The sequence below is a fragment of the Actinomyces sp. zg-332 genome, assembly GCF_011751945.2.
Classification (GTDB): domain Bacteria; phylum Actinomycetota; class Actinomycetes; order Actinomycetales; family Actinomycetaceae; genus ZJ293.
The window spans coordinates 346,028-576,713 of sequence record NZ_CP064951.1; the positions used below are offsets into that span (position 1 = coordinate 346,028).

General features: G+C 35.9%; 192 protein-coding genes, 7 tRNA genes and 1 pseudogene (2 of these 200 cut by a window edge). 144 read left to right on the plus strand and 56 right to left on the minus strand.

Features of this window, described 5'->3' with window-relative positions; all coding sequences use genetic code 11:
* The 8 genes from alr to tsaD form a co-directional block, all read left to right on the plus strand.
* A protein-coding gene (gene alr / locus HCQ94_RS01305; RefSeq protein ID WP_166981157.1) for an alanine racemase crosses the window boundary here: on the plus strand, nt 1-360 show its end. 873 nt of this gene lie to the left of the window's left edge; 360 of the gene's 1,233 nt are visible here — the last part of the coding sequence; its start codon lies off the left edge, out of view; it ends in the stop codon at nt 358-360.
* A gap of 12 nt (nt 361-372) precedes the next feature.
* Nucleotides 373-930 carry a tRNA (adenosine(37)-N6)-threonylcarbamoyltransferase complex ATPase subunit type 1 TsaE gene (gene tsaE / locus HCQ94_RS01310; protein WP_166981160.1) on the plus strand — a complete coding sequence of 186 codons (558 nt, stop codon included), beginning with the start codon at nt 373-375 and terminating at the stop codon, nt 928-930.
* A 139-nt stretch (nt 931-1,069) separates the two neighbouring features.
* Nucleotides 1,070-1,798, plus strand: a complete 729-nt coding sequence (gene tsaB / locus HCQ94_RS01315) for a tRNA (adenosine(37)-N6)-threonylcarbamoyltransferase complex dimerization subunit type 1 TsaB (protein ID WP_166981163.1) — start codon at nt 1,070-1,072, stop codon at nt 1,796-1,798.
* Nucleotides 1,799-1,871: 73 nt separating this feature from the next.
* Nucleotides 1,872-2,483: a ribosomal protein S18-alanine N-acetyltransferase gene (gene rimI, locus HCQ94_RS01320; RefSeq protein ID WP_166981166.1), complete on the plus strand. Its 612-nt coding sequence runs from the start codon at nt 1,872-1,874 to the stop codon at nt 2,481-2,483.
* Between the two features lie 378 nt (nt 2,484-2,861).
* Nucleotides 2,862-3,560 carry a succinate dehydrogenase cytochrome b subunit gene (locus tag HCQ94_RS01325; RefSeq protein ID WP_196373616.1) on the plus strand — a complete coding sequence of 233 codons (699 nt, stop codon included), beginning with the start codon at nt 2,862-2,864 and terminating at the stop codon, nt 3,558-3,560.
* 10 nt (nt 3,561-3,570) lie between these two features.
* Entirely contained in the window at nt 3,571-5,541 is a 1,971-nt protein-coding gene (locus HCQ94_RS01330) for a fumarate reductase/succinate dehydrogenase flavoprotein subunit (protein WP_166981173.1), read from the plus strand.
* Nucleotides 5,538-6,281, plus strand: a complete 744-nt coding sequence (locus HCQ94_RS01335; protein ID WP_166976948.1) for a succinate dehydrogenase/fumarate reductase iron-sulfur subunit — start codon at nt 5,538-5,540, stop codon at nt 6,279-6,281. The genes HCQ94_RS01330 and HCQ94_RS01335 overlap by 4 nt, the downstream gene beginning before the upstream one ends.
* Nucleotides 6,282-6,752: 471 nt before the next feature.
* Nucleotides 6,753-7,796, plus strand: a complete 1,044-nt coding sequence (gene tsaD / locus HCQ94_RS01340; protein WP_166981176.1) for a tRNA (adenosine(37)-N6)-threonylcarbamoyltransferase complex transferase subunit TsaD — start codon at nt 6,753-6,755, stop codon at nt 7,794-7,796.
* Between the two features lie 107 nt (nt 7,797-7,903).
* Here the strand turns inward: tsaD and HCQ94_RS01345 are convergent, their stop codons facing one another.
* Complete coding sequence (locus HCQ94_RS01345; protein WP_166981179.1) at nt 7,904-9,271, minus strand: THUMP-like domain-containing protein; 1,368 nt, start codon at nt 9,269-9,271, stop codon at nt 7,904-7,906.
* Between the two features lie 189 nt (nt 9,272-9,460).
* Between HCQ94_RS01345 and groES the strand changes: the two genes are divergently transcribed.
* The 3 genes from groES to HCQ94_RS01360 all read left to right on the plus strand — a co-directional run bounded on the left by groES (nt 9,461) and on the right by HCQ94_RS01360 (nt 12,440).
* Entirely contained in the window at nt 9,461-9,757 is a 297-nt protein-coding gene (gene groES, locus HCQ94_RS01350; RefSeq protein ID WP_166976954.1) for a co-chaperone GroES, read from the plus strand.
* 85 nt (nt 9,758-9,842) lie between these two features.
* On the plus strand, nt 9,843-11,348 hold the full coding sequence (gene guaB, locus HCQ94_RS01355) for an IMP dehydrogenase (protein WP_166976956.1): 1,506 nt from the start codon (nt 9,843-9,845) through the stop codon (nt 11,346-11,348).
* 318 nt (nt 11,349-11,666) lie between these two features.
* Nucleotides 11,667-12,440 carry a CPBP family intramembrane glutamic endopeptidase gene (locus tag HCQ94_RS01360; protein WP_198418106.1) on the plus strand — a complete coding sequence of 258 codons (774 nt, stop codon included), beginning with the start codon at nt 11,667-11,669 and terminating at the stop codon, nt 12,438-12,440.
* 1,328 nt (nt 12,441-13,768) lie between these two features.
* Here HCQ94_RS01360 and HCQ94_RS01365 read toward each other — a convergent pair.
* The 5 genes from HCQ94_RS01365 to HCQ94_RS01385 all read right to left on the minus strand — a co-directional run bounded on the left by HCQ94_RS01365 (nt 13,769) and on the right by HCQ94_RS01385 (nt 17,169).
* Nucleotides 13,769-14,038: a hypothetical protein gene (locus HCQ94_RS01365; protein WP_166981182.1), complete on the minus strand. Its 270-nt coding sequence runs from the start codon at nt 14,036-14,038 to the stop codon at nt 13,769-13,771.
* 8 nt (nt 14,039-14,046) lie between these two features.
* The gene (locus HCQ94_RS01370) at nt 14,047-14,601 is read right to left on the minus strand and encodes a phospholipase A2 family protein (protein WP_166981185.1); all 555 of its coding nucleotides are present in this window, start codon (nt 14,599-14,601) and stop codon (nt 14,047-14,049) included.
* A 644-nt stretch (nt 14,602-15,245) separates the two neighbouring features.
* Nucleotides 15,246-15,515 carry a hypothetical protein gene (locus tag HCQ94_RS01375; RefSeq protein ID WP_166981188.1) on the minus strand — a complete coding sequence of 90 codons (270 nt, stop codon included), beginning with the start codon at nt 15,513-15,515 and terminating at the stop codon, nt 15,246-15,248.
* Nucleotides 15,516-15,523: 8 nt separating this feature from the next.
* A complete protein-coding gene (locus HCQ94_RS01380; RefSeq protein ID WP_166981191.1) occupies nt 15,524-16,045 on the minus strand; it encodes a phospholipase A2 family protein in 522 nt (173 codons plus the stop codon).
* 419 nt (nt 16,046-16,464) lie between these two features.
* On the minus strand, nt 16,465-17,169 hold the full coding sequence (locus tag HCQ94_RS01385; RefSeq protein WP_166981194.1) for an exonuclease domain-containing protein: 705 nt from the start codon (nt 17,167-17,169) through the stop codon (nt 16,465-16,467).
* Nucleotides 17,170-17,390: 221 nt separating this feature from the next.
* Here HCQ94_RS01385 and leuS point away from each other — a divergent pair, with 221 nt between their 5' ends.
* The 4 genes from leuS (at nt 17,391) to holA (ending at nt 24,748) form a co-directional block, all read left to right on the plus strand.
* Nucleotides 17,391-20,273, plus strand: coding sequence for a leucine--tRNA ligase (gene leuS, locus HCQ94_RS01390; RefSeq protein ID WP_166981197.1), 2,883 nt, complete (start codon nt 17,391-17,393; stop codon nt 20,271-20,273).
* 315 nt (nt 20,274-20,588) lie between these two features.
* Entirely contained in the window at nt 20,589-21,260 is a 672-nt protein-coding gene (locus tag HCQ94_RS01395) for a ComEA family DNA-binding protein (protein WP_166981200.1), read from the plus strand.
* A gap of 35 nt (nt 21,261-21,295) precedes the next feature.
* The gene (locus HCQ94_RS01400) at nt 21,296-23,629 is read left to right on the plus strand and encodes a ComEC/Rec2 family competence protein (RefSeq protein WP_196373617.1); all 2,334 of its coding nucleotides are present in this window, start codon (nt 21,296-21,298) and stop codon (nt 23,627-23,629) included.
* Nucleotides 23,630-23,764: 135 nt separating this feature from the next.
* The gene (gene holA, locus HCQ94_RS01405) at nt 23,765-24,748 is read left to right on the plus strand and encodes a DNA polymerase III subunit delta (protein WP_166981206.1); all 984 of its coding nucleotides are present in this window, start codon (nt 23,765-23,767) and stop codon (nt 24,746-24,748) included.
* Nucleotides 24,749-25,534: 786 nt separating this feature from the next.
* Here holA and HCQ94_RS01410 read toward each other — a convergent pair.
* The 3 genes from HCQ94_RS01410 to HCQ94_RS01420 form a co-directional block, all read right to left on the minus strand.
* Complete coding sequence (locus tag HCQ94_RS01410) at nt 25,535-26,827, minus strand: DNA recombination protein RmuC (RefSeq protein ID WP_166981209.1); 1,293 nt, start codon at nt 26,825-26,827, stop codon at nt 25,535-25,537.
* Between the two features lie 209 nt (nt 26,828-27,036).
* Nucleotides 27,037-28,029 (minus strand): ribosome small subunit-dependent GTPase A, encoded by a 993-nt coding sequence (rsgA, locus tag HCQ94_RS01415; protein WP_166976977.1) that lies wholly within the window; start codon nt 28,027-28,029, stop codon nt 27,037-27,039.
* Nucleotides 28,026-28,478 carry a hypothetical protein gene (locus tag HCQ94_RS01420; protein WP_166976979.1) on the minus strand — a complete coding sequence of 151 codons (453 nt, stop codon included), beginning with the start codon at nt 28,476-28,478 and terminating at the stop codon, nt 28,026-28,028. The genes rsgA and HCQ94_RS01420 overlap by 4 nt, the downstream gene beginning before the upstream one ends.
* 227 nt (nt 28,479-28,705) lie before the next feature.
* Between HCQ94_RS01420 and HCQ94_RS01425 the strand changes: the two genes are divergently transcribed.
* The 3 genes from HCQ94_RS01425 (at nt 28,706) to HCQ94_RS06305 (ending at nt 29,697) form a co-directional block, all read left to right on the plus strand.
* Nucleotides 28,706-29,275, plus strand: a complete 570-nt coding sequence (locus HCQ94_RS01425; protein WP_166976982.1) for a sigma-70 family RNA polymerase sigma factor — start codon at nt 28,706-28,708, stop codon at nt 29,273-29,275.
* Nucleotides 29,272-29,547, plus strand: a complete 276-nt coding sequence (gene rsrA, locus HCQ94_RS01430; protein ID WP_166976984.1) for a mycothiol system anti-sigma-R factor — start codon at nt 29,272-29,274, stop codon at nt 29,545-29,547. The genes HCQ94_RS01425 and rsrA overlap by 4 nt, the downstream gene beginning before the upstream one ends.
* A gap of 75 nt (nt 29,548-29,622) precedes the next feature.
* Complete coding sequence (locus HCQ94_RS06305; protein ID WP_099052597.1) at nt 29,623-29,697, plus strand: 50S ribosomal protein bL37; 75 nt, start codon at nt 29,623-29,625, stop codon at nt 29,695-29,697.
* Nucleotides 29,698-30,284: 587 nt separating this feature from the next.
* Here the strand turns inward: HCQ94_RS06305 and HCQ94_RS01435 are convergent.
* On the minus strand, nt 30,285-30,887 hold the full coding sequence (locus HCQ94_RS01435; protein ID WP_166981213.1) for a GDSL-type esterase/lipase family protein: 603 nt from the start codon (nt 30,885-30,887) through the stop codon (nt 30,285-30,287).
* Between the two features lie 262 nt (nt 30,888-31,149).
* On the opposite strand from HCQ94_RS01435, the gene HCQ94_RS01440 reads away from it, so the two are divergent.
* Both HCQ94_RS01440 and HCQ94_RS01445 read left to right on the plus strand, forming a co-directional pair.
* On the plus strand, nt 31,150-31,599 hold the full coding sequence (locus HCQ94_RS01440; RefSeq protein WP_166981216.1) for a low molecular weight protein-tyrosine-phosphatase: 450 nt from the start codon (nt 31,150-31,152) through the stop codon (nt 31,597-31,599).
* Between the two features lie 120 nt (nt 31,600-31,719).
* Nucleotides 31,720-32,229: a YbaK/EbsC family protein gene (locus tag HCQ94_RS01445; protein WP_198426297.1), complete on the plus strand. Its 510-nt coding sequence runs from the start codon at nt 31,720-31,722 to the stop codon at nt 32,227-32,229.
* Nucleotides 32,230-33,212: 983 nt separating this feature from the next.
* On the opposite strand, the gene HCQ94_RS01450 is transcribed toward HCQ94_RS01445, so the two are convergent.
* On the minus strand, nt 33,213-36,917 hold the full coding sequence (locus HCQ94_RS01450; protein WP_166981219.1) for a multifunctional oxoglutarate decarboxylase/oxoglutarate dehydrogenase thiamine pyrophosphate-binding subunit/dihydrolipoyllysine-residue succinyltransferase subunit: 3,705 nt from the start codon (nt 36,915-36,917) through the stop codon (nt 33,213-33,215).
* A gap of 322 nt (nt 36,918-37,239) precedes the next feature.
* Here HCQ94_RS01450 and HCQ94_RS01455 point away from each other — a divergent pair, with 322 nt between their 5' ends.
* The 8 genes from HCQ94_RS01455 to HCQ94_RS01490 all read left to right on the plus strand — a co-directional run bounded on the left by HCQ94_RS01455 (nt 37,240) and on the right by HCQ94_RS01490 (nt 47,436).
* Entirely contained in the window at nt 37,240-38,550 is a 1,311-nt protein-coding gene (locus HCQ94_RS01455) for a hemolysin family protein (protein ID WP_166981221.1), read from the plus strand.
* Nucleotides 38,543-39,589 (plus strand): hemolysin family protein, encoded by a 1,047-nt coding sequence (locus HCQ94_RS01460; RefSeq protein ID WP_166981224.1) that lies wholly within the window; start codon nt 38,543-38,545, stop codon nt 39,587-39,589. The genes HCQ94_RS01455 and HCQ94_RS01460 overlap by 8 nt, the downstream gene beginning before the upstream one ends.
* A gap of 265 nt (nt 39,590-39,854) precedes the next feature.
* Complete coding sequence (locus HCQ94_RS01465; RefSeq protein ID WP_166976994.1) at nt 39,855-40,700, plus strand: M23 family metallopeptidase; 846 nt, start codon at nt 39,855-39,857, stop codon at nt 40,698-40,700.
* 28 nt (nt 40,701-40,728) lie between these two features.
* Nucleotides 40,729-41,487 carry a glycerophosphodiester phosphodiesterase family protein gene (locus HCQ94_RS01470; RefSeq protein ID WP_166976995.1) on the plus strand — a complete coding sequence of 253 codons (759 nt, stop codon included), beginning with the start codon at nt 40,729-40,731 and terminating at the stop codon, nt 41,485-41,487.
* 376 nt (nt 41,488-41,863) lie between these two features.
* Nucleotides 41,864-42,307 carry a ribose-5-phosphate isomerase gene (locus HCQ94_RS01475; RefSeq protein ID WP_166976996.1) on the plus strand — a complete coding sequence of 148 codons (444 nt, stop codon included), beginning with the start codon at nt 41,864-41,866 and terminating at the stop codon, nt 42,305-42,307.
* A gap of 512 nt (nt 42,308-42,819) precedes the next feature.
* A complete protein-coding gene (locus tag HCQ94_RS01480) occupies nt 42,820-44,271 on the plus strand; it encodes a cytosine permease (protein WP_166981226.1) in 1,452 nt (483 codons plus the stop codon).
* Between the two features lie 520 nt (nt 44,272-44,791).
* Nucleotides 44,792-45,883: an S-methyl thiohydantoin desulfurase family protein gene (locus HCQ94_RS01485; protein WP_166981229.1), complete on the plus strand. Its 1,092-nt coding sequence runs from the start codon at nt 44,792-44,794 to the stop codon at nt 45,881-45,883.
* Between the two features lie 2 nt (nt 45,884-45,885).
* Nucleotides 45,886-47,436 carry a hydantoinase/oxoprolinase N-terminal domain-containing protein gene (locus HCQ94_RS01490; RefSeq protein WP_166981232.1) on the plus strand — a complete coding sequence of 517 codons (1,551 nt, stop codon included), beginning with the start codon at nt 45,886-45,888 and terminating at the stop codon, nt 47,434-47,436.
* A 1,015-nt stretch (nt 47,437-48,451) separates the two neighbouring features.
* Here HCQ94_RS01490 and lexA read toward each other — a convergent pair.
* Entirely contained in the window at nt 48,452-49,186 is a 735-nt protein-coding gene (lexA, locus tag HCQ94_RS01495; RefSeq protein ID WP_166981234.1) for a transcriptional repressor LexA, read from the minus strand.
* A gap of 156 nt (nt 49,187-49,342) precedes the next feature.
* Between lexA and yneA the strand changes: the two genes are divergently transcribed.
* Both yneA and nrdR read left to right on the plus strand, forming a co-directional pair.
* Entirely contained in the window at nt 49,343-49,798 is a 456-nt protein-coding gene (gene yneA / locus HCQ94_RS01500) for a cell division suppressor protein YneA (RefSeq protein ID WP_166981237.1), read from the plus strand.
* Nucleotides 49,799-49,885: 87 nt separating this feature from the next.
* A complete protein-coding gene (gene nrdR, locus HCQ94_RS01505; RefSeq protein WP_166977002.1) occupies nt 49,886-50,332 on the plus strand; it encodes a transcriptional regulator NrdR in 447 nt (148 codons plus the stop codon).
* Between the two features lie 221 nt (nt 50,333-50,553).
* Here nrdR and HCQ94_RS01510 read toward each other — a convergent pair whose 3' ends face one another.
* On the minus strand, nt 50,554-52,419 hold the full coding sequence (locus HCQ94_RS01510; protein WP_166981239.1) for an AMP-binding protein: 1,866 nt from the start codon (nt 52,417-52,419) through the stop codon (nt 50,554-50,556).
* Nucleotides 52,420-52,437: 18 nt separating this feature from the next.
* Nucleotides 52,438-54,744 (minus strand): HelD family protein, encoded by a 2,307-nt coding sequence (locus HCQ94_RS01515; protein ID WP_166981241.1) that lies wholly within the window; start codon nt 54,742-54,744, stop codon nt 52,438-52,440.
* A gap of 414 nt (nt 54,745-55,158) precedes the next feature.
* Between HCQ94_RS01515 and HCQ94_RS01520 the strand changes: the two genes are divergently transcribed.
* The 23 genes from HCQ94_RS01520 to dnaE all read left to right on the plus strand — a co-directional run bounded on the left by HCQ94_RS01520 (nt 55,159) and on the right by dnaE (nt 84,125).
* The gene (locus HCQ94_RS01520) at nt 55,159-56,130 is read left to right on the plus strand and encodes a PAC2 family protein (RefSeq protein ID WP_166981244.1); all 972 of its coding nucleotides are present in this window, start codon (nt 55,159-55,161) and stop codon (nt 56,128-56,130) included.
* 1,464 nt (nt 56,131-57,594) lie between these two features.
* Nucleotides 57,595-58,824 (plus strand): DNA polymerase IV, encoded by a 1,230-nt coding sequence (gene dinB / locus HCQ94_RS01525; RefSeq protein WP_166981247.1) that lies wholly within the window; start codon nt 57,595-57,597, stop codon nt 58,822-58,824.
* A gap of 83 nt (nt 58,825-58,907) precedes the next feature.
* Nucleotides 58,908-59,222 (plus strand): DUF3040 domain-containing protein, encoded by a 315-nt coding sequence (locus HCQ94_RS01530; protein WP_166981250.1) that lies wholly within the window; start codon nt 58,908-58,910, stop codon nt 59,220-59,222.
* A gap of 459 nt (nt 59,223-59,681) precedes the next feature.
* Nucleotides 59,682-60,113: a division/cell wall cluster transcriptional repressor MraZ gene (gene mraZ / locus HCQ94_RS01535; RefSeq protein ID WP_166977008.1), complete on the plus strand. Its 432-nt coding sequence runs from the start codon at nt 59,682-59,684 to the stop codon at nt 60,111-60,113.
* A gap of 42 nt (nt 60,114-60,155) precedes the next feature.
* Nucleotides 60,156-61,181 carry a 16S rRNA (cytosine(1402)-N(4))-methyltransferase RsmH gene (gene rsmH, locus HCQ94_RS01540; protein ID WP_166981252.1) on the plus strand — a complete coding sequence of 342 codons (1,026 nt, stop codon included), beginning with the start codon at nt 60,156-60,158 and terminating at the stop codon, nt 61,179-61,181.
* Complete coding sequence (locus HCQ94_RS01545) at nt 61,178-61,567, plus strand: hypothetical protein (protein ID WP_166981255.1); 390 nt, start codon at nt 61,178-61,180, stop codon at nt 61,565-61,567. Before rsmH ends, HCQ94_RS01545 begins: the two co-directional genes overlap by 4 nt.
* Nucleotides 61,568-61,571: 4 nt before the next feature.
* Nucleotides 61,572-63,368 carry a peptidoglycan D,D-transpeptidase FtsI family protein gene (locus HCQ94_RS01550; RefSeq protein ID WP_166977012.1) on the plus strand — a complete coding sequence of 599 codons (1,797 nt, stop codon included), beginning with the start codon at nt 61,572-61,574 and terminating at the stop codon, nt 63,366-63,368.
* 5 nt (nt 63,369-63,373) lie between these two features.
* Nucleotides 63,374-64,996, plus strand: a complete 1,623-nt coding sequence (locus HCQ94_RS01555) for a Mur ligase family protein (RefSeq protein WP_166981257.1) — start codon at nt 63,374-63,376, stop codon at nt 64,994-64,996.
* Nucleotides 64,989-66,437: a UDP-N-acetylmuramoyl-tripeptide--D-alanyl-D-alanine ligase gene (locus HCQ94_RS01560; RefSeq protein ID WP_166981259.1), complete on the plus strand. Its 1,449-nt coding sequence runs from the start codon at nt 64,989-64,991 to the stop codon at nt 66,435-66,437. The genes HCQ94_RS01555 and HCQ94_RS01560 overlap by 8 nt, the downstream gene beginning before the upstream one ends.
* Complete coding sequence (gene mraY, locus HCQ94_RS01565) at nt 66,437-67,519, plus strand: phospho-N-acetylmuramoyl-pentapeptide-transferase (protein WP_166981261.1); 1,083 nt, start codon at nt 66,437-66,439, stop codon at nt 67,517-67,519. The genes HCQ94_RS01560 and mraY overlap by 1 nt, the downstream gene beginning before the upstream one ends.
* Complete coding sequence (gene murD, locus HCQ94_RS01570) at nt 67,516-68,967, plus strand: UDP-N-acetylmuramoyl-L-alanine--D-glutamate ligase (RefSeq protein ID WP_166981264.1); 1,452 nt, start codon at nt 67,516-67,518, stop codon at nt 68,965-68,967. The genes mraY and murD overlap by 4 nt, the downstream gene beginning before the upstream one ends.
* Before the next feature lie 4 nt (nt 68,968-68,971).
* Complete coding sequence (locus HCQ94_RS01575) at nt 68,972-70,417, plus strand: FtsW/RodA/SpoVE family cell cycle protein (protein WP_166977021.1); 1,446 nt, start codon at nt 68,972-68,974, stop codon at nt 70,415-70,417.
* Nucleotides 70,417-71,529, plus strand: coding sequence for an undecaprenyldiphospho-muramoylpentapeptide beta-N-acetylglucosaminyltransferase (gene murG, locus HCQ94_RS01580; protein ID WP_166981267.1), 1,113 nt, complete (start codon nt 70,417-70,419; stop codon nt 71,527-71,529). The genes HCQ94_RS01575 and murG overlap by 1 nt, the downstream gene beginning before the upstream one ends.
* On the plus strand, nt 71,526-72,917 hold the full coding sequence (gene murC, locus HCQ94_RS01585; protein WP_166981270.1) for a UDP-N-acetylmuramate--L-alanine ligase: 1,392 nt from the start codon (nt 71,526-71,528) through the stop codon (nt 72,915-72,917). Before murG ends, murC begins: the two co-directional genes overlap by 4 nt.
* Nucleotides 72,914-74,545: a cell division protein FtsQ/DivIB gene (locus HCQ94_RS01590; RefSeq protein ID WP_166981273.1), complete on the plus strand. Its 1,632-nt coding sequence runs from the start codon at nt 72,914-72,916 to the stop codon at nt 74,543-74,545. The genes murC and HCQ94_RS01590 overlap by 4 nt, the downstream gene beginning before the upstream one ends.
* A 189-nt stretch (nt 74,546-74,734) precedes the next feature.
* Nucleotides 74,735-76,078 (plus strand): cell division protein FtsZ, encoded by a 1,344-nt coding sequence (gene ftsZ, locus HCQ94_RS01595; protein ID WP_166981276.1) that lies wholly within the window; start codon nt 74,735-74,737, stop codon nt 76,076-76,078.
* A 9-nt stretch (nt 76,079-76,087) separates the two neighbouring features.
* Complete coding sequence (gene pgeF / locus HCQ94_RS01600; RefSeq protein ID WP_166977031.1) at nt 76,088-76,855, plus strand: peptidoglycan editing factor PgeF; 768 nt, start codon at nt 76,088-76,090, stop codon at nt 76,853-76,855.
* Between the two features lie 2 nt (nt 76,856-76,857).
* Complete coding sequence (locus HCQ94_RS01605; protein WP_166977033.1) at nt 76,858-77,244, plus strand: cell division protein SepF; 387 nt, start codon at nt 76,858-76,860, stop codon at nt 77,242-77,244.
* A 2-nt stretch (nt 77,245-77,246) separates the two neighbouring features.
* The gene (locus tag HCQ94_RS01610) at nt 77,247-77,570 is read left to right on the plus strand and encodes a YggT family protein (protein ID WP_269775638.1); all 324 of its coding nucleotides are present in this window, start codon (nt 77,247-77,249) and stop codon (nt 77,568-77,570) included.
* Nucleotides 77,571-77,676: 106 nt separating this feature from the next.
* Nucleotides 77,677-78,249: a DivIVA domain-containing protein gene (locus tag HCQ94_RS01615; RefSeq protein ID WP_166981279.1), complete on the plus strand. Its 573-nt coding sequence runs from the start codon at nt 77,677-77,679 to the stop codon at nt 78,247-78,249.
* Between the two features lie 487 nt (nt 78,250-78,736).
* On the plus strand, nt 78,737-79,342 hold the full coding sequence (gene lspA, locus HCQ94_RS01620) for a signal peptidase II (RefSeq protein WP_232525739.1): 606 nt from the start codon (nt 78,737-78,739) through the stop codon (nt 79,340-79,342).
* 139 nt (nt 79,343-79,481) lie between these two features.
* The gene (locus tag HCQ94_RS01625; protein ID WP_166977039.1) at nt 79,482-80,405 is read left to right on the plus strand and encodes an RluA family pseudouridine synthase; all 924 of its coding nucleotides are present in this window, start codon (nt 79,482-79,484) and stop codon (nt 80,403-80,405) included.
* Between the two features lie 174 nt (nt 80,406-80,579).
* Nucleotides 80,580-84,125 (plus strand): DNA polymerase III subunit alpha, encoded by a 3,546-nt coding sequence (dnaE, locus tag HCQ94_RS01630; RefSeq protein WP_166981281.1) that lies wholly within the window; start codon nt 80,580-80,582, stop codon nt 84,123-84,125.
* Nucleotides 84,126-84,127: 2 nt separating this feature from the next.
* Here dnaE and HCQ94_RS01635 read toward each other — a convergent pair whose 3' ends face one another.
* A complete protein-coding gene (locus tag HCQ94_RS01635; protein ID WP_166981284.1) occupies nt 84,128-84,364 on the minus strand; it encodes an RNA-binding S4 domain-containing protein in 237 nt (78 codons plus the stop codon).
* Nucleotides 84,365-84,590: 226 nt separating this feature from the next.
* On the opposite strand from HCQ94_RS01635, the gene HCQ94_RS01640 reads away from it, so the two are divergent.
* Nucleotides 84,591-85,022, plus strand: a complete 432-nt coding sequence (locus HCQ94_RS01640) for a Fur family transcriptional regulator (protein ID WP_166977045.1) — start codon at nt 84,591-84,593, stop codon at nt 85,020-85,022.
* Between the two features lie 523 nt (nt 85,023-85,545).
* On the opposite strand, the gene HCQ94_RS01645 is transcribed toward HCQ94_RS01640, so the two are convergent.
* Complete coding sequence (locus tag HCQ94_RS01645) at nt 85,546-86,457, minus strand: LysR family transcriptional regulator (protein WP_166977047.1); 912 nt, start codon at nt 86,455-86,457, stop codon at nt 85,546-85,548.
* Nucleotides 86,458-86,820: 363 nt separating this feature from the next.
* On the opposite strand from HCQ94_RS01645, the gene HCQ94_RS01650 reads away from it, so the two are divergent.
* Both HCQ94_RS01650 and galE read left to right on the plus strand, forming a co-directional pair.
* Complete coding sequence (locus HCQ94_RS01650) at nt 86,821-89,685, plus strand: GH25 family lysozyme (protein WP_166981287.1); 2,865 nt, start codon at nt 86,821-86,823, stop codon at nt 89,683-89,685.
* 364 nt (nt 89,686-90,049) lie between these two features.
* Entirely contained in the window at nt 90,050-91,039 is a 990-nt protein-coding gene (gene galE / locus HCQ94_RS01655; protein ID WP_166977051.1) for a UDP-glucose 4-epimerase GalE, read from the plus strand.
* A 505-nt stretch (nt 91,040-91,544) separates the two neighbouring features.
* Here the strand turns inward: galE and HCQ94_RS01660 are convergent.
* Together HCQ94_RS01660 and rpmB are read right to left on the minus strand one after the other, a co-directional pair.
* Nucleotides 91,545-92,966: a YfcC family protein gene (locus HCQ94_RS01660; protein WP_166977053.1), complete on the minus strand. Its 1,422-nt coding sequence runs from the start codon at nt 92,964-92,966 to the stop codon at nt 91,545-91,547.
* 744 nt (nt 92,967-93,710) lie between these two features.
* A complete protein-coding gene (gene rpmB / locus HCQ94_RS01665; RefSeq protein ID WP_166977055.1) occupies nt 93,711-93,902 on the minus strand; it encodes a 50S ribosomal protein L28 in 192 nt (63 codons plus the stop codon).
* A 255-nt stretch (nt 93,903-94,157) separates the two neighbouring features.
* Here rpmB and HCQ94_RS01670 point away from each other — a divergent pair, with 255 nt between their 5' ends.
* The 8 genes from HCQ94_RS01670 to HCQ94_RS01705 all read left to right on the plus strand — a co-directional run bounded on the left by HCQ94_RS01670 (nt 94,158) and on the right by HCQ94_RS01705 (nt 102,191).
* Entirely contained in the window at nt 94,158-95,720 is a 1,563-nt protein-coding gene (locus HCQ94_RS01670) for a hypothetical protein (RefSeq protein ID WP_166981290.1), read from the plus strand.
* Between the two features lie 12 nt (nt 95,721-95,732).
* Nucleotides 95,733-98,126: an ATP-dependent DNA helicase RecG gene (locus HCQ94_RS01675; protein ID WP_166981293.1), complete on the plus strand. Its 2,394-nt coding sequence runs from the start codon at nt 95,733-95,735 to the stop codon at nt 98,124-98,126.
* Between the two features lie 114 nt (nt 98,127-98,240).
* Nucleotides 98,241-98,840, plus strand: a complete 600-nt coding sequence (gene rsmD / locus HCQ94_RS01680) for a 16S rRNA (guanine(966)-N(2))-methyltransferase RsmD (RefSeq protein WP_166981296.1) — start codon at nt 98,241-98,243, stop codon at nt 98,838-98,840.
* Between the two features lie 302 nt (nt 98,841-99,142).
* Complete coding sequence (gene coaD / locus HCQ94_RS01685; protein ID WP_166977063.1) at nt 99,143-99,634, plus strand: pantetheine-phosphate adenylyltransferase; 492 nt, start codon at nt 99,143-99,145, stop codon at nt 99,632-99,634.
* Nucleotides 99,627-100,229, plus strand: a complete 603-nt coding sequence (locus tag HCQ94_RS01690; RefSeq protein WP_166977065.1) for an ATP synthase subunit B family protein — start codon at nt 99,627-99,629, stop codon at nt 100,227-100,229. Before coaD ends, HCQ94_RS01690 begins: the two co-directional genes overlap by 8 nt.
* Nucleotides 100,222-100,800, plus strand: a complete 579-nt coding sequence (locus HCQ94_RS01695) for a YceD family protein (protein ID WP_196373618.1) — start codon at nt 100,222-100,224, stop codon at nt 100,798-100,800. Before HCQ94_RS01690 ends, HCQ94_RS01695 begins: the two co-directional genes overlap by 8 nt.
* The gene (rnc, locus tag HCQ94_RS01700; protein ID WP_166981308.1) at nt 100,790-101,521 is read left to right on the plus strand and encodes a ribonuclease III; all 732 of its coding nucleotides are present in this window, start codon (nt 100,790-100,792) and stop codon (nt 101,519-101,521) included. The genes HCQ94_RS01695 and rnc overlap by 11 nt, the downstream gene beginning before the upstream one ends.
* Nucleotides 101,522-101,645: 124 nt before the next feature.
* Nucleotides 101,646-102,191, plus strand: a complete 546-nt coding sequence (locus HCQ94_RS01705) for a DUF1697 domain-containing protein (RefSeq protein WP_166981311.1) — start codon at nt 101,646-101,648, stop codon at nt 102,189-102,191.
* 201 nt (nt 102,192-102,392) lie between these two features.
* Here HCQ94_RS01705 and cydC read toward each other — a convergent pair whose 3' ends face one another.
* The 4 genes from cydC to HCQ94_RS01725 form a co-directional block, all read right to left on the minus strand.
* Nucleotides 102,393-104,201: a thiol reductant ABC exporter subunit CydC gene (cydC, locus tag HCQ94_RS01710; protein WP_166981314.1), complete on the minus strand. Its 1,809-nt coding sequence runs from the start codon at nt 104,199-104,201 to the stop codon at nt 102,393-102,395.
* A complete protein-coding gene (gene cydD, locus HCQ94_RS01715) occupies nt 104,201-105,856 on the minus strand; it encodes a thiol reductant ABC exporter subunit CydD (protein WP_166981317.1) in 1,656 nt (551 codons plus the stop codon). Before cydD ends, cydC begins: the two co-directional genes overlap by 1 nt.
* 91 nt (nt 105,857-105,947) lie before the next feature.
* Nucleotides 105,948-107,069, minus strand: a complete 1,122-nt coding sequence (cydB, locus tag HCQ94_RS01720) for a cytochrome d ubiquinol oxidase subunit II (protein WP_166981320.1) — start codon at nt 107,067-107,069, stop codon at nt 105,948-105,950.
* A gap of 11 nt (nt 107,070-107,080) precedes the next feature.
* Nucleotides 107,081-108,595 (minus strand): cytochrome ubiquinol oxidase subunit I, encoded by a 1,515-nt coding sequence (locus HCQ94_RS01725; RefSeq protein WP_232525740.1) that lies wholly within the window; start codon nt 108,593-108,595, stop codon nt 107,081-107,083.
* An 898-nt stretch (nt 108,596-109,493) separates the two neighbouring features.
* On the opposite strand from HCQ94_RS01725, the gene HCQ94_RS01730 reads away from it, so the two are divergent.
* From HCQ94_RS01730 to HCQ94_RS01775, 10 genes are all read left to right on the plus strand, one after another.
* Nucleotides 109,494-111,233 carry an Rne/Rng family ribonuclease gene (locus tag HCQ94_RS01730; protein ID WP_232525750.1) on the plus strand — a complete coding sequence of 580 codons (1,740 nt, stop codon included), beginning with the start codon at nt 109,494-109,496 and terminating at the stop codon, nt 111,231-111,233.
* A gap of 169 nt (nt 111,234-111,402) precedes the next feature.
* Entirely contained in the window at nt 111,403-111,723 is a 321-nt protein-coding gene (rplU, locus tag HCQ94_RS01735) for a 50S ribosomal protein L21 (protein WP_166977079.1), read from the plus strand.
* A gap of 46 nt (nt 111,724-111,769) precedes the next feature.
* The gene (rpmA, locus tag HCQ94_RS01740; RefSeq protein ID WP_166977082.1) at nt 111,770-112,021 is read left to right on the plus strand and encodes a 50S ribosomal protein L27; all 252 of its coding nucleotides are present in this window, start codon (nt 111,770-111,772) and stop codon (nt 112,019-112,021) included.
* 508 nt (nt 112,022-112,529) lie between these two features.
* A complete protein-coding gene (obgE, locus tag HCQ94_RS01745) occupies nt 112,530-114,044 on the plus strand; it encodes a GTPase ObgE (protein ID WP_166981323.1) in 1,515 nt (504 codons plus the stop codon).
* A 25-nt stretch (nt 114,045-114,069) separates the two neighbouring features.
* Nucleotides 114,070-115,197 (plus strand): glutamate 5-kinase, encoded by a 1,128-nt coding sequence (proB, locus tag HCQ94_RS01750; RefSeq protein ID WP_166977086.1) that lies wholly within the window; start codon nt 114,070-114,072, stop codon nt 115,195-115,197.
* Between the two features lie 42 nt (nt 115,198-115,239).
* Nucleotides 115,240-116,511 (plus strand): glutamate-5-semialdehyde dehydrogenase, encoded by a 1,272-nt coding sequence (locus tag HCQ94_RS01755; RefSeq protein ID WP_442858904.1) that lies wholly within the window; start codon nt 115,240-115,242, stop codon nt 116,509-116,511.
* Nucleotides 116,512-116,518: 7 nt separating this feature from the next.
* Nucleotides 116,519-117,133, plus strand: a complete 615-nt coding sequence (gene nadD / locus HCQ94_RS01760) for a nicotinate-nucleotide adenylyltransferase (RefSeq protein ID WP_166977090.1) — start codon at nt 116,519-116,521, stop codon at nt 117,131-117,133.
* 1 nt (nt 117,134) lies between these two features.
* Nucleotides 117,135-117,515: a ribosome silencing factor gene (rsfS, locus tag HCQ94_RS01765; protein ID WP_166977092.1), complete on the plus strand. Its 381-nt coding sequence runs from the start codon at nt 117,135-117,137 to the stop codon at nt 117,513-117,515.
* Nucleotides 117,508-118,113 (plus strand): histidine phosphatase family protein, encoded by a 606-nt coding sequence (locus tag HCQ94_RS01770; RefSeq protein ID WP_166977094.1) that lies wholly within the window; start codon nt 117,508-117,510, stop codon nt 118,111-118,113. The genes rsfS and HCQ94_RS01770 overlap by 8 nt, the downstream gene beginning before the upstream one ends.
* A 125-nt stretch (nt 118,114-118,238) precedes the next feature.
* Nucleotides 118,239-118,311, plus strand: a tRNA-Ala gene (locus HCQ94_RS01775).
* Between the two features lie 2,136 nt (nt 118,312-120,447).
* On the opposite strand, the gene HCQ94_RS01780 is transcribed toward HCQ94_RS01775, so the two are convergent.
* Nucleotides 120,448-120,624: a hypothetical protein gene (locus tag HCQ94_RS01780; protein WP_166977098.1), complete on the minus strand. Its 177-nt coding sequence runs from the start codon at nt 120,622-120,624 to the stop codon at nt 120,448-120,450.
* Nucleotides 120,625-120,902: 278 nt separating this feature from the next.
* On the opposite strand from HCQ94_RS01780, the gene HCQ94_RS01785 reads away from it, so the two are divergent.
* Together HCQ94_RS01785 and HCQ94_RS01790 are read left to right on the plus strand one after the other, a co-directional pair.
* Entirely contained in the window at nt 120,903-122,963 is a 2,061-nt protein-coding gene (locus HCQ94_RS01785; RefSeq protein WP_166981326.1) for a thiopeptide-type bacteriocin biosynthesis protein, read from the plus strand.
* 4 nt (nt 122,964-122,967) lie between these two features.
* Complete coding sequence (locus HCQ94_RS01790) at nt 122,968-124,299, plus strand: lanthionine synthetase LanC family protein (RefSeq protein WP_166981329.1); 1,332 nt, start codon at nt 122,968-122,970, stop codon at nt 124,297-124,299.
* A gap of 441 nt (nt 124,300-124,740) precedes the next feature.
* Here HCQ94_RS01790 and HCQ94_RS06310 read toward each other — a convergent pair.
* The 5 genes and pseudogenes from HCQ94_RS06310 to HCQ94_RS01815 form a co-directional block, all read right to left on the minus strand.
* Nucleotides 124,741-124,881 (minus strand): annotated as a pseudogene (locus HCQ94_RS06310) (IS3-like element IS987 family transposase); the annotation flags it as partial.
* Nucleotides 124,882-125,752: 871 nt separating this feature from the next.
* The gene (locus HCQ94_RS01800; RefSeq protein ID WP_166981331.1) at nt 125,753-127,618 is read right to left on the minus strand and encodes an ATP-binding protein; all 1,866 of its coding nucleotides are present in this window, start codon (nt 127,616-127,618) and stop codon (nt 125,753-125,755) included.
* The gene (locus tag HCQ94_RS01805) at nt 127,615-128,076 is read right to left on the minus strand and encodes an ABC-three component system middle component 2 (protein ID WP_166981334.1); all 462 of its coding nucleotides are present in this window, start codon (nt 128,074-128,076) and stop codon (nt 127,615-127,617) included. The genes HCQ94_RS01800 and HCQ94_RS01805 overlap by 4 nt, the downstream gene beginning before the upstream one ends.
* The gene (locus HCQ94_RS01810) at nt 128,063-128,494 is read right to left on the minus strand and encodes an ABC-three component system protein (RefSeq protein ID WP_332835449.1); all 432 of its coding nucleotides are present in this window, start codon (nt 128,492-128,494) and stop codon (nt 128,063-128,065) included. Before HCQ94_RS01810 ends, HCQ94_RS01805 begins: the two co-directional genes overlap by 14 nt.
* 510 nt (nt 128,495-129,004) lie before the next feature.
* A complete protein-coding gene (locus HCQ94_RS01815; RefSeq protein ID WP_166981339.1) occupies nt 129,005-130,864 on the minus strand; it encodes a DUF4422 domain-containing protein in 1,860 nt (619 codons plus the stop codon).
* A gap of 574 nt (nt 130,865-131,438) precedes the next feature.
* On the opposite strand from HCQ94_RS01815, the gene HCQ94_RS01820 reads away from it, so the two are divergent.
* Nucleotides 131,439-131,810, plus strand: a complete 372-nt coding sequence (locus HCQ94_RS01820; protein WP_166981342.1) for a PH domain-containing protein — start codon at nt 131,439-131,441, stop codon at nt 131,808-131,810.
* Between the two features lie 396 nt (nt 131,811-132,206).
* Here HCQ94_RS01820 and HCQ94_RS01825 read toward each other — a convergent pair whose 3' ends face one another.
* The 5 genes from HCQ94_RS01825 to deoD all read right to left on the minus strand — a co-directional run bounded on the left by HCQ94_RS01825 (nt 132,207) and on the right by deoD (nt 136,931).
* Nucleotides 132,207-133,097, minus strand: coding sequence for a metal ABC transporter permease (locus tag HCQ94_RS01825; protein ID WP_166981345.1), 891 nt, complete (start codon nt 133,095-133,097; stop codon nt 132,207-132,209).
* Nucleotides 133,097-134,044: a metal ABC transporter permease gene (locus HCQ94_RS01830; protein ID WP_166977117.1), complete on the minus strand. Its 948-nt coding sequence runs from the start codon at nt 134,042-134,044 to the stop codon at nt 133,097-133,099. Before HCQ94_RS01830 ends, HCQ94_RS01825 begins: the two co-directional genes overlap by 1 nt.
* Nucleotides 134,045-134,812, minus strand: coding sequence for a metal ABC transporter ATP-binding protein (locus HCQ94_RS01835; protein ID WP_166981348.1), 768 nt, complete (start codon nt 134,810-134,812; stop codon nt 134,045-134,047).
* A gap of 64 nt (nt 134,813-134,876) precedes the next feature.
* Nucleotides 134,877-135,887: a metal ABC transporter substrate-binding protein gene (locus tag HCQ94_RS01840; RefSeq protein WP_166981351.1), complete on the minus strand. Its 1,011-nt coding sequence runs from the start codon at nt 135,885-135,887 to the stop codon at nt 134,877-134,879.
* Between the two features lie 333 nt (nt 135,888-136,220).
* On the minus strand, nt 136,221-136,931 hold the full coding sequence (deoD, locus tag HCQ94_RS01845) for a purine-nucleoside phosphorylase (RefSeq protein WP_166981354.1): 711 nt from the start codon (nt 136,929-136,931) through the stop codon (nt 136,221-136,223).
* 205 nt (nt 136,932-137,136) lie between these two features.
* Here deoD and HCQ94_RS01850 point away from each other — a divergent pair, with 205 nt between their 5' ends.
* The 4 genes from HCQ94_RS01850 to HCQ94_RS01865 all read left to right on the plus strand — a co-directional run bounded on the left by HCQ94_RS01850 (nt 137,137) and on the right by HCQ94_RS01865 (nt 139,924).
* Nucleotides 137,137-138,672: a sodium-dependent transporter gene (locus tag HCQ94_RS01850; RefSeq protein WP_166977125.1), complete on the plus strand. Its 1,536-nt coding sequence runs from the start codon at nt 137,137-137,139 to the stop codon at nt 138,670-138,672.
* 30 nt (nt 138,673-138,702) lie between these two features.
* Complete coding sequence (locus tag HCQ94_RS01855) at nt 138,703-138,849, plus strand: MetS family NSS transporter small subunit (protein WP_166977127.1); 147 nt, start codon at nt 138,703-138,705, stop codon at nt 138,847-138,849.
* A gap of 338 nt (nt 138,850-139,187) precedes the next feature.
* On the plus strand, nt 139,188-139,649 hold the full coding sequence (locus tag HCQ94_RS01860) for a DUF6912 family protein (protein WP_166981357.1): 462 nt from the start codon (nt 139,188-139,190) through the stop codon (nt 139,647-139,649).
* Nucleotides 139,650-139,750: 101 nt separating this feature from the next.
* A complete protein-coding gene (locus HCQ94_RS01865) occupies nt 139,751-139,924 on the plus strand; it encodes a hypothetical protein (RefSeq protein WP_166981360.1) in 174 nt (57 codons plus the stop codon).
* Between the two features lie 623 nt (nt 139,925-140,547).
* Here the strand turns inward: HCQ94_RS01865 and rpsT are convergent.
* Nucleotides 140,548-140,808: a 30S ribosomal protein S20 gene (gene rpsT / locus HCQ94_RS01870; RefSeq protein ID WP_166977133.1), complete on the minus strand. Its 261-nt coding sequence runs from the start codon at nt 140,806-140,808 to the stop codon at nt 140,548-140,550.
* A 215-nt stretch (nt 140,809-141,023) separates the two neighbouring features.
* Between rpsT and lepA the strand changes: the two genes are divergently transcribed.
* The 41 genes from lepA to pgsA all read left to right on the plus strand — a co-directional run bounded on the left by lepA (nt 141,024) and on the right by pgsA (nt 180,517).
* Nucleotides 141,024-142,892 (plus strand): translation elongation factor 4, encoded by a 1,869-nt coding sequence (lepA, locus tag HCQ94_RS01875; protein WP_166977981.1) that lies wholly within the window; start codon nt 141,024-141,026, stop codon nt 142,890-142,892.
* Nucleotides 142,893-142,894: 2 nt separating this feature from the next.
* Nucleotides 142,895-143,698, plus strand: coding sequence for a tRNA (guanosine(46)-N7)-methyltransferase TrmB (trmB, locus tag HCQ94_RS01880; protein WP_232525741.1), 804 nt, complete (start codon nt 142,895-142,897; stop codon nt 143,696-143,698).
* Nucleotides 143,699-143,701: 3 nt separating this feature from the next.
* The gene (gene hemW, locus HCQ94_RS01885; protein WP_166981363.1) at nt 143,702-144,985 is read left to right on the plus strand and encodes a radical SAM family heme chaperone HemW; all 1,284 of its coding nucleotides are present in this window, start codon (nt 143,702-143,704) and stop codon (nt 144,983-144,985) included.
* A gap of 139 nt (nt 144,986-145,124) precedes the next feature.
* Nucleotides 145,125-146,144 carry a heat-inducible transcriptional repressor HrcA gene (gene hrcA / locus HCQ94_RS01890; protein WP_166977137.1) on the plus strand — a complete coding sequence of 340 codons (1,020 nt, stop codon included), beginning with the start codon at nt 145,125-145,127 and terminating at the stop codon, nt 146,142-146,144.
* A gap of 6 nt (nt 146,145-146,150) precedes the next feature.
* Nucleotides 146,151-147,254 carry a molecular chaperone DnaJ gene (dnaJ, locus tag HCQ94_RS01895; RefSeq protein ID WP_166981366.1) on the plus strand — a complete coding sequence of 368 codons (1,104 nt, stop codon included), beginning with the start codon at nt 146,151-146,153 and terminating at the stop codon, nt 147,252-147,254.
* On the plus strand, nt 147,254-148,030 hold the full coding sequence (locus HCQ94_RS01900; RefSeq protein WP_166977139.1) for a 16S rRNA (uracil(1498)-N(3))-methyltransferase: 777 nt from the start codon (nt 147,254-147,256) through the stop codon (nt 148,028-148,030). The genes dnaJ and HCQ94_RS01900 overlap by 1 nt, the downstream gene beginning before the upstream one ends.
* A gap of 129 nt (nt 148,031-148,159) precedes the next feature.
* The gene (gene ybeY / locus HCQ94_RS01905; RefSeq protein WP_166981369.1) at nt 148,160-148,627 is read left to right on the plus strand and encodes an rRNA maturation RNase YbeY; all 468 of its coding nucleotides are present in this window, start codon (nt 148,160-148,162) and stop codon (nt 148,625-148,627) included.
* Nucleotides 148,628-148,656: 29 nt separating this feature from the next.
* Nucleotides 148,657-149,913, plus strand: a complete 1,257-nt coding sequence (locus HCQ94_RS01910) for a hemolysin family protein (protein WP_166981372.1) — start codon at nt 148,657-148,659, stop codon at nt 149,911-149,913.
* Nucleotides 149,914-150,054: 141 nt separating this feature from the next.
* Complete coding sequence (gene era, locus HCQ94_RS01915; RefSeq protein ID WP_166977145.1) at nt 150,055-151,032, plus strand: GTPase Era; 978 nt, start codon at nt 150,055-150,057, stop codon at nt 151,030-151,032.
* A gap of 28 nt (nt 151,033-151,060) precedes the next feature.
* Nucleotides 151,061-151,822 carry a nitroreductase family protein gene (locus HCQ94_RS01920; RefSeq protein ID WP_166981375.1) on the plus strand — a complete coding sequence of 254 codons (762 nt, stop codon included), beginning with the start codon at nt 151,061-151,063 and terminating at the stop codon, nt 151,820-151,822.
* A 34-nt stretch (nt 151,823-151,856) separates the two neighbouring features.
* A complete protein-coding gene (gene recO, locus HCQ94_RS01925) occupies nt 151,857-152,585 on the plus strand; it encodes a DNA repair protein RecO (protein WP_166981378.1) in 729 nt (242 codons plus the stop codon).
* A 337-nt stretch (nt 152,586-152,922) separates the two neighbouring features.
* On the plus strand, nt 152,923-153,087 hold the full coding sequence (rpmF, locus tag HCQ94_RS01930) for a 50S ribosomal protein L32 (protein WP_166977151.1): 165 nt from the start codon (nt 152,923-152,925) through the stop codon (nt 153,085-153,087).
* Nucleotides 153,088-153,543: 456 nt separating this feature from the next.
* Entirely contained in the window at nt 153,544-155,226 is a 1,683-nt protein-coding gene (argS, locus tag HCQ94_RS01935) for an arginine--tRNA ligase (protein ID WP_166981381.1), read from the plus strand.
* Nucleotides 155,227-155,228: 2 nt separating this feature from the next.
* Complete coding sequence (locus HCQ94_RS01940; RefSeq protein WP_166977155.1) at nt 155,229-156,512, plus strand: homoserine dehydrogenase; 1,284 nt, start codon at nt 155,229-155,231, stop codon at nt 156,510-156,512.
* Between the two features lie 166 nt (nt 156,513-156,678).
* Nucleotides 156,679-158,415 carry a transcription termination factor Rho gene (rho, locus tag HCQ94_RS01945; protein ID WP_232525742.1) on the plus strand — a complete coding sequence of 579 codons (1,737 nt, stop codon included), beginning with the start codon at nt 156,679-156,681 and terminating at the stop codon, nt 158,413-158,415.
* 177 nt (nt 158,416-158,592) lie between these two features.
* Nucleotides 158,593-158,802, plus strand: coding sequence for a 50S ribosomal protein L31 (rpmE, locus tag HCQ94_RS01950; protein WP_166977157.1), 210 nt, complete (start codon nt 158,593-158,595; stop codon nt 158,800-158,802).
* Nucleotides 158,803-159,371: 569 nt separating this feature from the next.
* On the plus strand, nt 159,372-160,463 hold the full coding sequence (prfA, locus tag HCQ94_RS01955; protein ID WP_166981384.1) for a peptide chain release factor 1: 1,092 nt from the start codon (nt 159,372-159,374) through the stop codon (nt 160,461-160,463).
* A 13-nt stretch (nt 160,464-160,476) separates the two neighbouring features.
* Nucleotides 160,477-161,388, plus strand: coding sequence for a N5-glutamine methyltransferase family protein (locus HCQ94_RS01960; RefSeq protein ID WP_166981387.1), 912 nt, complete (start codon nt 160,477-160,479; stop codon nt 161,386-161,388).
* A gap of 54 nt (nt 161,389-161,442) precedes the next feature.
* Nucleotides 161,443-162,045 carry an L-threonylcarbamoyladenylate synthase gene (locus HCQ94_RS01965; RefSeq protein WP_166981390.1) on the plus strand — a complete coding sequence of 201 codons (603 nt, stop codon included), beginning with the start codon at nt 161,443-161,445 and terminating at the stop codon, nt 162,043-162,045.
* Nucleotides 162,046-162,212: 167 nt separating this feature from the next.
* Nucleotides 162,213-163,328, plus strand: a complete 1,116-nt coding sequence (locus HCQ94_RS01970; RefSeq protein WP_166977165.1) for an MraY family glycosyltransferase — start codon at nt 162,213-162,215, stop codon at nt 163,326-163,328.
* 22 nt (nt 163,329-163,350) lie between these two features.
* Nucleotides 163,351-163,791, plus strand: a complete 441-nt coding sequence (locus HCQ94_RS01975) for a Cg1360 family ATP-synthase-associated protein (protein ID WP_166977167.1) — start codon at nt 163,351-163,353, stop codon at nt 163,789-163,791.
* A 220-nt stretch (nt 163,792-164,011) separates the two neighbouring features.
* Complete coding sequence (atpB, locus tag HCQ94_RS01980; protein WP_166977989.1) at nt 164,012-164,803, plus strand: F0F1 ATP synthase subunit A; 792 nt, start codon at nt 164,012-164,014, stop codon at nt 164,801-164,803.
* Nucleotides 164,804-164,846: 43 nt separating this feature from the next.
* Nucleotides 164,847-165,053, plus strand: a complete 207-nt coding sequence (gene atpE / locus HCQ94_RS01985) for an ATP synthase F0 subunit C (RefSeq protein ID WP_166977169.1) — start codon at nt 164,847-164,849, stop codon at nt 165,051-165,053.
* Entirely contained in the window at nt 165,053-165,598 is a 546-nt protein-coding gene (locus tag HCQ94_RS01990) for a F0F1 ATP synthase subunit B (RefSeq protein ID WP_166981393.1), read from the plus strand. The genes atpE and HCQ94_RS01990 overlap by 1 nt, the downstream gene beginning before the upstream one ends.
* Nucleotides 165,598-166,413, plus strand: a complete 816-nt coding sequence (locus tag HCQ94_RS01995) for a F0F1 ATP synthase subunit delta (RefSeq protein ID WP_166981395.1) — start codon at nt 165,598-165,600, stop codon at nt 166,411-166,413. Before HCQ94_RS01990 ends, HCQ94_RS01995 begins: the two co-directional genes overlap by 1 nt.
* 13 nt (nt 166,414-166,426) lie before the next feature.
* Nucleotides 166,427-168,052, plus strand: a complete 1,626-nt coding sequence (gene atpA, locus HCQ94_RS02000; protein ID WP_166977175.1) for a F0F1 ATP synthase subunit alpha — start codon at nt 166,427-166,429, stop codon at nt 168,050-168,052.
* A gap of 2 nt (nt 168,053-168,054) precedes the next feature.
* Entirely contained in the window at nt 168,055-168,978 is a 924-nt protein-coding gene (locus HCQ94_RS02005; RefSeq protein WP_166981398.1) for a F0F1 ATP synthase subunit gamma, read from the plus strand.
* 32 nt (nt 168,979-169,010) lie between these two features.
* Nucleotides 169,011-170,453 carry a F0F1 ATP synthase subunit beta gene (atpD, locus tag HCQ94_RS02010; protein ID WP_166977991.1) on the plus strand — a complete coding sequence of 481 codons (1,443 nt, stop codon included), beginning with the start codon at nt 169,011-169,013 and terminating at the stop codon, nt 170,451-170,453.
* 11 nt (nt 170,454-170,464) lie between these two features.
* Nucleotides 170,465-170,722, plus strand: a complete 258-nt coding sequence (locus HCQ94_RS02015) for a F0F1 ATP synthase subunit delta/epsilon (protein WP_166977179.1) — start codon at nt 170,465-170,467, stop codon at nt 170,720-170,722.
* Between the two features lie 12 nt (nt 170,723-170,734).
* The gene (locus HCQ94_RS02020) at nt 170,735-171,166 is read left to right on the plus strand and encodes a DUF2550 family protein (protein WP_166977181.1); all 432 of its coding nucleotides are present in this window, start codon (nt 170,735-170,737) and stop codon (nt 171,164-171,166) included.
* Nucleotides 171,167-171,670: 504 nt separating this feature from the next.
* Nucleotides 171,671-172,366, plus strand: a complete 696-nt coding sequence (gene nucS / locus HCQ94_RS02025) for an endonuclease NucS (protein ID WP_166981401.1) — start codon at nt 171,671-171,673, stop codon at nt 172,364-172,366.
* Nucleotides 172,367-172,387: 21 nt separating this feature from the next.
* Entirely contained in the window at nt 172,388-172,684 is a 297-nt protein-coding gene (locus tag HCQ94_RS02030; RefSeq protein WP_196373619.1) for an Rv1322 family protein, read from the plus strand.
* A gap of 361 nt (nt 172,685-173,045) precedes the next feature.
* Nucleotides 173,046-174,401 (plus strand): dipeptidase, encoded by a 1,356-nt coding sequence (locus tag HCQ94_RS02035; RefSeq protein ID WP_166981405.1) that lies wholly within the window; start codon nt 173,046-173,048, stop codon nt 174,399-174,401.
* Nucleotides 174,402-174,607: 206 nt separating this feature from the next.
* A complete protein-coding gene (locus tag HCQ94_RS02040) occupies nt 174,608-175,768 on the plus strand; it encodes a hypothetical protein (RefSeq protein WP_166981408.1) in 1,161 nt (386 codons plus the stop codon).
* 153 nt (nt 175,769-175,921) lie between these two features.
* A tRNA-Gly gene (locus tag HCQ94_RS02045) sits at nt 175,922-175,994 on the plus strand.
* A 31-nt stretch (nt 175,995-176,025) separates the two neighbouring features.
* Nucleotides 176,026-176,096: transfer RNA gene (locus HCQ94_RS02050), tRNA-Cys, on the plus strand.
* Nucleotide 176,097: 1 nt separating this feature from the next.
* Nucleotides 176,098-176,169 (plus strand) — tRNA-Val (locus HCQ94_RS02055).
* Between the two features lie 266 nt (nt 176,170-176,435).
* Entirely contained in the window at nt 176,436-177,035 is a 600-nt protein-coding gene (locus HCQ94_RS02060; protein ID WP_166977189.1) for a hypothetical protein, read from the plus strand.
* Between the two features lie 284 nt (nt 177,036-177,319).
* Nucleotides 177,320-179,329 carry a threonine--tRNA ligase gene (gene thrS, locus HCQ94_RS02065; RefSeq protein WP_166981411.1) on the plus strand — a complete coding sequence of 670 codons (2,010 nt, stop codon included), beginning with the start codon at nt 177,320-177,322 and terminating at the stop codon, nt 179,327-179,329.
* Nucleotides 179,330-179,351: 22 nt separating this feature from the next.
* A complete protein-coding gene (locus HCQ94_RS02070) occupies nt 179,352-179,897 on the plus strand; it encodes an HIT family protein (protein ID WP_166977193.1) in 546 nt (181 codons plus the stop codon).
* Nucleotides 179,897-180,517 (plus strand): phosphatidylinositol phosphate synthase, encoded by a 621-nt coding sequence (gene pgsA / locus HCQ94_RS02075; protein WP_166981414.1) that lies wholly within the window; start codon nt 179,897-179,899, stop codon nt 180,515-180,517. The genes HCQ94_RS02070 and pgsA overlap by 1 nt, the downstream gene beginning before the upstream one ends.
* Before the next feature lie 569 nt (nt 180,518-181,086).
* Here the strand turns inward: pgsA and yaaA are convergent.
* Complete coding sequence (gene yaaA / locus HCQ94_RS02080) at nt 181,087-181,830, minus strand: peroxide stress protein YaaA (RefSeq protein ID WP_166982200.1); 744 nt, start codon at nt 181,828-181,830, stop codon at nt 181,087-181,089.
* A 150-nt stretch (nt 181,831-181,980) separates the two neighbouring features.
* Between yaaA and pdxS the strand changes: the two genes are divergently transcribed.
* The 3 genes from pdxS to dxs all read left to right on the plus strand — a co-directional run bounded on the left by pdxS (nt 181,981) and on the right by dxs (nt 185,726).
* Nucleotides 181,981-182,877 carry a pyridoxal 5'-phosphate synthase lyase subunit PdxS gene (gene pdxS, locus HCQ94_RS02085; RefSeq protein ID WP_166977197.1) on the plus strand — a complete coding sequence of 299 codons (897 nt, stop codon included), beginning with the start codon at nt 181,981-181,983 and terminating at the stop codon, nt 182,875-182,877.
* Between the two features lie 217 nt (nt 182,878-183,094).
* Nucleotides 183,095-183,688 carry an NUDIX hydrolase gene (locus tag HCQ94_RS02090; protein WP_166977199.1) on the plus strand — a complete coding sequence of 198 codons (594 nt, stop codon included), beginning with the start codon at nt 183,095-183,097 and terminating at the stop codon, nt 183,686-183,688.
* Nucleotides 183,689-183,794: 106 nt separating this feature from the next.
* Entirely contained in the window at nt 183,795-185,726 is a 1,932-nt protein-coding gene (gene dxs, locus HCQ94_RS02095) for a 1-deoxy-D-xylulose-5-phosphate synthase (RefSeq protein WP_166981417.1), read from the plus strand.
* Between the two features lie 391 nt (nt 185,727-186,117).
* Here dxs and HCQ94_RS02100 read toward each other — a convergent pair whose 3' ends face one another.
* From HCQ94_RS02100 to HCQ94_RS02135, 8 genes are all read right to left on the minus strand, one after another.
* Complete coding sequence (locus tag HCQ94_RS02100; RefSeq protein ID WP_166977203.1) at nt 186,118-186,372, minus strand: hypothetical protein; 255 nt, start codon at nt 186,370-186,372, stop codon at nt 186,118-186,120.
* Nucleotides 186,369-186,842 (minus strand): hypothetical protein, encoded by a 474-nt coding sequence (locus tag HCQ94_RS02105; RefSeq protein ID WP_166981420.1) that lies wholly within the window; start codon nt 186,840-186,842, stop codon nt 186,369-186,371. The genes HCQ94_RS02100 and HCQ94_RS02105 overlap by 4 nt, the downstream gene beginning before the upstream one ends.
* A 303-nt stretch (nt 186,843-187,145) precedes the next feature.
* Entirely contained in the window at nt 187,146-188,378 is a 1,233-nt protein-coding gene (locus HCQ94_RS02110) for an HRDC domain-containing protein (protein WP_166981423.1), read from the minus strand.
* 20 nt (nt 188,379-188,398) lie between these two features.
* Nucleotides 188,399-188,956 carry a DUF3000 family protein gene (locus HCQ94_RS02115; protein WP_166977209.1) on the minus strand — a complete coding sequence of 186 codons (558 nt, stop codon included), beginning with the start codon at nt 188,954-188,956 and terminating at the stop codon, nt 188,399-188,401.
* Between the two features lie 339 nt (nt 188,957-189,295).
* Nucleotides 189,296-189,371: transfer RNA gene (locus HCQ94_RS02120), tRNA-Gly, on the minus strand.
* 95 nt (nt 189,372-189,466) lie between these two features.
* Nucleotides 189,467-189,541: transfer RNA gene (locus tag HCQ94_RS02125), tRNA-Val, on the minus strand.
* 191 nt (nt 189,542-189,732) lie between these two features.
* A complete protein-coding gene (locus HCQ94_RS02130) occupies nt 189,733-190,431 on the minus strand; it encodes a type 1 glutamine amidotransferase (protein WP_166981426.1) in 699 nt (232 codons plus the stop codon).
* 626 nt (nt 190,432-191,057) lie between these two features.
* Nucleotides 191,058-194,351, minus strand: coding sequence for an LGFP repeat-containing protein (locus tag HCQ94_RS02135; RefSeq protein WP_196373620.1), 3,294 nt, complete (start codon nt 194,349-194,351; stop codon nt 191,058-191,060).
* A gap of 601 nt (nt 194,352-194,952) precedes the next feature.
* Between HCQ94_RS02135 and HCQ94_RS06315 the strand changes: the two genes are divergently transcribed.
* The 3 genes from HCQ94_RS06315 to uppS all read left to right on the plus strand — a co-directional run bounded on the left by HCQ94_RS06315 (nt 194,953) and on the right by uppS (nt 196,284).
* Nucleotides 194,953-195,204: an OB-fold protein gene (locus tag HCQ94_RS06315; protein ID WP_442858905.1), complete on the plus strand. Its 252-nt coding sequence runs from the start codon at nt 194,953-194,955 to the stop codon at nt 195,202-195,204.
* Entirely contained in the window at nt 195,143-195,346 is a 204-nt protein-coding gene (locus HCQ94_RS02145; RefSeq protein ID WP_166981432.1) for a hypothetical protein, read from the plus strand. Before HCQ94_RS06315 ends, HCQ94_RS02145 begins: the two co-directional genes overlap by 62 nt.
* Before the next feature lie 173 nt (nt 195,347-195,519).
* Nucleotides 195,520-196,284 carry a polyprenyl diphosphate synthase gene (gene uppS, locus HCQ94_RS02150; protein WP_166981435.1) on the plus strand — a complete coding sequence of 255 codons (765 nt, stop codon included), beginning with the start codon at nt 195,520-195,522 and terminating at the stop codon, nt 196,282-196,284.
* 99 nt (nt 196,285-196,383) lie between these two features.
* Here the strand turns inward: uppS and HCQ94_RS02155 are convergent, their stop codons facing one another.
* Nucleotides 196,384-196,767 (minus strand): Fur family transcriptional regulator, encoded by a 384-nt coding sequence (locus HCQ94_RS02155; protein ID WP_166977217.1) that lies wholly within the window; start codon nt 196,765-196,767, stop codon nt 196,384-196,386.
* A gap of 221 nt (nt 196,768-196,988) precedes the next feature.
* On the opposite strand from HCQ94_RS02155, the gene HCQ94_RS02160 reads away from it, so the two are divergent.
* From HCQ94_RS02160 to dusB, 3 genes are all read left to right on the plus strand, one after another.
* Nucleotides 196,989-198,377 carry a glycine--tRNA ligase gene (locus HCQ94_RS02160; RefSeq protein ID WP_166981438.1) on the plus strand — a complete coding sequence of 463 codons (1,389 nt, stop codon included), beginning with the start codon at nt 196,989-196,991 and terminating at the stop codon, nt 198,375-198,377.
* Nucleotides 198,378-198,446: 69 nt separating this feature from the next.
* Nucleotides 198,447-199,892 (plus strand): YibE/F family protein, encoded by a 1,446-nt coding sequence (locus tag HCQ94_RS02165; RefSeq protein ID WP_166981441.1) that lies wholly within the window; start codon nt 198,447-198,449, stop codon nt 199,890-199,892.
* A gap of 76 nt (nt 199,893-199,968) precedes the next feature.
* Nucleotides 199,969-201,225, plus strand: a complete 1,257-nt coding sequence (dusB, locus tag HCQ94_RS02170) for a tRNA dihydrouridine synthase DusB (RefSeq protein WP_232525743.1) — start codon at nt 199,969-199,971, stop codon at nt 201,223-201,225.
* 165 nt (nt 201,226-201,390) lie between these two features.
* Here the strand turns inward: dusB and HCQ94_RS02175 are convergent, their stop codons facing one another.
* Nucleotides 201,391-201,975, minus strand: a complete 585-nt coding sequence (locus tag HCQ94_RS02175; RefSeq protein ID WP_166981445.1) for a PPA1309 family protein — start codon at nt 201,973-201,975, stop codon at nt 201,391-201,393.
* Nucleotides 201,976-202,070: 95 nt separating this feature from the next.
* On the opposite strand from HCQ94_RS02175, the gene HCQ94_RS02180 reads away from it, so the two are divergent.
* The 8 genes from HCQ94_RS02180 (at nt 202,071) to HCQ94_RS02215 (ending at nt 211,768) form a co-directional block, all read left to right on the plus strand.
* A complete protein-coding gene (locus tag HCQ94_RS02180) occupies nt 202,071-204,992 on the plus strand; it encodes a UPF0182 family membrane protein (protein WP_166981448.1) in 2,922 nt (973 codons plus the stop codon).
* A gap of 217 nt (nt 204,993-205,209) precedes the next feature.
* A complete protein-coding gene (locus tag HCQ94_RS02185) occupies nt 205,210-206,400 on the plus strand; it encodes an AI-2E family transporter (protein ID WP_166981451.1) in 1,191 nt (396 codons plus the stop codon).
* Between the two features lie 105 nt (nt 206,401-206,505).
* Nucleotides 206,506-207,090: a GNAT family N-acetyltransferase gene (locus HCQ94_RS02190; RefSeq protein ID WP_166977231.1), complete on the plus strand. Its 585-nt coding sequence runs from the start codon at nt 206,506-206,508 to the stop codon at nt 207,088-207,090.
* A 52-nt stretch (nt 207,091-207,142) separates the two neighbouring features.
* Complete coding sequence (locus tag HCQ94_RS02195) at nt 207,143-208,102, plus strand: glycosyltransferase (RefSeq protein ID WP_166981454.1); 960 nt, start codon at nt 207,143-207,145, stop codon at nt 208,100-208,102.
* Nucleotide 208,103: 1 nt separating this feature from the next.
* Complete coding sequence (locus HCQ94_RS02200; protein ID WP_166981457.1) at nt 208,104-208,934, plus strand: glycosyltransferase; 831 nt, start codon at nt 208,104-208,106, stop codon at nt 208,932-208,934.
* 55 nt (nt 208,935-208,989) lie between these two features.
* Entirely contained in the window at nt 208,990-210,147 is a 1,158-nt protein-coding gene (gene glf / locus HCQ94_RS02205; RefSeq protein ID WP_166977237.1) for a UDP-galactopyranose mutase, read from the plus strand.
* An 8-nt stretch (nt 210,148-210,155) separates the two neighbouring features.
* Entirely contained in the window at nt 210,156-211,025 is an 870-nt protein-coding gene (locus HCQ94_RS02210; protein WP_166977239.1) for an ABC transporter permease, read from the plus strand.
* Complete coding sequence (locus tag HCQ94_RS02215) at nt 211,025-211,768, plus strand: ABC transporter ATP-binding protein (RefSeq protein ID WP_166977241.1); 744 nt, start codon at nt 211,025-211,027, stop codon at nt 211,766-211,768. Before HCQ94_RS02210 ends, HCQ94_RS02215 begins: the two co-directional genes overlap by 1 nt.
* Before the next feature lie 100 nt (nt 211,769-211,868).
* Here the strand turns inward: HCQ94_RS02215 and HCQ94_RS02220 are convergent, their stop codons facing one another.
* The gene (locus tag HCQ94_RS02220) at nt 211,869-212,861 is read right to left on the minus strand and encodes a dTDP-glucose 4,6-dehydratase (protein WP_166981460.1); all 993 of its coding nucleotides are present in this window, start codon (nt 212,859-212,861) and stop codon (nt 211,869-211,871) included.
* Between the two features lie 282 nt (nt 212,862-213,143).
* Between HCQ94_RS02220 and HCQ94_RS02225 the strand changes: the two genes are divergently transcribed.
* Entirely contained in the window at nt 213,144-213,362 is a 219-nt protein-coding gene (locus HCQ94_RS02225; RefSeq protein WP_166977998.1) for a WhiB family transcriptional regulator, read from the plus strand.
* 470 nt (nt 213,363-213,832) lie between these two features.
* Here HCQ94_RS02225 and HCQ94_RS02230 read toward each other — a convergent pair.
* A tRNA-Arg gene (locus tag HCQ94_RS02230) sits at nt 213,833-213,905 on the minus strand.
* A 276-nt stretch (nt 213,906-214,181) separates the two neighbouring features.
* Between HCQ94_RS02230 and HCQ94_RS02235 the strand changes: the two genes are divergently transcribed.
* From HCQ94_RS02235 to pepN, 4 genes are all read left to right on the plus strand, one after another.
* Nucleotides 214,182-214,679: a single-stranded DNA-binding protein gene (locus HCQ94_RS02235; RefSeq protein ID WP_166977245.1), complete on the plus strand. Its 498-nt coding sequence runs from the start codon at nt 214,182-214,184 to the stop codon at nt 214,677-214,679.
* A gap of 53 nt (nt 214,680-214,732) precedes the next feature.
* Nucleotides 214,733-216,415, plus strand: a complete 1,683-nt coding sequence (gene ettA, locus HCQ94_RS02240; protein ID WP_166981463.1) for an energy-dependent translational throttle protein EttA — start codon at nt 214,733-214,735, stop codon at nt 216,413-216,415.
* An 85-nt stretch (nt 216,416-216,500) separates the two neighbouring features.
* The gene (locus tag HCQ94_RS02245; RefSeq protein WP_166981466.1) at nt 216,501-218,495 is read left to right on the plus strand and encodes a M13 family metallopeptidase; all 1,995 of its coding nucleotides are present in this window, start codon (nt 216,501-216,503) and stop codon (nt 218,493-218,495) included.
* A gap of 27 nt (nt 218,496-218,522) precedes the next feature.
* Complete coding sequence (pepN, locus tag HCQ94_RS02250) at nt 218,523-221,072, plus strand: aminopeptidase N (protein ID WP_166981469.1); 2,550 nt, start codon at nt 218,523-218,525, stop codon at nt 221,070-221,072.
* Between the two features lie 389 nt (nt 221,073-221,461).
* Here the strand turns inward: pepN and HCQ94_RS02255 are convergent, their stop codons facing one another.
* From HCQ94_RS02255 to valS, 9 genes are all read right to left on the minus strand, one after another.
* A complete protein-coding gene (locus HCQ94_RS02255; protein ID WP_166981135.1) occupies nt 221,462-221,623 on the minus strand; it encodes a hypothetical protein in 162 nt (53 codons plus the stop codon).
* 972 nt (nt 221,624-222,595) lie between these two features.
* Nucleotides 222,596-222,724 carry a hypothetical protein gene (locus HCQ94_RS06265; RefSeq protein WP_269775639.1) on the minus strand — a complete coding sequence of 43 codons (129 nt, stop codon included), beginning with the start codon at nt 222,722-222,724 and terminating at the stop codon, nt 222,596-222,598.
* Nucleotides 222,725-223,179: 455 nt separating this feature from the next.
* Nucleotides 223,180-223,824, minus strand: a complete 645-nt coding sequence (gene cysE, locus HCQ94_RS02260; RefSeq protein ID WP_166977255.1) for a serine O-acetyltransferase — start codon at nt 223,822-223,824, stop codon at nt 223,180-223,182.
* Nucleotides 223,825-223,868: 44 nt separating this feature from the next.
* On the minus strand, nt 223,869-224,783 hold the full coding sequence (cysK, locus tag HCQ94_RS02265) for a cysteine synthase A (RefSeq protein ID WP_166981472.1): 915 nt from the start codon (nt 224,781-224,783) through the stop codon (nt 223,869-223,871).
* A 347-nt stretch (nt 224,784-225,130) separates the two neighbouring features.
* Nucleotides 225,131-225,781 (minus strand): IMPACT family protein, encoded by a 651-nt coding sequence (locus HCQ94_RS02270; protein WP_166981475.1) that lies wholly within the window; start codon nt 225,779-225,781, stop codon nt 225,131-225,133.
* Complete coding sequence (locus HCQ94_RS02275) at nt 225,781-226,749, minus strand: PfkB family carbohydrate kinase (RefSeq protein ID WP_166981478.1); 969 nt, start codon at nt 226,747-226,749, stop codon at nt 225,781-225,783. Before HCQ94_RS02275 ends, HCQ94_RS02270 begins: the two co-directional genes overlap by 1 nt.
* 113 nt (nt 226,750-226,862) lie before the next feature.
* Nucleotides 226,863-227,987, minus strand: coding sequence for an ADP-ribosylglycohydrolase family protein (locus HCQ94_RS02280; RefSeq protein ID WP_166981481.1), 1,125 nt, complete (start codon nt 227,985-227,987; stop codon nt 226,863-226,865).
* Between the two features lie 286 nt (nt 227,988-228,273).
* A complete protein-coding gene (locus HCQ94_RS02285) occupies nt 228,274-230,079 on the minus strand; it encodes an AMP-dependent synthetase/ligase (RefSeq protein ID WP_232525744.1) in 1,806 nt (601 codons plus the stop codon).
* Between the two features lie 18 nt (nt 230,080-230,097).
* Nucleotides 230,098-230,686, minus strand: partial view of a valine--tRNA ligase gene (gene valS / locus HCQ94_RS02290; protein WP_166981484.1) — the end only. 2,042 nt of this gene lie beyond the right edge of the window; the window shows 589 of its 2,631 coding nt (coding positions 2,043-2,631); its start codon lies off the right edge, out of view; the stop codon is at nt 230,098-230,100.

Genomic DNA, 230,686 nt, shown 5'->3' on the forward strand with positions numbered 1-230,686 from the left:
CAAGTCAAAAAGTTTGTTGCTGGTACAAAAATTTCTTATGGTGGAACTTATACTCTTGATAAAGATAGTTATGTGGCTGTAGTGCCTTTCGGATATGCTGACGGTATGCCTAGGATATTATCAAATAATACTGAAGTAGAAATTAATGGGAAAACTTATCCTCAAGTTGGACGTATATGCATGGATCAATTTATGGTAAATTTGGGAGACAATTTAGATAATATTGCGGCAGGAGCAACTGTTAAAATTATCGGTGATTTAGTAACTGCTGATGATTTAGCTGCAAATGCACAAACTATTAACTATGAGATAGTTACAAAAATAAATGGACGTATAAAAACTGTTTATCTGAATAAGTAGTGTAGGTAAGATATGAGTGAACAAGCTGAGAATAATTCTTTTAGATATGTAGTAAATGAAGTTGAAGAAACTCAAGCTATTGCGAAAAATTTATCACATAAATTACGCTTTGGTGACTTAATTATGCTTTCTGGAGATTTAGGGGCTGGGAAAACTACTTTTACTCAAGGATTGGGTATTGGACTGAATGTACGTGGACAAGTTTCTTCACCTACCTTTATTGTAGCTAGAGCACACCCTTCTTTGGTTGATGGCCCTAATTTGATACACGTTGACGCTTATAGAATTACTTCACTGGATGATTTAGAGACTTTAGATTTAGATTCATCTATTGATGAGGCAGTTACAGTGGTTGAATGGGGAGATGGAAAAGTTGAAGGATTATCTCAGTCACGTCTAGAAATAAAAATTATTAGGCAAATTGGTGAGTATTCTAAGGGGAATTCTAAAACTTTGGACTTACATGAAAATGTCGTAGATTTAACTGATGTAGACGAAGGTAAGAGAGAAATAATCATTACTCCTATTGGACCTCGATGGGAAAACGAAACTTTGGACTCTTTACTTTAGTATATAGCTGCAGTTAATTTGTGAAGTTAATGTTTTTTTGTATTGCACAGTGCTTTGTTCACTTTTTATTATTAATAACCAAATATGCCACGTTTTTTATAATATAATTACTGATAGATTAACAAGTTTTAGGTGAGTTATGCGTTATTTATGTATCGATACTTCTAATGGAGCTAGTGTATCCATTGTGGATTTTGATGGCCAAAGTATGCAAGTGCTTTCTGATAAAAAAATGGATAACCCTAGAATGCATGGAGAAAAGCTCGCAGTTTTACTATCTGAAGTATTGCTGGAATTAGGTGCGGATAATATCGCTGAAGCCAATATTGATCGTGTGGTTTGTGGCACGGGACCTGCCCCTTTTACTGGTTTAAGAGCTGGTTTGGTTACTGCTAGGGTGGCTGCTTTTACAGCTGGAGTTCCATTATTAGGGATATGTAGTTTAGATGTCTTGGCTTTGCAAGGTTTTGATTTTGCTATTGAACATGAATTATTTGGATTAGATGAGACAGCAAAAGGTAAGCCAGCTGTATTTGTGGCAACGGATGCTAGACGTAAAGAAATATACTCTGGCTTGTATATTGCTAATGGCGAAAATGACGTGAAAGCTTTTGATGATGTTAGTGTGGATTTGCCTGAATCTGTATCATCTAGATTTGATAAATATGGCGAATTAGACATAGTGAATGTTGGTCAAGGTGCTTATAAGTATTCCGGGCATTTTGCGTTAAATGAACTTGCTCCTCTATATGTGGAATCTAAGAATATGGCTAGGATAGCTTACTTACGTGAAATAAATGGTATCGATATGACTAGTAGTGAACCTATGTATTTACGCCGTCCTGATGTGCAAGAACCTAATAAATAGAAGCTTGTTTTATCGTTGTTTCAAATTGTATGAGATATTTATAGCTGATGATGTGAATAGGGCAAGTGGATAAATGTATAACTTTGTTTTTAAAGTCTTAGGCGAGGCTGATGTAGATAGTTTTTACGCCGGGGAACATAAAGTTTTCGGTAGCTTTGAAGCATGGTCAAAGACTAATTGCCTCAGTGAATTAACTAGCTCAGATCGTTACTATATAGGTTTATATGCAGTTGAAAGTACTGAACTAAAAACTGAAAGTACATCCCTTATAAAAAGTGAAATTGCAGAAAAATATAAGCAAAACTATGGGTATACTATTGTTGATTCTAAGTTTTTGGAAGAGGAAAATTACAATACTTGTGAATTAGTTGCTTGGGCGGGTATTACTACTTTCAATGACAGCGATTTAATGACAATAGCTGTTTTGGACTCTTACCGAGGAATGGGGCTAGCAACTTATTTACTAGAAGAACTACTAGAAAAAGCTCGTTCCTTAAAATTGAGGACAATGTTCTTAGAAGTTCGTGAGAGTAATGATGGTGCTATTCATATTTACGAAAAATTAGGTTTCAAAAAAATTGGTAAAAGAAAAAATTATTACAAATCTCCGTTAGAAAATGCTGTAATTATGGAATGTGCTATCAACAAAATAGGTGTAGTCGGAGCAGAAATACTCTCTAACTGACTGTCCAGCAAAACTTTATAATTTTGTTATATCGTTAGCAAATATCGTAATGTATGTATTTTAATGCTTTGTGTAACTGAGCATATAATTTGCTGACAGTTGATTTTAAATATTATAAATTTGTTTATTTTCTACTCATCATAAAATTTTTATGCATAAAATACTCATTTCTAATTTTAATAATAACGCTATTGCGTAAATGTATTTAAAAATGATTTTATTTTCTCTAGATACACTTTGTAAACGAGAATATTTCATTTTAAAACCACTCATAAAAGCGTTGATATATCAGTATTTTCTTAGGGATTTTATATTTAAATTTTTCTTATTTTAAAGTTTATATGTAAATTTTTCCTTAAAAAGGTATAGGCTTATATTGTGAAAGAAAAAAAGAGTATTTTTAAAAACAGAGCTTGGACTACCAGTGTTTTTATGAAACAAATAATGGCAGTCACAGGTTTATTTTTGGCGTTTTTTGTTGTCATGCATGCTTATGGTAACTTGAAAATGTTTGAAGGCAAGCAAGCTTACGATGGTTATGCTGAACACTTACGTACTATTGGTGAACCAATTTTACCTCATGAAGGTATGCTGTGGATTTTGAGAGTTGCTTTGCTATTAGCTGTGCTTTTGCACGTTAGCTGTGCTATGCATTTGACTATAAAATCAAAGAAGGCACGTTCATCTAAATACGTTGTGAAAAAGAATATTGCTAATACCTATGCTGCTCATACTATGCGTATAGGTGGCACTTTCTTAGTCCTGTTCATAATCTTCCATATACTACACTTTACAACTTTACATATTGAATTAGGTGGTAGTTACGCAAATACTACACCTTATATGCGTATGATTATGTCTTTCCAAGAATGGTATGTTTGGATTATATATTTACTAGCTTTAATTTTCTTATCACTTCACGTATGGCATGGTGTGGCTTCTGCATTACAAAGCTTAGGATTTAACAGACGTAATATGCAATCAATTATTCGTGCTATTGCTACATTGGTTGCCTTGGCATTATTTACTGCTTTTATGGCGCCACCTACTGCTATTTTGCTAGGTTTTATTCAATAAGGTGGTCAAAATGGATAAAGAATTGAATGACTTAGTTGATGGAACATACTATTTGGGAGATAAGATTGCTGACACTAAGGCTCCTATGGATGTTCCTATTGACAAACGCTGGGAAAGACGCAAGTTCAACGCTCGTCTAGTCAACCCAGCTAACCGCAGAAAGCTCAACATTATAGTCGTTGGGACAGGACTTGCTGGTGGGGCTGCTTCAGCAACGCTTGGAGAAGCAGGGTATAACGTAAAAGTATTTTTCTATCAGGACTCAGCAAGGCGTGCGCATTCTATTGCTGCACAAGGTGGTATAAATGCTGCTAAGAACTACAGAAACGATAATGACTCTGTATATAGACTTTTTTATGACACAGTAAAAGGTGGAGACTATAGAGCTAGGGAAAATAACGTTTACCGTCTAGCAGAAGTTAGCGCTAACATAATTGATCAATGTGTTGCTCAAGGGGTTCCTTTTGCTCGTGAATACGGAGGACTGCTGGATAACCGATCATTTGGTGGAGTTCAGGTTTCTCGCACATTTTATGCGCGCGGACAAACTGGTCAGCAACTCTTGATAGGCGCTTATCAAGCTTTACAGCGACAAGTTAGTGCTGGAACAGTAAAATCATATAACCGTCATGAAATGGTTGAATTGCTTGTAATCGATGGCAAAGCTAGGGGTATTATTGCTAGAGATATGGTTACAGGTGAATTAGAAGTACACACAGCTGACGCAGTTGTTTTAGCTAGTGGTGGGTATTCAAATGTATTCTTCCTATCTACTAATGCTATGGGGTGTAATGCTACAGCTATTTGGCGTGCTCACAGAAAAGGAGCATACTTTGCCAACCCTTGCTACACACAAATTCACCCAACGTGTATTCCAGTTTCTGGGGACTATCAATCTAAACTAACTTTGATGAGTGAATCTTTGAGAAACGATGGACGTATATGGGTTCCTAAGAAAGCTGAAGATTGCTCAAAAGATCCACGTGACATTCCTGAAGAAGACCGTGACTACTATCTAGAACGCATATATCCAGCTTTCGGTAATTTAGTTCCACGCGATATTGCTTCACGCCAAGCTAAAAATGTGTGTGATGAAGGTCGAGGAGTAGGACCTGCTGGTCGTGGAGTATACCTTGACTTTGCTGAAGCAATTGAACGCATGGGACGAGATAAAGTAAGCGAAAAATACGGGAACTTATTCGATATGTATGAGCGTATTACTGGTGAAAATCCTTACGAAGTTCCAATGCGTATTTATCCTGCTGTGCATTATACAATGGGTGGGCTATGGGTAGATTATGATTTACAGTCTTCCATTCCTGGACTATTTGTAGCGGGTGAAGCTAATTTCTCGGACCATGGTGCTAACCGATTAGGAGCGTCTGCTCTAATGCAAGGTTTAGCTGACGGATACTTTGTGCTACCTAATACAATAAATGATTATTTAGCTGGTGGTCCTTTTGAAAAGATAGATGAGAACCATCCTGAAGTTACTAAAGCACTATTTGAGGCTCAAGATAAGTTCGATAAGCTAATTTCTATAGATGGAAATAGGTCTGCTGATTCTTTCCATAAAGAATTAGGGCAAATTATGTGGGAATACTGCGGTATGGAACGCACTGATGCTGGGCTAAGGAAAGCTATAGAAAAAATCCGTGAATTACGTCAAGAGTTTTGGACTAATATCAAAGTTCCAGGTGGTAAAAACGAGTTAAATCAGTCTCTAGAAAAAGCTGGACGTGTTGGGGATTTCCTAGAACTTGCTGAGTTAATGTGTATAGATGCTTTACACCGTAAAGAATCGTGCGGAGGTCACTTTAGGGCAGAGTCTCAAACTGAAGAGGGCGAAGCTTTACGTCATGATGATGAATATACTTATGTCGCTGCTTGGGAATTTGGAGGAGAAAATAAGCCTCCAGTCCTACATAAGGAAGATTTAATTTATAAGGATATTGAGTTGAAACAACGGAGTTACAAGTGAATATTACATTGAGAATATGGAGGCAGGCTTCTCCTAAAGACAAAGGTGCTATTCACGAATATGAATTACGTGGAATAAATGAGCATATGTCTTTCTTGGAAATGCTTGACGTTTTGAATGAAGAACTGTTTGTGCGTGGGCAAGAACCTGTTGCTTTTGACTCTGATTGTCGCGAAGGCATTTGTGGGCAATGTGGTGTTGTAATCAATGGTTATGCACATGGTCCAGAACGTACTACTACGTGTCAGTTGCATATGCGTCACTTTAAAGACGGAGACTGTATAACCATCGAACCATGGCGCGCAAAAGGGTTTCCTATAATTAAGGACCTAATTGTAGACCGTAGTGCTTTAGATCGTATTGTGCAAGCAGGAGGTTACATTAGCGTAAACACAGGTTCAGCTCCAGACGCACATTCTATTCCTGTCCCTAAAGAAAATGCAGATCGAGCTTTTGAAGCAGCAGCTTGTATTGGTTGTGGAGCTTGTGTAGCAGCGTGTCCTAATGCTTCAGCTATGCTTTTCACAGCAGCAAAAATTACGCATTTAGGACTACTTCCACAAGGAAGGGTCGAGAACTTAGATCGTGTAGTAAATATGCTAAATGTCCACGATCAAGAGGGATTTGGCTCTTGTACTAACTTTGGTGAATGTGCTGCTGTATGTCCTAAATCAGTTCCGCTAGAAACTATAGCTAATCTGAATAGACAACTAGCGAAAGCAGCCATAAAAGGTAAATAGTTTTAGTGGGGTATTTTTAGCAAATGCCCCATTTATACTTTTCGTATTTTATTTAGATATGTTATTTCATTTTTAGTGCTTATTGGTTTATATCTAGGTTTATTGTTTCTTCTTTAATATAAAATAAACTTCTAAGTTTATACTATTTATAAAATGTGGGTTGTAGTGTTTTTATGCAAGTAAACTATAAGTTTATAATCGTAATATACAATAAGGATATAGTACATTGAACGATGTAAATATGTTCATATAACAACTACAACAACTGTAAATTCAAAATATTTTCAGTGGTTTTGCTAGTTAGCTATATCGCAAAAACTTACTGTTGTTTTATAAAAGAGCTGTTATAGAGAAAAAGTAGAAATAAGAATATAATTGACAGGTAAAATTATTTGAGATTTTATCGAAATTTCTTATAGATTTTGCATTTTTGACACTTTTCAAAAATTGATGTGAAGATAGGTGAAATTCGTGAGTGAGCCTTTAGTATTGGGAATCGAATCTACTTGTGACGAGACTGGTGTAGCATTAGTTCGAGGTAGAACTTTACTCACGGATGTAACTGCTTCATCAATGAACGAACACGCTAGGTACGGGGGAATTATCCCGGAAATTGCTTCAAGAGCTCACTTGGAGTCGTTTTTACCCACTCTGGAAGCTGTTTTGGAAAAAACAGGTGTTGATTTATCTGAAGTTGACGCTATTGCTTGTGCTGCTGGTCCTGGTTTAGTTGGTTCTTTAACTGTGGGAATTTCAGCTGCTAAAACTTTAGCTGTTGCTTTAAATAAGCCGATTTATGGGGTAAATCACGTTATTGGTCATTTATGCGTCGATGAGCTAGTTGATGGGCCTTTCCCTGATAAATTCATAGGTTTGATTGTCTCTGGTGGACATTCTAATCTTTTGTTAGTTAATAATATTGCTAATGATATCGTTGAGCTTGGTGGGACTTTAGATGATGCTGCTGGTGAGGCCTTTGACAAAGTTGGTAGGCTTTTAGGTTTGCCATATCCTGCAGGTCCACACGTAGATCGTTTGAGCCAGAGTGGGGATAAGCAAGCTATTATATTCCCTCGGGGTTTACATGCTGGTAAGGATAAGGAACGCCACCGTTTTAACTTCTCTTTCTCTGGTCTGAAAACAGCTGTTGCACGCTATGTTGAGGGCTTGAGAGAAAGTGGTAGCGAAATTTGCGTTGAGGATATTTGTGCTAGTTTCAGTGAATCAATTAACGATTCATTGACATCAAAAGCAGTTGCGGCGTGCCTAGAATTTGGCTGCGACACGATCGTTGTTGGTGGGGGATATTCAGCTAATTCTCGCCTGCGAGAGCTACTTACCGAAAGAGCTGGGCAAGCTGGTATAACTGTGCGCATGCCTCCTTTACGTTTTTGTACAGATAACGGCGCACAAATTGCAAGTCTAGGCTCTGCATTGGTGCGTGCAGGGGGCGCTCCTTCTGGTTTAGAATTTGGTCCTGACTCTTCGATGCCTTTGACTCAGCCTTGTATGTAGTGCATTTATATTTTCAAAGGTAAGCTCGTTAAGAATGCTTAAAATGCTTGAAAACACTAGGGAATAGGTAAAACATTTATAAACTCCCAACGAGTAATTAGTAAGTATTATATTTGTTTTGCAAGTAAAGCGATGTGCTTAGAATCGTATCTTGTAAGAAATATTGTACTTTTTTCTTTTCCTTTGAGTTTTAGTCCTTTTCGTAAGATATCAGGTGAGATGTCGGTGCCTCGTTTTTTGATTTCTAAGCTACCTATATTGTGTTGCTGTAATAATTCGTTGATTTTCTTCGTTTTCAGGTTGCAATAGTCTATTATTTCCCACTGTTTTATTAGGGGAAGTATATCAGTGTTTTTGCAGGTTTCTTGAGTTACTAGGTAGGAAATATTGTCACTAATTAACTTTCCATTTATTTTATTAGCGACCCAGCTTAGACCGTTTGCTCTAAGTATTGCAGGATCTACCTCGGTTATGTATAAGTTTTTAGCAATTGGCAAGTCGGTTGTTTCTACTTCTTGCGATGGACCAGTGGAGTTGTTGTCGAAGCTATGAGTCTTAGAGTATGTAACTTTGTTGTATTTATCTGTCTTTATTACGGTTGCTGTTTTGCCAGTGTGGTTTTTCAAGTCTCCAAACCATATGCTTGCTTCTACTAATTCTCCGTTTATGCTTAGCCAGTTAGTTTCGCTATCTGGGTGTAAAAATTTATAGTCTATTCCTGGAGCAATTTTTGCTCCTACATTCGGGCAGTGTTTAATCCAACCGTATATTGTGTCTAAAGAAGGGGACCAATCAGCAGGATTCATTAGTCTTTTGCCGTTTTTACGTCTAGCAGGATCTGCGTAAACAGCAGTAAAATTTTCTTTTTCAAAGTCTATACTGTTGATGTCTTCATTTCTAACTTCTGCAAAATCATAGTGTCGTAAATTATGTTTTGCTATTTCAAATACTTCTTCTTCTAATTCGTATGCTTTTATTGAAAACAGATTTTCTTTTGTACTAGATTGCGTTTGTGCTGTTTCTTGTTTGTCATTTATTACTTTTTTACGTTCTAAATAAGCATTACATAGCCCTATAGTATCTATTGCGACTCCGCAGCCTAGGTCACCTATTTTCTCGGGAGCAGATTTTATGAATCGTTTAGCGTGTATTTTGGATATTATGTATCTGGTAGATTGTTCGAGTGAAGTTCTTAGAAATAAAACATTTTTAAGTTCTTCACCGTGTTTTATGAAAGCTTGTTTTTGTAAGTCTAGTTGTGTAAGTACTGCAGATACTATTTCAGCTCCATAGGTTTTACGTAAAGTTTGTATTTGGGCTGGAGGTATAAAACTTGATGCTAAAAGTTTAGGGTTATATATGCTTTCAGATATTTTGTTATTTTCTTTGTTGGATAAGAAGAATTGTGTTTGTTCTAACAGTAATTTTTCATACAATTCTTGTGCTTTAGGGGCTAGTAAAATGTTTTTACTCATTTTTTCTCAATGTGATTAATAGGACAGTTAATATATTTTACAATATTGGCACTCGCATTGCTTGAGTGCTAATTTTTAGTGTAGAATATCTCTTGAGTGAGTTAATTCTCATAGGTCACAGTTTTTGTTATCCGCGACTGCAAAAGTTGTGATAGGTAATGCAAGTTTATTAAGGAAAGGGGAGCCGAAGTGTCGGTTTCCATTAAACCACTAGAAGATCGTGTTGTGCTACAGCAGGTCAAGGCAGAAAAAGTTACATCATCAGGTCTAGTTATTCCTGATGCTGCAACAGAAAAACCAAACGAAGGTGTTGTAGTTGCAGTAGGTCCAGGTCGCCTAGACGAAAAGGGCAACCGCCTACCAGTTGACGTAAAAGTTGGCGACGTAGTTATTTACTCAAAGTTCGGTGGAACAGAAGTAAAGTATGACGGTGAAGAATACCTAATTATGGGTGTTAGTGATCTAGTCGCTATTGTCGAACACTAATAAAATTTTTTCCCTCACTCTTATGGGTGGGGGAAATTTTTTTAAATAAATTGAGAAAATCTCAAACATAATGTAATGTTTATATATGCAAGAACATGATCCATTCTCTTTGACAGGGCTAACCTATGATGACGTCCTGCTATTACCTGAATTGACTGACGTTGTTCCATCGGAAGTAATTACTAAAACACGTCTTACTAAGAAAATATCACTAAACATCCCTATGCTTTCAGCTGCCATGGACACTGTTACGGAAGCAGGTATGGCTATTGCTATGGCTCGTCAGGGTGGAATTGGTATTTTACATCGCAACTTATCCATCGAAGAACAAGCTGAACAGGTTCGCCAAGTTAAAAGATCAGAATCTGGTATGGTCTCTGATCCGGTAACTGTTACACCTGATGCAACTATTGAAGAACTTGATACTTTGTGTGGTAAATACCGTGTATCAGGCTTGCCAGTAGTTGATGAAAATAACAAGTTATTAGGTATCATTACTAACCGTGATTTACGTTTTGTTCCAACTGATCAGTGGAGCACAAAGAAAGTAAGCGAATGTATGACACCAATGCCACTTATTACTGGTGGAGTTGGTATCTCACGCGAAGAAGCAAAGAGTTTGCTTGCTTGTAACAGGATTGAAAAACTGCCAATTGTTGACGATGAAGGTCAGTTGCGTGGTTTGATAACTGTTAAAGACTTTGTTAAGACTGAAAAGTATCCTAATGCTACTAAAGACTCAAAGGGACGCCTAGTAGTTGGCGCTGCTATCGGTTATTGGGGAGATGCTTGGGAACGTGCAGTAGCTCTTGTTGAAGCTGGTGTAGATGTCCTCGTTTGTGATACTGCTAATGCTGGAGCTCAACTAGCTCTAGATATGATTCGCAGGATGAAGAATGACCCATTCTTTGATGGCGTAGAAATTATTGGTGGTAACGTTGCCACAACTGAAGGTGCTCAAGCTTTGATTGATGCTGGTGCTGACGCTGTTAAAGTTGGTGTTGGTCCAGGCTCTATTTGTACTACTCGTGTTGTCGCTGGTATCGGTGTGCCACAGCTGACTGCTGTGCATTTGGCTGCCAAGGCTTGTACTCCAGCGAATGTGCCTCTAATTGCTGATGGTGGTTTGCAGTATTCTGGTGATATTGCTAAGGCTTTGGTTGCTGGTGCTGATACTGTCATGCTAGGTTCTCTTCTTGCTGGTTGTGAGGAATCTCCAGGTCAACTAGTATTTATGAACGGTAAGCAGTACAAGAAATATCGCGGTATGGGTAGTATTGGTGCTATGTCATCTCGCGGTCGTAAGTCTTATTCTAAAGATCGTTATTTCCAAGCTGATATTACTTCTGATGATAAGATTGTTCCAGAGGGTATTGAGGGACAAGTTCCTTATTCAGGTAGCTTAGGTGCAGTAATATACCAGCTAGTTGGCGGTTTGCATCAATCAATGTTCTACATTGGTGCTCATAATATTGAGGAATTGAAAAAGCGTGGACGTTTCGTACGTATCACACCTGCTGGTTTGAAAGAAAGCCATCCTCATGATGTTCAGATGATAGTTGAAGCACCTAACTATGCGTCTAAGAGCTAAAATTTTTCTCAAAAAGGTGGGATAATATCCCACCTTTTTGATTTTAAATAAAAAGTATCTTTAAAAATGGAATCCTTTTAATAGCATAATATATTGATAATAGTATGTTTTCAGATAGTGATATAATTAGGATTATGTAAAAGAGCGTTTGTTTATTAAGAACAGTCTTTTCTTAATAAACAGTTTGCTAATTTTGGGAGTGAGGGAAGGCTTTTATAAATATTATTGCAATATTTATTAGTCTTCTTATTGGCATATTGCTCAATTTATCTTTAGATGAATACTATAAAATTAACTGAGTTATTTAAAGGAAAAGTTATGGAAAAGGGTAGCGATCTGGAGCGTGCGTTAAAACTCTCACTTTTTGTTGTACCAGCAGCCTTAATTGGTGGATATTTTACTGCTGTTGAACTATTACATACACAATCTCAAGATGCACAGAAAATTTTGCTTTCTAAAGCTGGCGGTTATGTTGCCTATCTTGTAACTGTTACTTTGCAGACTACAATTATGGCTTTTATATGCGGTGTAATCGGATACTTTATATCTAATCGTATAGGGTTGATGAAACCATTTGTTTTAGAGAAAGCAAAGCTTGTAAATACAATTTTTGTTGCTTTGGGATGTGGTATTTTCTTCAGTTCAGATTATTGGATTTTCGGTAGTTATTATCCAATTATTCAAACTACTTATAATGCGTTATCTGTGAATAGGATTTTATCTGAAATATTTTATGGTGGCGTAGTTGAAGAAATAATGATACGTTTGTTTTTGATGTCATTAGTAGCTTTAGTGATTTGGAAGCTTTTTTACAAGAAAGTATCAAAAGAAGAAATTCCTGTTAAAGTGTTTTTTATAGCTAATTTTATTACTGCGTTGCTGTTTGCACTGGGTCACTTACCAGCTACTGTGCTTCTGTTCGGTAGTATTACGCCTGTATTATTATTACGTTGTTTGTTTTATAACGGTTGTTTTGGATTAGTTTTCGGTGTGATATACCAAAAGTACGGTATTCAATATGCAATTATTACGCATATTGGTTGTCACATTGTTGCAAATATTATTTGGGTTATAGCTTCTGTTTTAACATAAATTTTCTATGGTTTTATTGGATTTAAAAACATAAATTAGTGTTTACAACCTCATGCTTTACTGTATGTGAAATGTGAGGTTGTATTTTTGTGCATTAAAGATAGCAAGGTAATGTGTATATTATATTGGCTTGCCAGTCTAATAGTTTATCTTATTAGTATAAGGTGAAATGTCTGTATATGGATAAGTCTTAAAAAGGAAGTGGTGCGAAGGTTATGGGGGGCTTCGCACCACATGGAGTGATTGTGCAACAAAGCATATAAATACTAGGGAGAGTGGTACGGAATTATGGGGATTCCGTACCACATGGAGTGATTGTGCAATCAAGGTTTTAAAAATTGTTACTAATACTCTATGGAGTAGCTGCCCATTTCCTGCAAGGAGATTATTGTATGTCGCGTTTAGTACTACCGTATTGATGTCAATGTTTTATTAGTCCGTATAAATATGTTATAGCTCAAGGGATTATGGGGTTTGGTGGTAATGGGTATGCATGAGAAGTAATATGATACTAGTGATAGAGAAAATTTAGATGAAACATCTACTTTCAGCTTTGAATCTTTATCTCTATCTAAATTAGTGTCAGTTACTTCTACATTTAGCAACTTCGTACGTACTGGTAATAATTATATTACCCATAAGTAAAGCTTACAAAAAAATTTACTTTATTTTAGCTAAAGATATTATTAATATTCAGTAAATGGATTGTGTAGAATGTAAATACTATATTTACTAGGTTAGTATTGTGTAATATTTTCTATATTTAAACTTAATGTGAAGATTTTAGAAGATAGTCTTTTTCTGTTTTGCTAGTGAAATAATTTATAAAAACTTTCTCTTCAAAAACATAGATATAAAGCCATTTTTGTATTTTTTAGCTAACTCTTTTATAAGAGAATATAGTTTAAGTTTAATAGGCTTTATAGTTTATTTATAGAGGTGTAATAGTCTTGGTTTTATATTACAAGTTGTTATAAACGGACACTTACCTCTTGTATTTAAAATGTGAATTTTGCTTGCTATTTATTAGGATAATAGATATTTATATGTGAACTTGCGTAATTTTGTCTACTTTTATACTTAAAACTTTTTAAAAATAATGTTTATGCCACGATAATTTCTTTATTATATTTGTAAAATTCTCTGTGATACTCGTTTATGAACTTGAATATTTTGTAGCTTTATTGGGGAATAGATATTTATTATAAAAATTAAATTGGATTATTAGATAGTATTGAGAGTTTTTATTTTGTTACTTTTTGAGTTTTTAAAAGGGAGTGGTACAAAGTCTGAAAACTTCACACCACTTATTAGAGTGATTGTATAACTTATGGTTTGAATCCTGTAAGAACTTCTACTACATACCATGTTATTGCAAACATGAATGGTATTAGCATGTGTATTATGCTGAGTAGGGCAAAAGCGCCATTCTTTTTGTATAGAGACCAAATTAGTAGTATTCCACCTATTGCTAGAGCGTATATATCACCAATATACGACACATCGTTCATCAAGGATACTATATGTAAAGAAAAGCATACAAATAAGGATAAGGTAGTCAGTGATAGTTGAAGTGTATTGTTTTTGTTTTCAGACATTTTGACTCCTAACCAAATACTGCTATCGCTGCTTTTATATATAGTCGTTTGAATGGGTTTTGAGCATGTGGTAGTATTCGTTGTAATGTGGCTACAAAATCCCTGTCACACTTTTTGTTGCCGTATCCGTGTCGTCCGTAGCATCTGTCATGTGATCGGCAGGCTGTGTCTAAGTCGTCTACAGGTGCTTCTGGTCCTGAATTTCTTGGTCCGCAATAGCGTCCATAGTTCGCTAGAGGGAAACCACCTCTGTCCTTTATTCCTGCTTCAGCTAGTACTTTTGTATTATATAGTTCTGCAGATACTAGGAAGTCTGATGAAGCTTTATCTTCTCGGGCTTTATCTGTATCGATTACTTTTACATTTATATATGTTTTTAAATATGGTTCAGCTATTTTTTCAAACTGTTCAATTGTGGCTGTGTTATTACTATATTGAGTAATATCTATATCTTTTGCGTTTGCTACTTCTACGGAACTAAATAAAATAAAGCTTAGTAACAGTAATAGTGACGTTGTTTTCTTTAACGTAGTGGACTCTTTTCTAAAATATATGGTAGGCACTCCATTGTGCCTATACGCTCATACTATCTTGTCTTTAGGATAAAGGCGATAAATAGCTTTTGTATGGAATAACTTTAGTGTTAAAGATTTACGAATAGCACTATTTTGAGCAATCTTTCTTTACTTAAACTGATTAGTGTGTGGTAGAGCATTTCGGCAATATGAAATATCTAATGGTGCTGTTGTTTGGGACTGTATTTTCTTAGAAGAAGGAGTTTCAGAATATTGAGCAAAGGTATTTTCTTGAAAAAGCGTGGAAAATTTACTTGATGTCTATATGCTTTTGTTTGGGAGCAGTTTTGTGTAGAGAAATGGAAATGAGTTATTAGACTTCTTATTAGATAAATTTTAGGTATTTTTAGGTGAGTTGAGATAGCTTTAGTTTTTTGGTTAGGTTAGCAAACTTTGTGGCTTTAATTTTATTTTTAAGAGTTAGTGTTTTAATGTCTATTTGTTTTCTGCTTTTTGCAAAATGCTTATTAACAAGTTATGTGTTGAATGAGATATTTGAAGCTTTCATGTAGGTTTGGTTTTATAGGTAGTGGGTTAGAAGACTTTATTTTTAGATTTTTGTTGTTAGTTTTTAAAAGGAAGTGGTGTAAAGCTTGGAGACTTCACACCACTTATTAGAGTGATTGTATAATTTATGGTTTGAATCCTGTAAGAAGCGCTACTGTATGCCATGTTATTGTAAACATGAATGGTATTAGCATGTGTATTATGCTGAGTAGGGCAAAAGCGCCATTCTTTTTGTATAGAGACCAGATTAGTAGTCCTCCACCTATGACTAATGCATATATTTCACCGATATACGACACGCCTTTCATCGTAGAAATTAAGTGTAGTAAATAACATGCTAGCAAGGATAGTGATATTACTACTAGTTGGAGTATATCGCTTTTCTTTTCGGACATTTTGATTCCTATCCGAAGATTGCTAAAGCAGCTTCTATGTATAGTCGTTTATACGTATTAGTTGCATGTGGTAGTAGTCGTCGTAGTGTTGCTACAAAATCCCTGTCGCATTGTGAATTGAAATATCCGTGTCGTCCGTAGCATCTGTCATGTGAGCGGCAAGCTGTGTCTAAGTCGTCTATAGGTTGTCCTGGACCGGAATTTCCTGGACCACAATACTTTCCGTAGTTTATTAGAGGGAATCCACCTTTATCTTTTATTCCTGCTTCAGCTAGTACTTTTGTGTTGTATAATTCTGCAGATATTAGGAAGTCTGATGAGGCTTTGTCTTCTCGGGCTTTATCTGTGTCGATTACTTTTACATTTATATATGTTTTTAGATACGGTTGAGCTAGTTTTTCAAATTGCTCAATCGTAGATGTATTATTACTATAATGACTTATATTTATATCTTCTGCATTTGCTATTCCTGCGTAACCAAAAAACACTAAGCCAAAAAGTAATAGTGATGATAATATTTTTTTAAACATTTTGACTCCTTTTGCGTGAGTAATAGTTTTACTATTACACTTACTAATACTCGTCACTGAGTATTAGTTTTCTTGATTGTAATATTCCAAAGGTAGAGTTGGCAAAAATATTTGCTTTATTTTAGCTAAATGTTTCGTTAAGATTTGATAAATTGGTTTGCTTGTTGTAAGTGTAATTTTTACTAAGTAGATGATTCTTTAATGAAACCTATATAAAAGTGTAATTTATATTATTGACTAAAAGACCTTATGAAAAACAAAGGTAAGTTTATAAAATAATATTACGGAACCTTATAACATCAAGGAATAAAGCCAAAGTGCTGAAACCCCACTAATTATATAGTGAGGAGAAATCAGCCTAGAATCATAAAAATATTTGCAGACTAAAAATTAAAAGTAACAAAAATCAGAAATAAGTGTTACATTTTTACTGGCCATACACCTGATACATTGGCTGGTTTTCCAGATTTAGCTAACCAAGAATTATATCCCTCAGCCCAGTTTTTATATGCATCTTTTTGCCAGCTATGTAGTTCTTCAGCAGAAAAAGTATCTAGTACAGGGTGCTTATCAAAAATTTTATCTAAAACTTCTAGCATTACTTCAGTGTCAACCTGTGCATCATGTAGCGCATCACGTTGAGTTACTCCATAAAAATTCATCATCGATTCCAGCGTACGCTTTCCTCTGCGATATTTATCTACGGCACGGTCAATCACCAAAGGATCAAGGACATTGTAAACATCTTCACCAAGGATATCTTCAATAGTTTCAAGCCCCGCTGAGCGCAAATTATTATGCAAAATACTCAAATCAAAGTTAGCGTTGAAAATAACAATAGGGATATCGTCCTTTATGGCGGCAATTAAAGTATCACGTATTTCTAGTAAAACATCATTTAAAGGACGCCCATGTTCTCTAGCATACTCAGTGGTAATACCATTTACAGCGCTGGCTTGTGGAGAAATTTCGATACCTGGATCTGCAAGCCAATTATGAACCCTCTGTGCGTTTTTTGAAGAAAAATCGTAGAAAACTAGAGCAGCAGTTACAATCTTATCCTCATAGTAATTAACACCAGTTGTCTCAGTATCAAAACCCACAAAAAGTTCTTTATCTAACATGAATTCTCGCTAACATATAAAATACAATACCTCCATTATAGAACAAATAAATAAATCTGGAAGATAATACCTTCTTGAATACGCGTAAACTAGGACTATTACATATAAAGATAAAAGTATATAAAGCATAAAATCTTGAACAAATACTACAAACTCAAAAGGAAACTAGCGTATAATGAACGGGTAAAATAATCAAATACACATTTATAACGAGGAGAAAAATGTCTGAGCCTAATAACGATATGTTTGCTTATCGTTACACAGTCGAAAAAGCAAATGAGATTGAAAAATATTGGCAAGATAAATGGGAAAACGATGGCACATATAATGCTGATAATCCGGTCGGAAATCTCAAAGGCTCAAAGGCGGAAAAAGAACGTTTCTATCTCCTCGATATGTTCCCGTTTCCATCTGGTAAAGGCTTACACGTAGGACACCCACTAGGCTACATTGCAACAGATGTTGTTGGACGCTATCAACGTATGCGTGGTAAAAACGTTCTACATACTTTGGGATATGACGCATTCGGGTTACCTGCTGAACAATATGCTGTGCAAACTGGTCAACACCCAAGACTTACTACTGAAGAAAATATTGCAAATATGCAACGTCAGTTACGTCAACTTGGTTTGGGACACGATCAAAGACGCGTAATATCAACCACAGATGATGAATACGTGAAATGGACGCAATGGGTATTCTTGAAGATTTTTAACGCTTTTTATGATCCACAAGCCACACGTCATGATGGTAAAAAAGGTAGTGCTAGACCAATTAGCGAGCTAGTTGAAGAATATACAAGTGGTATTAGAAAGCCTGAAAATGGCAAAGAATGGGCAGAACTTACAAAAGCTGAACAAAATGAAATTATTGATTCTTACCGTTTAGCTTATGTATCTCATGCTCCAGTCAACTGGTGTCCAGGGCTAGGAACAGTTTTAGCCAACGAAGAAGTAACTGCTGATGGTAAGAGTGAACGCGGTAATTTCCCAGTGTTCAAATCAGCACTACGCCAATGGATGATGAGAATTACAGCTTATGGAGACCGCTTAGTAGAGGACTTAGACCTAATTGATTGGCCAGAAAAAGTCCGTTCAATGCAAAGGAACTGGATAGGTAAATCCACTGGAGCTACAGTAACATTTGAAGTTGACAAGCAAGGAGTAAAAACTCCACTAGAAGTCTATACAACCCGTCCAGATACACTATTTGGTGCCTCTTTCATGGTAGTTGCTCCTGACCATCCTATTTTGACTGATGAATCAGGAAACCTAGATCTTCCAATGAGCTGGCCTGAAGGCACAAAACAGCCTTGGACTAACGGATATACTACACCAGCGCAAGCCCTTGAAAAATATCGTCAAGAAACCCTAAATAAGACAGATATTGAACGCTCAGATGAGTCACGCCAAAAAACAGGTATTTTTACAGGCTATTATGCAACTAACCCACTAAATGGTGAACAAATACCAGTTTTTGCTGCTGACTACGTATTAATGGGCTACGGAACTGGTGCTATTATGGCTGTTCCAGCACATGATGAACGTGACTTTGAATTTGCTACTAAATTTGAGCTACCTATCAAAAACACTATTCAAGTGCCTGAAAATCACCCAAGTGACCAAGCTTGGACAGGTGAAGGTATAGTAGTCAACTCTGCTAATGCAGAAATTGATCTAAACGGTTTGGATAAAGAAAGTGCTAAAGCTAAAGTAATTGCTTATTTAGAAGAAAAAAACATAGGTAAAGCAACAGTAACCTACCGTTTACGTGACTGGCTATTTTCTCGTCAACGTTATTGGGGTGAACCATTCCCAGTAGTTTACGATGAAGAAGGACAAGTTCACAGCCTACCTGAGTCAATGCTACCAGTTACCCTACCAGAAATTGACAACTTCTTACCACGCACATTTGATCCACAAGACGCCGACTCTAAACCTGAGCCACCTTTAGGTAGAGCCAAAGAATGGATTCAAGTTGAACTAGACTTAGGTGATGGTGTAAAGACATATTATAGAGATATGAACACTATGCCTAACTGGGCAGGATCATGCTGGTACGAACTACGCTATCTAGACCCACAAAACGATGAAGAACTAGTTGCTAGCGAGAACGAAAAGTACTGGATGGGACCACACGGAACAAATATTTCAGGTGGTGCTGACCTTTATGTTGGTGGCGTTGAACACGCTGTTTTGCACCTACTATATTCACGTTTCTGGCATAAAGTTTTGTATGATTTGGGATACGTTTCTTCATGCGAACCGTTCCACAAGTTATTCAACCAAGGATATGTTCAAGCCTATGCTTATACTGACTCTAGGGGACAATACGTTCCAGCTGATGAAGTTGAAGGTGATGAGCAAAATGGATTTACATATAGAGGTGAACCTGTAAACCGTGAATACGGCAAGATGGGTAAGTCTCTAAAGAATATTGTTACTCCTGATGATATGTGTAAACAGTATGGGGCTGACACATTCCGTGTCTACGAAATGTCAATGGGACCTTTAGATGTTTCTCGTCCTTGGGATACAAGAGCAGTTGTTGGAGCACAGCGTTTCTTACAGCGTTTGTGGAGGAATATTGTCGATGAAAACACTGATGAGCTACTTGTTGTTGATGAACAGCCAGATGACAAGACTGCTCGTTTGATGGCACGTACAATTGCTGATGTCACTCAAGAATACGACAATATGCGTGTGAATACTGCAATTGCTAAAGCTATCGTCTTGAACAATCACTTGACAGCTTACGATGTTATTCCACGTGTAGCTGCTGAAACTTTGGTTAAGATTATTGCTCCAGTAGCTCCTCATATTGCTGAAGAATTGTGGAGTAAGCTAGGACATGATGAAAGCGTGGTTTATGCACAGTTCCCAGTTGCTGACGAATCTAAGCTAGTTGAAGATAGTGTTACTTGTATCATTCAAATAGCTGGTAAATTGAGAGGAAAAATTGAGGTTTCTCCTTCAATTGATCCTAAAGATTTGGAAGAACTGGTACTTTCTAATGAAGTTGTTGTGAAGCACTTAGAGGGTAAAGAACCAATGAAAGTTATTGTGCGTGCACCTAAATTGGTAAATGTTGTGCCAGGTAAATAAGCTTTTATTTGTGTATATTTACTTTTATAAAAGGTCATGTATATAACAGTTATCTAACTAATAGGTCGGGGTTTACTTGCTCCGACCTAGTTTTATTTAATTAGTTTTTGAATGTGAACATTTGTGTCTAAGTTTATAGCATTTATTGAACGCGCTTTTATTAGTTGTGTATTGAGTTTATTGATGTACGAATGAAAATATTTGTAGCTTTGCATAATTTGTTTAGCTATGTTGAAAATAATCCACAGATAGTTAGTTATCCACATTTTATAAATTTTTTAATATTTGTATTCCACAATGGGGTATTTTCAATGTATGAGAATAAAAACTTTTATCAAATTATTTCCTACTAGAAAGATACTAATAGTATTCGTAGTAAGTGTATTTATATTTATTGTTGCTATTTGTTGTGTTAACTATTTTCTATGGGCTGGTCAATCAATAAACACTACGGTACTGAAAGGAGAAAATCTTGAGCAAAAATTTTTGCATACCAAGAAGTCTTCTAAAAGTAACAAAGTCAAAACTGATTCATCACAATATCTTTATATATACATAGCTGGTGAAGTAAATCACCCTGGAGTTATTAAAGTAAAACGAGGATCTAGGCTATATGAGTGTTTGGAACTAGCTGGTGGGGCTAAAGAAAACGCTAATTTACTAGAACATAATTTAGCTGTTGAGGTAAAAGATGGCCAAAAGTATGTTTTTGGTACTAAAAGTACTGTAGATACTAATGCTGAGGGCTACAGCGATAAGCCGAATGGAATAAATAACAGTTTACCAAAAGGGACAGGAAGAGTATCTTTATCAAATGCTACGAAAGAACAGCTAGAGTCTTTGAATGGTATTGGTGAAAAAATAGCTGAACGAATAATTAAATATAGGAAAAGTAAAGGAGCGTTTAGATCTGTTACGGAACTGCTACAAGTAAAAGGCATAGGAGAGTCCTTGTTCGAGAAAATAAAGAACGAAATTGAGCCTTGAACACTCTTGAAAGCAATATAAATATGAAAAACAGAATGAGAGTAAAAGTATTTGAAAAGTATTCTTTGATTGCAAATAAAAAACGAAATGAAAGCGATAAATCTATAGATGATGATTTTAGTTTTGGAAGTAAAAACGCTGTAAAAGAAAATGGTGAAAGTTATGATTTGCGTTTATTACTACCAACTATATTAGTGTTTATATATTCATTAGTTTTAATACTTTTTGTAGACCACATAAAGGTTTTCATTTACGTTACTTTATTATTTCTCATAGCAAGCTTAGTTGCTGTTTTTATTGAGTACATTAAAAATAAGTCAGGATATGGAATAAGAGGAAAGAGTGAAAACGGTAAAGTAGTATTTTTCATATGCTTTGTATTATTTTTATGTCTAGTTGTGAGCATAAATATAAATATTTCCAAAAACAAATACGATAGGTTACGAAATACTTTTGCTGTGCAAAATACGGGTGTAAATAAAAGTAATAGTGCTTATCTGAAGAACAGTATAAGGTCAAATAACGAGGGTAACTTTATAAATAGTATTGGAAAATATACTGGGAAGCGTTATAAACAGACTAATTTTATACAAATTTCAAATAATCTTATGCATAAGGCAGTACAAGATGCTGTCCAATGGAATGAAAAGAATAAAGATAACGAAATAACTTATAAAAATATAGTCAGTGATACTAAATTGAACGTTAAAAACTTTAGTGAGGGGAGGAATAATTTTTATAAGAAAAATGAGGGGTCTTTTACAGCAATAAATTATAGAAAAATACATGATAAAGAGGTGAAAATAAAACAAGAAAAATATGTAACACACAATAATATAACGACACTGAAATGGAAGAGGAATAGGAAGGAGAAGAAACAAAATTTACCCCCAATAACTCGTTATGCTGATACAGGTGAAAAATTGAGCATTGAAAAACTAGATAAGAACAAAGTCTTTATAGGTAGAGTCAAACAGTATTTAAGTAAAACTACTAATGGGTATAAAACTGTAGTTACGATTACTCACATAAGAGACAGTAATCAAATATATGAAGTTGAAAATTTTGATGCTTTACTAATTTTAGGAACTAAGTCATCTGATAATCAAAAAGAAAACACTATTGAAACGAATCTAAAAACTTATCAGTTAGAAAAAATATACACACCGGGGACAACTATAGCTTTTAAAGGAAATATAAAAATTGGAGACTTTTATTCGCAATGGGTAAGCATATTTGTAAAAAATAACGAAAAAATACCTAGCAAAACACACAGGGTAAAAAAGTACGATAGATATGATTCTTCAAGTAGCAAAAATCCTAATTTTGGTGAGACAGTTATTCTTAGTGACGCCTATATTAAGAAACAGTACGCCCCCGTAAAAACAAGTGCAGTTGAAACGATAAGTGAAAGTAACTTTATATGGAAAACTGCTCAAAAAATGCGTAATAAAATTCTGTATGCCTTGGATACGAGCAGTCAATATCAGCCATTAATTTTAGGTATGAGTGTAGGGAACACGAATTATATCCCAAACTCACTAATTCAAAAGATGAAAGATACAAATACGATACATTTAATGAGTGTTTCTGGTACACATCTATGTATGATTACGCTTTTTCTAAATTCTATATTATTTTTTCTAGCTCCTAAACTAAGAACGATAGTTATAATATTAGCGTATATATTTTTAATATTTCTTATCGGTCCTTTAGTGCCAATAATTAGAAGTATATTGATGGGAATACTAGCATTTAGCGCGACAATGAGTGGTAATCAGAGAAAAACAACTCATATTTTTTCTATGATATTTTTAGGATTTCTTATTTATAATCCACTATTTGCCGTTGACTACTCTTTCTTACTATCAACTTTTTCAACAATGTCTATAATTTTATTTGTAAAACCTGCTATTGGCTTCATACAACAAAAAATTACAGTTCGTGAAAGTTTCCTAGCCCCAATACTAGTTAGCGTAACTGCACAAATATTTACTACACCAATACTATTAATTTATAATTCTAAGATTTCTATCCTAGGAGTAGTGGCTAACTTTCTAATAACACCTTTAGCTTCAATAGTTACAATTCTAGGAATAATGATAAGTATTATGCCAGCATTCATTGGGAACTTCTTTTATGCTTTAGCTAGTGTAATAACTTACATTATTTATGAGATAGTAATATTCTTAGATTCTATTCCTATGTCAACACTTGAATGGGGAAAAGGAAAATATGAAATAATAACTTTTATTATTATGTGTTCCATACCTATTTTTTCATATTACCTATATAGCCTAATGAAAAAAGAATATAAAATAAGACTTGAATCCCACACCGAAAATAACAAAGAATATACTAAAATATAAGTTATATAAACTATCAAATACAAATAATATAAATTCTTTTGTATATATTTTACGGTAAATAGGTAACTGATAATCTATACAGAAAAAGTATATACTTAATGAAGTGATATATAGCTGTAAGAGGCAAGAGGGAAAATGGCTGAAGTAACTTACAATAATGTTGAATTAGCAGAGATTGTGCTACTAAAAGGTAGTGAAACAGTTTTTTCCTCAAGAGCCTATAAAAAACTGATAAATTTAGCTTTACAACAAGACCCAAATACTGAGATAACTGTTATAGATTCTAGATTATATGAAAAAAGCGGACTATATATACACACTTCTCCATCATTATTTGGAGAACGTAAAGTACTTAAAATAGAAAACTTAGAAACAGGAAATGATGACTTATATACTGATTTAATTGAGTATATTCAAAACCCTCAACCAGATATTTACTTGATTCTTCAGCACAGCGGGGGAGTAAGAGGTAAAAAGCTCCTAGACGTACTAAAAAAGAATAAAACTCTTACAGTCCAGTGCGAACCGCTGAAATATCCAAAAGATAAACTAGCCTTAGTTCAAAGCGATGTGAAAAGAGCTGGTAGAACTATATCAGCTCAAGCTAGTAAAGCCTTAGTTGATGCCTTGGGAAGTGATTTGGAGGGACTTTTATCAGCTACTAACCAGCTTCTATTTGATGTCGAAGGTGAAATTACCATAGAGGACGTAAATAGATACTATGGTGGAAGAGTGGAAACTAACGCTTTTAACATAGCTGATGAAATTGCTGTGGGAAATGCTGATAAAGCAATTCTTTTGCTCAGACACGCTTTAAATAACGGGATAGCACCTATTCAAATAGCTGCAGGTATAACAACTAAAATTAGGTCGCTGATAAAAGTAGCTGGTATGCAAAGTAGGAGGATGAGGGCTAGTGATATTGGTATGGCTCCATGGCAAGTGGATAGGCTAATTCCAGTTATAAGAAAGTGGTCTGAAAAAGCGATGGCTGATGCCTTGAGCATTATGGCAGAAACTGATTACGCTATAAAAGGTGGTTCGAAGAGTCCTCAATATGCTTTAGAAAAAGCTGTGATTGAAATATGTAAGATGGTTTCTAAGAGTAATTACAGGTGATCACCCAAAGCTTTGCTCGGTTCAAAGAAAAACAGCTAATTTGTTAGTTTGCTAGAAATTTAAGTAATGCTTAGAGTTTTACTTTTAGCATGGATAAGTATTATACAAAACTCGTAAAATGGGGAACAAAAGCTCCCCAAAACTACTTTGCTATCCCGAATGTGTGGAGTAAGTTTCTAGAATAGAATACTTTTAGATAGAAAAATTATTCCAAAAGACAAGATGCTTAGTTGGTGTCTTATAGGTACATGAAATTTAGGCTTATAGTATTACTTTGTTTATATAAAATGGGCGATAAATAAAAAGTTACAAGTACTATTTTTGTTTTTGAAAACTTTGTATCTTTAGGTGAGCTTTTAGTTGAGTTTTAGGCTATGTGATTCGTCTTAGATAGTAAGTATTGGTTTTTCAGCAGAATGAAAATGGGTATAAAGAAAATTCCCTAAGTACCGTAAACGCTAGAGAGAATATCTTAACGAGAGTTTCTATTTTATAGCCTTACCAGTGCTACGAAATACTGACGGTGACTACCGTACAAATAAATAGTTATCTAAGTATTTCGAAGTCATCCAAAGCTTTGTATTATAATTTTCCAAAGCAACGCAAGATACACTTATACTTCGTTCACTTATACTTGTGGCTCACGTATAAGCATTTCCAAATACTTTATACACCGTAAGCATTTTTCAAATAGCTGACAAATACATCATGTATAATTTTGCTATCAAGCTTTGCATAAATATAGGTAGTTAGCAAATTTTCAAACTCACACTTTATTTACTGAGTTTATAATTCACTATCTAATGAATTATCGGCTTCTAGTTCAAGTATTTCCACTGCTGACTCAGGTTGCTCAAGACTGCTTACTTTCTTTAGCTTACGCTGTATTTGTCTAGTTCTAACACCTATTAGGTTATTTAGTTTATCTTGAACCTTATCCATATCACGTAAAGTTTCACCTAATAGTTTGTCGAATTTACTGAATTCTACTTTGACAGCAGATAGCACATCCCAAACTTCTGTGGAGCGTTTTTGTATAGCCAAAGTTTTGAATCCCATTTGTAAACTGTTTAGTAACGCAGCCATAGTTGTAGGTCCAGCAATATTGACTTTGTACTCACGTTGCAAAACTTCAACCATTCCTCGCTTTACTGCTTCAGCATATAAGCCTTCAAAAGGTAAAAACATAATAGCAAAATCTGTTGTTTCAGGTGGGCAAACATATTTATCATGTATATCTTTTGCTTCTTGTTTTAGAACGTTTTCTAGCTGTTTACCGCAGGTTAGTATTGAAGCAGAATCGCCACTATCATAAGCATCTATTAAGTTAGAATAGGTATCACCGGGAAACTTTGAATCTATAGGCAAATAAATAAACTTGTCGTCATCTGCTGGTAGTTTTACAGCAAATTCAACTCTTTCACGACTTCCTTTTTTCATCGGTATATTAGTGTCATACTGTTCAGGAGATAAAATTTCCTCAAGAATAGCACCTAGCTGAAATTCCCCTAAAATACCTCTTGTTTTTACATTAGATAAAACTTTCTTCAAATCTCCAACACCAGTTGCTAGAGTTTGCATTTCACCTAAACCTTTGTAAACTTTTTCTAAGTTTTCACTCACATTAGCGAAAGATTTAGCTATGCGATCTTCGAGGGTTTTTTGTAGCTTTTCATCAACTGTTTGACGCATTTCATCAAGTTTTTTAACATTAGTGTTTTGGATTTTCTCTAGGCGCTCTTCTAGTGTTTGTCTAACTTTTTCTAGGCTTTCATTAGTATTAACTGAAGATTTTCCAATATTAGTAGAAATATTATCCAAATTGTCTTTAACAGTTTTATAAAGCAAATTCTGATTCGAATTTAATGTTTGCTGTAAATTATTAAAGCTAGAATTTTGAGATTGCACATATACTTCTAAAAGTTGACTAATAGTTTCACGGTCACGTTTTTGTTCTATTTGTATTGTTTCTTCAATTTGTTTCACAATACTTTGATCTTGTCTTTTTGTAATCTTTAAAGCAATAAATCCCAGTATCACAAGGTTTATAATCAGAAGTATAAGTAGTGCAAATTCCATTTTATTCCTAGCTTTTATAGTCTTTTAGTATAGTTTAGCTTGTTTTCTTGTCATATTTTTTCAAAAATCAAAAAATGTGGAAAATTAATAAAACTGAAGCTCTTACATAAAGAAACACAGTAAAATATTCACGGTATTCAATGTTGCAAACAAATCTTTACATTTTAGCAACAAAATTGAATGAAAAGCATAAAGTAACTGTTTATAAATCACTCTTTGGTTTCTAAAATACGGCGTAAAGACTCTATACGCAGTTGTGTATTTTCATCAGTTTCCAAGTGTAGCTCGCAAGCTAAATCATCCTTAGAGTGTTTGCACCCTTTAGGACAATTTTGTATTAAATCTGATAAATCATCGAAAGCATTTATAACATTTTCGACACTTAAATGTGCTAGCCCAAATGCTCGAACCCCTGGGGTGTCGACTACCCATCCGCCTTTTGGGAGTTGCAATGCTACGGCAGAAGTAGAAGTATGTCTGCCTTTGCCTGTAACTATATTTACGTGGCCAGTATCTCTATTTGCTTCAGGAATAAGTTCATTAATTAACGTAGATTTACCGACTCCAGAATGACCTACAAACACACTAAATTCATTTTCTAAACGTTTTTCTAAAGCAGTAGTTCCAATAACGCCGTTTTCGTTTATTTCTGTTACAAAAGATTCAATACCTAAAGGAGTATAAAAATTCATGAATTCCTCAGGTGAAGCTAAGTCAGATTTAGTTAGACACAATATTGGTTTCATATTAGCGTTGTAAGCAGCAACTAAACATCTGTCAATCATTCCCATACGTGGAGTAGGATTAGCAAGTGCTACTACTATTACCATAGTGGAAGCATTGGCAACAATTAGCTTTTCTCGACTAGTTTCATCACTACTACGCATTAATTCAGTTTTGCGTTCATTTACCTTTACTATTCGAGCAAGAGTGTCTTTCTTACCAGACAAATCGCCTACAACTGCAACGCTATCTCCAATTACTATAGAACCTTTTGGCAGTTCTCTAGCTTTTATAGCAACAATATTTGGAACAGAAGAGTCGCTAAGATTAGTTAAGTGGTAGCGACCTCTATCTACACCTATTACAGTATAGTTAACAGCATCGTCATGTTTAGGACGTATTTTTGTTCTAGGACGTGAAGTTTTTTTGGGCCTAGTTTTTATTCTCAAATTATCAGTATCTATATTTGTATATCTCATTTTGTAATAGTTTTTGTTTTCTGATTGTAGTATTTACGCCACTTATGATTAGGGATACCATGTGTGATTAGCAAGGAAACAGATGTAAATAATGTACTATCATAAATCAATTTATTCAATAACTTAAACTTACCTGAAAAGTTCTTTTCTAGCCAAAAAGGATTTTTCAAAAGTACATTCATAAAAGAAACAGACGTTAGAAATATGGCGTTTAACCGTGAATTTTTGCCTTTCAATAAGCAAAATGATGAGAAAATCGTTATAACAGCTAATCCCTTAGATAAAATCTCTAAAATAAACCTATTTTTCTGAATATTTACTTTAGAAGCGACGAACTGTACATTTTCAACACGTTCAATATGCTTTTCAGTATTGCGTAGAGCATCAATAGACTCTTGGATTAAAACTATGCTAGTTAGTATTCTTGCTAATATTTGAAAAATTCCCATTCCTTAATGCTGACTTATTTTTCCTGAAAATTCAAAATTTTTCTCCCAAAAGTTTGTAAAAGTTATAAGAAAGAATAAATACCTGAAATTTTATGTGCAACGGAATATACAATAGTTTTCAGTAAAACATTGCATTAAGTTACATAAACGTGGCGATAAGTAGTGAGTTAAAGTATTAGTTATACTTTAATGATATTTAACAGGAATAATATATAATTAATATTGTTATGGATATTATAGAAACCGAGAAAGTAGTCGAGTTCGAAGAGCTAGCGATACCATATATCGACCAGCTGTATTCGGTGGCTTTAAAAATGACTATGAATTCTCAAGATGCACAAGACTTAGTGCAAGAGACATATATGAAAGCATATCGTTCTTTTCACCAGTTTAGAAAAGACACGAATATGAAGGCATGGCTATACACTATCCTTACAAATACTTTCATAAATATGTATAGAAAAAAGCAAAAAGCTCCACAAATTATTGATAGTGAAGATATAAACGATTGGCAACTTAACAGTAGCCATTCAGCTAATACTATCGGACTGCGGTCAGCTGAAACTGAGGTTTTGGAATCTTTATCTGATGAAAAAATCAAAGAGGCAATGGCTGGTTTATCAAAAGACTATCAATTAGTAGTATATTTCGCTGATATTGAAGGATACTCTTACAAGGAAATATCTGACTTATTGGATATCCCTGTAGGAACTGTAATGTCTCGTCTGCATAGAGCAAGGCTAAAATTACGTAAAACATTATCCGAATATGCACATGAAATGGGAATAATAAAATGAGCTGTGAAGGTAAAGATAAATCAACTTGTGAAGAATTGATTGAAAACTTGTTTCAATACGTTGATAACGAGTTAGATGAGAAGATGGATGAACGTTTCCAAATACATATTCAAAAATGTGGACATTGTAAAGACTACGCTGAAGCTGAAAGACACGTTAGATATATCTTAAAAAAGAAATGTTGTGATAAAGCACCTACTGAACTCAAAGATAAAATTCACTCGCAACTTATAGTATTAAACAAAATAATTAATGATGAATATAAAATGTAAACTTTCAAATAAAGTTTATAAAACAGCGTAAACGTGGTAATCTAATCAAGTATTAATATAAAAGGAGTTTCTAAAATGAGCAAACGCGGACGTAAACGTCGTAGTCGCAAGGGAAATGCTGCAAACCATGGAAAGCGCCCAAACGCATAATGTTTGAATTTGTTTAAATTGTGGAGCTTTTGGCTCCGCAATTTTTATTTAAACTATTTTTCCTATTTTTGCTAATTTTATAGCTAAATGTGGCTGTTTATTGCCTTATACTTTCATTAGATTTATCTATTAGAGCTATCTAAGCTCTAAATGTTTTTATTAGCATTTCCTAGTGTTATTAGATGTCAAATAGCTCAGTATCTCTACTGAATTTGCCCAGCAATCAACAATAAGTGTACTTTATCTTAGCTCTTAGTTCTTAGCTTTAGCAGTATTTTCTCTAAAACTTCTATCTAAATATTGCTGGCTTTCACTTTTGCTCCCATTTTTTAGTTTTCGTGAAGTTTAATAAACGGTTATTAACTTACAAAATGTTTATAAGAGCTTATTAATTGTTAATACAATTTGCTCATTTTATAAAAGCTGAGTAGCAAATTGATGTGAATAATCAAGGCAAAGCTAATAAATAGGATAGTCAGATAAACTTATTAAGACACAACATATTTACTAAGCGAATCAGAACGTAATATGCAAGCTACACTTTCAAAATTAACGAGCGAGCAGGTAACAGAGGAATAACTAAAAACCTAAATATTTTCTATAGAGGTTTCAGACCCCATCCACTCGCACCATCCATAGTGTAATACCAGCCAAGCCAGCAATCCATACCCAGTTTGACCTGGATGCAAGCCGTCACCAACATTAAAATCAGTCAACCACTGATCATGCTCACGCAAAGGGGTAAAAGTATCCACGTATTTTATACTTCTGCGTTCGCATACGTTTTGATAGCCAGCAGAAAGTTCTTGTAAAGCATGCTGATCAATATAAGGCAAAGCACAAGGACCCACTACGAAAATATCTATATCATAGGCACTAACACTATCAAGTATATTAGCCAAATTAAGTCTAGAACGAGTTGAAGATATCCCTTGAGTAATATCTCCAACACCTAAATTAATCACTAGCTTGTTCTCAGAAGTATTTGAAAAACGTGGAAAACATTCTTTTTCCCAGCGATCTAGCAAAGTAGATGAAGTATCGCCTGGTAACCCTAAAGGCATAACATATATAGGTACATTTCTTTGAACACGTGACATCACGCGACCAAGCCATCCAAGACTACGTTCATCTCCGGCGCCTAATGTTATTTCATCGCCTAGAACACATAATCGAACACTTTGAGCCATTATTCCCTCTTAAATAACTTTAGTACTATATATTATGTTACATCATATGCTTAATAGATGATATGTTGTTTTTAAAGTTAGTTCTATTATTGTAATGATAATGTAAAAAATAAGTATATTTCTATACAATGTAACATTTTATTACTAGTAAGTAGTTAATTTTATAAAGACTAGCTAAAGGACAAAAGCCAATTTTCAGGTAATATTAAAATAGGGTTTCAAAACAGTTATTTTGGTTTCATATTTATAAATTGGAGTTGCGATGATAAAAGTATTATTTGTATGTCATGGGAATATATGTAGAAGTACTATGGCTGAGTCTGTTTTCAACTACATGATTAGACAAAAGGGAATAGAAGATGACTTCATTGTTTCATCAGCTGCAACAAGTACTGAAGAAATAGGAAATCCTGTACACCACGGCACTGTTAAGAAACTAAAGGAAAAGAACATTCCAGTTACACCTCATAAAGCTATTCAGATAACCAAAACTGATTTTGATAAATACGATTACATCATTGGGATGGACAGCGCTAATATAAGGAATTTAAATAGGATAGCTGGGGATAAAGCTGAAAAAGTTTATAAGCTATTAACTTTTGCTAGTCAAAGTCGAGATATAGCTGATCCATGGTATACAGGAGACTTTGAAGAAACTTATCAAGACGTTTGTAAAGGCTTAGAAGGATTTTTGCAAACTTTAGGGAAATAGTATTGAGATTTCGTGTAGTGACGTGAGGTTTTAGCTTGAGAATACTTATAATGTAAAAATTACGAATAGATACGCAAATACTACTATTGGTTTTTATAAAGTATCTTTAGCGTGGTATGAGTGTCAGAAATTCAATGCTTAAGGGAGCAAGAAACTGTGATTAATCTAGAAGAAAAATTTAAAGACGCCAATATTGATTTTGAGCTATACAACCATCGAGCTATTTATACTAATGAAGATGCATTGGTTGTGAAAGAGGAACAAGGTTTTAAAGGCACAGAAACAAAAAGTTTATATTTAAAGGATAAACAGGATAACAACTACGTCTTTCTAACATTTACTACCAAAAGAAGTGATTTTAAGAAAATAAGTAATCTTGTAGGAAAAAGGCTTTCTGTGGTATCTACAGAAGTTATGGAGGAAACAACTGGTCAAAAATCAGGAGCTGTATCTCCTTTCGGCTATGAAACACGTGTGCCTGTAATTATTGATGAAGAATTACTTTCCCATGAAAAACTTGTATTTGCACCTGGTCGTCCGGACCAAACTATGGTTATAAAAGTTGCTGATTTGGACAAAATTATCAAAGTGCTTGATTTGGAAACTTATTTACTACCAAGCGGCGAATAAAAACATTCGAAATTTTACACGAGGCTGATGTGGTTTTACGAATACTAGTTTAAGTCACGAGTACGAATTTTAAGGATATCCGTAATTACTGAGCAACAATATTAATGTGGGCTTATTGTAAAAGAATCTCCTAGTATTATTGGGGTTTTACTTGAGCTAGGCAAAGTAGGTTGTATTACGTTTAGAGGTAATTTCTAGGCTTTAGAAAGAAAACTCGGTAAAAAACTAATAAAACGTGTACCTTAATAAGAAAAATGTAGATTATGCACACCTGATAAGGCAAAAAAGCTTATGACTATTTAAAAACGAGAAGAACTATACTCAAAAAAGGCTATTTTGATAGAACTATCTCTTAGAAAGAAATATATTGTTACTACTTTTAAAATAAAGTGAGTAAGAACGTTGATGATGAATGACACTTTGTGAGAAAAGTAGAGCCAAAGGATTAGAAAATAAAGTAACAGCAAGACTTAAAGTAACAAATAACTAAGTACACTCTAAAAGTAAAACACGATTGCTAGAATTGAAAATGTTTATTCGTGGAAAGTAAAATCAGTCAAGTTGTATAAGATACGATTTTACGACTTTTAACTAAACAAAATGAGCATGAATAGTAAAAATATTTTACCTAAAAGTAAAAAATGCTTACTCGCAAATATATTCATGATTTAACAGGTAATTCACGGAAATATTTACAAACTTTAGGGAAAGTGCGTGAATTTGTATACATGAAATACATAGTAAAGTACACAAAGGATATCGCGACAAAATGTATCGCAAGCTGAAACGAATCCCAGCTTGCGATGACACTGTCTAGATACTGCAATCAGAGTAACCTATAAGCGACTACTTAGAATTATGGTAGGTGGCTAAAGCTACTAAAGTTTTAACAATAAACTAAAATCTTACTTAGTTGCCTTCTTAATTACTTATTTAGTTATCTATCTGCCTAGTAACTAAGTAACTAACTTCTAACTAAAATCTCAGTAATCGAATACCTCACTTAGTAGCTTCTCATTTTCAGCTTTATGTAGCCATACAGTTCCAGCTGCAGGAGAGGCTGCTGCGTTACGTGAAATCAATTTGACAGGTTTACCTAGTTTATTGAAAACATTCAAAGCTAGATGAGAGTAAGGTCCAAAGTTAGCCGGTTCATCTTGTACCCAACAAATATGGGCATTTGAGTACTTGCTAATCACATTTGTAAGGTCTTTATCAGACAAAGGATAGAGCTGTTCTACACGAACTAAGGCTATATCGGTCTTTTGTAATTCTTCACGTTTTGCTAGTAAATCATAGTATATACGACCAGAACATAGCACTAGACGACGTACGTTAGCTGGGTTTGACTTTATTTCACTAACAGACTCATCCAGTATTTTCTGGAAAGCACCACTTGTGAACTCTTCAGGGCTACTACTTGCAGCTTTTAACCTCAACAACTGTTTAGGAGTGAAAGCTATAAGTGGTTTTTTATTCTTTCTATAAGCTTGTTCACGTAACAAATGGAAGTAATTAGCAGGAGTAGATGGCTGACAGACAATCATATTGTCTTGAGCACACAGTTGCAAGAACCTTTCTATACGAGCGCTAGAATGATCAGGGCCTTGTCCTTCATATCCATGTGGCAGTAAAACTACAAGTCCAGATGTCTGTCCCCATTTTTGTTCACTAGAAGATATAAATTCATCTACGACTGTTTGAGCTCCATTTACGAAGTCACCAAATTGTGCTTCCCAAAGAGTCAATCCATTTGGAGTTTCAACACTGTATCCATACTCGAAAGCTAAAGGAGCGTATTCACTTAACGATGAATCGTATATTTCAAAAGAAGCTTGATCTTGAGTTAACGAGTGAATAGGAGTCCATTCTTTACCGGTTACAATATCATGTACAACTGCTTGTCTTTGTACAAATGTTGCTCGTCTAGCGTCTTGTCCAGTTATTCTAACAGGCTTTCCTTCAATTAGTAGGGAACCGAAAGCTAGAATTTCAGCAAAACCCCAGTCAATATTGCCATTTTCATAAGAAGCAGCTCTATTTTCAAATAGTTTCTTTACTTTAGGGTGCAAAGTCATGCCAACAGGCGTATTTACGTGAGATTGGCAAATACGTTTGAAGAATGCTTCACTTATTGTGCTTGAGTAGTCAATAGAGTCTTCAATGTCGCTTGTATCGTCAGAAATAAAGTTAGAAACAATTTGAGCATATGTTGTTTCACTCTCTTGTTTCTTTTCTTTTGTTTCTTGGAAGATTTTTTCTAAAACTTGGTTGTATTCATCAATATACTCTTTGTATTCTTCTTCTGATATATCTTTTCTGTCAATCAAAATTTTTGCATATATCTCACGCGTTGAAGGTTTCTTGTCAATTAGTGAATACATTATTGGTTGAGTCATTGATGGATCATCACCTTCATTGTGTCCACGTTTTCTGTAGCACACTAAGTCAATGATTACATCTTTGTTGAAAGCTTGACGGTATAAAGTTGCAAGTTTTCCAACGTAAGTTACGGCTTCAATATCATCAGCATTTATATGGAAGATAGGTACTTGTAAGCCCTTTGCTAAATCTGTACAATAATTCGTTGATCTGGCAGAAGTAGCACCAGTTGTGAATCCAATCTGGTTATTTACGATGATATGGATTGTGCCACCTGTTCCATATGCTTTTAGCTGAGACATATTAAATGTTTCGTAGACTACACCTTGGCCAGCAAAAGCTGAATCTCCATGTATTAGTATCGGTACTACAGTATTTTTAGAGTCCTCGGCATTTAGTTTATCTTGTTTTGCTCTAGTGATGCCTTCTACTACACCATCAACTGCCTCTAGATGGGAAGGGTTTGCTGCTAGGTAAACTTTTACATCCTTGCCATCGTAACCTTTGTAAATTCCTTGTGTTCCCAAGTGATATTTTACGTCACCTGATCCTTGTAGATTATAAGGGTTTTGGTATCCTTCAAATTCAGAAAAAATCTGTTCATAAGATTTACCAGCTATATTTGTGAGAACGTTCAAACGTCCACGGTGAGGCATACCAATTACGACCTCTTCAACACCATTCTTTGAACTATTATTCAAAATGCTATCAAGTAGAGGAATTAAGCTTTCCCCACCTTCTAGAGAAAAGCGTTTTTGTCCCACGTATTTTGTCTGTAAGAACTGTTCAAAAGCTTCAGCTTTATTCAAAATACGCAAGTTGTGTTTTTGTTCATCTATACTTGGTTTGGTATGAGGTTGTTCAATATATTCTTGAATCCATTCACGTTGCACAGGATCTTGAATATGCATATACTCAAAGCCAATACTACGTGTATAAGTGCTACGCAGATAGTTAATAATATTTCTTAGAACTAGAGTAGGCTCATTCGTATATCCTGCTGTAGGGAACTGTCTGTCTAAGTCCCACAATGTTAACCCGTAGCTCTTAAAATCTAAGTCAGGGTGTACACGTAACCTATATGACAATGGATCAGTGTCGGCAACTAAATGTCCACGAGACCTATAAGCATGGATTAACTGTGCAATACGAGCAGGCTTACCCATCTCATGTTCAGGATCATAGTCAACATCAGTTTGCCACTGTACAGGTTCATAAGGAATCTGCATAGAAGCAAAGACTCTGTTATAAAATCCGTCCAAGCCTAGTAGCTTTTTCTCGAGTAATGCTAGAAATTCTCCAGATGTTGCACCTTGAATGACTCTGTGGTCGTAAGTAGAAGTAATAGTTATTGCTTTACCTATACCTATTTTTGAAAGATTTATATCACTTGTTCCAGCAAACTGTGCAGGATAAGCCATAGAACCGATGCCAATGATTGCGGCTTGGTTCTTCATCAATCTTGGAACAGAATGAGATGTACCTATCGTACCAGGATTGGTAAGAGTTATAGTTGTGTCCATGTAGTCTTTAGGTTCTAGTTTGCCAGTTCTAGCCTTTTTAACTAAGGTATTGTACTCTTCAAACCAACTAGCAAAGTCACAAGTATCAGCCTTATGAATTACTGGAACAACTAGTATTCTTGTCTCATTTTGTGTTGGGATATCAATTGCTAAACCAAAATTTACATGGGGAAGTACGTGCATATGAGGTTTGGAATCTATTAGTTCGTATCTAACGTTCATATTAGGCATGGATACCAGAGCCTCAACTATAGCAAATCCTATTATGTGAGTATAAGATACTTTTTTAGTAGAGATATGTGATAAGTGTCTGTTTATAATCTCGCGATTTTCAATCATTACTTTCGCAGGTATATCTCTAACTGAAGTTGCAGTTGGAACGTCCAAAGACTCTTCCATGTTTTTGCTTATAGCATTAGCGATTCCTTTTAAAGGAACTAATTTATCTTCATTAGTAGCTACTTTTTTACTTTCTTTGAGTTGATTTATTCTAGCTACATATGGGGAAGTAGGTTGAGTTATTTTAGATGTAGGAGCTGGAGGTAAATCTGATCTAGTTACATCATATAGATTGAAACTTTTAGGTTTTGTAGTTTTAACTTCAGGTATAGCTCTAGCATTTGTATTTGTAATAGAATCAAAATTTTTGTGGTTCTTTTCAAAATATTCACACCAAGAATGTGAAACAGTGGATGGGTCTTTCAAATATGCTTGATATAAATCTTGTACTAACCACTCGTTTGCACCGAAAATGTTATCTGAATTCAGAAAAGAGTCATTCATTATTTGTCACCCGCCATTGGATAAAAAATTATTGTTCTAATACATTACCATTTTTGTTTAAAAAAAGAGAGAGGAATTATGTAAAAATTTTAGACTTTTATGTTATATAAATTTCTCCTAAAATTTATTTATTTTAAAAACGGAAAATGTAAGTATTTGAAAAGTATTTTGATACGATATTTAAATAAAGTCAGAGGAATTTTGTATTTGTTGCTAGTTATTAACGTAATTTATAGTATTTTCAATTCATAGTAAGTATTATTATCATATACGTTGTAAATTTAGAGTTCGTAAGCAAAGGGAGTTACTTAAAGAAAATAATATGGAAACTATTTTTATGATTCTTACAGGTATTATATTGACTTTAGGTACGGCTTTGTTTGTCGCTGCTGAGTTTTCGTTAGTGGCTTTGGATATTTCAAAGGTTGAACAAGAAGATTTACAGGATGTTAAAAATAAAAGAGTATTACATGCTCTAAAGAATTTATCTACGGGTTTGTCTTCAGCCCAAATAGGTATTACAATCACTACTATTTTATTAGGTTATACTGCTCAGACTGCCTTAGGTGATTTATTTCTAAAATGGTTTAATAATGTAGGTTTATCTTATGCGTTAAGCCTTACTATAGGGCTTATAGTAGCTGGTGCAATAGTAAACTTATTTTCAATGATTTTTGGCGAATTAGTACCTAAAAATATTGCTATATCCTTACCAATGGCAACTGCTAGAGCTGTAATAACTTTTCATAGCGTTTTTACTTTCATATTCTTACCTGTAATAAAAACACTCAACTTTGTTGCTAACAGTATACTGAAGATTTTTAAAATTGAGCCAGTTGAACATTTATCCATGAGCCGTAGCGCCTCAGAACTATCTTCAATGGTTGAAATTAGCGCAGAAGAAGGAATAATTGATAAATCTACTGCAAATATAGTGTCAAATAGCCTGAAAATAACTCATTTACAAGCCAGTGACATTATGACAGACAGAGGTAGAGTTATTTGGTTGCATGAAAAAGATAATGCTCAAAAAATATTTGACTTAGCTTATAAAACTGGGCATTCTCGTTTTCCTGTTTTTGGGCAAAATCACGATGATGTTTTAGGGTTAGTGAACTTACGTAAAGCATTTGCTATTGACTACGAGAAAAGACAAGATGTTTTAGTAAACTCTGCGGAACTAATATCTGAAATACACAGAGTTCCTGAAACCATGGATATTAGGGCATTGCTCGTTGAACTACGTGCTTTGGGACAACAAATGGCTCTTGTTGTGGACGAATATGGTGGTACGTCTGGAATTGTTACCTTGGAAGATGCAGTTGAAGAAATAGTCGGAGAAGTAGCTGACGAATCAGATTCCAGAAGACTAGGTATCCAAAAAGGTGTTGAAAATACTTGGTTAGTGCCAGGATACGTTAGACCCGATGAACTAGAGAAAAAGATACCTTCAATTGTTTTACCAGAAGGTCCATTTGAAACTATTGCAGGTTTATTCTTATATGAGTATGGTAATATCCCAAATGTAGACGACAAAGTTAATGTAAATAACGTCGTTTTGAAAGTTGAATCCATGCAAAATAGGCGTATTGAATGTCTACGTATATGGTATGAAGGTGATGACAATGAGTAGTTCGCTGGCTGTTTCTATAGCTATACTCCTATTAGTTATCAATGCTTTCTTTGTAGCAAGTGAGTTTGCTGTTATTTCTGTGCGGCGTGAACAAATAACTGTTTTTGAAGGTAAATTCGGTTATAAACAAGTAATGTATACGCTCAATAATGCTTCAGTTATGCTTGCTTGCACTCAGCTGGGAATTACCTTAGCCTCTACTGGGCTTGGCGTAATTGCTGAACCAGCTATAGCTAATTTACTAATAGCTCCCTTTGAATACATCGGCTTATCTGAAGAATATGCTCATGGTATATCTTTTGCTATAGCATTACTATTCGTAGTATTTATGCATGTGATTTTTGGTGAAATAATACCTAAAAACATATCAGTTACGATGCCTGAAAAAGTCGTCTTTTGGCTGGCTCCACCTCTTGTTTTTATATCTAAAGTGCTAGCTCCAATTGTGAAAGTGCTGGATAGGTTTTCTAATAGTTTTATTAGAATATTTAAAGTTCAGCCTAAAACTGAAGTATCAAACACTTATAACATAGAGGAATTTTCAAAGATTGTGGCTGAAAGCAAAGTCCAAGGTACTCTTATTGATGAAGATAACCTTATATCTGGAGTATTAGAATTTTCTTCTCGCACGGCCAAAGAAGTAATGGTAAGTACTCAGGACGTTTATACATTATCACTACCAATTACAGTTGTGGACGTTGAGCAAGCAGTTAAAGAAACAGGATTTTCACGATTTATATTATTAGATAGTCGTAGAGAGTTTCATTCATATATTCACGTAAAAGATATATTGTTCGCTAAAGAAAAAGACAGAATGGAAAACTTGTCTAATTGGCGTTTGCGTTTGTTAGATACTGTAAATGCTGAGGATGAAATTGAACATGTTTTAGGGGAAATGCAAAAATCGGGCTCTCATATAGCTAAAGTTGTTGAAGAAGATAAAACTATTGGTATTTTGTTTCTAGAAGACATAATTGAAGAAATAATTGGTGAAGTCAAAGACATTATGCAGATAGAAGAAGAGCTTGAAAAAGCATAGCTTATGGGCTGTGTATTGTTGTGAAATTGTAGACTGCTTGCAGGAACTTTAACTAAAATTATGCGTAGCTACCTATAAAAATATTATCAGCACAATGGATAGACATTATATGTTTTATAAAAATTTTAGTTAGTGTCTGAAAATACATTAGTGCTTGTTAGGTATTTTGAGGAAGAAGGCTCATCTGAGTATTTTTGTAGACTCTATTTTTCTTTAATGATATTGTCATTAACTGATAAAGATATATGTGAGTTTTGGAGAATTTTTGTCAGATAGCCAAAATAAGAAAAAACTTCCGTCACGTAGAGAGCTGATAGAGGCTGAAAAAAAGCGAAATGCTAGTCGTGACGGTGTGGTTTCTGATACCGTTTTTCACTCACAAACTCATACTAAATTCAAAATTGCGAAACCGTTTATAACTTTAGTCCAAATTTTAGCTGTAATTGTTATTCCTGTTACAGGAGCTTTGAATATTCCTTTGTCTTCCTTGGGAGCAACTGAAACTTACGAATCTATGCTTACTAAACTTGAAAGTGAAAAAATAGATTCGAATTCTAATTTCAACAAAGTGGTCTCTCCTAATTCACGTTATAAAGTTATAGCTGGTAGTGACGTTAAATGTACTCCGAGTAATAGTGCTAATGGAGATACATTAGCTAATAAAAACTTTGAATTACAATGGCCATTGCGTGAAGGAACTTTCACTCAAACTTCGCCATTTGGATATAGAAGCGATCCCTTATCAGGACGTAATGTTTTACACTCAGGAGCAGACTTAGCAGGACCAGTAAATACCCCGATTATGAGTATTGCTGATGGTAAAGTGAAAACAGTTGATGTGTATGGTGGAGCTGGAAGAGTGATTATTGTCCATAACATAAAAGGGGTAGAAATACATTCATGGTATTTGCATATGTATCCTAATGGTATTTATGTTAAAGAGGGACAAGAAGTAAAAATGGGAGACATAATAGCAGGGATAGGTTCTTCAGGATATTCGACTGGCCCACACTTGCATATAGAGATTCATCCTAATGGAGATGACGATGCCGTAGATCCAATCAGATGGTTAAAAGAAAATAAAGCCGTGTTGTTAAGTAAAGACTGCTAAAATATTACTTATGGTATAACATAGTCTTATGTATGAAGTAATAGTTATCCCCCACAGAGGTGGATGTAATGAAGCTATCGAGAATTCTTGGGTAGCTTTGGAACATGCTCATAGCTTGGGTTACAAGTATTTTGAGACTGATGTTCGAGCAACTAAAGATAATGTTGTTGTTATTTATCATGATGATACTTTGGAACGCGTAAATAACCATACTGGTAGAGTTGAAGATATGACTTGGGAAGAGCTTTCCCAGATTAGTTATAGTGATGGAAGTCAAATCGTTCGCCTTGAAGATGCTTTGAAAAAGTATTCTGACCTTCACTTCAATATCGATTTGAAAAATGATCGTGTTGTTCAACCTATGATTGACCTTTTGAGTGAGATGCCTGAAGTTGAAGACAGGATTTTAATTGCCTCTTTTTCCTCTACTAGGTTAAGAAGAATTCGCAAGGCTTTTAATGGCAGAATTAAAACTAGTTTGAGTATGGCTGAAGTTATAAAAATGAAACTTGCTTCTACATTGACGATTTCCCCGAGGCTTTTTGGTGTTCCATATCCTAGGCAAGGTGTAGTTGCTGTACAAGTGCCTGTGAAGTTTGGGTTTATAAAAGTTGTCACTAAGCGTTTTATATCAGCTTGCCATCGTAGAGGTATGGCTGTGCAAGTTTGGGTTGTTGACGATCCTTCTGAAATGGAATACTTAATCGATTTAGGAGTTGATGGGCTGTTTACTGATAGTCCTAGCGTTGCTAAGCAATTACTTATCGATAAAGGGCTTTGGAAGTAACCGTAAAACTTGTGGAATAAAGTATACCTGTTAGGTAAGTAAGATACTTTTATAAATTGTTATTTACTTGATAAATTTTTGGGATAAGTGCCTAGTTTTTATTTTTTTACTTAGCTCAATTACTTACTGACTATGCTTATAATTCGTAGGGATTGTTTTTTATACGTAAAGTGTAAAAGTTATACGTATAGCAATAATTTAATAAAAATACTAAAAGTAAGTAAAATTTATACTAAATTTCTTTGATATATCCTTGTGTTTTCAAGGTTTAGCAAAAGTTATAGTTCAGAGTATTAAATCTTTACTTTTACTTTACCTTTTTTGTAAGTGTTGTTATACTACATATTGGAAATGTTGTCTCCAGCTAGGATTTATAATGCGTATTCATATTGCAACAGACCATGCAGGTTACGAAGAAAAAAATGCAATTGTTAAATATTTGCAAGAAAATGGGCATGACGTAGTTGATCATGGTGCACATGAATACGACGCACAAGACGATTATCCAACCATGTGTATCGCTTGCGGACAAGCAGTTGCACAAGAAGCAGGTTCACTGGGTATCGTAATTGGTGGTAGCGGAAATGGTGAACAAATCGCAGCTAATAAAGTAAAAGGTGTACGTGCGGCATTAGTGTGGAATAAAGAAATCGCAGAGTTGGCTCGTCAGCACAACAACGCTAACGTTATTTCACTAGGTGCTCGTCAACACACAATTGAAGAATGTATCAGCTTTGTGCAGACATTCATTGATACTCCTTTTAGTGAGGGAGAACGTCACCAACGTCGTATAGACCTAATTTCAGATTACGAAAGCTAGTAATCTGTATTCAATAATATTTTCATACTTATAAATCTAGCTTAGTTTAGTGTACATCGATTGGAGGAAAAGACTATGATTTCTAAATCTTTAAAAATCTCAGATAAGAATAAAGGTGTTCTATCAATGTATGAGATGAACTTTTTCCTCAATATGTATATGAATTATATGTAAATTCGAGTATAAAACGATTCATACTTTAAATATTACTCTTATCGTTTGTATATGTAATTTACTGTGATTTTCTTTGGTATTGGGAAAGTTACATTAAACATAGTGCTTTTTACAATTCATATTATTTATCAAAGTATACGTACTCATATGTATCACATACAGATTTTACCTATACAAATATTAGTGTAATTACTTTTAAAGTTATTCAAACCTTCACAAGGGAAACTTATATACCCAAAATACTTATACCTGAATTATATAAGTGTTATTGAGCTACCTAAATCATAATTTAGTTTAGATTTTCTACGAAGTTTATTAAGGGAGTTAAGGAGAAATATATGTCAAATCAAATACAAGGATTTAAAATTCAAGAGAATGAAAGGCAAAGCTGGATTAGCTTAGCATCTGTGTGGATTGGAGCAATGGTGTGCGTTCCATCCTTAATGATTGGTGGATTTTTAAGCCAAGGTTTCTCTATATCCAGCATTTTGTTATGTGTTCTAATTGGTTACGGAATTATTTGTTTTTATATGTCACTAATAGGTATCCAAGGAAGTGATACGGGGCTACCAACTAGTGTAATGGCAACAAATGCTCTAGGTGAAAAAGGATCACGGTATGTAATTAGTTCAATCTTAGCTGTTGCATGTATAGGGTGGTTTGGAGTCCAATCTGCTGTATGTGGTGTTTCATTTAGTGGCATGATTCTAGCTATTACAGGTGTACATATTCCAGAAGCAATAAGCGTAATTTTCTGGGGAATAATAATGCTACTTACTGCTTGCTTTGGATATAATGCGGTCAAATATTTGAACTATATAGCAGTACCAGCACTTATTTTGGTATTAGGATATGCAGCATATGCAGCGTTGTTTGTAAATGACGGGATAAATGTAGTACTATCTCATCAGCCAGCTCAGCCTATGAGCTTTGTAAGTGGTATAAACCTAGTCGTAGCAACTTTTGCTTTAGGTGGGGTAGTTAGTGCGGACTATTCACGATATGCAAAAAATCGTGCAGATGTAATTAAATCTAGTGTCGTAGGTGTATTACCATCTGGGTTGATAGTAATTTTCTTAGGTGCAGCATGTAGTATAGTTGCCAATGAATACGATATTTCAAAAGTTCTATCAATATTAGGATTGCCAGCTATTGGGTTAGTAGCTTTGATATTAGCAACATGGACAACAAATGTTACTAACGCTTACAGTGGCGGTATTGCTCTAACTAACTTACTAGGATTTGACGAAAGTAAGTTCCGTATAACTACTGGTATAGCTGGAATAATTGGTACTTTGCTAGGTGCAGTAGGTATTATTGAGCGTTTCCAAGACTTTTTAGGAATACTTACATCCTTCATACCACCAGTTGCAGGTGTAATAATTGCTGCTTATTGGATAGTGGGTAAGGGTAATAAAGAAAACTTCAAAGTCGTGAAAGGTATAAATATAGCAGGTATTACTTCGTTCATAATAGGAGCTGGTGTTGCTTACATTACAGCAAATGTCTATGTCTTCTTTATTGGTCCTATTAATGGAATTATCATTTCTGCCATAGCATATACTCTTTTGATAAAGGTATTTCCTATAGATTCACAAGTTGTGGAAATTAGTAGTTTTGACAATAATTCCGGTGACGGTGTCAGTAACGGTGTCAGCAACGGTGGGGTTGAAGACGATAATAGCATTAGTGGATTTGATAGTGATGCTAGTAGCTGTTGTTCTGAAGGAATTTGTGCAGATAATGTCACTGTTTCTGAAGGTAAAACTGGTACCAAGGACAGCGATTAATCCACTAGAGTAGTTTCTGAACAATCCGATGTATTAAACAAAAATTAGATGAGCGTAATCTAAATGATATATCTGAAGATGAAATTAGTGTTTTAGAGGGAATAGGTTGAAAAAATTGCAAAAACTATTGTTGATATAACTCTAATAAACAGTAGTAGTGCTATTTAGAGAACAATCTTTAGATTATGTAATAGATTTTATAATGCTTGGTGCTTGGTATTTGGTGCCTGATGCTTAGTACTTGGTGGTTGGTGCCTGATGCTTAGTATTTGGTGTTTGGTAAAAGTAAAATTTATTATAAACGCTTGTGAATCTAATAATAAAAACTTATTTTATTGAGTTCGCATAGTAATAAACTATCTGTATTCGTTGCTATGTGAACTCATAAAATGTGACATCTGGTTTAAGTTATATCGTAAGAATTTGTTTCAGTTTTTATGAATTATTAATGAAAGTGAAATTTTCTTTCGTAACAATTATTACTTTTATATATAGTATTTGCTCATTTTAAAGGAGAAAAATGCGAAAAATAGGTTTAGAAGAAATTGATGATATTGCCATGGGAGCAGCTTTGTTAGGTGCCGGTGGTGGTGGAGACCCGTATGTTGGAAAACTAATAGCTTATGGAGCTATTAAAGAAAATGGTCCAGTTACATTATTATCCGTTGATGAGATTCCTGATGATGCTTTTATTGTACCTATAGCTATGATGGGTGCTCCAACTGTATTACTAGAAAAAGGTATAAATGGTGATGAATACAAACGCTTGTATGACATGATAAGCAAATACTATGGTAAAGAAATTTTTGCTTTCATGCCAATTGAAGCTGGTGGAGTAAATAGTATGTTGCCTTTTGCTGCTGCTGCCAAGTTGGGTTTACCATTAGTAGATGTTGATGCTATGGGACGTGCTTTCCCGGAACTACAAATGGTCACTTTTTCAATTGCAGGCGTGAGTGCTACACCTATGGGACTAGTAGATGAAAAAGGTAACTCTGTAATTTTTGACACTATAACAAATAAATGGACTGAAGAATTAGCTAGAGCTGTCACGATGAGTTGTGGAGGTTCTGTCTCTGTAAGCTTGTACTGCGTAGATGGTAAAACAGTCAAGGAATATGGTGTACGGGATATCGTTACTAGAAGTGAAAATCTAGGAAAAGCAATAAAACAAGTAAAGTATGGTGAGAAAACTCCAGAGGAAAATTTCTTGGAAGCAAGTGAAGGGTACAAGATTTTCAAAGGTAAAATTACGGATGTTTTACGTGAGACTAGAGGTGCTTTTAACTTTGGGAAAGTTCTTTTTGAAGGAATCGGCGAAGACAAAGGGCGAGAGGCATACGTTGAATTTCAAAATGAAAATCTAATTGCTTCTGTTGAAGGTGAGATAGTTTGTACTACTCCTGATTTAATATGCATAGTTGATAGTGAAACTTTTATTCCTATTCCTACGGATGCATTGAAGTATGGCAAGCGAGTCCTAGTAGTTGCTTTGAAATGTTTTGAAGCTTGGAGAACTCCTGAAGGTATAGAACTTGTAGGGCCTAGGTATTTTGGATGTGATACTGATTATATACCTGTTGAAGATCGTATTAGAGGGGAAGTGGCGTAAATATGTACAGATTGGGTGTTGATGTTGGTGGTACTAATACCGATGCTGTCTTAATAGATGATGATTTAAAAGTAATAGCTAGTTGCAAAACCCCTACTACTAGTGATATTTACACTGGTATTTTATCTGCAATCGATACTGTTCTTAGTAACTCTCAAATAGACACAAAGAAAATTAAACAGGCAATGCTAGGAACTACTCAGTGTACAAATGCTATTGTTGAACGTAAAAACTTGGCTGATATTGGTATATTGCGTATAGGTGCTCCTGCTTCAAATGCTATTGAACCTATGCTTGATTGGCCGGAAGATTTGAAATCTATTGCTAAGGAAGTGTCAACTATCAGTGGTGGTTTTGAATATGATGGTAAGCTGTTGAATTCATTTGACCGACAAGCTGCTATTGATTTTTTTGAGCGTTGCAAAGCACAGGGGATAAAATCAGTAGCAATTAGTTGTGTATTTTCAAGCGTACGTGATGATCATGAAGTTGAAGCTGCTGAATTGGCTAGCGAAATTCTTGGAGAGAATGCGCATATTTCCCTTTCTAGTAAAATTGGCAGTATGGGGTTAATAGAACGTGAAAACGCCACGATTTTAAACGCTAGTTTATACAAAGTTTCTGCAAGTTTTACTACTGGTTTTGCTGACAGTTTAGCTGAGTTTGGAATAGACAATGCTGAAATCTATTTTTCTCAAAATGATGGCACCTTGATGAATGCTAGTTTGGCTCGTAAGTATCCTATTTTGACTATTGCTTGTGGACCTACTAACAGTATTCGAGGAGCTAGTTATTTGTCTAACTTGAACAATGCTATTGTTGTTGATGTTGGTGGTACTACAGCTGATATTGGTGTTTTGCAAAATGGTTTCCCTAGAGAAAGTGGTGTTGCAGTTACAGTCGGAGGAATACGTACTAATTTCCGTATGCCTGACGTTATTTCTTTTGGCCTTGGTGGAGGCAGTATCGTGAGAGAAAAAAACGGAGTTGTAACTGTAGGCCCGGATAGCGTTGGTTATCAAATATCTGAAAAAGCATTAGTATTTGGTGGGGATACTATAACAGCCACAGATATTGCAGTCCGATTAGGTTTAGCTGATATAGGCGATAAATCTAGAGTTGCACATATAGATGAAAAATTTGCTAGAGATGCTATGGAATGTATGGTGCAAAAAGTAGAAGATGGCATTGACAGTATGAAAGTCAACAACAACGATATAGATGTTGTAATTGTTGGTGGTGGCTCTGTTATATTGCCTAGAAATATCAAAGGTGCAACTAATATTTTCAAACCAGGAAATTTTTCCGTTGCTAACGCCATAGGTTCTGCCATATCTAAAGTTAGTGGATCTTGCGAGAAAATTGTTTCTTACGATGAAATTCCTCGTGAAGAGGCGATAGAAAAGGCTAAGAGTGAAGCTATTGAGTTGGCTGTTGCGTCTGGAGCTATTCGTGAAAGCGTGGAGATCATTGATGTTGAAGATATTCCTTTGCAATATCATTCAAATAATACCTGTAGGGTAAAGGTTAAAGCTGCCGGGAACTTAGGATAAGTTACATGTAAGTTTTAGAGATAAATAACATTTTGCATTGTATTTTTTCCTTTCTATTTTTAGGTGGTTAGTAATAAATACACAAGCAGAAATAGAATATCTAAGCTTATTGAATTTTCTATATTCCATCATATCGAGTTTATATTTGTAAGGTAATCTACATATTAGATTATCGAGTAGATATAGAATGTCAGTATGTATATGAATAATAGTTATAAGTGGATATAGAGCATTAGGGTATACCTAGGCTTTTAGTATAAAATTCACTTCTGTTATCATAAAATACTTATAAGTTTAGATATCGTTTATGTAACTTTAATGCTATTCGGCTATCTGAGTAGTTAGCTATTTAGATAGCTGGATAGTTTATTTAATTGGTAAATAACTTTAAATGTCATTTGACTATGGCTTGATAACTATTTATTTTGTATCTAACTGGAAATATCGTATACAGTTATGCATATTCTTATATCCATCATACTGCGTAGTCTCTATAAATTATCTTATGAATTTAGTATTTTTACTTTTGTCTCTACAACCTTCAGCTATAAGGATATCTCTATTTATCTATATATAATAAATATATGATACTGCTTATACAGATAATAGACTTACTATATCGAGTTTTCTTTTGTTATCTTACTTTTTAAGATAATGATAGTAACGCAACGCATTGTAATATGTCATATACGATGTGTGTAACTTATATAAATATGTGGTTGGATTTTTATCTGTATATCGAGAATGTAGTATTACTTTTGAATAAAGTTTATAAAGTTATCTATGTAATGTGTTATTTTAATAAGTTACTTTTAAAGTAATCTCCTTAATATGAATACTTGGGTTGTGAATTTACATGGTGTAGTGATATAAATAATACGAAAATAGGATATCTTTGAGCTACATAATTGAGCATTAATATATTTAGTATAAACTGTGGCGTATTGAATATGATTTATATTGCATGTCTTGAAATTTTTAGATTTTAATTACTATTCTTTATAATTATCCTATTTTATAGTGTTCTCAATACAGTAACTACTTTTCCTAGTATGAGTGCTTCATCTCCAGGGATAGGGGTATAATTCTCATTTCGAGGGAGTAACCATCTATGACCATCTACATGAGATAAAACTTTGACTGTTGCTTCGTCCTCTAATAAAGCTACAACTATTTCTCCGTCATTTGCTGTATTTTGTTTTCTTACAACTAGCTTGTCTCCAGGACATATTGCTGCATCTATCATTGATTCTCCTACAACCGTTAACATGAAAAATTCTCCAAATCCTGTCAACTGGCGAGGTAAAGATAATACATCTTCTACAGTGTCATCAGCTAATATAGGTTGTCCAGCTGCGATATTTCCTAGTAGAGGAACTGGGGTAGTGTCTTCATCTGTGTCTGCTCCTACAGGTAAAGTTATCACCTTAGATAAAGATAATTTATCTTCTTTGCTAGAAGTATTTTCCGTTAAAGGGGTTTCTTTACCTATTGTTTTTAGTGCTGTTTCTGTGGGAATAAGTGTTCTGGATTTATTATTTTCTTGAGATAAATATCCCAATTTTATTAGATTAGTTATTTGATATTTAGTTGAAGAAGTGCTTGATAGTCCTGCGGCTTTTGAAATTTCTCGCATAGATGGAGAATAGTTATTTTCCTCTATATATTTAACTAAAAATTCAAATATTGCTCGTTGTCTTTCTGACAATGGTTCTAAAGCATTATTTGATGGTTCTATGTTTTCTGTCATTTTTGTTGCTTTCTAATTGTTGGTATTCATAATCATACAATGAACGAACTAAAAATTCAAACATTTGTTCGATTTTAAGTTTACATGAGTATTTTTTTCTGATAAATTATTCGTACAAACGTTCTAAGAACAAATGTTCTAAAGATTGGAGTTGTTATGCAAAATATAAAAAAGATACATAACAGGCAGAATTCTCAAAGTTATATTGCTGAAAAATATGTAGTAGGTTCTAACGCGTTAAAGATTGCGGAGAATGTATACCAGAATGATTGTAGTATAGTAGACTTTAGAGATCATTATTTTGATAAAACTCATAACTCCCCTGAACTAAAACACTCAAGAAAAGTTATGAGTAAGAGTAAAATATTTGTCTATGTTTTATTTGCAGTATTTGGAATTACATTTGGTAGTGTAGTCGCATATGCAACGACTCCAACTACTTATAAAACTGTAGAATATCAGATTCAAGCTGGTGATAGTTTATGGGATATTGCGTCTGAAAGTAACTATGGTGCAGATATCGAAGAAACTATTTACGAAATAAAAAAGATAAATAATTTGAATAGTGAAAATATACGTGCTGGACAGACAATACTTGTTCCTTCCAAGTAAATAAATATTATATTAATTCCATTGTATTTTTTAGAATTTTTAAGATATCTTTGTAGAAAGAAAATAATGAAAAATAGTGGAGAAATTATGCAGTGTCCTTTTTGTAAAAAAGGGAGTTCGAAGGTCGTTGATTCTAGAACTTCTGATGACGGAACTTCTATACGTCGACGTAGAGAATGCGAAACATGTTTTAAACGATTTACCACTATGGAAACTTCTTCTTTGACTGTAAAAAAGAAGAATGGAGTTGTTGAACCATTCAATAGAGATAAAATTATTCAGGGAGTCCAGAAATCTTGTCATGGCAGGCCCGTAGAAAAAGATGAATTAAAGTTATTAGCTCATGAAGTAGAAGATAAGATTCGAAGCTTAGGTGTAGCACAAGTGGATGCGCACGATATTGGTAGAGCTATACTGGAACCACTAATGAAGCTTGATGTTGTTGCTTATTTGCGTTTTGCATCTGTATACTCACAGTTTAATTCTATAGAAGATTTTGAAGAGGAAATAGCTCGTTTAAAGGAAAGCATTTAAGTTACTCTTGGTATAGTTTTACAATATTTGAGAGATTATATATTGAATGTAAAACTGAGTTAAGTAGTGATATGGCAAAGTTACTACTTGTATTTGATTTATTGCTGATAGTGTTTATTTACAGTCGTTCAATAGAGTAATAAAGTATTATATTTGAAATATGTAAAATCCTGGTGATTACTTTTAAAAATGGGGGACCAAAAGAGTCCCCCAGAGTATAATTAATTATTATCGTTCGTATCAGGTTCTAATTTTTCTGTTTTCTCTTTATCTTCTTCTTTTATATTAGAGGTAGGTTTTTGAGAGTCATCAGTATTTTTTGAACCTAGTGAGATAATATGCTTGACAGTCGCACTTGCTACTTCAGAAACATTGTCTTTTACATGCTGAAGTTGTTCGCCTGCTTGTTCAGAAGCGCTTAATAGCTCAGCTTGAACTTTTTTACGAATAACTTTTCCTAGATGAGAGTAAGGAATTTCTGACAAAATAGCAATTTGTCTAGGTAATGCATAGTGAGAAAGTGATTTTTCAGCCCATTTTCTGACACTTTCTAAATCTACTTTCATACCTTTTTTCAAAACTATTGCAGCCACGACACTTTCGCCACGCTCTTCTTCTGGTAAACCTACAACGGCTACATCAGCAATACCGGGCATAGTGCGTACAGCAGCTTCTACTTGGGAAGGATATACGTTAAAACCACCAGTAATAATAATTTCTTTTCGACGGTCTGCCATTATAATGAACCCGTCGTCTTCGTATACAAGATCACCTGTGCGAAGCCAACCGTCTTGTAGTACATTATCTGTTTCTTTCTGATTGTTGTAATATCCTTTGAATACCTGAGGTCCTTTGACAAGTAATTCTCCTACTTCGCCTATAGGTACTTCAACAGATATATCTTCAGGATCAACAATTTTTACTTCAGTACTAGGGAAAGGAATACCTAGTGCGCCAGGGCGTCTACTTGAAGATAGAGGATTACCTACTGCAATAGGCGAACTTTCACTCATCCCGTATCCCTCAATAATATATCCGGAAGTAAGTTTTTCCCAGCTTTCAGCTATTTCTTTATTTAGAGACATTGCGCCAGAAACTGCGTAGCGGATACTCGGAAGTGAATCAATTTTTCTACTATTAGCAGCTTTTACTATGCGAGAAAACATTGGTGGTACACCTGGTAAAAATGTACAAGGCATTCGTTTCATAGTATCTAGAAACAAATTTTCATCAAATTTAGGAAGGATAACTTGTGTAGCTACCATACGTATAGCAGCTAAACAACATAGAGTTAAACCAAATGCGTGAAAGAACGGCAATACTGAATAAAAAACTTCAGCACCTTCATGCAAGTCTTTGACCCACGCTGCAGACTGTTCAGCATTAGATAGGAGGTTTTTATGAGTTAGGATAACAGATTTTGGTTCACCTGTAGTTCCACCTGTATGTAATAGTGCAGCGGTAGAATCACTAGGTATATCAGACGGGAATACAGTCATTTGTCGAGCTTGAGCTACCATAGAGTCCCAATTTGGTATAGAACTAGGTAACTTACTACGCATTTTCTTTCGTTCCGCTCGAGCTTTTGGAACTGGAAGACTTAAAAGAACCCTACTGCTGACAGGAAGAGCAGCGGTTAAGTTAACTGCATAGACTTTATAATTACTGTTAAAACCTGTTAGAACTTTCTCTACAGATTTTTCCCAAGCTATGACTAACTTAGGTGTGCATCGTTTTAACTGAGATTGTATTTCAGATGTTGGAGCTAGAGGATTATGCTCAGTGGCTACAGCCCCTAATCGGAATATAGCGTATAAAGCTATGATATGCTGTGGGCAGTTTGGCAGAATCAAAGCAACGTGATCACCACGTCTAATACCAGCAGCGCGTAGAACAGAAGCAGCCTTACCAACTTGTTCATTAAGTTGTTTATAGGTTAATTGTTTGCCAAGAAAATCAGTTGCAATTTTATTAGGATAAAATCGCACAGCTTGATCCAGAACGTGAGGAATGGTCACGTCTGGAATGGTAATATCGACTGGAACACCCTTGACATAATTTTTGTAGTAGCGTTCATTTACAATCATATTAACTCCTAAGAACATTTAAAGAGGCAACTTAGAATTTTTACACGAAACCACGTGCAACTTCTTAGTCGCTCTAGTCAAACCGACATATAAATCCCCCAAGCTTTCTTGGGCAATATTGTCAGGGTTGACAAGCATAACGTAGTCATACTCAAGACCCTTAGTATGACTAGCTTCAATAATAACTATACGATTTTTTGGGAAAATAGCCATTTTATTATGTAAAAAGTCTAATAATAAGTTTTTATAAGTAGAAAAATCTCTACTACTAAAAACGACCGCTAGTTTGCCTGAATTAGTATCATATTCCTTATCCATATCAGATGAAAGGGTGATAATACCTTGAGAAAGATTCGTAATAACTTCATTAGTGTCAATGAAGTTCAGACTTGAGTGTTGGTATGAGTTTTCGATTTCTCGTACGCAAGAAACAGGATAATTTACTTTTTTACCTAAGGAGGACATAATTTCAGTTGCCTTATCCATTATTTGTTTAGGGGTACGATAAGAAATAGTTAGAACTTTTTCAACAATATTCGTCTTAAATATAGGGCTTAGTAAATCAATCCAACTAGAAAAGGTATTGCTATTGTTGCGACTTTGATCTAAGTCTCCAACTATGGTAAAAGAATGGGAAGGACAACGAGACATCAACATTTGCCACTGCATAGGGGAAAGTTCTTGAGCTTCGTCAACAATTACGTGACCAAACTTCCAATTTGGATCGATTAACATAGTTTCTTGTAAATCAAAAGACTCTCTAAAATTCTGCTCGCTATTTTCTAATAGAGTAGTGGCGTTAACAATTCCGCCACCTAGGTTTTGTGAACTTATAGCTTGTTTTATCTTTGTGAGTTTTTGTTTCTGTTTAGAATCTTCTTTAGAAGTAGTGTTGCTTTGGATAGGTCCGAGTAATTTGTCTAAATAATCGATAATTGCAACGTCGTTATTTGAAAAAGATTTTTCTTTGTAGAATAGCAAATCACGAGTAGATTTACTTAGTTTAGGTGCACATTTTTCCAAGAAAGACGGATGCTTATATAACCAATGTAATAGTGTATGAGGATCGCATGGTAACCAGCATAAGTTTATAGTGCGTTGAATTTCTGGGTTTGAACGTATAGTTTCACGTATCCAGCTGTCTTCACCGAAGTCGTTAAACGTATTATTAAAAGTTGATTCATAACGAGATTTCAGCTTATCTAAAATACTCTGTACAAATACTGTACGTGATTCGTTATGAGTTGAATAGCTATTTAAAGCCTTATCCATAGACTTTTTGATATCGTTTGGAGAAATTACTAGGTCAACGCTATCTACACGAATGATTCGTGAAGATACAGGGATTTTTCGTAAGTGCTTTACTGCATTTTCACAAATTTCTTTCCAATACAAATCACCTTTAATGGATGCTAATTTTAAGCTATCTACACGAGAAGGAACAGTGTCTACTCGTAAATTGGTTATAGTGGAATTTACTACGCCAGTTTCACCTAAAGAAGGGAGTACATTATCGACATAGTTTAGAAAAGTCTTCGAAGGACCTATGACTAGTACGCCATTGTTTTTTAAACGTTTGCGTTCTTCATATAGGATGAATGCACCTCTATGTAAAGCAACTGCTGTTTTCCCAGTACCAGGTCCACCTTGTACAAGTAAAATTTCTGAACAACTAGATCGAATTATATCATCTTGCTCTTTCTGTATCGTTGATACAATATCACTCATTTTACTTGTGCGAGCGGTAGATAAAGCATTTAGTAGGGAATTTTTTCCCACTAATACAGAATTTTCGGTATTTATGCTTTTATCTGTATGAAGTAGAATATCTTGGATTTCCTTAGAGTCAATAGATTTATTTAATGAGTCATCTAGAATTTCGTCATCAAATTTTGTCACTTTTCTGGCTGAAGTACTTATGTGTCTACGTAAAATAGTCTTTTTAGGATCTATAGTGGTTGCTTGGTAAAAAGGCATAGCTGCTTTTGAACGCCAATCTAATAAAATTTGTTCGTTAGTTTTATTAGAGCGTAAACCAACTCTACCTATATAGTGAATACTACCGTCATTCATATATAGTTTGCCAAATACAAGCTTGTCTTGAATTTGTTCTAGTCTGGTAGCTTCGTCTCCGTAGTGGCTGGAGAAAGCATCTCTTTCAGTTCTTTCTTGGTGAGTACCTTTAGCACCTTTTTTTTGGATTAACTGCTGTTGACGACGATATTCTGTTTTTAAGAAATCTAATAGATTATAAGCAGTATTTACAAAGAGCTGTTCTTTGGATAATTCTTTTTCTATATAGTGGTGGTAGCTAGTATTAGTCAAAGTACTCTCATCTTCGTCTTGATAGTTGCAATACTATTGTAACTTTTATCAATTATTGCTCAATTTTGAATAGATTTTATCAATAATGGTTAATCAAGTATACATTATTATTTATCTGAAAGGATTCATATTGAAAGTATTTTTATAGTTTGTTTCAAAATAACTATGTACTTATTACTGTTTTTACAAATATGTAAATACACAAATATAACGAATGTATTAAGAACACAATCCAATAAATATGTGATTAATATATTCAGAACTAAAAAATACTAGATGAATATAAACATAATAATTGATAGACTAGTAGACTATACTTTAAAGTGTTTATGGAATAATTAAAATAATACTTGCGTTTACTATTTGTAGAGTTGATAACTAGACATTTATGGGTATGATAACGAGGAGGGTGTAATGGATTCTTTGTATGAAGTAGATAATGTAGTTGATGTTAAAACTCCAATCCTCTTGCATAATCTTGAAGGTAACTTAGGAGCTGGGCATGCTAGCTTTATGGTTACTAGGCATCTATTTAATACTTTGAAGTCTGTTAGGATTGCTACTTTCAAGACTGATGAACTAGTAGATATGAAAGCTTATAGGCCGCTTGCTACTTTTGATGACTGGTGTCTTGAAGAAGTTAACTTTGTAAACATCACTCTTGACTTGTTATATGATGATAAGGGAACTTCTTTCTTAATGCTGTCTGGTCCGGAGCCATCTCGTTGTTGGGGAAAATTTGCTAAGTCTATAATTGAGTTAATAAAACCGTATGGAGTTGAAAAAGCTTATACACTTGCTGGTATTTCTACGTATATACCTCACACTCGTAAAGGTAATGTGGATGTTACCATTACTAATAGAAAATATGATAAAGAACGCAAACAAAGTAATGAGCGTATAAGAGTATTAGCTACTATGGATGTGTTTTTGCAGTATGAGATGTCTAAAGCAAATATTGACTGTTTCGGGTTGGTTGTTCCCGTTCCTTTTTATCTTGCTGACTCTGATTTTCCTCAAGGTGCTTATATGCTACTAGAGAAATTTACTGCAATGACTAATTTAGTTTTGCCTCTGGGAGATTTAGCTGTGGCTTGTGAACTAGCAGACGGTATGATGAGTAATAGTCAAGAAATAGCTGAGAACGAGGGCTTGATAAGAGGACTAGAAGAACAATTCGACAGCGGTAATTCTGTAACTTCTAATATTGGTGTTTCTGAAAAACAAAATGTTTCTGCTGAGAATTTTCCATCAGGCGATGAATTGGCTGAAAGTATAGAAGCATTTTTGAAGTCTCAAAGTGAGACAGATAATGACATACAAAAAAGTGTTAAAAGCCAAAATGATAGTTACGGATTTTTAAAGCGTCTATTCGGTAAGAAGTAAGATAATTGGGTGTTTAGGCGAGTAGTGAACCTTATATAGTTACTCGTCTAAAGTTCCATGTCTGTCTTAGGCTGTTTATGGGCATATAGTCGTTTTTATTGTTATAGTTATTTTACTTACAGAGGCATTGCTTATGTTCAGAAACCTATTCATAACACAAGCTAAGCTTTGCAATAAAACTCATTTGTAGAAAAACTATTATCAATTTTGTCATTATAAAATCAAATGCTCGAGAAAAAGTAAACACAATACTTATATCTTACATATTAAATATGTTGACTTTGTGCTGATTTCACAGAATGGTCACTCAGGAGTATTACTTGCAAAGTTTCGTTAAATTCTATTTATTACTTACGCTTTATTCTTTTTTACGCCTCTTGGAGTGGTGAGTTTCTTACTTAACTTTTACATTCGTGTAAAGATTTATATTTTGTTAGGAAGAAAGAGATATGAAAGTGGTGTATCAAGTTATAGAAGGAAGTAATGATATGTTTACACTACAGCAATACAGCAATACAGCACTACAGCTAAGGCTTATATTTATGTGTGGAAGTAAGACATGCTTATATTTAAAAAGGTTACATTAGAGATAACCAGTAATACCGTAGCTGAGCATACATAACTTACAGGTAACAACATGAAATTCACTCTTACAGATGAGTAAGTTATAAGCTGTATTCACAATAAAATATTCAAATATGAATAGTTGATTTTTGAGTTATTACAGGGTTTTTCTTCAATAAATAGATAGCTCAATTTGTCACTAATACTTCTATATACTTGCAAGACTTATCTCATAAATTTTAGCTTATAAACTTAACCTTATAAATTCAATTTTGTGCTCCTAAGTCTATGAAATCAAGCTTACAAATTCGAACTTATAAATTCAGCTTTGTAATCCAAAACTTATAACTCCCAAACTTGTAAGCCAAAGTTTATAAAACTAAACCTTGTAGCCTCAAAATCTTAGAAGAGCAAGCTTTATGACAATAACCGTATAAACCAAGTTTATAGCTTCAGCTTTCTACAAAGCTCATCCACGTAAAATAAACTTTATAAATCAAAGCTTACGAATACTTATTTTAATTACTTGTTTACTTACCGCTATAGATATTTACGAATGCTTATCCTTATAGAAACTTACCCCATCAATATAACTATGATACTTTTACAAAAACAGAACAAAGAAATGAGAGTATATAAATTACAAATAACGAGAGTATAAAATAAAATTGCTACTTTACCGAAGACGAAAATTTCTAAAAATTAAATCTCACCTACAAGTGGTTTTATACTCACGATATGATATACATCTGTGTGCTTAAAATGATGTAATATTAAAGAGGGATTTGTTATTTAGATTCCTTTAGAACAATCACTTATATTTTGTGCAGTTTTCTTTGTGTTGCTTGTACGAAGCTGTATTGCTTGTATTAGTGGAAATGAAGCAGTGGAGTTTAGAATATGGTAGTAGATAATCTGAAGCCTCGCTTTGATGATACAGACTGCAATATTCTGCATATTGATATGGATTGCTTCTTTGCTGCTTGTGAGGAAAAATTTAACCCTCAATTATCTGGAAAGCCTATTATTGTAGGTGGGGTATCTGTAAGGGGAGTTGTTTCAACTGCTAATTACGAAGCTAGAAAGTTTGGTGTTCATTCAGCTATGGCAACTAAACAAGCACAGGCTAGGTGCCCTAAAGGTGTATTCTTGCGTCCTCGCATGAGCTTATACAAAAAGATGAGTAGTGAAATTTTCAAAATTTTTGCGAGGTATACCGACAAAATAGAGCCTATATCTATCGATGAGGCTTTTCTTGATGTATCGTCTCAAACTAGGGTTTTTGGTTCTCCTGTTGATATAGCTAAGAAAATTAAGAAAGATATTTTTGAAGAACTAGGAATAGTAGCCTCCATAGGCATTGCTCAAAATATGTTTTTAGCTAAGATTGCTTCAAGCAAATCTAAGCCAGACGGTTTATTAGTAATTCCAAAGAAAGACTCTATGAAGTTTTTATCTCCCATGCCGATATCGGTAATTTGGGGACTAGGAAAGAAAAGCCAACAACTTTTGCATGCTAAAGGCTATGAAATTGTATCTGATTTATATAAGTTATCAGATCAGGAACTACAGAAAATACTAGGTAATTCGCTAGGAACTAAAGTTTTTGATTTAATACGATGTGTTGATCGTAGAAAAGTTGGACAAACAAGTGTAGATAAGTCTTTTTCTAACGAGAGGACTTTTTCTAACGATATATATGATTATAAAATATTGCGTACCGAAGCTTTATATTTAGTGAAGAAATGCGGGTTTAGTTTGCGAACCCATGAATTTTTAGCTAAAACAATTTCCTTAAAACTTAAATTTACAGATTTTTCATCTGTCACTCGTGATAAAACTTTATATATTCCAACGGTTGATGATGAGGTTATTTTTGATACGATTATGAACTTACTTGAGAGCGTTGATATAAGCAAAGGAGTAAGGTTACTAGGAGTCAAAGTTACTAACCTTATTGATTCAACACATGGTATACCGCAAGCATTGTTTGATGATTTTTCTGATGCTGTAACTGAAAATTTATCAATTCGTAGAGAAAACGTTTTAAAAGTAAGTGATGAATTGAAAAGTAAGTATGGAGAGAGTGTTATTTTTCCTGCTTCTTTGTTGAAACATGAGCATAAATAATTCTTAATCAAATTTATGCAGAATAATAATTCGAATACGTGTGTTATATTATTTATATATTCTTTTTGTTGAGGTGATTACAAATGGCTTTGTCTGAGTATGAAGAAAATATTCTAGCTGAGTTAGAAAATGATTTGAAAGGCGTAGGTGAGTCTTTCGATGATCATTTTAACGACTCTGACTCTACTGTGAATAAAAATGGTGGACTATTTACATCTTTTAATCCCAGAAAAGCTGTTCTAGGATTTTTCGGTTTACTTCTTGGTCTAATATTGATTTTATTTGCTGTTTATTCTTACTCTGCTTTTGGTGTTTGGGTCACTGTTTTAGTTGCGATTTTGGGATTTACTTCGATGGTGTTTTCGATATCAAAAATATTACAGAGTTTTTCTCTATAGTTATTTGATTATCGTTTCATAAAAATTGTAGAAATAGCTTAATAATATTTGTATTATTTGCGTTTTTTTGTATTTACTTGAGTGTACTAAGTGTCTTGTTTCGTGTGCCTTAAAACATTACGGAATTTCTATTAATTAGCCTACATAAATAGTTCTTATAAAAGTTACCATATTGCTTTAATAGCCTTGGTTACAGATTTATCAGTTTTATAGTTTTTCCAGTGACTCTCGTATTACTTCATTTATTTACATCTCTGTTTAACAAATAAAAGAGATTTTCTATATATTTATACTTTTGCGAAAATTTGTAAAATTTTACTCCACTTTATTAAAACCTGTAAAAGCTGATTATTTGATAATAAATTATCTATCTTTTGTAACAATTTTTGTGTTTTATATAGAAAAGTGGGGCAAAGTGGGGTATTGTGGTGTGAGCTGGAAAATATAGGAGGAGGTGTAATGTTTTTAGGTACTTATGAACCGAAGTTGGACGAAAAATTTAGACTTATTTTGCCTGCTAAATATCGTGAACAACTTGAAAATGGTTTGGTAATTACTAAAGGACAAGAACACTGCCTTTACGTTTTTCCTGTTTCAGAATTCGAAAGTATGTATTCCGAGCTTAAAAAAGCGCCTCTTACTTCCAAACAAGCTAGGGATTACATACGTGTGATACTTTCTGGGGCAAATAACGAGATTCCTGACAAACAAGGTAGAATCACTATCCCTCAGCAACTACGCTCTTATGCTAACTTACACAGAGAAGTCACAGTAATTGGGGCAGGATCTAGAGTTGAAATATGGGATAGACAGACTTGGAATGAATATATAGAAAAACAAGAGAGCGGATTTGCTGACACTGAGGAAGAAATTATTCCAGGAATATTCTAACCACTAACTACCTGAAGACGCTGTATATAGAAAGGAGGAGAAATGACCAGCACCTTCAATGCTGATTCAATAGATTTGGCTGATAACCAGATTAATCAAATACATAAACCAGTATTGTTAAACGAATGCTTGGATTTTTTGGCTCCTGCTTTTGAAAACACAGATGTTGCTTATATGATTGATGCCACCTTAGGTATGGGTGGACACACTTTAGCTGCTTTGGAAAGATTTCCTAATCTTCACGTAATAGGTATTGATAGAGACGAACAAGCAATACAGATAGCTACTAAACGTACTGAAAAATATGCTGATAGGTTCACGGCTGTACATACAACTTACGATAATGTCGACCATGTTGTAAGGCAGTACTGTCCAGCAGGTAAAGTCAATGCTATTTTAATGGACTTAGGTGTTTCTTCGTTGCAGCTAGATCAAGATGATAGAGGTTTTTCATACGCTCGTGATGTTGAGCTAGATATGAGAATGGATAAAACTTCGGATCTTGATGCTAAAAAAATTATTCAAACTTATAGTGCTGAAGAGCTAGCTAAAATTCTTTATATATATGGCGAGGAAAAATTTTCCAGAAGAATCGCTAATGAGATAGTGGAAGAACGGGGAAAAAAGCCAATATTGACTAGTTCTCATCTAAACGAAGTAATACGAAAAGCTTTACCAGCTGTTGCTAAACGCAGTGGTAAGAACCCTTGTAAAAAGACTTTCCAAGCTTTGCGAATTGAAGTAAATCGTGAACTTGAAATTTTGAAAAAAGCTTTACCTAATGCTTTGTCGTCCTTGGCTGTGGACGGAATTATTGCTATAGAATCGTACCACTCCTTAGAAGATCGAATGGTTAAAACTATTTTTAATCAAGGTAGCACAAGTACTGCTCCTATAGATATACCAGTGATTCCTGAGGATGATAAACCATATTTGAAACTTCTAACTCGTAAAGCAATAAAAGCAAACGAAGAAGAAGTTGAATCAAACTCACGCTCTCAGTCAGTTCGATTGAGAGTAGCTAAAAAAATACGCCCCAAAGATAATGTTGTATGGAGACTAAAATGAGTCACAACTTAGCATCAATAAAGTATTCAAAGTTTGACAGACCGTCAAATTCTACAAAGCTGAAGAAAGTTGATCTTAAGGTTCGTAAAACTGCTAAGAAACCAACATTATCTGTTGCTTTTAAAATGTCTGCGTGTTTACTAATACTTGTTGTACTACTACAAATAACGATGTATGCGTATATGGCTCAAAGGTCTTACACTATGCACCAAAGACAAATTGAGCTAGTAAAAATGCGTGAGGAAACACAGTTATTGCAGTCTAAAATTGATGAGTTGAACTCACCTAAGAACATCAACGATGCTGCTAGAGGTCAATCAATGGTTCCTTCAGAGCAGATCGGGTACATAAATTTGAAAGACGCTACAATTACTGGCACAAATTAGGATCATGGACCATTTTAACGACTTTGTTTTTAAGAGTAGAGCTAAAAGTGTATTCATAGTATTTTTAGTTCTGTTTATGGTATGTGCTTTAAGATTAGTACAAGTACAAGTAATACAAAGTGATAGTTATTCTGAACAAGCTTTAAAGTTCCGTACGGATATTTATAATATTCAAGCTAAACGTGGAAGTATTGTAGATTACAATGGCAGAATTTTAGCTAATTCAGTAGAACGATACAATATTGGCGTAAACCAAAAGGTTATTGCTGAATATAAACATTACGAGAAGATTAAAAATCCGGTAACGGGGGCAGAAGAGCTAAAACTTGTAGGCAAAGGTCCTGAAGAGGCAGCAAAACAGCTGAGCAAAATATTAGAGGTTGATGAGGCACAGCTGGGTGGCAAAATGATAGGGGACTCAAGTTTTACTTACCTCGTGAAAGATGTTTCTCCTCAGACTTGGCGTAAAATAAAAGCCTTGGGAATATATGGTATCGAACCTGAAAAAGTTTCTAAACGAGAATATCCTAACAAAAATACTGCTGGTAATATTATTGGTTTTGTTGGTTCAGAAAATAAAGGTTTAGCTGGACTAGAACTTACACAAAACAAGCTCCTTACAGGTAAAGCAGGAAAGGGCATGGTAGAAATTGGTCCTACTGGCGAAGTTATTCCTGATGGGCTTGAAAAAGTTGTTGAAGATGTACCTGGCAAAAATATAAGGACAACTGTTCGAATAGATTTACAGCATCAAGCTGAGGAAGCTATAAATGAGGCTGTTAAAAGTACTGGAGCTGAGTGGGGAAGCGCCATTGTAATGGAAGTAGGTACAGGATCTGTGTTAGCAATGGCTGATTCAAATGCTGTTGATCCCGAGCACCCTGGTCGTACTCCAGCAAAAGATCGTGGCTCTAGAATTGTTCAAGATGCTTATGAACCAGGGTCCACTATGAAACTTGTTACTGCTTCAGGTGTTATAGAGGAAAAGAAAGCTACTCCTTTAAATACCGTTTCTGTTCCAGATAACTTTACTGTACGTAATGGTCAAAAGTTTAAAGACGCTTTTCCTCATCCTTCTTGGACTTTAACTTTGGCAGGTGTTATTGCTTACTCATCTAACGTGGGTACTATCCAATTTGGTGATTATTTACAAGATGAATATCGTTATAAGCTACTACGTCAATTTGGTTTTGGATCAGCAACGGGTATTGAGTTACCTGGTGAAACTAGCGGTATATTAACGCCTAGCAATAAGTGGGACGGTCGTCAGCGTTATACCACGATGTTTGGTCAAGGTTTAGCTACAACTACGCTACAAGTTGCTTCTATGGTAGAGACTATAGCAAATAACGGTGTTCGTTCGCCTGTACATTTAATTGACGGCTATGAACGCCACGATGGAAAATATGAAAAAGCTAAGTTAAAAGAACCAGTTAAGGTTTTATCCAAGGATACTGCTGAACAGATGCGCAAAGTTATGGCTACTGTTTTTGATGGTAAACACAATGGTTTAGAAAAAGCTAAAGTCTCAGGTTACCGTTTGGGTGGTAAAACAGGTACTGCTGAAATTTATAACTCTGCTGGACAAAATACGGGTTATATTTCTTCATTGGTAGCTGCTGTGCCTATTGAAAATCCTAAGGTAATAGTTAGCGTTGTTCTTTATAAGCCAAATAGTACTTGGTCAGGAAATACTACTGCACCTCCTTTTACAAAGATTGTTAAGGCTGCTGTTAGGGAGATGAAGATACCTCCATCAACAACTCCTCCAGATGTATATCCTTTGAGGCCAGGTGAGTAATACTGATGAGCATGAAGTTAGGGAAAATTGTAGAACAGTTTGAGATTTTGCCTTTCTATATTCCTGAAAAATGGGAAGACTATGAAATTGATGGCATTATTGATGACAACCGATTAATGCGTCAAAACTACATTTTTTTGGCTAGCAAAGGTGAAAAAGTTCATCCTATAGTTTTTGCTGATAAAGCTATTTCAATGGGAATGAAAGCTATCTTTACTGATAAGTTTGCTTTGGAAGAGTACTTAAATAACCGTACTTTTGTGCCAGTATTAACCCTGTTAAAAAATAACAATATACCTATTTTTATAGTTGATAACTTATATGAAAAGCAAGCTAGTATTGCGAAGTTTATTTTTGATAACCCTAGCTCAGGTTTTAAAAAATTTGCTGTAACAGGTACTAATGGGAAAACTACAACTAGCTATATTTATACATATCTTTTGAAATTACTAGGGTATAAGACTGGGCTAATTGGAACTATTGAAATAGATGACGGTGAAAAAACTGTTCCTTCAACTCTTACCACTCCTCAAGGAGCAAGGCTGCAGCAACTATTTTCAGATATGAAAAACAACAATGTTGACTACTTATCCATGGAAGTTTCATCTCACGCTATTACTTTAGGTCGTGTTGATGGGGTTAAATATGATGTAGGTGCTTTTACTAACCTTACTCAAGATCACCTTGATTTTCACTCAACAATGGATGAGTATTTTGCTACAAAGGAAAAATTATTCACCGAAGAACATTGTTCTAAAGCTGTAATTTGTATAGATGATGAATATGGTCTGAAATTATATACTAATCAAAAACGTGACGGGGTTTATAGTTTTTCTACTTGCTCAGACAAAGATATAAAAGCAGATTTTTACATAGATAATATTTCTTATAAGAAGTCAGATTTGGGCTTGGCATACACACTATTTGACTTATACTTACCAGCATTTTTGACTGAAAACTTGGGTGAGAAAATAACTATTACAACTGATATGCAAGGCGATTTTAATGTCTCAAACATAGGTCTTGCCGTATCTAGTGTCTTTGTAAGTGATGTTGATGTCAAAGCCTTTGCTCAGTTACTGAAAACTATAGTTATAAGCCCTGCAGTTCCAGGACGTATGGAAAAAATTTCAGATAATCCTCTAGTTATCGTTGATTTTGCTCATAATCCTGGCAGTATGCAGACACTTTTTGAAAGTTTTGCCGCTAGGTTTTTGCTACCTGAAGCTGAAAAAGACATACTAGGAGAAAAGGCTTCTAAACTAATTTGTGTCTTTGGTGCCGATGGTAAACGTGATATTGGTAAGCGTCCAATAATGGCTGAACTATCAGTTAAATACTGTGATAAAACAATTTTAACTAATGGTGAGTTATATGGAGAAGATCAGCATAATATTTTGAAAGATACCTTGCAGACTTTATCTAAGGAAATAGTTGACTCTAAAATTATTGTTGAATTAGATAGAGAAAAAGCCATATTCCGAGCGATTAGGGAAGCTAAAGATAACGACATTGTGCTAATTTTAGGACGAGGTCATGAGATAGAATTTGAGCTACCTGATGGAAGCGTAATAGATTTAGATGATAGGCAAGTTGCAAGAAATGCTTTGGAGGAAAGAAATGTTTAGTTTGGAAAAAATAACTGAGATAGTGCAAGGGCAGTTATTTCCTAAGAAAGTATCTTGTAGCTGCACAAATACAAGTACAGACTCATCTAGTACTATTACAGACAAAGCTTATCCTCTGAATGTTTGCATAGATTCACGAAAAGCTGATAATAACAGTATTTTTATCGCAATTATTGGTGAAAATAACGATGGTCATAAATATGTGAGTGATGTAATTTCTAAGAATGTAGAGCTTATAATCGTATCTGATGAAAATGTAATTACAGGTGAGTCTAACTTTATATTAGTTGAAGATACTGTTTTAGCTCTAGGTAAAATCGCTAAAGCACATTTGCAAACTTTGAATGTCAAAACTATTGGTATTACAGGTTCCTCAGGTAAAACTACTACCAAGGACATTTTGGCTCAGCTCCTTTCTAAAGCTTATGGTAAAGAATGTGTCGTTTATCCTGAGAAATCTTTTAATAATGAAATCGGTATGCCACTTACAGTTTTGAAAGCAAACTCTGACACTAAAATTTTATTGCTTGAAATGGGAGCCTCAGGACTTGGACATTTGCAGTATTTGACTGAAATCGCACCTTTAGATTACGCGATTGTTCTATTTGTTGGAACAGCACATCTTGGTGGTTTTGGAAGTTTTGAGTCAATTGTTAAAGCTAAAACAGAACTTGTTCAAGGGCTAAAACCTAATGGTGTTGCTATTTTGAATTTAGATGATAGTAGTGTTGCAAATATGCAAACTGAGGTTAAAGGGCGTAGCATTTTCTATTCAGCTCAAGGAGAGTTTTGCGATATATGGGCTGAAAACATAGTATTAGATGACGATCAACATCCAAGTTTTGAGCTTTGCTCACCAGCCACTCGTTCAACTGTAAATTTGCCTCTTATTGGTAAGCACAATGTTGTAAATGCTTTAGCTGCTTGTGCTTTAATGAGTGACTTGGGACATGAGTTAGCCGATATAGCTGAAAATATAAGTGAAATTACTTTGCTAAGCGAACATAGATTGAGTGTTCAGCGTATTTCAAGTGGAGCTTTAGTTATAGATGATGCTTATAATGCTAACCCTGATTCAATGAAAGCAGGTATTACTTGTCTGGTAAACATAGCTAATGCTTATAAGAAACAAGGTGAATATAGAGCAATAGCTGTTTTAGGTCAGATGCTTGAACTTGGTGATGAATCAGATGAAATCCATGCAGATATTGCTAGATACATTAATAATTTACAGGTCGATGTTGTTATTACAGTTGGCGAATTTGCGAAATCTTTGGCAGATAACATTCTAATATCAAAAGTTCATCAATGTAGTGATATATTAGATGTCGAAAAACTTTTGGGCGAGTACTTACAACCTAATGACATAGTTTTGTTTAAAGGGTCGAATGGATCTAGGGTTTGGGAACTGGCTGATAAAGCAGTAAAAGGAGAAATCTAATGCTCGCAATACTTGTTGCATTAGCATCGTCATTGTTGATAACTTTAGTATTTACACCTTTTTTCATTCGCTTTAGTATACGCAAACAAATGGGGCAGTTTATACGAAAAGACGGTCCTACTTCGCATGAAACTAAACGTGGCACACCTACTATGGGTGGTGTTGTCATTATCGTTGCTACTATTTGTGGTTGGCTTATTAGTGCTTTACTAGAGATGCGTCTACCTCGTGCTAGTGCCTGGATAGTTGCTTTCTTATTTGTTGGTTTAGGATTGATTGGTTTCTTAGACGACTATATTAAGATTTCAAAGCAACGATCTTTAGGTTTAAACCCTCGTGGAAAAATTATAGGACAGTTAGCTGTTGGAGTAATATTTGCTTGTCTGGCTTTAAGTTTTCCTAATACTTTTGGAATAACTCCTGCTAAAACAAGTATTTCTTTGTTCTGGGGATACGAGATAGATTTCCTTTTAGCTGGAGTAACAGTAGCTATCGTATGCTTCATCTTGTGGGCTAATTTCTTAATAACAGCTTGGTCTAATGCTGTAAATTTGACTGATGGGCTTGACGGGCTAGCAACCGGTGTGTCAGCCATAGTCTTTGCGGCTTATACATTTATTACTCTTTGGGAAACTTATCAGTCATGTCTATATCCATCTGGTGCTGGTAATTTCTGTTACTATGTTCGAGATCCTAGGGATTTAGCTATTTTCTGTGCTGCTTTGGTAGGTTCTTGTGTAGGTTTCTTGTGGTGGAATGCTTCACCAGCACAAATTTTTATGGGAGATACTGGTTCTCTTGCTTTAGGTGGAGCTCTTGCTGGTGTATCTATTTTCTCGCATACAGAAGTTTTAGCTTTGATAATTGGCGGTGTGTTCGTCGCAGAAGTTTTCTCAGTTGTAGTTCAAGTTTCTTCTTTCAAACTTACAGGTAAACGTGTATTCAAGATGACTCCTTTACATCATCATTTTGAGTTAAACCAATGGAAAGAAGTAACTATTGTTATACGTTTTTGGATTATAGCTAGTTTATGTGCTGGACTTGGTGTTGGTTTATTCTATGGACAGTGGTTGTTACGATGATTAAAGATTATATTTATGCTGTTATAGGTACAGGTAGTTCAGGTATTGCTGTATGTGAAGTTCTTAGCGAACTAGGAGCTAGAGTTTTAGCTTTTGACTCTAATGATAAGAATGCTAATGCTTTGAAAGCGTTAGATAACATTGAGTTTATTCACTGCGATAGTAATGAAGATATAGTTACAAAATTATCTGATAGACACTACGATAAAGTAGTTATCTCACCAGGTGTTGCTTCTACTGGAGTGATTTGGCAATATCTACATTCATCTGGGAAAGAAGTCTTTTCTGATGTTGAACTTGCTTGGAGATATGGCTTAGAGTTGCAAAGCAATGGACAATTAGCTCCTACTTGGCTTTGTATAACTGGTACAAATGGTAAAACTACGACTACTGGAATGCTTACGAGCATATTGAAAGCTGCTGGTATTAAAGCTTGTAGTGCTGGCAATATCGGCACACCTCTTATTAGCGTTATACATGAAAAAAAGTACGAAGTTTTAGCTGTTGAGTTATCTTCATTCAATTTGCATTCGTCTTTAAGTATTTCACCTGTTGCTGCCTGTTGTTTGAATGTGCATGAAGATCACATTGATTGGCATGGTAGTTTTGAAAATTATGTTGATGATAAGGCTCGTGTTTTTCATAATGCTCAAGTTGCTTGTATATATAATTGCGAAGATAGCTTGACAATGAAAATGGTTGAAGAAGCTGATGTTATTGATGGGTGTAGAGCTGTTGGCATAACTATGTCTGCTCCTAGTGTCAGCCAAATTGGTGTAGTTGAAGATTTAATCGTTGACAGAGCTTTTATAACTAACCGTCATACACATGGCCAAGTTTTGGCTAGTTTTGATGATTTGAAACACCTATCTCCTAATGCTGAGAAAATACCTGAAACTATATTGCAGGACGCTATGTTTGCCAGCGCTTTGGCTCGTAGCATAAACGTTGATTCTTCTTTTGTTTCTAAAGGACTTAAGAACTTTGAAATAGATAATCACCGATTTGCTTTTGTAGATACTATTGATGAAATTACTTTTATAGATGATTCAAAGGCAACTAATCCTCATGCTATGGAAGCTGCTTTAAGCATGCTGGACGATGGGAAAGTTGTGTTGTTATGTGGTGGTGACGCAAAAGGTGCTGATTTAATTCCAGTATTTACTAATGTTGGTAGTAAAATTAAAGGATTAGTAATACTGGGGGCTGACCATTTCGATGTTTTGAGAGGTATCAGCGAAAGCGGTATCAACACTAATGCTGTAATCGTAGAACATAACGATGACATATATGAATATATGCTAGATGCTGTAAAACTCGCTAGAGGATTTGCTAATGCTGGCGACACTATTCTGCTTTCACCGGGTTGTGCTTCTATAGATCAATTTGATTCTTATAAGCATAGAGGTGAGTTATTTGTTGAAGCTGTAAAATCCCTGAAAGGATGATTGTATGTCTCCTTCAAAGAAAGTAAATTCTGGTTTTTCGACTTCTAGCAATGCTGATGATAAGAAGGCTTATAAAAGGAAAAATAAAAAAAGTAAATCTGGTGAGAAGAAAACGATTTCAAAGCGTAAGTTTAGGAATTTTCTACGTGCTTTTGTTCAGAAATTAACTAACTTTGAAGCCGTATCTCCCAGCTACAACAGTGGTTTTTTGATTTCTATCCCAACTATTATCCTAGTTAGCATAGGCACTATTTCTGTTATATCAGCTACTTCTGTTCTATCGGTCGGAGCTGGTAGTGGCGTGCTAAGTGTTTTTATTAAACCGGGAATATTTTTCCTAGCAGCTATGTTTGTCTATTACGTAGCTAAAATGTTTAGTATAGAGTTTTATAAGCAGCTATCTAAATACATTGTTTGGCTCTTCGTGATTCTGCAGGTTTTTACTGTCTTTGTAGGAACAGCTATCTCTGGTAACACTAACTGGATTACAGTCTTGGGTTTTACCTTTCAGCCCTCTGAATTCTTGAAATTTGCTATTATTTTATTTTTAGCTTTGCAATTTAGCGATAGTTCCTTTGAAAGCGTTGAGCTAGAGGAAATACTTCGTTCTGGCTGGGAAAATACTTTACAGTTTTTTGTTAAAATGTTTATAAACTATTCCCCAGCAATTTTAGGTGGTGCCTTTGTTATGGTTGGTCGTGACATGGGTACCTTCATGATTATTGCAGTTTTTGTGTTCATCATGATGATTGTTGCAGGTGTTCGTACGAGGTACTTATCGTATATTACTTTGCTGGGGGTTCTCGGTGCTGTATTTGCTGTTATTACTAGTACATCTAGGCGTACTCGTGTGCTTGCCTTTATTTTTGGAGATGCAACTGTCTCTGAACGAGATTCTCAAAGTTTACAAAGTTTATGGGGGCTTGCATCAGGCGGACTTACAGGTTTAGGTGCTGGTGCTAGCCGCGAAAAATGGGGATATTTGCCAGCTGCTAAGACTGACTTTATTTATGCTGTTATAGGTGAAGAATTTGGATTACTTGGAACTTTGCTTATCTTAGCCCTATTTATAATGCTTGCTTACGGACTATTTGCTTTGATGTTTTCTCATAAAGATCCGTATGTGAAGTTAGCTGTTGCTGGTATAGCTAGTTGGATAACTGTTCAAGCAATCGTAAATATTCTAGTTGTGATTGGTTTTGCTCCTGTTCTAGGGGTACCTTTGCCACTTATTTCTTCAGGTGGTTCTTCTCTTATGAGTGCTATTGCGGCTTTAGGCTTTTGTGTTCGAGCGGCTCAGGAGCAAGCTGGTTTAGCTAAAAAAGACAGAAAGTTTGTCAAAAAGGGTAAAGCTATACCTGTTTACCAATCTAAGAAAGTAAATAGTGCTAAGCTAAAGAGTGATTTTAAGCGTCCAAATAAACCTAGAATTATAAGGGATGACAAATAATGCGAGTTTTACTAGCTGGTGCAGGTACAGCAGGACACGTAAACCCACTGCTATCAACTGCGAAAGTATTACGAGATAAAGGTATTCAAGTATTTGTTTTAGGTACTGAAACTGGCATTGAAACTACGCTAGTTCCTCAGAATGGCTTTGAACTTTTAACTATAGAAAAACTTGTTTTTCCTCGTAGTAATCCGATGAGGCTTTTTTCATTGCCCTTCAAGCTAAAAGCTTTAGTAAATCAAGTGTGTGCTTATATACGTGAAAAACAAATTGATGTTGTGTGTGGCTTTGGTGGATACGTTAGCGCGCCAGCTTATTTAGCTGCTCACAAGCTTAACATACCAATTGTTATACATGAACAGAATGCTAAAGCTGGTATGGCTAACAAGCTTGGAGCTAGATTTGCTAATACTGTAGCACTTACTTTTGAAACTGACTTAAAGGCTCGTAAAGGTAAGACTTTTATTTGTGGTATGCCTCTTCGTGAAGATATAGTGACTTTACATAAAGCTCTAGAAAAAGATTCTTCTTTACGTATGCAAGCATTTAAATTTTTTGGCTTAGATGAAAATCGTAAAACTATGCTTGTAACAGGGGGAAGCTTGGGGGCTCTGAGTATTAACTCTGCTTTTACTCAAGGTATGAAGTTTATCCCTGATGAAGTGCAAGTTATTCACTTAGCTGGGCGAGGTAAAGCTGAAAAAGTTTTAGAAGCTGTAAAAGAACACGATTTAGAAGATAGATATAAGGTTTTTGAGTACTTAAATGATATGCACTATGCTTATGCTTGTGCAGATTTAATAGTGTGTCGTTGCGGTGCTACAACTGTTGCTGAAATTAGTGCTTTAGGAATACCAGCAATATATGTTCCTTTACCTATTGGTAACGGTGAACAGAGTCTGAATGCTCGTGGTGCAGTTGAAAAAGGAGCTGCAATTATGATTTTAGATAAGCATTTTAATGATTTGGCTGTTAAAGATTGTGTTGAAATACTACTTGATTATAAAGGTGACAGGTCTCTTGAAAAAATGAGAGTATCAAATACTAATGCAGTAATTGATGCTGCACAGCGTTTGGCTGAAGAAATTTGTTTAGCAGGTGGTAAACGATGAATTTTCATTTGATAGGAATAGGTGGAGCAGGAATGAGTGTCATAGCTCACCTTCTAAATGAGCAAGGACACGTTGTTTCTGGTAGTGATAAGAATGAATCTTTAACTCTGGAAAATTTGCGTGAAAAGGGAGTTAAAGTATTCGTTGGACATGATGAGACAAATGTTCCTAATGACTGCGTAGTCGTTGTATCTACTGCTATTACTAAGGTTAATCCTGAATATGCTTATGCTAAAGATAAAGGTTTAGAAATTTGGCATAGATCTCAGGCTTTGGATTTTGTTGCCAGATCTAAGAAAATGATTGCTGTTGCTGGAGCACACGGCAAAACTACTACTTCAGGTATGTTTGCTTTTGTATTGAATTCTATGGGGCTAGATCCTTCCTATGCCGTGGGTTCTACTATTAAAGGCTTAGGAAAAGGTGGTTATGCAGGGAAAGGTGACTTTTTCGTTGCAGAAGCTGATGAATCAGATAAGTCGTTTTTGAACTATTCACCTCGTTTATCCATCGTCACCAATGTTGAAGCTGATCATTTAGATAATTATGCTAATGAACAAGAGTTTCGTGATATTTTTGTTGAGTTTGCTAATAAAATACTTCCAAATGGCGCTTTGGTTGTATGTAGAGATGATGAAGGGGCATTAGAACTAGCTCGTACTATGTCTAATAAGCTAAGAGTCATAACCTATGGTAAGTCAACTAGTGTAGTTGAGGGTGAATACGCCAGGGTTAGGATAACTGAGGAAGAGTTAAATTCTAATGGTGCTAAAGCTGTTTTTGAATTGGAGCATAAAGGTGAAAAATTAAAACAGCATATTGAATTACAAGTTAGTGGTGCACATAATATTTTGAACGCTGCAGGTGTTTTTGCTGCTTGTTTTGACTTAGGGCTAGATTTAGAAAAAGTTGCTTTTGGGTTGAAAGGTTTTTCTGGTACTGGTAGGCGTTTTGAACTGCGTGGAGAGTGTGCGGGCGTTCGTATTTTTGATGACTATGCTCACCATCCTACAGAAGTACTTGCCGCTTTGAAACAAGCGCGTATTTATGCTGGAGAAGGTAGAGTAGCTGTAATTTTTCAGCCACATTTGTATTCACGTACAATAAATTTTGCTCAAGATTTCGCTAAAAGTTTATCTTTGGCTGATTTAGCCATTGTTGTAGATATTTTTGCTGCCAGAGAAGAACCTGTTGAGGGTATTGATTCTTCTATAATCACTAACTATATGGACAGTGAAATAGGACATTATATTCCTGACAAACAAGAGGCTGCTTTTTTTGTATCTAATTGGGTTTGTGAAAGTGATATTATTGTTACTGTAGGTGCTGGTGATATTACTTACCTAGGTGATACTATTATCGAATTTTTGCAGGGTGAACTATTTTGAAACAACCTAAGTTGCCAAAAGATGGACAAAATAATACTCCTAAAGTTACTAGTAGTAGTTTTAGGAGGAAGAGTACAGATAACGTTTCTGATAATTCTGTGCGCAAAAATTCAGATAGGGTAAATAGTAAAAATAGGTATGTAAGTAATACGTCTAGAAGTAATGCTGGCAATATAGATTCCACAAATTTAAAAGGTAAATCTACTGAGAGTTTTACTAGTGATAAACCGAGTATAAAAGATAAATTTAGCAAGGTATCTAAAAAGTTTTCCTCAAATACGCCGAAAAAAGAACGCGTTAGAGCTGATAAAATATCAAAATCTTCTCGCGAGAAAAATGCTCTTAAAACTAATGTCTCAAAAGTAAATTCTAGGGAAAATGCTGATAGGTTTTATTCTCGTTTATCTGGCTTTTCATTTAAAACTTTTTATGAAAACTTCACCTACCATCCACATATGGAAAATATAGACTCTCTAGGTGAAACTTTTAGTTCAAATACTTCTGATAACACTAAAAGTAAGCGTAGAATCTTTAAAACAAATTCTGATTATAAACGTGATAATGCTAAAAGGGAATTAAAAGATTTTGGGCGTAGTAAAGTTAAATCTCTCAAATCAGAGTTTTTCCCTGAGATAAATCAAGAGGATAAGAATATTAAGTTCGATATTCCTATCACGGATACTAAAATTTTAAAAAATTCTTCTGTTAGCGGTTTAGAAGATAGTCATACTATTTTAATAGATAATTCTGAGGATACGACAGAAGATAATGCTAAAGCTTCAGTTGAAGAAGTGACGTCTTTTCAAAAATATGTTGAGTATAGGAAAGATAAGATTACGCCTAATTTGTCATTTCCTAATTCGATAAAGTATATTTCTAAACCTATTAATAACGTTACTCATAGTTTACGTGATCGTTTAGTAGATAATAAGAAAAAGTTACGTATAACTAACCTCAAGAAATTTAGCTTGTGGGGTTTGGGTGCTTTGAGTATATGTATTTTAGGGTACTTGGTGTATGGCTCTAGTTTATTCTCCCTAGATAAATCTGAGATTGCACTGCTATCTAAACCAATACACGTACAAGAAAAAGATTTACGAACAGCTTTAAATGACTATGTTGATGCTCCTTTGCCTAGTTTATCTTCTGCTGCTTTAGAATCTGAAATTGAGCGCAAGTTTGTTTGGGTAAAAAAAGCGAAAGTGTCTAAACAGTGGCCTAATGGTTTAGCTGTCAGTTTAGTGGAACGTGAGGGCGTGGCTGTGGCAAAGAATGGGAATTCTTTTGTACTGCTTGACCCTACAGGCAGACAGCTAGAAACTTTAGATAAGCCTCAAGAGGGTATCCCGCTGGTTGATATTCCTTTGAATAACAAAAAAACTAAAGAGTCTTTAAATGCCGTTTTGAATGTTCTAGGAGCTGTGCCTGCTAAAGAAAGGGCTGTCGTGGTGCAGGCTAAGGCATCTGATAAGGACAATGTTGAGTTCGAACTACAAGGCGGAATTAAGGTTATTTGGGGATCTAATTCTGATAATAAGTTGAAAGCTAAAGTTTTAGAAATTTTACGTGGAAAACAAGCTAAAATAATTGATGTTTCAACTCCTTCAAAGCCAGTTACTATTTTGTGAGTTTTTCTTAGTTTTCCTTGACTTTTATGTTTGTATTTACTTTTAAAATTTATTTTTAAAAACTTAAATGACACGCAGTGAATCAACTTGAAAATACACGCTTGTAACTCTATATTCTTTGGGACTTAAATACTGCAGAACTTTAACCTTTGAGTTTAACTTGAAAGTTAAAGGTATAAGGAGGGGAAAGTGACATACTCAGATAGCAATTATGGAGATAATCTTCTTGGGGGATACGAAGAAGAACCTTTTGCTCCACCTGCTGATGCTGTTATCAAGGTAGTTGGTGTTGGTGGCGGTGGAACAAACGCTATCAATAGAATGGTTGAAGATGGAGTTAAAGGTGTTGAATTTGTAGCAATTAACACCGATACTAAAGCTTTGACAATTTCTAATGCTGACGCAAAGATTGACATTGGACAAAAAAGCACACGTGGACTAGGTGCTGGTGCAGATCCAGCAGTTGGTCGCAAGGCCGCTGAAGAGGACGTAAAGTACATTCAGGACGCTTTGCAGGGTGCAGACATGATTTTCATCACTGTTGGTGAAGGTGGCGGTACAGGTACAGGTGCTGCTCCAATAGTAGCTAAAGTGGCAAAAGAATCTGGTGCTTTGACAGTTGGTGTTGTAACTCGTCCATTCAACTTTGAAGGTAAGCGTCGTGCAGAACAAGCTCAGCAAGGTATCGAAAACTTGATGAAGGAAGTTGACTCTTTGATTGTCATTCCTAACGAACGCTTATTACAAATGGATCAAGACGACATGTCTGTTGTTGAAGCTTTCAAATGTGCTGACGGTATTTTGCGTGCGGGTGTTCAAGGTATAACTGACTTGATTAAGAACACTGGTGTTATTAACTTAGACTTTGCTGATGTTAGAAGCATTTTATCTAACTCAGGCACAGCAATTATGGGTATTGGGTCAGCAGCTGGTGAAAACCGTACAACACGTGCTACTGAATTAGCTATGTCGTCCCCTATTCTGGAGCGCTCAATAACAGGGGCAATGGGTGTACTAATTAACATTCAATCTGGTACAGATTTAGGTATTAAAGAAACTGAAAATGCTGTAAAGATGGTAAAGAACGAAGCAGCAGCTGACGCCAACATTATTTACGGACATGATATTGATGACCGTTTTGGCGATGAAGTAACTGTAACCATTATTGCTGCTGGATTTAAAGACGTTGACCCTACAGCAGAACAGAAAACAAAGCTAGCTATTCCAACTCAAGCTCCAGCTATCGCAGTGCCTAAGCGACAGATTCCTGAAGCTGACCGCACAGTTGAAGAGCCTAAGGAAGAACCAATTCCAGTTCCTCTAGATGTAGTTGAGCAGACTTACGTTGCTCGTCCTTTACGTACTAGCACACCAGAATACACTGAAGAAGCAGTACCTTCTTCAAAGTATGCTGAGGGTGTTTCATCTTACACTACTGGTGAAAATCCATATCAGCACCCTTCACTAGAAGTTCCTTCTTTTGAAGAAGAGTCACAGTCTGCTGACTTGGATATTCCTGATTTCCTACGCTAATAGGTAATTATGAGTAATATGCAGTTTCTATATGCTCCTTTAGGGCCTAATTCTAAAGCTGTTTTTACCACTAATCTTGGGGGAGTTTCTCTGGGATCTTACGCTGGTAAAGACGATGGAGGTTTGAACCTTGGAAAGCATGTGGGTGACGATAGTGAAAAGGTAGAGTTAAACCGTAGGCAAGTTGCTGACTTTTTCGAAGTAGAATTTGCTTTCATGGACCAAACTCACACTGATATTGTTCAAATATGTGAAGATGAATATTCTTTATGTAATGCCGATAGCATTGTTGTCATACATAAAAATAGAATGTCCGAAAGAGTGTTAGTACCAACTGTAATGGTAGCTGACTGCGTACCTGTGCTTTTATCTAATCGCAAAGGCGACATTAGTGCAGCTGTTCATGTTGGTAGACAAGGAATGGTCAATCAGATTTTACCTAAGACTTTGAATAAGCTGTTTGAAATGGGAATAAAATCTGAAGAGCTGTATGCTGCAATAGGACCTTCTATCTGCGGAAACTGCTATGAAGTTGATGAAAAAGTTTACGTTGATTGTGTTAGTGTTGAACCAAATTCTGCTTGGTTGACCCCTCAAAAAACTGACGCAATCAACGTGTACAATGCAGTTTTAGATCAGCTGTCAAGAAATAATATAGTAAATATTGAAACTGTCGATGTATGTACTTTTGAAGATGATAGGTTTTACTCATATCGTCGTTCTAAAGTATGCGGACGTCAAATAGGCTTTGTTTTACCTATGAATAATGAGGAGTAGCGATGGTGTTTAAAGGCTTTTTTGGGTCTAATGATGAAGTTAGACAAGATGATGAATTTGATATGGATTTCATTGATTCATACGATGAAGATAGAATGTCTGAAGTATATGAAATGCCAGAGTCTGAAGTTGGAGATATCTCTCGTATAGTGACTATACATCCAAATAATTATGCTGATGCTAGGAAAGTGGGAGAAGCATTTCGTGAAAATGTTCCTGTGATAATGAATTTATCCCACATGAATGATGCTGATGCTAAACGAATGGTAGATTTTTCTTCAGGTTTAATTTTTGGTTTGCGTGGTAGTATCGAACGTATAACTAATAGAGTCTTCTTACTATCTCCAGCTTATATTGAGATATCTAGGAGTGAAGACGAGGATATGTAATAATGTTTTATTTCTTTTATATATTACGTAAAATATTGCAAGCGTATATGTTTTTACTTTTAGCAACTGTAATTTTAAGCTGGGTTGATTTGATACCAATGAAATACGAAACACGTCTAAAAGTGTATAAAGTGAAGTCGTTTTTAGATAAGTTTGTTATACCAATAACTGGTAAAATTGATAAAGTAGTTAAGCCAATTGAAATTGGTGAGATTAGGTTGTCTCTTTCCACTGTTATTTTGTTTTTCATGGTAATGCTATTGGATAGCTTTGTTATATATTTAGTAGGTTTGTACGCTAGCTGGAGATATGGTGTTTCTTTCTAGCTCAAAAAATTAAATATGCTATTGAAGATTTTAGGTATATAATTAGATTAGATTTCCGTGTCCTGCGGAAGTTAATGTAGGTATAGAAATAATTGAGGTGACTAGTATGGCATTGCTTAGCACTGATGATGTGTTGAATAAGCGCTTTAGTATTACTAAGTTCCGTGAAGGATACGATCAGGATGAAGTTGACGATTTTCTAGATGAAATCGTAGAAACACTTGGTAGACTTCAAGATGAAAAAGAAGAATTGCTTGCAAAGATTGAAGAGTTGAGCAATGGAGCTGCACCACAAGCACAAGCACCTGTTGAAGAAGAAACAGAAGCTGAAGAAGTAGAAGAAGCTCCTGCACAGCCACAGGTACCTGTTGTTTCAAACGAAGAGCCAGCTGCAGCAACAAGCGTTCTAGTACTAGCTCAGAAGGTACATGATGAGTACGTAAATAATGCTCGTCAAGAAGCTGACCGCATTGTGGGCGATGCTCGTGAATCAGCAACAAAGATTATTAAGGACGCTGAGAGCGCATCAGCACAGACAATGGAGAAGTTGTCAGCTGATCGTGCTGAAGTAGAAAAGACAATTTCACGTCTTGAAAAGTTCGAATCTGATTACCGTACACAAATGCGTGGTCATTTGGAAGGTTTGTTGAAGGACTTGAACTCTCCAATCGAAATGTAGTTTGTTTTTTGTGAAAGAGGACGCAAGTATCTACTTGTTGTCCTCTTTTATTTTATGTTCACTACCTTAAAATATTATTTGTTATTTATTTAAAATCTTCACACAATATATTTGATGTTATCTGTATTTGATTATGGAAATACTATATTGTTTTTGATGAATAAATTTTAACTTTATCTTGTGTCCATGTATTTATAAGTATTTTTAGATTTATATCCCGATTATTAAAATAGGCAGTGTAGATAGTAAATGAAATAGTGGGTAGGTATAAATTATTTTATTGCCGAAAGTAAATAAGTCTCAAAATAAGGTATAAGAAGTTATTTATCAGTAGTTATTTCTTTATGTTTTTGAATGCTTTAGACAAGCATTTTACTAAGATACTTACAATATACTATATAAATACTAGTTTGTGATACGTGTATTGATGGTAGTATAAATATATAGTGGAGTGGATATTTATATTCAATGGTGAATGGAGAGCAAATTGATAACTTGGATATTATCAGGCTTATTGGTACTTATTGTGTATCAAGTTGCAACTATTATGTTGAATAAAGGTAAAATTAAAATTAATAAAAAAGTTGTTGCCTTATTTTACATTATTGCGATTATAAGTTTTGCTTTAGACTATTTGACGAAATATTTAGCTGAATCTAATTTATCTACAAGTAAAGTACCTCTTTTAGGTAACTTTTTGTATTTGAAACTCACCTATAATGATGGTGCTGCTTTTTCAATATTGTCTGGTAATGCTTGGGTATTTACTGTTGTTGCTATAGTTTTCACTCTATTCATATCTTATGTTGCGCCTAAAATAAATTCTTCGCTTTGGGCGTTGACGTTGGGAATGCTATTTGGTGGATTACTTGGGAATTTGTTTGACAGGTTATTTAGAGCTCCATATTACGGTCAAGGTAGTGTAGTTGACTTTATTGGATATGGTAATTGGTTTGTAGGTAACGTTGCTGATATTTTCATTGTAGTATCTATTATTGGTTTAATACTGCTAGAAATTTTTGATATAGAATGTATCTATTCTCAAAGTGATACTGATAGCTCTGAGAACGATAATCTTGTACAAGAGAAGTAGCTGAATTGAGCTACTAACCTAACTCGTTTTAGCAAATCGTTGTAATACAATTAATGCTTGATGAAATAATAGAACTTGAAGAGCTATAAAATATTATGTTTAATTAATGTTTGATATTCGTTATATTTGAAAGGTATAAGTGGCTACTAAAATTCTTCCTTTGCCAGATGGGCTAGATAATGAGCGTGTAGATGTCGCTGTATCTAGGCTATTTGGATTTTCACGTTCGGTTTCAGCAAATATGATTGAAGATGGCAAGGTTAGTGCTAATTTTCAACCAGTTTTAAAGACTTCTCAAAAATTAAAAGCTGGCGTCATATTGGAAGTTGAAATTGAGGAAGAAAAACCTTATGAAACTGAGATAACTCCAGTTGAGGGCATGGATATTGTTTATGACGATGAAGATATTGTCGTTGTGAATAAGCCTGCAGGGGTAGCTGCTCATACAGGAGTTGGTTGGGATGGGCCGACCGTTATAGGTGCTTTGGCTTCTAGTGGGTATCGTATTTCTACTTCTGGTCCTGTAGAACGTAAGGGGATTGTACATCGTCTTGATGCTGGTACATCTGGGCTGATGGTTGTTGCTAAGTCAGAGCTTGCTTATACGAAAATGAAATGGGCTTTTAAAGATCGCAAAGTTAAGAAAATATATCATGCTTTAGTTCAAGGGCAGATTGAGCCTCATAGTGCGACCATTGACGCACCTATTGGCAGACATCCAGGTCGTGAGTGGAAAATGGCAGTTATGTCTAATGGTAAAGAAGCTATAACGCACTATGATTTACTTGAAATGATGAGCAATGCTTCTTTGCTTAAGATTAACTTACAGACTGGGCGCACACATCAGATTAGGGTACATATGCAAGCTATTGGTCACCCTTGCGTTGGTGATCCTACTTATGGTGCTGATACTGCTCTGGTTCAAAAACTTGGGCTTGTGCGTCAATGGTTACATGCTAAAGAGTTAAGTTTTGAGCATCCTAGAACTAATGAAAAGCTACATTTTACTTGTGAATATCCACAAGACTTACAAAACGTATTAGATAGCTTTAGACAAACATAAACGAAAGCTACAGCTTATATCAAATTGTTATATTGGTTGAAAGTGTATTTTCTCAGGTAAATGTGTGGGAGGAATACTCCTTGCTTACGTGAAAAGTTTCTATTGTGTTTATTAGTTCAACTTTATAGCTAAAACGCCCTTGCTATTATATTGATTGGAAACTAATATTTTTACATGGCTTCAAATAATTTTACACATCTTCACGTTCATACTGACTATTCTATGCTTGATGGCGCTGCTAAAATTAGTGCGTTAGTTTCAGAAGTTGATCGCCTAGGACAAAAAGCAGTTGCAATCACTGACCACGGTTATGTATTTGGTGCTTATGAACTTTATTCAGAGTGTAAAAAACGTGATATTAAGCCAATAATTGGTATAGAAGCTTATTTGACCCCTGGTACTTCTCGTTTTGATACTGAAAGACAGCTATGGGGCAGCCCAGAACAGCAAAAAGCTGGAGATGACGTTTCAGCTCGTGGAGCTTATACGCATATGACCTTATTAGCTCGAAATAATGAGGGTATGCACAATCTTTTCCGTCTAGCTTCGTACGCCTCTTTGGAAGGACAATTTGGTAAATGGCCTCGTATGGATAGGGAATTACTACAAACCTATTCAAAAGGATTAATTGGTTCTACTGGATGTCCGTCGGGAGAAATACAAACACGTATCAGATTGGGACAATTTGACAAAGCACTTGAAGTTGCTGGGGAACTTCAAGATATGTTCGGTAAAGACTACTTCTACGTGGAAGTAATGAACCACGGTATTGATATTGAAAAAAGAGTAATTCCGAGCCTAATTGACTTGTCTCAAAAGATTAACGCTCCTTTAATTGCTACTAATGACTCGCACTACGTTAAAAAGGAAGATTATTCTTTCCAAGACGCACTTTTATGTATAAACTCTGGTTCTATTCTTTCTGACCCTAATCGTTTTAAATTTGATGGTATTGACTACTATCTGAAGCCTGCTGAAGAAATGCGTCATATTTGGCGTGATTTCCCTGAAGCTTGTGATAATACTTTGCTTGTTGCAGAGCAATGTAATGTTTCTTTTTATACTGCTGACGAGGGTGCTAACTTTATGCCTCGTTTCCCAGTGCCGCCTGGCGAAGATGAACATTCTTGGTTCGTTAAAGAGGTAGAAAAAGGATTACATGCTCGTTTCCCTAACGGAATAAGTGAACAAGTTCGTCGTCAAACTGACTACGAAGTTTCAGTTATAACAAAAATGGGCTTTCCAGGGTATTTTTTGGTCGTTGCTGACTTTATTAACTGGGCAAAGTCTAAAGGGATACGAGTTGGTCCGGGACGTGGTTCTGGTGCTGGGTCGATGGTTGCTTATGCTCTACGCATTACTGAGCTGAATCCTTTGCAACACGGTTTGATTTTCGAGCGTTTCCTAAATCCTGAGCGTGTGTCTATGCCTGACTTTGACGTTGATTTTGACGAACGTCGTCGTGGGGAAGTCATAGAGTATGTGACGAATAAATATGGTGATGACCGTGTTGCTCAGGTTATTACTTATGGCAAGATAAAAGCAAAACAGGCTTTGAAAGACTCTGCTAGAGTTCTTGGTTATCCTTACATTATGGGTGAAAAGCTTACAAAAGCTATGCCACCAGCAGTTATGGGTAAAGATATACCTGTATCTGAAATATATAACTCTGAGCATAAACGATATAAGGAAGCTGAAGAATTCAGGAAACTTGTCGATAATGATCAAGATGCTAAGAAAATTTTTGACTTATCTAAAGGTATAGAGGGACTTACTAGGCAGTGGGGTGTACATGCTTGCGCCGTAATCATGAGTTCCAAACCTTTGGTTGACATTATTCCTTTGATGAAGCGTCTACAAGATGGTGCTATAATCACGCAGTTTGACTATCCTACTTGTGAAAAACTCGGTCTGCTGAAGATGGATTTTTTGGGTTTGCGTAACTTGACTGTCATATCTGATGCTTTGGAAAATATCGTTCATAACAATAAGGATACTGTTGATTTAGATAATATTTCTTTGCATGATGATAAAACCTTCAATTTGTTATCGCAAGGGGATACTTTGGGGGTATTCCAGCTAGAAGGTGCTGGTATGCGTTCTTTGTTACGTTTGATGCGTCCAGATAATTTCGAAGATATTTCAGCTGTGGGTGCTTTATACCGTCCAGGACCTATGGGTGCTGACTCACACACGAATTATGCTTTGCGTAAGAATGGATTACAGAAAATAACTCCTATTCATCCTGAGCTTGAAGAACCTCTTAAAGATATTCTGGGTGGAACTTATGGTTTGATCGTCTATCAAGAACAAGTTATGGCGATTGCTCAGAAACTAGCGGGTTACTCTCTAGGTCAAGCAGATTTGCTGCGTAGAGCTATGGGTAAGAAAAAGAAAGCTGAGCTAGATAAACAGTACAGTACTTTCTTACAAGGTATGCTTGATAGAGGATATAGTGAAGCAGCAGTTACGACTTTGTGGGAAATATTATTGCCGTTCTCTGACTATGCGTTCAATAAGGCGCATTCAGCTGCTTATGCTTTAGTATCTTATTGGACAGCTTATCTGAAAGCTAATTACCCTGTGGAATATATGGCAGCTTTGCTTACATCTCAAAAGGATAATAAGGATAAGTTAGCTACTTATTTGGGTGAATGTCGCCGTATGGGGATTACTGTTTTACCTCCTGATGTCAATTACTCTCAAGCATCGTTTACACCTGTAGGTGAAGACATTCGTTTTGGTCTTGGTGCTATACGTAATGTGGGCGAAGGAATTGTGAAAGACATCATTGCTACTCGTGAAGCAGAAGAAGGCTTTACCTCTTTTGAAGATTTCTTGTCTAAATGTCCAGGTAGTGCGTGTTCTAAGCGAAGTGTTGAATCACTCATTAAAGCTGGGGCTTTTGATTCACTTGGTTATACACGTCGTGCTTTATATGCAATTTTTGAAGAGGCAGTAGATGCTGCATTAGTGCTTAAAAAGAATGAAGCAGTTGGGCAGTTTGATTTATTTGCTGCTTTTGATGTTTCTGACTCCAGTTTAGGGTTATCCATACCAGATATACCGGAATGGTCTAAAAAGGAAAAACTAGACTACGAAAGACATATGCTAGGGCTTTATGTTTCAGATCATCCTTTGAATGGATTGGAACCGCTTTTGAACGCTAACCGTGATGTTTCTTTAATTGATTTCTTAGAAGACTCAGATAAATATAGAGATAACATGATCGTTAAAGTTTGCGGTTTAGTTACTTCTATGCAAAAAAAGACTACAAAACAGGGTAATTTGTGGACGATTGTAACTTTAGAAGATTTAGTTGCTTCTATAAATGTGCTGTTTTTCCCTCAAACCTATCAGACAGTTTCTACTATATTGGAAGAAAACATACTTATATCAGTTACTGGGCGTCTAAAGAAAAATGAAGATGATTCTTTTTCTATTTATGCTACTGAGATGACTCTGCTAGATGCGAACACACAGATTAGTGACTTACCTTTTTATGTAAATGTATCAGAATCTTTATGTACACAAGAAAATATTCTAGCTTTGAAAGAAACACTTTCGCATTATCCTGGTGACACACCTGTGAAGTTACGAGTGCGAACACAAGATAATGAAGTTATATTAGCGCTAGGCAAGGAATATAGTGTTAATAGCTCATCTAGTTTGATTGCAGATTTGAAACAAATATTTGGGTATAGCTGTATACAAATATGATTTTAGTCACTTATTTGTTCAACTTTTGCACATAAAGTTTGATTGTAAACATTTACGCAAACGACATCTCCATCTTTTAGTTGAAGACCTCTTTGTGTTGTTTCTACTCCATTCACGCTTACAAAACCATCTTGTATTAATTCCTTGGCATCTATGCCATTTTCTGCCATATTTGTAAGTTTGAGGAATTGTCCCAAACGTATTATTCCTTTTATTTTAAAAATTTCTATTTTATTCATGACATAATGATACTCTATTCTGAATATATATAATGTCATATTTTTACGTTTCGGTATTTCATGAATTGCCCTGTTGTTTATTTTTTTAGTAACAGGTAGGATATAGATAATATAAGTTCGCGACTTACAACTTGTTTTGGTCGTACTTATTAATAGGGAGATAACAAATATTAATTATTTCAAATTGAAGTGATTATATTAGTTGTGATTGTAAGGTGAGTGTCTAATGGGATCAAATATGGATTATTCTTCTTTGCTGAGACAAGCAGGAATGCGTGTTACCTCGCCCAGGATAGCTATCTTGGGTGTTTTGGAGGAATTTCCACATTCTGATGCTGAATTTATCAAAGATGAAGTGATGAATCGTTTGGGTACAGTTTCTACTCAAGCTGTTTATGATACTTTGAATTCTTTGACAGCTTCGGAACTTTTACGTCGTGTAGAGCCTAGAGGTATACGTGCAGTTTACGAAATAAACAATGGAGATAATCATCATCATTTCGTATGCCGTTCATGTAGCGTGCTTCTAAACGTAAAATGTGCAAAAGGTAAAAAACCTTGTATTGACCCAATAATGGATTCTGATTGCATCATTGATGAAGCAGAAGTAATTTATTGGGGATACTGCGAAAATTGCAAAGATAAGCTAAATGACTAAAGGGTACAGATATTCTGAAGGTGAATTACTCAACAAAGAATAGCTTTAGTTGTAGCTATCAAGCTTGTAAAGAACAAGCTCAATAAAAATCTTATTACCTACTCACTTACTCTTATTTTCTTATTATTCGTTTATACTGGCTGTGAGTGTAGGAAAATAATACTTTTTCTACACTCATTCGGCTTTTAAAAGATATTAGAAGATACTTTGACTTATAGAGGTACTTTTGGGTAGTAGTTAAAGTACTGCAAACGTATTTATATTGCGAGTGGGGGTAATTCTTATAAATATGAAAGAACGCTATTTTACTGCTTTTACCACTAATGTAAGACTAGTAGTCTTATTAGATTTATTTTACTTTACACTTATTAATTGTGTGCAAACTATAACAAAGTATGAATACCATTTTTGTGTAAAGAATAACTTGATCCACATTTTCTAAATATTTAATATTTTCTAAATAAATATCAAAATGTTGTTTAGACTTTTTATTAGCAGAAGGTATTTCCAGTAAAACCAAGAATTATAACTGGTTTTTAATAGAAGCTGCTTTGAAAGTTATTTCGTCTATTATTGCTTGAACTGCTGGAGTTGGATCTACGTTTGATCTGTGTCGTATGACTAACTGTCTAAATCCTAGTCCCGGAAGTGAAACAATATTTACATTCTCAGGAATGTTCCCTTGTAAAGCTAGTTGAGGTAAAACTGTACATCCTAAACCGCTAGCTACCATTTGTATTCCTACAGCAAAGTCTAAGAAACGGTGATTTACTTTGTGTATTTCTTCAATAGTTGCTGAAATACGTTCCATAGCTTCAGATGCTGCTGTAGATGGTTCTATATCTAGCCAAGTTCTACTTGACATATCAGCCAAAGAATTTGGTATTGGCTCATGTTCTGGCAATACGATTAACCATGGTTCATCGAAGAAAGGTATATCTCTCATTCCTCGTGGAGCAGATTTTACGCTACCGTCAGTAATATCGCGCTCCATAATTAACAAGTCAATTCCTCCAGAGCGCAAAAGTGAGCGCCCTTGTTGTTCAGTTACTTCTTGTATAACTATTTCAACTCCTGGTAAGGAAAGTTCAATATCTTTTACTAAAGGAATAAGAATTGCTTGTATCGGAGTAGGAGCTGCACCTATTATTACTGTACCTGTTATTTCTCCGTCTAGCTGTAGTAAGTTTTTGTATGTTTCGGCAAGTTCAGCTTCTACACGTTCAGCAGATTCTGCAAGTAATTTTCCCGCAGGAGTTAAAGTTGCCCCAGTAGGAGTGCGATTTATTAATATTGTGCCAATTTCTGTTTCTAATTTGTTAATTTGTTGAGAAACAGCAGAAGGACTAATGTTTAACGTTTTAGCAGCGGATACTATACCGCCATCTCTTTGTACTTCTAGCAACGTTGCTAATCTGCGTGGGTCTAACTTCATATTAGAACTTTACCACATTTTTAAAATTCTAAATACGTCATGTAAGAAAAACTTAAGTAAATAGTGTGAATATAACTATCCTTAATATGTTGTTGTTATTCTATGATATTGTATCTATAGTATGTTTTTTTACTACTTTTGAACTCTTAAAACTTAGTCTTATTTTTGCCAGAAAAGTATAAAATTTTGATATCTATTGATTAAAATAAATACCATTAATAATAAATATGGTTGATTTTTAAAATAAAGTGGTAATGATATAAAAGAATAAAATTATTTTGATGTCTATATAAGTAGCCATCGCTGTTAATCGGATGCAAGATATTGCTTTGCGCTAATGTGGATTAACTAGGAAGAAGGATAATGAAGGTAATAAAAGGTAAGAACATTTTAAGGAATATAGTTACTATAGGTATAGCAGTTACTTTATTTTCTACTACTGTTGTTAGCGGGTATGCTGAAGAAATAAATACAAATGTATCCGAAGAATCTAATACAAAGGTTCAAAATACACAGGAAAAACAAGTAGAAAATAAAGATGAGGAAAATGCTGAAAAAGTAAAAGAAAATCCACAGAGGGAAGAATTAGATTTTACAGCTAATTCTCAGTTGAAGTTGGAAAGCGATAAGATCGAGCAGTACCATAGAATGCACCCTGAATTGGGTAGAGCAATATCTCCTGTTAAAAGTAACTTGAAAGATAACGGCTCTGTTCAAAGTTTTAGTAACGGTCGAACCACTTTTGCTGTTTATTATTCTCCTAGAACTAATACTGTCACACATATTAATATAAATGGTGGTATTGCTAATTTCTGGATTAATAGTGGTTGGGAGAACTCAAGGCTAGGTTATCCGGTTACTCCTGAGGAAAAAATTAGTAATAATCACTGGATTCAGCGTTTTGAAAATGGAACTATTTCATATCGTAACGGAGCGTTTGTTACATATAATGGGAATCCTATAGCAAATTATTACTTGCGAAACTATGTAGGTATTGGACATCCTGTGTCTAATGAAAAATGTGGTTTGAAAGATGGCGGTTGTGTTCAGACTTTCAGTGATGGTGTATTGACTAATGCTGTTTATTACTCTCCTGTAACTAAGGTTGCTACACACGTTAATCTAGACAGCTCATTAGCTAAAATTTGGATTAATAGCGGTTGGGAGAACTCAAGGCTAGGCTATCCGATAGCTTCTGAAGAAAAAGTAGATAGAAACCATTCAGTTCAGCGTTTTGAAAACGGAACTCTTTCTGTAAAAGGTAACGGCTCTGCTATTGCTTATAATAATCGCCCTATAACTAACTATTATTTGAATCACTCCGAACTTATTGGACATCCTGTGTCTAATGAAAAATGTGGTTTGAAAGATGGTGGTTGTGTTCAGACTTTCGCTAAGTACAATAACTTGTATGCTGTTTACTCATCAAAAAATGGTATTTATCATTTAGATTTGAATCATCCTATTACTAAATATTGGATAAATAAAGGCTGGGAAAACTCTTCTTTAGGTTATCCAATCTCTGATATTGTTCGAACAGAGATCGGTTTTAAACAATCATTTGAAAAAGGTACACTTTTATATGAGTTTGGAAAGGTATCTGAAAGACTGTCATTTGAGGGTGTTTTGAAAAACTATATTAGAGAAAACGCTGCTCATATAGGACGCGCTGTAAATAATGTGCGTTGTGGCTTGAAAGATAATGGTTGTGTTCAGACTTTCAGTAAAAATAATCAGTCAATAGCTGTTTATGTCAGTTCAGTAACTCCACCTGCATATATTAATTTAGAAACTCCTATTGCAAAGGAATTTATTAAATCTGGTTGGGAAAACGGAAAATATGGATATCCTGTAAATATAGAAAGAACAATTATTTCCAATAAGAAAATGCAAGAATTCGAGCATTTGATTGCTTTCTATAATGGAAATGATGTAATAGAAAATCCTAAGTCGAATCCAATAACTAAACATTACTTGCGAAATAGTAGCAGACTTATCTATCCTACAAACAATATTAAATGTGGTTTGAGTAATAATGGTTGTGTTCAGACTTTTATGTCTAACCAAAATGAAAAAGTTGCAGTATATTCCTATGCAGGAAAAATTGGTGAAATAAAACTTGATAAGCCTTATACGAAAGTTTGGGCTAAACAAGGTTGGGAAGAATCACCATTAGGATATCCAACTTATGAGTCCAACAATAAGCAGTATTTTGAAAATGGCTACATTCAAGATGAAAATACTTATATTACGGACAAACAAGCTGCTTTTACTAGGTATTACAATGCTAATAAAGGTATTTATGGTTCAAAAATAGTTAGTAATTTGCGTTGTGGTTTAAAAAATGGTGGGTGTGTAGCTACATTAGAAAAAAATAATGGAACTCAAACAGCTATATACATAACTCCTAAAAACGGTATAGTGCCAATTCAGATAGATGGACCAGTCACAAAGCTTTGGATTAAAGCAGGCTGGGAAAACTCTAAACAAGGTTACCCAATTTCTACTGTATATTGTGATCCTGTTAGATGTGAACAGCAATTTGAAAACGGTAGAATAATAGCTGAGAAAAAAGCTTACCCGAATAACTCATCACGTATGAGTGGTATTGATATTGCATCATGGCAACGCACACTGAAAATTAAAAATGTGCCAGAAGCTCAATTTATAATTGTTAAGGCTACTGGTGGTACAGGATATGTAAATCCTTTCCATAAGACTCATGCCGATCAAGTAATACAGCTTGGTAAGAAGATTGGATTTTACCACTTTGCCCATGAAATTGGATATCAAGGAAGTCCAGAAGCAGAAGCTAGACACTTTGTAAATACTGTGCGTCCGTACCTTCGCTATGGACCAATGCTTGTTTTGGATAATGAATCTGACAATAGAACAGATGTTGCGTGGAACAAGAAATGGTTAGATGAAGTTTATAGATTGACTGGAGTTAAGCCAGTGATTTATATGTCACAAAGTGTCGTAAACGAAGCTAACTGGTCATCTGTTGCTCAAAGCGATTATCCTCTATGGGTTGCATATTATCCTAGAAATGCTTCAACTGGCGTTGCTATAGGTAGCACTCCATATTTCCCTATTAAATGGTGGGAAAAAGCTATTATGTGGCAGTACACAAGTAATTTGCGTTTACCGGGGTACGGTAGCGATTTAGATGGTAACGTATTTTATGGTGACGCTGGTATCTGGGCATATTATGCACTACCAAGGTAACTTATAAAACTAATTTCACAAAGACAATACTTGTATGTCTTGCTTTGAGTTTTATAAAAATCTTTAGAGGGGAGAAAATTCTCCCCTCTAAAGATTTTAATCCTGTTTAAAATTTACGGTTTATTTGTATGTCTATAAAATATCTTTTATTATTAGCATAACTGTTGTCTTTGTTATAGGCTTTTCTTTTGTTCTGATTATTCTCTCTTAGCCTTTATACAAAGATTTAAATATTACTTACTCTCATTTCTAAACTGGCAAAGATACACTATATGCTTTTATAAATATATAAAATTTATCAAGAGTGAAATTTTATTCCGTAATGGTATTTGAAGAAAAATATTTATACAAGTAAAATTTTAATATGAGTAGTATATTGGTAGCTGGTGGCGCAGGCTATATTGGCGCTCACGTGGTGCGTTTGTTGCTTGAACGTGGTGAAAAAGTAGTAGTCGTAGATGATTTATCTTATGGAAGTAAAGATCGTATCGGTGATAGCGTATTTTTCCAATTAGATTTAGCTTGTACACAATCTATTGAAAATTTGGCAAATATTATGCAGGAACACGAAGTACGTTCTGTTATACATTTTGCTGCCAGAAAGCAAGTTGGTGAATCTGTAGAAAAACCACAGTGGTATTATCAGCAAAACGTTGGTGGTATGGCTAATCTTTTGATGGCAATGGAAAAAACTGGAGTGAAAGAAATGATTTTTTCATCTTCAGCAGCTGTATATGGTATGCCACCTGTAGAAATAGTAGAAGAAGATATAGAAAAACACCCGATTAATCCTTATGGTGAGACTAAATTATTTGGCGAGTATTTACTAGCCGGTTGCCAAAAAGCATGGGGACTTAAATGGGCGGGTATGCGTTACTTTAACGTTGCTGGTTCTGGTTGGGACGACTTAGGAGACCCTGCAGTACTGAACTTGATACCTATGGTTTTGGATCGTTTGCAAAGGGGAGAGGAACCAAAGATTTTTGGTGATGATTACCCTACACCTGATGGAACTTGCATACGCGATTATATTCATGTTATGGATTTGGCAATTGCTCACATAGATGCTTTGGAGTATTTGCGTAACAATGACTATATTGAACATAATTCTTTCAATGTTGGAACTGGTAAAGGTACTTCCGTGAAAGAAGTTATTGATATGGTTGCTAAAGTATCGGGGATAGATATTAATCCTGAAATTTTACCTCGAAGAGCAGGTGATCCTCCTCAACTAATTGGTAATGCTGAGCGTATAACTAGTACATTTAAATGGAAAGCTAAATATTCTTTGGAAGAAATTGTACAGTCAGCTTGGGATGCTTGGCAGGCTGGTCCTAGACCAATAAACAAATAGTAGTGTTTTAACAGGGAGGGGAGGAACTTTTTTAGGTTTCTCCCCACTTTTTTATTTTCTGTAAAAGAGATAGTTGCATAATAGGGCTGTTTTAATTTTCACGTTGAGTTATTGGTAATAAAAGAACTTTGGATAAAGAATAATGCTTCCTTATATTTGAGTGAATCTATAAGTAATGTTATTTATATAGTGGTGAGTTTCAAGTAAAAAGGTTTTATTACTAAAGTTTTTCACTCATACTTTTAACAAGTAAAAATTATAAATAGCAGTAACTTATTTACTGTAAACCCAAGTACTTAAACGTATCTCTATTGCGAGTAAGTGCTAAACGCTTAATTTTAGTGTATATCATAAAACTACAAGTACATGATAAAAGTATCTTTAGTAATAAAATAGGTTTTTAAAGCCAAATTTTCTGTTGTCAGTAGTTATTGCAAGTTACATAACAAAAATGGTGAGCCTAAATATGACTCACCATTTTTATTTACTTTTATGTATAAAGCTATTAGATATAAATACCAATTAGTAGGAATACAATAGTATATACGAATATAGCTAGAAGGTATTTCCAAATGTACTTTATCCACTTATCGTAAGAAATTCGACCAATAGCCAATGCACTCATAACAACAGCACTTGTAGGAGTGATGAAGTTTACTAGACCTGAAGCTGACTGGTAAGCGGTAACAACGATGTCACGTGTAACGCCCGCAAAGTCTGCTAGAGGAGCCATAATTGGCATTGATAGTGTTGCTAGACCTGATGAAGAAGGTACTAGGAATGACATTGGAATGTAGAATATGTAAGTTAGTATTACAAATGGAATCTGACCTAGTGATGATAGAGAAGATTCACCTAGGTTTAGAATCGTTGCTGTCATGTTACCGTCGTTCATGACGATAGTAATACCATTTGATATACCAATAATTACTGATACACCTAGAAGATCACGCATACCATCTATGAAAGATTCGGTGATTTCAGATTCTTTCAAACCATAAGCTACACCAACGATGATGGACATTGTTAAGAATAGTACGCTAAGTTCTTTGAATGACCAGCCTAAAGTTGGAATTGCTGTAATTCCCATATCGCTGAATGGAATCAATGAGAATACCATAAAAATGAATGTTCCAGCGAAAGCAATTAAAGCTAGTCTTCTACGCCATGTCATTTCTGGCTGTTCAGATCCGTTGTTTGAGTGTAAGAAGTGCTTCATGTCATCTTCTCTTGTGCTGAAGACAACAGATTTTGTAGGATCAGCTTTTACTTTTTCAGCATAGCTGATGACGAAGATATAAGTGATGATAATACCTACAACTAGCATTAGTGCACGTAAAATCAGACCATTACCCATTGAGGTTTCAGCAAAGTTTGAAGCGATACCTACAGCAAATGGGTTAACTGTTGATGCTAAGCAACCAATACCAGCACCGAGTAAAATTACAGCTACACCAGTGATAGTGTCATATCCTGCTGATAAGATAACCACGATGATTAGTGGGTAGAAAGGAATTGTTTCCTCAGCCATACCATATGATGTTCCGCCAAATGCAAAAAGGCTAATTAGCAAGAAAATCATAATTTTTTCTTTACCTTTTAATGCTCTAGTGATTGATGCAAAGCCAGCATCTAGGGCACCTGTTTTTAATGTAACACCAATGAAACCACCTAGAATCATAATGAAGAATGCTACTTGAAGTGCATTATAGAAACCTAGAATAGGTGCTGATAGGACTTCGAAGATTCCTTGAGGTGTGTTTTCGATAGCATGATATGTTCCTGGAACTGGAATTTGTTTTCCAGCAATTTCTTTTGTTTCGTACTGTCCAGCAGGAACAATCCAAGTTAGTGCTGCAACTACTGCAATTAAAGCAAATAAAATAGTATATGCAGTAGGCATACTAAACTTTTTTGTCTTATTCATTTTTGAATAACTCCATTAAGTGTAAAATACTTGAAATAAACGGTTATTCTTGTTTTACATTTAAAATATAGATTATGTATCTATATTTAAAATTTTATAAACAAGGTATTATTCTCCCTTATACAGTCGATTTATTTTATATTAGATACTCTTCAATATGAAGAACTTTTATAAAATTTACGTAAAATTTGCATATGTTTACAAACAGCATTAGTGTTTATTGTACTTTAATGTAGTTCTTTGAGAATTTTGGTGAAAATTTTCAATTTTTTTGATATTTACCTAATGATGTTTTGCTTTATTTTTCACTTTTCTTTTTAAAGATTTAGGTAACGTAAGTATATTTTAGATAAAACGTTGAAATATGTGTATTTTATATATTGCTTCTAAAATCTTACTGAAAGTATTTGTGTAAGATAAAGATTCTTGTAACTAGAAAAATTTAAGGAATATAAGATTTATCGGATGAAACTACTATTTGCTTATTTTCACTTATAGTGAATTATTAGGTTATTTATTATTATCATCATGTATGCAAACATGATAGTGCATATAAAACAGCACTTATGCGTATTTCCATATAATAATAAAGATAATTCCTTATGAAGATTATATAGGAATCAAATGTTTTCTTTTTAAGAAATAGATTTTATAGAATGAAAATGTTTGTAACTAAGAGAAAAGGTAACAAAAGCTAATAAAAAAAGGTCGCCTAAAAGCGACCTTTTAATGAAGCCTGTCAAATTACACGTTACGTGTAACCTTACCGCTCTTAATGCAAGTTGTACAAACGTTTAAACGTTTCGGTGTGGATCCGACTAATGCACGTACACGCTGGATGTTTGGGTTCCAGCGACGGTTTGTACGCAAGTGAGAGTGCGAAACGCTCTTGCCAAAGCCAGGTCCTTTACCGCAAATATCGCAGGTGGAAGCCACGGATCTCTCCTGATCGTTCAAGCCTATAAAAGACAATTATTAACAATACTTATAAGTGTTATATAAACACTCAACTCATACATGATAGCAAAAAAGCACAAATATGCAAACAACTATATGTAAAAGAATTAAATCTTTTCCTCAAGATTCTTGAGAATTATCAATAAAACTTTAGCAATATAAAGAGTGGGAAACAAGGAAAACTGAACAAAAGAAGTAGAATATTGTGTAAATATAGTTTACACGGATAAAAATATGAATCACGAAAAAATAACTGGGATAACTTTTAAAAATTGGTTTATAAACGCTTATATAGATCTTGAAAAGAACAAAGCGCTACTAAAAAGTCTTGCAGTAACAGATGTTGAAAAAACAGATATTAACAATGTTAGTTACTGCATGAAAAATATAGTTCAAGGACTGGAAAACATTCCTGAAGATGCTGATTGTATATGGGTTTTGGACGTGGCTACGCAAATTGCTAAAGACACTGCAAACTCTAGTACATCATTACATTTATACCAGTATTTAATATATGCTCTCAAAGAATTTAAATCAGTTCTAACTCCTGTTGATGTCATTGAAATAGTGTCCAGATTAAGTGAAAAAGCTAAAGAAGAGATACTCAACAATGACGAAATAACTATTGCTGATATATTTGTAACAGCTAAAGAGCAATGTGACTTCTTAGATACTGTGTTAGATATAGAATCTACGTGTCAGTGTTTGATAACAGCGAGCCAAATAGTCCTTATGGAAACACAAAATCAATATCAAAAAGTGGACTATAAAATCGCGCTTGCTTGCATAATCTTTTCAGCTCTGGAATATGCTTGGAAAGAAAAAGAGTTTACTTCAAATGTCGTATCAGAAATGATTTCGAATATGCTGAAAAGTGCTTCTACTAATTCTGATAAAACTAAAGTAAAAGAGTGTGAATTTGAAATAATCTACTCCATAGAAACAACTTTAGAAAATATGGAAAAGATAAAGAAAAATATTGGCAGAACAGGAGCTAAATCACTAATTGTGGGTGAATGTGGACCGTTTGACATAGGAAATTGGACCATATTATCAGAAACCAAAACTCCTCTTATGATTCTGCCACTAAAGACGCCTTTTAAAAATCTTAGGTTACAAACAACTCGTCCAATTAAGCTGGATACTTATTCAAATATAACGCAAGAAAATAGCAATGTTATTAGTATATTTGAAAAAATAAAACCACAAGTTGCTGATAAGCCTAAAAATGATATTGCCATAATTTCTGCTGTGCAAAACTTACCTTTGCTCGAGCCGATTTCTAGAACAAATGCAACAGTAGTATATAAGCCAGATGATAGCGAAGTTATACAAAATATTATTGAAGTTTTAGAAACTGAATACATAGTCTTAATGCCTTCTAATGAAAAAGATATGCTTTTGATGAGACGAGCTTTTGAGCTTAGTTCTAAGAATGAAAAAATAATTATCGCAGAAACTAAAAATGACCTAGAAATAAAGTATTTATCTGAAGAAATAGCTATGCGACCAGAAGTTATTAAAGAATGCACTGATATAAACAGTGTTGAAAAGTATATGAAAACAACACTTGCAAAACAACGTACGCTTACATTACGTAACGAATACGAAAACATTGATGATAGTATAATTAACTTTATAGACGATAGTGATACACGTATATCAGTGCTAGTGGACGCAAAAGAAGTAGTATTTTTGCAACAAAGAATAGAACAAATAATATACAATAAGAACCCAAATATTCAGTTAGAAATAATAGTGTCTAATTCTGGTGAACTTGTAATAAATGCACATTAAAATAGGTGAGATATGGGAAAAGAACATCTTGAAGATAAAAATGAAAAAGAAGTATCTGAACAAGAAATAAATGCTCATATTCATGATATGAAAGGTGACTTTCTCAAGCGAGTTAGCTTTTTGCAAACTCCATTGGAAAAAATCTTTGGGGATAAGTCTGCTAAAAAACTTGAAAAAATTGGCGCAACTACACTTTATGAACTTTTGAGACTAGCACCTCGTAAGTACTATAAAAAAGGTGAACTCACCAAAATACAAGACTTACAAGAAGGTGACTATGTAACTGTTCAAGTAAAAGTAGTATCTGTAAACATGAAGAACATGTTTGCTCGTAAAGGCTATATGTTGCAAGTTTTAGTAACTGACGGAACAGAATACTTAACTGCAAAGTTTTTCGCTAAAAGCCAATACATGTTGCATACTCACAAGAATATTTTAAAAATAGGTGAAACTGTATTATTTAGTGGAACAGTGTCTACATATAATGGTGTGAAACAGCTTGTACACCCTGAATTTGAAAGTATAGAGCTTTCTGAAGATTATAAGGAAGAAGTTAGTGACCTCGATTTTTCAAAAAATTTACAAGAATACGTAAATAAACCTATTCCGATTTATCCAGCATCTAATGGTTTTGCCTCTTGGAAAGTAAAATCGTCAATACAAACTGCTTTAAGTATGGTAGATAAGAGTAGCTTTGACGACTTAATTCCTAAAATTTTACCCAACCCGAACTTATATTCATACTACGAAGCTATTGAAAAACTCCATAACCCGACGGAGGAAGCTGAATATAAAAAAGCAAGGTATACGCTCAAATACTACGAAGCTTTTATGCTGAATATGAGTATATATTTGCGTAAAAAAAGTTATGAGACTTATAGGGCTTTTGAATGTAAAACAAAAACTGATGGATTTGCTGACAGGCTAGTAAACAATCTTCCATACGAACTTACAAATGCGCAGAAAAGAGTCGTAGCTGAGATACAAGAAGACATTTCTAAGAAATACCCAATGCATAGAATGGTTATGGGAGATGTAGGTAGTGGTAAAACAATAGTTGCTTTGTTATCAATGCTTAGAGTGGTAGATAATGGGTATCAAGCAGTACTTCTGGCTCCAACAGAAGTTTTGGCAACGCAACACTACGAAGGTATATGTAACTTACTAGGAAAAGAGGTAAAAACCATCCTAGATCCTCTTACAGATATAAATAACGAGGTACAAAAAGTAGATGTTAACTTATACACAGCTGCTACCCCCACAAAACTCAAAAAAGAAGTTTTATCTAAGTTAGCTACAGGAACGCCTGGAATTTTTATAGGTACACATGCTTTACTATCAGATAAAGTTTTAGTAAATAATATAGGGCTGGTTGTAGTAGATGAACAGCATCGATTTGGAGTTGAACAGAGACAAAAACTGCTAGAAAAATCTGAGCATGTGCCACATATGTTATCTATGAGTGCCACTCCTATTCCTAGGACTTTAGCCGTTACAATATTTGGTGATATGACTGTTAGCATTATTGATGAAAAACCAGCTGGACGTAAGCCAATTCAAACGTTTTTGATGAATCCTAACAAAGTTTATGTAAAAGATGGACAGAAAAAAACTTGGCAGAATCGTCTTTGGGAAAAGGCTAGGGAAGAGATAAACGCTGGTAACTGTATTTATGTAGTTGTACCTAAAATATCTGATGGCACTGACGAAAGAAACGATCTGCAAAAGCCTAGTAAAAAGAGTAAAACAGCTAAAGCAAGTGAGGAAAATAAAACTTCATCTTCTAGTCTAGAGATTATTTCCATAGATGAGGCTTATTCACGTATAAAAAACTCTGAACATTTGCGTGACGTAAAAATACAGACTTTATCATCTAAAACTACCCCTAGTGAGAAGGAAGAAATAATTTCTAATTTTTCAACAGGACAAGCTCCTATACTCATATCTACCACAGTTGTTGAAGTTGGTGTTGATGTTAAAAATGCAACGATGATAGTTATAATGGATGCTCATAGATTTGGACTTGCTACTTTACATCAGCTACGTGGACGAGTTGGACGAAATGATAAACAAAGTTACTGTATGCTACTTACAGATTTAGACGATACGCATCCTTCGTATACTAAGTTAGAAGAATTTTCTAAGACTAATGATGGCTTTAAAATTGCTGAGTTGGACTTATCTATCCGTAAAGAGGGAGATATACTAGGGATAAAACAGTCTGGCAGAAAGTCGACTCTGAAATTCTTAAATGTAATTAGAGATATTGATATCATTCATAAGAGTTTGGCCGATATAAAAGAAAATGAAGATATATACATGAGTAGTCATGATAATGATAAGTTTGATGAACAAGTTGAAGTATTTTTCTCTAATTTTGAGGAAAACTATTGGTTTAAGAGCTAGACTTTTGAATAGTTATTTGTTGAGCAAAAACATACGTTTCATAAAACCATGTAGTAGAAATTTTTAGAAAGATTAGTATCTACGCAAAGCTAATAGCGTTGAAAGAGAGAGTTGATGAGTAGTATTATTTCCGGTGACTTACAAGGAATGAAACTTGAAGTACCTAAAAAAGGCACTCGTCCTACTTCTCAACGAGTTAAAGAAGCACTATTTTCCACTTTGGATCACTATGGATTATTCGATATACAAGAGTTGCTAGAAAATCATAGAGATTTAGCTGTATTGGATTTATATTGTGGTAGTGGAGCTTTAGGGATAGAAGCTTTGAGTAGAGGCTATACAGCTGCAACCTTTGTTGATATGTCTGCTAATGCCATCAATTGTGTGAAAGAAAATGTTTCTAAACGTGCTGGTTTTAAAAAAGATATAACTTACCAGCAAAGTAGTGTCAGCACTTTCTTGAAAGAACACGCTTGTGAGGGGAAGAATCAGAAGTATTTGCTAGTATTTATTGATCCACCCTACGATTTATCAGCAGAAATTGTATGCGATAACATAGCTAAATGTGTGAATTTACTAGCAGAAGAAAGCATTTTGATTTTAGAACAATCTTCTAGAGGGCAGGCAATAGAGCTACCGGAAGAATTAGAAGTGTTCAGCACAAAGAAGTACGGTGAAACAGTCTTATACTACATTCAGCTAGTAGTAAAGTAACTTGCAGTCACTTTACTTGGAGTTGTCTATTAATGCTTATTTTTTGAATTTAGATTTTACATACTTAGTTTATGACTTTTGGTTTTATACTTGCCATATTTAATTACGGTTTTAGCTTATTGTTTATGAGAATAGTTTGTGTACCTTTACTAAGTAAAAGTATTGCATCTTGACAAGTAGCTAGTGTTTGAAAATGTTTGTTAACTAAATGTGGAAGTATTGCCAATATTTTATAGTTACAAAAGTGAATCTAATCCTTGTTTCCTCTAGATAGTATTATTTTTTCCATATAATATTAAATCATGGTAAAAGCATTAGTTGTGGGGTCTTTTGATCCTTTTACTTTGGGGCATGAGCAACTTGTATCATCGGCTTTAAAAATTGCTGATGAAGTGCATATTGTTGTGGCTGAAAATGTTGCAAAGAAGTATGTTTTTCCGCTAAATACTCGCATAAAAGCTATTAAATCCTTGTACGCTGACGAAAATATAATAGTTACTAGCTATAGTGGATTAGTAGCACAATATTGTGAAGAAAATAATATAGGCATAATAGTTAAAGGAATTCGTAATAGTTTTGACTTTGAATATGAGAAAAATATGGCTATTATGAATGAGAAAATGTGTGGAGTTGAAACAATATTTGTTACAACAAAACCACATTTACAACATATTAGTTCTACTTTGGTACGTGAAATGTTAGCTTTTGAAAAAGATATAAGCGAGTTTGTGCCAAGTAAAACAGTAAAAATTTTATTGGAAGAAACGAAGAAAGACGAGAGTAATTATGAATGATAACTTTGAAGTAGAATATGAAGGTGATGAAGAAGTTACTTCTATTTCTCTTGTAGCTTTGCTTGAGGATGTCATTAGTCTAGTTGATGAAGCTAGAGGTATACCTTTGTCTTCTAATGTGGTTGTAAATAAAGCTAAGATTGTTGAATTGTTGAACTTGGCTATTCAGGCTGTTCCAGAAGATATTATTACAGCTGATCGTGTTGTAGCTGAAGCTGAATCGGTTATTGATGAGGCTAACCAACAGAGCGAAGATATCGTTGAACAAGCTCGTATACAAGCCGAAGAAATTATTGCACAGGCACATGAACAAGCTAAAACTTTGGTATCTAGCGAACGAGTTATTCGTTTAGCTAATGATAATGCTGATAGAATTGTTGCTCGAGCTGAAGAGAATAGTCGTAATTTAGCATTGGGTGCAGATACATATTGTGATGAACGTTTAACAGAACTTGAAGATTTACTAGAAGCAATCAGTCGTCAGATTAACGCTGGACGTGAAGCTATAGCAGCCCGTAGCGGTTTTGATCCAGTAGTTGAAAGAATTGATGGCGAACAGGTAGCTGAGGAAAATTACCCATATGATAATGAATAAACACCAAAAACTTGACGATTTAGAAATCTCTTTGGTTGACTTACAGCGTCAGCCGGGAGCGATGGATAGTTTTACTTTCAATGTTGAAATACCTGAAGATTTGAAGGTATATGATGTTGAGGTTACCTCAAGTGAAGTTATTGATGTTGATGTTAATCTAACATCAGTGTCAGAGGGTGTTTTAGTAGATTTACGTACGAACTTTGAAGCTATTTCTCAGTGTTACCGTTGCTTAGAAGACGTAGCCCAAAGGTATGATGTAAGTGTACAGGAACTATACTATTATCCAGGTATGCGTGAAAAAGCTATTGCTGAAGGTGACGAAACTGCAGATGAAATGTATGAAATTGAAAATGATACTGTCGATTTAGGTGCTTTATTGCGCGATAGTATTATTTTAGAGTTGCCAATGCGTATGTTATGTGATGAAGATTGTGAAGGTATTTGCCCACATTGCGCTATTCCTTTTGCTGAGCTAGAAGAAGGACATACTCACGAAATTATTGACGATAGATGGCAAGGATTGGCTGATTTAGCCAAGAAAATGCAGGAAAGAGATAATGGCGAATAATCCTAATACTAAGAGTTTTAATAAAAAAATTGTTACCTTATTGGAAAAATGGGGAGCAAGTATTGATTCTGAAATGCTTATTTTAGCTTTGACTCATAGGTCTTTTGCTAACGAGGTAGGGGGGATGCCTAATAATGAGCGTTTAGAATTTTTGGGGGACTCTATATTAGGTATTATTGTAACTGAGAAGCTATACCGTGATTTTCCAGATGTTCCTGAAGGAAAGTTAGCTAATATGCGTGCTGCTACTGTTTCTCAATCAGCTTTGGCAAGTGTTGCGCGTAAAATCAATCTCGGTAAATACATTTTGCTGGGTAAAGGTGAGATTGTAACTAATGGTAATGAAAAGGACTCTATTCTTTCAGATACTGTTGAAGCTTTAATTGGTGCTACTTATTTATGCAATGGTTTAGAAATTACACGCAAAGTAGTAGAAGATTTGTTATCTGAATTACTTAGAGATGTTTTGGTTCGTAGTGAACAAACTGACTGGAAAACTACTTTACAAGAAATGGTATCTGCGAGAGTAAAATCTGCTATGCCTGTATATACTGTTGAAGGAACTGGCCCTAACCATAATCGTACTTTTTTTGCTGAGGTAGTAGTTGATAATTTAGTTTATGGTAGTGGTCAAGGCACTTCCAAGAAAATGGCTGAGCAAAACGCAGCTAGAATGGCGACTTTGAGTATGCAAGCTAGTGAAGAGAAGACTGATAAATAAGTAAGCATATACTTGCCTGTATTTTATATTTACTACTGTACTTTTAGCTTATGTGTGATGTTAGAATTTGCATTTGCTGTTTGTACTAAGCTATAAGTTTAGAACTATTTTAGGGTAGATTTTTATGAAATATATTGTACTTTTGAGAGGCGTAATGCCTACAGGTATGAATAAAATACCTAAAATGTCTTATCTTGTTGAAATACTAGAAGAAGCAGGATTTGAGGAAGTAAAAACTTATATTCAAAGTGGTAATGTTATATTGCAAACGTCCTATTCTAAGACCAAAGTGGAAAAAATAGTACATGATATAATCCGAGAAAAAATTGGTGCTGATTTAAAGATTATTGTTAAAACTAAAGAGGAAATTATCACAGCTATTAATAAAAATCCTTTTGTGAAAGATTACGAATTATCAGGAGTACATTTAATTTTTACGAATGATAACGTAGACGACGATATCAGTGTGGATAAAATTACTAAGATTAATAGTAAAGACTACGGTGAAGAAAAGCTGCATATTGGGAGCCAATGCATATACACATTTCTTCCTAAAGAAGCAGTAAAGAGAAAGCTAGACACTGTTTATATTGAGAAACAACTTGGTATAAGTGCTACGATGAGGAAGCTTACAGTTGTACAGCGTTTAGCTGAAATGTGTGAAGACTAGATACTGATTTTTGAATAATTTATTTTTCTAAGTTTTTAGCGGTTAGTACTAGCATGAAGAATATTTTTATAAGCACTCGTATATTTACATAAGCTTTAAAACATGAGACATATAAAAGTTATCAATTATATACATCACATTAGCGGGTTTGTATACTAGTGTTTTGGTATACCAGCGTTTTGTATATTATGTTCTGTAGATTTAACTTTTTTGCTCTTGTTCTAGTAGCCAAGCATACTTTTCAGAAGTTTTGCATAGTTCTTCATGAGTTCCTATATGTTTGATTTTTGTTGTATCTTTATCTTTTTCAAGCATTATTATTAGATCTGCATTTTCTAAAGGAGTAAGTCTGTGTGTTACAACTATTACACCTCTGCTGACTTTAGATTCACTAGATTTGTCACTTGTGTTTTTATAAGAAGAATAATTGCAAGTGTTGAATATATCTTTTACTAGTGAATCTGTGGTTTCAGGATCTAGATGTTCGTTAGGTTCATCTATTAGTATGAAAGGTGTGTGAGTTGCATAACAGCGAGCTAACAGTATACGTCTGCGTTGTCCACCCGAAATGGAGCTTGCCCCTTGAGATAAGATTGTATGTATTCCGTCTGGAATTGAATCTATCCAGTTTTTCAGACCTGCGCGCTCTAAGTAAGAATAAGCTTGTTCTTCAGTAATAGTGTTATCAACAACTCTAATATTCTCGTATATACTTGCTTCGAAGATATGAGAATCTTCAGTAATTAATGTCACATAGTTAGCTAAATCGTGCCTGTTTTCGTCAGTAATTTCAACGTTGTTTAATGTGAAGTTACCACCTGTTTTACCTAGCATTCCAGCTAGAGTGTACAGCAAAGTACTTTTACCGATTCCGCTTTCGCCAATTATTCCTATCTTTGTGTTTGTATCTATCTCAAAATTTAAGTTTTCAACAATAGTTTTGCTATTCCAACCAGTTGAAACATTGTCTAACTTTAGTTTTATCTTTTGTGAATTTTGGTCTTTTTCTAGTATAGGTACATTACTTACTTGCTCTTCTTGATCTAACAATTTCATAATTCTTACAGCACTCGTTGCACTGGTTATAAGCTGCACGCTTGCTGGTTTTAGCATTGCTGTACTTTCAAAAGAAGCTAGAGGTAATAGAGTAATTATTGCTAGACTTATGTCTTGTATACCGTGATTTAGCACAGCTGGTATGCCTAAAATCATTGCTGAAGCAATAGCGAAAAACATTCCTGTAGTATCTACTATTGATGCTAGAGCATTCAGCTTGGCTGCTTTGTTTTGAAGAATATGAATTTTATGCTCAGTGTCCTCTAGAAGGCTGAATAATTTTTTATCCTGATTATTTATTACCAGTTCACTACCTGATTCCATAATCATCATGGTGTTATCTACTAGGGTAGTTTGTGTTTGTTCTAGCGTAATTTGAGTTATTCTGGTTGCTTTTACTGTTAGTAGGGGAGAAATAACTCCAGATATTAATAATCCTATTAGTAGTGCAATGCCTGCACTAGGTAGTATGCAAAAGCTTATGGCTAGTGGAACCAATGAGGACAGCAAAGCTACATATAACGGTAGTAAGCTTTTTATAACAAAGTTTCCTAATGCTTCTATATCGGTACTTGCTCTTGAAAAAAGATCTCCTCTTTTAATGTGGGCCACACAGTCAATTGGTGAAGAAGCAAGCTTTTTATAAATATTTTCACGTAAATTGTTGATACCTGACAAAGCATTATCGTGTGATAGGATACGTTCAACATATCTGAATAATGCTTTTGTAATACCAAACATACGCACAGATACCGTAGCAATTGTAAGGTTTAGTACTGGTGGCATTTTACTAGCCTTAGCTATTAGCCAAGCACTTATTGCGTTCAGAGCAATAGTTGAAGATATACTTGCAGTTCCAACTAGCACCGCTAGAGCAAATCTGAATTTTGATAACTCTAGCATTTTATAGGTTTGTTTCAATGCTTGTTTTTCTTCTCGAGTTATTAAAATCATTACTTTGCCTTTGCTACTACAGTTATATTGTTGTCAGCTATATTTATCAGAGATTGTTTATGAGCTATTAATATGATTGTTTTTTCTTGTTTCTTTAGCTCTTTTATCGTCTCAATAATGTACTGCTCGTTCTGCGCGTCTAAGTGGGCTGTAGGTTCATCTAATATAATTATTTGCTTGTTATCCAGTAAAGCTTTTGTTAGAGCTATTTTTTGACGTTGCCCCAAGGAAAGACCAACTCCATTAGTACCGATTTTTGTATCCCATTTATCTTCTAGGGTTCTTACTACTTCTATTAGCCCTGTTTTTTCAGCGATTTCTTCTATTTTTTCAAGTGAATAGTTATTAGTGAAAGACTGAATATTTTCTAATATGCTACCTTGGAAGATTATTGGATTTTGAGATACCCATGTTATTTGCTGATGTAGGCTTGTTTTTTCTACATCTTTTAAGTCCAGTGTTTCTTTTGTGTTTGTATCTTCTAATAGAATTTTTCCTTCATCAGGTTGAATTAGTTTTAGTATTGCTAAAGTTGTTGTTGTTTTACCAGCTCCGTTTTCGCCTGTTATAGCTGTAATTTCTTTTGCTTTGATAGTTGCTGTTAGGTTGTTAGGGGTTTTAATATTCCTAGAATATATTGATAAGTTTTCAATTTTTATGTCTGTGTTGTACATGTTTAGGCAGTCAGTTGGACCATTTTCTGGAGTTTCTTCTTCTAGGAATTCCAAAGTTTTAGTTGCTGCAGCAACACCATCAGCTGAGGCATGGAACTTCACACCTACTTGTCGTATAGGAGCAAATACTTCTGGGGCTAACATAATTATTATTAAGCCAATTTCTAAATCTAGATATCCGTATACTAGTCGCATACCAACGTTTACTGCTACTAATGCTACGCATATAGTTGTTAGAAGTTCCAGGACAGCTCCTGATAGGAAAGCAACTTTTAGAGTGTCCATAGTTGTTTTCTTGTATTGTTTGCCTAAGTAATGAATCCTGTAAATTGGGCTTTTTTCTCTGTTTAAAGTTTTTAGAGTTGTTAGCCCACTAATTAAATCGAGTAGTTGTGATGTGAGTTTTTGTAAAGTTTGTAGCTTAGAATTTGCATAGTTTTGAGTCATAACTCCAATTAGCCACATAAATATTGGTATTAGTGGAAGAGTAAGTCCTATAGTTATTGCTGACCAAATATCGTATGTTGCAACTATGAGCAGGGCTACAGGTGTAACTGTAGCTGATAAAAATAGTTGTGGTAAGTATTCTGTATAGTATGGTACTAAATTATTTAAACCTTGAGTTGCAAGGGTAGTTAGTTCAGCAGTATTTTGTTTTTGCCATCTAGGTCCTTGAGTCAAAGCTTGTTTTAGGAGTTTTTCACGTAGTACCGTTATTGTTTGAGTTGCACTTTTATGAGCTATTGACTCATTGATATAAGTTATTATTAGCCTCAAAATAAAGACTGCTACTAACATAAAAATCAGATTAGTAGCCAATGAAAATTTGTCATGGTTGATTATTGGCGAAATTATCTTAGAGATTAATATACTTTGGGAAATTATTAATAATGCTGTTATAAAACCAGTGATTCCTGTTAAAAGTACGTATTTTTTAGTGGAACTCGAATGCTTCATCAAACGTGGATCAAATGGTCGCACTTACTTTTCCTTCAAATAATGGTGTTTGCTTGTCTAATGTGTAAATTATATAAAAATGGGCGCCACAGTTGTTATGCGACGCCCATAATTATTAGTTACTTAGGAAATTAGCTCCAAGGCGGATACGCTTAGGATCTAAACCTGCAATCTTTGGAATATCTTTTTCACTAACTCTTGCTCTGAATACCCAGTATGACCATATTGTATAAGCTAAGACAACTGGAACTAGAGTTACTGCAACAATTGTCATAACTGTTAGAGTTCCATGTGTTGAAGATGCTTGAGCTATAGTCAATGAGTATGCAGGGTCAATTGATGACTTCATTACTGAAGGAGCCATGGCTGAGAATATGAAAGCTACAGCGCTGGCGATAGCTAAGAAGTTTACTGCAAATGCAAATTTATAGTTCTTCTTTAGCGTTAGTGCTGTTGAAGATATTAGGCTTAATGCTGCAACCGCTAGAGGAACTAGCGATAAGATTGATGAAGAGTAAGCAAACTGTGCCCACAAAGCCCAAACTGCTGTTAGCAATGTTGCTACTATTGAAAGCGGTAGGGCAAGCTTTTCACTCTTTTGCCTTAATTCACCTGTTGTACGCAAAGTTAGGAATAATGATCCATGTGCTAGGAATATGCAAGCTAGTATTACTCCGCCTAGCAAAGTAAACGGTGATAGCAATGAGAAGAAACCACCTGTTATAGCATGCACGTGTGTTGACAATACTTCAGGTGTTACTTCAGATGGTGATATTACTTCAAGAGTTTGTGGGTTGATTACTTCTATCTTCATACCTTGTACTAAGTTAGCAAATGCTACACCAAATAGTATTGGTGGTAACCAAGCTACAACAAAGTGAATTGTATCCCAGACTCCACGCCATTTTGGAGAATTAATCTTAGCTCTCCATTCGATAGCACATATACGCAAAATTAGCGCAAGAAGTATTAGGAATAGTGCTAGGTACATTCCTGAGAACATCGTGGCATACCATTCTGGGAAAGCTGCAAATGTTGCACCACCAGCAGTTAGTAACCAAACTTCGTTTCCGTCCCAAAATGGAGCAATTGTTTTTATCAAAGCTGCACGTTCGCGGTCACTTTTACCTAGAATACGTAGAAGCATACCAACGCCTATGTCAAAGCCTTCTAATGCTAGGTATCCTGTCCACAATACTGCAATTAGGATGAACCATAAAATACTTAACCAGTCCATTGATTCGCCTCCTAGTATTCAAATGACAAAGCTGTTGTAACTTCATCATTATTGTGGTTGACTGCTGGTTTGTGAATGCCTTCAAGTGAATATCTACGCATTAGTAGGAACCAAACTATACCTAGTCCTAGATATAGAAGTGTGAATACTACTAGAGTTGTTAGAACTTCACCTGAGGTAATTAGAGGAGATACACCTTGATATGTAAGCATATATACGCTAGAAACAGGGTCGTTAGCTCCAGTCAGTAGGTTAGGTGCAACAACGAATGGTTGGCGACCTACTTCAGCAAATATCCAACCGAAAGAAGCTCCAAGGAATGGGAAAGGAACTGCAAATATCGCAAATTTTCCGAGAGCTTTTGAAGTTGGAATTTTGTTCTTACGTGTTGAAATTACAAGCCATACACCTAGTATTAGTGATGCTAGACCTGTAAGTATCATTATCCTAAATGCCCAGAATGTTACAGCAAAAGGCGGAGTGTAGTCTTGGTTATCTTTTACTTTAAGACCGTGAGCGGAAGCTAGCTTTTCTTTGTAGAGTTCGTTTGCCTGTTTTATACCAACTACTTCGCTTGAGAAATCATCATCTGCGAGGAAAGATGCAAGACCTGGAATTTCACCTATACGAGTTGCGCTCTTACAGTCATTACCAAATACAGCTAAAGTAAATGGAGCAGATTTTTGAGATTCGCATAATCCTTCTGCTGCTGCAAGTTTCATAGGTTGAGATTTAGCTATGTCTTGTCCTTGGAAGTGGCCTGATACGACTGTTGCTAGACCACCGATAAAAAGAACTAGTATGCCGAAACGTGTTATCGGTTTCCAGTATTTACGTGCTTCTTGCATGCCTTCTTCGCCAGCATTTGCACTGCGTACTAGCCACCAAGTTGCTATGCCCGCTATGAATGTTCCAGCTATCAACCATGATGATGCGATAACGTGAGATATAGCTAGCCAAAGTTTGTGATTTAGAACTACGTTAAAGAAGCCCAAAGCTCCATCCAGCTCTGCACGTCCTGTGGCAGGATTGAATACTGCTCCTACCGGATGTTGCATCCAAGAGTTTGCACCTACAATCCATAAAGCTGAAACATTTACACCAATTGCTACCATCCATATACACAATGTGTGGACTTTTGGCGAAAGTTTGCCCCAACCAAATATCCACAATCCTAAGAATGTGGATTCGATAAAGAAAGCTAGTAAAGCTTCAACTGCTAGAGGGGCACCGAAAATGTCACCTACGAAACGTGCGTATTCCGACCAGTTCATACCGAATTGGAATTCTTGCACAATACCAGTAGCGACACCTAAAGCGAAATTTATTAGGAAAAGCTTTCCGAAGAATTGTGTGGCTTTTAGCCAGTGATCCTTTTTGGTTTTGTACCATAGGGTCTGCAGGATAGCTACAGCCAATGACATACCTATTGTTAAAGGTACGAGTATAAAGTGGTACACGGTGGTTATTGCGAATTGCCACCGTGCCAGGTCTAGAGGATCTAGAGCCATCGTTATGGCGTGCATTTTTCTTCCCCTTGTCGTAGACTAAGATTTCTTACACAGGGTTAGCATACTAAAAATATTTTGTAATTGTGTTTGTACCTATAGTTTAAAGAGTGATTTTTAGTGTATGATTGATTCAAGTAACGTTGTAATTGTCACACTTATATTACAACTTTAGCGTCATGTAGCTTTGTTTTAGTGTGTTTTTTGTTTTACTTGTGTTAGCTACAAATGACCTTGTAATTGATAGACTTTGGTTCTTTAGGAACTAGCATTTCGTGTGGTTTAGTGTGAAAATTGCCGAAATAAATGACTTTTGTAGGGAAGTAGAGTGAATATTTATATTAGTGATATTTGCCTAAGTCCTGCTGGTAGGCAACTTCCAGTAGATTTAAGCAGTAGTCCTAAATTAGATTTAGGTAAAGAAAGTTTAACTTTTGTCGAACCTAAAATTGAGAACTTAAATGTGATTAAAATCACTTACGACTTTGATGTAGACACACCTCAATACCATGAGTATATAGAGCGATTAAAGAAATTCCATTGTAACTTAAATCCAGATTTACCTTTTTCTTCTCTAGAGAACCTTAAAGATAATCCGATATCTTTACATGACAACGTCAACTTAGATATTGTTTTTGAAGCTGTAGATTTAAGTCAAATACAACCTATTGAGCACCCTCAGAGGGATCTCGAAGAAGGTAAAGCTGAAAACAAGGATGAAAAATCTATTTCAAGACGCGTAGAAAGATTACGTACACGCCGTAAATCTAGTGTTTTAGAGATTGAAGAGGGCGATGGCACTCGTAGACGCCGTCTGCGTCAGCGTAGACGAGATGACGACGAAGCTAAGGGTGTAGTTGCTTTACAAGGATCTACTCGCTTAGAAGCTAAACGCCGTCGTCGCCATGACAATAACTTGACAACTTTGCGTCAAACAAAAATTACAGAATCAGAGTTTTTGGCTCGTCGTGAGTGTGTCGACCGCAAGATGGTGGTACGTGAAAAAGATGGTTTGAACCAGATTGCTGTTTTAGAAGATGGCTTATTGGTTGAACATTATGTTGCACGTCATTCACAAACGACTTCTGTAGGAAATGTTTACTTAGGTAGAGTTCAAAATGTTTTGCCTTCAATGGAGGCAGCATTCGTTGATATTGGCAAAGAACGTAACGCTGTTTTATATGCTGGTGAAGTTAACTGGGATGAACTTGGTCTTGAAGGAAATGTCAGACGTATTGAAAATGCTCTAAAACCAGGTGATATTATTCTTGTTCAAGTAACTAAGGATCCTATTGGGCATAAGGGTGCTAGATTAACATCTCAAGTTACTTTGGCTGGTCGTCACATTGTTTTAGTTCCTTCTGGAGCTATGACGGGTATATCTAAGAAATTGCCTGAAGAAGAACGTCGTCGTTTGAAGAAGATTTTGCGTTCAATTGTGCCTGACGAGTATGGTGTTATTGTTAGAACAGCTGCTGAAGGCGCAAGTACTGAACAAATTGAAGATGATGTAAAGCGTTTAGTAAAGATTTGGGAAGGCATAGAGCATAAGCAAAAGACTAACAACTCTCCTATGGTTGTACATACTGAACCTGAGTTGGCTTTGCGTGTTATTCGTGACATTTTTAACGAAGATTTCAAAGAGCTAGTTGTTTCAGGCAATAACGCTTGGGACAATATTTCTAAGTATGTAAATGAGTTGTCTCCAGATTTGGCTGACCGGTTAGTCAAGTGGACGGATACAAATGACGTATTTATTGCTAATCGTGTAGATGAACAGTTAGCTAAAGGTATGGATCGTAAAGTATGGCTACCGTCTGGTGGTTATTTGATTATTGATCGTACGGAAGCTATGACTGTTATAGATGTTAACACTGGTAAATACATTGGTGCTGGTGGAACACTAGAAGAAACTATTACGAAAAATAACTTAGAATCAGCAGAAGAGATTGTACGTCAGTTACGTTTACGTGATATTGGTGGAATTATTGTTATTGACTTCGTAGATATGGTTTTAGAGTCTAACCGTACCTTGGTATTACGTCGTCTAATCGAGTGTTTAGGAAGGGATAGGACCAGACATCAGGTTACTGAGGTTACTTCCTTGGGACTAGTTCAGATGACTCGAAAACGTGTTGGTCAAGGCCTCGTGGAGGCATTTTCTTCAAAGTGTGAGTGTTGTGATGGTCGAGGCTTTTTAGTTCATTCACAACCTGTAGATGAATCTGCTATTAGTAAGAAAGAACGTAAGAGTCGAAAAAATAATAGTGATATAGATAATGAAAAGACTTTAGAAGTGTCTGAAGAAGATAAAGATGCTTCTAATGAGTATGGTGTTGACGCATCAAATAAAGATGTGAAAAGCATTGGCGAAAAAGAAAAAAGAAATGAATCTAGTGATTACAATGTATCTAACTCTCAAAAAGGTCGTAGAGTTAGTAAGAATCACAAAGGTGAAAGCCAAAATAAGCACAAAGGTAGTAGTGTTGCCCTTGTTGAAAGAAGTCATGAAAGTGAATTTTCAGAAAAGGGTGATGAGGACCAAGTGTATGGAGCTCACTCAGAAAAACCTAAGCGTAAGAAGCGTAAAAGGGTAGTTTCTCAAGGAACTTTCGCCCCATCAGATGATTCTAACTCTTCAATAATTATTTTATAATTGTAGTGATTGGAAAATTCTGATAGTATACTTGTGTTTTCTGGCTTACATTTTTCAGATTTCATTTGCGAAGAACACTGAAATCTAGTATCATTGTGAGTCGGTGCTTGTTTAAGCATGTGGAAAGGATTTTAATCCTTTCTTTGTCAATAGTCCGTTACGATAAGAGATGAGCAGCAACGTGGTCTACGCGATCGTCAAGGCCGGCGGCCGTCAAGAAAAGGTGTCTGTTGGCGATGTAATCGTCGTCGATAAACTAACTGCTGAAGTTGGTACAACCGTTGAGCTTGAGCCGGTTATGATTGTTGATGGTGACAAAGTCATCACTAACGCAAAAGAACTTGAAAGCAAGAAAGTAACAGTAGAAGTTACTGGAGCCGCAAAGGGTCCAAAGATTACTATTGTTAAGTATAAGAATAAGACGGGTTACCGTAAACGTATGGGTCACCGCCAGAAGCTAACTACTGTTAAAGTTACTGGCATTAAGTGATTTACGTTATTTGTTGATATAAGTATATAGAGAAAGTAGCGTCGAGATGGCACATAAGAAAGGTCTTGGTTCTTCCAAGAATGGCCGTGACTCGAATGCCCAGCGTTTGGGTGTTAAGCGTTTCGGTGGCCAGTTCGTTAAAGCTGGAGAAATCATTGTTCGCCAGCGTGGAACACACTTCCACCCAGGTCTAAATGTTGGACGTGGTAAGGACGATACACTATTTGCTTTGGCACAGGGAGCAGTTGAATTTGGTACTGCGCGTGGTCGTAGAGTAGTGAATGTAGTTGAATCCTAAAACTTTTAAAATTTAAGGGAACTAGCGCTTGCTTGTTCCCTTATTTTTTTGTCGTTATTTTAGTGGACATTTATTTAGTATCTTTGTAGCTATTGTGGATATGTTTAGTTTTATATTTATTTGAATTTTTACATTTGGTATTGAATTATATGTGAGTGACGTAAAAGTTACGATTTTATTTATGTAATGTATTTTGTTGTGTTTTGTGAAATATGTGATGTGAGCGTTGTGAGGATTTTGTGTATTGTAGTATTAGTTTTCAGAAATATTTAAATTATTTTAATAACCATTAGAACATTTGTTCCATTTTTTGTATTTTGGGTGTATTATATATAAAACCACAGACAAATATACTCAAAGATGTTTTTAGTTTTTAGATTATGTTTATTCAAAACAAGTAATTAAATTAACCACTTATGTGATAAGTAATGCGATTTATATAGTAAAATAGTAAAGATATATTTCTAATTAATGTGAAATTTATATCAAGAATTTTGAAAGGCTTAATATGACTTCCTTCGTAGATAGAGTAAAAATACACCTTACTGCAGGTAATGGTGGTAATGGTTGTGCGTCTGTACGTAGGGAAAAATTCAAGCCACTTGGAGGACCTGATGGTGGTAACGGTGGAGATGGCGGAGATATTATTTTATCTGTAGATTCTCAGACAACCACATTGTTGAATTATCATCATAATAGGAATCGTAAAGCAGACAACGGTACCCAAGGTATGGGTGATATGCGTGATGGTAAAAAAGGTGAAAATCTTGTACTACCTGTGCCAAATGGGACTGTTGTGAAAACTGCGGACGGTGAACTATTAGCCGACCTTACGGGAAATGATGTTTCTTATATCGTTGCTCAGGGAGGTAAAGGTGGACTTGGTAATGCATCATTGGCTACTAAAAAACGTAAGGCACCTGGGTTTGCTTTACTGGGTGAACCAGGGGATGAGCTAGATATTATTTTAGAGTTAAAATCAGTCGCCGATGTTGCGTTGGTAGGCTTTCCGTCATCTGGTAAATCTTCTCTTATTGCTGCTATGTCAGCAGCTAGACCTAAAATTGCTGATTATCCTTTCACAACTTTAGTTCCAAACTTAGGCGTTGTAAGCGCTGGTGATATGCGTTTTACTATGGCAGATGTGCCAGGTCTTATTCCAGGAGCTAGCCAAGGTAAAGGTTTGGGATTAGATTTTCTTCGTCATATTGAAAGATGCAGTGTTATAGTACATGTATTAGACTGTGCTACATTGGAAATTGATAGAGAGCCGTTAAAAGATTTAGATATTATCGAAAATGAATTACGTCAATATGAATCAGATTTAGACCAACATAACGATAGAACACCTCTTATGCAACGTCCAAGAGTTGTAGTGCTTAACAAGACTGATATTCCTGAAGGTCAAGATCTTGCCGAAATTGTTATAGAAGACATTAAAGCTCGTGGATTTGAAGTTTATGAAGTATCAGCACTATCACATAAGGGGCTTAAACAACTAGCTTTTAGGTTGGGAGAACTAGTTTCTAACCTGCGTGTAGAAGAAGATTTGAAACCAGCACGTATAATACTGAAACCAAAACCAATAGATGATGGTAAAGCGTTCACTATCAAAGAAGTTGAATACGAAGGTGACAAAGCCTATCAAATACGAGGTAATAAACCTGAACGATGGGTCAAACAAACTGATTTTACAAACGAAGAAGCTATTGGTTTCCTAGCTGATAGATTGAATAGACTTGGAATAGAGGATGAATTATTAAAGATTGGTGCAAAAGATGGCGACACCATAGTAATTGGTGATATAGAAACTGGTGTCGTATTTGATTGGGAACCAACTATGCAAACTGGAGCAGAATTATTAGGAGCTAGAGGAACTGATATTCGATTTGAAGATAGTTCACGTCCAACACGTAAGGAAAAACGTGAGCTTTACTACGAAAAAATGGATGCAAAAGCAGCAGCACGTGATCAATTGCAGCAAGAAAAAGAAGAAGGAATTTGGGTATCTCCAAATTTGTAATTTCTATTTATATTAAGAGGAAATAATGGCAATAAGTACAAGGTCGGAAATACCGACAGCAAAACGTATAGTTGTTAAACTTGGCTCATCCTCTTTAACATACCCCACGGGGGGATTAAATCACGAGCGTATACATCATATCGCGAAATTACTATCAGATTGTGTAAAGAGTGGGCAACAAGTGGCAATAGTTTCATCTGGAGCTATAGCTGCAGGCATGACTCCCTTACAGATGAACAGTAAGCCAACGGATTTACCTTTAGCTCAAGCTACTTCAGCAGTAGGACAAAGTATATTAATGGCTGCTTGGGGAGAAGCCTTTTCTAAACATAATCAGCAAATAGCACAGGTTCTCATATCTGCTGGTGATATGAACAGACGTAAACATTATAGGAATGCGCACCAAGCTCTTGAGTGTTTATTTTCTATGAATGTGATACCAATTGTGAATGAAAACGATATGGTAGCAACACATGAAATTAGATTCGGTGATAATGATAGGTTAGCGTCGATTGTTTCACACTTTGTTATGGCTGATGCTCTTATACTCCTAACTGATGTCGATGGTTTATATGACAGACCTCCTAAAGAGGAGGGGGCTGAAATTATTCCGTGTATTAATGGACCTGAAGACATAGAAGGCATACTTGTATCAGGATCAGGAAGTAAATATGGAACAGGCGGCATGGTTACTAAGCTAAGGTCTGCTACTATCGCTAGCGTATCTGGTATACCTGTTTTAATGACAAGTGCTGAGAATATAGATAAAGCCATTGCTGGTAAAGACGTTGGTACATGGTTTAATGCTTGTGGTGAAAGACCTGGAACGAGATCGTTATGGTTGGCTTATGCAGCCATTCCTAAAGGAGTACTAGTACTAGATGAAGGTGCTGTTAAAGCTGTAACTGAAGGAAAACATTCCTTATTAGCTACTGGTATAGTTGGAGTAATTGGAGACTTTTTATGTCGAGATGTTGTCGAGCTAGTAGACAACAAAGGACAACCGGTGGCAAGAGGATTTGTCTCATATGACTCTGATGAATTGCCTTTAATATGTGGTAAGAATAGTGAAGAAATGATTAAAGCAGGTATTAGAGTACCCAAACCAGTTGTACATAGAGACGATTTGGCTGAAATAAAATACTTAATTTAAATGATATTTGAAGAAGGCGTTATGAATACTACAGTTTCAGATATGAGTGCAGAAGAATTTCTTATATCTCATAAAAAAACTTTAAAAATTGGTGCAAAATTCCTAAAAAATGCTACTAGGGAAATAAAAGATAGTGCGTTACATAATATAGCCAAAGAATTAGAATTTAGAGCTAGTGAAATAGTTGAAGAAAATAAGAAAGATTTAGCAAAAGCTCGAGAAAATAATTTAAGTGAAGGAATAATAGATCGACTTTTATTAGATGAAGAACGAGTTAAAAATATTGCTAATAGTGTTAGAGAAATTGCAAGTTTCCCAGATCCAGTTGGCAATATTGTATCCGGAACTAAAATGCCTAATGGTTTAAAAGTAACATCTATAACTGTTCCACTAGGTGTTGTTGGGATAATATATGAGGCACGTCCAAATGTGACAGTTGATACAGCATGCTTAGGAATAAAGAGTGGGAATGCTGTTATATTACGAGGTGGTAGTGCAGCTTTACATACTAATGCAAAGATAGTAGAAATAATGAATAATGCATTAGTGCAAAGTGGTATGCCTACAGGTTTAATATGTAGCGTAGATGAATTTGGTCGTGCTGGAGCAAAAGCAATGATGACTGCTCGAGGAATAATAGATGTCCTTATTCCAAGAGGTGGTGCAGATTTAATATCTACAGTGGTTGAAAATTCAACTGTACCAGTTATTGAAACCGGTACTGGAAATTGTCATATTTATGTAGATAAAAGTGCAGATATAGATAAAGCTATAAACATATTATTGAACTCAAAAACGCAAAGGGTTGGAGTATGCAATGCAGCTGAAACCTTGCTTGTACATAAAGATATAAAAGACATTTTTCTACAACGCGCATTACAAGAATTGTCAGATAAAAATGTTATAGTACATGGATGCGAAAAAACTAAAGATATAGCGGATAAAATTGAAAATCTGAAATTTGAATTAGCTACATTGCAAGACTGGGAAAAAGAATATCTGTCACATGATATTGCATGTAAAATAGTGGAAAGCATTGATGAAGCAATAGAACATATAAATGAGTATTCTTCAAAGCATACTGAAGCAATATGTGCATATGATTTACAAGCTGTGGACAAATTCAAAGAAGAAATTGATTCAGCTACTATTGCGGTAAATGCCTCTACACGATTTACAGATGGCGGTCAATTTGGATTGGGTGCTGAAGTTGGTATATCTACACAAAAATTGCATGCACGTGGTCCGATGGGGTTGTCATCACTTACAACTATAAGTTGGTATGTCGAAGGTGACGGAACTATAAGAAAATAGGTTTATTATGCAAATAAATACAGGAAATGACCCTAGCCGAATAGGTATAATGGGCGGAACTTTTGATCCGATTCATCATGGTCATCTTGTAGCTGCTAGTGAAGTTCAAGATGTATTCAATTTAGATGAAGTCATTTTTGTTCCAACATGTGTACAACCTTTCAAAAAGGATAGAGACTTAACTCTTGCTGAACATCGATATCTAATGACCACTATTGCCACAGCTTCAAATTCCAAATTTTCAGTTTCAAGAGTTGATATAGAACGAGGAGGAATTACTTATACTATTGATACCTTGAAAGACTTGCGTAAACTATACCCTAAAGCTGAGTTTTTCTTTATTACAGGAGCAGATGCATTAGAAACAATATTTAATTGGAAAAATAGCGATGAACTATTTGATTTGGCAACATTCGTTGGTGTTACTCGTCCTAACCACGATATTGATTCACAGATGCTCGATAAAGTAAGTATAGTTGAAGTCCCAGCAATGGCAATTTCTTCTACAGATTGTAGACAAAGAGTGAGAGAAAATAAACCAATATGGTATTTAGTGCCTGAGGGAGTGGTACAGTATATAGGAAAGTACCACTTGTACAAAATGAAAGATGAAGAAAAATAATATGTTTGAACCAGAAGTTGAAAATCTAGTTATAGTAGCTATAAAAGCTGCAATGGAAAAACAAGCTGAAGAAATAATTGCTATAGATGTTAGCTCTAGATTAGCACTTACAGACGCTTTTATTATTGCCTCAGCTGACACGCAACGTCAAGTTTCAGCAATTGTTGACTTCATAGATGAGCAAATGCATAAAAATGGTGTAGTTGCTACAAGAAAAGAGGGACTTACTGAATGTCACTGGGTACTATTAGACTATGGTGCAATAGTTGTACACGTACAGTTAACTGAAGATAGAGAATACTATGACTTAGAACGTTTATGGTCAGATTGCCCACGTTTTGAAATACCTAACTCAGTATTTGGAGAATTAACAGGTGACTAAGATAATTTTGTGGAGACACGGTCAAACAGCTTATAACTTAGAAAAAAGATTTCAAGGTCAAACAGATATTCCTCTGAATGAAACGGGGATTAAACAGGCTGAGAATGCTGCTATTTTCCTAAACAAATATAAACCAACTCACATTATTACTTCTGATTTAGGAAGGGCTAAGCAAACTGGCGAAAAATTAGCTGAGCTATCTGGTATAAAAATTGTAACAGACGCCCGTTTACGTGAAAGTGGATTTGGTGTTTGGGAAGGTTTGACTAGAGATGAAATTGTATCTAAGTGGCCGAAAGAATTTGAAAACTGGCAGCAGGGGATACGTCCTGAGAACTTGAACATTGAACCAGTAGACTCTATTGGTGCTAGATTTAGTCAAAGTGTAAATGAACATGTATCAAACCTCAATGACGATAGTGTCATTGTATTTGTTAGTCATGGCGGAGCTATCTTGAAGGGTGTTTCTGTCTTACTCGGTTTGTCTGCTGGGTTTAGGGGGATAAGACTTCTAAATAATTGTTCTTGGTGTGTGCTGGAAAAAGCTGCGTCAGGAGATTGGGTACTATCAGAATATAATCCGATTAATATTGCTTAATTATATTTGATTTACCGTTGTAATAGGAGAATACATACTAGTATAAAAGTGATTATTCGTTATTATTGTGCTTGTAAGTATATAGTGGTATATTAATTGTTGGTGTTTTTATGACATCAACAATTGGGGCTATAGCGCAGTTGGTAGCGCGCTTCCATGGCATGGAAGAGGTCACGGGTTCGATTCCCGTTAGCTCCACTGAAGGGACGCTCATTTTGATACAAAGTGGGCGTCCTTTTGTATGCCCGAAATCTGAACGAAAAGCCAGGTCAGAGAGGATTTGTTTTCGTCTGGTCTGTTGGGCGGTGCCTGCAGGTAGGGGAGTAGGGCAGCCGAATTTCGGGTACTCGTGCTGCCTGGTGCGTGCCCGTGGGCTGAGCCGCCAAATTGTGCGGCTTGCGCCAAAAAGTATCCGAAGCGCCAAAAGGTATAGGCAGGTAGTGCGGAGCGTGGCGACTTGTTGGAAGGGGGGAGGAGTCCGTCGTTGCCGATCATGGGATCTTGCGGCGAGTATGCGTTGAGCGCTGCACTCATCGCACTCGGTCTTGCCGACAATGAACTTCACTCGATTGGCGTTGCGATCGCAGTCTAGATTTGGGCACCCTTTGACCCGCTAATCTTTCTCGAGAATTCTCGGAGCCATTGCTTTCGCCACCTCGGTTGTTAATTTCGACCTCTACTTCTATGCCGAGCGCATCGTTGGAGGCCGGGTCAATGAGGAGAGTCAAGTGACCTGATTCGAGATCTCGTTTGAGTGATTTGAACTCATCGAGTACAGCTGCTCTGCTTTCCCAAAGCCCCCGGCGAGGAGTTTGTCTGAAGGATCGTTCTCGACAATGGCACCCACGTTTGGGACGATGGTTGTCTCAAGGAAGTCTCGGTAGGAGTCGAGGGCCTCTACAAACGCTATTGCTTCGCCAGATTCAGCAAACAGTGCATCTTCGAATGTCCAGGGCCTTGTGGATGACTTCAAAGGATCGATGCACTGATGCCATCCTGCTCGCCTGTGCCATCGCACGATTCTTGTATTCATGTACTCCTGGTTTGCCAGGTAGCCAACATCTTCCTAGAGCTGTTCAATCGAATGGAAAGCAGCTGTAGACAAGGAAGCCAGAGCCTGAGTCCGTAAGAGATGCTGGAATTCAGGAGATTCTATTGCTGATGCCTCGCGAGCCAATAAGGCGCCTGCAAGATAGAGAGCGCGCCGGTCATTCGCTTGGCCTTGAGCGCCGCGTCCACCTGTGCGTTGATTGCATCGACTGCTTCGAGGGCGGGGACCGGGGTTCGGGAGCGAGTGAAATGCCTCGGAGCAAACCTCCGTTGTAATATGCTCAACTTCAATGAAAGCTCGCAAACCCACAGGTGAGCCAAAGAGGCCTGTGAATCCGTCCGCATCCCCTAGCTGCTCCCCGCTCAGACAGGCGGTCGGACACTCACGTCACCACCGTTCCACGCCACAGCTCATAGACGTAGGTTCGGTTCGCCATTCATTGAGTCTGGATCGGTCGTTGTTACAAGTCGACTACCATTGCAACGAAATCAAGCAAAGGCCTTCACAATCCTTATGATATCTGACACACTGGAAACCGTGAATCTCGCCGCAGTTCAAGGAGGATCAAATGTCGACTACGACTCAGATGCCGCAACCCGTCACTACTGACCCGAAGACCGACGCTGATCAGCTCTTCACCGATCTCGTCTATTCCTTTGGTACTGCATCTAAGCTCACGGCCTCGGGGTACGATGGGTCTATCGAGGCAATGAGCCTCACACGTACAAGCCCCTGCGACTGCAGTAGCTGCGCCTCGATTGTTCCAACGTCATGCGGTCAAACGTATGGCGCCGCTGCTCTATGCCCGTATTGCTGACTTCCTAGGTGTCTTTCAGAGCAAAGTCCCGGCATCAATTGGTTTTCTGATGAGAAGGAAGCAGCGGAGGAATGACCAACTATTCTAAGTATGCTCCCTTTTCAGGGGTCTATGCACGCAGAATCAGTGCATTGTCTCACGCTGAAGCCAGGCGATTGTGCCGCGAGCTTGTATCTATTATTCACGCTCACGACCAAGTTGCGTTTGATGAAGCTCGAATGAATAATCAGCTGCTTGATATCATTCGGGCCGCCAGGCCAGATCTTTACGCTTCAATTGAAGATCAATTCTCTCCGAATTTATCAGCGAGAGACGTACCAACTCGCAGAACAGATCGAGTCATACGATCAATCGAGAACTATGCATTGCGTTGCGCAAGTCGCGCTACGCCTTTCTCTCTTTCATCCAGTATCGTTTTCGATCTAGACCAAGAGATTTCGGACCCAGAATTAGAAGAGAGACCTTCCTATATCTTCACAGCTTTCGAAATGAGCAAAGACTCACCTAATGCTCCCGCACTCGCTGCAGATTCATGGCTCTTCAAGAACCAACTAATTACACGACTCTCACAATCTACGTATGAAGTCCCCGTTCCATGGAATGCGCATAAACATTCGCAATCGAGCGACCTATTCCTATTCAAGGGTCACCCTAAATTCCACACACTTTGAAGTGTTGAATCGGGCTAACACTGGTGTTCAGATTCAAACACTAATAAGGGAATTTGTCAGCCAATATGGTGTGAGCGAGCAGCGTCTTCGAGACGTCTTACTTAGCCTCATTGAGACTGGGCTACTAATTCAGATCCGTAATCCTGAACACTTTCTCGACGAGATTCGACCTGTCACGTTAAAGACTGATTCAATTGAGTCGCTTGCGACTATGAGCATAGATCCAACAACGGTCATGGCTCGGACTCCGATGACCGAAGCAGCGCAGGTTCCAAACGACGGCAAGATCGCACGACACGTGGATACAACCATGTTATTACTCGAGCAGACGGCTCCCTCACAGATCAGCAACGCATACGATCAATGGTTAGACAAATTTGCCGAAAACTATGGATTTAATACGGCAGTCAATGCTCTCACGGTTTTCGATCCAATCGCAGGAATTGGACCAATTCAGCTCGGACTCGAAGACCAACCCTCTGGCACACTTGCCTCGCAGCCATTAGTAAGCTTTCTGTTGGATGCGCACCATCCAAACCAGCTGCAGATGAAGAAGGACTTCTACATTCTCGATTCGAAAGTAGTTCACAGAGCACTCAGAGAGCGCAGACAGGACTCGTCTGGAAGGACAATCACTCACGATTCAAGAGTCAAGGACCTCATGTTTGAGTTGTTCGAGCATCCAACGTTGGGCCTTCTGTTCTTACCAGCGATCCTCGGGGCTACCGATCCAGGTGCACTCCTTGGCCGATTCGCTTCGCTCCTCAGTTCAAATGAAGTATCGCGGATCTGGGGTCAAGGTTCTTCCGAACAGATCGAGGTCGTTCAGCTGCGCCCGTTCTTTCACAGTCGACAATGTCAACAGCTTTCGGCCCAGTTTCAGCCCCCGGGACGGTACATATGCCCTCAGGTCGCCAACCCATACGATCCTTCGGCAATTTCTTTGTCCGAACTCCTATTCTGTCTCGCGGACGGGGGCATGAGGATCCTAGACCGAAGAACAGGACTACCAATCCTCGTTCAATCTCAGTCAATGATTACGCTCGCACAGTTCGATCCAATCTCGAAAACAATTCTCGCTATCGCCCGCCGCGGAGAACCTGCCTACACACTTTTCCAAGAAGAGCCTTGGAGTGCAAGGGAGACGCACCGTCCCGGAGTCATTCTCGATGGTGTTGTCCTCCGACGACCTCAATGGAGGCTGCCCGCTGGAATGTTCTCCGACTACTCAGATGATGAGCCCTTCCGACGCTGGAAACAAATGGTTAATCTTCCAGATCATGTCAGAATTGGAAGGGGCGATCAAATACAGGAGTTCGACCTCTCAAACATAGATGAATACCAAGCTTTCAAACGATCAGTAGGCCCGAGGGCGTCGATCCTAGATGCCGCATTTTTCACCCTCAACACAGACGACCGTAAAGTTGAATATTTATATAGATATGTCCCAAAGTCAACGAATTCAATCCAGACTCTGAGACCTTCAGAAACTTTTTCGCTGATCGATCCGAAAGACGGCGATAAAGTAGAAGAATGGCGCGCATACGAATTTACTACACCATCCGGTTTGATACCGGAGATTTCCGACTTTCGTCAGGTAATTCAATTTTTCAAAGACATGGGCGGCAAAAATTGGCACTTTCTTCACTATACCAACCCCGATGCCCATTTGAGACTGAGATTCCAGCTGCCTCCCGAGGCGAATGCGCAATCAAAGATTCTTAACGGGCTTGACGCTTTGATAGAAAGCCTCCGAGGCGAAAACTACAAAAAAGTTCGAATTGTCGAATTTTTTCCCGAATATACACGTTATACTCGAACGACATCTATCGAATCAATTTTTGAAATCTTTACCAGAAGTTCCGAGCTCGCTTTGAGTGAGCGGCTCACTCTCCAGACAACACAGAATCGCAAACAGGTCATCCTATCCGCCGTAACCTCATTTATGGAGCTTGTCCGATACTATTTTCCAGAAACTTGGGCGACAGCGATCGTTAAAGCATTCAAAAGGGGATCGTTCGAGGATCCGAAACACTTCGATAAGCAGAGAACTTCATTACGATACGAAATCGTACACGAAATCGAAGATAAAGTGCTCGAAGTTGGGCCTCGCTATAAAAATTACAATGAGATTGGCACCGACATTATACCCTCAGTTATGCATATGCACTTTAATCGCGTCGCCGGAATCGATCGGGGTGGAGAAGCTGATTACACCGCGATTATCAGGAAGTTTTCGTTATCGCGACTAGCTCGATTAAAGATGAGATGTTATTTAGAGTCATCAGACACTCCGGTGGAATCAGACTAGTGATATGAATATTGACCTGGATTTTGAAAGACTATCGGAACTCTATCTTGATCAGATCAAGCTTCGCTTGCAACCAAATTCAGACCGTTACTTATTTGACATTTCTAAGATGAATCCGAGGGCCGCAATCTCTGATCTTCTTTCTTATCCTTCGGGCGTTGGAGGCTATATATATTGTCTCCGGCTAATCGCAAGCGCAACAGGTTCGCTTGAGGCTAAAAGTCTAGCAGACCGCCTCTTTGAACTCGCACTTGTTACATATAAACAAAATCGAACAGACATTCGCGCGATTCAAGAACTATTCGCATTAGCTGATTTGAGCATCTCGCAATACGGCAAGGCCGATTCGCACTTGCAGACAATCATTTTAGAATGGATGGATACCATTTCAGTCGCTCTCTTGGATCAACTTGATCGGGAGGACTTGATTCATCACGGCTTTGTAAGTACCGATTTGGTGTCGGGCATTTGTCGTGGAATTCTGCTTGTTGAGGGATATTGCGCTCCTCATTCACTCGAATTACTTCAAGAGCTTCTGAAACTTGAGACTTGTGAAAGTGGCAAGCGAGTTAGAGCTTCTTTCAGCGGCGCTCCATCTCTTGTTTGGGCTGAAAAGGCGGTGGTTGCAAGCCATCGAAACTACGGAATCGTTCATGGTCTCGATGGAATTTGTACAACGCTTTGCAGCGCATTATCTCGTTATTGTACTACGGACTCGTATGACGCAGTTACCTATGAGCGAGGTTTGGATACGGTTGATGATTATTTGGAATGGCGGATCGATTCGGCCGAAATGAAGATTGGCCAAATTCCCATGACTGAAGTCTTGCTCAACGACGGATCATGCATCGATTGCTTTGCTGATGATGGGATATGGTGTTATGGCGGATCAGGATTGCTTGGCGCATGTAATGCCCGAATTGGCCTCGATAGCGGCCCATTCGCCCTGACAGACAAATTTGTCATGTTAGCTGATCGCGTATTTCATGATCCGGTTGCGAAGTCTCTCACCTTATGTCACGGGGAATCCGGTCGCATTCTAAGTTTGCGCAATTTTAGTGACTTAATTGACTGTGCTTTTTCACAAGAGGAATTGCGCCTGGCTTTCTGTCAGCGTCTAGGGAAGCTACTCAGCAGGGGTGATTTGTCAGGATATCTCGATCCTGACCTACTGTTTTCTAACGATCCTCTTAATATTGGTGTTCTGTCCGGATTGGGAGGAGTGGTAATTGCTTATTTTGAAACATTATGCGAACGGTTGCCCCCGTCACATTTTGCAGAAAGTTGTCTATTGGCGGCTCCGTGGCTTCGGCCATATCGAACGCTCCATGTGTGAACACGAGTGTTGATTCCAGAACGTCGATTTCGTACAGTGGATGAATGGCTTTTCTCTGCTCTGATTTGCACAGTTGAGGTGTGTCGCGCCTTTAGAGTTTTGAGGATTGCTTGAACTGGTAGTGTGACGGCGGGTTTACCGATGAAGTCATGGCCAGCGATTCGCATGGTGACGTGGTGCAGCGGTAGGAGTTCTTGAATTGCTTTCTTGAGTGTGAGGCCGGTTTTGCTCTGAGTTCCTCGGACTACAGCGAGGGCTGTGAACACGAAAGTGAGGTGGGCTTCGATCGCTTCTTGGGCGTGGTAGAAGATGGGGCGGGCTCGCAGGTCTGTCTTGGACATGCGGAAGGACTGCTTGACGTACCACAGGTCGTGGCAGGAACTGATCACCTCCCGACTTTGCACAGTTTTTGTGTGTCATTTCGCCAGAGCATTGAGGATGTGACGCCAACTTCAAAATTTCATTCGTGCGCCGCAGCTCCGCGTTCTCCTGACGCAAACGCTTGAGTTCGGCGCTTTCCTCAGTGGAAACCCGAGGACGGACTCCGGCATCCACACGCGCTCGCATCACCCAGCGCCGAAGAGGTTCCCTCGACGTCCCCAACTTCATCGCGGTATCGGCGATCACGCGGGTTTCAGATACTCCCAGATTATCCCGCAGACGATCCTCAACAAGCCTGACAGCCCGCTCCCCAAAAACTTTTATATAGTTCCTTGGCATGCGAAATCCTCTCACAAAAACCTCGGAACAAAACCCGGGATGCTTCAACGCCGAATCCTTGCTGTGCGGGGGAACCTTGTGAGATACTAAATTATGACTATCGCTAAATGGATTGTACTCGCGGTTCTCGTGCTAGTTGGATTTGCCATTTGGTGGCATTTCTCTCTGCGAAGGAGAATTGACAAGAGAATGCATGAAGCTCCGCCCGAAGAGCGTGAAGCTTTGATGAAAGTTCAACGAGATATTGATCGTGGCAAGGCGGCGCGCCAGGGATTCTTCTTCTAGGTACCGTAGACTGCGACTCGTCTACAAGGAATGTCTGATGACTGGGCTTGGCCAGGATCGCGCTAACCAGAGACCTGTGGCAGCCAAATTAGTTGATCCGTCTGTGTGAGTATTCGGTAGTCACGATAGGGCGCCCAACGCATGAACTTTGGGTTCGGACACGAGAGTTCTTCTCGGAGGTCTCTTGATACCCTAGTCTGCGCTCTGTGGGGCTACTCGTTCGAGAACGAGATCCGGGTCAAGGCCGGACGCACTCACTTCGATGAGTCTTTCACCACCCTCTCAGCACAATTGAATCGAGTAGTTCTTAGTGAGTGCTGGGATCTGTGCAGAGCTCTTCCCGATCGCATCCATTATCACTTCTTTCAACTGGACTCCGAAAACAAGCCAGATAGATGTTCGGCGTTGTCTACGCTTGCAGGGCAGCGTTCTCACATTCAAGACTTGGCTATTTGAACTCGAGATCCTGTTCTCCTTCATCCTCACGTAGGTCGACCAAGAGTCCAGGTCTGTCTGCTTCATCATTAATGCCGAATACAAGTTCGGTCGCATCGTCACGGTCGAAGTGCGTGGTTGGTGTGACGTCGGTGTTGTTGAGAACGATCAGTTGCCCGTAGTCGCCGCTGTTAACCATGTAGTCGAATAGGTTCCGTAGGAGCCCAGTCTTGGGTCTGCCTGATTCGTCTCGGCTAGTGATGAGATTGTTGCCATCGGCTTGGTGTTCGAAGCCGAGTGTTGGCGTATCGATGACGACGATTGAGGGCTTGTGGATCGCGTGCTCATGAATGTAGCGACGGAGGGTAAGGACAAGCACGGTATTGAAGAACGCTCGGTATCCCTTTCCGTGTGAGCGTTTTGATTTTCGGCCGATACGGATATCGAAGTCTGTCTGATCCAGATACGCCTGGTCTGCATCCTTGAATTGAGATTCAGCCAAGATTTCTTGCAGATACTTAGCCATGTCAGTAAAGAAGGAAGATGGAAAGAGATCCACAGGATCGTAGTCTTCGGTCGGCGCAGGTGGGCTGGTCAGTGTCGTGATCTGGTCGATTAGTTCGTCGTGTTGAGTGTCGAGCATACGACTTTCAGTGAGCCTCGCTTGGTGTGCTTCGAGGTCAGCAATTTGACTCTTGAGAGCTGTGATTCTCGGTAGGACCGCTTCAGAAAGTCTTGTTTCCGCAGATCGCTGCTCATCGCGGAGACTTTTCAGGTGAACTTCAAGCGCGGCAATCTGGTCATTGAGTGATGACTGTACTTGCGCAAGTTCTTCGAGGTCGCCCACCCGCATTTCTGCCTCTGCTTGTGCTGCCTCTTTGTAATCAGGCATTTCATGGTTAGACAGTGGGCTGCCACAAAAAGGGCAGTCTGACGGTTCGGGCAATGTTTGAATCGCCTGTTGAGCGTCAGCAACGAAAGTGAGGCGCTTGATATCGCCGATGTAGACCGACGCTAGGTCCTCATATCGGTCGGCCGCCATGGTACGAACTGACAGTTCCTGTTCGACTGCAGAGATATTTCGTGTGAGTTCCGAAAGCTCCTGCCGTGCTTGATCTTGGATGGTGTTGAGTTGAGACAGCTCGGCAGTGAGTTGTGTGATTTCAGCGGTGATATCCCGGCCATCGTCTTCCCCGCGAAATTTCTTGAGTGTTTCACGCATGCGACCAACCTGATCGAGACGCTCACCGAGAAAGGGAAGCAGGATGTTCTTTCTTGATTCAACTACGGCGGGATCCTCATGCTCAGGAAGGAGCGAGAGATCGCGGTCATAAAACAATGTGAGGAATGCTGAGAGAGTGGCGAATTTCGTCGTCGTGAAGATCGATTCCTCTGATGTGATTCGCCCTTCTGATCTATGCAATGTGTCTGAAAAGCTTTTCCAGGTTAGTGGTTTTCGACTGCCGTATTGGTTGGTAAGAACTACACGTCGTTCTTTGATCCCCAAGAGACGGAGCAATAGGTCTGAGACCGTTACCCCGCTGGCTGAAGATTCCGTGGGTTGTGCAGGATATTCGTCATAGGGAATGCCGAATACTGGATCTGCGGCAACCGTGATTTTTGAAGAACCAATGGTGCGAATAAGTTTGACTTTCCCTTCGTCGGTGCGGAGGGTCATCGAGATGACGGAGTAGCCGGTTCCAGCAGAAAATGGCCTGGTTGAGCCAGCCAGCATGTACTTGATTGTCTTTGCGAGATAGGTTTTCCCGGTATCTGATGGGCCATGGATGATGTTAAACCCGGGCTTGAAGTCGACTTGTGTTGAGGCAACGCCATCTCCTGAATAGATGATGTTTTCAATCCAGAACCCGTTCTTCATCGCTCACCTTCCTCGGGAGTGCCCAGTCCCTGTCGTTCAACTTGTTTGATGACTTCATCCTCACTGTGCGAGTCAACGAAAGGGAGAATCGATTCCACGGCTCGTCGAAATTCTGAGGCATATTGGTTCATCAACTGTCGGGAGAATTGTTCCCCGGTTGTGTTGATCTTGAATCGGATTCCTGTGGGGGTTGTCTGCGGATCTATCAGTCCTCGTGTGACGGCAAAGCGGATACCCTGGTGAATTTGTTGTGTTCGGGTTGCGAGTTCTGAGGCCGAATAGATCGAATTGCCGTGAAGGTTGGTTGAGTACATCCCAAAATTTGCAGCGTTTGTTGCCATGAAATCGATCGCCACCAGCATTCGTTGTGTTCGTGCCAGGTGAGGCCTGGCGGCGAGAATCATTGTGATTCGTGATGCGAGTGACAGATCAGTGTTGTAGAGGTTACGAATTGTCATCTGCCCACCTCAACTTGTCATCGTTGACGAGCATGTGCATGATACCGTGACGCTGTCGCATGCCAAATAGGCGCGGCGTGTTGGACACAGGGGATTTGTTCAGAGAAATTCGTGCGGCCTGTTCCAATGTGGCAAGTAGCCGCTCATACTCGGACGGATGATTCCTCTTGTATGTTGGGCGAACACCGTGGTAGGCCTCATCCTTAATTGATTCAAATTCATCTTCACCGTCGAGGCTTACGTCTTTCAGTAATTCTCGAAGTGTGTCCGCAAGGTAGTAGTCCTGGCGCGCTTCATTGAAATCTTCGAGGTAGTCGCCGCCGTGATCTTGGAGGGCCTCGAGAGAAATATCTATGCCTGATTCTCGACACAAAACTGTTGTCAGCTGTTCTGTGTACTTCTTCTCTTGATTTGCAATCTTTCAAAATAATGTTCAGCAAATAAAGATTATAAAAACAAACACTATAAATTACTTTGAAAACTATAACCTTCAAGCAATATCTGACCTATTTAGAAAAATCTTCCTTGGAATGCTGAAAAGACGGTATTCTATACCGCATAGAATGACGAGTATAATATCAAAATGCTGAAGAAGGCCCATAAAAATATATAAATAGTTATTTGCAAAATAATGTTACGTATAAATATGGATGCTTATTAATTAGCCAAAACTCCTCATAACGCTTATTACATAATAGCTACACTGACCTATTTCAAAACTTATTTACAGAGAACAGAGGATTTTCATAACGTTTAGCACAATATATATAAAACAAAAGCTCTAAGCCATAACCACTAAACTAGTGATTCGGCTCAGAGCCACAAAATATAAAGGTTTGCAAAACAAAGATAGATAAAGCTTCTATAACACAAATTAACTACCGAATCTTTTTGCGTAATTATAAGAAGCTACCTAAGACTTGTATCCCTATTTTCTAATCTTTGAGTAGGTTTTGCGAGCTAATCTACCAATTCTACTTTTACGAGGTAGTAGCTTTACTAGAATCCTTTTTACGAGCGACTTAATCCTGCCTAAAATACTAGGCTTATGTATTATCAAGTTTCTTTGCATACGCATTATAATAGATTCATAGTATCCACTTTCTTTAGCGTATTTCCAGAATAATTCCGCGTAATCTACCTCAGGATCACTCCATGGTTTATCTGGACCAGCGTAGTGAATAATCTTAGGATTCTTATGTGCTAAGTCATATTCATCGCTTAGATACTTTGGAGCGCGAGAAATAATTTCTGGGCGTCTCATATATCGCCAGTTGAACATTACGTTCCAAGTCATATCAACGAATTTTACTCTTCCTTGTGCAAGGTTATTCAATACATCTTGGTCTAGCAACTCCCATTGGTAAGAGCCTGCATATTTCAACATTTCTTCAGTTGAATATGTTTTTCTAAATTCTTCTAAGTTGAATAAGATAACACCTGCTTGGAAGTAATTATATGGTTCCTTAATCTTTAGAATATTGTCCATATAATGCTTTTTATCTGGGAGAAAACCATTGTATAGGCCAGCAGTATCAGCGTCATGACAAGCTGCAAGTAGTACACCAGTGACATCAGTCTTATACAGCTCAGCAACGTCATGGTTTACAACTAAGTCAGAGTCCAAGTATAAAATTTTCTCGTAATTAGGCATGATTTTTGGCATAAATAACCTAAACCACGTTTCGATAGTGAAGTGTCCTCTTAGGAAAAGGTGTTTAAACTCATTTTCAAAGCGTGATATATCAACAAAACGCAACGAGAAATTACTGTTATCTTTGAAGATATCGTTTAGTCTGCGTTGATTTACAGGTGAGATATTCTTGTTCATTACGAATATATCGTAATTATTTTCATTAGATGAATTTTGTTTTATTGATGTAAGTACTGTTGCTACGTATGGAACATAATAGTCATCTGCAGCTAATGCTATAGCAACATTGTTGTCCTCGAAAGCTGGTTTTAGCTCCGGGAATGGATCAGTTTTCGTAAGTAGTACTGTTGGCAGTTCCCTAATTTTTAGTTGTTTATGATCTTTTAGATGTGCAATATAGATGTTTAGGAGACGTTCTGCTAAGTGTCCTGGTGTCCTGATTGCTTCTACAGAGTAATCTGTGTAATCAATTCTGTTATCGCATTCAAATAAAATATCGAAAAGCCATTCATTGTATTCGTTGAATAAATCTTTTCGCATTATGAACATGTTATTTAGGTAAGTTTTTTTACCAGATAAGTATTTTTCTGCGTATGGTATGTAAATTGGATATTTTTCTTTGAGAACATCTAGCATGATGTCTAAGTCTTTTTCATGTAAGTAACCGGAACCACAGTATTGTTCACGTATATTTTTACCCATATTAGGCATTAATGTGATGTCTTTAGCTTCAGGTAGAACAATATCGCATTCTTGTACTAGCTCTTGTATATGGTTTTCTGATAAATCATACTTTTCAATTACAGCTTTGCTGAGATTTGCCTCTTCTAGAGTACCCCATACACTAGTATCTTTTGAGTATTTGTTATTAAAAGCAAAATACCTTCTATAGTGGAAAAATCCATAGTAATCGTAGTCGCAGTTTTTCCATGCCCAGTATTGTGCTGTCAATTCGCAGAATCTTGGGTTTTTTTCAGATATATTCTCACCATTATCATCTTGTAGGAAATTTGGAATCCTGTTTCTTCCTTTTATTCCTGCTCCTACTTGTACGGGAGCGAAAATATCATTTTCAATGTATTCTGATAGCTTATGCGAAGATACAAATATTTTAATAGAAGGTTTGTTATTCATGGTGTCATGTTATCAATAAAGTTAGTTCAAGTAAAGTTGATATTTATTGAATAATATTGTTGTTTTTGCAAAGAAAATCTAAAAAATAGGTATGAAGTTTTCTCCTTTAAAATACTACTGCTTTGTTTCACGTTTTTGTTAGAGTTATCGTGTTTTAATATTCAATATTTGCTAATGTGATTTTGCTTATTTTAAATGGGTAAATTTATTGTTTCGTTATTTCGTAGATTATTGTTTGTGTTATGCGCTTGACTTTATTAAAAAAGAAAATTTTCTGGAAAACATTTGTAATATATAGAGAGTATTTTACTGAAAACATTCCAAAGCTTTATGAAAGTTTTATGATAAATATTTTATGTTTTGTATAAAATAGTGGAGTTACTGAGTAAAACTTGTTTTCTTTTGTAAGCTATGGTTATTGTTGTGTGTTTAGGGGGCCACTACTTTTATAAAGGTAGAAATTAGTTGTTATATAACAACTACAGTGCTAGTGTTTTAATGTGGTTTTCGATATATCTACATTTAGTAATTGATACTTACTTTGTGTATGTATGTTAAAGTAAAGAGGAATGCTATGGAAGCTACAAAGGCTGTAACTTGGACTTTTCTTCAAGAGATACCTGTTCCTGAAGATGTTGTAGAACTATTAGTTGAAGGTGAAGAACCTTTTGTTGCTTATAAGACTGTACGTGACTCGGCGGTTTTTACTTCTAAGCGTTTGATTGTACGTGATGCTCAAGGTATAACTGGTAAAAAAGTTGAGATTTATTCTCTTCCTTATTCCTCGATAAATATGTGGTCTACTGAAAATGCTGGCCGTTTGGATTTGAATGCTGAAATACAGCTATGGACACGTGCAGGTGATATTAAGATTAAAATTGACCGTAATCTTGATATTCGTAGCCTTGATAAACTTATTTCTAATTACGTTTTAAATAGTAAATAGTATTCAGAACAAGAGGCTATATTTAGAGTTATATCCATCTTGGTCTAGGAATTATAACTTTTGATTCAAATAAATTTATTTTATTACTGCTTGAGAAAGCTGTAGGGATTTGTGCAGGCTCGTTTGTATTACTTTGGGTTATTTTGTGTTCATATTTACTTATGTGTTATGGAAATATAACTCATCTAGAATATTTTATCGTTAGGTTTAAATAAGTCTTTTGCAAATTATAGATGATAAATGTAATTATAAAGTTTGCAATACGTCTCTTTTTCGTGTATATATAAGTTATATAAATTGAATATATAAATAAAACGATATGTTACTTTCTTTTAACTTGCGATTTTCCCCTGAAAGTAACAACATATCGTTTTATTTATTTTTGTTCCTAAAAATTCAAGTTTTATCTGTAGCGACGAATCTATCACTGTAAGATTTGAAATAGCTAATAGTCCATTTCCACATTACACAAGATAAATATATTACTGCGCAAAAAATAGTAATCATACCACCAGAAGACAAACCTACTTGTATACTTACCCAAAGCCCTAAGCAACCAGCTAGTATATCTAATAGGGGAGCTAGTATTAATGCAGTCCAAAAAGAGTTTGTGACGTATATTGCTCCAGCTGCTGGACCTACGATGAGAGCAATAGATAGTATTGAACCAACTGCTGGCATTGCTACAACTACTGTTAATGTTATTAAAGATAGTATTATGAAATCAGTTATTTCTAGATTGAAACCTGCAACTTTGAAACCTGTTTCGTCAAAACATGCAAATAGTATTCTTCTACCATAAACTGTTATTAGTATTAGAGTGAATATAAGGCTTATAAAAGTTATTTTTATATCTAGACTATTAGAAGTTAAAATATTGCCTGATATAAAACTTCCAACTTTTACTGGTAACGGCTGAAAAAGTTTTAACAGTAAGAATCCTAGTCCAAATCCTACAGTTAGAAGTATACCTGCTGCTGTATGTGATCCCTGCCCTTTTACTTTAGATATTGCATTCATAAAATAAATCATTGGTAGACACATGGCAGCGGCACCTATAAATAGGGATAAGGATAAAATGTGTGATTTGCTAGCACTGTTAAAAGTGTCTAGGTTAAATAATACTTTTGATGCTAAAACGACACCAACTATTGCTCCTGGGAAAGTTGCGTGTGTTAATGCTTGGGTGTAAAAGACTCTTTTGCGTAGGCAAGCCAATACTCCTACTATTCCAGATAATGCACCTAATAATATTATTTCAAGATAAGCATTGTTTATAAATTGCATTATTTCACCAACTCTTTGTGTGCGTTGGCACTATCTTTTTTAACATTCATTTTCAGTAATAAGAACCTCATAGGATATGCAAGTGCGTAGAGAATAGTCATGTAGCAAATTACCATCGCTTGAGGAGATAATTCAACTACTTCAGAGGTATAAGTAACGGTCAGTAAACCTAAATATCCGCTAAATGTAGCAACAAAAATCGATATAGGTATCATAGTGGAAATTCTATTACATATAAGTTTTGCTGTTGCTGGAGGTATTATAACGTACCCAATTGCCAGTAAAGTTCCTACAGCTGTGCTGGCTGCAATAACTGCGAAAGTGATACTTAGGTTTAAAATCAAGTCAGTCCAAAACACTTTGTAACCGTATCCTTGATACCCGTCCAAATCAAAAGCTCGAAATACTTGTTCTTTCCATGTTGTACAGCATAATAATAAGCTTATAAAACATACAAAGATAGTTTGTGTTACAAGATCTTCAGTAACTGTTAGTAATCGACCAAATAATAGGGATTCCAGCTGTCCCGACATGTCTTTTACATAGCTTACTATTACTATTCCTATACCGAAAAAAGTAGTTAATGTAAGGGCTATTAGAGCTTCACTGCTTGTTTTATGTTTTGTGGATATAGTAAATATGAAAGCTGAAATTATTCCTATGAAAACTGCTCCTGGAATTATACCTATTACGCCGTTTAGTATTGCGAAACCTCCAATGATTCCGGGAAATATTGCGTGTACTATTCCTTCAGAGATGAATTCTAAATGTCTGAGATTTACTAAGACTCCAAGAGTGCCTGAGATGATTCCTAGCAGAATAAGTATTAAAAATGGCCTAAAAATATATGAGGCTTCAGTTAAAGGCTCTAAAAAGAATATATAGGAGGCAAATGTCCTTAGAGACTCTATTATTTCTTCAGGTAAAGAGGTAAAACTATTTAGCATTTATTGTTGCCTTTCTTCCTCATTATCTGTAATGAGAGCGAAAGAATTTGCTCCGTAAGCTGCAGATATATTTTCCCCTGTTAATGTAGATTCTATATCTCCAAATGCGATTTGCTTATTTTTAATAATTAGTACTTTTTCACATACGGAATAGGCTAAGTCTAAGTCGTGAGTGGAAACTATAACAGTAACATTTTCTTTTTTTAAGTCTTTGATTATGTTTATTAGTGCTTTTCGGTTAGGTTGATCTAAACCGTTGAAAGGTTCGTCTAAGAGTAGCAATTTAGGGTTAGAAACAGTTGCTCTTGCTACTAGAACACGTTGTTGCTGACCGCCTGATAGATTTCCAAACTTTTCATTAGCTCTATCAGCAAGCCCAACTTTTTCTAGCATATCCATCACAAGTTTCTGGTCTTTAGGCTTGATTTTCTTAAACCAGCCAATTCTTGAATATAGTCCCATTGTTACTACTTGTTTTACTGTAACTGGGAAAGTTGGATCTAACCTGGAAATTTGTGGAACGTAACTTATGAAGTTTTTATATTTTTCATACTCAGTATTTTCTAGGACCTTTAATTCACCATTTGTTATTTTACAAAGATGTAATATGGCTCGTAGCAATGTAGTTTTTCCTGATCCGTTAGGACCAATTAATGCTAATGCTTCACCTTGCGCTATTTGTGCATTTATGTCCATTAATACATCTCCTGCTCCATATGAGGCGGATAGATTATTGAATGTACATACTGGTAAAGTTGTGCGAGCCATATTATATTCCTTTATTTGTACTGTATAAGGGGATGTATGTTATGAATTTTAGCTAAATTATTTGTTATTTCTTGTTTTTATCGTATTTCTTTAACAACTTTGGTAAGTCAGCAATTTTTCCACCAGTGTTTTTTACGAATGATTTAACATTGTGAATAATAGAGCCAATGTATGTTTCACCGCTGCTGCCTTTTGGACCTAAGGAATCTCCATACATAGCGTCGTGTTCACTTGCTACTTTTACTTTTGTTTCTCTAGCTAAAGTTTTAATGTTCTTATCAGAATTAGAATTTTCCGCAAAGATAACTTTTGCTCCAGAGTCTTTGATTTTTTGAGCGACTTCTTTCAAATGTTGAGCTGTTGCTTCGCCTAAATCTGAGAAGTCAGGGATAGCTGAGCCTAGGAATTGAATTTTGTAGCGCTGTGAAAAGTAGCCAAAAGCGTCGTGGCTAGTAAAGAGAATACGCTGATTCTCTGGTATTGAATTTATGGATTTTTCTGCCCACTTGTCTAGTTCATCTATGCTTTGTGTGTATGAAGTGCCGTTTTCTTTGAAGAATTTAGCATTTCGTGAGTCGGCACTTGATAAACCTGTAACTACGTTCTCAACTTGTGTTTTAGCATTTAGAGGTGATGTCCAAATGTGTGGGTCGTTCTCAAATTCTGGTGCTTGGCCATTTTCTCCAGGGAATGTCCACTTATTTAACTTTACATTTTTGCTTGTTTCAACTACTTTACCTTTAAAACCTGATGCTTTTATAGCTTGGTTTAGGAAAGCTTCTAAATTGACACCATTTTTTAATAGTAAATCAGCTTTTTCTAGAGCTTTCATTTGTGAAGCTGTTAGTTCTAGTTCGTGTGCAGAAGCATTTGGAGCTAGAAGACAAGTTAAATCAACTTTATCTTTTGCTATTTCTTTAGTGTAGTCGCAAATCTGTGTTGTAGTTGCTACTACTTTTAGTTTTTTAGTGTTGGATTCAGCTTTGTTTGTATCTTTGCTGCTTGAGGAACAAGCAGTTAAGGTTGTTCCCAGCGAGACAATTGTCAGAATTGCTAGTAATTTTGAGTTACGCATTTTCAATCTTTCTTCAAGTAAGGCAGTGCTTACCTATTTCTTATTTTCGGCTATGTGAAATTAATTATAAAGTCTATTGAAGAATAAATAAATAGGGTAATAGTTATAGTTGCGTTTTTATACAAAATGAGATTTTCTTTTTATATTAACTTTTATTTTGTGTAAACTCGTGAATTGTTAGATATTTGTGTCAAGAAATAAAATCAGTAACTTGTAATAAAGTAAATGGGCTTTACTTCAAAATGCTGAAATAAAACCCACTTTATAAGATAAGTTAAAGAACGAACTTGCTAGAATGGAAAATAAACGATATGTAAGTATAATTCCTTAGTGCTACAAAGCAGCTGCTAGTGCAAGCTCTAAAGTTGTTTGGAATTTTGTTTCACGTTCTTCAGAACTCATATCGTTACTGTGGTCTAGTAAGTGGTCAGACACTGTTAATATCGCTAATGCCTCTTTTTTGTATTTTGCTGCAATAGCATATAACGCTGCAGATTCCATTTCCACACCTAGAACGTTGAAATCTTTGAGGGTATCAAGTAAACCGGGAGCTGCGTAGTAAAAGTTATCTTTCGAAATTATTGTACCTGTGTGTACCTTTGAATCTGTTAGCTCTAAACTCTTGTTATAAGCTTTATAAGTTAGAGGGAATGAAGCTACACTCGAATAATGGAAACCTTGTGTTTGCCGGTCAATTATAGCTGATTCGCTGTGTGCCCCAGTTGCGATTATTGTATCCCCGACTTTTACATCTAGACTAATTCCTCCACAAGTTCCAACCCTAATTATTCTTTCGACTCCATACTCTTGAAAGAGCTCAGTGGCATATATGCTGATTGAAGGTTGTCCCATGCCTGAGCCCATTACAGAAAGTCGAGTTCCGTTATATGTGCCTGTGTATCCAAGCATGCCTCTTACATCTGTTACTAGTTTTGCGTCAGGCATTAGCTGTTCAGCTATGCGTTTAGCTCGTAAAGGATCTCCAGGCATAAGTACAGTTGCTGCAAAATCATTTTCATTTGCGTTAATGTGTGGGGTAGGCATACAGCTCCTTATTAAGAAATATTAAAATATCGTAAAGTTTAACTAAATTTTACATTCTTTTGTAGAATAAAAAGTTACATAACTATTATTTTACTTTAAAATTATAAAAACTTGTATCATTATATGGTTTGCGCTTTTTATTTTGAGACATTTAGTGTATCGTTTACCTACATTCCAGAATTATATTAAAATTTAAGGAAAGAAAATGAGTAAAATCCAGAAAGGAAAGGAAACCAAAGGCCGTGAAGAATGGTCTAGTCAACTAGGTTTCTTGATGGCTGCAATTGGTTCAGCCATAGGTTTGGGAAATATATGGCGTTTCCCTGCAGTTGCGTACGAAAACGGTGGTGGAGCATTTTTGGTTCCATACTTGATTGCTTTGTTCACAGCTGGTATTCCTGCACTCCTCTTGGATTACTCTATTGGACACAGATTCCGCGGTAGCCCTCCTTTAAGCTTTAGACGCTTGCATAAAAAAGCTGAAGTTATCGGCTGGTGGCAAGTATTAATTAGTTTTATTATCATGGTTTACTATGCTGTAATTATTGCTTGGGCTTTACAATATATGGTTTACTCAGTAAATCAGGCTTGGGGACACGATTCAGCAAAATTCTTCAACGAATCCTTTTTGCAACTATCTGAACCAGGAACTGTGTCAGCAATGCCGGTATGGAGTATTTTTATAGCCCTTGTGCTTGTATGGGTAAGTGTGCTGGTAATTATTGGTAATGGTATTCAAAAAGGATTGGAACGTGCTAATAAGTTCTTCTTGCCTTTGCTAGTGGTTTTGTTCGCTGCAATGGTTATACGCGCTATTACATTGCCAGGCGCTTTTGAAGGTTTAAATGTATTCTTTACCCCTGATTGGTCAAAACTATATGATGGAAAAGTTTGGATTGCTGCTTATTCACAGATTTTCTATTCATTGTCAATCTGCTTCGGTATTATGATTACTTATTCTTCATATTTGGGACGTAGATCTAACTTGAGTGGTTCTGGATACGTTGCAGCTTTTGCTAACTCTTCATTCGAACTTTTAGCTGGTATTGGTGTTTTTGCTGCACTAGGTTTTATGGCTGTTCAACAAGGTGTTACAGTAGATAAATTGGAAGGTATTTCTGGTATTGGCTTATCATTTGTTACTTTCCCTAAGATTATTTCTATGATGCCTGGTGGATCTTACTTCGGTGTTCTATTCTTTGCTTCTCTTGTTCTAGCTGGAGTAACATCGTTGATTTCGCTAGTTCAAGTGGTTGCTTCTGCATTTGAAGATAAGGTCGGCTGGAGTGCTTATAAGGCTTCTTTGATAATCGGTACGGTAGCAATGGTAATTTCTCTTGCTCTGTTCTCAACACATTCTGGTCTATTTGCTTTAGATGTGATAGACGCTTATATCAATGAGATTGGTATTGTTTCTAGCGCTATTATAATGTGTGTATTTGTTACAGTTGGTGTTGGAAAGTTGCCAGAATTACGTAAACATCTAAACTCTGTATCTTCAATCCCAACTGGTAAGTGGTGGGAAGTAATGGTTGGTTTCTTACTACCTGCTCTATTATCTTCAATGTTTATCACAGGCCTAGTCAGATTTATATCACAAGGACACGGAGGATACCCAACTTGGTATGTATTGGTATTTGGTTGGGGAGCAATTGCTGTGGGTCTTGTTTCAGCAATTGTTATGACTATTGTTCCTTGGAAAAAAGATGAGAATTTTATCCCAATTGAACTAGAAGATTAACTGAAAACTTTATAATTGGAAGGAATGGAAATGAGTATTTCCGCGATAACTATGTTGATAGTTTCATGTGCTTTAGTTTGGGGAGGATTAGTTGTATCTGTAATCGTCATGAATAAGCTAAAAGCTCCATGGCAACTTAAAGATATTGATAGTTCTCAAACTGAAGAATCACTGTAACTTATTGTAAAAACTGGGTGTGGGATTGTTACTCGCACCCAGTCTTTCATTTAAGTAGTATTTGTGTGTATTAAGTTTTTTGAATATTGTTTGTGTGGAGTTTCTTATTCAACTTATAAGAGTGTTTTTATATGACAATTATTTAATCGTAATCATTTTAGAAATAACTAAAATTTTCACTGTATTCTGTGGTGGATAGATATTTGTTTAAGTAATATAGTTATTTACAAGTTGTGTATATAAATATTTCAAGATGTAGTTATAAGTCGTATAATGATAGTATATTAAACTTGTTGTATTTGAAATTAAATTCATCTACAGAAAATAGGAGAAACTAAGTGCGAGTATATATTCCAGCTACTTTTGAAGACATTCAATCTCCTGTTTTACAAGTGTCAACAGGTGTTGCTGTAACTAGTGCTTTTTGTGAGCAATTTCTGGAAGAAAATGACTTAGAGTTTTTAGAAGATTGTGCCTTTACTCAAGCTTCATTTCTTAGTTTTATGAAGTTGCAAAGTAATAATGTTTCTATAAAAGCAAGATTTGTTATTTCCGCTGATATTTCAGATGAAGACTGTTTAGAAGATAGTAATTTTCCAGGTAAAGTTAGTATAGAAAAACCTATTTCTTGGGATAATATTGCGTGTATTCATGCTGAAGATATAGAAGAAATTTTTAATATCATTAAACTTTTATCAAAGGGTGAAGAAGAGGTAGAATCTGAGATAGATACTATTCCTTTGTTATGGTTCGATAAAAGTGAAAGACCTATTCTAATAGACATGTTTAAAGGCTTGTAAATAAAATAATAAGTTTATCTTCCAAGGTTTTAAATTTTAAGATAACTGTTTAAAATTTATTGTTTACCTTGTGTTTTTCTAAAAGTAATTACAAGTAATAAATGTTGATTTACCTTTGTTACAAAGTTAGTAAAGGTTTCCATTTTGTATTAAAACTATCTGTAAAGCTACAGCCAAAGCTAGCAGAAACTGGTGTAGAAGAATATCTTCTACCTTCAGCAGCTTTGATTCTAGTTTTAGGTTTAGCTATGAAAATTACTAGAAAAGAAAAGTAATTTATTTTCTAGCTTTTTATAAAATAGGGGAGAGATAATACTCTCTCCTATTTTTATTAATACTATTTGAAATGTGAGCTACATTAATAACTGAGCAACGATTTTTTTACAATTTGTTATAGCTATAATTTCTATCGTGGTGAAATATATTTATATTTAGCTAAAACAATAAAGTATTAATACAATAAAATGTCTAAGTTTTATAAATTCTTACAAAGTTATGTAAAAGAAAACTTATCTGAATCAAATTAGTGTAAAACAAAACGCGAAAGTCGTACTAAGTGTGTAAAACACTTTGTAGCTAGTATGGTAAAACAAATATCTGAAATATAACTTCATGGCTTTATGGTTAGAAAATTACTGAAAATAATACTAGGTTTTATTACAAGGGTAAAAGTAATTATCTGTAAAGTGTTAACTATAACTTCATAATATATAAGAAATATGATTTCTAAAAAGAATAAAGCTATATGAAAACAAGGGTTTATAAGCACTAAAGTATCTGGAAAATAAGGCTTTATAAGCACTAAAACTGTAGTATGTTAAAAGCAGTTTTACAAACAGTAAAACTATATAAAAATACGTGAGTGGAAGATACGAACCACTCACGCATTTAAAATCTTCTAGAGAGCGTTTATTTGCTTTGCTAGCTTTGACTTACGCTGTGCAGCTTGGTTTGCATGGATAATGCCCTTTGAAACAGCTTTATCTAGTTTGCGACCAGCAATACGTAGAGCTGCTTCTGCTGCTTCTTTATCATTAGCTGCAATAGCTTCACGTGTGCGACGTACGTAAGTTTTTAGTTCTGAACGAACCGCTTGGTTACGAATACGACGCTTTTCGTTTGTACGAATACGCTTCATTTGAGACTTAATATTTGCCACTTTAGACACTTTCTACTAAAAATAATAAGGTCGTAGAGGGCTGGTCATGACCGGGACTGGAGCGTGGGGATGCTCTGCGATGGTCATGACAAAAGATTTAAGTATAAAATACAAAAATCCAATCAAACTCTATCATAAAGAATTCTATAAAGATATAAAAAATAATGTAGAATACTAAAAGATAGTTTTTAAAATACAAACAAGTGAAGGTAACAGTGGCTCCTATTCCAACACCTGAAGAATCATTAGATATTCAACCATCAGGTACAGATCCGAGTTTAATAAGAAACTTTTCAGTAATTGCACACATTGACCATGGTAAGTCAACGCTTGCTGACCGTATGCTACAAGCAACTGGTGTGGTAGAGCAAAGAGTTATGCGTGACCAATATCTGGATCGTATGGATATTGAACGTGAACGTGGTATTACAATAAAATCTCAAGCAGTTCGTATGCCTTGGCGAGTAAATGATGTTTCTTATGCTTTAAATATGATTGACACTCCTGGACACGTGGACTTTTCATACGAAGTGTCAAGGTCATTGGCTGCTTGTGAAGGAGCTTTGCTACTAGTAGATGCAGCTCAGGGTATAGAAGCTCAAACCCTAGCTAATTTATATATGGCTCTGGAAAATAATCTAACTATTATTCCTGTTCTAAATAAAATCGATTTACCAGCAGCTCAACCAGAAAAATATGCTGAAGAATTAGCTAATTTAATCGGTTGTCAGCCAGAAGAATGTCTGCAGGTATCTGGTAAAACAGGGCAAGGAGTTGAGGCTCTGCTTGATAAGATAGTAGAAGTCATTCCTCCACCAGTTGGTGTTGCCAACGCCCCATGTAGAGCCATGATTTTTGACTCAGTATATGACACATATAGAGGTGTGGTTACTTACGTTAGAGTAGTGGACGGACAATTGAATCCACGTGAACGTATTAAAATGATGTCTACAGGTGTAACTCATGACTTGTTGGAAATAGGTGTGATTTCTCCAGAGCCAAAACCATGTGCAGGACTTGGTGTTGGTGAAGTAGGGTATTTAATTACTGGTGTGAAAGATGTTCGTCAATCTAAAGTTGGTGACACAATAACAGGAGTAAATGAACCAGCAACAGATCCTTTGGATGGCTATCAAGACCCTAAACCAATGGTTTATTCAGGTTTATATCCTATAGATGGCTCAGATTACCCAGCTTTGCGTGATGCTTTGGATAAGTTAAAACTAAATGACGCAGCCCTAACTTTCGAACCAGAAACTTCAGTTGCTCTAGGCTTTGGTTTTAGATGTGGTTTCTTAGGGCTTTTGCACTTAGAGATTGTTCGTGAACGTTTGGAAAGAGAATTCAACCTAGATTTGATTTCTACAGCCCCTAGCGTAATATACGACGTAACTTTGGAAGATAACTCTAAAGTTATAGTAACTAACCCTTCAGAGTTTCCTACAGGGCTGAAGATAAAGTCTGTTGAAGAACCAGTCGTGCGTTCAACTATACTTACACCTAGCGAGTATATTGGTGCAATTATGGAATTGTGCCAAAGCAGACGTGGAGTAATGCACTCTATGGATTACTTGAGTGAAGATCGTGTAGAAATGCATTATACTTTGCCTTTGGCTGAAATTGTGTTTGATTTCTTTGATCATTTGAAATCTCGTACAAAGGGATACGCTTCACTAGACTATGAACCAGAAGGCAAATCAGAAGCTGACTTGGTAAAAGTAGATATTCTTTTGCACGGCGAACAAGTAGACGCTTTCTCTTCAATTGTACATAAAGAAAAAGCTTATTCTTACGGTTTGATGATGACTCAAAAACTCAAAGAGTTAATACCACGTCAACAGTTTGAAGTACCAATTCAAGCTGCTGTAGGTTCACGTATTATTGCTCGTGAAACCATTAGAGCTTTGAGAAAAGATATGTTAGCTAAGTGTTACGGTGGTGACATTACTCGTAAACGCAAACTTTTGGAAAAGCAAAAAGAAGGTAAGAAGCGCATGAAAGCTATTGGTAAGGTAGATGTGCCTCAGGAAGCCTTTATTGCTGCACTTACAACTGATTCTTCAAGTAAGGATAAAAAGAAATAAAAATGGACGATAAATCTGATCTGCAAAGTAACGTTTTAGATGAAATGGGCTTAGCTCAACGAGAGTTTTTTTCACGTACACGTTCTTTTACTAGACGTGGCGATAGAATATCAGAATCTTTGCAAAATACATGGGATAAGTACCATAAAGACTACATAATTGAAGTTCAAAGAGGCTTTGGTGAAACAACTGTAGCTGAAGATTTTGAAATAGATTTAGATGAAGTCTTCGGTCGTAAAGCACCACTAGTAATAGAAATTGGGTGTGGTGCTGGTGACCAGATTGTAAACTTCGCTAAGAATCATCCAGAATACAATTGTTTGGGATTTGAAGTATGGTACCCGGGGCTGGTTAAAACAATTTCCAGTGCTGTAAAAGAAGATGTTAAAAACCTAAAGCTTATCGAAGTTGATGCTGTTCAAGCTTTGCCGATTATAGTTCCAAATAATAGTTGTGCTGAGGTTTGGACATTTTTCCCAGACCCTTGGAGGAAAAAACGCCATCACAAACGTCGCATAGTGCAACCTTTATTTTCAGAAATTGTAGCTAATGTTTTAATGGAAAATGGTGTTTGGAGACTAGCTACTGACTGGAATGACTATGCATGGCATATACGTGACGTTCTAGAAAGCTCTGATAGGTTTGTCAATTTACACAAGGGTGAGAATCCTGATCTGCTAGACGAAGAACCAACTCGTGGTGGTTTTGCTCCAAGATGGTCTGAGCGAGTTATGACTCGTTTTGAGCAACGAGGAATAGACGCTGGTAGATCTGTACATGATTTTACTTTCAAAAAGAATGGCTAGGCTTTGTCATCTGCTACAGAAAAACTACTAAAGCTTGACGATATTTCCTCAAAACGACCTAGACATGAGGTCACCTTAGAGAACTTATCTTCTGACCTGAGTCCTAGTCTGTTTGCTAAGAGGAAATTCAGTGCATATATACATATTCCTTTTTGTAAGCATAGATGTGGATACTGTGACTTTAACACCTATACGAATACTAATTTTGGTGTAGGTGCAAGCGTTGGAGACTATGTTGATTCTTTGTGCTTAGAATATGACTTTGCTGTCGAAAATCTTGAAAACTCTGGTGTGGAAGTCGATGAGATTGATACTGTTTTCTTTGGAGGAGGCACACCGACTTTTTTGGAGGCAAGTGAGCTTTCTAGAGCATTAGAAGAGTTATCTAAACGTATACCTTTATCCAAAAACGTTGAAGTAACAACTGAGGTTAATCCTGAAACTGTTGACGAAAACTATATTAGCCATCTAGCTGAAAACGGTTTTACCCGTTTGTCTTTCGGAGCACAATCAGGTGTTGATAAAGTTTTGAAAATTTTAGATAGGCAACATGACAAGGAAAAAATAGCTCCTTTAATTCAATGTGCTAAAGATAAAGGATTGCAAACTTCTGTTGATTTAATTTATGCCACTCCAGGTGAAAGTGTTTTAGATTGGGAAGAATCAATAAATTATGCGCTAAAGCTAGATACAGATCATATATCTGCGTATGCCCTTTTGATTCATGAAGGTACGAAGCTAGGGCAAGATTTAAAGCGAGGAAAAATTCCTGCTGTTGATAGTGACGATGAAGCCGTAAAATATGAGATTATTGACAATATTTTGGCAGAAAATGGATACAGATGGTATGAAATATCTAACTGGGCTAAAAATGATAAAGTTTGTAGGCATAATTTAGCTTATTGGAATAGTCATAATTGGTGGGGCTTTGGGTGTGGGGCACATTCTTATGTAAATGCTACCAGGTGGTCTAATCTAAAACACCCTAGAGTTTATGCTAATCGTTTAGCTAATAACCAAAGCCCTGTGTATTCTAAAGAAATATTGACTGAAGATACTATATATGAAGAAAAACTAATGCTTGAAATTAGGCTTAGAGAAGGAATCGATTTAGAAAACAGTTGCTTTTATTTTGCTGATGAACAAATAGAGGCTCTTAAATCAGCGCAATACATTTTAGAAGAAGAATATGCTAAAGGAAAGCTTGTTCTATCGCTAAAAGGTAGGCTTATGGCAGATACAGTTACACAAATTCTATGGGATAGTTTTTCAATAAGGAATATTTGATTATTTAAGCTAAGTGAGAAATGTCTTTTACTTGATAATAAATAGATTATAAAATTCTATTTAAGCATATTAGCACTCGCTATTATTGACTGCTAACAAGGTGGTATAGTTTATCTTATAAATTAAACGAGGAGGTGACATGTCATATAACCGAAGAATGGAAGTACTACACGCAATTGTTAGTGATTATGTAAAAACACGTGAACCAGTAGCTTCTAAAACTTTAGTGGAAAGGTATAAGTTTGGAGTTTCACCAGCCACTATACGAAATGACATGGTTATCCTTGAAGAGCAAGGTTTAATTCATCAACCACATACATCTGCAGGACGTGTCCCAACTGATGCAGGATATAGAGTTTTTGTTGACCAAATCGCTGAGATAAAGCCACTTTCCTCAGTTCAAAGAAATGCTATATCCACATTTTTATCTGATGCAACAGATATCCAAGATGTAGTTGAAAGATCAGTAAAACTACTGGCTCAGCTCACTAACCAAGTTGCAGTAGTTCAATATCCATCTATACGTAAAGTTAATTTAAAACATATAGAAATGTTACTTTTGAGCCCTAATAAAATAATGTTCATTTTTATTACGACCAATGGTTATGTAAGCAGGCGTGTTATTGAAACAACAATGCCAGTTAAACAAGAGGCTTTAGATAGTTTGAAACTAAAGTTAAATATTGCTTGTACAGGAGTTGAATCTTCGCAAATAATAATATCTTTAGAGGACTTAAACCGAACTCTTCATCCCAATGAACAGCACATAGTTCAAGGTTTGAAACAAATAATACTAGACATTTTAACTATCGATTCTGAAGAAAAATTAGTAACAGCTGGTTCTTCGAATTTAGTAAAAGTTGATGACGACTTTAATAATTCAATCGTACCAGTTTTAGATGCTCTAGAAGAACAAGTAGTCTTGTTACGCTTATTTTCTCAAATGAATAACGATAAAAAAGTTGAGGTTTCCATTGGTGTAGAAAACCAATGTGAAGATTTACTTGAAACTTCAGTTGTTGCAGGAGCCTATGGTACGACTGAAGCCAAAGCACATATAAGCATTATTGGTCCTAAACGAATGGACTACGCAAAAAATATGGCTGCTGTAGAAACTGTATGTAAGCATTTGTCTGAGCATTTATCACAGAATGGATAGAAAGTAATGGATTATTATGAAGTATTAGGTGTGAGTAAAGACGCTACTCAAGATGAAATCAAGAAAGCTTACAGAAAAAAAGCTAGAACTTTACACCCAGATGTTGCTGGTCCAGATAAAGAAGAAGAGTTTAAAAACGTTACAGTAGCATACGAAACACTTTCTAATCCACAAAAAAAGCGTGCTTATGATATGGGTGGACAGTCTCCTTTTGGAAGTACTACAGGATTTGGTGGAACATCATTTGAGTTTGGTGATATATTTGATACATTTTTCTCGGGAAGATCACAATCTGGTCCATATCCAAGGGCTCAAAAAGGACAAGATAGACTTATTTCGATTAGCTTAGACTTATCAGAAATAGCCTTCGGAACTGAAAGAGAAATAGAGTTTGACACCTATGAAAAATGTGAAGACTGCGATGGACAAGGTACTAATGAGCCTTTGACTGTTTGTTCCGTATGTAATGGGCAAGGAACAGTTCAAAAAGTAGTACAGTCTCTACTTGGACAAATGGTTACTAACTCTGCTTGTTCAGCTTGTGATGGGCACGGAACAATAATTTCTAGTCCATGTAATACTTGTAACGGAAACAGTCGCGTGAGGAAAAATAAAAAGATTAAAGTTGCTATTCCTGCTGGTGTAGAACAAGGTAACAGAATACGTGTATCAGGAGTGGGTGAAGCCGGTTTATTTTCTGGTCCAAACGGCGATATTTACGTAGAAATTAAGCAGAAACACCACTCTATGCTGGTACGTGAAGGCAATGATTTACACACTAAGTTACGTATTCCATTAACAGCTGCAGTTCTTGGTACAAAGTTTGATATTGAAACTTTAGATGGAATGCAGACAGTGAACATTCAGCCTGGAACACAGTCAGGTGAAACAGTAAAACTTGCAGATAAGGGCATAGGATACTTAAATAGATCAGGCCGTGGCGATTTATATGTTCATGTTGACATTGAAATTCCTAAGAGCATATCTGATGAAGAGAAAGAATTATTTGAAAAAATAGCTAATATAAGAAATGAAGAAGTTGTTGAACCTGAAATAGATAAGAATGAACAAGGATTCTTTTCTAAGCTTTGGGAGAAATTAGATTTATAATGACTTACCCAGTTTTTATACAGCCTGATAGAGATTTAGATATCTTAAATGTAGGTGAAAAAGTTAGTATTTCTGGTACAGAAGCTCATCATGCAATTGCAGTTATGCGCCTTAAAAATGGTGATATAACTGATATTGTGGATGGAAGAGGTACACGTTTGCGTTCACGTATTGTACATAGTGACAAAACACAATTTACCGCTGAAATTATAGAAAAAATAACTGATGAGCCTAAGCGTATACAACTGCATTTAGTACAAGCTTTAGCTAAAGGATCAAGAGACGAACAAGCAGTGGAATCTTGTGTAGAATTAGGGGTAAAAAGCATTACTCCTTGGAAAGCTGAAAGATGTGTCAGCGTTTGGGTAGGTAATAAGGTACAAAAATCTATAGCTAAGTGGCAGAGCCTAGTTTTTGCAGCAACTAAACAATCTCGCCAGTCTTACTTACCAGCAGTAAATGACTTATGTGACAGTAAAAAACTATCTACTTTTATTGAAGAAAAACAAAGTGATAAAGTGGGATTTTTTGTTTTGCATGAGTCTGCTGACAACTATTTATCAGATTTACCTCAAAAGTTATTTGATACTTATGAGGAAATTTATATTATAGTTGGGCCAGAGGGCGGAATAACTGAAAATGAATTAGAAATGTTCACCCAGAAAGGTGCAATAAAGGTGCGTTTATCTGATAGTGTTTTACGCACATCTAATGCTGGAAATGTTGCTATAGCAATGATAGGTGCTAAAGCTAATCTTTGGACTGATAAATCTTGAAATTTTACTAAATATTTATTTTATGTTTGTATATAAAGATAATTTTGAGTTTTTGCTTGAAATATGTTGATACTGCGTATAAATGATAAGAAAATATGAGATAAAGATATAAAACACTTAGGAGAAAACGTGACTATTGAAGTATGTAATGAAACTACTTACAAAGTAGATGAAAAAGAATTTGCTGATATTGCACGCTTTGTATTAGATAAAATGCACGTAAATCCTAAAGCTGAACTATCTATTATATTCATTGATGAAAAAGCTATTGAGAAGTTACATATTGATTGGTTAGGTCTTGAAGGTCCAACCGATGTTATGTCTTTCCCAATGGATGAACTGCGTCCCGGAACTGCTGACAATCCTAGCGAAGAAGGGATTTTAGGGGATATAGTTATCTGTCCAACTGTTGCAGCAGCTCAGGCTAGTAAAGCTGGACACTCAGCAGTAGAAGAAATGCTTTTATTAACTACTCATGGAATACTGCACTTGCTTGGATATGACCATGTAGAAAAAGAAGAAGAAAAAGTTATGTTTGACTTACAGCGTAACTTACTGCTCACATTTTTAGCTTCTAAAGAAAATAATACTTTATAAAATGCTAGTATCATTTAGGTAAATTTGCCATGGATTATATTTGGTTTTTGATTCTAGGTTTAGTCTTAGGAATATTTTCAAGTATCGTTTTGACTGGTGAAAACGCTGTTGAGCGACTAAGTCGTGCTAGCATCGATGAAACAAAATATGGCAAGAAAGATAAAGAAAAACTTTATTGGCTTGTAGATAATGTAATGCAGTCTATTTTGTCTTTAAAAGTCTTTTTTGTGCAGATTTTTGGCTCTGCTGTAATATTTTTTACTGTATTCTCTTTCACATATTTTACTGAAAAATGGGTGGCTATTGTTTTTTGCTTAATTTTTACACTTATTTTTTCTTCAATTTTTATAGGTATACTACCTGTGGTTGTAGGTAAAACTTATGCCGTTAAAGTTGCTTATATTTTGAGAAATTTATTGTATGGAGTTAGCCGTATAAATAATCGTCTAAATAGGGTAATCGTTGACCATAAACAAGAAAATATATCTGAGTTTGAGATTCGCACTAATGTTGCACGCGATTTACGTGAAGTTGTTGATGGTGCAGATAGCATTGAGACTTTCGAAGACGAAGATAGAGAAATAATAGAGTCGGTCTTTGAACTTGGCGATACTATTGTGCGTGAAGTAATGGTCCCTCGTATTGATATGATTACCGTTTCACCTAATGAAACTATTAATACAACTTTGACTTTATTTGTAAAATCAGGTTATTCGCGTATACCAGTTGTGGGTAAAAATATAGATGATGTTTATGGGGTTGTATATCTGAAAGATATTTTGCATAGATTACATTATCATCCTGATGATAAGAACGAGCTAATAAATACTGTCATGAGACCGGCACATTTTGTGCCTGAGACAATATATTCTGATAACTTACTCAGAAAAATGCAAGAAGAGCTTTTTCATATAGCTATTGTAGTTGATGAATATGGTGGTACTGCTGGGCTAGTTACTATTGAGGACTTACTTGAAGTTTTAGTTGGTGACTTATTTGATGAACATGATAAAAAGATTCAAGAGCCTGAAGAAATTTCACCAGGTATTTGGAAAGTTCCAGCGCGTTTTCCTATCAATGAGCTAGATGAATTATTGGATGTCGAAATTGAAGATGAAGATGTGGATACCGTAAATGGCTTATTAGCGAAAGCTATAGGTAAAGTTCCTTTGCCTGGCACAAGCGGTAAAATTTATGGGTTGAATTTGATAGCACAAGAAGCGATTGGTCGTAGAAAACAAATAGGAGCAATAGTTATATCTAAAAACGATGAATTTGAGGAATAATTTACTTGCTGTGGTGATATGAAAAAGTAACTTATAATTTATACTAAAAGAATAAGAAAATCTGTAATAATTTGAAATCTAAGACCTTTAATAAGGTATTATTTGTAGTAGAAATAAATTTTTGGCGACAGGGGAATAGCAATGGATTTTCCATCAGATAAAGACCTTATGAACGGTCCTAATGCACTGGATGGATTTGTATCCAAGTTTAAGGTTGATTATCCTGATGATTATCGTTCAGGATTTGCTTGTTTAATAGGGCGTCCTAATGCTGGTAAATCAACTTTGACTAATGCTTTAGTGGGCGAGAAAGTTGCGATTACTTCTATGCGTCCTCAGACAACTCGTCATACTATTAGAGCTATTGTCCATAGGCAAGAGGGACAAATAGTGCTTGTGGATACGCCCGGTTTACACCGTCCACGCACTTTGCTGGGGAAACGTTTGAATGAACTAGTACGTGAAACTTTATCAGATGTTGATGTTATTTTATTTTGTCTGCCTGCTGATCAAAAAGTTGGTCCTGGAGATAAGTTTATTGCAGCTCAGTTGTCCTCAATTAAAACTCCTGTTATAGCTGTTGCTACTAAGACTGATTTGGTTGACCACGAAAGACTTGTAGAACATTTATTAGATATCTCAACTTTGCATAATTTTTCTGACATTATTCCTGTTAGTGCACTAAAGAATAAGCAAGTTGACGACCTTATAGATCTTGTTATTTCTAAGCTACAGGTTTCTCCTCCTTTATATCCTGAGGGTGAGCTTACTGATGAACCAGATGATGTTATGATTGCAGAGTTAATCAGAGAGGCGGCCCTAGAGGGAGTAAGGGATGAGCTTCCACACTCCTTAGCAGTAGTTGTTGAAGAAATGATTACTCGTAAGAATAAAAATAAAGAAGAAATAGTTAATATTTATGTAAATCTTTATGTTGAAAGAGATTCACAAAAAGCAATTATCATAGGAAAAAATGGTTGTCGTTTGAAAGAAGTAGGAAGTAGAGCCAGAAAAGGCATTGAAAACTTATTAGGCAAAAAGATTTATTTAGATTTGCATGTGAAAACAGCCAAAGACTGGCAACGAGATCCTAAACAGCTACAAAAATTAGGGTTTTAGTATTGCCTAATTCTAGAGTAGGTATGGTATGGAAATTTTAGATACTGTTTTTAAACATCGTTCTATTAGAGATTTTAAAGATGAAACACTGAGCGAGGAAACGCTTGAGACTCTTTATAAATCAGCCATTGCAGTATCTACCTCAACTAGTAGCCAAGCTTGTTCTATAATTCATGTAAGTGACCCTAATATAAAGAACGAAGTTTCAAAAGTTTCACGTCAAGAATTTATAGCTAAGGCACCTCATCTTTTCATATTTGCTGTAGATAATTACAGGAACAAAAGCATTGCTGAAGAATCTGGGGTAAAGCAAACTTATGCTAGTAGCATGGATCTTTTCTTCCAAGGATTTAGCGACGCTTGTATTATGGCTCAGACTATGGCTTTAGTGGCGCAAAGCATGGGATTGGGTATCTGTTTGCTTGGAAGTATCTTGAATAATCCTGAGCGCATATGTGAGCTTTTAAAAATGCCTCAGCTTACTTTTCCAGCTATAGGACTTGTAGTAGGTAAGCCTAGTGACAAAGTTATTTATCAGAAACCGCGTCTAGACTTTTCAATGCGTGTATTCGAAAATGAGTACAAAGTTTACGATGATTATTTGTCAGAAATAGCTGAATATAATGACGAGATTGCTCAATATTTCATCAAGCGTAACGATGCAAGTTCTGGTAGCCAATATCGTAACGATTTTGTAAAAGTAGTTATTTCTCGTTTGAAAAAAGATTACCCTTCACGTAGGAAAATACTAGAGTTTGCTCGTAAACAAGGCTTTGAAGTTGAACTGTAGTTGTAAGTAAGTGGAATTAGCGAAGGAGTATGCATTGAAAATTTATCGTAGTGAAGCGATAGTGTTGCGTACTCGTAAGCTTGGGGAATCAGACAAAATCATTACTATCTTTACTAAAGAATATGGGATAAGAAATGCTGTGGCTAAGGGAGTGCGTAAAACTACCTCGAAAATAGGGGCTAGGGTTGAGCCGTTTAACTGTATAGATGTACAGATTTATGAGGGGCGTAGCTTAGATAATATTACTCAAGTCGAGATTATAGATGCTTTTTCAAAGAATATTTCTAAGAGTTTTGAGTCTTTTACTACAGCTAATCTGATAAGTGAGCTTTGTGAGAAGCTGATAGAGGAAAAAGAGCAAGCTTTAAGTTTATATTCTTTGTTAAAAGGTGCTTTGTATGCTTTGTCTTATAAAGACTATGTTCCTGTGATGGTCGCAAATTCTTTTTGTTTTAGGGCCTTAGCTATTAGTGGGTGGGCTCCTAGTTGCTATAAGTGTGCAGTTTGCTCTAAAGATGGATTGCATGAATATTTTAACGTCCATTCTGGTGGAGCTATGTGCTTTGAATGCCGTGAGCAAGGGTGTGTAAAAGTTGATGTATATACTATGAAAGTGCTTAGTGATTTACTAGTGGGTAACTGGAACAATCTTTATAATGTGCCTGGTGAAGTAATAGATGAAGTTACTGATATTGTTAACTCTTATACACAATGGCATTTAGAAAGACGTTTAAAATCAGTGCAATTTCAAGGAATGCGTTAGATATATAAAGAATACTTTATGCTAAAATTGGTATAAATGTGTGGCTCTGTATGTAAATATTGTTCATATCTACTATTTGGGAAACTGAAATTTATTTTGTATTTATAAGTCATTTTTTTTATTTTGTTCAAGTACGTGATTTTGGGTGTGAAAAGTTGATTTATTGCTATAAATAGTTAGAATAAATGGGTGTGAAGAAATAATATTCTTGAAATAGTGGAATTATTTTTCAATGTTTGTTATACTTCATTAGTTGAATAATGCATTTTGTATTATCTGAGTATCACATTGTGATAGTGTAATTTGTTAGTAGGTTTAGATAGGAGCGGTAGGGCAAATGGCAGTTCCAAAGCGCAAGATGTCCCGCAGTAACACTCGCTCTCGCCGGTCCCAGTGGAAGGCTGAAGTTCCTCAGCTCGACACAGTTAAAGTCGGTGGACGCGAGGTTTCAATTCCACGTCGTTTAGTTCGTGCTGTAAAAGAAGGACTAATCAAGGACTAATTGTAAACTTTCTAAAGCTCCCTTCTTGGGGGCTTTATTTACTTAAAGTTTTGTTAGTTTTTAAGAATATACGCATTAGATTTATTCTTGGAAATATTGGATACTGAAAATGAAAGTATTAGATGCTTTAGCGTTTAATGTTTTTCAGGTTTAATAAGGTGGTAGTTACTTTATAAATTTTCTAAATAATATAATGCTAGTGTTATTAAATAAGTAGTTATGTGTTAAATTTTACAATTGTATAAATATGTATAAGGTTATGCATGAATCAATATATAACTTATTTCCATTCATGATATCATTATGTTTTACGCAAGACATCTAATAAGCATTTAATTAATATTAAGGTTTACAAATCTTTTAAAGGTAGAAGTATTGGTATTTACCGATAAGAGATGAATTAGAAAGTCGTTGCAATGTTTCAACAAAATTACTGATAATAAAATAGGAAGCGAAATGACACCTGAACAGTTATCTGCGTTTTTGAAAACAATTATTGAAGAGATTGTAAGTCTAGGACAAACTAATTTACAAGAAAGCGACATACCTGAGACTGTAAAAATTGAACGTCCTCGTCAAAGACAACATGGTGACTGGGCTACAAACATTGCTATGCAATTAGGTAAAAAAGCTGGTTTTGTTCCTCGTGATTTTGCTCAGGTTATTGCTGATAAATTATTTGAAAATGCTCATATTGAGAAAGTTGAAATTGCCGGACCTGGATTCTTAAATATTACTTTGGTGGCTGGTGCTGCTGGATCAGTGGTTGATGAGATTCTTAGCAATGGGGAAAATTACGGTAAAAATAACTTTTTTGCTGGTAAAAATATAAACCTTGAGTTTGTTTCAGCTAATCCAACTGGACCTATTCACCTTGGTGGTGCTAGGTGGGCTGCTGTGGGCGACACTTTGGCTCGTTTGCTAGAGTTTAGCGGTGGTAACATTGTTCGTGAGTATTATTTTAATGACCATGGTGCACAAATTGACCGCTTTGCTAAATCTTTGATAGCTAGTGCTAAGGGACTTGAAGCTCCTGAAGATGGTTATGGTGGACAGTATATTCATGACATTGCCCAGCAAATTAAAATTGACTATCAGCGTGATTTAGGTACATCAGTTTTAGATATTACTGATGATGAAGAATTACTTGAAGTTTTCCGTTCGCGTGGCGTTACTTTGATGTTTGATGAAATTAAAAAATCTTTGCATGATTTCGGTGTAGATTTTGACGTATACTTCCATGAAGATAGTTTACATGAGAGCGGACGCGTAGATAAAGCTGTTGAAATTTTGCGTTCTCAAGGCGTTATAAAAGATGAAGATGGTGCTATTTGGGTTGAAACTACAAAATTTGGAGATGATAAAGACCGCGTTATTATTAAGTCTGACGGTAATGCTGCATATTTTGCTGGAGATATTGCTTATTACTTGGATAAGAAAGAACGTGGTACGGATAAAGCCATTATTTTGCTAGGTGCTGATCACCATGGATATGTCGGTCGTATGATGGCTATGTGTGCAGCTTATGGCGATACTCCACACGAAAACCTAGAGATTATCATTGGACAGATGGTTAACCTTTACTCAGGTGGACAACCTGTTCGTATGTCTAAGCGTGCAGGTACTATTGTGACTTTGGAAGATTTAGTTGAAGCAGTGGGAGTGGATGCTGCTCGTTATTCACTAGCGCGTTCTTCAATGGATAGTGAAATTGATATTGATTTAGATTTGTTGACCAGTCATAGCAATGAAAACCCTGTGTATTACTTACAATATGCTCATGCACGTACTTGTAGTGTTAAGAAAAAAGCTTTGGAATACGGTATTGGACTGGAAGAAAGCTTTGATGCTTCTTGCCTAAGTTCCGAGTCTGATTTAGAACTTTTGGCTACTTTATCTCAGTTCCCTCAAATAGTATTACAGTCTGCGCAGATGTTAGAGCAACACCGTATTGTTCGTTACTTGGAGAGTTTGGCTGCTGCTTATCATACCTGGTATGCTAAATGCCGTGTCACACCTAAAGAAGGTGAGACTAAAGGTCCTGAACATGTAGCACGTCTATATTTGAACGAAGCTACTTCACAGGTTTTGAAGAATGGGTTGTCAATCGTTGGTGTTAGCGCACCTGAAAAAATGTAACTATGAATAAGATAAAAATAGCTATTTTAGGATCTAGTAATGTGGCTGCACAGGTTGTGCGGTTAATTAGTGAGCAACAAGAAGAACTTGACCAAAGTGTTGGTACTAAAGTTGACTTAATTGGTGTAGGTGTAAAAAATATAGAGAAAATAGGGCATGAAGATATAGATAAGCGCCTATTTTCTACTGATATACCTTCACTTATTCGCAAGGCTGACATAGTGGTAGAGCTAGTTGGTGGTTTGACTGACGCTAAAGATTATGTTTTTGAAGCCTTATCTTTAGGAAAAACTGTTGTCACCGCTAATAAAATGCTTCTATCACATTTTTATGAACAGTTAATGGAAGCATGTGAAACCAATAAGACTGAACTTTATTATGAAGGTAGTGTATGTGGAGCTATTCCTATAGTTCATGCTCTTCGTGAATCTTTGCGAAATGATAAAGTCGAGTCAATTATGGGAGTTGTAAATAGTACTACTAATTATGTTCTAGACAAGATGACCTCTGAAGGCACTTCTTTTGAAGAAGCCCTACAGCAGGCTCAAGATTTAGGTTTTGCAGAAACTGATTCTACCGCTGATGTATATGGCACTGATGCTGCATCTAAAGCTGCAATTCTTTCCTCATTAGCGTTTTCTAGTCAAATTTCAATTGATCAAGTTGACGCTAAAGGTATAGAAGATATCACTGTAGAAGATATAAAGACTGCTAAGGAAAAAGGATATGCTTTAAAGCTGATATTTGTTGCTAGTAGGCGTGAAGATCATAATGCTATGGGAATACACGTTAGTGTACGTCCGACTTTACTTCCTTTGTATCATCCATTAGCTACAGTTAAAGGTATTCATAATGCTGTTTTAGTAGACACACAGTTAGCTGGAAGGCTAATGTTTTATGGGCAGGGTTATGGTATTAATGCCGTTGCTTCAACTGTGTTGAATGATATAGTCAGGGCTAGTGTTCACAAGAAATATGGCATAGTTTTCACACAAAATTATGTCCCTACAGATTTAAATATATTAAGTGATGAGTATATTAGTGGTCGTTTCTATATGAATTTGACTGTTGATGATAGACCTGGAGTTCTTTCCCAAGTTACAGGTATTTGTGGGGCAAATAATTTATCTATTGATTCTTTGGTTCAAGACAGGCAGAACTTAGAAGTTCGCCTATCCATTTTCACTCATGAAACTACATATAGTTCTCTTAAAAAAACTGTGGAAATGTTTAACGAAGATGTGGGAATCATATCCGTGAATTCAATACTTTATGTTGAAAAATAAGTGATATTCATCATAAAGGCAATATTATTGTTTTTGCTAGATAAATGTTATATAATTAGTGGTGTGCGTTTATACGCATGTTGCTTAGAGAAGAATCTCTATCTTAATAAGGAAATATAAAAGTTTTGTATTTTCGTTATCTTAAAATCCAATAATCAGGAACGGTATGAGTAAAAGTTTAACCACTATGAAACTAGATGAGCTAAAAACTATGGCTATAAATCTAGGTTTAAAAGGCGTTTCAAAAATGCGTAAATTAGAGCTTGTAGAGGCTATTGAATCACTTAGTAATAACTCTCAAGTCAATCAAAATAATGAAGAAAAGACTTATTCTGAAGAATATCAGCAAAAAGATAATAATCACGGAAGATCAGAACGCCGTGGACGTGATGGACGTCGCCGTATTTCTAGGCGTGCAACTTCAGCAGTTGCAACTCCTGACCCAGTCAGTGAAGATGTATTAAACGTTCGTGAAACATTAATGCAAGATTTGGGTATTAAATCTGACGATAATAACGATTCTTCCTCAGCAGATACCAAAGAAGATACTTCTGAGTTTGAAGATCGTAGAAATAATGAAGAAAAAGAAAATCACGAAGAACGTGAAAATCGTGAAGAGCGCCGTGGAAGATATGACCGTGGTGAAAGAAATGTACGTACACGTAGAGGTCGCGACACCCGTGAACGTGGTGAACGTGGTGACCGCAATAAGCGTCGTCGTGAAACAACACGTGAAGAAAATACAAACTCAGTTGAAGAGTTTAGCGAAGACGATGTATTGCTACCAATTGGTGGTGTATTAGATATTCAGGAGAACCACGCTTTCATCCGTACTTCAGGATACTTAGCCGGTCCACACGATGTATATGTTAGCTTGGGACAGGTGCGAAAGTATGGACTACGTCCAGGCGATGCTGTACAAGGTGCTGTTCGTCAGCCACGTGAAGGTGAATATCAGCGTCAAAAGTATTCTGCACTAGCTCGTCTTGATTTCATCAATGGCATGACACTAGAAGAAATTAAAGATCGTGTAGAATTCAACAAATTGACACCACTTTACCCACAAGAACAGCTGAAGTTGGAAAATGATTCTAATCAGATGTCTTCAAGAGTGATTGACTTAGTAGCTCCTATTGGTAAAGGTCAGCGTGGTCTGATTGTTGCTCCACCAAAAGCTGGTAAGACAATCATGATGCAACAAATTGCTAATGCTATTGCTGAGAATAATCCTGAAGTTCACCTAATGGTGGTACTAGTTGACGAACGCCCAGAAGAAGTTACTGACATGGAACGTACAGTAAAGGGTGAAGTTATTGCTTCTACTTTTGATCGCCCAGCAGTAGATCATACAACTGTTGCTGAATTAGCAATTGAACGTGCTAAGCGTCTAGTTGAACTAGGTAAAGACGTAGTTGTGCTTTTGGACTCTTTGACTCGTCTATCACGTGCTTATAACCTATCTGCACCTCCTTCAGGTCGTATTTTATCGGGTGGTGTGGATGCTGCCGCACTATATCCTCCAAAGAAATTCTTTGGGGCTGCACGTAATATTGAAAATGGTGGCTCATTGACTATTATTGCTTCTGCTCTAGTTGAAACTGGTTCAAAGATGGACGAATTAATCTTTGAAGAATTCAAGGGCACAGGCAATATGGAATTGCGTTTGTCACGTGCTTTGGCTGATAAGCGTATTTTCCCAGCAATTGATGTAAATTCTTCAGGTACACGTCGTGAAGAAGATCTATTCGCTCCTAACGAATTGCAGATAATTTGGCGTTTGCGTCGAGTTTTGGCTTCTTTGGAACAGCAACAAGCTATTGAATTGATTTTGAATAAGCTAAAAGAAAATAAGACAAATGCTGAATTTTTGGTTACAGTAGCAAAAACTGTTTCACCAGAATAAACTTTATGGGTATTATCTGGCTAATTGATTCTTCTGAATATTTTAGTCAGATACTACTTTAAAACTTGAAAATTTTTCTAAAAATGGCAAAATTGTTTTTTGGCAAGATGCCTTAGGAACTGCTTCACCGAAGCCAACAACTTTGGACCCAGTTCCCTTCTAATACAAGGAGAAACCATGAAAAAGGGTATTCACCCAGAATATGTTGAAACCACAGTTACTTGTACATGTGGTAACACATTTAAAACACGTTCAACACTAACTTCAGGTGAGATGCGTGCAGATGTATGCTCAGCATGCCATCCTTTCTACACTGGTAAGCAGAAGATTCTTGATACTGGTGGTCGTGTTGCTCGTTTCGAAGCTCGTTACGGTAAACGTAAGTAGTTTTGCTTTGGCACTGATACTTTAAAAGTATTGGTGCCAAAATTTTATTTTAATTTCATTTTTTTGTTTTCACACTAAAGATTGTAATTATATCCCTTTACTATGTTGTATAGGGAAAATGTATTTATCTTGTCTGGATTTATCATGTTTATTTAGTATAAGATAGAGTTTTATAAATCTAATATGCTATTTGAGAATACAAAGTAACGCAAAATACTGAAAGTAACTTTTATAATAAGTTCCTTTATTACTTACCTGAAAAATACTGGCGTGTAGTATATAGACTAAATCAACTTTAGTAGTATAAAAGTATAAAAAGTGCTATGGAAATAAATAATTTACTCAATTTTTAAGATAAAGTTATACACCCAATGAGGACATATAGTTGATAAATATTTATTAGTATTTTGATAACAATGATAATAAAATTGGTGTATTTGCATTTTAAAAGTATCGTTGTAAGTATAATATTCAAAATAAACTATCTTGAGTATTATTATTGGGATATAATTTTTTAGTATTTGTGTAAAATTATTGAGTATATATGTATTGCGAATTGAGTAGGAAATATGAGTGAAGAATTTGGTGCAGTTGGAGATCTTCTTAAAGAATACGATGAAGTTGAAAAAGCTTTAGCTGATCCTGATGTACATAATGACCGCACTAAAGCTCGTACTCTTGGTAGACGTTATGCACAGCTTGGACGTATTGCTGCTGCTGCGAAGAAGTATTACCAAACAGTTGATGACCTAGAAGCTGCTAAAGAACTAGCTACTGAAGACGAAAGCTTTGCTCAAGAACTACCAGCCCTCGAAGAAGAATATGAGAAAGCTTACGATGTACTTAGAAAAGTTCTAGCTCCACGTGATGAAGCTGATGCTCGTGATATTCTTATGGAAATCAAAGCTGGTGAAGGTGGCGCTGAATCGGCACTGTTTGCTGCTGACTTGCTACGTATGTATTTGAGATATGCTGAGCGCAAAGGCTGGACTACAGAAGTTTTATCAAGCACTGACTCAGATTTGGGTGGCTATAAAGATGTACAAATAGCTATTAAATCCAAAGGTGAAGTTGCTCCAGAAGATGGTGTCTGGGCTCAGATGAAATTTGAAGGTGGTGTGCACCGTGTTCAGCGTGTACCAGCTACAGAATCTCAGGGACGCATTCATACATCAGCAGCAGGTGTGTTAGTCATGCCTGAAGCTGAAGAAACTGGCGAAATAGAAATCGATCCAAATGATTTGAGAATCGACGTTTATCGTTCTTCAGGCCCTGGAGGTCAGTCTGTGAATACTACTGACTCAGCTGTACGTATCACACACATACCTACAGGTATTGTTGTAGCTATGCAAAACGAAAAGTCTCAGCTCCAAAATAAAGAGGCTGGTATGCGTGTTTTGCGTGCCAGATTACTTGCTGAACAGGAAGCTAAGCGTGCGGCTGAAGCAGCACAGGCACGTCATTCACAGGTTCGTACAGTTGACCGCTCAGAGCGTATTCGCACATATAATTTCCCTGAAAACAGAATTGTTGACCACCGTACAGGTTATAAGGCTTACAATTTGGATCAGGTAATTGACGGTGACTTGGAAGCAATTGTGCGTTCATGTGTCGAGATGGACGAAAAAGAAAGACTAGCTAACGCTGGAAATAACGAATAACAATGTAGTAGCAATGAATAATAGGGAAATTATCGCTAAGGCTAGTGCATTACTGCGTGATAGAGGCATTGTTGATTTCAATATAAGTGCTGTTCGTATTGCTGAGTATTGTTTAGGTAAGCCTTTATATTTAGCTGATAATTTCTTGCCAGAACAATTAGAGTTGTACAATTCTTTAATATCTAAACGCTTACAAAAGGTGCCATTACAGCATATTTTAGGGAAAGTTAATTTTAGATATTTGGAACTTTTTTCCAGTAAAGACGCTTTTATTGCTCGTCCTGAAACAGAACTTATAGTTGACTACGTTATTGACTACGTAAGTTCAGTTAGAAAAAATAGCGTTTTTCTAGACAAAACTTTACATACAAAAGACAATATAGATTTTGCTTTGCCTAAAATGAAGGTAGTTGATTTATGTACAGGTAGTGGAAATATTGCTATTTCTATCGCGAGTGAAATTGAAAACACGGATGTATTTGCTGTGGAAATTTCCCCTGAAGCTATTGCCGTAGCTGAGCAAAATAATCTCAAATATGGCAATAAAGTTAAGATTATCCATGATGATGCTACTAGTACATCTTGGGTAAATACTTACGGGATAAAGGACAATGTTATTCTAGGTAGCTTTGACTGTGTTGTCTCAAATCCTCCTTATATTCCGAGTAATAGGGTATTTGATAATGAAGTTTCTTATGACCCTAAAATAGCTTTATACGGGGGAGATGATAAGGGATTGTATATCCCTAGAAAAATTGTTGATGTGGCAGCTAAACTTTTAAAAAAAGGTGGTTTATTCGTAATAGAGCATGATGATACCCACCAAGAAGAACTATGTGAGTATATAAAAGGAAAAAATTTTTCTACAACAGAACCTATGAATGATTTGAACGGGTATCCTAGATTTATAAAGGCTATTTACTAGCTTATTTTTAGTCAAGAAATTTTCTAAGAATAGGCACATAAAATGGAGTTTCAAATGAAATATTCTAGTATTGAGCAAGCAGTTGAAGCAATAAAAAACGACAAGTTGATTGTTTTGCCTACTGATACTGTTTATGGTATTGGAGCTAGCCCGAAAAAACCTGAAAATATAGAATCCATTTTACAAGCTAAGGGTAGGGGTAAGCACAAACCACCTCCTGTTTTAGTGTCAGGAATTGACCAAGCTAAGCAAATAGCCGAACTAGATGAAAAATTTATTCCTCTTTTGCAAGAGTTTTGGCCAGGTCCACTAACTGTAGTGTTGTCAATGAAAAAAAGTACAGATTGGGATTTAAGCGAAACTAACTCAACGGTTGCACTACGTATGCCTGATAGTGAAATAGCTTTGAAAATTTTAGAATTAGCTGGACCTTTAGCTGTTACGAGTGCCAATTTGACTTCTTGCCCACCAGCGTTGAATGTGCAAGAAGCAGTACAGTATTTCGGCGACACAGTTCAAGCTTATGTAGATGGAGGAGCCTCTCCTTTAGGAGTTAGTTCCACTATAGTGGATTTGACTACAACCCCCATAAAAATATTACGATTAGGTGTTATTACTAAGAAAGATTTGGAAAAATTTTTACCTGATGTAAATTAGATTTAAATAGGTATAATAAGCGGTAAACTATAAATACTGATTTTATTTTTATATGATAATAATAGTTTGTATTACACGGATAAATATGTGCTAATTAACTAAAATTAGTCTATAGTGTTTCGTAGAAACTTTGTGAAATATGTTTTGAAGTATTGATTGGAAATAGTGTGAGAGTTTATTTGCTCATATTTTTGATTGCCTGTAGCGTCACATACTTGACTACTCCTATGGTGCGTCATTTTGCCCTTGCTACAAAAGCTCTCACCCCAGTACGCGATCGTGATGTTCACACAGTTCCTATACCTCGTTTTGGTGGTGTAGCAATTTTTGCTGGTATTTTTGTATCTTTTATAGTTGCCAGTCATATTCCTTTTCTAGAAGAAGTCTTCAAAACTTCTGAAGCTTGGGCAATACTTTTTGGAAGTGGGGCTGTCTGTTTATTAGGCGTAATTGACGATATTTGGGAATTAGACTGGGTAACTAAACTCGCAGGTCAAGTGCTGATAGCTGGCATAATGGCTTGGATGGGGATACAAATTACTTCTTTCCCGATATATGGTTTAACTATTGGTTCTTCACGCCTATCACTTATAGCAACGATTTTCCTAATTATATTAGCAATGAACGCTGTGAATTTTGTCGATGGATTAGACGGTTTAGCCTCTGGAATGATTGCTATTGGTTCTTTAGCTTTCTTCATTTATTCTTACGTTTTGACCAGGGTAGTGGGAGGTCACTCATATGCCTCTTTAGCTTCTGTTGTAATAATTGCTCTATTAGGTGTGTGTGTAGGATTTTTACCTCATAATTTTAACCCTGCCTCTATATTCATGGGTGACTGTGGATCGATGATTTTGGGATTAGTTACAGCAAGTGCAACTATTCTTGTGACAGGTCAGATTAACCCAGCAGTTATGTTACCGAGACAAACTTTTGCGGCTTTTATTCCAATTCTTTTACCTTTAACTGTAATGTTAATTCCTTTAATTGATATGACTATGGCAGTTGTAAGGAGAATAAAGGCAGGAAAATCACCTTTCCATGCTGATAGACTGCATATTCACCATCGTTTGCTTAGCTTAGGATATAGTCATCGTCATGTAGTTCTAGTCATGTATATATGGTGTATCGTTGTTTCTTTTGGAAGTTGTTCACTTTTGTTCTTACCGGGTCAAATTTGGATAGGCGTATGGCTACCAATGATAGTCTTAGCCTTAGTTTATACTTTGTTTTCAGCTCCACTACTTAGAAATAAAATCTTATCAAAGTTCAATAAAAAATAGGAAATATAAGGCAGGAATAAAAATGGTCGATGATAGTATTCGTGATGGAGTAAAGAGCATAAGTCACAATGATCGACAAATGCTAAAAGCTGTTAGAAAAATTTTTACAACAATGCTCGTTCTGTTGGTGACGATTTTAGTATTCGGTAGCCTTATTGCATATTATTTTGATGGATTTAGAGGTATCGAGTCTGTTTTACTCGCTACTTTAGGATTTATCGTTTTGATGTCTGTTACTATCTTAGTTATAAAATTGAGTGTTAAAAATCACTCTTTGATAGGTGGATTAGTTCTTTTCGCATTCTTAATAAAAATAATTTTTATCATTGTTTTCTTGTTCTTAATACGTAACTATATGAATGTGAATGCACACATTTTTTCAATTACTTTAATAATTAGCATGTTATTAGGTTCTTTTATTGAAATATATTTCTTAACTAAAACGAAATTTAGATACGTTTAAAAAGGTATTAGATATTTTTCATATACGACCGTACATTAGTTATTTAGGACTATTTTGTATTTATAATGTATGTAAGTGCTTTTCATTACTTGTTTCTAGATACAGATTTATGCTATAACAATTTAGAGCACAAATATGTGTTCGTGACTTCCAAAGGTTGGGGTCATGGAGAGGAAATAATGCTCAATGGCGAATTAATAGGAGGTACCTTTTGTTAGGTATGATTACTCCTTATCTAGTCCCACTTAGCGATGGATTAGATTCAATTAGCGTTGATGAATTTTTTCCACCTGCAATTTTATTTGAAGGGACTCCTTTCGAACTAAACCGCGTGATGTTGGTTCGTTTGATATCAGTAACTGTTGTATCAATAATATTACTTTTGGCATCTTCTAAAGCTAAAGTAATACCATCGCGTGCACAAGTTTTAGTCGAAATGGTTTTTGAATTTGTAAGAAAAAATATTGTTTGTGAAATTATTCAGTCTAAGAAGATAGCTGATACAGTTACCCCTCTTATTACTTTCATATTCTTAGGTATTTTTTCCATGAATATTACAGGTATTATTCCGGGGCTAAATATTGCTGGATCTAGTGTTGTAGGTATTCCTTTGGTTTATGCGATAGTTTCTTATGTTGCATTTATTTATATTGGAATACGTGTAAACGGTGTTGGTAAATTCTTTAAATCACAACTTATACTTCCAGATATTCCAAAAATACTTTATCCGCTATTTATTTTGATTGAGTTCTTCTCAACCTTTATTGTTCGTCCATTTACTCTTGTTATCCGTCTACTGGCTAACATGATTGCTGGACACTTACTTCTTGTTTTGTTCTTTATCGCAACAAATATTTTCATATTCTCTCTAAGTATTTATACAGCTTTAGCACCAATAACTATGGCACTGTCTATAGCTATTTATGCTTTTGAAATTTTTGTTGCAGCATTGCAAGCATATATCTTTGCTCTACTATCAGCTGTATATGTGCAGTTGTCGGTGGAACACTAAACATAAAATACAGGTGTAAAACATATACGAAAAGGAAAAGAATATGGTTACAGGTAGCCTAATGGCAGTCGGATATGGTCTAGCTGCAATCGGTCCAGGTGTTGGTATTGGTATTATTGTTGGTCACACAAACCAAGCTATTGCACGCCAGCCTGAACTAGCAAGTAGCTTGAAAGTGAACATGTTTATTGGTATCGCGTTCACTGAAGCATTGGCACTTATCGGTATTGCTGCAGGTTTCATGTTCTAATGTTTACTTACTTATTATTACCACTATCTTCTGGGCACAACATTTTGTTGCCAACAGTACCAGATATGGTTTATTCCCTTATCTGTATGGCTGTTTTGGCACTAGTACTACGAAAAGTTTTGCCTAAGTTTAACTCGGTTATCCAAGAACGAACTGAGAAAATTGAGGCTGGTATTAATGCGTCTAAGGTAGCTAAAGAAGAAGTAGCTATAGTCAAGCGTGAACTTGAAGAAGAAAAAATTCGTTCTTTCGAAGAAGCTACACAGATTCGTGAAAAAGCTCATACTGATGCTAGAAACATAATTGATTCAGCTAAAGCACAAGCAAAACTTGAAGCTGAACGTATTATTGAAGCAGCACAGAGACAAATTCAATCTGAATACCAGCTATCACAGATTAGTTTACGTTCAGAGGTAGGAATGCTTGCATGTGAACTAGCAGATAAAATCGTTGGTGAACATCTTCAAAACGAAGAATTATCTGCTCGTGTTATAGACCGTTTTTTGGATGATTTAGAGCGTATTCCTTCTAAAAAGGAGTCATAATGCGTTTGCATGTTAAAAGAGCTTTAGCTCAATTTTCGCCGATATTTACTTCAATAGTTAATGCTAGTGACAATGCTCTTGTTATTAGTGAAGATTTATTTGCTGTTGAAAAGCTCTTTGCTGAAAATACTCCATTATTGCGAGCCGTAACTGATCCTTCACGCAGTGCCGGGGACAAGGTTAGTTTTGTCGAAAAACTACTATCTGACTCTATAAATAAAGCTAGTGTACAGATACTTTGTGCTTTGGCAGAGCTTAGATGGACAAAAGATGCTGACTTGTTAGAAGCTTTGGAAACACTAGGCATTGAAGCAATAATGCTATATGCAGAAAGTGAAGACAAACTTCATAAAGTTCAAAGTGATCTATTTGCTGTCATAGGTACTTTAAAGAAAAATCCTTCTTTACGTAATACTTTGACAGATCTTCGCACTTACAGTGTTAAAGATCGTGTAAATTTGGTTGATAAAGTATTTGCTAGCGAAATAGATGCTCTTTCTGTATTAATGCTAAAACGTGCTGTTGTACATACTAAACGTGCGGGGCTGAGCGTATATATTAGAGGACTTGCCGAGTTAGTGGCAGGACACGCTAATCACCTCTTAGCCGTTGTAACTGTAGTAGCTCCTATGACTGAGCAACAAAAAGTGCGTCTTGAAAGTATTCTACAGAAAGCTTATGGAAAACAAGTAATTATTAATGAAGTAATCGATAAAGAACTTATCGGTGGTATTCGTATTCGTATAGGCCAAACAATGATTGATGGTTCTTTGCTTTCTTCAATGGAGCAGGCCCGTCAGCGTTTAGCCTCATAAATTAGGAAGACTAATGTCTGAACTATCGATTAAACCCGAAGATATACGTGCAGCTTTAGATGATTTCGTAAATTCTTACGAACCAAGCCGTGTTGCTAAAGATGAAATTGGCCGCGTTATTATGACTGCTGATGGTATTGCCGAAGTTGAAGGTTTACCAGGCACTATGGCTAATGAACTCCTAAAGTTCTCAGATGGAACTCTGGGGATAGCAATGAACCTTGATGTTCGTTCAATTGGTGTTGTCGTTTTAGGTGACTTTTCAAATATTGAAGAAGGTGACGAAGTACGTCGCACCGGTGAAGTTCTTTCAGTACCAGTAGGTGACGGGTATTTGGGACGTGTTGTTGATCCGCTAGGAAATCCAATTGATGGACTAGGGGAAATCACTGATATAGATGAACGTCGTCCTTTGGAATTACAGGCACCAGGCGTAATGATGCGTAAGTCTGTGCATGAACCTTTGCAGACAGGTTTGAAAGCTATAGACTCAATGATTCCAATTGGTCGTGGACAGCGTCAGCTAATTATTGGTGACCGTCAAACAGGTAAAACAGCTATCGCTCTGGATACTATTTTGAATCAGCGTGAAAACTGGTTGAGTGGAGATCCTCAGAAACAGGTACGCTGTATTTATGTTGCAATTGGACAAAAAGGTTCAACAATTGCTTCAGTACGCGGTGCTTTAGAAGAAGCAGGGGCAATGGAGTATACAACAATTGTTGCATCACCGTCTTCTGACTCAGCAGGTTTCAAATATTTGGCACCTTATACTGGTTCTGCTATAGGACAGCATTGGATGTATCAAGGAAAGCACGTTTTGATTGTATTTGATGACTTGACAAAACAAGCTGAAGCATACCGTGCTGTTTCTTTGTTGCTACGCCGTCCACCAGGTCGTGAAGCATACCCAGGGGATGTTTTCTACCTACACTCACGTTTGCTAGAACGTTGTGCAAAGCTATCAGATGAACTCGGAGGAGGTTCAATGACAGGTTTGCCAATGATTGAGACAAAAGCTAATGACGTTTCAGCATATATTCCAACAAACGTTATCTCTATTACAGACGGTCAGATTTTCTTGCAGTCAGATTTGTTCAACGCTAACCAGCGTCCAGCAGTTGACGTAGGTATTTCTGTTTCACGTGTTGGTGGTGACGCGCAGGTGAAAGCTATGAAGAAAGTTGCTGGTACTTTGAAGCTAACTCTAGCTCAATACCGCTCAATGGCAGCCTTTGCGATGTTCGCATCAGACCTTGATGCAACTACACGTCAACAGCTACAGCGTGGTGCTAGACTAATGGAACTTTTGAAGCAGCCACAGTCCACTCCTTATCCAGTAGAAGATCAAGTTATCTCTATTTGGGCTGGTACAAATGGTTACCTGGATGAAGTTGAAGTAGCTGAGGTCAGCAAATATGAACATGGCTTGCTTGACTATGTAAAATCTAATACTGATGTAGCTAAAATCTTGGCTGAAACTAACGTACTAGACGATGAAACAGAAGAGAAGTTGAAAGCAGCTGTTAGCGAATATACAAAGAATTTTCTAGTTATTCCAAATAACAACTCTGTTAGCGAAGTTGAAACAGAAGCTGAATTTTCTTCTGAGCAAATCGTAAGTAATAAGCGAGGCTAATCGTGAGCGGGCAACAACGAATATATAAGCAACGAATAAGGTCTACACAAACACTAGCTAAAGTGTTTCGTGCAATGGAACTTATAGCTGCTTCTAGAATCGGCAAAGCACGCACTCTAGCTCAACAATCTGGACCTTACGATTTAGCTTTAACACACGCTGTTCAAGCTTTATCACAGCACTGCAATTTTGATCATCCATTGACAAGACCTCGTACAGATACTAACAGGGTCGCAGTCCTTGTAGTAACTTCAGACAGAGGTATGGCAGGTGCATACTCAGCAACTATTTTGCGTGAGACTGAAAAATTGCTGAACTCTTTGCGTGAAGAAGGAAAAGAACCAGTATTGTTTGTTTCTGGTCGTAGGGCTCAAAGCTACTTCCGTTTCAGGGGTAGGCAGCCAGAAAAGAGCTGGGAAGGACAATCTGATAACCCTAGCTTTGAGATGATTGATGATATCGCTCAGACTTTATTAGAGTATTTCTGTGAAGAAGATCCTGCAAAGGGTGTTGCACAGGTACATATTGTCTTTACAAGGTTTAAGACAATGGTTACTCAGATTCCTCAAGTGCATAAGGTTTTACCTTTGGAAGTTGTTTCTGCAGAACAAACAAAGGTAAATGATAATGCTGATATGAGTACATCAGCTCATGAACCTACACCTTTGTATGAATTTGAGCCGTCAGCTGATGAAGTGTTCAGAGTTGTCTTACCAATGTATGTAAAGAGCAGGATAAAGAACGCTTTGCTACAATCAGCAGCTTCTGAATTAGCTAATAGGCAGCGTGCTATGCATACTGCTACTGATAACGCTGAAGAATTGATCCGTAACTACACTCGTATGGCTAATACAGTTCGACAAGCTGAAATTACCCAAGAAATTACGGAAATTGTTTCTGGTGCAGATTCACTAGGCCAGAACTAATGGGAACGAATAGAGGAAAAACAGACATGACTATGACACAGGAGAAGAAAACAGGCATAGGCCGTATCGCCCGTGTAATCGGTCCAGTTGTGGATATTGAGTTCCCACCGGACCAGCTACCTGCAATGTATAATGCTTTGCTAGTTGATGTTAACTTGGGTAATGAACAGTCAGCATTTACTATGACTTTAGAAGTTGCTCAGCACCTTGGCGATAACATCGTACGCGCAATTGCTTTGAAACCAACTGATGGTTTGGTTCGTGGTTCAAAGGTAACAGACACAGGAGCACCTATTAGTGTTCCAGTTGGTGATGTAACTAAAGGACACGTTTTCAACGTTACTGGCGAAATACTAAACGCGCAGCCAGGTGAAAAAATTGAAATTACTGAGCGTTGGCCAATTCACCGTCAGCCACCAAAGTTTGATCAGCTTGAGTCAAAGACTCAAATGTTTGAAACTGGTATCAAGGTTATTGACCTTTTGACTCCATACGTACAAGGTGGAAAGATTGGTTTGTTCGGTGGTGCTGGTGTTGGTAAGACTGTTCTTATTCAGGAAATGATTCAACGTGTGGCTCAAGACCACGGTGGTGTTTCTGTTTTCGCTGGTGTGGGTGAACGTACTCGTGAAGGTAACGACCTTATCCGTGAAATGGAAGAAGCGGGCGTTTTTGAAAAGACAGCTTTGGTATTCGGACAGATGGATGAACCGCCAGGTACTCGTTTGCGTATTGCTTTGTCAGCTTTGACTATGGCTGAATACTTCCGTGATGTTAAGAATCAAGACGTTTTGTTATTCATTGATAACATTTTCCGTTTCACTCAGGCAGGTTCTGAGGTATCCACGTTGCTAGGCCGTATGCCATCAGCTGTGGGTTACCAGCCAAACTTGGCTGATGAAATGGGTGCTTTGCAGGAACGTATTACCTCAGTTCGTGGACACTCGATTACCTCTTTGCAGGCTATTTATGTGCCAGCTGATGACTATACAGACCCTGCTCCAGCAACTACTTTCGCTCACTTGGATGCTACGACTGAGCTTTCTCGTGAGATTGCTTCTCGTGGTTTGTATCCATGTGTGGATCCTTTGTCATCAACATCACGTATTCTGGACCCTCGCTATGTAGGTAAAGAACACTACGAAGTTGCAACTCTTGTAAAGTCAATTTTGCAGAAGAACAAAGAATTGCAAGACATTATTGCTATTCTTGGTGTTGACGAATTGTCTGAAGAAGATAAAGTTATCGTTGCACGTGCACGTCGTATTGAACAGTTCTTGTCACAGAATATGTATATGGCTACTAAGTTTACAGGCGTTGAAGGTTCTACTGTTCCAGTTGCTGAAACAATTGAAGCTTTCAAACGTATTGCTAACGGTGAATACGACCATGTTGCTGAACAAGCATTCTATAACATTGGTGGTATTGAGGATCTAGAACGTAATTGGGCAAAGATTCAAGCTGATCTTTCCTAATAGGAGTAATTATGGCTCTAGATGTAAGAGTAGTTTCTGATAAAGAAGAACTTTGGTACGGACAAGCTACTTATATTGGTTTAATGACTGGTGGTGGTAGTATCGGTATTTTGCCGGGACACCAGCCAGTTTTAGCTACTGTTGTTGCTGGTAAAGCACAGATTCATACTACTAAAGGTGACAAGATTGAGTTACCTGTAGGAGAAGGAATTTTATCTGTAGACCAAGATATTGTAAATATTGTTGTAAACCACGTTTCAGATAACTAAACAGGACAAAATATGAGTGTTATAGCTAGTGTATTGCTAATGGTTGCAAGTATTATCATTATTCTATTAACAATACTACTAGCTATTTCGCTATTTTTGGGTGCTAGAGCCGTACATTTGTATAGACGTACAGGCTCTTTTGAATGTAATTGGTGTGAAAATAATTCTAAAAAATGGCAAAATGGTGTTGCTCAGTATAACGTTTATGAACTAACATGGCATCGCCTTATAGGATTTGGTAATACACCTGAGCTACGTTGGAAGCGAACAGGGATACACTTTGATCCTCAAGATGTATTATTTGATGAATTCAATCCAAATAAAGTTATTGTAAATTTTAAATATCGCGATTTTACTTTTACATTATATATGGATATTAAAGACTATGAAGGATTCATCTCTTGGCTAGATTCTGGGCTTCCTGAAACTAAAGAATTTTTCTAGCTTTTATTTCTATTTCTTTTATTTAAAAAATATATTAGTTGCTCTTTTGAAAATACAAAGTGAAAAACCTAGTAAAAATTTATCGAACTTATTTAACTATTTCTTGTGATACCATAACTTTTATTTAACTTTAGATAAATAATTATTGGTATAGCTAAATTTTATAAACCTAATTGCAAGTTATCACATATATAAAATGTGCTTATCTTATTAAGTAAGACACTGTGTTTGAAATACTTTAGATTCGTAGTGCTTATTTTGTACTAGTAATTTAGAATCTAAATTGCATTATGGGAATTATAATATGCTGATAAAATAAAAATAATTACTTTGACTTGTAAATAATATTTTAATCAGGAGTTGAGTAAATAACTTTTAATGAGTTATTGTTTAATAGTTGAAATTTGATACATAAATAGTGTGGGGCTATTTCTTGTGGAAAATTATTTGCTGCATAAGACAATAAAGTGTCTGAAACTTATTTAATAGAGAAATAGGATTACGATGAGGGTATTAGTTGCTAACTGTTCGGTGGACTATTCAGGGCGTCTGGATGCACATTTGCCTTTAGCTAAAAGGGTAGTAATGTTCAAAGCTGATGGCTCTGTATTAGTGCATTGTGATGGTGGATCATATAAACCCTTAAACTGGATGAGTCCTCCTTGTAAAATTGAAGAAGTACCTTTGAGTGAAGAAGATGTACAAGACGCTGTGGAACAAGTTTTACAAGTTGTATCATCTAAAAGTGATGACAGGTTAATACTTAGAATACATGAAGTAATTGACAATATTGAAGTGGACTTAGGTGAAGATCCAGGTCTTATAAAAGATGGTGTTGAAGCTCACTTACAAAAACTTTTAGCTGAACAAGTTGAGGTCTTGGGTAGCGGTTTTTCTTTAGTAAGGCGTGAATATCCAACTCCTATTGGTCCAGTTGATTTGCTTGTACGAGATGAAAATAGCTCTTATGTTGCTGTGGAAGTTAAACGCCGTGGAGAAATTGACGGTGTAGAGCAACTTACTAGATACCTTGAACTGCTTAACAGAGATCCAAAGCTAGCTCCAATAACAGGCATATTTGCGGCTCAAGAGATTCGTCCACAGGCTAGGACTTTAGCCCAAGATAGAGGTATACGCTGTGTGATTTTGGACTACCAAGCAATGCGTGGAATTGATGATAGTGAAGGAAAGCTTTTCTGATATGTGGAAGTGGGTGAGAATATGTCTCCTAGGCGTTCTAAGAAACGTCCTTATGGTAAACACGTAGAGCTAGATTATTCTAGATTGCGTTATGTTGAGTCCGTTCAGACTGGTAACGATGGTGCTAGTTATAATGTACGACACATAAATTCCAGCCCTAAAACTTATATTTGCCCAGGGTGTTTGCAAGATATTTTGCCTGGAGTTTCACATATTGTTGCATGGGAAACAGACCACTTTTTTGGAGCTGATAGAGCTGCTCAAGAACGTAGACATTGGCATAGTAATTGTTGGAAACGTGGTTTACGTCCGCAATAGCTCGTTGTTGTATAACTAAAGTTCTTTGACTGTATTGTTTGTGTCTTTATAGAACAAAATATGCATTCAAATATGTATTAAAACTCTTCTTTAAATGTTTTTGTCCTGTCATAAAATGCTAGCAAATCTGAATTTGACGCTTATATAGTTAGATTTAGTGGATTTATAGGTAAATTTATAGCAAGTACAATGTAGTGTTTTAGAAAATAAAATGATAAGCGCTGCTCCAAAGATATAATAGAAATACTAAAATATTCACAATTTTATAAAAAGTAGTTGTTTTCGATAATAATGATGCTTATTGTTTATATAGATGTTATTTCAACTAGTAAAATACGTCACTATTGTTATTGGAGAGTATATGTTCACAGTAGAAGAACTTAGAGAAAAAAATCATGCTAACTTTGATGAGCTAGTGCAAGTTTTGAAGGATTTTGTTGCTATTCCATCAGTATCTTCATCTTCTTTTGACCAAAAATATGTGCAAGAAAGTGCTGAATTTGTAGCTAAGCTTTTTAGTGAAGAAGGTCTGGACATTAAAATTCTAAAAGCTGAGACAAAAGACGGAAAGCAAAGTCGACCAGCTGTTGTGGGCTCTTTGATAGTAGATGAGGCAGCACCTACTGTATTGCTATATGCTCACCACGATGTTCAGCCTCCAGGAGATGTTGCTACTTGGGACAGCGACCCATTTGAAGCTGTAGAAAGAAATGGTCGTCTATATGGTCGTGGTAGCGCTGATGACGGTGCTGGAATTATTGCACATTTAGGTGCTGTTCGTTTGCTGAAAGAAAATCTTGGGGTAAATGTCAAAGTATTCATCGAAGGTGAAGAAGAAATTGGTTCTCCTACTTTCCGTGATTTCTTACAGACTTACCGTGCAGAACTAGATGCTGATGTGATTATTGTTGCAGACTCAGCTAACTGGAAAGTTGGGGAGCCATCTTTGACATCTAGCTTACGTGGACTAGTTGAACTAACTGTTGAGGTAAAATGCCTAGATCATGCTGTGCATTCAGGTGTATATGGTGGCCCAATTTTAGATGCTAATGTATTAGCTGCACGTTTGATTGCTTCCTTGCATGATGAGAACGGCGATGTTGCTGTTAAGGGATTAGTGGCTTCTAATGATGCTGAAGTTGTTTATCCAGAAGAAGAACTTAGAGCAAGTGCTGGAGCTGTAGAGGGGCTAAAACTAGCTGGTACCGGTGATTTGGCTGCAAGATTATGGTACAAACCAGCAATCAGTGTTATTGGTATGGATATTACTTCTGTTGCAATGTCTTCAAATACCATTGCTCCAAAATGTACTTTTGTTCTTTCTATGCGTATAGCTCCAGGTCAAGATATGCATGAAGCTGCTGAGTTACTAACTAAGCATTTAGAAGAAAATGCTCCTTTTGGTGCTAGTGTTAGAGTTTTCAACCCAGATTTAGGTCCATCTTTCAAAGCTAATGCTTCTCCGATTTGTGATAAGGCACATTGGGCGTTATCAAAGGCTTGGGATTTTGACAGCGTAAATACTGGTATGGGTGGTTCTATACCATTTCTAGCTGATTTCAATGAAGTATTTCCTCAAGCTGAAATATTGATTACTGGTGTTGAAGATCCAGATACTCAAGCTCACTCTGAAAATGAATCTGTGCATTTGGGTGAACTAGAAAATGTTATTTTGGCTGAAGCTTTGCTATTGGCTAAGATTGCTGAACAAATATAGTTTTGAACGTATTTATTGTAAAAGCTCCGTAGTTACTATGCGGAGCTTTTATTTTAGGAGTAAAAATTAGGGGAAACAAAGTATATTTAGTTTTATAAGGGGGGGATAACAGTTTATGTAAATATACGATAGCTTTATAAAACTTTTACAAATGTGTGCATGAGTATATCAGCTTCTCTAGGAGCAATGTAGGATATAATTTTTGTATGAAAGTTTTTTGTATCTCAAATAATGTGTCTAAAGAATGCATAGATAGTTTCGTAGCAGGCTGGTGTTTGGGTGAAAAAGAAACAGAGTTTGAGGTATATAACTTCGATATTGAAAGTGAAAAACTAAGAAAGTCACTAGGGAAAAGCGTTAGAAATTTATCTTGTGAAGAGTTTTTAGATATTGTTTCCTCTTCTGTAGATAAAAAAGATAGTGTAGAAGAAAAAACGAATGAAAGCCTTGAAATAAAAGATACAAGTAAAACTACTTTTACCTCTAATGTATCTTTTATTACGAGTTGTTGCAGTGTTGAAGATGACGGTGAATGTGATACTGATTTTTCAGCATTTTCTAGTATTTATTGGCTGGATGATACAAATTCTCATTCAAGAAGTTATTTTGCAGATTTGGAAGAAGATAATAAAGATAACGTTGCTTATTTAGGTAACAAAGATAACGAAAAATTTGAGTATGTGAACCATTTTTGTAAGTGGATAGATGAATACTTTGAAAATAGTGATTTGAGCGACAAAGATAAAGCTAGTTTTTTATACAGAGTTTTGAAAAATATTGATACTTCTACTTTAGGGGTTTATAGAAATTCTGATTTTTTGGTTTCTAATGCTGAAGATAAATTACCTTTTAGTTATTCAAGCAATTCTTTTAGTGAAAATAGTGTTTTAGGTTCTAAAATTGCTGACACATCTCCTCAAAAAAGTAGTTTTATTCCGCTAAAGTCTGTATTAAATAGTGGTGTTATAAACGAGTTGCAAAAGCTATCCAAAATCTCTAGAGCTAGTATCCAAAAGGGGAGCAATACGCCGATAGGTTTTTTATTGTCGATACTTGGGATAAAGCTAGTTGATGAAAGAAACTTTGTGTTACAAAAGAGCAAAGCTGTAAGTAGAATTACCGAAAACGACCTTGTTATATTGTTTGAAAAGGATTTGAATTTACTAAGTGTTGATTCAACTTTATTGCCAATACTGAAGAAAAAACTTTACCATACTATTGTTCCGCTAGTTGTAGTTTCGCAAAAAATGGAGCTGTCTCGTGTTGAATTGAACGAATATCATGTAAATTCTAGTTATGAAGCAAGATTTACGAATGACGATTTATATAAATTAGGTTCTGCTCTATCAGTAACTTGGAAGTTATAACTGTAGTGTGTGAATAATCATACTTAAACCTATAAATGCTTTATATATGTTGTTCTTTTTATATTTTTTGATAAATATTTTCGATTAGGGCTTGCAAAAATCATTTTTTTTGCTTACTATTTTCTAGTGCGAGATGTTCAGCATGTCTAATATGCGGATGTGGCTCAGTTGGTAGAGCATCACCTTGCCAAGGTGAGGGTCGCGGGTTCGAGTCCCGTCATCCGCTCAGGTGTTTCCCTATGTGGAGCTAGCCTCGCGGTGGGTTGGCCGAGAGGCGAGGCAGCGGCCTGCAAAGCCGTATACACCGGTTCGAATCCGGTACCCACCTCGGGCGATTGGCGCAGTGGTAGCGCGCTTCCTTGACACGGAAGAGGTCACTGGTTCGAACCCAGTATCGCCCACAGATTATCAAATATTCCTAGTCTTTATTGGCTAGGTTTTTTGTTTTAACTATTAGACAAAACACATAAGTATTTATCTATGAGATAAACTCATTTTCTCTCTTATATATATGGCTAAAATACTTTTATTTCTATTACATAACACTAGATAAGTTTTTACAATTTTTCATTCAAAAATCAACATTTAAATAAATAATAATATTTCCTTGACAAAATGCGGGGGGGGGTAGGTTAATAATGAAATTTATAACTCAAAGGGGAGAATAATGTCAGATAACTATGAGACATCTTTTCAACTAGCACCAGGTGAGTCTAACGTCGCTGGCGTCAAGGTTTCACCGTCACTTTTGACTGCCTATATTAAGGGCGAATTAATGTGTTCATCTACTCGTTTTGTTTATAAGATTCCTAATACAGTGTTGGGAGTAATTCCTTTAGGAAGCGAGGAAAATACTATTCCACTAAAATCAATTGCTTCTGTGAATACTGCAACAAAATTTCATATTGGACGCTTTATTTTTGGAATTGTGTTAGCTATTGCTGGTTTTAGCTCGATTACTTCAAGTTTTGTAATTGGATTAATAATGATGGCTCTCGGCGCTGTGCTTTTAGCTATGACTTTTCCAGCACAGCTAAGAGTCGTAAACCATGCTGGTGGAGTAAATGCTGTTACAGTTTCTATTCTGGAAAAAAGTAAGCTAGAAAAATTTGCTCGCGAATTTCAAAACAGAGTCTTTGCTGATTTAGAACAGACAAGACACGATGAAGCACAAACTATGAGAATGATGCAAACACAATTAGCTCAAATGCAGGTACAAAATCAACAGCAAATGATGAATAACCAAAATAACACTGAAAAAGAGTAAAGATCTGTGAAATTTATAGTTTAAAATGGGGATAAAACATTATGTTTTGTCCCCCTAAACTTTTTAATAAATACTTATTTGGAACAAATATGAACGCTCTGTATAAAACGGAAAACATATTTTTATATGCTAGAGTTTTGTTTATTAAATATTTACTTCTAAAAGTATATTTTTGTTTAAATGTTGTTATAGTTTTATGATGAAAAAACCATTTATTTTTAGTAATATGTAATGGTATTTATTATTAAATATCGAAATAGATAAAAGAAAACTTAGGAGTAGTCGTGTCTGAACACAAAATAATAATTGATGGTAAGTCTTGTTTTGTTGAAGAAGGCACTACTGGAACTACAATTTTTGCTAAAGAAAAAAATATTGTTGCTTTACGTATCAATGGTGAACTTAAAGATTTATGCACAGTTGTGAAAGAAAATGATGAAGTCGAAGGTATTGATATAAATAGTGAAGACGGTTTGAATATATTGCGTCACTCATGCGCGCACGTTTTAGCTCAAGCTGTGCAACAAATTAATCCACAAGTTGATTTAGGAATCGGTCCACCAGTTACTGATGGTTTTTACTATGACTTTGGAAATGTGGAATCATTTACGCCAGAAAGCTTGAAAGAAATCGAAAAAGCTATGGCTCGTATTGTAAAAGAAAATCAGACTTTTGTGCGCCGTGTCGTAACTGAGGAACAAGCATGTGAAGAACTGGCTGATCAACCTTACAAACTAGAGTTAATTGGCTTGAAGTCTGACGCTAATTCTGAAGATAATAGCAATGTTGAAGTTGGTGGCGCAGAACTAACTATTTATGACAACGTGCGTCGCAACGGCGAAGTTGCTTGGAAAGACTTGTGTCGTGGTCCTCATTTGCCAAATACAAAATTAATTGGTAACGGATTTTCGCTAATGCGTGCAGCTGCTGCATACTGGCGTGGAAGTGAAAAAAATCCACAGTTGCAACGTATTTATGGTACAGCTTGGCCAACTAAGGACGAGTTAGTAGCATATAAGACTCGTATCGAAGAAGCTTTAAAACGTGATCACCGCAAACTAGGTAATGAATTAGATTTATTCTCATTCCCGGATGAAATCGGTTCAGGTCTTGCAGTGTTCCATCCAAAGGGCGGAATTATCCGCATGGAAATGGAAGAGTATTCACGTAGACGTCATATTGAAGATGGTTACGAGTTTGTTTACACTCCGCATATCACTAAAGGTGAGCTATTTGAAACTTCTGGTCACCTACAGTGGTATAAAGAAGGCATGTATCCTGCAATGCACATGGATGAAGAATACCATGAAGATGGAACTATCAAAAAAGCTGGGCAGGACTACTATTTAAAACCAATGAACTGTCCAATGCATAACTTGATTTTCCGTTCACGCACTCGTTCATATCGTGAGTTACCTTTGCGTTTGTTTGAATTTGGAACAGTGTATCGTAACGAAAAGTCTGGTGTTGTGCATGGTATTACTCGTGCTAGAGGATTTACACAAGATGACTCACACATTTACTGTACACGTGAGCAGATGCGAGATGAACTAGCTCGACTATTGCAGTTCGTTTTGGAACTATTAAAAGACTATGGTTTGAGTGATTTCTACCTAGAACTATCTACAAAAGATCCTGAAAAATTTGTAGGAAGCGATGAAATCTGGGAAGAAGCAACAAGTACTTTGGAAGAAGTTGCGAAGGAATCTGGTTTAGAATTAGTACCTGATCCAGGTGGTGCAGCTTTTTATGGGCCAAAAATTTCAGTTCAAGCACGTGATGCAATTGGTCGTACATGGCAGATGTCTACAATTCAGCTAGATTTCAACTTACCTGAAAGGTTCGACTTAGAATATGTAGACAAAGATGGTCAGCGTAAACGCCCAGTTATGATTCACCGTGCATTATTTGGTTCCATTGAGCGTTTCTTCGGTGTGTTAATTGAACACTATGCTGGTTCTTTCCCAGCTTGGCTTGCTCCAGTACAGGTTCGTTGCGTGCCGGTTGCTGATACTTTCAATGACTACCTATACGATATAGCAAAGAAACTCAAGGCTAAAGGCGTACGTGTAGAGGTTGACGAAAGTGATGACCGTTTCGGTAAGAAGATACGTAATGCTTCAAAGGACAAGGTTCCGTTCGTGCTAATTGCTGGTGGACAAGATGTTGAATCTAACGCCGTATCATTTAGGTACCGTGATGGTTCACAGGAAAATCAAGTCCCAGTAGAAGAAGCCATAAATCGTATTGTTGAAGCTATAGAAAGTCATCGTGATACTAACGTGACTGAATAGTTGCAAATATGTGAGGAAAGACATGGAAATTGAAAATGGGCAAGATTTTGTAGGGATACCTGACGATTCAAATAGGCTATGGACTCCACACCGTATGGCTTATATCGGTGGTGAGAATAAGCCTAAAACAAAAGATTCGTCTGCTTGTCCATTTTGCACTATTCCTGAAAAAAGCGATGAAGAAGCTTTAATAGTTTATAGAGGACAATATTGTTACGTGGTAATGAATTTGTATCCATATAACTCTGGTCATATACTAGTTGTTCCTTATCGCCACATACCTGATTATACTGATTTGACTTTTGAAGAACGTATAGAGTTTGGTGAAATTACTGCTAAAGCTATGAGGGTAATTCGAGTAGCTAATAAACCTGATGGCTTCAACTTAGGAATGAATCAAGGAGCTATTGCAGGAGCAGGTATTGCGGCTCATTTACATCAGCATATAGTTCCGCGTTGGGGAGGGGATGCTAACTTCTTCCCAATTATTGCTAAGACTAAAGCCTTACCTCAGCTTTTGGGTGATGTAAGACAACTATTCGCAAACACTTGGGAGCAAGTCGATTAATGTTAGGTCAACACGGACGTAAGTTTACTAGTTTTATTTTTTCACCTATTGTAAATATCCTTTACAAGAAAAAAGTTCATCCAGATACTGTAACAATTTTTGGTACAGTATTGGCTTGTCTAGTGGCAGTTTTGACAATTCCTTTGGGTTTTGCTTGGCAAGGAGCAATTATACTCGGTGTAATACTATTTTCTGATTCTGTTGATGGAATGTTAGCTCGTAAAATGGGAATCAGTGGTCCTTATGGTGCTTTTTTAGACTCTGTGCTTGACCGTATATCAGACGGAGTTATTTTTGCCAGTATAAGCTTTTACTGTGCCTATTACATGAGCGGTGTTATTGGACACGTAACATTTGTTGTTTCCCTCATATTGATGGTTTTTTCAACTACTGTTCCATATGCTCGTGCCAAGGGACAGGCTTATAATGTTGAACCTAAAATAGGTATTGCTGAGCGAGGGGATAGGCTAGTTATTGCTCTTGTAGCATTAGGATTTACCGATATGGGCTTGGGGAATTGGATTATTCTGCTGGCTTTAGTCTATTTGGCTTTGGCTAGTGCATATACTACTTATCAACGAATAATGTATGTGAAAAAACATTTAGCTACGAATAACTAAGGTTCTACTTTTATTATTGGTGTAACTATTTTGTTTTAGTTTGTAAATATACTCGTGTGCGTTTTGTGTGCTTTACTCGAGATGAGATTGTAACGTGAGAGAGCGATTTTGTTGGATAGTCTTTCTTACCTATTTTATTTAAACTACCGTAAGTATAAGTACTTTGTTGTATTTATGACTATAGTTTTAGTTTAGTTGTTTATTTTATAAGTAAGTGTACAAGGTAAATATATTAGAATTTATGCTTATGAGTTTATATAAGAAGTAGTTTTGAAGTTTTTCTTCTGAGATTGCTAAATATTATCTTGGAATAATAAGATTTTTAATGACGTTTTTCGTTTTGCTTGAAGGTAAAGTTGAAAAATTTATTAGGAAAACTATAGTAAGAAACATTGTATTTGTAACTGATAGTCTACTTTTTGAATGTTCAACTTATAATTATCAGAGGAACAATAAAAGTTATAACCTATACGAATAAGTGAGTTTAATATTAAGATACAAATATGGTTATATCTATGAGCTAAACATACCAAGCTTATAACATAAAAATATTATGTAGTTCGTTATACCTACAATTCTTTGATAAAAAATAACTTGTTACTTTCTGATAAATCTTTGCAGTAGGTAAAACCATCAAAAGTAATCGTTTTAATTTCTGTAATAGTTTTTATTTGCTTGTTGATTAGTTCAGATAAGAATTTTCCACGTGCTTTCTTTGAAATAGTGGAGTGAATCTTTAGTTTTCCTTCTTTTTTCTCGGCAAATACTAATTTTATGAACTTATCTCTGCATTCTTTTGAGAATACTTCTTCGAACTCACTAGATAATAAAGAAATTACTAAGCTTTCGTCTTTTATAAAATTATCATAGCTGTCTTGCCAGTAGTTTTTGAGTGAAAGGTTGTCAATTTTTATAGGTTGCATAAAATCTAAACGGTGTTTAGAAATCAAATCAGTAGCATTTATTATTCCGTACAGTGAAGAAGTTATATAAATGTGTGAGTCAATGAAGTCTTGTATTTCAGGTTTAGAAGTATCAACACATATATTTCGATACATTAGCCCATCAAATAAATCCAAAGCCTTATAACACGAGTAAGTATTTGAGTATAAATCCTCAAAGTACTTTTTTACTTCAACAGCTTGCTTATCGCTTATTTTATAAAGTTTGGCTATATCGGTTAGTGATTTTGAATGCAACTCATTTACGATTCTCTTTGTTTTTTCACCCAAAGTAACAGTGTCAAAACTTTGGGCTGTGCTTGATAATTGCTTAGCAGTCGGAATTAGAACTTTCGTGGCTACTCCTTGTATGTTTAGAAGAAAACTATTTTAGTATGAATTATAGAAATAAAATCCCTATAAAAACAAGGATGAGTAAAAATAATCATTATAGATACTAGACAGCATTAAATAAATAAAAGTATTATATAAGAACAGTGTTTGACAACTAAGGGAGAAAAAATGTCTGAAAATAACACAGTAATTGGTACAACAAGAGTAAAGCGATCAATGGCTGATATGTTAAAAGGTGGCGTCATTATGGACGTGGTAACACCTGAACAAGCAAAGATTGCTGAAGATGCTGGTGCAGTAGCAGTTATGGCTCTGGAAAGAGTTCCAGCAGATATTCGCGCACAAGGTGGTGTCGCACGTATGAGTGATCCAGATTTGATTGATGGTATTATTAACGCTGTAAATATCCCGGTTATGGCAAAAGCTCGTATTGGACATTTTGTTGAAGCACAAGTTCTACAATCCTTAGGTGTAGATTATATTGATGAATCAGAAGTTTTGACTCCCGCTGACTATGAAAACCACATTGATAAATGGCAATTTGATGTACCGTTTGTATGTGGTGCTACGTGTTTGGGTGAAGCACTACGTCGCATTACTGAGGGTGCAGCTATGATCCGTTCAAAGGGTGAAGCTGGTACGGGTGATGTGTCAAATGCTACTACTCATATGCGTCAGATTAGACGTGAAATTCGAAAGCTACAGAATCTACCAAAAGATGAATTGTATGTGGCAGCTAAAGAACTACAAGCTCCTTATGAACTAGTTGCTGAAGTTGCTCGTACAGGAAAACTTCCAGTAGTGTTATTTACAGCAGGTGGAATTGCAACTCCAGCAGACGCAGCAATGATGATGCAGCTCGGTGCTGAAGGTGTATTTGTTGGTTCTGGTATTTTCAAGTCAGGAAATCCAGCTGAACGTGCACGTGCAATTGTAAAAGCAACTACTTTCTATAGTGATCCAAATGTTATTGCTGATGTCTCACGTGGACTAGGTGAAGCAATGGTGGGTATCAATGTCGATGACATTCCAGTGCCACACCGTTTGGCTGAACGAGGCTGGTAATAATTATATGTTTTAGGTATTTTTCTAGTAGAAAATTAGCCCTAAAACACTATGTTTGTAATAGCTTTCTAGCTTTTTATAAGCAAAACTCAAGTTTTTAAAGCTTTAGTTTTACTTGTGAACTGCGATAAAAGTTTTGTAATTAGCCACTACTTAACTCTTGTATTAGACTTTAAGTAGTGGCTAATTTTGTAAATATATTGTAAGAAGTGTATAAATGCAAAAAGATGTAGTTCCCGATAGAATAGCTGGCCGTGTAATTCCTATGACTCTTGACGGAGAAGTTTTGCTTATAAAAGGTCATGATGCGGATAATTTAGACTATAGCTGGTGGTTTACAGTTGGCGGTGGAACGAAGGAAAAAGAAACCGTATCACAGTGTGCTGTACGTGAATTGTATGAGGAAACTGGTATAAAATTACAATCTTGTAACGATTTAATGAAACTACTTATAGTTAGAGAGGGTAAGTTTTCTTTCACTAGGCATACAGTGTATCAGCGTGACTATATTTATATTGCTTTACTTGATGAAAAAATTAGTATAAATACTACTAACTTTACTTTGAACGAGAAAAACGTTATTGATGATGTTAAATGGTGGAATATAAGTGAGTTATATAAAAACGTTATTGAAGGAAAAATAACTTTATATCCTTATAAACTAGAGGAAATACTTATGTCTGTGCATCAAAAATTACTTCAAAAACTAAATGAAACTTCTATTGGTAAAGAAAATAAAAAACTACTACTCAAAAACTTAGACACTTGGGAAATAAATGACTATGACAATAGCGTTAAAGTTTGTAAATAAGTTATTTTAATAATTATGTAAAAAGAAAAAGAATGCTTTAGTATAATGCGGGCGATGTGTCGTATAATTGTATGGTTTATTCTTGTAAGTGTATTTAGGCGGTAAGGTGCATAAACATTATAAGCAAATAGGTTCTGTTACTTCTCCAGAAGATTTAAAGTCAAAATCTAATGTTGAATTAAGACACTTATGCGCGCAAATACGTGACTTTTTAGTACAAAATGTATCCAAAACAGGAGGACATTTAGGGCCTAATCTAGGGGTAGTGGAACTAACTGTTGCGTTACATAAAGTTTTTAACTCACCTACAGATACAATAATATTTGATACGGGACATCAAGCTTACGTACATAAAATACTTACAGGTAGACAAGATTTTACAGATTTGCGTAAAAAAAACGGTTTGTCAGGGTACCCAAGTAGAGCTGAGTCAGAACACGATGTAGTTGAAAATTCTCATGCTTCCACAGCATTAGCGTGGGCTGATGGTGTTTCCAGAGCAAAGAAGCTACAAGGGGATGATTCTGCAGTAATCGCAATAATAGGAGACGGGGCTTTAACTGGCGGCTTAGCTTGGGAATCCATAAATAATATAAGTGAAGTAAAAAATAGAAAACTCATAATTGTTGTAAACGACAATGGCAGGTCTTATGCACCAACTGTTGGAGGACTGGCAAAACATTTTGACTCCTTGCGTTCAAATGTAAAATACGAAAATTTTAAAGATGGAGTCAAAAAGCATCTAAAATCTATTGGAAAACCTGGAAAAGTTACATACGACTTGCTCCACGGTGTAAAAGAAGGCTTCAAAGATATAGTTACTCCTAAAGTCTTTTTTGAACACCTAGGAATAAAATATGTAGGGCCAGTAGATGGACATAACTTACAAGACTTAGAAGAAGTCTTTATAAAAGCATCAGAGTTCAACGAACCAATCATAATTCACGCTATTACTAGTAAAGGTAGGGGATATACTCCAGCTGAGCAAAACAAAGACGACTGCTTCCATGCTGTTGGTAAAATACATCCTGAAACAGGACTTCCAATAGTTGCCTCTAGATTTGGTTGGACATCAGTATTTGCTGATGAAATTGTGAAAATTGGGCGTGAAAACCCCAGTATTGTTGCCATAACAGCTGCGATGTTACAGCCAGTTGGACTGAAAAATTTTGCTAAGGAATTTCCTGATAGAACTTTTGACGTGGGCATAGCTGAGGCTTTTGGGGCAACTTTTAGTGCCGGTTTGTCTTTTAAAGGACTGCACCCTGTTTTTGCACTGTATTCTACATTTTTGAACAGAGCTTATGATCAGGTACTATTTGATGTGGCTTTGCATAACGAAAATGTTACTTTTGTTTTAGATAGAAGTGGTATAACGGGCGATGATGGGGCTAGCCATAACGGAATGTGGGATATGGCTTTGTTTCGTTCTATTCCTCATATTCAGATAAATGCTCCTAGGGATGAAAAAACTTTGCGTTTAGCTTTGCGTGAAGCTACAAGTAAGAGTGGTGCTACTTTAGTTCGATATCCAAAAGGTAATGTCGGCAACGATATAGAAGTTGTTGAAAAATATAACAGTATAGATATTTTGTATAAGAACGCTGATTTACAGGGGTTTTTATCTGATAGTGTTGCCGATTCGAAAGAAAGCTCGGTGTCAAGAGTTGTAGTTGTAGCAATGGGGGCTTTTGCTGGTGTTGGTATAGAGTTAGCTGAAAAAATTGTTGCCTCCAGTGGAAAAGCTGAGCATGAGGTTATAGTAGTTGATCCTAGGTGGGTGTGGCCTGTTTCTTCAGATTTAATTGATATTGCGCGAAAAGCTGATTTAGTAGTTACCTTGGAAGATGGACTTGTACAAGGGGGAATCGGTAGTGGAATACGTGAAGAACTTGCTAATAACAACGTATTTGTGCCTTTGAAGTCCTTTGGTATTCCTGATGAGTTTTTGTTACATCAAAGTCGAAGTGAAGTAATTGAAGAAGTTGGCTTAGAAGTAGAGGCAATTTTTGCTGAGATTGAGCCTTTATTGTCTTAGGAAACTTCTTATACTTTTGAATTTTAGTATATAGTTGCTATAAGCTATATTTTAGATAGATACCCTAAGCTTTAATGGCTTTACCCTTAATATTGACTTGTATTTTGAAGCTTGTTTGTATATTGCCTACGTGATTGTTGCTTATGAAATATGGTTTTGTTGTGAAACTGTAGTTTGCTAAACATTTATTTTTTGTGTGTTTAGTTGTTGTGATATGTTTACAATTTAGTTACTTTCTATTCGTGTGAAGTAAATTTAGCATATATTACAGTTTTATATAGTTTTATCCACTTAAAAATTCAATGTAAAAGTAGTGGAAGTAAAATATTTTATAGTTTTACTTCCACTACTGATGTAGATTATAAATTATATTTCTATAGTAGCTTTTTATTTATATTCCTCGTAGGTTTCCAATTATTTCCCCTAATCCCATTAGGATAAAAGGTATAGCTAGTATTAGTATTCCCCAAATTATTGTTTTGTATTCTTTGGATATTATTGAGTAAGCTATTGATATTATCCCGATTATAGGACAAGCAATTATTGTTACTATACCTAGTCCTTGGCTACGTAGGAAGATAGATAGTAATAACAATATTACAACGAATATAAAGTATAGTACTGGGAAAAGTATTTTTTTATTCATATTGTCTCTCGTGAATTTGCTGGATTATCTTTTACATCAAGCTTTTTAGCTGTAAACCATGCTTTTATAGCGTATACGTGTACAACTATCCTTGACGTACGTCTTAAATCTCTATTTATTTCATTTATAAGGTTTTGGTCACAACTGCATTTCCAGTAGCCTCTTTTGGCGTAACAATCATCGTGTCTTTTTTGTAGCTGATTTTCATAGATTGTATTAATGCTTTCTCCAATATTTATTAAATCAGCACTTGCTTTATCTTTAACAGCTAAAGAAGTATCAAAATAAGAATAGTTATTTGTTGTATCAAATCGAAGATACTTTTTTATAGCATTATCGATTTCAGATATAGAAGATTTACCTACTCTTATATTTGAAACATTTATATCATATGCTTTTGAAGGTAAAACGGTAAAAAATGTGAAAACAAATATCACTAATACGAATGAGAATTTTTTTATAGTATTCACAATAACTCCTTTGTTGTTGTGGAAATGCTATAAAGCAAATTTATTATAACATATAACTTACAAACAATCTACACTCTATCTTGTGATTTATATAAATATTGTAAAAATGTTACATATTTGAGGTTATGCTTTATTTATAAATAAAGTGCATACTCTAAGGAAGCAAAATAATGCTATTTTATATAAGAATTTAGCGATTAACGGTAAAACATTGATATACAACTATGTTAACGCTAATAAAGATATTTATAATATTTAAAGATTTTATAAATATTTACACCAAAATAACGGTTACGAAGTTAATTATTTGAAAGCTTTATAAATATTATTTCTAAGCAAGTTTTTTTGCCAATTTCGTAAGGAACATAAGCTGAATACGTCATCTATTTCTTCTAGAGATGGAAAGTCAGATAAATTCCAAGCAATAATATTTTTATCTCTCGTTGTAATAATATTTTCTACACGAGTATTTACTTGCTCAGCAATATTGGCAGAAATTTCTTTTATTATTTGTAAACGTTCGTACTTGTTAGGATAGGTTTTTATCCAAGCTGTATTAGGATAAATATCTTTGTGTTCCTTAGCCTTATACACAGGGAGTTTATCCTCTGGATAGTTTTTTGCTCGAGCAATTGCTCCCCACCACCTATTTTTATGAGGACGATTTTTAGCTCCCTTAAACAAAGATAATTTGACCATTTCTTCTCTAGATTTAGGCATAGTTTTTGCTGCTTGCACGAGGGCTTTGGTAGATAGTAGGGAAGAAGGGGCAGTATCTAGTTTTTTAGCTAGACTTTCCCTACTTAGATATAGTTCCTTTACAACCGCTAATTCTCTAGGGGACAAAGCATAAGCTCCAGGTACAAAGTGGAAAATATTCTGTAAATTTTGTTTCTCTTTCTGTCTTTCTAGGAACTTTGGGTAAGTAGTATCTAAACAGTATTCAAATTCTTCAAGAGCGTATTCTAACTTATGTGTTTCTTCCAGTTCTTTATACAAGATATCACGTAAATCAATCAAATACTCTACGTCTAATGCTGCGTAATCTAGCCATTTTTGAGGGATAGGTCTCATTGACCAGTTTTCATTTGAATGTAATTTTTCTAGAGTTATGTTGAGCTTTTCCTCTATCATTTTACCTAGAGAGACCTTGGAGTAATTTAGGAGTCTAGAAGATTTTTCGGTGTCGAAAATTTTTGTAGGTATTAATCCTTGTTTGACTAAGCAAGGAATGTCTTGATCAGCAGCGTGCAATACCCACTCACTGTTTTTTATGGCTTCATTTAAATCTTTTAAATTTCCAGTTTTTATAGGATCTATAAGGAAGATAGTATTTTCACGTTTCATCTGTATTAGGTAAGCTTTGTCACTATCGTATCGAATACCACAGGCACGTTCAGAGTCTACGGCAATTGGTCCAGATAAAGTTTTGATATAGCTAATCATTTTATCTAGACTGTTTTTATCATTCACCCACATAATAGGTGAATAAGGCTTTACTATTACTGTCTTACTTCGCTTACCTTTAATTTTCACTTTGTCCTACGAATTGCCTGTTATATTGCTTGTAAATATGGTGAAGATAATGCTCGTCCTGATAGTGTTTCAAGCATATTGAAAAATCCATGTAGATGTGAAGATAAATTTATGTCTTCGGTAGATTTGAAAATGGGGGACCAAGATGCACGTATCTCTATTTTGCCTTGCTGATCTTTTAATCTAAGGCCGCCAAAAGAATCGGTGTGATGTTTTGTTACAGTTCCGTTTAGATTAACGTAGTTATTTGTATACGTGTCTAGAGACTCGGTCAGCCATGACCAAGCTACTTGTCCGATTAAATGTTCTTCAATCAAATCTTGGGTAAGAATAGATGAAAACATTACTATGATACGGAAAGTGCTATCCCAACCTACTTGAGTTTGTGGGTCATATAGCAATATGAATTTTCCATCAGCGAACATTGATTCAGAGCTAGAAATATGTGCTGTAAGTCCTGCACAGTACGGAGATACTGTGGGTTTTAAAGGAACTTCCTGAACATGAACAAATTTTGGAAGAGAATACGATTTTATGCTCTCTAATGCGCGTACAAAATCTTGTGGCACATTGTTCATTTTTTCTTCTTCTAACTCGACTTTTTTTAGCACACTTATAGGGTAAATATTTTTTAGTTATTGTTGTTATACTACACGCCGTAAAGTTATATATTCTTTATTAAGTGAGTAGATGATTGCGGTATTTAAGTTATAAATTAAGTGTAGAATATAAGTAGAAAGTATTTTTTATTATTCAATAAAACTAGAGTTTTTGTATTGTAAAGCTCTAATTTTACACAATGTGGTATTTGGATAAAGTGAATAAAAGCTTATTTAAATTTATATTAATTAGCATTTTATATTTGGATAAATTGGTATAAGGTAAAGCTTTAATATGGAAGTTTTAGTGAGAAAAAATGGAGCGGATGACGGGACTCGAACCCGCGACCCTCACCTTGGCAAGGTGATGCTCTACCAACTGAGCCACATCCGCATATGCTTACAAGATAAGAATTATATATGGTTTGTTTTTTAAAATCAATATCTTAAATGAGGAATATTTAACAGAATTATTAAGCGGTAGCTTCGTGGTGGGCGATACTGGGATCGAACCAGCGACCTCTTCCGTGTGAAGGAAGCGCTCTACCACTGAGCCAATCGCCCTTTAGAATATGATAATTCATATTGTGTTCAAATAAAACACGCTTTATATGCGTCGAATATAAGCTTTTAGTTCGTCTATTACAAGTTAGTGTAGCCAGTTAGTTAGGTATAAATGCTAAAGAGATATAATAATAAGGTTGCATATCAAGTAACAGATACACAACCTTATTATAAACTCTAGACTATAAAACTCACTTTATAGAATCCAAGAAACCCACTAGTAAAGTTTGACCGAATTTTTCAATTTCCTTGCGTTTATTATTGTATTCGTCTAGGATTTCTTTTTTATCTGCTCTGTCTTTAGTCCACTTTTCCATAGTATTAATATTTACTTCTGGGTGGAATTGTGTGCCTAGGAAAGAACCACAACGTACAGCTTGTATATATTTATCAGATGAAGCTAGGATTTTTCCTTTAGGTGGAACAGCAGTCACTGCATCGCTGTGCCACTCTGGGACAAATATTTCTTCGCCTTCTGATAGTTGCTGTTTGTATTCAGCTAGAGCTGGTTCATCGTCAGCCAAAGCTGATAATGTGATTTTGTGTACACCAACTTCTCTGCCTCTAGGGTGAGATACTTCAACTTCTCCACCTAGAGCTACGCAACCTAATTGATGGCCCAAACAGATTCCAAATACTGGTATATTTTTCTTTACAAGATTACAGATTAGTTCTTTTTCTTTAATTAGCCATGGTGCTTTTTCATGATCATAAGCATTATTTTCCCCACCGAAAAGAATAACTGGAGTATCACAATCGACAGGAATTTCCTTTTCACGCGCATAAATAATTTCAATTTCGATACTAGGATCGTAATCTAGAATCCATTTTTGAAAGTTACCGATTGGAACATCTTCATCATGTTGTATAGCCAGTATTTTTTTAGTCATCTTGTACCACCAATTTGAAAAATATTTTTTAGTGTATAGATTATATAGTAAAAATATGTTATTAGTAAAATTCTTTTTCTAGACTCCAGTGCTTTCTTATGTGTTTTGTACAGTGAGCTCATAAAACGCAAAATATAGATAGTGATAGTAACTCTTATAGGGAAATGAAGTAAAAATGGTATGTTTAGTAAGGGATGATGTGTGGGGTCTGATTGGGAAAGTGTTGGTGTATTAAGGTATTGGGGTTTCGAATAGTTTGCTTAGAGATGTTTTGAGTGTAGTAAGGTGTAGGGCTGGTAAAGTCTAATATTTTTCAAAGTGGCTGCATCAAAACCTTGATATGGCTTAGGAAAACGGTTTGCTTAGCGGACTGTTCTGATTAGGGAAACTGCTGCGCTTAGTAGGCTCTTCGGGTTGGGGATAACCTGCTCGGCTCAGCAAAGTGCTACACTTTGGTTGGAAAAGTGCCATGTTTTGCTTGAAAAACACTAGGTTTGGCAAAACGTGGCGTTGTGCTAATAACATAGCACTTTGCTTTCGCTAGGGTGACAAGCGAAAATTTATATTTTCAAATATAAAAATTGGTGCTAAGACAATGAAGCCTTAGCACCAATTAATTGAAAATGTTACTCAACAGTTACTTTATTATTTTGGAATACAACTGTTCCATGCTCGAACTGTTGCTTGTAACCATTTTCAATATTTTCGCGTTCAGAAACTGGGTAACCTAGCTTGCCGTTTTCCCAACCCGAGCTAATCCAGTGCTTAGCTATATTGTCGCTCAAATTCACTGATATAGTTTTACCTGAATGCGAGTAAACAGCATATTTTTCATTACTCTTATTGATGAAAGATTGTACGCAGCCTTTGTTTTTTAGTCCGCATTTTATGCTGTTTAGAGGGAATAGGTTTTCCATGTTTTCTTTGTAGTATTTGGTGATAGCGTGGTCTTTGTAGCTGACTGCTATTCCGTTTGCGCTGTATGTGACGTAGGCGTTTTCAAATTCTTGTATCCATTGTTGTTTGCCTACTGATTTTTCTGTGTTTACTGGATAGCCTAGTTTACCGTTTTCCCAACCATTTTGTGAGAAGTGGTAGCCGATTGCTCCGTTTAACTGTATTGGTGTTACAGGTGTTGAGTTGGAGACATATACGGCAAAGCGTTTTCCGTCTTTAGCTATGAAAGTTTGTACGCAGCCTTTGTTTTTTAGTCCGCATTTTATGCTGTTTAGAGGGAATAGGTTTTCCATGTTTTCTTTGTAGTATTTGGTGATAGCGTGGTCTTTGTAGCTGACTGCTATTCCGTTTGCGCTGTATGTGACGTAGGCGTTTTCAAATTCTTGTATCCATTGTTGTTTGCCTACTGATTTTTCTGTGTTTACTGGATAGCCTAGTTTACCGTTTTCCCAACCATTTTGTGAGAAGTGGTAGCCGATTGCTCCGTTTAACTGTATTGGTGTTACAGGTGTTGAGTTGGAGACATATACGGCAAAGCGTTTTCCGTCTTTAGCTATGAAAGTTTGTACGCAGCCTTTGTTTTTTAGTCCGCATTTTATGCTGTTTAGAGGGAATAGGTTTTCCATGTTTTCTTTGTAGTATTTGGTGATAGCGTGGTCTTTGTAGCTGACTGCTATTCCGTTTGCGCTGTATGTGACGTAGGCGTTTTCAAATTCTTGTATCCATTGTTGTTTGCCTACTGATTTTTCTGTGTTTACTGGATAGCCTAGTTTACCGTTTTCCCAACCATTTTGTGAGAAGTACTTACCAATAGCTCCATTCAACTTTACAATTCCAGAAGAAACATCAGATACATATGCTGCGTGTCTGTTGTTATCTTTGTCTTTGAAAGACTGCACACAACCATTTTCACGTAAATCACAACGTATAGAATTAGTTGAATTACCTACTAAATCAGCGTTATCTTTTGCTAATTTCTCAAGTTTTTCACGGTTAGTCATACTAGATGGATCAGAAGAATCTTGACTATCTTTTTCTACATTAATTAGTGAAATTGATAGAGGGTTTGGCTTTTTATCTTCGTCTCGTGAAGCACCTGTCTTGTACCACCATGGACGCATATCTGCGATGAAGTTATCAATAAATTCTGTTGGCCAAGCACCTGTATGTACTACTTCTTTAGCATCCGTGTAAGTTACATTATCGTAGGCAATAGGGAAACTAATACTTTCTCCATTTATGAATTTAAGTTTATTAGTTGTTGGTTTTGCTGAAACTGCAACGGATACACGCTTAAATGATTCAGAATGGCTTGGTTTCTCTGAACCTAAATCCCAGTACATGTCAAATGTTACTTTTTCGTTACCTACTTTATCTCGTTCATATACAGGGTTAGAGAAAACTATTGACATACCAGGTATGAATGAATAAGGCTTGAATGTTACTGTGCCTTCGTATGCTATTACTGTTTCACCAGTCTTACTATTAGCTAAACCAGTTCCTTTAGTAAATTTATAAGTTGCGTCAGTTTTACCTGGGTTTATTCTTTCAACATTTTTATCTACTTTGTCTTCCCAGTAAAGCTTGGCATAGTCACTAAATCCCCAGCTAAGGCTTGAGTCTTTAATTTTTACATCGTGACCTTCAAGTACAGGCTTTACAGGTTCTGGTAGCTTGAACTCGTCTTTTGGCTTTTCAGGAGCATTAGGTTCTGGGGGAGGTGTAGGTGATTGATCTTCATTAGGCACTACATCAGCTGCTGGCGTAATATTTACTTCAATAGCGGTTGAAAATCCTTTGCCTATAAGTGCTGTCGGGAAAGGAGAAAGAGCATAGGCTTTTGTTCCATCGTTATTTAAGGAAATTGCGTATAGGTTAGCTTTGCCTGCGGCAGAGGCATCTGCTTTATCAGCTGGTACTACATAATCATTTAAATCTAGAGCTTTCTTAGATTCAAAAGTTCCTGGATTAGCAACGTAAATGGAGTTGTCATAGCTTGAAACCGCTATTACTTCGTGTGAAGTTGGATGTAGTTTCAAATCTACAGTATTGCTGCCAAGTGGCATTACTTTGCCTACAAAACTTTGTGTTTTTAGATTATAGGTAACTAGGAAATGAGGATTATTTCCTCCAGGAGCAGGTGAATATAGTACGTATATACGATTCTTAGCTTCATCTAGTAAAATTTGGCGAGGCTTAGCTCCAGCGCTAAATCCTTCAACATTTGGATTTGCTAAATCAACATTGAAATCACTTACTAGAGTGTTTGTACTTAGATTCCATGCTCTCAAACTTGAGGCTTTGAAACCTTTTTGTAGTAGATATAGAGTTTTTGTTCCCTTGTTGATTTGAGGGGAAGTTAAGCTTTGACCTTTGCTTACTTCAATGGTGGAAGTTTCACTATTGCCTTGTTCAGCATTTATTTTATATAGGTTTGAGCCTTTAGCTGCATAAAATGTAGACTCATCTAATGCTGTTAAAGCTGTTGAATCAGGGAATTTTGCGAAGCCATCCATAGTTGATACTGTTTTACCAGTAGTTGCATCTAATATTACTATACTTGCAGATTTAGCGTTTCGTCCTTGAATGTATACTGCTACATATTTACCGGTTGAGTATATGCTTTCGTATGGACCTTTTAGAATTTCAGAGTTTAATGTGTGTGATTGTTTTGCTGCTGTGTCGTAGCCGTAGAAAACTCCGCGAGTGTTTGTCTCCACATTATCCTCATTGATTTGCGGAGTTTTCCAAGAGTTGTCTTGTAAAACTTGTAGGTTTTTACCATCTGGTAAGAACTTTACGAATACTGACTGTTCTGGAATAGGTTTTACATTTTCACTCGCTGTGAAAGTAGAAAATCCTGGCTTTTCTTCTTCAGCATTAGCGACTGTGATGCTTAGTAGTGGTGTTAAGCATACTGCTGTACCAGCTAAGACTGTTATAAATCGTTTTATACTATTCATTTAGTGTCCTTAAATTGTCTGACACTATAAATTTTAAGATGAAAAGTTTTCTTAGGCAATCCTAAGTTTACCTTTTGGTGCAATAGTGTAATCATTTTTCAGATATGTGAAATAAGTCACACATTGTGAGCATTTATGCTGATAAATTTGTATTTCTCTGTCTAACGATATTTGACTGCACAACAGATTTTCTGCACCATATAATTTTATATTTACTAGTATTGTTTGAAAGACCAATAGAACAGAGTATTTAGGTAGAGTATTTAATCGAATAGTTAGCTTATAAACAATGGCTATTTACCCAAAAATAAAACGCTGTATGTATAAGGTTTCATATACTTTTATTATTTTTATGTTGTTTAGAAAAACAAAATCTTAATTTAAATCGATTATTTTACCCAAAAATTAGTAAAATCGTTTTTTTTTTTTTTTGAAAAAGTTAGAGTTAGGTTTCGTAATACAAATAACAAAGGGGTTAAAATAATGACTGAAGAAAAGGCTCAGAAGAGCTACTTTGTATGACATAAAATGTTGACATTTATACTAATAGTTTTTAGTACTTGTTGGAATTGGATCTATTTATACAGCGAATAAAGATGAGATTAAAGGCAATGCTCCAGTAGCTGAAAGTAGTAATAGCAAAGAAGCTAAAAAAGAGGAAACAAAAAACTACGAAACACATGAAGTTCGAGAACTTACAGACGATTTAGAAGCTAATGCTTTAAAAGCTACAGAAAAATATGAAGGTAAATATGTAGAACTAAAAGGTAAATTAGGAATAATAGACAGTAGTGGAGAATACTTCCAAATTGTACCTTTTGATGATGAATTTGGATTTGACGGAGTACAATAGCTTTATTCAAAATGAAGAGCAAAAGAAAGCATTATCAGAACTAAATAAAGACCAAAATATTATTGTAAAAGGAAAAATAAAAGATGTTGGTGAAATTATGGGGTACACTCTAGACCTTCATGAATTAGCAAAATCTGAATAATATTTTCTACAAAGCCCTCTTTCATAATAAAGGGGGCTTATTACTATACGACTACGACTAGTATTGATATTTATGTCACTTTTTATAAATAATGTTTATTTCTTTAAAAGCGAAAATAGTAATAAAATTATATAACTGTAATTATAAAAAATATCTTACTAGGAGTTTAAAACATGGAAACAACATTTTTACAAGAATATGAGCATGCTCCTAGCTTTGATACATCAAAATCACCAAAACACATAGCAATAATTATGGACGGTAACGGTAGATGGGCAAATGAACGCAATTTACCTAGAACACAAGGACATATTGCTGGTGAAGAAGCTCTAATGAAAGTTATAGCAGGTGCAATACAAGCAAACGTAAAATTCTTATCAGTCTACGCATTCTCCACTGAAAACTGGAAAAGATCACCAAGTGAAGTAAAGTTTCTAATGGGCTACTCACGAGAAGTTCTACGTAAAAGGTGTGACCAGCTCCATGCATGGGGAGTTAAAGTACTATGGTCAGGACGCAAGCCAAAACTATGGAAAAGCGTAATAAATGAGCTAGAAAGAGCTGAAAAAATTACGGAAAATAACACAGGGCTGACTTTACAAATGTGTATTAACTATGGGGGACAACTAGAAATACTAGACGCTGTTAACGCGATAATTACTGATAAAGAAAACGGTAAAATTAAAGGCAAAATAACTGAAAAAACTTTTGAAAAATACTTATACAACCCACAAATACCCCCAGTAGACCTCCTAATAAGAACTAGTGGAGAAAAACGCTTATCGAACTTTTTACTATGGGAATGCGCATACGCTGAATTTGAATTTTTAGATGTATATTGGCCAGATATGAACCAAGAATACTTATATAAGACTATTGAAAACTACACTAATAGAGATAGAAGATTTGGTGGAGCAATAGACAAAGTTACAAGCTAGACAAAGAACAAAATTACATACCAATAGATTAAAATCTTTGCTCTGCTTTTCAAATAATATACAAACTAGAACAGATAATATAACGAACAGGTAAAATATTTATTTATTACAGGCCGAGCACACTCCAAATAATTCAGCTACATGCTCTATATGATGAAAACTATATTGACGAGCAACATCATCAATCCATTTTTCAAATACATCACCAGATATCTCAACTATTTTTCCACAAGATTTACAAACTAAATGATGGTGGTGTTCTTCCAAATCACATTTTCTGTATAAAATTTCGCCTTCAGTGGAACGAATAGAATCAATTTGCCTTGACTCAGCTAAGGATTGGAGAGTCCTATAAACTGTTGCTAAGCCAATTGTTTCACCACCGTTTTTTAAAGCATCATGAATATTTTGAGCTGACAAAAACTCTTTCTGCTTAGACAAAAAACTCATTATGATAACACGTTGCTTAGTAACTCGTTGCATTATTCCTCCATGACTAAACTATATTAAAGTATACAAAAAGTTATCTTAGACAACAATTTACCTACTACTTGAGATATAGTTATTAGTATAAGTTTATATATAAAAACACAAAAAAGAATCTAAAAATAAGCAAATATGATTTTAATTACTGTTTATATATAATAATACTAGCAATTATCAATCCGGATAATCAGCTTTAGATCAAGAAATTGGAGATAGAATTGGCTAAGCAACCATCAAGACTTGATGCAGTAATCAATTTAGCAAAACGTAGAGGTTTTGTTTACCCATGTGGTGAAATTTATGGCGGTACAAGATCAGCATGGGATTACGGGCCATTAGGTGTTGAACTAAAAGAAAACATCAAACGCCAATGGTGGAATTACATGGTTCGCATGAGAGATAACGTTGTTGGCCTTGACTCGTCAGTCATTTTACCTAAGCAGGTTTGGGTTACTTCTGGTCATGTTGATGCTTTTACTGATCCTCTAGTCGAATCTTTGCATACACACAAGCGTTACCGTGCTGATGAACTAATTGAAGCTTATATTGAAAAACACGGACATGAACCAGAAAACGGCTTAGCAGATATCAACGATCCTGAAACAGGTCAACCAGGAGCTTGGACTGAACCACGAGCATTCTCAGGACTACTAAAAACATACCTAGGACCAGTAGACGACGAATCAGGTCTACACTTTTTACGTCCAGAAACAGCCCAAGGTATTTTCGTCAACTACGCTAACGTAATGGCATCAGCACGCAAAAAGCCACCATTCGGTATTGGACAAATCGGAAAATCCTTTAGAAACGAAATCACACCAGGAAACTTCATATTTAGAACACGAGAATTCGAACAAATGGAAATGGAATTCTTCTGCGAACCTGGCACAGATGAACAATGGCACCAATATTGGATTGATCAGCGTTTTGCATGGTATGTGGACTTGGGCATAAACCCAGATAACTTGAGATTATACGAACACCCTAAAGAAAAACTATCACACTACTCAAAACGAACAGTTGACATCGAATACACATTCGGTTTCACAGGTAGCAAATGGGGAGAACTAGAAGGTATTGCTAACCGTACAGACTATGACCTAAGAGTTCACCAAGAGTCCTCAGGCAAAGACTTACAATACTTTGACCAGACTAAGAACGAAAAATACATTCCTTACACCATCGAACCAGCTGCAGGTCTTACACGTTCACTAATGGCTTTCTTAGTTGACGCTTACTGCGAAGATGAAGCACCAAACACTAAGGGTGGAGTAGATAAGCGTATTGTTTTGAAACTAGACCCTCGCTTAGCACCAGTGAAAATAGCTGTTTTACCTCTTTCTCGCAACGAAAACTTATCACCTCTAGCTAAAGAAATTGCTCAGAGTCTAAGAGCATACTGGAATATAGACTTTGACGATTCAGGTGCTGTTGGTCGTAGATATCGTAGACAAGATGAGATAGGTACACCATATTGCGTAACAGTTGACTTTGATTCTTTAGAAGACAAAGCCGTTACAGTGCGTGATCGTGATACCATGAAACAAGAGCGTATTCCAATTGAAAACTTGCAGAGTTACTTTGCTAGTAAACTAATCGGATGTTAATAACTAAAGTGGCTGTGTAAAATATTTTACACAGCCACTTATCCATTTTAGTTATAAGAGTGGTGGAAAATGCAAAATGAGCAAAACGAGGACTTTACTCAAGGTTCATATGATAAGGACAACTCACAGATAGAGTGCAAAAAATCTGATGAAAATTTATCAGCAAACACCACAGAAAGTTCTAATTTTACTGAAGAAAAGCTTAACGAAACACCTAAGGTCAGAAAGCGAAACAGAAGAGAAAAAACTACAACTTTATTTACAAAAAATAGAGTGTTTTCTTCTCATGCCTACTCGCATTCACATTCTCACTCACATGACATACAGATAGAAGATTATCAAAGAAGAAGAATAAAAATATTTCTATTTTGTATCGTAATTCCTTTACTGATATTTACTATAGTAAGCGCTAGCTACCTATATCCTCCCAAAGGGAACTTCAAAAAAATAAATCCAATTTCTTCTAACTCTAAAGTAGTAAAAATAAAGGTTATTTCACTCAAAGTGTCCGATTGTGTGGATAATACAACTAACAAAGATTTGCTACAAAACGCAGTATGTGGGCGTATAGAAAATACTTTTACAAATACTACTTCTAATACAAATAAAACAAGAATAGTTCCAGTACATGTTCCTAAGGAAATACTTGAAAACGGAATGAAAGTATCTGATGAAATCACAACTATAAAAAGTGATATTAACCAAAAATTAGGTACAAAATACATATTTTGGGACTATGAAAGACACAATTTTATTTTAGTATATGTAGTGTTATATATTTTATCTGTAGTCTTAGTAGCCAGATTTAAAGGCTTAGCTGCAATTTTCGGTTTAATTACTTCAGTTTTCGTAATCACTTTCTTTATGATTCCGGCAATATTAGAAGGTGAAAACCCAATATTTGTCGTCATAGTTGCCGCTCTAATGATGATATTTTTATCAGTATATCTAGCACACGGCATCTCTATTCGCACAACAACAGCTTTACTAGGTACACTGCTTGGACTCTCATTTACTTTAATACTAGGGTTCTTAGGAGTAGAGTACGGAAAACTCTCCGGCGCTGTTGGGGAAGAACCATTGCAATTGCTAGGATATTTCCCTAACTTGAACTTGCAACAAATTCTAGTTTGTGGAATAGTTATCTCCAGTTTAGGAGCTTTGAACGATGTTACTATTACACAAGCTAGTGCTGTGTGGGAAATTTACTCGTTAAATCCCACTATGAGTATCTACGAAATATTCAAACGAAGTATGGCTATAGGTAAAGATCATATTGCCTCCACTGTGTATACCCTAGCCTTTGCTTATGTAGGCAGTGCTTTTACCACAATTTTGCTAGCAAGTTTAGTTAAAATAGACATAGTTTCGCTCCTATCTAGCTACCATATAGCCGAAGAAATCATAAGAACACTTATTTCTTCTATAGGTCTAGTTTTAGCTATTCCTCTAACGACTTTACTGGCAGCTACACTAGTGAAGAAAACTGCTAAGAAAAACGATAAACTTTACTGAGTAAACATTATTTGAGACAAATATACACAATAAGGTAGTATATTGTAGTTCACTGTACAATTAAGTAATTAGAATCATGAAAAATGATAAAAGCGGTTTAGACGAAAAGAAAAGAACAATGTTACAAATAGGACCTATTAAAGTATGGACGCCAGTTATCTTAGCCCCTATGGCAGGCGTTACCAATGCTCCTTTTAGGAAACTTTGCAGGTTAGAAGGAGAAAAAGGTTTACCGCTTACCCTAAAAAACGAACTGCAAAAAGCTAAAAAATACGTTGATGCACCATCTGGATTATATGTAAGTGAAATGGTAACTACACGAGCACTTGTTGAACGCGTTCCTGAAACTATGCGTATGGTAAAACCTGACGAAGATGAAAGAGTTCGGTCAATACAGCTATATGGCGTTGATCCCGATACAGTTTATGAAGCTGTAAAAATACTGTGTGTTGAAGATAGAGCTGACCATATTGACCTGAATTTTGGGTGTCCAGTTCCAAAAGTGACTCGAAAAGGTGGAGGAGCTGCTCTTCCTTGGAAAAAAGACCTATTTGAAAACATTGTGAAGAATGCAGTTTTAGCAACTGAAGAATACGCTAATAACGGTGGTAAAGATATACCAGTTACAGTAAAAATGCGTATTGGTATTGATGATGAACACATTACGTGTTTTCAAGCAGCAAAAACTTCACAAAATAACGGTGTTTCTGCTGTCACATTGCACGCTCGTACAGCAAAAAAATACTATAGTGGCAATGCTGATTGGGAATATATAGCTAGATTAAAAGATGACCTTTCTATCCCTGTACTAGGAAACGGAGATGTTTTCACTGGACAAGACGCTATTAACATGATGGAACAAACAGGGTGCGATGGTGTAGTAATTGGCAGAGGTTGTCAAGGTAGGCCTTGGTTATTTACGGATATAGTGAATATTTTCCATGGAAGCAGTGAAAAAATAAGGCCAACACTAGCTGAAGTAGCTGAAATGATTCTAGAACATTCTCGCTTAATGATTACTGAATTTAGTGACGAGAATAAAGCAATGAGAGAAATGCGTAAGCACATAGGCTGGTATTTGCGTGGTTTTAGCGTGGGAGGCAAAACAAGGCATAGCTTACAGCTAGTCAGTACCTATGATGAGCTTAAAAAAGGTCTTTATGAGCTAGATTTATCTCAACCTTATCCACCTATTGTTGCTGATGGCCCTAGAGGGCGAATAGGTACAGAAAAACAGCCACATTTACCTGAAGGCTGGTTAGATTCACCTTACTTTGATGAGAAAAATATGTCAGAAATTCAAGAAGCTGAACTTGATGTTTCTGGTGGATAATATTTATTGACATGCAAATTTTGGTAAATACTAGTCTAGTTTGTTTAGCTCTGTAAGAAAGTAGCTTAGTAGTGTCATATATGAGTATGTTACGTGAATAATGGCAATACAAGATTTATATTTTCAAAGCATTGCCATTAAATATTGCTACTAAACTTATAAAATTTACTCGAATGTTGTAAGCAGTGCTGAGGTAACTTCAGGAATTATATTTACCCCAGATCTACTCTCTTCAGTATCTTCTAGGTTATTCGCATCATGTACTACTTTTAGTACAGTCCAGCTCGTGCCATTTTTGTGGACTCCAGCACAGACACAGATTTTTGTGAAGCTTTCGTGGTTTTTGTAGTATTCGAGTTGCTCTTGTTCATCTTGTGGAGCGTTTTCCAGACTTTGCTGGTCAACTGCATTTTGCTCCATGTATATTGCACAGCCGTCTACTTCTTCATCCCATTTTATTTGTGCAAGTAGTTCATCTATTTCTATTTGAGGAATGTTTTCTTGCTCGATTGAACTTAAATGCTCAGGTACAAATTCTAAAGAGTTTTTTAAGTTATTCTTAAGATCTTCATCTAGATTTGGTAGTTCTATTAATTTAGTTGATTTTACTAGTGAAAACAGTCGTATTGGTTGGTTTAAGCCTTGAGAAATCACTGTGTTGAAAATTTCTTTTACTGCTAATGCCACAGCTATTTGATGTGAATCTACTTGGTCAAAAATCGACTTTTCATTATCATTATTTTCGCTCATGGCAAATATTGTACAGGAATTATTTAGACATTAGGCACTTAAAGTTCGCCTTGGTATAATGAAATAGTATTTTATTATTAAATTTTAGGATTATAGTGGACATAAAATTTGATTTTTCGAAGATAAATATGCCTAAAAATATGCCTAAAAAATTACCTTGGCCTTTAATCATCACTATTGCAGTACTAGTTGCTATAGTGGGAGGAGTCTATTTAGGATCAATTTTTTGGACTGAAGTTTTATGGTATAAGCAAATAAATTATCAGGGGATTTTATTTACACGTTGGATAGCTAAGGCAGTAATTGTTTTGGTATCGGTGTTAGTTTTCTCTGTGACGATGTATGCTACCAGTTTTTTTGCCATTCGTGGACATGTAGATGGTATGCAAGGTAGTGCAATTTATGCAATGCGCAAGAATAGAGCAATGCTAAAAGCTCCTTTAAGAGTAGTTCCGTTGCTTGTTGGTTTATGGCGCGGTGTTATTCTTGCTACTAATTGGGAAGCTATTGCTTTATGGTGGAATTCAACACCATTTGGTAAAAAAGATCCACAATTTGGGTATGATATTTCTTTCTATACTTTCAAATTAGGTTTCTATAGTTTGCTTTTAGAGTTCATTTTAATTCTTGTAGTTGCTAACTTGGTTTATGCTGCGATTATTTATTATCTATATGGTGATATAAAACTAGCTCCAAAGCTTAAAGTTGATCGTAGAGCATGGATTCATTTAAGCGTAATGATAGCTTTCGTTGCACTAGTTATAGGTTCTATAAGGTGGCTTTCACGTTTCTCACTACTTACAAATAGTGGAAATAAATTCGATGGAGCTAACTACACAGATATTAATGCTGTTTTGCCAGCTATGACTATTTTGGCAGTAATTTCAATTTTGATTGCATTGCTATTTTTCTTTAGTGCGACTCGTTCTTCATGGAAATGGCCAATCTCAGGCGTTGCAGTATTAATTATTTCTTCTCTTGTAATTGGTAATTTATATCCAATGCTTATCCAACGCTTCAAAGTTGATCCAAATGCTCAGGCTTTAGAGGCAAAATATATTCAACGAAATATTGATGCGACTTTGAATGCTTATGGTTTAGATAAAATTGAGAAAAAGACATATAAAGCTGTAACTACTGCTTCTCCTGGACAGCTACGTGAAGATAGTGAATCTACAGCATCAATTCGTTTGCTTGATCCTACAATTATTTCACCTACTTTCCGTCAAGTTCAACAGAACAGACAGTATTACGATTTTGATTCTGAAATATATGTTGACCGTTACAATATCGAAGGAAAGCAACGTGATACAGTTATAGCTGTTCGTGAGTTGAATCAAGATGGTTTGGGTGCAGCTCAACGTACTTGGGTTAACGATCACACAGTTTATACTCATGGTTTCGGTGTAGTTGCAGCATTTGGTAACACTACACAGTATGATGGTCGACCAGCTTTCTGGGAACAAGGTATTCCTTCTGAGGGACAAATGGGTGAATATGAGCCAAGAGTTTACTTTGGAAAGAACTCACCACAGTATTCCATTGTTGGGGCTCCTAAGGGAACTAAACCACAAGAACTAGATTATCCAGATGACAAAGCTAAGAATGGTCAAGTAAACACTACATTTACTGGTGATGCTGGGCCAAACATAGGTGGAAGCATCCTAAACAAATTGTTGTATGCAATTAAGTTTGGTTCTTACGATATTTTGTTCTCGAAGCAAGTAAATGAGAAGTCTCAGATTTTGTATGATCGTAATCCTATTTTGCGTGTACAAAAAGTAGCTCCATATTTGACTTTGGATAAGCAAATGTATCCAGCTGTTGTAGACACTGATGGTGATCCTAAGACTAAGAAACGTCTAGTATGGATAGTTGATGGTTACACAACATCTAATAACTACCCATATTCAGCACATTATATTTTTAATCAAGCAACAAGTGATTCAACTCGTACAAGTAATGCTTCACAGTTTAAATCTGTAAATTATGTTCGTAACTCAGTAAAAGCTGTGGTTGATGCTTATGATGGTTCAGTTAAACTTTATGCTTGGGATGACAAAGACCCTGTGTTAAAGACATGGAACAAGATTTACAACACAAAGGTACGTCCTATAAGCGAAATTTCTGGTGACCTTATGGCTCATTTGCGATATCCAGAAGATTTGTTCAAAATGCAACGTACACTTTTGTCACGTTATCACGTAACAGATGCTAGATCATTCTACTCAGGCGGTGACTTCTGGAAGAATCCAACTGATCCAACTAAGTCAGGAAGTGATTTGCAACCACCATTCTACTTGACAATGCAAATGCCAGATCAAAAAGAAGCAACCTTCTCATTGACATCAGTATTTGTGCCAGGTGGTAATACTGACCGTGAAATTTTGACTGGTTTCTTAGCAGTTGATTCTGAAACAGGGAACACCCCTGGAAAGAAACGTGAAGGATTTGGTAAGCTACGACTACTAGAACTTCCACGTGACTTGACAGTTCCAGGTCCTGGTCAGGTACAAAATACCTTCAACTCGACGAATAAGATTTCGACTGAGTTGAACTTGCTTGCTCAACAGTCTTCTCAAGTTGTACGAGGTAACTTACTTACTTTGCCAGTTGGTGGGGGACTATTATATGTACAGCCTGTATATGTTCAAGCATCCAAGGGTACGACCTTCCCATTGCTAAGATTCGTACTTGTAAGCTTTGGCGATAAAGTTGGATTCGCTTCAACTCTTCAAGAGTCTCTTGACCAAGTATTTGGTGGTGACTCAGGTGTAACCACTGAAGAAAATAAAGTTGATGAAGGATCTGATAAATCTCAAAATCCAGAGCAAAAAACTTTGACCTCTAAAGCTAAGCTAGATGAAGCTTTACACAAAGCAAAGAAAGCAATAAATGATTCTAACGATGCTTTGAAGAAACAAGATTGGGCAGCTTATGGTAAAGCTCAGTCACAGTTACAAGAGGCAATTGAAAGTGCAGTAAAAGCACAAACAGAGATAGACTCTGAAAAATAATTGTAAATGAAAATGGAAGTTGCAAGGTAATACTTTGCAACTTCCATTTATTTAAAGTAAGTTTTTACATTTTCGTTTTAATATCATAGAAAGATGACAGATAAAATACGAATAAATCTTATATTTTTCTTGAATAATAGAATTTTTATGTCATCATATATTCGATTAATATTTTATACATTTCGTATGAAATAGAAGTAAGGTATGCGGAAAAGAAATGAAATTTACATCACAAGATAAAAGAGATATTACAAAGTGGGCTATTATCATAACCATTGCTTTAGTTGTATGGGTTGGATTAAAAAATATAAATCATATAGCTTTTGCAATGAAAATACTTACTAGCCATATTTTATTTCCTTTACTACTAGGTGCTGCTTTAGCTTTCATTATCAACATTCCAATGTCTGCTTTGGAAAAAAGAAAAGTTGTTAGAAAAGTTATTAAAAATCCTACTGCTTTGAGAGCTTTTAGCTTAGTAACTACTTATATAAGTGTTATATTTATTTTCTTTGTTTTACTTTTCACAATCACTCCTCAGCTACTTACTTCTTTGCAAAAAATAGCTGATCAGGCTTTAGTCTTGATTGACCAGTTAAAACATAGTGAGTTTTTGAATAAATACATTGATGTTTCCTCTTTCTTGGATGTATCTGCTATAAAAACTAAGTTATTATCTACTTTCGAATCTGAACAAATAATTGGAACAATATTTTTTGGAATCTCTGAAGTCTTTGAAAGTATATTTGCAGGTTTTATAGCATTCGTATTCTCAATATACATACTTTCTGCTAAAGAAACGCTTAGCCAAGATTTTAGTGTCTTCATAGCTGTAGTTTTTTCTCAGAAAACTTCAGATAAAGTAAGTGAAGTTGGTAGAGTTGTTGAAAAGCATTTCTACAATTTCTTTACAGGACAATTTTTGGTTTGTACTGTACTAGGTATACTATGTTTTGCAGAAATGACAATATTCAATTTCCCTTATGCTTACGTTGTTTCTTTAATAATTTGGGTTTTGTCTCTAATTCCAATGATTGGACCTATTACAGGTATATTATTAGGTGCTTCAATTGTGTTTATTGATTCTCCTAATAAGGCACTAATATTTCTAATTATGATCATTATTACTAAACAGCTTAATGACTACATAACTTATCCTCGTATTGTAGGAAAAGCAGTGGGGTTGAAACCAATTTGGATTTTAGTAGCCATTACCCTTGGTGGTGCTTTATTAGGCGTAATTGGTATGATAATATTTGTTCCATTATTTGCAATTTTGTATGATTTGTTGATACTAAATAATCCGAAATTTATTGAACGAAAGAAAGCTTTAACTTCTAGTCTTGATGTTCCTGTAGAAAAACCACAGATACATACAAGCTCAGAAAATAAAGATTCAAAAATATAAATAGTAACTAGCGTAAAATAATACTTTATTTTATAATTTTTCAGCATAAAAGTGCATATTACTATTTAGATATGTAAACATATATTGATTTAGAAAAGGTAGAGAATGGGAATCAGGCTTGCTAACGAAAATGAACTATCTCAAATAATGGCGATTTTTGAACAAGCAAAAGAAATACTAAAAAACGATGGTATTGATCAGTGGCAAAATGGGTATCCCAATATGGAAGTAGTTAGAGATGACTATGAAAAGAAGCAACTATATGTTTACATTGAAGAAGACTCTTCTTCGCAAAATGCTGCGAATTCAGATACTTCAGCTGGCTCAGAAACTATGGGCAACCAAGCTGTACCTAAAGTAATAGCAACTTGTGTGGTTTCCTACGAAGAAAAAGGAATCTACGAGACTTCTTTGAACGGCAAGTGGGCTGTTGATGGCAAATACGCTGCTGTTCATAGAGTAGCTGTATCTATTGATGCAAAACGTAAAGGATATGCTCAAGAGTTAATGAAATTCGCATACGAGAAAGCCAAAGAGAATAATTGTAAATCTGTGAGAGTAGATACACACTCTGATAATAAAAGAATGCAAAGGGTCCTAGAAAAAACAGGGTATGAATTTAGGGGAATCTTAACATATGATAAAGATGCCACAGTCTTTAGGAATGCTTACGATATCGTTATTAAATAGTAGGTTAATATAACAATTTACTAAAACTGATAAACAGGTTAAAATATAACTCATGAGTAATACTATGAACCCCTTGAAAATAGCTACTGTTATAGTTTCTTATAACCGTGAAGAATTGCTTGAGCAGTGTTTGAAAGCGCATGAAAATCAAACACGTTTGAGTGATTATGTGATAGTTGTCGACAATAACTCAACTGATAATTCACTAGAGGTAGCTAAGGCAAGTTCTATAGTTAACCAAGTGGTTAGTTTGAAAGAAAACACTGGCGGAGCTGGAGGTTTTGCTGCAGGTATCGCCAAAGCAATATGTGACTTTTCGCCAAACTATGTTTGGATTATGGATGATGATAGCGTTCCTGAAGAAAATGCTTTAGAAGAACTGTTGGTGGCTTTGGAAAAGTATGATGGGTCTCCAGCAGTTTTGGCTTCAGAAGCTGTATGGCATGATGGTACAGTCCATCCTATGAACAAACCACGTCCTCGTCCTTTCTTGAATAGAAATAGCGTTAGAAAAGCGCAGTCTATTGGTTGTATTCCTATTCGTACAGCTTCTTTCGTGTCAATTCTTATAGACAGCAGGGCAATTTTAGAAGAAGGTCTTCCGATAGCAGACTACTTTATCTGGAATGATGACTTTGAATACACTGGTAGGATTCTTGCTAACCGTGTGGGATTATACGTTCCAGCCTCCAGAGTAAAGCATTTGACAAAAGAGCTAGCCGGGTCTGATAAAGATCCTGGTCAGCGTTTCTATTATGAAGTTAGAAATAAAATGTGGACTTTCATGCATTCTAAGGCTTTTGTCGGATTCGAAAGAATTGTTTATGTTTTAGCAACTTGTCGTAGATGGATTCGCACTTATAAAAACTCTGATAATAAAAGTGTTTTAAAGGAGTGCTTCCTACGTGGTTTGAAGGATGGGTTACACTTTTATACTCCTACTAGAAAAGTCTTTGAAAATACTGAAGTTGCTGAACAAGTTGGTTTAGTAGAGTTACCTCTAGGTAGGTAAAATGCATTTTAGTGTTTTGTTACCAGTATATAAAGGCGATGATGCCACTAATTTTGCTAGAGCTGTAGATTCGATTAGTTTGGATCAGACTTTGCGTCCAAATCAAGTAGTTATAGTTATTGATGGGCCGATTCCCTGTAGCATAGGAAAAGTTATAAAAGACAAAAAAGAACTTTTGAAAAGTTTAGATATTGACTATTTTATTTTACATTTAAATCAGAATGTGGGCTTAGCTAAGGCATTAGATACAGGTTTGAAGTATTGTAAATTTGACTGTGTTGCACGTGCTGATGCAGATGATATTTCAGTTCCTACTAGGTTTGAAGAACAGATTCAGTTAATGGATAAGTATGACTTAGTGGGTAGCGACATAGTTGAGTTTATTGAAGATGAAAATGTAACTTCTACACTCAGACAAATGCCTTCCGGTAAGGTACAGATTTTAAAAGCAGCAAAAATACGTTCACCTTATGCACATCCGAGTGTTATTTTCAAGAAATCACTCGTATATAAAGCTGGGGGATACGTAAATGTTGATAAACTCGAAGATTATTACTTATTTGCACGTATGTTGATGCTTGATATTGAAACTAAAAATATTTCTAAACCTCTTGTCAAATATAGAGTTGGTTCCGGAGCCTATTCTAGACGTGGAGGATATAAAATGTTTTTATCTGAGTTAAAATTACAAAAAGAGTTCTTAAAAATAGGGTTTATTACAAGAAAAGAATTTGTTAGAAACGTAACTGTACGTGCAGTTTACAGACTAATTCCAACTTTTATACGAAAAATAGCGTACACTATTATGGTTAAAACAAACTGGAGTAGATAGAAAATTGCTTCAAATGCAGTAAAATAAACTGTGTCACCAATATGTAAGGAGAAAAATGAATCCCGATTTGATAATTGTAGGATCTGGATTTTATGGTCTAACAGTTGCTGAGAGAGCAGCAAATGAGCTAGGTTTGAAAGTTGTTGTTCTTGAAAAACGTGGCCACATTGGTGGTAATGCGTATTCCGAGTTCGATGAAGAAACAGGAATTGAAGTTCACCGCTATGGAGCACATCTATTCCATACCTCTAATGAGCGTGTGTGGGAATATGTAAATCGTTTCACGTCTTTTACCAGCTACGTTCATAAGGTTTACACAACTTATAACGGCGAGGTATATCCTATGCCAGTAAACTTAGGAACTATAAACCAATTCTTCCGTTCAGCTTATGGTCCTGAAGAAGCTAAGAAGCTGATTAGTGACCAAGCCAAAGAAATGGATGGCAAAGAGATTACAAACATGGAAGAAAAAGGTATTTCTCTAATTGGTCGCCCTCTATTTGAAGCATTTATTAAAGGTTACACAGCGAAACAATGGCAAACTGAAGCTAGCGAGTTGCCAGCATCTATTATTACCCGTTTGCCTGTTCGATATAATTACGATAACAGATACTTTTCAGATAAATACGAAGGTTTGCCAGTAGACGGTTATACAGCTTGGCTTGAAAAGATGGCTGAAAATGAGAATATTACTGTGCTTTTAAATACTGATTTCTTTGATGAGAATCACGAGTTCTCTAAGGATAAAGTTGTTGGTAAAATCCCTGTAGTGTATACGGGTCCTTTGGATAGGTACTTTGACTATGTTGAAGGACATCTTGCATGGAGAACTCTTGATTTTGAAAGTGAAGTGTTGCCTGTAGAAGATTATCAGGGTACTTCAGTTATGAACTATGGAAATCAGGACATTCCTTATACTCGTATCCATGAGTTTAGGCATTTCCATCCTGAGCGCAACTATCCTAAAGATAAGACAATTATTATGCGTGAGTATTCACGATTTGCTGAGGAAAATGATGAACCATATTATCCAGTAAATACTGCTAGCGACCGCGAAAAACTGTTGAAGTATCGTCAAATGATGGAAGCGGAAAACAATGTTTTCTTTGGTGGTAGATTAGGTACTTATCAGTATTTGGATATGCATATGGCTATTCTTTCAGCTTTAACAATGTTTGATAATGAATTACGTCCAGTTTTTGAGAATAAATAAGGGCTGTTATGAGTAAAACTGCTATTGAGGCAAAGAACTTGGCTGAGCCTGGGAAGAGTAAAGGGCTGCTGGAAGTATTTTCACGACGTTACCTTTTGAAATTATTGGTGCATAAAGAATTGCGAGCAAGGTATCGTGGTTCTGTGCTAGGTATGTTGTGGTCTTATGCTAAACCAGCAATGCAATTTACTGTATTTTACTTTGCTCTAGGTGTGTTTTTGAAAATGAATAGAGCTGTAGATAACTACGCTATCTATTTGTTTTCTGGCGTTATAATGATTAACTATTTCTCTGAAGTATTTGGTAACTGTACTCGTTCAGTTGTGGGAAATGCGGCTTTAGTTAAAAAGATATATTTGCCTCGTGAGTTGTTTCCTGTTTCATCAGTGTTTGTGGGAATTGCTCACTTTTTACCTCAACTGGTAGTTTTACTTGTAGGTGCTTTGATTTATGGTTGGGTTCCGACATTTTCAAGTATACTTGCGTTAATACTTGCTTTTAGTATCGTTACAATATTTGCACTAGGGCTGGGTATATTATTTGCTGCTCTAAATGTTTTGTTTAGAGATGCTGAAAACTTTGTAGATATAATACTTATGATAACGACTTGGATATGTCCAGTTCTATATAGTTGGCATAACGTTTATGATGTTTTCCAAGGAACTGTATATTGGAAACTATATCAGCTGAATCCTTTGGCACCAGCTGTTGAGCTATTCCATGAAGCATTTTGGTCACCTACGTTGTCAACTCCGTCTGATAATCCTGCCCGTATGTGGGAATGGGGATTAATCGCTTTAGTTACATCATTTATATTCTTAATTATTGGTGAGCTAGTGTTCAGAAAATTAGATAAACGATTTGCTCAGGAACTCTAATGATAAATGAAAATAATGTAGTTATATCAGTCAAGAATGTTAGTAAAGAATTTATTTTACGAAATACTCATACTCTAAAAGATATGATTGTATGGACATTTACTGGCAGAAAAAATAAGTTGAAAGATAACTTTTTTGCTTTGAAAGACGTGTCTTTTGATATAAATGAGGGTGAATCTGTTGCTCTGCTTGGATATAACGGTTCCGGTAAATCTACTATGTTAAAGCTTATTTCTGGTGTGATGAGGCAGTCTTCAGGCAAAATTGGGGTTAAGGGTAATATCGCTGGGCTTATTGAAGTAGGAGCAGGTTTTCACCCTGATTTAACAGGGCGAGAAAATGTTTATCTAAATGGTGCTATTTTGGGAATGAGTAAAGAAGAAATTGATACTTGTTTTGATAGCATTGTTGCTTTTTCAGAGATAGAGCAATTTATCGATACTGAAGTTAAATTTTATTCTTCGGGTATGTTTTTGCGTTTAGCTTTTGCTGTTGCTATACATACTGATCCTGATATCTTTTTGATTGATGAGATTTTAGCTGTGGGGGACGAAAACTTTAGGGCTAAATGTTTGAAAAAGATAAAGGAATTCAAAGAAAAAGGTAAGTCTTTGGTCATAGTTAGCCATGATTTAGATATGGTTTCTAATATTTGTGATCGTGGTGTTGTTCTTGAGTATGGGGACAAAAAATTTGATGGTCCTATTGACGAAGCAATAAAGTTTATGAGAAGAGATAAGTAGGCTTTAGTTTACTTATCTCTTTAGTTTGAAATACTGCTAGTATTTTGGTTTTGTACTAGTAAAACAGGTATTACTATTGTTTTGAATGCTTTTGTTGTTATTATTTATTTTCTAAAGCATATTTTTCTTCTACTTCATTTTTTATATTTTGCCAAAACCATGGGTTATTAATATACCATTGGCATAAGTCTTTCATTTCTTTTTCGAAGTCTGTATGTTTTGGTACAAAATTGAACTCTTTTTGGAATGGTCTAGGATCTGTTTTATATTTGAAATCGTGAAATTTTCTGTCTGAGACGTGCAGATAGTTTGTTTCTTGTTTGTTAAAACACCTATTGATGGTCTGCACAACTTCTAAATTAGTTTTTTCTATTCCTGAAGTTATAATATATTTTCCTGTTTTATTTGAAAGAATTATTTTCCATAGTGCTAAGCAGTGGTCTTGTACATGTATCCATTCTCTTACTTGTTTTCCGTAGCCATAAATGTGAGGTTTTTTACCAGTAATAATAGAGGTTATTGAACGTGGAATAAATTTTTCAATATGTTGATAGGGTCCGTAGTTGTTGCACGAATATGAGATAGAGGCTTTTAGATTGTATGAGTGTTTCCAAGCCCAAACTAGTATGTCAGCACTTGCTTTAGAAGCAGAATAAGGTGAAGTAGGGTTGTATTTATCGTCTACATTAAACCCTGGGTGATTTTCTTGATTTTCAAGTATTTGTCCAAAAACTTCGTCTGTTGATATATGGTGGTATCTTTTTTGGTACTTTGTACACAAACGGAGTAAGTTGTATGTTCCTATTATATTGGTATTTATGAATGAGTCTGGGTCATTAAAAGAGTTATCATTATGTGATTGTGCTGCAAAGTTTATGACTAAGTCAGTTTCAGATACTAATGGTTCTATTTCGTTTATATTTGATATGTCTTTTATATAGTATGTAATTTTGTTTTCTTTTAGTATTTGAGGGCATGCACTGTAGTCTAGTTTATCTATTACTATTAGTTCATGTTCTGGGTGATTTAGTTTTGAATATAGAGCAAAGTTCAAACCTATAAATCCAGCTCCGCCGCATATCAATATTCTCATATATCCAGTTTAGCATTTGGAATGATAAAAGGTATTTAATAGCAGATATTTTATTCTTTCAAAAGTATATTATGTATCGATATCATTAAATTTAGATTTTTTCTGTATAAACACGCAAAATGTTATTTTAAAAGGGTTGACTTTATAAGTCACATCAATGTAATTTATATGTGACGTACGATTTTAAGGATTTGTTTCGTGTGGAATTTATTTGGTGATGGACCTCTAAAAGTGTCTGCTAATGGGGAAGTGACACTTTATGACTTGCTGTTTGAAGGAGATATGTCTTCTTGGCAAGATAGAGCTTTGTGTGCCCAAACTGATCCAGAAGCTTTTTTCCCTGAAAAGGGTGGGTCGACTAGGGAAGCAAAGGGTGTTTGCGAAGCATGTGAAGTGCGTCAAGAATGTTTGGAATACGCCTTAGAAAATGATGAACGTTTTGGAATCTGGGGTGGATTGTCAGAACGTGAACGTCGTAAGTTGAAAAAAGTAGCTGAATAATTCTTTGAGTAATTCGTATTTATTGCTTTCTGTTGTAATAGTGTTTAATAACGTGTTTAAAATTTTCGGTGTAGCATTTCATCTTTATCTTGTGTAATTTTTCTAATATATAAAACACGTGTTGTATAAATGTAAGGACATAAATATTGTTTAGCTACGAAAACAGTCTATATATGGTAAAAACCTTTAGGATACGTATTTTAGATACTGCTTATAAAATAACAAGCTTTGGAATATAAGTAAAAATATTACTGCTTGGAATGAGAACAATAAAACTCGATGTTTGTTTTGTAAATACGAGGCTTCGTAGAAAATGTTATGAAATGTATGAAGAATGAAAATACAATTTTATTAAGTGATATGAGCTTTTCGGCTTAGAGTTTTATACTTTTTTTGAGATGGAGCCGTTTGAGTTCTTTTTAGAAAATCCTGATTTGACTAAGATTGATGTAGAAAAAGTTAAAGAAAAGTGCCCCCTGCGGGACTCGAACCCACAACCTACGGATTAGAAGGCCGTTGCTCTATCCATTGAGCTAAGGAGGCATACCAATGTATTATAAAACTTTTTTGTTAAAATTTCTAATACTTAAATAAAAATTTTATTTTAAGGTTATCTATCGTAATAAAATCTTCGTATTTATACAAATTCACTAATTGATAAATATAACAATATTACTTGGCAAAGTGCTAGTAAATTTTCTTGAAGCATCTTGAGAGAATAAAAAGTTTTAGTTATCCACATTTTTTAAAAAAATCATTTTTTCTAAGTATATGTGAAAGAAAATTATAGTACTTGTAAAATATAACGTAAGGAAAAATATGACTCATTCAATTGATATAAATGTAAGTGGTATTGCTGCAACTCAACCTACGCAAATAACTACTAGTAAAGGTGTGGCTTTTACTCGTTTTAGATTGGCATCTACATGTAAGTTTCGTTCTCCTAATGGTGACTGGAAAAATAGCAAAACTCATTGGTTTACTGTAAAAGCATGGGGAAAAACTGCTGAAAATATTGTTAGTTCAGTGAGTAAAGGTGACCATTTGCTTGTTTTTGGACGATTACAAGTTGAAGTGTGGAAGAAAGAAAATAGCAATGGAACTGATGTATGTATACATGCTATTTCTATAGGACAAGATTTGTGCTTTGGAAAAACTAGTGGGTATGAACGTAATATTTATAGTGGACAGAATTCTTCCGAATATAATAGCTATGATGAGGATACTAGTTCTAACAATGCTTTTAATATTGATGTTGAATCTTTTACTAAAAATAGCTCAATTGAAACTTATGATGAGACTGTCTCTTTGTGTTAAAGTGCTATAATGTCTAGTGGAACGTAGTCATTTTAGATAAAAGGTGGATGATTTTGGCAGAATACATATACTCTATGGTGAAGGCTCGTAAAGCTCATGGGGATAAAGTAATTCTTGATGATGTTACTATGGCATTTTTACCAGGTGCAAAGATTGGTATGGTTGGTCCAAATGGTGCCGGTAAATCAACTATTTTGAAAATTATGGCAGGGCTTGATACTCCGTCTAATGGTGAAGCTAGGCTATCTCCAGGCTATACAGTCGGTATTTTGCAACAGGAGCCACCATTAAATGAAGAAAAAACTGTTCTAGGAAACGTAGAAGAAGGCGTTGGTGAAATTAAAGCAAAGCTTGATAGATTCAACGAAATTTCAGAATTAATGGCTGATCCAGAAGCAGATTTTGATGCTTTGATGGAAGAAATGGGTAAGCTACAAACTGAAATTGATGCGGCTGATGCTTGGGATTTAGATTCACAGCTTGAACAAGCTATGGATGCTTTACGTTGCCCTCCACCAGATGCTTCAGTGAAGAATTTGTCTGGTGGTGAACGTAGACGTGTAGCATTGTGTAAGTTGCTTTTAGAGGCACCCGACTTATTACTTCTTGATGAGCCTACAAACCACCTAGACGCTGAATCTGTTTTGTGGCTAGAGCAACACTTGGAAAAGTATCCAGGTGCTGTTATTGCTGTTACACACGATAGGTATTTCCTAGATCATGTTGCTGGTTGGATTGCTGAAGTAGACCGTGGGCGCTTGTACCCATATGAAGGAAATTACTCCACATATCTGGAAAACAAACAGGAACGTTTGCAGATTCAGGGCAAGAAAGATGCAAAGCTTGCTAAACGTTTGAAGGAAGAGCTTGAATGGGTACGCTCAAATGCTAAGGGACGTCAAGCGAAATCTAAAGCACGTTTGGCTCGCTATGAAGAAATGGCAGCTGAAGCTGAACGCACACGTAAGCTAGACTTTGAAGAAATTCAAATTCCACCAGGTCCTCGCTTGGGTGATGTGGTAATTGAAGCTAAAGACTTGAATAAAGGTTTTGATGGCCGTACTTTGATTGAAGGCTTATCTTTCTCACTACCTAGAAACGGTATTGTGGGCGTAATTGGTCCTAATGGTGTTGGTAAAACTACACTTTTCAAAACAATTGTAGGATTGGAGCCTTTGGACTCTGGAGAACTATCAGTAGGTGAAACGGTCAAACTATCATATGTTGACCAGACTCGTGCTGGTATTGATCCTGAAAAGACGCTTTGGGAAGTAGTATCTGATGGTTTGGATTATATCCAAGTAGGACAAGTAGAAATGCCATCTAGAGCCTACGTTTCAGCTTTCGGTTTCAAAGGTGCTGATCAACAAAAGCTTGCTGGTGTTCTATCTGGTGGTGAAAGAAACAGGTTGAACTTAGCGCTTACTTTGAAACAGGGTGGAAACTTATTACTACTTGACGAACCTACTAACGATTTAGATGTTGAAACTTTGTCATCACTTGAAAATGCATTGTTGAACTTTCCTGGTTGTGCGGTTGTAATTACACACGATCGCTGGTTCTTGGATAGGGTAGCTACTCACATTTTGGCTTATGAAGGTGATGAAGAAAATCCTGCTAAGTGGTATTGGTTCGAAGGAAACTTTGAAAGCTATGAAAAGAATAAAGTAGATAGACTTGGAGCGGAAGCTGCAAAACCTCATAGAGTAACTCATAGAAAGTTAACACGTGACTAATGAAATTTTGGTGAAAATTAAATGTTAATTTTCACCAAAATTTATATTTAAAACTTTTATTAATCAATATTCTTCTGGAGAAAAAATGAGTAAGTTTGCTGGTATCGTTGATACTGATAATTTAGATGTAGATGTTAGAATACAAGATGATTTGTATAGATTTATAAATGGTAACTGGATAAAAAACCATAAAATAAGCCCTGATAGATCGCGCGAAGGTGCATTTACATCTTTGTTAGAAAAAAGTGAAAAAGACGTTCATGAAATTATTAAAGAAATTGTTGAAAAAGCAAATACTGGCGAACTAAATGATAAATCACGTAAAATTGCAACTATATATTTAACTTTTATGGATGAAACTTCTGTTGCAAATAGGGGATATAAAGATATAACTCCGATGGTTGAAGAAATTCATTCAGCTGAGGATATTACCGAACTGTCTAGAATAATGGCTAAAAATACTAAATTAGGTGTCAAACCTTTATTCTTTTTTGATGCTGAAAGTGATTTAAATAATCCTGATAAATACATTATTTTCTTTGGACAGAGCGGTTTAGGGCTACCGGATGAGTCTTTCTACACTAGTGAACAGTATCGTCCTATTCAAGAAGCTTATGTAGAGCATATAAACAATATGCTTGCTTTATATGGTTTGGATAGAAATGCTGATAAGGTATATGCCTTTGAAAATAAAATAGCTAACCATCACTGGGATAGAGTAAAATCACGCCAAGCTGATTTAATGAATAATCCTATGACTTGGGATGAACTAAAAAACTTGAATACAGCTTTTTCTTGGGAAGAGTGGAAACTAGGACTTGGTGAAATAGGATCTGCTTTTGATAACGTGATATGTATGACTCCATCATTTTTTGAAGAGGGCATAAAAGTATTTTTAGAAGAAGACGTAGAAGTTGTTAAAACATGGATGATATGGAACGTATTGCATACTTATGCTCCATATCTAGATGATAAGTTCGTAAATGAGAACTTTAATTTTTATGGCAAAGTACTTTCCGGTACAGATGAGATTCGTCCTCGTTGGAAACGTGCAGTTTCTTTAGTTGAAAGTTGTGTTCCCGATTTAATAGGTAAACTTTATGTTGAAAGGCATTTTCCTGAAGAAAATAAGAAGAAAATGGAAGAACTAGTAGCTAATCTACTAGAAGCCTATAGAATTTCAATTACAGAATTAGACTGGATGAGTGAGGAAACTAAACAAAAAGCTCTGCAGAAACTAGGAACTTTTGTTTATAAGATTGGTTATCAAAATAAGTGGAAAGAATATGAAAATCTTAAGCTTGATGGCTTGTCACTGGTAGAAATAATTTTTGAAAGTATGAAATATGACTTTGATTTTATGCTCTCAAAAGTTGGTAAGAATATTGACCGTGATGAATGGCATATGACTCCTCAAACTGTCAATGCTTACTATCATCCAATGTTGAATGAAATTGTTTTCCCAGCAGCAATATTGCAGTCCCCATTTTTTGATGTGAATGCTGATGATGCAACAAATTATGGTGCTATCGGAGCAGTTATTGGACACGAAATTGGACATGGTTTTGATGACCAGGGATCAAAGTATGATCACACTGGTGCTTTAAACGATTGGTGGAGCAGCGAAGATAAAGATAAGTTTGAAAAGCGGACATCTAAGCTTGTTGAACAATACGATAAGTGCATACCTTTCGAGTTGTCTGATTTAGAAAACGCATCTGAGAATTATCATGTTAATGGTAGCTTGACATTGGGTGAAAATATTGGTGATTTAGGCGGGTTATCAATTGCTATAAAGGCATATAAGTTAGCACAGTCTAGTAAAGGTATTGATCCATATTCCGATACTATTGATGGGTATAACGGTGTTCAGAGGATATTTTTCTCATGGGCTAATATTTGGAAAACTAAGAGTAGACAAGAAGAAGCTATTAGGTTATTGAGTATAGATCCACATTCACCCGCAGAGTTTAGATGTAATCAAATAGTTAAAAATATTGATGACTTTGTTGATGTTTTTGCTGTAAATGAAGATGATGAAATGTGGTTGGATCCACAAGACCGTGTGAAAATTTGGTAACGAATATAGAAATAGGAGCTAATATAAATGCCAGGACAGAATTTAACTCGCGAAGAAGCAAAGCAACGTTCTAGTCATATAAATGTTGTTTCTTATGATGTTATTTTGGATTTAACTCAAGGTGAAGAGACTTTCAAATCAGTTACTACTGTGAAATTTACTAGTTCTTCAAAAGAAAGTACTTTTATTGATTTAATAGCTGAAAAAGTAAATTCTATTACTCTTAACGGCAACGAAGTAGATATAAATTGTTACCAAGATAGCAGAATCTGTTTAGAAAACTTATCAGATGACAATGAGCTAATTGTTGATGCTAACTGCTACTACATGCACACAGGTGAAGGCTTACACCGTTTTGTTGACAAAGCTGATGGTGAGGCTTATGTATATTCACAGTTTGAAGTTGCTGACTCAAGACGTATGTTTGCTGTGTTTGAACAGCCAGACTTGAAATCTAAGTTTAGATTTACTGTTACAACTCCTAAACATTGGATTGCTTTTTCAAATAGTCCAACTCCTAAACCTGTTGAAGGAAAAGATTCTAGGACATTTTGTTTTGAGCCAACAGATACTATGTCTTCATATATTACTGCTTTAGTTGCTGGACCTTATAAAGGTGATACTGGCTCTCTTACTTCTTCTGATGGTAGGCAAATACCTTTAGGTGTATATTGCAGAGCTTCAATGTATGAGTTTTTAGATGCTGAAGAAATAATGGATATAACTAAGGCTGGCTTCAAATTCTATGAGAAGGAGTTTGATTATCCATATCCTTTTGCTAAGTATGATCAAATTTTTATTCCAGAGTTTAACGCTGGAGCTATGGAGAATGCTGGTTGTGTAACTTATCGCGATGAGTATGTTTTCCGCTCAAAACCAGTAGAAGCTATTGTAGAACGCCGAGCAATTACAATTTTACATGAGCTTGCTCATATGTGGTTTGGTGATTTAGTAACTATGAAGTGGTGGAATGACTTATGGTTGAATGAGTCATTTGCTGAATTTATGTCTACACTTTGTACTGCTGAAGCAACTCGTTGGACAAATGCTTGGACTACTTTTAATAGTTTGGAAAAGAACTGGGCTTATCGTCAGGATCAGTTGCCTTCAACACACCCTATTTCAGCTAATATTAGGGATTTAGAAGATGTTGAAGTTAACTTTGACGGTATTACTTATGCTAAAGGTGCTTCAGTTTTGAAACAGTTAGTGGCATACGTTGGACGTGAAGCATTTTTCGAGGGAATTAAAGTTTACTTTAAGAAACATGCTTGGAAGAATACTGAACTTACAGATTTGTTATCAGAACTTGAAAAGACTTCTGGGCGAGATCTTTCTAAGTGGACAAAGGTGTGGTTAGAAGAAAGTGGCGTAAACCTTATGCGTCCTGTTATTGAAACTGACTCTAATGGTGTAATTACACATTTTGGGGTGCAACAAGAAGCTTTTTCAGAAGGTGCTTCTATTAGACCACATCGTTTAGTTGTAGCAGGATATGACTTAGTAGATTGTAAACTTGAACGTAGTGTTAGAGCAGAATTAGATATCGACTCAGAAAACACTACTGTAAGTGAATTTATAGGAAAGAAACGTCCAAATATTATTTTGATAAATGATGAGGATTTAACATATTCCAAAGTTAGAATGGATGAAGAGTCATTGGCTTATGCTGTTGAGAATATAGATAAGTTTACTTCGACTTTGCCTCGCTCATTGGTTTTATCTAATGCTTGGGATATGGTACGTGACGGCGAGTTTAAAGCTAGTGATTATGTTGATTTAGTTTTGCGCGCACTAGAAGTTGAAGAAGATTCTTCAACAGTACGTGTTTTATTGCGTCAATTAGGAGCTTGTGTATATAACTATAGCGCTGTTGAAAATCGTGGTCGTTTGCAGGCAAAAGCTTTTGAATTCTTGAAAGAAAAAGCAAAAACAAGTCAAGCTGGTGGAGACATACAGTTGCAATGTGTAAAGGCTTTGACTAGCTTGTGTGCTCGCGAAGAGGACTATGCTTTTATTCGTAAATTGCTCGGTGGTTGCAACTGTGTTAGCGGTTTAGTGCTTGATCAAGATTTACGTTGGCAGCTATTAATTGCTTTGGCTGAGGGTGGCTGTGCTGACGAGAATGATATTAAAGCTGAGCTAGATAGAGATAACACAGTTACTGGTAATCAGAATGCTGAATGTGCTTTTGCTTCATTCCCATCAAAAGAAGCAAAAGATAAAGCTTGGAATACCATTATGAATGATGCCAAAATAGCTAACGATACTTTGAATGCTATTATGGATGGTTTCTTGAATGTTACTGATCGCTCGCTAATTGTTTCTTACTACAAAGAGTATTTCAATAGTCTTGAAGAAATTTGGAAAGAGAGAACAATTGCTGTTTCTTCTTCAATGGTTGAGACTTTATTCCCAGTATTATTTACAGGTATGGGATTTGAGATTGATCCAGTACATGAGGGTGAAAGATGGTTGGACACTCATAAAGATGCAGCACCCGCTTTGCGTAGAGTTGTTTCAGAGTGTTTAGATGATACAAAGCGTGTGCAAAAAGCTCAGCAATTTGATGCTTAAGTGATACGGTTTTAGTTTTGTAGGGTGGTGTAAAATTATACCACCCTACAAAACTAAACCTTTCCTAGTAACTCCTCGCTTTTACCTTTCGCTATTTTTCCCCTCACAGCGTTTTGTTTTTCTCTGTTTAACATTTTTTGTTTTTGTTTTCTGGAATTTTGCTTTTCTAGTTTTTTCTTTTCTGGTTTCTGTTTTTCGGTTTTTTCTTTCTTTCTTTCTTCTTCTTCTTCTTCTTCTTCTTCTTCCTCCTCCTCCTCAGCTTTTTATCCTTCTTTTCCTCCTTAGTGTCAATAAGAACATCACTGCCACCATCATCATAATAATCATTTACTTTTGGTGTTTTGTATCATTTCTATCATTTTCGCTATTCTGTATATGCTGTTTTAGTGTTAGTTAGTGCTAGTATTTGAGGTTAGCCTTAGCTTTGCTTTCAAAGTATCAAAATCTGCTTTTGGAGCAGCCATCAGTTCTGAAATTTCGTTGAATCTACCAAGCTTAGCCTTAATTTCACCAACGCCTTCTTCTACGTTTCCTAGAGGGTATTGTTTCAATTTCTCTCAGTTTTTAACTTATGCTCAATATTGTTTTAGTTACTATTTGGCAGTAGATAGTATAAGTAACGTAATATTTCGTATTTTCTTTTGAAGTTTGTAAATAGAGTTTTGTTTCTTATAAAGCTTTGAAATACCGTGTAAATACTTGTATATACTTGCTTACTATGGTTAGAAATCGTTTTCTCAGTGAAGAAAATATTAGATTAAGGAACTTTTATAGCAGAGGCTATCTTAGGGTACCTTGTTTTAAAATTACAATAGGGGAGCGAAGAATGACTTGTACACAAAATATACAGGTTATTTGTATGTCTATTAGGTAATTACAGAGTTTTATGAATAAGTAGTTTTGCTCTTTTATATTCAAGTATTTTTTGAGATAGGCTTTCTAATGTATAAGGAGAATATTATGCTTATTTTATGTAAATCTGTAAGTAAAACTTAGCATTTATCGGAGGGGAGAAGGAAGAGATAGCCTTATATCATAGGTAGCATTTGAGTGTCTCGTGAAAAAAAGACAAGTTTCATATATATCAAGTAAAACTTAGTGCGTTTTAGTTACTTTTGAGGTAAGGATAAAGTTCAATATCGCCAATATTTTATAAAGCTTTACGTATAGATAGTAAGGCTTATAATTTTTTTTGGATTTATACTTATTCTCGACGACTTCATTCACTTATATAAGGTTTTACTTACTTACTTACTTACTTACTCACTCACTCACTCACAGATACTTTTACTTGATTGATTACTTTTTAGTTACTTATGCACTCACCACATGCTTATCCACTTAGCTACTTTTGTATACTTTTAATTGCTTGTCTGCTTGGCTTTCTTACACACACCTATTTTTACTCGTTTTACCGTAGAAATTAGTCTTATACACATTTATATATTCGATAAATAAGATTTGTTATTTAGATTTCTCAGTATTTACCATACTTTTGTCGTTCTAATATCACGTTGCCATTACTAAAGCACCAGACCATACCACAAATCAACAGCATCTGACCGTACTGCGTCACCCATACTATCCCCTATACCCGTCATACAGACAAGCAAAGTGTAGCAAGAACCAGCGTAGTACCCGTTACTAGCCACTGTCGTCACCTTATAGTGTAATTACCCGTACTAGCACCACAGTACACCAACTACATAGATAGCAATACTTCACAGATAATACCATAGTCCCACATTGACAATGCCCACTATGCACCACAACACCAATGCACGATAGCGTATGCTAGTGTCAGCATACTGCGCCACTACAGCCCACCTACTATACCTTCACTACAGAATCACATACGCTACACCATTTAATGAATAGCATTAAACTCATACAAATACATAGATGATAACTATGTTATTGAAAGAGATTTTCACTTAGCAAATAAATACATATAAATCAGATTTTTCATTAGCGAATAAATATAAAAGAAATTTTTCAGTTACTGAAAACAAATGAAATAGGTTTTTTAGCTAGCAAAGTCATATACTTCATAAAAAATGCTGCCTAATTTATTTATTAGACAGCATTATAAAAGTTGTAAGTGGAATTATATAGTATAGTAATCAGCTGCATCAATATGTAACTGTGGGTCAACGATAATATCGTCGTTCTTAGCTTTTTCACAAGAATTTAGACACTTTGCTGGTACACCAACAGCAACTTTACCACTAGGAACTGATTTTGTTACAACAGCATTAGCCCCGATTTTGCAGTCATCACCAATGGTGATTGGGCCTAGAACTTTGGCTCCAGCCCCAACCATAACACGGTTCCCAACAGTTGGGTGTCGCTTTCCTTTCACCATAGCTACACCACCTAAGGTGACGCCGTGGAATATTACGCAGTCGTTACCAACTATTGCAGTTTCGCCAATTACAACTCCAGTAGCATGGTCTATGAATAATCTCTTACCTAGTTGCGCGCCTGGATGAATATCGACTCCTGTGTGTCTACGAGCAAGTTGTGAAATAAAACGTGCTGGTAATTTTGCTCCTTTATTCCATAAAAAGTGAGAAAAGCGATGGGACCAAACAGCGTGTACTCCAGGGTAGATTAAAGCGACTTCGAGTAGATTACGTGCAGCTGGATCTGCGTTTTTTGCTGCTTGTAAATCTCCTTTCATTAGTTTGAAAATTTCCTTCAAAGAAGATTTACGTTTTGAAATTTTTCTGTTAACGCTGTTAATTACCATTATGTCCTCTATCGCATTCTCACTCTTTATAACGTTTTATGAAATTAGTTAAATAAACCCTCTACAGATAGATAACGCTGACCTGTATCTGGGAATACTGTTACAATTTTCTTGTTAGGGAAACGTTCAGCTATTTTTATAGAACCGGCATAAGCTGCACCTGAAGATACACCTACTAGCAAGCCAAATTCTTTAGCTATATGACGTGTCTTTTCAAAAGCTTCATCGTTATCTACTGTTATAACTTCATCGACTAAATCCGTATCAAGATTTTCAGGAATAAAGTTTGCTCCAATACCTTGAATTTTGTGTGGGCCAGCTTTGCCTTCAGTAATAAGAGGGGAGGCTGTAGGCTCAATACCAACTATTGTGATGTTAGGATTCTTTTCTTTCAAGTAGCGTGCAACACCGGTTAAAGTACCACCTGTTCCAAATGCTGAAACGAATATATCTGCTCCACCTAGTTCTTCCATATCTTTTTCAATTTCTTTAGCTGTTGTTTCGTAGTGAATAGCAGGGTTAGCAACGTTTGCAAACTGTGAAGCAATAATTGAGTTAGGTGTTTGCTTAGCTAACTCTTCAGTTTTTTCTACTGCTCCTCGCATACCTTCACTAGCAGGTGTCAAAACTAGTTCAGCACCAAAGGCAGTGATTAGATTGCGGCGCTCAATTGTCATAGATTCTGGCATTACAATAACAACTCTAAAACCTAGGCTTGTACCAACCATAGCAAGCGCAATACCTGTGTTACCGCTTGTTCCTTCAAAAATAGTACCGCCTTCTTTTAGTTCACCGCTTTCAATAGCTGCTTTGATGATTGCATATGCTGGGCGGTCTTTTACAGATGAGCCAGGGTTGAACATTTCTAATTTTGCATAAATATTTGAGTTTTCTCCGTGTGTACCTAAATCAAATAGTGGAGTAGAACCAATTAATTCAGTAACTTTTGAGTAAATCATAGATGTATCCTTTAATATGAGTAGTTGTAAATTTAATATTATTATTTTTGAAAAAATAACGGACGCACAAACAAAATGATGTATTTTAAGACGCGAAAATTGTGCGTCCTAGATACAGTAAGAACAAACAAAACAAGCACAGCAAGTGTTAGCGAAAGACATTTTGAAAGCATTCGATAACATAACTATAATTCTCTTCCAATATAGATTTTCTTGCGTACGAGAATAGGATAAGTTCTGTAAAAGTTTTTTGCAAGTATTATCTGCTAAAAAAGTTTAAAATAAACAAAAATTCTTTATAACTTCATAAAATGGAATAAAACTACTAAAAGTGTTGTTGATATAGTTTACGATTCTACTGGAATTTCAGTTACGCAAACACCATGTTCTTCTAGTGAAATATTAGTTTGGAGTAGGCTAGATAGGGTATTATTCACATACTCTAAGTTACCGTCTGTAATAGACAATATAAACTTTACTTTATCGTTCTCGAAAAAAGTGTTTTCGATTTTTAGGTTATTATTGTAAATATCTGCACTAATTTTCCCATAAGAAGACATATCTATTTCTAAGAGATATGTCTTAGTATTAACAATTTCTACAACACGATTTTCACGAAAACAAGCTTTCACCCCATCATGAACTGATTGGGTGTAGGCACTGACCAATCCGCCAGTGCCAAGCTTTATGCCACCAAAATACCTTATAGCTATAAAAACAACATTTTTTAACTCACTGCCTTTTAAAGCAGCAAGCATTGGTTGACCAGCTGTTCCACTAGGCTCACCATCATCATTAGAACGTAGTATTTCAATGTTTTCTTCAAACACGCTGAAAGCAGTGCAGTGATGTCTGGCGTCTGGATATTGTTTTTTTGCTAAGGCTATCTTTTCACGTGCCTGTGCTAGAGAATCAACTCTATAGACTTGAGTAATAAAACGTGATTTTTTTATCTCAAATTCTGTTTCAACACAATTGCCGTGACTAATGGAAAGCATTATTTATCACACAAAGCCTTCAGAGTCTTTTCGTAGTTAGAAAGCGGGGAAGTATTCTTAGCTCCAACTTGAGTTACCGTATAAGCTCCACTTATATTTCCCAGCAAACATGATGAAGCTAGGTCTAGATTTGAGCTAATACCAGCAATTAAAGCACCAGTGTGACAGTCTCCAGCTCCGATAGTATCTACAACTTCTACTGGCAAAGCATCAATATATTGCATACTTCCTTCAGGATCAACACTGATTACGCCTTCTGAGCCCATGCGAATAACTAATTCTATCTTGTTTTTTATCGCATAATTAGAAATTACATTTGCCCCTAAACTACCTAATAAAAATGTGGCTTCATCTTTGTTTAGAGTAAAAATTACATCTTCTTTTTGTAATAGCATATCTATAATTGATGGTGATATGTTATAAATAACTGGACCAAAATCGACTACAAATTTAGCTCTTTCAATACTTTCTACCCAAGCAATTAGGTCATTTTCAAGTATTAATTCATATCCATTTAGGTATACTATTGAATCTTCAGTTACAGATATTTTATCTAGGTCTTGTTTACGTAGTATAGTTTCAGCTCCTTCGAAAGTAACGAAAGTTCTTTCTTTATCAGGAGTAACAAATGCTAGGCAGTAACCATTATCTCTATCAGTTATTTGTATATTTATAGGTAAATCAAGCTCATTTAACTCTTCTTTGACGCAATCAGCCCATTTTCCGACTCCTACAGGCATAGCGTTTACAACTGGTAGATCGAATTTTTTTACGACTCTTGCAACATTTAAAGCACAACCACCAATTTGTTCATCAACAATTTTTGCGCTAACATCTGAGCCCAATGATGGCAGTGAATCAATTGTTGCTACTATGTCTCCAATACATCCCCCAACTAATACAAGAGGACGAACTGGTGATAATGGATAATTATTTAATATATTTTCTGCAATTTCTTTAGTATTCATAATATAAGACTAACCTAGTATTCCTTAGAATTGATAGTTTTTTGGAAAAAATTTATGGAGTTTATCTTACTTAGCATATCCTTTGATGTGTTAGCCGTAAAATGCCCCAACTGTCACAAAGTAACCCTCAGATTGAAAATCTGTTTAGCATAGTTTTCGAAATCTATATTATTTGCTTCAGTTAGTAGCTTTATATGGTCTTTAGGGTAAATATTTGAGTCGTACCCTGCTGAAGCCATAGCCAGACTCATAGCTCCTGTTGTGTCAGTATCTCCACCCAGGTTAGCGCATATATGAGCAATTTTAAGTGGAGCATTTTGTAGCATACAGTAGTGTGCTACAGCAAAAGCAGCTGGAACACTGTTATAAGTTTGCATATCTGTGCCAATTATTTCGTAAACTTGCTGAGCAAATTCTTGGTCTACGGCATTTAAAATATTCGTTTCATGAGCACTATGCTTAGGAGTATTTTCAACGCTTGTTTTACTACTAGAGTTTAGAACATCTATAAAACGCTCAGCTAGTTTTATACCCTCATTTATACGTGCATAGACGAAAGGGGAGAAAGTATTATGATACTTATGCTGTATTTCTTTTGAGTACTCAATGGTTTCTGGTAAAGTGTCTGACCAACTATACCCTGAAACTTGCTTTGAAATCATATAAGCAATAGCACTAGCTCCAGCGATAGCCACATCACTCTTATGCGTAGGTGCACAAGCATTATATACTTGCTGTTCAAAGAAGCTGATATCTTTTGTATCTGTAAGCATTCCAACCGGAGCTATTCTCATTGGAGCTCCATTAGTGACACCTAAGTTTTCTAAATTTTCTATAGGTATATTATTGCTAATTTGTGTTAAAGCCGCTTTGGATGAAGGACCTAAAATATTTTTTTCAAAGGCACCGATTTTTAAAGCCCAATCCATTATGTGCTTGGCAACACATAGGGAATCAACTTTGCCTTTTGATTCTATAAAGGAATCGATTATTGCTATAGCCTGGCTTGTATCGTCAGTGAATTGTCCTGCGTTAAAGCCATATGCTGCAATATTTTCTTCAGGGCCAGCAATGAAGTCATCAATTATTCCAAAAAAATCTTGAACTTGCTTTCTTGTCCACAGTTCTGATGGCATACCAAAAGCATCAGCATATGCTTGTCCATATAATGAGGAAAGTATACGGTTATAAACTGCATCTTTTTCAGCTGGTTTTATTGAAAAATTTGTGTTAGTCATTTTTGTGCCTGCATCTGTCTATCAATACTCTTATTTGTATATAAAGAATGCTTTTATATTTTACTCTGTTATAAGTATTACTCATAGTATTTATGAATATCCTTTTTTTACCCACACAGCTAAGCGTAATGTGAAAAAATGAAAATAATGGTGATTACACATACTCTGATAGGCAAGTAAAGATTTCTAAAACTTACATGTACTGTTTAGAGTAAATCTTACTTTTACGAATAGAAAAGTTTTAAATATTTATAGCAGGCGTGTATGAACACCTGCTATAAACAATTTAGTTATCGTATATTTCATTTATTTCTTTTTCGTATGCCTGAGTAATCTTTGAACGTTTTATTTTCATTGAAGGAGTTAGCAAGTCATTTTCTATTGTGAAGTCGTTAATCAAAATTTTATATTTTTTGATTGATTCTGCACGAGAAACAGACTTATTAGTCCTTTCAATAGCTTTTTCAATAGATTCTATTACACGTGTGTTGTGTATGGCTGTTGAAACATCCATTAGAGGAAGTCCCTTATTTTTTAGCCATACAGGTAACATTTCTCTGTCTATAGTAAGTAGACAAGAGATGAATGGTTTTCCATCACCTACAATAATTGCTTGAGAAATTAATGGGTGGCCACGTAAAGAGTCTTCTAGAATAGCTGGAGAAACATTTTTTCCACCTGCTGTAACAATTATGTCTTTTTTCCTGCCTGTGATATACAAATAACCTTCGTCATCTAAATACCCTAGGTCACCAGTGTGGAACCAGCCATCTTTTATAGCTTTATTAGTTTCTTCTTCGTTATGATAGTACCCAGGAGTAACGGAAATACCTTTAACTACGATTTCTCCGTCATCTAAAACTTTACATTCCATACCTTGAATTATGCTACCAACTGAGCCAATTTTATTCTTATTTGGCATATTCACTGATAGAGGACCTAGAGTTTCAGTAAGTCCGTATCCTTCAAGAATGTTTATTCCAGCACCATGGTAGAAATGTCCGAGCCTATCTCCTAGTGGAGCTCCACCACTAATTGCAAATTCAGCATTTTCCCCTAGTAACTTTTGCAATTTTGCATATACTAGGCGGTTAGCTATTTGACGTTGTACTCGCAATTTGAAGTTAGGGCCTTTTTCAGTGAAAGTAAGCTTTGAATATTGTATTGCCACTTTGGAAGCCCAACGGAAAATCTTTTGTTTGAAACCAGTTGCTTGTGTATCAGCTGTGTTATAGATTTTCTCAAAGACTCGTGGAACTGCTAGTACATAAGATGGTTTGAAAGCTCCAAGGTCTGAAATAAGGTTCTTTATGTCAGGGCTATGACCTAGTACACCAGGTCCAGCAATAGTTAGAACTTGACAGAATCTTGCCAAAACGTGAGCTAGAGGAATAAATAATAGTAGCCTAGTGCGTTTTTTATTCACAACCTCTGGAATGAAAGACATACCACATAGAGATAAAGTAACAAAATTAGAGTGTGTTAGTATAGTTCCTTTAGGTCTACCTGTTGTTCCAGAGGTGTAAACGATTGTCGCTATATCTTCCATTGTAAGATTATCGCAACGTTTTGTAACTTCTTGGCGAGGTATTAGTCTGCCTTGATCGCGCAAAGTTTCAAGATCATGATTTTCAATACAGAAAATGTTCTTTAGATTTGTTTTGCTCTTCACGGACTGTACAAGTCTTTGCAATGAGGCATTTTCGACGAATATAGTGGATATCTCAGCGTCTGTTAGAATCCACTCTATCTGGTCAGCTGAGGAAGTTTCGTATACAGGAACAACGATTAATCCTGCTGACCAGCTAGCAAAGTCTAGTAATGTCCATTCATAGCGTGTGCGGCTCATTATGGCAATTTTATCACCTGGTTGTAACCCTAAAGATATTAGTCCACGAGCGACTGCTGTTACTTGTTCGCCAAATTCAGAAGCTGTTAGTTTCTGCCAGTTATTACCAAGGTCAGTTTTACGTTCAATTATGACGCCGTTGGGATTTTTTCTTATGCGTCTGTGTAATAACCAAGGTATATTCATCCATTTTTGCGTTTTAACCGCTTCAGGAGCTTTCCAATATGAAATTTTTTTGCTCATAATATCACCGCTCATCTTTTACTTTTTTACCTTTGCAGGAGGTTCACCTAGTTTGTAATCAGAAACAACTGGTGTTTGAGTATCAGCTGTTTCTAGTTGCAAATCACCTTGAATATTTGCAGCCAATTGCAAGTCATTTACAACTTTTACAACTAGTTCTTCATCTGCTTTGTTAACTTGTATTGTTACACTTTCATAAGGAGTTTTCTGTGATACTTTTTGTTCTGACTTTACTTTACGTAGAACTGCAAGTGTCTGACTTGCTAGATCAAGTAGAGCAGTATCGCCAGCAATTTCTTTTAGGCCGCATCCACATGGCCATTTAGCAACGTGAATTGAACCTTCGTTATACCATGACCAAACTTCTTCAGTTGCGTATGGTAAGAATGGAGCTAGTAGTCGTAGAACATTATCGATGACAATTGATAGTGCTGCATGAGCTGATTTTTGTGCTTTTTCGTCGAATAAAGCATTATCTCCATAAGCTCTGGTCTTTACCAATTCAATGTAGTCATCACATAGTGTCCAGAAGAACGTTTCAGTTACCTCTAAAGCACGTGCATGGTTGTATTCTTCAAAGGCTTTTGTTGCTTCTTCAATGACTTTT

What these genes read in the sequence shown, in the direction of transcription:
- HCQ94_RS01410 (WP_166981209.1), bottom strand. Translation starts at nt 26,827, where the DNA reads ATGGAATTTGCACTACTTATACTTCTGATTATAAACCTTGTGATACTG.
- HCQ94_RS01990 (WP_166981393.1), top strand. Translation starts at nt 165,053, where the DNA reads ATGTTTACTTACTTATTATTACCACTATCTTCTGGGCACAACATTTTG.
- HCQ94_RS01695 (WP_196373618.1), top strand. Translation starts at nt 100,222, where the DNA reads ATGAATAAACACCAAAAACTTGACGATTTAGAAATCTCTTTGGTTGAC.
- HCQ94_RS01520 (WP_166981244.1), top strand. Translation starts at nt 55,159, where the DNA reads ATGGATTCTTTGTATGAAGTAGATAATGTAGTTGATGTTAAAACTCCA.
- prfA (WP_166981384.1), top strand. Translation starts at nt 159,372, where the DNA reads ATGAGTGAAGAATTTGGTGCAGTTGGAGATCTTCTTAAAGAATACGAT.
- obgE (WP_166981323.1), top strand. Translation starts at nt 112,530, where the DNA reads ATGACTTCCTTCGTAGATAGAGTAAAAATACACCTTACTGCAGGTAAT.
- HCQ94_RS02210 (WP_166977239.1), top strand. Translation starts at nt 210,156, where the DNA reads ATGAGTAAAACTGCTATTGAGGCAAAGAACTTGGCTGAGCCTGGGAAG.
- HCQ94_RS02040 (WP_166981408.1), top strand. Translation starts at nt 174,608, where the DNA reads ATGAAAGTTTTTTGTATCTCAAATAATGTGTCTAAAGAATGCATAGAT.
- holA (WP_166981206.1), top strand. Translation starts at nt 23,765, where the DNA reads ATGGCTGAAGTAACTTACAATAATGTTGAATTAGCAGAGATTGTGCTA.
- rpmF (WP_166977151.1), top strand. Translation starts at nt 152,923, where the DNA reads ATGGCAGTTCCAAAGCGCAAGATGTCCCGCAGTAACACTCGCTCTCGC.
- HCQ94_RS01330 (WP_166981173.1), top strand. Translation starts at nt 3,571, where the DNA reads ATGGATAAAGAATTGAATGACTTAGTTGATGGAACATACTATTTGGGA.
- HCQ94_RS01365 (WP_166981182.1), bottom strand. Translation starts at nt 14,038, where the DNA reads ATGTCTGAAAACAAAAACAATACACTTCAACTATCACTGACTACCTTA.
- HCQ94_RS01815 (WP_166981339.1), bottom strand. Translation starts at nt 130,864, where the DNA reads ATGAATAACAAACCTTCTATTAAAATATTTGTATCTTCGCATAAGCTA.
- HCQ94_RS01460 (WP_166981224.1), top strand. Translation starts at nt 38,543, where the DNA reads ATGAGTAGTTCGCTGGCTGTTTCTATAGCTATACTCCTATTAGTTATC.
- HCQ94_RS01380 (WP_166981191.1), bottom strand. Translation starts at nt 16,045, where the DNA reads ATGTTTAAAAAAATATTATCATCACTATTACTTTTTGGCTTAGTGTTT.
- HCQ94_RS02015 (WP_166977179.1), top strand. Translation starts at nt 170,465, where the DNA reads ATGGCTCTAGATGTAAGAGTAGTTTCTGATAAAGAAGAACTTTGGTAC.
- HCQ94_RS02225 (WP_166977998.1), top strand. Translation starts at nt 213,144, where the DNA reads ATGTCTTCTTGGCAAGATAGAGCTTTGTGTGCCCAAACTGATCCAGAA.
- HCQ94_RS02020 (WP_166977181.1), top strand. Translation starts at nt 170,735, where the DNA reads ATGAGTGTTATAGCTAGTGTATTGCTAATGGTTGCAAGTATTATCATT.
- deoD (WP_166981354.1), bottom strand. Translation starts at nt 136,931, where the DNA reads ATGCCTACCCCACACATTAACGCAAATGAAAATGATTTTGCAGCAACT.
- HCQ94_RS01450 (WP_166981219.1), bottom strand. Translation starts at nt 36,917, where the DNA reads ATGAATGACTCTTTTCTGAATTCAGATAACATTTTCGGTGCAAACGAG.
- atpB (WP_166977989.1), top strand. Translation starts at nt 164,012, where the DNA reads ATGATTACTCCTTATCTAGTCCCACTTAGCGATGGATTAGATTCAATT.
- HCQ94_RS02215 (WP_166977241.1), top strand. Translation starts at nt 211,025, where the DNA reads ATGATAAATGAAAATAATGTAGTTATATCAGTCAAGAATGTTAGTAAA.
- HCQ94_RS01530 (WP_166981250.1), top strand. Translation starts at nt 58,908, where the DNA reads ATGGCTTTGTCTGAGTATGAAGAAAATATTCTAGCTGAGTTAGAAAAT.
- HCQ94_RS01490 (WP_166981232.1), top strand. Translation starts at nt 45,886, where the DNA reads ATGTACAGATTGGGTGTTGATGTTGGTGGTACTAATACCGATGCTGTC.
- HCQ94_RS02280 (WP_166981481.1), bottom strand. Translation starts at nt 227,987, where the DNA reads ATGACTAACACAAATTTTTCAATAAAACCAGCTGAAAAAGATGCAGTT.
- HCQ94_RS01485 (WP_166981229.1), top strand. Translation starts at nt 44,792, where the DNA reads ATGCGAAAAATAGGTTTAGAAGAAATTGATGATATTGCCATGGGAGCA.
- pgeF (WP_166977031.1), top strand. Translation starts at nt 76,088, where the DNA reads ATGAGTAATATGCAGTTTCTATATGCTCCTTTAGGGCCTAATTCTAAA.
- rsmD (WP_166981296.1), top strand. Translation starts at nt 98,241, where the DNA reads ATGAGTAGTATTATTTCCGGTGACTTACAAGGAATGAAACTTGAAGTA.
- dusB (WP_232525743.1), top strand. Translation starts at nt 199,969, where the DNA reads ATGAAAAATGATAAAAGCGGTTTAGACGAAAAGAAAAGAACAATGTTA.
- HCQ94_RS01660 (WP_166977053.1), bottom strand. Translation starts at nt 92,966, where the DNA reads ATGAATAAGACAAAAAAGTTTAGTATGCCTACTGCATATACTATTTTA.
- coaD (WP_166977063.1), top strand. Translation starts at nt 99,143, where the DNA reads ATGGTAAAAGCATTAGTTGTGGGGTCTTTTGATCCTTTTACTTTGGGG.
- hrcA (WP_166977137.1), top strand. Translation starts at nt 145,125, where the DNA reads ATGTCATATAACCGAAGAATGGAAGTACTACACGCAATTGTTAGTGAT.
- argS (WP_166981381.1), top strand. Translation starts at nt 153,544, where the DNA reads ATGACACCTGAACAGTTATCTGCGTTTTTGAAAACAATTATTGAAGAG.
- HCQ94_RS01575 (WP_166977021.1), top strand. Translation starts at nt 68,972, where the DNA reads ATGTCTCCTTCAAAGAAAGTAAATTCTGGTTTTTCGACTTCTAGCAAT.
- atpE (WP_166977169.1), top strand. Translation starts at nt 164,847, where the DNA reads ATGGTTACAGGTAGCCTAATGGCAGTCGGATATGGTCTAGCTGCAATC.
- cysK (WP_166981472.1), bottom strand. Translation starts at nt 224,783, where the DNA reads ATGATTTACTCAAAAGTTACTGAATTAATTGGTTCTACTCCACTATTT.
- HCQ94_RS01610 (WP_269775638.1), top strand. Translation starts at nt 77,247, where the DNA reads ATGTTTTATTTCTTTTATATATTACGTAAAATATTGCAAGCGTATATG.
- HCQ94_RS01790 (WP_166981329.1), top strand. Translation starts at nt 122,968, where the DNA reads ATGAATATTGACCTGGATTTTGAAAGACTATCGGAACTCTATCTTGAT.
- HCQ94_RS01560 (WP_166981259.1), top strand. Translation starts at nt 64,989, where the DNA reads ATGTTTAGTTTGGAAAAAATAACTGAGATAGTGCAAGGGCAGTTATTT.
- HCQ94_RS01840 (WP_166981351.1), bottom strand. Translation starts at nt 135,887, where the DNA reads ATGCGTAACTCAAAATTACTAGCAATTCTGACAATTGTCTCGCTGGGA.
- HCQ94_RS01920 (WP_166981375.1), top strand. Translation starts at nt 151,061, where the DNA reads ATGGAAATTTTAGATACTGTTTTTAAACATCGTTCTATTAGAGATTTT.
- HCQ94_RS01345 (WP_166981179.1), bottom strand. Translation starts at nt 9,271, where the DNA reads ATGAGTAAAAACATTTTACTAGCCCCTAAAGCACAAGAATTGTATGAA.
- HCQ94_RS01805 (WP_166981334.1), bottom strand. Translation starts at nt 128,076, where the DNA reads ATGACAATTCGTAACCTCTACAACACTGATCTGTCACTCGCATCACGA.
- rsfS (WP_166977092.1), top strand. Translation starts at nt 117,135, where the DNA reads ATGTTTGAACCAGAAGTTGAAAATCTAGTTATAGTAGCTATAAAAGCT.
- rplU (WP_166977079.1), top strand. Translation starts at nt 111,403, where the DNA reads ATGAGCAGCAACGTGGTCTACGCGATCGTCAAGGCCGGCGGCCGTCAA.
- murG (WP_166981267.1), top strand. Translation starts at nt 70,417, where the DNA reads ATGCGAGTTTTACTAGCTGGTGCAGGTACAGCAGGACACGTAAACCCA.
- HCQ94_RS02130 (WP_166981426.1), bottom strand. Translation starts at nt 190,431, where the DNA reads ATGACTAAAAAAATACTGGCTATACAACATGATGAAGATGTTCCAATC.
- HCQ94_RS01820 (WP_166981342.1), top strand. Translation starts at nt 131,439, where the DNA reads ATGGAAGCTACAAAGGCTGTAACTTGGACTTTTCTTCAAGAGATACCT.
- HCQ94_RS01455 (WP_166981221.1), top strand. Translation starts at nt 37,240, where the DNA reads ATGGAAACTATTTTTATGATTCTTACAGGTATTATATTGACTTTAGGT.
- HCQ94_RS01755 (WP_442858904.1), top strand. Translation starts at nt 115,240, where the DNA reads ATGAGTGCAGAAGAATTTCTTATATCTCATAAAAAAACTTTAAAAATT.
- HCQ94_RS01960 (WP_166981387.1), top strand. Translation starts at nt 160,477, where the DNA reads ATGAATAATAGGGAAATTATCGCTAAGGCTAGTGCATTACTGCGTGAT.
- HCQ94_RS02175 (WP_166981445.1), bottom strand. Translation starts at nt 201,975, where the DNA reads ATGAGCGAAAATAATGATAATGAAAAGTCGATTTTTGACCAAGTAGAT.
- HCQ94_RS01785 (WP_166981326.1), top strand. Translation starts at nt 120,903, where the DNA reads ATGACCGAAGCAGCGCAGGTTCCAAACGACGGCAAGATCGCACGACAC.
- HCQ94_RS02190 (WP_166977231.1), top strand. Translation starts at nt 206,506, where the DNA reads ATGGGAATCAGGCTTGCTAACGAAAATGAACTATCTCAAATAATGGCG.
- pdxS (WP_166977197.1), top strand. Translation starts at nt 181,981, where the DNA reads ATGTCTGAAAATAACACAGTAATTGGTACAACAAGAGTAAAGCGATCA.
- tsaE (WP_166981160.1), top strand. Translation starts at nt 373, where the DNA reads ATGAGTGAACAAGCTGAGAATAATTCTTTTAGATATGTAGTAAATGAA.
- rpmE (WP_166977157.1), top strand. Translation starts at nt 158,593, where the DNA reads ATGAAAAAGGGTATTCACCCAGAATATGTTGAAACCACAGTTACTTGT.
- mraZ (WP_166977008.1), top strand. Translation starts at nt 59,682, where the DNA reads ATGTTTTTAGGTACTTATGAACCGAAGTTGGACGAAAAATTTAGACTT.
- HCQ94_RS02220 (WP_166981460.1), bottom strand. Translation starts at nt 212,861, where the DNA reads ATGAGAATATTGATATGCGGCGGAGCTGGATTTATAGGTTTGAACTTT.
- dinB (WP_166981247.1), top strand. Translation starts at nt 57,595, where the DNA reads ATGGTAGTAGATAATCTGAAGCCTCGCTTTGATGATACAGACTGCAAT.
- HCQ94_RS01545 (WP_166981255.1), top strand. Translation starts at nt 61,178, where the DNA reads ATGAGTCACAACTTAGCATCAATAAAGTATTCAAAGTTTGACAGACCG.
- HCQ94_RS01900 (WP_166977139.1), top strand. Translation starts at nt 147,254, where the DNA reads ATGACTTACCCAGTTTTTATACAGCCTGATAGAGATTTAGATATCTTA.
- HCQ94_RS01645 (WP_166977047.1), bottom strand. Translation starts at nt 86,457, where the DNA reads ATGAAGTTAGACCCACGCAGATTAGCAACGTTGCTAGAAGTACAAAGA.
- cydC (WP_166981314.1), bottom strand. Translation starts at nt 104,201, where the DNA reads ATGATTTTAATAACTCGAGAAGAAAAACAAGCATTGAAACAAACCTAT.
- lexA (WP_166981234.1), bottom strand. Translation starts at nt 49,186, where the DNA reads ATGACAGAAAACATAGAACCATCAAATAATGCTTTAGAACCATTGTCA.
- HCQ94_RS01510 (WP_166981239.1), bottom strand. Translation starts at nt 52,419, where the DNA reads ATGATTGTAAATGAACGCTACTACAAAAATTATGTCAAGGGTGTTCCA.
- rsrA (WP_166976984.1), top strand. Translation starts at nt 29,272, where the DNA reads ATGAGCTGTGAAGGTAAAGATAAATCAACTTGTGAAGAATTGATTGAA.
- HCQ94_RS01615 (WP_166981279.1), top strand. Translation starts at nt 77,677, where the DNA reads ATGGCATTGCTTAGCACTGATGATGTGTTGAATAAGCGCTTTAGTATT.
- atpD (WP_166977991.1), top strand. Translation starts at nt 169,011, where the DNA reads ATGACACAGGAGAAGAAAACAGGCATAGGCCGTATCGCCCGTGTAATC.
- HCQ94_RS01865 (WP_166981360.1), top strand. Translation starts at nt 139,751, where the DNA reads ATGTTGATTTACCTTTGTTACAAAGTTAGTAAAGGTTTCCATTTTGTA.
- HCQ94_RS02285 (WP_232525744.1), bottom strand. Translation starts at nt 230,079, where the DNA reads ATGAGCAAAAAAATTTCATATTGGAAAGCTCCTGAAGCGGTTAAAACG.
- rpmA (WP_166977082.1), top strand. Translation starts at nt 111,770, where the DNA reads ATGGCACATAAGAAAGGTCTTGGTTCTTCCAAGAATGGCCGTGACTCG.
- HCQ94_RS02060 (WP_166977189.1), top strand. Translation starts at nt 176,436, where the DNA reads ATGTCAGATAACTATGAGACATCTTTTCAACTAGCACCAGGTGAGTCT.
- era (WP_166977145.1), top strand. Translation starts at nt 150,055, where the DNA reads ATGGATTTTCCATCAGATAAAGACCTTATGAACGGTCCTAATGCACTG.
- HCQ94_RS01705 (WP_166981311.1), top strand. Translation starts at nt 101,646, where the DNA reads ATGAAATATATTGTACTTTTGAGAGGCGTAATGCCTACAGGTATGAAT.
- HCQ94_RS01675 (WP_166981293.1), top strand. Translation starts at nt 95,733, where the DNA reads ATGGGAAAAGAACATCTTGAAGATAAAAATGAAAAAGAAGTATCTGAA.
- tsaB (WP_166981163.1), top strand. Translation starts at nt 1,070, where the DNA reads ATGCGTTATTTATGTATCGATACTTCTAATGGAGCTAGTGTATCCATT.
- HCQ94_RS02155 (WP_166977217.1), bottom strand. Translation starts at nt 196,767, where the DNA reads ATGCAACGAGTTACTAAGCAACGTGTTATCATAATGAGTTTTTTGTCT.
- HCQ94_RS01725 (WP_232525740.1), bottom strand. Translation starts at nt 108,595, where the DNA reads ATGCACGCCATAACGATGGCTCTAGATCCTCTAGACCTGGCACGGTGG.
- pgsA (WP_166981414.1), top strand. Translation starts at nt 179,897, where the DNA reads ATGTTAGGTCAACACGGACGTAAGTTTACTAGTTTTATTTTTTCACCT.
- HCQ94_RS02100 (WP_166977203.1), bottom strand. Translation starts at nt 186,372, where the DNA reads ATGAATAAAAAAATACTTTTCCCAGTACTATACTTTATATTCGTTGTA.
- atpA (WP_166977175.1), top strand. Translation starts at nt 166,427, where the DNA reads ATGTCTGAACTATCGATTAAACCCGAAGATATACGTGCAGCTTTAGAT.
- HCQ94_RS02245 (WP_166981466.1), top strand. Translation starts at nt 216,501, where the DNA reads ATGAGTAAGTTTGCTGGTATCGTTGATACTGATAATTTAGATGTAGAT.
- dnaE (WP_166981281.1), top strand. Translation starts at nt 80,580, where the DNA reads ATGGCTTCAAATAATTTTACACATCTTCACGTTCATACTGACTATTCT.
- HCQ94_RS01670 (WP_166981290.1), top strand. Translation starts at nt 94,158, where the DNA reads ATGAATCACGAAAAAATAACTGGGATAACTTTTAAAAATTGGTTTATA.
- HCQ94_RS01420 (WP_166976979.1), bottom strand. Translation starts at nt 28,478, where the DNA reads ATGGGAATTTTTCAAATATTAGCAAGAATACTAACTAGCATAGTTTTA.
- HCQ94_RS02275 (WP_166981478.1), bottom strand. Translation starts at nt 226,749, where the DNA reads ATGAATACTAAAGAAATTGCAGAAAATATATTAAATAATTATCCATTA.
- leuS (WP_166981197.1), top strand. Translation starts at nt 17,391, where the DNA reads ATGTCTGAGCCTAATAACGATATGTTTGCTTATCGTTACACAGTCGAA.
- HCQ94_RS01440 (WP_166981216.1), top strand. Translation starts at nt 31,150, where the DNA reads ATGATAAAAGTATTATTTGTATGTCATGGGAATATATGTAGAAGTACT.
- cydB (WP_166981320.1), bottom strand. Translation starts at nt 107,069, where the DNA reads ATGGACTGGTTAAGTATTTTATGGTTCATCCTAATTGCAGTATTGTGG.
- cysE (WP_166977255.1), bottom strand. Translation starts at nt 223,824, where the DNA reads ATGGTAATTAACAGCGTTAACAGAAAAATTTCAAAACGTAAATCTTCT.
- guaB (WP_166976956.1), top strand. Translation starts at nt 9,843, where the DNA reads ATGCAAGAACATGATCCATTCTCTTTGACAGGGCTAACCTATGATGAC.
- HCQ94_RS01375 (WP_166981188.1), bottom strand. Translation starts at nt 15,515, where the DNA reads ATGTCCGAAAAGAAAAGCGATATACTCCAACTAGTAGTAATATCACTA.
- rho (WP_232525742.1), top strand. Translation starts at nt 156,679, where the DNA reads ATGAGTAAAAGTTTAACCACTATGAAACTAGATGAGCTAAAAACTATG.
- HCQ94_RS02030 (WP_196373619.1), top strand. Translation starts at nt 172,388, where the DNA reads ATGTCTCCTAGGCGTTCTAAGAAACGTCCTTATGGTAAACACGTAGAG.
- HCQ94_RS01475 (WP_166976996.1), top strand. Translation starts at nt 41,864, where the DNA reads ATGCGTATTCATATTGCAACAGACCATGCAGGTTACGAAGAAAAAAAT.
- HCQ94_RS01395 (WP_166981200.1), top strand. Translation starts at nt 20,589, where the DNA reads ATGAGAATAAAAACTTTTATCAAATTATTTCCTACTAGAAAGATACTA.
- rsmH (WP_166981252.1), top strand. Translation starts at nt 60,156, where the DNA reads ATGACCAGCACCTTCAATGCTGATTCAATAGATTTGGCTGATAACCAG.
- rimI (WP_166981166.1), top strand. Translation starts at nt 1,872, where the DNA reads ATGTATAACTTTGTTTTTAAAGTCTTAGGCGAGGCTGATGTAGATAGT.
- HCQ94_RS02035 (WP_166981405.1), top strand. Translation starts at nt 173,046, where the DNA reads ATGTTCACAGTAGAAGAACTTAGAGAAAAAAATCATGCTAACTTTGAT.
- nucS (WP_166981401.1), top strand. Translation starts at nt 171,671, where the DNA reads ATGAGGGTATTAGTTGCTAACTGTTCGGTGGACTATTCAGGGCGTCTG.
- pepN (WP_166981469.1), top strand. Translation starts at nt 218,523, where the DNA reads ATGCCAGGACAGAATTTAACTCGCGAAGAAGCAAAGCAACGTTCTAGT.
- HCQ94_RS01555 (WP_166981257.1), top strand. Translation starts at nt 63,374, where the DNA reads ATGAGCATGAAGTTAGGGAAAATTGTAGAACAGTTTGAGATTTTGCCT.
- HCQ94_RS01965 (WP_166981390.1), top strand. Translation starts at nt 161,443, where the DNA reads ATGAAATATTCTAGTATTGAGCAAGCAGTTGAAGCAATAAAAAACGAC.
- rsgA (WP_166976977.1), bottom strand. Translation starts at nt 28,029, where the DNA reads ATGAGATATACAAATATAGATACTGATAATTTGAGAATAAAAACTAGG.
- murD (WP_166981264.1), top strand. Translation starts at nt 67,516, where the DNA reads ATGATTAAAGATTATATTTATGCTGTTATAGGTACAGGTAGTTCAGGT.
- HCQ94_RS01835 (WP_166981348.1), bottom strand. Translation starts at nt 134,812, where the DNA reads ATGGCTCGCACAACTTTACCAGTATGTACATTCAATAATCTATCCGCC.
- HCQ94_RS02270 (WP_166981475.1), bottom strand. Translation starts at nt 225,781, where the DNA reads ATGCTTTCCATTAGTCACGGCAATTGTGTTGAAACAGAATTTGAGATA.
- HCQ94_RS01435 (WP_166981213.1), bottom strand. Translation starts at nt 30,887, where the DNA reads ATGGCTCAAAGTGTTCGATTATGTGTTCTAGGCGATGAAATAACATTA.
- HCQ94_RS02185 (WP_166981451.1), top strand. Translation starts at nt 205,210, where the DNA reads ATGAAATTTACATCACAAGATAAAAGAGATATTACAAAGTGGGCTATT.
- HCQ94_RS01855 (WP_166977127.1), top strand. Translation starts at nt 138,703, where the DNA reads ATGAGTATTTCCGCGATAACTATGTTGATAGTTTCATGTGCTTTAGTT.
- proB (WP_166977086.1), top strand. Translation starts at nt 114,070, where the DNA reads ATGGCAATAAGTACAAGGTCGGAAATACCGACAGCAAAACGTATAGTT.
- HCQ94_RS01360 (WP_198418106.1), top strand. Translation starts at nt 11,667, where the DNA reads ATGGAAAAGGGTAGCGATCTGGAGCGTGCGTTAAAACTCTCACTTTTT.
- HCQ94_RS02115 (WP_166977209.1), bottom strand. Translation starts at nt 188,956, where the DNA reads ATGAACAATGTGCCACAAGATTTTGTACGCGCATTAGAGAGCATAAAA.
- HCQ94_RS01640 (WP_166977045.1), top strand. Translation starts at nt 84,591, where the DNA reads ATGGGATCAAATATGGATTATTCTTCTTTGCTGAGACAAGCAGGAATG.
- murC (WP_166981270.1), top strand. Translation starts at nt 71,526, where the DNA reads ATGAATTTTCATTTGATAGGAATAGGTGGAGCAGGAATGAGTGTCATA.
- HCQ94_RS01940 (WP_166977155.1), top strand. Translation starts at nt 155,229, where the DNA reads ATGAATAAGATAAAAATAGCTATTTTAGGATCTAGTAATGTGGCTGCA.
- HCQ94_RS01550 (WP_166977012.1), top strand. Translation starts at nt 61,572, where the DNA reads ATGGACCATTTTAACGACTTTGTTTTTAAGAGTAGAGCTAAAAGTGTA.
- trmB (WP_232525741.1), top strand. Translation starts at nt 142,895, where the DNA reads ATGGACGATAAATCTGATCTGCAAAGTAACGTTTTAGATGAAATGGGC.
- HCQ94_RS01425 (WP_166976982.1), top strand. Translation starts at nt 28,706, where the DNA reads ATGGATATTATAGAAACCGAGAAAGTAGTCGAGTTCGAAGAGCTAGCG.
- HCQ94_RS02200 (WP_166981457.1), top strand. Translation starts at nt 208,104, where the DNA reads ATGCATTTTAGTGTTTTGTTACCAGTATATAAAGGCGATGATGCCACT.
- HCQ94_RS01480 (WP_166981226.1), top strand. Translation starts at nt 42,820, where the DNA reads ATGTCAAATCAAATACAAGGATTTAAAATTCAAGAGAATGAAAGGCAA.
- dnaJ (WP_166981366.1), top strand. Translation starts at nt 146,151, where the DNA reads ATGGATTATTATGAAGTATTAGGTGTGAGTAAAGACGCTACTCAAGAT.
- HCQ94_RS01975 (WP_166977167.1), top strand. Translation starts at nt 163,351, where the DNA reads ATGGTCGATGATAGTATTCGTGATGGAGTAAAGAGCATAAGTCACAAT.
- yneA (WP_166981237.1), top strand. Translation starts at nt 49,343, where the DNA reads ATGCAAAATATAAAAAAGATACATAACAGGCAGAATTCTCAAAGTTAT.
- rnc (WP_166981308.1), top strand. Translation starts at nt 100,790, where the DNA reads ATGGCGAATAATCCTAATACTAAGAGTTTTAATAAAAAAATTGTTACC.
- HCQ94_RS01400 (WP_196373617.1), top strand. Translation starts at nt 21,296, where the DNA reads ATGAGAGTAAAAGTATTTGAAAAGTATTCTTTGATTGCAAATAAAAAA.
- HCQ94_RS01605 (WP_166977033.1), top strand. Translation starts at nt 76,858, where the DNA reads ATGGTGTTTAAAGGCTTTTTTGGGTCTAATGATGAAGTTAGACAAGAT.
- HCQ94_RS02135 (WP_196373620.1), bottom strand. Translation starts at nt 194,351, where the DNA reads ATGAATAGTATAAAACGATTTATAACAGTCTTAGCTGGTACAGCAGTA.
- HCQ94_RS01850 (WP_166977125.1), top strand. Translation starts at nt 137,137, where the DNA reads ATGAGTAAAATCCAGAAAGGAAAGGAAACCAAAGGCCGTGAAGAATGG.
- HCQ94_RS01995 (WP_166981395.1), top strand. Translation starts at nt 165,598, where the DNA reads ATGCGTTTGCATGTTAAAAGAGCTTTAGCTCAATTTTCGCCGATATTT.
- HCQ94_RS01830 (WP_166977117.1), bottom strand. Translation starts at nt 134,044, where the DNA reads ATGCTAAATAGTTTTACCTCTTTACCTGAAGAAATAATAGAGTCTCTA.
- HCQ94_RS01470 (WP_166976995.1), top strand. Translation starts at nt 40,729, where the DNA reads ATGTATGAAGTAATAGTTATCCCCCACAGAGGTGGATGTAATGAAGCT.
- HCQ94_RS02090 (WP_166977199.1), top strand. Translation starts at nt 183,095, where the DNA reads ATGCAAAAAGATGTAGTTCCCGATAGAATAGCTGGCCGTGTAATTCCT.
- HCQ94_RS01800 (WP_166981331.1), bottom strand. Translation starts at nt 127,618, where the DNA reads ATGAAGAACGGGTTCTGGATTGAAAACATCATCTATTCAGGAGATGGC.
- glf (WP_166977237.1), top strand. Translation starts at nt 208,990, where the DNA reads ATGAATCCCGATTTGATAATTGTAGGATCTGGATTTTATGGTCTAACA.
- HCQ94_RS02165 (WP_166981441.1), top strand. Translation starts at nt 198,447, where the DNA reads ATGCAAAATGAGCAAAACGAGGACTTTACTCAAGGTTCATATGATAAG.
- HCQ94_RS02070 (WP_166977193.1), top strand. Translation starts at nt 179,352, where the DNA reads ATGGAAATTGAAAATGGGCAAGATTTTGTAGGGATACCTGACGATTCA.
- HCQ94_RS01635 (WP_166981284.1), bottom strand. Translation starts at nt 84,364, where the DNA reads ATGAATAAAATAGAAATTTTTAAAATAAAAGGAATAATACGTTTGGGA.
- nadD (WP_166977090.1), top strand. Translation starts at nt 116,519, where the DNA reads ATGCAAATAAATACAGGAAATGACCCTAGCCGAATAGGTATAATGGGC.
- galE (WP_166977051.1), top strand. Translation starts at nt 90,050, where the DNA reads ATGAGTAGTATATTGGTAGCTGGTGGCGCAGGCTATATTGGCGCTCAC.
- nrdR (WP_166977002.1), top strand. Translation starts at nt 49,886, where the DNA reads ATGCAGTGTCCTTTTTGTAAAAAAGGGAGTTCGAAGGTCGTTGATTCT.
- uppS (WP_166981435.1), top strand. Translation starts at nt 195,520, where the DNA reads ATGGAAACAACATTTTTACAAGAATATGAGCATGCTCCTAGCTTTGAT.
- HCQ94_RS01650 (WP_166981287.1), top strand. Translation starts at nt 86,821, where the DNA reads ATGAAGGTAATAAAAGGTAAGAACATTTTAAGGAATATAGTTACTATA.
- mraY (WP_166981261.1), top strand. Translation starts at nt 66,437, where the DNA reads ATGCTCGCAATACTTGTTGCATTAGCATCGTCATTGTTGATAACTTTA.
- HCQ94_RS01385 (WP_166981194.1), bottom strand. Translation starts at nt 17,169, where the DNA reads ATGTTAGATAAAGAACTTTTTGTGGGTTTTGATACTGAGACAACTGGT.
- HCQ94_RS01690 (WP_166977065.1), top strand. Translation starts at nt 99,627, where the DNA reads ATGAATGATAACTTTGAAGTAGAATATGAAGGTGATGAAGAAGTTACT.
- HCQ94_RS02195 (WP_166981454.1), top strand. Translation starts at nt 207,143, where the DNA reads ATGAGTAATACTATGAACCCCTTGAAAATAGCTACTGTTATAGTTTCT.
- HCQ94_RS02235 (WP_166977245.1), top strand. Translation starts at nt 214,182, where the DNA reads ATGACTCATTCAATTGATATAAATGTAAGTGGTATTGCTGCAACTCAA.
- HCQ94_RS01825 (WP_166981345.1), bottom strand. Translation starts at nt 133,097, where the DNA reads ATGCAATTTATAAACAATGCTTATCTTGAAATAATATTATTAGGTGCA.
- HCQ94_RS01910 (WP_166981372.1), top strand. Translation starts at nt 148,657, where the DNA reads ATGGATTATATTTGGTTTTTGATTCTAGGTTTAGTCTTAGGAATATTT.